The sequence below is a fragment of the Intestinimonas sp. MSJ-38 genome, from assembly GCF_018917925.1.
Lineage (GTDB): Bacteria > Bacillota > Clostridia > Oscillospirales > Butyricicoccaceae > Pseudobutyricicoccus.
Window position 1 is genome coordinate 1 of record NZ_JAHLPO010000003.1, and the last position, 203,660, is coordinate 203,660.

Here is a 203,660-nt window from a genome sequence, read left to right on the forward strand (position 1 = left end):
GCGGGGCGCCCCGCCCTTGAGAAGTGCAAAAAGCCACGCACAGGTCGCGGCTTTTTGCGGATTGATAGGGGTAGGGCGGACGACCCTTTTCGTTATATAGGTTTTTCGACAGTCTGAAGGCCTGGCGTCTGCCGGGCCTTCTGCTTTCTGGGAGGGAAGAACATGGATATTCGATTGGCACCGTGGAGCATGGAGGATGCAGAAGCACTGGCCTTTCTGATGGAGCGGGCCGACCGGCGGTATCTCAGCGACCGGCTACCCAAGCCCTATACTCTGGAAAACGCCCGGTGGTGGCTGGAAATGGTGGCCCAGCAGGAAGGGAAGACCGGTTTGTTCCGCAAGATTCTGGTGGATGGGCACATGGTGGGGAATATTTCCGCCGAGGGCCAGGAGGATATCTACCGGAAAGACGCGGTGCTGGGCTATGTGCTGGACAAAGAGCAGTGGGGCCGGGGAATCATGAGCCGGGCCGTAGAGCTTTTCTGCCCGCTGGTCTTTGACAGGCTGGATGTGCTGCGGCTCAGCGCCCGGGTGCTGGAGGAGAACATCCCCTCCCGCCGGGTGCTGGAAAAGAACGGTTTTCAGCTGGAAGGCGTGGTGAAACTGGGAGCCTGGAAAGAGGAAAGAGCCCACGACCTTTGGCTCTATGGCAAGCTGAAAAATCAGAACGGACTTTAGTCTTTTCCGCCATCGGCTCCCGGCAGAGTGAAGTAGGCCAGCTGTGATACCGCCTGGGGGGTGCACAGGCACAGGCCGTGGCCCAATGGGGCCGGGAGAAGGGAAAGGTGCAGGCCGGGAAAGCAGGGGAAGGCACCCTTTTCATCCACCAGAGAGAAGGTGGGCAGGCCCTGGGACAATCCCCGGCCAGTGTATTTGATATAGCTCTCTTTGGCGCTCCACAGGGGGAAGAACGCATCGGGATGGGTCTTCAGGTATTCCTGCTCCAAGGGGTGAAAAAAACGCCGGGAGAGGGCTTCTTTGCGGCAGGAACGGGAAACCTGGTAATCCAGTCCCAGAGGCGCGTCTCCAAAGGCGCACATCCAGGTGTCACCGCTGTGGGTGATGGAGAAGTGGAGCTGAGGAAAAGCAGGAAAATAGGGCTTTCCCCATTGGCCAAAGGCCAGCGGCTCTGTGACCGGCTCTCTATTGAGATAGACACCGGCCCCCTGGCGGAGCAGAGTATGGGAAGAGCGATTGGAAAGAGAAGAAGTGACCAAAAGCACTTTCATTGTAGATCACCTTTCAAAACAGCCCCCAAGGCATTGCCTTGGGGGCTGTTGTTTTTGAAAAATTCCCCGCTATCCCAGATAGCAGGAGCGGCCCTGGGGAAGAGCGCTGCCTTCCGGCAAAGCCAAAGCGATGCGGCAGGAGGAGCCATCCTCCACCTGCGTGATCAGGTTTTGCACAAAAGCATCGGTTTCGCTCTGGGCATTGACCAGCAGGGCGTCGCAGTATTCCCGCAGCTGCATGGGATTTTGGCCGGTCATGGCGTCGGTAAGGCTCTGGGCGGCAGTGTCGCTCAGAGCCACCGTCACAGTCATTTCACCGGCGGCCTGCTGAAGCTGCTGGAGCAGCTGGGTGGTGAGGGCCTGCTTGTCGGCGCCCTTATCGGTGACAATGAGATCGGTTTTGCCCCGGGGCGGATAACCCAGGTCGCTGAGGATCACTCCGTCAAAGCCCAGGCTCTGGCAGGAGGTGAGCAGCTGACCGATATATTCCCCGGTCTGAGGGCCGGAAGGCGCCAGCCAGGTGATGTTGTCATAATCCATCCATACGGCGCCGCTTTGGGTACGCAGAGCATTGTCCCGCAGGGCGCGGGGCACGATGTTGTCCCGGCAGACCGACAGCCGGGCGGTGAGGGAGAAGCCAGCCTCTTTCAACTCCGTCAGTCCTTCGGCCACACCGTCATAGGGCTGGGCCGAACCGGCCTGCTGGGCGATGGCCGAATCAGTGGGGATTCCCACCCGGCCGCCTTCCTCCTTCACAGTGAACACCAGAGCGCCGCAGCCGGCGTTCCAGGCTTGGTTCATCAGCTGGCTGCGATAGTTTGCGTCCCCAATGCGGGACAGATCCCCTTCCATGGCCGTGACAGTGGGAGCAGATTCAGGGGGCGTTTCCTCTTCATCCTTGTCCTCCGGATCTTTGTTGCCCTCTTCCTCTTTTTCCGAGCCGTCGTCCACCACCAGCGGTACATCTCCCGGCGTGGTGGGCTCTTTCCCCGACAGGAAGGGGAAGTCAAAATAAAAACCGTCGGCCGTATAGACGATGTGCTCCTGGAGATAGAAGTACCCGCCGGCCAGAACACCTGCTGTGATGAGAAGCACCAGCAGCAGGATGAGAAGCCGGCGGCCTTTTTTCCGGCCCCGGCCATAATAAACCGAATGAGTGGAGTTGATGCCCTTACGCGCCAAAGCTCCCGCCTCCTTTGTTTTACGAAAAAGTCATTTCTTATATACTATATGAAATGGCCGCCAGTTTCAACCGAAAAATGGTGAATTTTAGTGGAACAGTGAAAAATCGGTATAGGAAAGAGAAAAAATTCAAAAAAAGAAGGCCCGAAGGCCTTCTTTCTGTCGTTTTGGATTACAGTGCCGACTGACGGGTTTCGCTGGTGATAGAGCTGGCCCGGACAATGAGCTTCCGGGGGCATACCGCCACGCACTCGCCGCAGTTGACGCATTTGTCGTAATCGATAGAGGCCAGATTATCCACCACATGGATGGCGTCGTGCTTGCAGGTCTTCTGGCACAGAGTACAGCCGATGCAGCCGATGTTGCAGTTTTCCCGCAGCACCGGGCCACGGTCGTGGGAGGAGCAGGAGACGAACACATCCTGCTTTTCCGAAACCAGGGAGATCAGATGCCGGGGGCAGGAGGAGACGCAGAGGCCGCAGGCACGGCATTTGTCTGCCTGTACCACCGCAACGCCGTTGACCACATGGATGGCGTCATAGGGACAGGCCTTCTCGCAGGTGCCGTAGCCCAGGCAGCCATAGGCACAGGCCAGGTCGCCGGAGCCAACCTTGGAGGCGGCCAGGCAGTCCTGGATGCCCTCGTATTCAAACTTCCGCTTGGCATTGTGGCCGCCGCGGCAGTTCACATGGGCCACTTTCCGGTCCTGTGCTCCGGCTTCCACACCCATGATGGCGGCGATTTTGGCAGCCGTTTCCGGTCCGCCCACAGCGCAGCCGCTGCAGGGAGCTTCCCCCGCCACCACGGCGCTGGCAAAGCCGGAGCAGCCGGGATAGCCGCAGCCGCCGCAGTTGGCCCCGGGCAGCACTTCGGTGATCTGGGGCAGGCGCTCGTCCTGCTCCACATGGAAAATCTTAGAGCTCACCGCCAGCAGCAGGCCGAAAAACAGGCCCATGGCCCCCAGGGCCACCACCGGGGCGATGATCGACAGTGTATACAAAGTGATTCACCTCATCTTCTTCATCGGGGATTGTGTTTTCGTTAAAAGATCTTCAGCCCCTGGAATCCCATGAAGGCCATGGCCAGCAGGGAAGCGCTGATCAAGGCGATGGGGAAGCCCTCAAAGGAGGGGGGACATTCGGAAAACTCCAGCCGCTCCCGCACAGAGGCGAAGAGCACGATGGCCAGGGTGAAGCCGGCGGCGGCCGAGAAGCCGTAAACCACCGAGCCGATGAAGTTCAGGTTCTTCTGCACATTGAGCAGAGCCACACCCAGAACGGCGCAGTTGGTGGTGATCAGAGGCAGATAGATGCCCAGGGCCTGGTAGAGGGAGGGCATGCTCTTCATCAGGAACATCTCCACAAACTGCACCAGGCTGGCGATGATCAGGATAAAGGCCACCGTCTGCATGTACTCCAGGTCAAAGGTCAGGAGTACATATTTGTTCACCAGATAGGTGACGGCGGAAGCCACCGTCATAACGAACATGACGGCCAGGCCCATGCCCAGGGCGGTCTCGGTTTTCTTGCTCACGCCCAGGAAGGGGCAGCAGCCGAGGAATTTCACCAAAACGAAGTTCTCCAGCAAAATGGCGCCCAGGGCCAGGGAAAAGAGTTCGGTAAAGCTCATAAATTAGGCCCCTTTCTTTTTCAGGATCTTTTGGAACAGGGCGATGACAAAGCCCAGGGTCAAAAATCCGCCGGCGGGCAGGATCATCATGATGGCCGGCTGGAAGTTGTCCCCGAAGAGGGGATGACCCAGCAGGGTGCCGGCGCCCAGGATCTCACGGATGGTGGACAAAATGCACAGAGCAAAGGTGAAGCCCAGACCCATGGCAAGACCGTCTACCAAAGAGGGGATGACCTTGTTCTTGGAAGCAAAGGCCTCGGCCCGGGCCAGAATGATGCAGTTGACCACGATCAGAGGGATGAACAGGCCCAGGGATTTGGACAGATCGGGCAGATAGGCCTGCATCAGCAGATCCACCGCCGTAACAAAGCCGGCGATGATGGTGATATAGGCGGCGATACGCACCTTAGAGGGGATGAGCTTCCGCAGAAGGGAAATGACCACATTGGAGCAGATGAGAACTGCGGTGGCGGCCATGCCCATGCCGAAGCCGTTTTCCAAAGAAGTGGTGGTGGCCAGAGTGGGGCACATGCCGATCAGCTGCACCAGCACCGGGTTGTTGGTAAAAAGCCCTTCATAGAGCTGACGGAGAAAATTTTTCACGATGCACCCTCCTTACTGCGCCAGGGAAGCGGCCAGGTCCAAAGCGGACTGGACACCCGAGGTGACGCCGTTTGAGGTGATGGTGGCGCCCGACAGGGCCACGATTTCCCCTTCGGCGCCGGTGGCCGATTTCACAACGGTGAGATCGCCCTGCTGGCCTTCATATTGCTGGAGAAATTCCGGTTTTTCGGCGTTGGCGCCCAGGCCGGCGGTTTCGCTCATGTCCACGATCTGCACGCCCAGCACGGTGCCTTCACCGCTGACGCCCACGATCATGGTGATCTCGCCGCCGTAACCCGAGGGAGCTACCTGGACACAGATGCCGTCGGGAGAGCCGTCCCGGATGATCTGATAGGCATCCTGGATGGTCTCGTCATCGATGTCGGCCTCCAGGGGCTCAAAGGTGGCGTCGGTGCCGCACACAGCGCCCATGGCGTCCTTTACCTGCTGCTCTTTCAGAGCGGCGATCTTGTCCCGGGTCAAAGCGTCCACGCAGCCCAGGCACAGAGCAACCACAACGGTGATGGCCAAAAGGGCGCCGCCCAGATGAAGCAGGTCTTTTTTCAGGCTGTCGTTCATTTGCTTTTCCCTCCTTCCGGGGTCTTAACGGCCTTGGGAGGAGCCACAAAGCCGTATTTGCGGGGTCTTGTCACCTTTTCGATGAGGAACACGGTGGCGTTCATCACCAGGATGGAATAGCTGACGCCTTCCGGCATATTGCCGAAAAAGCGGATGAACACCGTCAGCAGGCCGCAGCCGATGCCAAAGACCACCTGACCCTTTTTGGTTACAGGGCTGGTGGAATAGTCGGTGGCCATGAAGATGGCGCCCAGCATCAGGCCGCCGCTGCACAGCTCGGCCAGCATGAATTCCACTCTTCCGTTGCCGTGGGGGAAGAGGAAGCACAGAAGGGCCACGGTGCCCAGATAAGCCACAGGGGTGTGGAAGGTGATGACCTTCCGGGAGATGAGATACAGGCCGCCAGCCAGAAGGGCCAGAGCGGAGATCTCGCCCATGGAGCCGCCCACCATGCCCAGAGCCAGGTCGGTGAGGGAGGCGTTGGGCATCAGTCCCTCTTTCAGGCTGGCCAGAGGAGTGGCCGAGGACACCACATCAGGGGTGGCAAACAGAGGGAGCTTGGTGCGGATGGCGGGCCAGGTGGTCATGATCACCGGGAAACTCATGAGAAAAGCACGGGCGCTGAGGGCGGGGTTCATGAAGTTTTTGCCGATGCCGCCGTACAGCTGCTTGACCACGATGATGGCAAAAGCGTCGCCGATGAGAACCATCCACATGGGGGAGGACACCGGCAGACAGTAGGCCAGCAGAATGCCGGTGACCAGGGCGGAACAATCCCCCACGGTCACAGGCTTTTTCATCAGTCTTTGATAAAGCCACTCAAAAAACAGGCAGCCTGCGGCGGAGACCGCCGTCAGGGTCAGGGCACGGGGGCCAAAGACATAGATGGCAATGGCCAGGGCAGGCATCAGGGCGATGATCACATCCACCATGATCTGCCGGGTGTTATCCTCGTGCCGGATATGGGGAGAGGAAGAAACCGTCAATTTGCTCAAATCAGCCATGGGAACCTCACTTTCTGCGCGCGTTCAAGATCCGCTGCTTGGCCGAGCGGATGCCCTGGACCAGCGGCAGCTTGCCGGGGCAGACATAGGTGCATGCGCCGCACTCGATGCAGTCGAGGGCGTCATATTTTTCACAGGCCTCCAGATTGCCCTTTTCTCCATAGAGATAGATGTAAGTGGGCATCAGGCGCATGGGGCAGGCCTCCACGCATCTTCCGCAGCGGATGCAGGAAGGGGTCTTGGAACCCTTGGCCTCGTCGCCGCAGAAAGCCAGGATGGCATTGGTGCCTTTGAAGATGGGGGCGGTGAGATCGAACTGAGCCACGCCCATCATGGGGCCGCCCATGAGGATCTTGTTGGGTTCCTCTTTGAAGCCGCCGGCCGCTTCGATCACTTCACCGATGGGGGTGCCCACCCGCACTTCCAGGTTCTTGGGCGCGGTGATGGCCGAGCCGGAGACCGTGACGATGCGGCGGATGTCGTTCATACCGGTGCGGAATTTCCGGGCGATGGTGGCGCAGGTGTCCACATTGAACACAACGCACCCGGCATCGGCGGGCAGTTTGCCCGAAGGCACTTCCCGGCCGGTGAGGGCGAAGATCAGCTGTTTTTCTGCGCCCTGGGGGTACTTGGTCTTGAGACGGCACAGCTCGATGGAGCCGTCGGCAGGCAGCAGCTTTTCCACATGGGAAAAGACATCGGCCTTGTTTTCCTCCACAGCCAGCTTGGCCTTCTGCAGGCCCAGAGCCTTGAGCAGGATCTTGATGCCCAGGATCACATCGTTGGTCTGTTCCAGCATGACCCGATGGTCGGATGTGATGTAGGGTTCGCATTCAGCGCCGTTGAGGATCAGGGTATCGGCCTTGCCCAGGCCGGAGCGGATCTTCACATCGGCCGGGAAGGTGGCGCCGCCGTGGCCCACAATGCCGGCCTCACGAATGGCGTTGATGATCTCCTCCTGGGTCATGGCGTCCATATCCAGGGGATGGAGCAAGGGGTCCGGGGTGTCCTGGAAGTCATTTTCAATGACCACCGACAGCACTTTGGACCCATTGGGATGGGGACGGGGCGCCACATCCACCACAGTACCGGAAACGGTGGCGTGGATGTTGGCGCTCACATTGCCGCCCGCTTCAGCCACCGGCTGGCCCAAAAAGACTTGATCGCCTTTTTTGACCACCGGTTTGGCCGGGGCGCCGATGTGCATCGAGACGGGAAGCACCACCTGTTTGGGCGGGGCCATGGGCTCGATGGCCTTTTTGTTGGTTGCAGCCTTTTGATCGTCGGGGTGAATACCCCCGCGGAATGTGTAGGCCATAGTCTCACCTCACAAAGATAATATGCAGAGAAGGGAAGTCCTCAGTTTCCCCTTTTACACAATGCAGTTCATTATAATACAAAAAATCGAAATCCGCAACAAAAATACGAAAATATCCCGAAAAAAAGATGAAAAATCATGGAATTGATAATTAAATAACAAAATTCAATGTTTTTCCTTTTATCGGAGGGCGAAACAAGAGAAAAATGGAAAACAAAAAATGCACGGGGAAATTGTACAGAGTGATCCTTGTTTTTCACTAGATATTCATATAAAATGATGAAAAGGAGGGAATGCCATGAAAAAGCGGATTCTTTTGGGACTTCTTGTTGCGCTTTCCTGGGGTGCTTGCACCTATCTGGGATATCTAAAGGAAAGCAGCTATCAGGTCTATGCAGTGCCTCTGACTTTGCTGCAGATTTTCATGGGCGTGTGCCTGGGACTTTTGCTGTGGGGCCGGATGGAGGATCTGTCTCCCCAGAATCTCCGGTTTGATGCCTTTTCGGCCCTGCGGTTGGTGGTGACCGTTGCCCTGCTGGTGGCAGTGCATCTGGTGTATGAGTATCTGGGCCGCTATGGCGCGCCGGTGGAATACTGGGTCATGATGGGGCTGGTAGCGGGCGCCAGTCTGCCGGGCATCCTTTTGCGGGGCGCTTATGGAAAGGAAAATTATAGCAAAAAATAATTTGTTTCCCCTGGTTTTCCAGGGGAAATTTTTTTGCTTGTTTTACTTTTTCCCACTCTGTGGTATACTGGAGACAACCACTATATTTACGCAAAGGAGAGAACTGCCATGATATTTCAGGAAATGCCTTATGAGCGGGTGGATCTGGCCGCTTTGTGCAAGGTCTACGAAGATCTGAAAGCCCGGATGGAAGGGGCCAAAACGGCAGAGGAAGCCGCTGCTTTGCTGGACGAGCACACTCGTACCTATGAGCCAGCCAGCACCATGATGAGCCTCAGCTCCATTCGCCATACCATCGACACCGAAGATCCTTTCTACACAGCAGAAGAGGAATTTTATGCCCAGGAAGGCCCGGCCTTTGGGGAAAAGGTCACCGATTTCTACCGGGCCGTGCTGGCCTCTCCCTTCCTGAAAGAACTCCGGAAGGAATTTCCCCCGGTGTTTTTCCAAAACATCCAGATGGACGCCAAGACCATTTCCCCGGCTGTGCTGGGAGAACTGGAAGAGGAAAACAAGCTGGTGATGGATTACCAGAAGCTCCAGGGCAGCGCCCAGATCGAGTTTCAGGGAAAGGTGTGCAACCTGTCCCAGCTGGCTGTTTATAAGGAAGACCCCCAGCGGGAGGTGCGGAAAGGGGCCTACACCGCCGAAGGGAATTTCTACCGGGAACACAAGGCGGAATACGACCGGATCTATGACGAGCTGGTGAAAAAGCGCACGGCCATTGCAAAAAAGCTGGGCTTTCAGAATTTTGTGGAGCTGGGCTACCTGCGCATGGGCCGTAACTGCTATGACAAAAAGGATGTGGCCGTGTTCCGGGAAGAAGTGGTGCGGGAGATCGTGCCCATCGTCTGTGAGATGAAAAAAGAGCAGCAGAAGCGGCTGGGTCTGCCGGATTTCAAGTTCTATGATGATCCGGTGGTGTGCCGGGGAGGAAATCCGGCGCCCCAGGGTACCTTTGAGGACACCTATCGCACCGGTATCGAGATGTACCGGAAGATGTCCCCGCTCACAAAGGACTTCATCAACAAGATGGACAGCATGCACCTGTTTGATCTGATCGCCAAAAAGGGCAAGATGACCGGCGGCTATTGCAGCTATCTGGCTTCTTATAAGGCTCCCTTCATCTTCGCCAACTTCAACGGCACTTCCCACGATGTGGAAGTCTTTACCCACGAGGGAGGCCATGCCCTGGCTGCATTCATGGCCTCGGACAAAACCCGGCTGATGGAGTGCGCCATGCCTACATTGGAGGGCTGTGAAGTTCATTCCATGTCCATGGAGTTTTTGTGCTGGCCCTATCTGGAAGGGTTCTATGGGGACAAGGCTGACAAGGCCCGGGCCATTCACCTGGGCGGCACTCTGTCCTTCCTGCCCTACGGCTGTCAGGTGGATGAGTTCCAGCACATCGTTTATGAAAACCCGGATATGACCCCGGAAGAGCGCAACGCCCAGTGGGCCGCTCTGGATAAAAAGTACCGCCCCTGGCTGGATTTTGAATCGGTGCCCTTCTATGCCGACGGCGCAGCCTGGCAGCGGCAGATCCACATCTACACCGATCCTTTCTATTATATCGACTACTGTCTGGCCCAGTCGGTGGCCCTGCAGATCTTCCGTCTCATGGAGGAAAAGGGCTGGCAGGCCGCCTTTGATCAGTATCTGGCCTACACCCGTCAGGGAGGCAATGACACCTTCCTGGGCCTTTTGCAGAAGGCCGGACTGGAAAATCCCATGGAAAAGGGCTCGCTCAAAAATGTAGCCTGGGAAGCCAGAGAGTATCTCACTGCCCATCAAAAAGATCTGGATTAAAAAAAGCGCATAGTTTCCTTCCTTCCGCCCATACTGGGAAAAAAGGGAGGAAGGACGATGAGAAAGCGTGTATGGTTGGCCGGGATTCTGGCGGGCAGCATATTGCTGTCCGCCTGCGGCCGCAATGAAAAGGACAAGGCCCAGGAAAAGAAGGACGATCCGGCCCAAAATTCCCAGGAACAGACCCAGCAGCAAACCCCGGAGGAAACCCCTGCCCCCGATCCGGCCCAGCCGCCGGAGACGGCGGAAAACAAAGCCGCACCCCAGGAGCTGGTCGCTGTGAGCACTGCCTTGCACGATTGGGACGAAGGGCGCATGGAAAACCTGCGCCTGGCCTGTCAGGCCGTTCACGGGGCGGTGATCCCGGCGGGCGGTTCCTTTTCCTTCAATGAAGCCCTGGGAGAGCGCACCGAGGAAAAGGGTTACCGCCCGGCCATTGCCTTTGAGAACGGGGAGAAGGTAATGGAGGTGGGAGGCGGCGTGTGCCAGGTGAGCACCACCCTGTTCCTGGCTGCCCAGCAGGGAGGTATGGAAATCCTGGAGCGACATCCCCATCAGCTGCCGGTGCCCTATGCAGGAGAAGGTCAGGATGCGGCGGTGGAATATGGAAGCCTGGATTTTCGCTTTCAGAATCCCACCGCATCCCCTGTGGAGATCGGCTGCTGGCTGACGGGGGACAGCGTCACTGTCTCCCTGACAGTCCAGTGACCGGGCTTGGAGTTTTGGTGCATTGGCCTGGTTCTGTTGCCGGGCGCGGCAGCGGTCCGGTGGCCAGATAGCCGTGCTTTCTTTGCCTGGATGAACACAACGGGCCTTGGTTCTGTTGCCAGGCGCGGCAGCGGTCCGGTGGCCGGACAGCCGTGCTTTCTTTGCCTGGACGAACACAACGGGCCTTGGTTCTGTTGCCGGGCGCGGCAGCGGTCCGGTGGCCGGACAGCCGTGCTTTCTTTGCCTGGATGAACACAACGGGCCTTGGTTCTGTTGCCGGGCGCGGCAGCGGTCCGGCGGCCGGACAAACGGGCCTTGGTTCTGTTGCCGGGCGCGGCAGCGCAGTTTGGGTGCAGCGTCACGCTGCTCCGGTGGCCGGACAGCCGTGCTTTCTTTGCCTGGATGAACACAACGGGCCTTGGTTCTATTGCCGGGCTCGCCACCGCCACCTGCCGGAAAAAGTGGATGAGCCACTTTTTCCGGCTCTTTTTTTGTGTTACAATAAAGGGTAGAGCAAAAGGAGGAATGTCCATGCTGTGGCGGTGTCCGGTGTGCGGCGCAGAATTGCAGGAAGAGGAAAAAGGCGGGGTTTGTCCTCAGGGCCATCGGTTTGACAAGGCCCGCAGCGGCTATCTGAACCTGCTGCCCCCTTCGGGGAAAAAGACCCGGGAGCCGGGGGATAACAAAGAGATGATCCGGGCCCGGTGGTCCTTTCTGCAAAAAGGCTATTACTCCCCTCTGGCCGATCTGGCAGGGGAGATCACCCTGGGGGAGGGAAAACCGCCCCTTCGGATACTGGATGCCGGCTGTGGTGAGGGCTACTATTCCCAGCGTTTGTGGGAAAAAGCCCAGAAAAGCGGCTGGGAACTGGAAATCTACGGCATGGACATCTCCAAATTCGCTGTGGACCGGGCGGCCAAGGGCCTGAAACAGGGCCGCTATGCTGTGGGAAGTCTGTACCATCTGCCTTTGGGAGATGGAGCGGTGGATGTGATCTGGAACTTTTTCGCTCCCCATTGCCCGGAGGAGTTTGCCCGGGTGCTGAGAAAGAATGGGCGGCTGCTGGTGGCGGTGCCGGGAAAGCGGCATCTGTGGGAGCTGAAAGAGCGGCTGTACGATGAACCCTATGAAAACCCAGGAACTGCGCCCCATCTGTCGGGGTTTCTTCTGGAAGAGACCCGGCCGGTTACATACCCCATGGCCCTCAGCGGGGAGGATGTGTGGAGCCTTTTTCAGATGACGCCCTATTTCTATAAAACCGACCCCCAGCGGCGGGAGTCCCTTTCCCAGGCCCACGGGATGGAGATCACCGCCGATTTTCTGCTGCTTTGTTACCGGAAGGAGGAAGGATAAATGGAATACGAAGGCCAGATCTGCCGCAGTCCCATGGAGCGTTCTTCCTTCATGCTGCCGGTGATGGTGGGGTGCAGCTATAACCGGTGCAAGTTCTGTATGCTGTTCAAGCACCTGACCTATCGCCGCCTGCCCATGGAGCAGATTTTTGCCGATATCCGCCGGGTGGCCGACCTGGGAGGCGATCCTAAGTGGGTTTTTCTGGGAGACGGCAACGCCTTTTCGCTTCCTGCGGAGGACCTGCTCACCATTTTGCAGGAGATCCGCTGGGCATTCCCCAGCTGCCAGGGGGTGAATATGGACGCCACCGTCACCAGTATTGCTCAAAAAACCGATGAGCAGCTGCGCTTGCTGACTCAGGCTGGGGTGTCTCATCTGTATCTGGGCATTGAAAGCGGCCTGGACGATGTGCTCCGGCTGATGGACAAGGATCACACCAAAGCCCAGGCCATGGAGCAGATCCGCCGCATCCAGCAGGCGGGGATGGTTTTTGACGCCCATATTATGACCGGCGTTGCCGGAAAAGGCCGGGGGCGGGAAAACGCTTTGGCCCTGGGAGAATTTTTCCGCCGCACCCGTCCCAGCCGGATGGTGAATTTCTCCATGTTCATCCACCGGAGAGCCCCTCTGTACCAACTGATTCAGCAAGGGAAGTTTGTTCCGGCGGACGAAGGGGAAGCCCTGGAAGAGGAGCGGGTGCTGCTTCACCAGCTGTGGAATATGGAAGTGGAGTACGACGGCTTCCATGACATTCTGCCCCTGCGGGTACGGGGCAAATTGCCGGAGGATCGGGAAAAGATGATAAGAAAACTGGAAAAGGCCCTGGGAGAGCATGGGGATGCTCCTTGGCCCGTGGCGTTGGTGGATTGATGGCAGCGAAACAATACAATGCAGTGGATTTGTTTTCCGGCGTGGGTGGCCTGAGTTACGGCTTTGAACAGCTGAAGGAATTCGCCATCCTGGCGGCCAATGAGGTGGAGCCGGACATTGCCCGGGCCTACTCTCTCAACTATCCCCAGGTGAAGATGCTCTGCCGGGATATCGGTCAGGTGACCGGAGAAATGCTGGGAGAGGCTTTGGACGGCAAGCAGGTGGATCTGGTGTTGGGCGGCCCGCCCTGCCAGTCCTATTCCACCCTGGGCAAGCGGCAGATGGATGGCCGGGCCCGGTTGTTTCTGGAATATAAGCGGGTGCTGTCCCTGCTCCGTCCCCGGGCTTTTTTGTTTGAAAATGTGTCCGGGTTGCTGAGCATGGATGGAGGACGGCTCTTTCCCCAGATCCAGCGGGAGTTCGGGGAGCTGGGCTATACCCTGAAATACCAGGTGATGGATGCGGCAGAATACGGTGTACCTCAGCGGCGGGAACGGGTGATTCTGGTGGGGATGCAGGGGAAGAACACCTTCTCCTATCCACAGCCCACCCATGGAGAAGGAAAATTGCCCTTTGTGACCCTGGAGCAGGCCATCGGCGATCTGCCCCCCATCAAAAGCGGGCAGCAGAAGAATCGGTACCAGGGGCCTATTGACAACGACTTTCTCCGTTTTGTCCGGCAGGAGGGGGAGGAAACCGTCACCGAGCACGCTTCCCCCAAGAACGGGGCCCATCTCATCCGCATCATGGAGGCTCTGAAGGATGGCCAGGGGAAAAACGATCTGCCGGAAGAACTGCGGCCCAAAAGCGGCTATGGCAACACCTATGCCAAGCTGTGGTGGAAGCGGCCCTCCACCACCATCACACGGAATTTTGCCTGCCCTTCTTCTTCCCGGTGCATCCATCCCCGGGATTCCCGGGCCTTGTCCATCCGGGAAGGGGCACGGCTCCAGAGTTTCCCCGACGATTACCGCTTTTATGGTGGCGACGGCATGAAGCGGCTGGAGATCGGCAATGCCGTGCCGCCCCTTCTCTCGCTGGCTCTGGCCCGGCAGATGCTCCAGGCCCTGGAAAACTGAAACCTTCCGAAATTCTTAAGAAAAGGCTCAGGAGTTTTTTCAAAAGGGAAAGCCTCTCTTTGGTAGTATGGAAATGTACCAAAGAGGGGCTTTTTGCTCCCTCCGAAAAAGGAGTGGCTGTTTGTGAATACAGGAATTTGGGATGGGGAGAACTGGGAACTGGAGCAGAAGGCCCACTGGAAAAAGCAAGAGGCAATCGCCCGGGAAGAGCGCCGGGCCGTTCGGCGGAAAAAGCGGCGGCGGAAGATGTGGGGAGATCTGTTTCTGACCTTTTTGTTTGTGCTGGGATGCCTGGGGATCGGTTATTGGGCCATCGGGCAGCAAGGAGAAGGTGGGAACGGTCAGTCTATTTTTGTGCAGGCCCTTGCGGGACAGGATCTTTCCGGGGAAGAAACGGATGCGCTCCTTCTGGTCAACCGGTGGAATCCTTTGCCGGAGGGATATGTTCCCGATCTGGTGGAGGTTCCTGGCGGGGAAAAGGTGGCAAAGGAGGCCTATGCCCCTTTGATGGAGATGCTGCAGCAGGCGGAGGCGGAAGGCCTGGGGCCTCAGGTGGTTTCCGGCTGGCGCACCCAGGAAAAGCAGCAGAGTCTGTATGATAATAAGATCGGAGAATATCTTTCCCAGGGATATTCCCAAAAGGATGCTGTGGCCGCTGCGGAAGAGTGGGTAGCCAAACCCGGCACCAGCGAGCACCAGTTGGGACTGGCGGTGGATATCAATGGGAATAGCTACGACATCTACACCTGGCTTCAGGAAAACAGTTGGCGCTATGGCTTTATCTTTCGTTATCCTGGGGACAAGCAGTCCCTCACCGGGGTGGCCGAGGAAGTGTGGCACTACCGGTATGTGGGAAAGAAAGCGGCGGAGATGATCCACAGCCAGGAGCTTTGCCTGGAAGAATATGCAGAACAACAGAAATGAAGAAATTACCCCTGGATAAGATCGATTCGTTTTTCTTCCAGCATCTGTTTCAGAAGCTCATAGGGGTTCTCTCCTTGCACAATGCGGAAAGAACCTTGGGAGAACAGGGAGATCTTTTTCGTGACCCCATGTTCTGTCAGGGTGATGCAGTCCAGTGTGTGGCCGGAGTCGTCAAAAAGGGTAATGGTGATTTCGCTTGACTCTTTATCAGGGGCCTTTGTCTGTTTCATGCGAATGGCACCCCAGTTTTTCAGAGCGTAGTCCAGATAGTCCGGGAAATGATCGTCGATGGTGAGGGTGTAGTCCTCCGGCCGTGTGCCGTCGCCGGTGGAAATGCGGATGGAAGCGGCTTCCTTTGTGTGCTCCAGAAAGGGCTGGGGACGGTGCAGCAGGATGGAGCGGACAAGAACGGTACCGACCAGGCAAAGCAGCAGGGCACCAGGTAGAACCAAAAGTAGTTTGCGCCTTTTTTTCATGGGATCATCCCCTTGCTTTTTTCGTACTATATCACAGGGCCAAGCAGAAAACAATCCCCCGGAGCGTTGCTCCGGGGGATTGTTTCTATGTGATGTTTTATTTTTTGTTGACGAACTTTTTGATCCGGTCCATAGCCACTTTCAGGCTTTCCAGAGAGTAGGCATAGGAGATGCGCACATGGCCTTCGCCGCAGGCGCCGAAGGCGTCACCGGGAACCACGGCCACCCGCTGGTCGTTGAGCAGATCGGTGCAGAACTGCTCACTGCTGGAAGCAAAGCGGCGGATGCTGGGGAACATATAGAAGGCGCCTTCCGGCATGAAGCAGTCGAAGCCCAGATCGGTGAGGGCCTTGTGGAGATACAGACGACGCTCGTTGAACTTTTCCCGCATATATTCGATGTCGGGGATGCCTTTGGTGATGGCTTCCAGGCCGGCCCGCTGGGACATACCCGAAGCGCACATCAGCTTGTACTGATGCAGACGGCCCAGAGAGGTCATCAGTTCCACCGGGGCGCAGCAATAACCCAGGCGCCAGCCGGTCATGGCAAAGGCCTTGGAGAAGCCGCTGACCACCACAGTGCGCTCCCGCATACCGGGCAGAGTGGCGATGGACACATGGCGGCGGCCATAGGTCAGCTCGGCATAGATCTCATCGGAGATGACCACGATGTTGGTATCCCGCAGAATGGCGGCGATCTCTTCCATCTCCTCCTTGGTCATGATGGCACCGGTAGGATTGTTGGGGTAGGAGAACACCAGCAGCTTGGTCTTGGGAGTGATGGCGGCCTTCAGAGCCTGGGGAGTCAGCTTGAAGGAATCCTCTTCCTTGGTTTCGATGACCACCGGCACGCCGCGCTGGGCGATGGCCAGAGGCGCATAGCTGACGAAAAGGGGCTCGGGCAGCAGCACTTCGTCGCCGTCGTCGATCAGGGCGCTCATGCACAGGTCGATGGCTTCGCTGCCACCAACGGTGACCAGCACTTCCTTTTCCGGATGATAGGAAAGGTCAAAGCGCTTTTCCAGGTATTCGGAAATGCCCCGGCGCAGTTCGATCAGGCCGTAGTTTGCGGTGTAGGCGGTTTTGCCGTCCAGAATGCTCTTGATACCGGCATTGCGGATGTGTTCCGGAGTGACGAAATCGGGCTCGCCCACGCCCAGGGAGACCACATCTTCCATGGTGGCCGCCACATCAAAGAATTTACGGATGCCAGAGGGCTTCAGAGTGGCAACCCGCTGGGGGACGATCTTGGAATAATCGATCATGATGCTGTTTTCCTCCTTCTTTCGGCCGGGCGGACGCCGCAGCCAAGTACTGTTTCTCTCAAGGGGGCCAAGGCCCCGTTCCATCTTCTTTTGCCATTATACCACCGGCCAAAGGGAAAAGGCAACAGGCAACAGGTTATAAATGTTAAGAAAATGTCAATCTTTCGTTTCTTCTGTATTCCCCTACCGGTGGAGCAGGGGAGACAGCCGCTTATACAGCAGCAGGGTGATGAGGGAGGACAAGGCTCCCTTCAGCAAGTTGAACGGCAGGGTGGCGAAAATGACCAAAGTCCCCACAGAAGTGATGGAACTGTTCACCGCGCTTCCCATGTCCACCAAAGCGGAGAGGGGAATGCCCATGAAGAAAGAATAGGCGGGCAGCAGCACAAAGTAGTTGATCACTACGCCTGCAATGGTCATGGCCAGGGTGCCACACAAAAGTCCCCACAAAGCCCCTTTCCGGCTTTTTTTCTTCCGATAGAACAAAGAGGCCGGCAGCACCAGGGACAGGCCGATGAGGAAATTAGCCAATTCTCCCACACCGGCGGTGATGGTGCCTTTGAACAAAAGATACAGCAGGTTTTTCAGCAGTTCAATGCACAGAGCGGCCAAGGGCCCCAGGGCAAAGCCGCCCAGCAGCACCGGCACTTCGCTGAGATCGATCTGATAAAAACTGGGGGCAAAGGGCAGGGGGATCTCCAGGGTCATCAAAAAGGCGGACAGGGCGGCCAAAAGGGCGGTTTTCGCCATAAAACGAGGGGTAAAATGCAAAAATAGATCTCCTTTCGGGGATGGTTTGAATGGTTACAAAAGTTCCAGCAGCCGGTCGGTCACCTGGGATGTGGTGGCGTTGCCGCTCATATCCGGGGTGAGGCATTTGCCCTCTTCCAGCAGCTTCTCGATAGCGTTGAGCACTTTTTCTCCCCACTGGGGTTTTCCGAAAAAGTCCAGCATCTGGCTGACGCTCCAGATGGCGGCCAGGGGATTGGCAATGCCTTTCCCGGCAATGTCCGGGGCGCTGCCGTGGATGGGCTCGAACATGGAGGGGTATTTTTTCTCCGGGTTCAGGTTGGCTCCGGCGGCCAGACCCATGCCGCCGGAGATGGCCGCTCCCAGATCGGTGAGAATGTCGCCGAAGAGGTTGGAGGTCACCACCACCTGGAACCGGCCGGGATCTTTCACAAAGAACATACTGGCGGCATCCACCAAAAAGCTCTGGGTCTTCACATCGGGGTATTCCTTGGCCACTTCCTGGAACATTTCATCCCAGAAGACCATGGAATAATTGAGGGCGTTGCTTTTGGTGATGTTGGTCAGGGTCTTGCCTTTCTGCCGGGCCAGCTCAAAGGCATAGCGGATCACCCGCTGGCAGCCATGGCGGGAAAAAACACCGGTTTGCAGCACCACTTCCCGGTCTGTGCCGGGGAAGAGGTGGTCGCCGGCCCCGGCGTATTCCCCTTCGCTGTTTTCCCGCACCACAATCATGTCGATGTCCTCCCGCTTCACATCTTTCAGCGGGCAGGGAGCGCCTTTCAGAAGCTTCACCGGGCGCAGGTTCACATATTGGTCAAAGCCCTTGCGGATCTTGAGCAGCAGATCCCACAGGGACACATGATCGGGCACGCCGGGAGCGCCCACCGCTCCCAGATAGATGGCGTCAAAGTGTTTCAGCTGCTCCATGCCGTCTTCTGGCATCATCCGGCCGGTTTTCAGATAGTATTCGCAGCCCCAGGGGAAAGATGTGACCTGAAAAGAAAAGGTTCCGTCTGCTTTTTCAATGTGCCGCAGCACCCGCAGGCCTTCTTCCACCACTTCCGGGCCGATGCCGTCGCCGCCGATGGCGGCAATGCGATAGGTTTCCATCGTGCAAGTCTCCTTTGTGATCAAGTAAGAAAAAACGAAAAAAGGGCGCGGCAAAACCGCGCCCTTTGGGCTTAGAATTCCAGTTTGCTCTGGATATAGGCGTTCAGTTCCTGGATGGGCAGGCGCACCTGGTCCATGGTGTCCCGATCCCGCACAGTGACGCAGCCGTCCTGTTCGGTCTCAAAGTCCACGGTGACGCAGAAGGGTGTGCCGATCTCATCCTGGCGGCGGTAGCGCTTGCCGATGGAGCCGGACTCGTCGTAATCGCACATAAAGCTGCCGGCCAGCTGCTGATAGAGGGCTGTGGCCTGCTCAGACAGCTTCTTGGACAGGGGCAGGATGGCGCATTTATAGGGGGCCAGAGCCGGGTGGAGGTGGAGCACCACGCGGGTATCATTCTTGCTTTCGTCCACCACTTCCTGATCGTAGGCGTCGGTGAGGGCGGCCAGGACGATCCGGTCCACGCCCACCGAAGGCTCCACGCAGTAGGGGATGAACTTCTCATTGGCTTCCTGGTCAAAGTATTCCATGCTCTCTCCGGAAGCGGCTTCATGGGCCTTCAGGTCGAAATCGGTGCGGGAAGCCACGCCCCACAGCTCGCCCCAGCCGAAGGGGAAGAGGTATTCGATGTCGGTGGTGGCGTTGGAATAGTGGGAGAGCTTTTCCTTTTCGTGGTCACGATAGCGCAGGTTCTCCTCTTTCAGGCCCAGGCTCTCAAGGAACTTTTTGCATTCGTTCTTCCAGTAGTCAAACCACTCCAGCTCGGTGCCGGGCTTGCAGAAGAACTCCAGCTCCATCTGCTCAAATTCCCGGGTGCGGAAGACGAAGTTGCCGGGAGTGATCTCGTTGCGGAAGGCCTTGCCCACCTGGCCGATGCCGAAGGGCAGCTTTTTCCGGGTGGTGCGCTGCACATTTTTGAAGTTGACAAAAATACCCTGGGCGGTTTCGGGGCGGAGATAGAGCTCGGACTTAGAGTCCTCGGTGATGCCCAGGAAGGTTTTGAACATCAGGTTGAAGGAGCGGATGGGAGTGAAATTGGTGCTGCCGCAGTTGGGGCACTTGATGCCATTGTCCTTGATGTATTGCTCCATGGCGGCAAAATCCATGCTGTCGGGCTCCTGGCCGGAAAACTCCTCGATGAGGGTATCGGCCCGGTGACGGGTGTGGCAGTCCTTGCAGTCCATCAGGGGATCGGAGAAGCCCCCCACATGGCCGGAGGCCACCCACACCTGGGGATTCATCAGAATGGCGCAATCCAGCCCCACATTGTAGGGAGACTGCTGGATGAAATGCTTCCACCAGGCTTTTTTCACATTGTTTTTCAGTTCCACGCCCAGAGGGCCGTAGTCCCAGGAGTTGGAAAGTCCGCCGTAGATCTCGCTGCCGGGATAGACAAAGCCCCGGCCTTTGCACAGCGTGACGATTTGATCCATGGTCTTTTCGGTATTTTTCATTGGCAGGTTCTCCTTTTTGAAAAAGACGCATACACTGGATGCGTCTGGATTTTCTCACAACAGGTATTATACCGGAAAAAAAAGAAAAAGAAAAGGGGAAAGCCGGGAATTGACACGGGATAAAGGGTACGGTATAATAAAGAACGCCGCCGGGGTGTTGCGCAGTTGGTAGCGCGTCTGCTTTGGGAGAATACGACCAGCCGGATAAAAAACTCAATAACCGGGTGTAGCGCAGCTGGTAGCGCGCCTGCTTTGGGAGCAGGATGCCGCAGGTTCGAATCCTGTCACTCGGACCATAAAGAGTTACCGGTATAGATGCGCCTGGCGCAAAGCCAGGCGCATCAACCGTTTCCGGGCTTTTTCGAGCCCGGATTTCTTCTTTTGAACCATAGATTTTTATGGAGGTTTCGGAGCAACTGACCGGATTTGAACTGGAGGATCTCAAGTTCTGGACAGTTTCCAACCTCCAGCGCCCTTTTAGAGAGGGCTTCTCTCTCAAGAAAAGCGGCATCATCGCAGAAAAAGAATCACAAATATTTGGGCGTCGTTTTGTCGGCTTTGACAGGCCGAAAAAAGCGGTGCCCTTTTTCAATTTCTAAAAGGGCGCTGGCTGCAGCGTCTGAAACGGCAGGCCGGAGAAGACCTCTCCGGCCTTATTTTTTTTACAACAGGAGGATCGCTCACATGGACACCAAAAACACAAGCCGTCAGCTTCGCTACCTCGAAGAAGTCCGTACTCCCCTGCACCGTGCAGGCTTTGGAACCCTGCCGGTGGAGGGAGAGCAGTTGCCTGTCCTTTGGAACGGCGCACCCCTCTGCCGCATCACCGGCAAGGGCAGCGTATTCTATCGGCGAGAGGACGCGGACACGCCCCAGGCAGAGGATGCCCTATATCGCGTCGAGGACATCGCCGCGAAAACGCTGGAGTATATGACCGCTATGGAAGCCGCCCCGCAGCTCAAAGCCAGCGGGCTGGATGGCGACTACCGCATCCTCGCTGACTTCGGCGGCACGGTGCTGGCAGGTTCTCCGAGCAAATACGGCGTTCAATTCGTTACATGGGATTGGGACTATGACCGGACGGGTGTAGTACACGGACACTACTTCATGGAGAACTACGATGGCGCCAAGCAGGACTTCGCCACACGCTCCGGGCTTATCCAAAAGGAACAGCTTTTCAGCCCGGAGCAGCTGACCGAGATATTCCGCTGCTGCGCCGATTCCGTGGATGAGGACTTCTTTGAGCTTACGGATACGCAGGAAGAAATGATCTGCGGAATCCAGCAGCAGATCAGGGTGTGCGTGCCGGATCTAAATGAGCGAATCCGACAGCAGGAGGAAGCATTGGAACGAGCATCACAGGAGCAGACAATGTAATAGCAGTATGGCATGGGCCGGAGTTTTAGCAATAAGACTCCGGCCCTTTTTTATTTTCAAAAAAGGAGTGGATTTGCTTGACGCGATACTTTATGAAGTTCACACCCCTGTTCGCCGCAGAGGTGCAGATGATGACGCCACCCCGTCATCAGCCTCGCAGAAGCGGACGCATCCGCAGCAGCTTTCGCTACAGTGCCGACGATGTACGCTGCAAAGACTGCACGAGATATGACAGCGGACACCCCTGTCACCTGAATGAATGCGTCTGTCTGGAGGAGCGCATCGAGGCCGGCGTGGTGGAGCTGAACGCTCTGGCGCGGGAGTGCTTCGGCGGGAGGATGTTCCGCCCGCTGCAAAGATGGCTGCGAGATGAGCTGAACCGGCAGCCCTTTCGCTTCTTCCTCAGTGATGCCCACAGAGAGCGATGGACGCACTGGAAAAACCGCTGCTATGGTATGTCCGAGCGCAATGCGGCTGCGCTGTTTCTGCTTACCGCCGATGAGGGGCTTTGGCAAAGAGTCCTATGGCATTTCGACAGCAGCGGCTTCGACTTCACCGCCATTCGCCTCTCCGGTATTCACCCGGAGCTGTACAGCATTTATCAAGCGGCGAAGACCATTTCCGTTGGCGGTGACAACATCGTCATAGAAGACCTTGCTTTTTCAGAACTGGTCAGCGACAGAGCCTTCCGGCTCATCCTCGGAGCACTCCTGCTGTGCAGATATGGAGAGGTGGTCTTAAATCTGGAAAGAAAGACGGAGGAGGCAACATGATGATGTACGCAGTTTTGAGTAATCCAAACCACCCGAAATACGGTGTGGCAACGATTCCATTCCCCATTCCCCGCAATCAGTATACGCACTGCATGGAGCTGTTGGAGGCGCTGGAGATCGGCGACGCGGTCAAGGCCGACTGTAAGGTGGAGGAAGTTGATAGCTTTTTCTCTGTGCTCAAGCGCGCGGAAATGCTTACGGTCAATGTGGAGGAACTGAATTACCTCGCCAAACGGCTGGAAAGTTTCGACACCGGCGAGGCCGCACAGTTTCAGGCAATGGCACACAAGCTGGAGCTGTTCGAGCTGAAGGATCTCATCAACCTGACCTTCTGCTGCCAGCAGGCTACGGTCATTACCGACTTTTCCGACCTCGCCGCCATCGGCCGTGACCACTACATGAACCTGCACGGCGGCAGCGCCAAAACAGAGGAATTGGATGCGCTGGACGGCAAGGGAACCGCACGGCAGCTCATTGAAAGCGGCAGCGGCACGATCACCCCCTACGGCGTGGTCTACGACAACGGCATGAAGCTGGAGCAGGTCTACGATGGCCGGTTCTTCCCCTGCTATTACTATGAACCGAACGCCATCACCGTTGCGGTGACATCCAAGAGCAAGCCGGAGGACACGGAGCACATCACATGGCTGTACCTCCCCATGGAGCGGGAGGAAATCGACCGCGCCCTCCTTCGCGGGGGCATCACAGATCCCGCCGATGTACGCCTGCGGCTGGAGGACAGCCAGTTTCCCAACGAGGTGGATGTCCTTCTGGATATGGAGTACGAAACTCTCTCTGACCTCAACGAACTGGCAGAGGCAACGGATGGGTTATCAAAAGCGGATATGGAAAAGCTGGGCGCCGTGGTTATGCTGGCAGAGCCAAAGTCTGCGGCACAGATCAAAAACCTTGCGGAAAGCCTCGACCTCTTTGACTTCGCCCCCGGCGTGCATACGCCGCAGGACTACGGCAAGTACATGATCCAGCAGTCCGGTCGCTTTGAGTATGACGAAAACCTCGATGCTTTTTATGACTATGAAAAGTACGGCACGGAGCGCATGAATGAGGAGGACGGAGTGTTCACCGACCGGGGCTACATCGCCTATAAGGGCTATATCAGCATGGAAGAAGTGATGAACGGTGGTCAAAGCAACCACATGGTGATGGGAGGGCTTTCACAATGATCATTCAGGCAGAACTGAAGTGTAAACAGACCGGGTGTGAGGCAGACCCCTGTGCCGTGGATAGGGAAATGCTCCAGCTGGATGAGGCAGAATACAATCTCATCAAGTTCCCCCAGCGCGGTGTCTGTCTGTACAAGTGCGGCAACGAGCGATATCTGCTGGAGGTACACGCCCCTGCATGCAAGGAAAAGCTGTTTGGCACAGCGGGTGGCCGCTGATGGCAATAACCGCGGGTATGATCGCCAAAGCCGCGGCGACAGCCCTTTCCAACGAGAAGCTCCGTAAAGGGATCGGCTGGGGGCTGGTCGCTGTTCTCTCGCCTGTCATCCTCCTGATCGCCGCGCTGTGCTCCATCGGCACAGGCGGTGCGGATCACAACAACCAGGCGGTAGCCGCAGCCTTCTATGGGACGAGCTATTCGACCGAGGTGCCTATGGCATTCCGCTCTCACATTGAGGAGATGCGCACCGCGTTTTCTCTTCTGGATTCGGCGGTCGCCTCCGTCAATGGGCAAATGGAAAGCGGAAACGGCCTTGACCCGATCCGAGTCAAGGCCGTTTTTTATGCCCTCTGCTTTGGCGAGGACGCTCCCGGCAGACGGGCGGCAAACCGCTTCGTAGAATGCTTCTACACTTGGGAAACCCGTACCCGCACGGTAGAAGTGGAGAGCGAGGATAGCACGGTTACCAGTACGACAGAAGAATACACTGTCGCTGTTCCGGTCTCACTGTCTCAAGCGTATGCCAATCTGGAAGCACATCTTGGCAGAGCAATTACGGAGGATGATAAGAGCAACATCAACTACATCTATACCATGATCGCCGGCACCGCAGGCGGCGGCAGCTACAGCGGCGAGTTCCTTCGCTGAGATGGAAGCAGTATCGACTTGGACATCTCCGCCTTTGTTGATCCCGCCAATAAAAATGCAGCCGACCTTGTGACCTACGCCATCCACGCATGGGAGTCCGGCTGGGGCTATGTCTGGGGCACCTATGGCAATGTGCTGACGGAGTCACTCCTTGCCTACAAGGTATCACAATACCCGGACGGTGTTGGCAACCATGAGGACATCATCCGCGCCAACTGGCTGGGCGGCAGAACTGCCGACTGCGTTGGACTTATCAAAGGTTACGGCTGGCTGTCCCCGGAAACGATGACCATCGACTATGGTACCCATGGGATGCCGGATATCGGTGCAAATCAGATGTACTACAACGCCACGGAGTCTGGGGCCATCGATACCATGCCGGATATCCCTGGCCTTGCCGTTTGGCACGATGGGCATATTGGCGTCTACATTGGCGGCGGTCAGGTTGTTGAGGCCATGGGTACCAAGGGCGTTGTCAAAACAGAGTTGGCTGGCCGAGGTTGGACGCACTGGCTGAAGATTCCGTATATCAATTATGACTGAGGAGGATCGATCATGAACTATGAAGAATTAACGGATCGGGAGCTATGGCAGCTTCTGTTCCAAAAGACAGAGAACGAGATGGCTGCATATATGAACAGCCTAAATCAGCTTCCCCGCAGCGAGCTGATCATGGCAGCAGATGAGATCTCCGCCATGGCGACCTGCCGCGCCGAGCTGATGGCGTTGGGCGAAGCCCTCTCCCGAGAGAAGACGCTCTTCCTGCTGCGCCAGGAAAAACCCTTGGAGCTTCTGAGCGAGGCTTGGATGGAGCATCGGACCATGGATGAGGGTGAGCTCTTCCAGAGCCTGCTCATTGAAGTATATGAGGATGAGCATCAGCAGTTACTCAATGAGCCGCAGATGTTGTGATCGGAGGTGCGTTGCATGAACATGGCTCGTTATGAGCAGGAAACCATTATCAGCTTCAACGAGGAAGAAAAGACCGCCGGTATTTACACCCACAACAAGATACTGTGTCAGAAGCTGGCAGCACTGGCACGGGACAGACCGGAGGATTGCAGGCTCGTGAAGGTGTCCCGCAGCGGACGGGCAGTTGACTACACCATTCCAAAATCATGGATAAAGATCGTACCGCCTCGGATAGCAAGTGAAGCGCAAAAAGCAGCTCTTGCAAGGGCTCGGAAAGCGGCAAGTAAGCCGCTATGACCCCTGCGCGCGCAGCGTTTCAACAACACCTGTCTCGTGCCGAGGGTAGTTACACCACCCACAACACAAAAACGCCGAAAATAGCATATAGAAGGAGGATACGCACATGAAAAAAGCAACTGTCACCGTCACCTTTGACGATGAGAAACTGGGCGCACTGGAGTTCTCGCTCCGCAAGGAACACTCCTCTGTGCAGGAGCACTTGGAGGATGCGCTGAACGCTCTGTATGAAAAAACCGTACCGGAGCCGCTGCGGGAGTACTTGGACAGCAAGGCCGCTCCCGCGGCGGTGAAACCCAAGCGTCCTGTCAAGCCCGCCGCACCCAAGCCGCAGAGCAGTGAGCCGAAGCCTGCGGCTGTGAAGGAGGGCAACTGAGATGGCGGATCATGTAGACATCACATTGTGGATCGACCGCCGTTGGAAGGATGCCATCGAGAAGCGGCTCAAAGGCGAAACCTTGCAGGAGCATCTGGAAGATGTGCTGGATGAGCTGTGCAACCAGCTCCCGGAGTAGGAACACAAACGCATCCGTGCCGAGATCTACGCAGAGGATGCCGCAGAGCGTGAAGCGAGGGAGGCCGCCCGCACCTACGCCGCCTACCATGTGACGGAGCGCGGGCAGGAGTGGTACTTCAAGACCTCGCTCGGCGAGGAGCTGCTGGCGGTCGGGAAAAAGCTGCGCGGTTATCTTACAAAGGGCAATGGTGTTGCACCGGGCAAATTTATCGGAATGTTTTTCGGCGGGTAACCCATCACAGCAAAAGAGTTTGACGCCCTGACAGCTGTACGCATGGAGAACACCGGCAAGGTGCGCGGCGTGTTCGATGTGAACTTCGACAAGCGGGAGTTCTCCGCTGTCCACATCATGGACGGCTGGCGAACCTGGGCGATGCGGGATGTGTCAGTGGCGGTGTACCATGCCACACGGTCGCGCTTTGCTTCGGCGGATGAACAGCTCTCCAAACTATTGGAGCTGCTGGATGGCATGGAGATCACCTCGGCGGGACATCTCTCCTCGCGGAATTTTTCCTTCAGTGATGAGATCATGATGGATGAGGACGGTAAGCTCAACTTCTATGTGGACGCAGATTTTGATGTGGACGCTGTCTTCGGAACCTTCGTCTGCACGGATAAAAACGATGACTGGCTCAACATCTACGCCAACTATGACATCGCGGAGGATAGGCCCTGCGACACGCTGGAGCTGACGCTCTGCAAGGGAGACGGCTCCGAGGAGAACTGGAGCTATCCGCTCAACGCAGCCGAGCAGGATGTCCTGCTGCGGAAGATGGAGGAGTACTGCCAGCAGCAGACCGGCATGAGCCTGCGCGAGTATACCCAACAGCTTCACGAGGAACAGGCACAGAGTGCGGAGATGCAGATGTAACCGCCGTGTCCGCCCCTGTGAGCCGCTGTGTGCGGCTTTGGGGGCGAGGGTGGCATCCCTGCACCCCGGACAGGCATCGGCGCTGTTTGCCCCCGCTTTCGCCCCGTCTATGGGGAACTGTGCTGGGAACCCACCTGTTCGATAAAAGCACAAGATAAACGCCCGCAGTCGGAAGCGACTGCGGGCTGTCCACAAAGCCCCGCAGTGCGGGGCTTTTTCACAGGTCACAAACCAATGTCGGTTTGAGGCTCTGTCAAGATGAACCAATGTCGGTCCGCAGGAGGAGTGCAGCGTTTGCAGGGCTTTCCGGCGTTTTTGACCGATGGCAGCGGAAGGAAGGAGGAAAAATGGAGGACAATAAGAAATGCACCACGATCTGGCTGCGGCCCAGCGTCATTCGCCGCATGGACGCATGGATGGAGGAGGCGAACTGCAGAAGCCGCAGCGAATTCATTGAAAAGGCGGTCCGTTTTTACATGGGCTATCTGGGAACGGAGGACACCTCCGAGTATCTCTCGGACGCGCTGGTGGCGACGCTGCGCGGGATCATCGCGGACAGCACCAACCGCACCAACGGCATTCTATTCAAGTGCGCGGTAGAGCAGGGCATCATGGCGCACACCATCGCCGCCCACTTCCGGGATACGCTGGAGGATCGCCGCGCCCTGCGCGGGTATGTGGTGGACGAGGTAAAGCGCATCAATGGTCAGATCAGGTTCGAGGATGCCCAGGATGTCCAACGGCAGCTGCCGGATGACACATGGCGAGATTGATATTTATCTCTCCCTACATGAAGGGCGGCAGAGATGCCGCTCGGCTGGCCCATCGCACCCGCTACTTCGCCACCCGTGAAGGTGTGCAGCTCCTTAAGGATGACAATGCCCATCTTCCTGTTACGAAGAAACAGCAGCAGTACATCCAGCGTCTGCTCCGCAGCTTCCCAGAGGCGAGGGAGCTGCCGGAGCATGAGGACTATGCAAACACACCCAACCGGCAGACTGCCTTTGCGCTCATCGCGCAGATCCACGAGGACTTCATTGAACCCATGGATGGCCGGGAAAACTATCTTGACTATGTCGCAAACCGTCCCGGTGTAAAAGCGTTGGGCGAACACGGCCTGTGGGATGCCCATGGCAAGGTCCCGTCGCTGGAGAATGCCGCGGCAGAGGTGGCGCAGCACACAGGGAATGTGTGGACACCTATCATCTCCCTCTCCCGTGAGAATGCGGAGCGTCTGGGGTACACAGATATTAAAAACTGGCAGGAGCTCATCAACGCCTCCATCACGGACATCGCCAAGGGCTATAAGATCCATCCGGACCGCCTTCGCTGGTACGCAGCTATGCACGAAAAGGAGAAGCACATCCATGTTCACATGGTACTCTTCTCAACCGATCCGAAGGAGGGCTACCTCTCCCGGCAGGGTATCCGCAGCATCAAGTCCGCGCTGGTCAGCACGATCTACCGAAACGACCGCCTGCACATCTATGAGCAGAAGGACGAACAGCGCGGCCTGCTCCGGCAGGAAGCGGAAGCACGGATGACAGCGCTCATCGGGCAGATGGCTGCCGGTACTCTGCAAAGCGATAAGCTGGAGCTGCTGGTGACGGATCTCGCCCAGCGGCTTCGGGAGGTCAGCGGCAAAAAGGTCTACGGTTATCTGCCACCCCGTGTCAAACGCATCGTGGATGAGATCGTGGATGAACTGGCAAAGGACGAACGGGTGTCATCCGCCTATGCTCTATGGCAGGATCTCCAAGAGCAGCTTTGCATTGACTATAATCAGACACCGCCGCAGCGAGTACCGCTGTCGCAGCAAAAGGAGTTCAAGACGGTGCGCAACATGGTCATCCGGGAAACGCTCCGGCTTTCGGAGCTGCACTTCACCTTTGAGGATGATGCCATATCGGATGAGCCAGAGCCGGAAGAACCGACCGTGCCTCCGGATCCAAGTGCGGAGCGGATGATCCATCAGCAAGCACAGTCTTACCGCAGGGCAAAAAAGGTGCTGCACGACTTGGAGTCGGCCCCCGGTGAGAAAGCCGCGGCACGGGTCACCCTCCGCCGTCTGTGGGAGGAGGGCTATACCATTGCCGCCCATCAGCTTGGCAAATCGTATCGAGATGGAGTTGGAAGTTCAGTTGACCAAGAGTTGGCGGCAGAGTGGTTTCAAAAATCGGCAGAAGCCGGTAATCCTTGCTCCGCATACGCGCTGGGCAAACTGCTGCTGGAGCAGGAGCAATTCCCACAGGCCCTTCACTGGCTGCGGCAGGCAGCGGAGCAGAACGATCCATACGCGCAATACCGGCTCGGCAAGCTGCTGCTCACCGGCGCAGAGGGTGTGCCAAAGGATGTAGATGCGGCCATTCGGCTTCTGAAGGACTCTGCCACGCAAGGGAATTCGTTTGCCCAATACACGCTGGGAAAGCTCTATTTGCTGGGACAGGAGGTGCAAGCAGACCGCAAAGAAGCTCTGCGCTATTTCGCACAGGCAGCGGCACAGGGCAACACCTACGCGCAGTATTTCATTGACCATCAGGACGACTTCTCCGGTGCGGCGGGAACCGCTATCCTTCGGATGCTCCATCAGATGAGTCGCATATTCCGCGAGAACGCCGCCCAGCCTGCCATCTATGCAGGGATGCAGATCGACAAGAAGCGTCGCCGCAAATTGCAGGAGAAGCGCATGGCAATGGGACACAAGGCGGATGACCATGAGGATCGCAGACTGACGCAACAGACACAATAAGGGAGGGACCATGTCAAAGTACATTCCGTTTACAACCGAGCAGAAAGAACGAGCCGCGTCGGTGGACTTGGAGGAGTTCCTCCGCCGCCGAGGAGAAAAGCTCATCACATCCGGCAGGGACAAACGCCTTGCCAGCGACCACAGCATCACCATCCGCGGCTGCGAGTGGTATGACCATGCCACGGAACAGGGCGGCAGAGCCATCAGCTTCGTCAAGCAGTTCTATGGACTCAGCTACCCGGACGCCATGTCTCTGCTCCTCGGCGATGATCTCGGCGGAAGCTACCCTGCGGCAAAGGAGAAGGTGCCGGCGCCTGCAAAGCCCTTCACGCTCCCAGCGCAGAGCGAGTCCATGCGCCGTGTGTATGCCTACCTGCTGCAAAAGCGTTGCATCAACCGTGAGATACTCAATGCCTTTGTGCGCAGGAAGCTCATCTACGAGAGCTGTGGAAAATCCAGGGACGGGACAAAGGAATATCACAACGCCGTGTTCGTCGGATTCGATGAACACGGCGTTCCCCGTCACGGGCATAAGCGCGGGCTGTATACCATGGGGCAAAGCTATCGCGGCAACATTGAGGGCAGCGACCCGAAGCACAGCTTTCACTATCTCGGCGGCGATGACACGCTCTATGTCTTCGAGGCCCCTATTGACCTGCTCTCTTACATCTCTCTTTTCCCGGAGGGGTGGCAGGAGCATAACTATGTGGCCTGCTGCGGGACATCCTCCATCCCCGTGCTGGAAATGCTGCGGCAGCTCCCCCAGCTCCGGCAGGTGTATCTCTGCCTGGACAATGACGCTGCCGGTCATGCTGCCAGTGAGTGCATGGGGAAGCTGCTGGAGGAGCGTGGCATCTCCGCGGACCGGCTCGTACCGCAGCGAAAGGACTGGAACGACGATCTCAAGGCAGAACAGGAAAACAAAATGGAAAGGAGCGAGCTATGCCAAACCTTCTGCTGACAATGTGGGACACGATCAAAAGCTCCAACATCGGAATATTGGTCGCGGCAGGGCTGGGGATGTTCGCTGTCATCGGTGGACTCTCCATGCTGTCCTACCACTATACACTCAGCGGCATCAAGTCCCGCACCGTGGGTGACGGGCAGCACGGCACAGCGCGCTGGGCGACCGACAAGGAGATCCGCAAGACCTATGCCCATGTGCTGTTCAAGGTCAGAGACTGGCGCAAGGGAGTAAGCCTTCCCACAGAACAGGGTCTGGTGCTGGGCTGCAAGGGCAAGAAGGGTGAACTGACTGCGCTGGTGGATAGCGATGATATCCATTGCCTGATGATCGCCGCCTCCGGCGCGGGCAAGACGGCATTCTTCCTCTATCCCAACCTCGAATATGCCTGCGCGTCCGGCATGAGCTTTCTGGCGCTGGATACCAAGGGTGACCTCACCCGCAACTACGGCTCTATTGCCAAAAAATAGTACGGCTACAAGCATATCTCCGTCATCGATCTGCGTAATCCCACCCGCTCGGACGGAAACAACCTGCTGACGCTCATCAACCGCTATATGGATATCGCCAGAAAACAACAGGACAACCTCGCCGCCCGCGCCAAAGCCGAAAAGTACGCCAAAATCCTCGCCAAGTCCATCGTCAGCCCGGAGGGAAACTCCGACCACGGGCAGAACGCCTTCTTCTACGATGCGGCGGAGGGCTTGCTGTCTTCCACGATCTTGCTGCTTGCGGAGTTTCTGCCGCCGGATGAGGAGCACCCGGAGGAGCGGCGGCACATCGTGTCGGTATTCAAGCTGGTACAGGATCTGCTGGAGCCGGCGCGTGGTGCGCGGGGACGCTCCCGCTTTCAGCTGCTCATGGATAAGCTGCCGTCCGAGCACAAAGCGCGCTGGCTGGCAGGCGCCGCACTCAACAGCTCCGAGCAGGCGATGGCATCAGTCATGTCCACGGTGCTGTCCCGGCTCAACTCGTTCCTCGATAGTGAGCTGGAGCAGATCCTGTGCTTCGACAGTGCCATTGACGCCGAAATGTTTGCGGCGGAGAAATCCGCCATCTTCCTCATCCTGCCGGAGGAGGATCAGACGAAGAACTTTATGGCGGGCTTAATGATCCAGAACCTCTCCCGTGAGCTGTTCGCGGTAGCGGATGAGAACGGCGGCAAACTGAAAAACCGCGTTATTCTCTTTTGTGATGAGCTGGGCACCATGCCGCCCTTTGATATCCTGCCGCTTTTCAGTGCTGGACGCTCTCACCGCCTGACGCTGGTACCCATCATCCAGTCGCTGGCGCAGCTGGAAAAGAACTATGGCAAAGAAGGTGCATCCATTCTGATGGATAACTGCCAGGATGTGATCTGCGGCGGCTTTGCCCCCAACAGTGAAGCAGCGGATGCCTTCTCCAAAGCCCTCGGCAGCCGCACGGTGCTCTCCGGCTCTGTGAGCCGCGGGAAAAACGATCCCAGCCAGAGCCTGCAGATGATGGAGCGACCCCTGCTGACGGCGGATGAGCTCAAGCCCATCCCCAAGGGCAGCTTCATCGTGCAGAAGACCGGATGCCACCCCATGCGTACCCGTCTGCGCCTGTTCCTCGAATGGGGCATCACCTTCGAGGAGGAATACCGTGTGGAGGAACAAGTGGCCCGAAAGGTCTATTATGCCGATCAGGATGCGCTGACCCGCGCCATCGTGCGAAAGTATCCGCCCAAGCTGCCGGAGCAGAAGACTACTCGCTCCGTTAAGGGCGAGGGACAGCTCCATGATGCGCCCGTGCAGGAGATGGTGGTGGCGGAGGACATCGACTATGACCGTATGCCGCACAAGCGCACCCCGTATAATCTTCCCCGACAGGAGGTGGATCGATGAGCTACTTTGACAGCATTTACGCCGACACGCTCCTGCCGCCCAGGGCTGTATCCGTTTATATGTACCTCAAGGACCGGTCCAATAGCACGGGAAGCTGCTGGCCCGGTATCAAGACGATTGCGAGAGATATGAACCTCTCCCGCAGCACCGTCAAGCGGGCACTGGCAGATCTGGAGCAGCACGGTTATCTTGCCAAGCTGCCCCGATACCGCCCCAACGGGAGTAACACTTCCAATCTCTATACGCTGAAATAATCCCAAAGAGCTTGGTATCAAAATATGATACCAAGCTCTTTATTTGGGCAAAGTGCAAAACTATCGTTCCACCAAGGGGTAACTATACCTGTTTGCTGAACCGAGGAGGGGTTCAATATGAACCCACCGGAACACCCCACTCTATCGGAGATTAAGACAGAGAAAGAACAAGCATGAAGCAGAAACTCATGTTTTTGTGCTTGCGGGGGCGGGCAAATTCAGCACCATAATTGATTGAAACGAACACCCATCGGTCGGCTACCGGGTGGGTGTTCCTTGTATAACACAGGCGCTGTGACGAATTTGTGACACTTTCCCCGCACTTTCGCGGGAGAATTTCAATGCAGCTTCTGGTATGCTACAGACAAGGTTGATACACAACCACAAATACTTCAAAAAAGGAGCGTAACATACCATGAAAAAGAAAACGATTTGGAGCCTTGCACTGGCACTGGCGTTGGTAGTATCGGCCATCGGCGCATCAACCGCAGCTTTGGCGGCTGCGCCTGACACGGCAGAGCCTGCAACTGCCATCGCAACCGAGAACGAGGACGCCATCTGGGAGCAGATCGAGGCGGTGGAAGAGAAGAGCGACGCCATCTTCCAGAGAAACGCGGCGCTGTGGGAAAAGCTGGACGAAATCTGCAACGCCCTGCCCGACGACTACGACTTCACAAACTTTGACGAAGCAGCGTTTATCCGCAGCAGCAACGCCCTGACGGAAGCGGAGAAGGAAACACTTCTGGCGGACATCAAGGAGCTGAACGGCCTTGACGCTGAGATGGAGGCACTGTACGCTCAGCTGCCCGACTGCGACAATATGCCGCTTTACGAGAAGGCGCTGGAAAAGGCCGGCCCCAAGGTGCTGGATGAGATCGACGCCCTGGAACAGGAGTATGACCGCGTCTGCGAAAAGCACGCCGACCTGTGGGACAAGGTAGATGAAGCGTACTTCAATCTGCCGGACGACTACGACTTCGACAACTACGATGAGGCCGCTTTCATCCGCAGTTTGACCTTCCTGACCGACGCGGAAAAGGACGCGCTGATCGCCGACTACAACCGTCTTACGGAGATCGACGGCCGGCTGTGCGAGCTGTATGATTCCATCTGGGGCAACACCGGCTGCGAAAGCGGCATCTGCCCCCTTTGACGGAAAGACGATATTCTGATAGTATAAAATCAACATCATGCCGATGCTGCGCCCACGCGCAGCATTTGGCGCTGCTTGCAAGGAGGACGCATGGGACATTCCATCTATTTGGCGGACGATGAAAAGAGCATCCGGGAGCTGCTCCATAGCTTCCTCGCAAGCGACGGATATACCGTGCGCTCCTTTGAAAGCGGCGACGCGCTGCTGGAGGCGTTTCGTCAGGAGCCTGCGGAGCTTGTAATACTGGACATTATGATGCCCGGCACGGACGGACTTACCGTGTGCCGGGAGCTTCGCTCTGTTTCCGATATTCCCATCATCCTGCTTACGGCCAAGGACAGCGAGCTGGACTACGTCATGGGCATCAGCCAAGGCAGCGACGATTATCTCACCAAGCCCTTCCGTCCAACGATATTGCTGATGAAGGTCAAAGCACTGCTGCGCCGTGTGGAGATGGACCGAGGAAAAACGGCGGCGGCAGAGGATGAGCTGCGCTACGGGGATATCCGCTATTCCGCTACGGAAAACGCCGTCCTTTGCGGAAGCACGATCGTGGCGCTGACCCAGACCGAGCTGCGGCTGCTCAGCTATATGCTGAAGCAGCCGGAAAAGGCCTATTCCCGCGAGGAGCTGCTCAGCGCGGTGTGGGGCTTCGACTCGGAGGTGGAGACCCGAGTGACCGACGAAACCCTGCGCCGTATCCGGAAAAAGCTGACGCAAGCGGGCAGCACCGTCAGCGTGAGCACCATCTGGGGCTTTGGCTATAAGCTGAAGGGAGCGGAGTGTACATGAAAAACATCAAGCTGCGGATCGTGTATTTGATCCTCGGTGCGGCTCTGCTGCTCTTTGCACTGTTCATGTTGGCAGTGAACCTCATTATACCGTCCCACTTTGTAAACGAGGCAAAAAAAGCGCTCATCAGCGAGGCGGAGTATCAAAACCGCACCATCCCCTATACCGACGATGAATCCTTTTTTGACGATGAATGGAACGATGCGGAGGAGCACTTCCTTACGCCAAGCATCGTATTTTTAGAGCTGGATAATGCCAATCAATCAAGCGGTTGGAATAGGGACGCATATCGTCTGGAGAAAAAACTGCTGGAATACTACACGGGGCGGGATCTATTGCTCAACCAATGCTATACCTTCAAAACGGACAAACATCACCTGATATTTATGTCCGTGCAGGAGGAGCAGGACGATTGGGAAAAGCCATACGCCTATATCATGTACATAGATATCGAGCCCATCACCCGATATATCGTGACGCTGAACTGGGCCTTCTTTGCGGTACTGCTGGCGATCTCCTCCGTCATGTGCCTGCTGGGCTTCCGCTTCGGTCGGGATATTGAAAAGGAGGCGGAGCGGCAGCAGACCTTCTTCCAGAATGCCTCACACGAGCTGAAAACGCCGCTGATGGCGATACAGGGCTATGCGGAGGGCATACAGGCAGGCGTAATGGATGCGGGCGGCGCGGCGGACGTGATCCTGGAAGAAAGCGACCGCATGACGGAGCTGGTGGAGGAGCTCCTGGACATCTCGAAAATCGATATGGGGCGGCAACAGCTTGCCCTTTCCGAGATGGATGTTCGTGAGCTGCTTTATGATGGCATACGCGCCGTGGAGCCGGCAGCCGCCGGTGGCATCGCAATCGTGCCGGATTTCCCCGAGGAACCCGTTATGGTCAGCTGCGATGATACCCGGCTGCGCAGAGCGGTCATCAATATCCTGTCCAACGGCGTGCGCTATGCCCGCAGCGAGCTGCGCCTGACCTGCCGCGCGGACAAGCGTCATGTGACGATACGGATACAGGATGACGGGGACGGCATTGCCGAAGCGGACCTGCCGCACATCTTCGACCGCTTTTACATGGGAAAAAGCGGAAAATCCGGCATCGGCCTTGCGCTGACGAAGGAGATCGTTCACCTGCATAGAGGGACGATCCGCGCCTATAACGGAGAAACCGGCGCCGTTTTCGAGATCTCCATTCCGGTGAGCAGATAAGAAGATCACTGCGCCGCCTTTGAGCGTCCCTCTTGCAAAAAGGACGGGCCTGGAAAGAATCTTTGCTGGTGCCGGGCGGAGAGTTTCCCGTGATTTCCTCTTGTGCCCACATTGTCAGAATGGAGTACATCTATGGACTGCAAAGCAAAAAAATATCTGCATATTTATGACTGGAACTACTGGTGGGGCTATTACCGCTGCTGTAAGGACTGGGAACCTTTCCATGCGGCGGAGTTTTCTCTTTCCGAGGACGAGGCAGGAAAGGCGCCCTTTTTCCACTTTGATTTCCATAACCTCCCTGCCCTTCACCAGACCATTCTGGACGGTGAGTTTGTGGAGCCGGATAACCCGGATCTTCCGCACTTTCTGGAGCAGGCAAGGCGGCTCAGAAGCGGTGAACAGGACTGGTTCGTCGGGGCGCTGTACTATCCGCTTTTTTCACCGGAGATGCATTTCTGCAACGCCTCCGTCCGGAGCGGCGTCCCGCTGACACAGCTGCTTTCCCCGTCTGTACCGCCCTATTACGGGGTGATCTTTCTCCGGGAGGAGCGCCCCCTCACTCCGGAGGTGCTGACGCACTGGGCGGAGACACTGTCCCAACCCCTGTTCGGCCAGCCGTTTTCCTGTACGCTTGCACAAGTCCCCAGCCGGCAGGAGGCCATGGAGCAGTTTGAGAATGAGATGCGGCTGACGCGATGAAATGTACGGTATCGTTTACCGCTGATTTCCCGTTGAAAAGCAACTGAGAGAGGCGTCTCTTGTGGAATTAAGACTCACGGAGCAGGAGGCTCTGACGCTGTATCGAATCATTCTGCGGTGGGATGAATTAGGCAGCTTGACCACAGAGGATGACGAGGAATGTCAGCTGCTATGGGACCTATCCTGTACGATGGAAAAAGAACTGGAGCCGGTGAAGGATGCCGTGAGACGCAGACTGCTTTGACCGCGTAAGCGCCCATCGGTTCGAAGCCTTTGATGTGACGCTGTTTTCTTTGACGCTGACGGATCTTGAACTGTCGGAAAGACGCCGGTATCGCGGCATGATATTGACAAAGAGGGAAATGATGCTATAATATCTGCGAATGATTCGCAGATTGGAGGGCAGCTGATGTCAATCTACAACACAAAACAGCGAAGAGCCCTGCTTGCTTTTTTGGGGGAGCATCCAGACGAGCTGCTGACTGCACGCCAGGTGGCGGACGCGCTGGCAGAGAAACAAATCAGCCTTAGCGCCGTGTATCGAAACCTTGCACAGTTGGAGGCGGAAGAAAAGGTGCGCCGCAGCGCAAAAAGCGGGTCGCACGAAGCGCTTTATCAGTATCTTGACGCCAAGGGTTGCAAGGGCGCGCTGCACATGAGCTGTGTGAAGTGCGGCAAAACCTTTCACATGGCCGACAGCAACGCCGCCCTGTTTGCAAAGCACTTGGCGCAGAGCGAGCAATTCACGCTGGATGCAGCCGACACGATCCTCTATGGGATCTGTTCGGCTTGCAGAGAAACATAACGATCGGGAGGGAGGACAGACCATGACAAAGAAGCCTTGCTTTATGACGCGCCTGCTGGCGGTCGTGCTGGCCGTTGTCATGCTGTCCTCCGCTATCTATATTGCGGTCGAAGCCGATCATGACTGCTCCGGCGACGACTGCGCCATCTGCCGCCAAATCAGTGTCTGCGAGAATCTGCTGAAATCTCTGGGGCTTGCCGGTGCTGCCGCAGCGATCTCCGCTGCGTTTACATATACCGTGTGCAGGGCGATCCTGCCCTGCGCAGAGACGATCGGCACACTGACGCTTGTTGCTCTCAAGGTAAAGCTTTCGAATTAAAAACAGGATTTTTACAAGGGCGAAGTCTATCCATTTTCGGATAGGCTCTTGCGGTTTTGCCGCTGCCTTTGTATTTTTGCGCCTATTTTTCAATAATTCGGAGGTTTTATCTATACTATGAAGAAAATTATCACCCTGGTTCTTGCGCTGGCCATGGCGGTCAGTCTGTTCACCGGCTGCGGCAAAAAGAACAACGCAGAGACGGGCGAGAGCGATTCCACCAAACTGAGCGTTGTCACCACCATTTTCCCAGAATACGACTGGGTCAGAGAAATTCTCGGCGACAAGGCTGAGAGCACCAACCTAACCATGTTGCTGGACAACGGTGTTGACCTGCACAGCTATCAGCCCACGGCGGATGACATCGTCAAGATTTCCGACTGCGACCTGTTCATCTATGTGGGCGGCGAGTCCGACGGCTGGGTGGACGATGCTCTGAAAAATGCCGCCAACAAGAACATGAAGGTCATCAACCTGCTGGATGTCCTTGGCGACAGCGTCAAGACCGAAGAAGTGGCCGAGGGTATGCAGGAAACAGAGCACGCCCATGACCACAGCAAGGAGGTTTCCACCTTTGAAGATCATGAGGTTCAGGACAGAAACCTGTCCGACTGGGCGGGCAGCTGGCAGTCTGCCTACCCCTTTGCGCTGGACGGAACGCTGGACGATGCCTTTGCAGCGATGGCAGAGGAAGGCGAGATGACAGCCGACGAGTATAAGACTTACTATCAGAACGGCTACAAAACGGACATTACCAATATTGACATTGAAGGCGACCACATTGCGTTCACCTATGAGGACGGCAAAAAGGTCGGCTCTGACTACAAGTATATCGGCTATTACATTCAGAACTGGTCTACCGGCACCAAGGCGGCCATGTATCGCTTTGAAGCGGTAGACAGAACCTCCGGCGCACCGATCTACATCGAATTCAACGACCACATGATCGAATCGGCTGCGGCCGAGCATTTCCACATCAGAATGAGTAACGAGAGCTTTGACGCCATCGTTGATCCGGAAAACTCCTGGCCGACCTTCTTCCCCGCTGATATGAGCGGTGAGGAGATCTGCGAGCACATGGAGGGGCATGACCATGACCATGGGGAGGAAAAGGACGAGCATGTCTGGCTGTCTTTGAAGAACGCCGAAACACTGGTAGGCGCGATCTCCAACGCTTTGCAGGAGCTTGACCCTGACAACAAGGATACCTACGCCGCCAACGCTGCGGCCTACATCGAAAAGCTCTCCACGCTGGATGGCGCGTACCAGTCTGCCGTGGACGGCGCGGCGCACAAAACCGTGCTGTTCGGTGATCGTTTCCCGTTCCGCTATCTGGTGGACGATTACGGCCTGCGCTACTACGCCGCCTTTGCGGGCTGCTCCGCCGAGAGCGAAGCCAGCTTTGAAACCGTTTCGTTCCTTGCAAAGAAGGTGGACGAGCTGGGACTTCCCTGCGTGCTGACCATCGAGGGCAAGAACCACAAGCTCGCGGAAACCATTGTGCAGAGCACCGCCGGGAAGAACCAGAAGGTACTGACCATGGACTCCATGCAGTCCATGACCTCCAAGGATGCTGCAAACGGTGCTACCTACCTCTCTGTCATGGAGCGGAATCTCTCTGTGCTGAAAGAGGCACTAGGTTAAGGAGGTAGGATGATGGCTCAGTTCACTTGTCAAAATCTCTGCGTCGGCTACGATGGAAAGTCCGTTCTGCAAGACTTGAGTTTCCAAGTCTTTGCGGGCGACTACCTCTGCATCGTGGGAGAAAACGGCTCCGGCAAGAGTACCCTTATGAAAACGATCCTCGGCTTGCAGACGCCCATCAGCGGCAGCATTTTGACGGGCGACGGGCTGAGGAAAAACGAGATCGGCTATCTGCCGCAGCAAACGCAGGTCCAAAAGGACTTCCCGGCATCCGTGAGAGAGATCGTTCTCTCCGGATGCCAGGGGCGCTGCGGCAGCCGCCCCTTTTACAACAAAGAAGAGAAGAAACTGACGGCGGACGCTATGGAGAAAATGCAGATCACACCCCTTGCCAAGCGCTGCTACCGGGCGCTCTCCGGCGGTCAGCAGCAGCGGGTGCTGCTCGCCCGCGCCCTGTGCGCTACCCGGAAAATGCTGCTTCTTGATGAGCCTGTTTCGGGACTTGACCCCAAGGTGACGGCGGAAATGTATGCGCTTATTCAAAAGCTCAATTACGAGGATGGCATCACCGTTGTGATGATCTCCCATGACCTGAACGCGGCGCTGCAATATGCCAGCCACATCCTGCACATCGGGGACACGGCGTTTTTCGGTACCAAGGCGGCCTACCTGAACGAGTTCCCCCATGCATGGCAGAAAGGCGGTGAGGCGCAATGACGGCGATCCTTGAAAAAATCGCGTTCTACTGGACCTATCCCTTTGTGCGCTACGCGCTCATTGTCGGCGTGCTGATCGCACTGTGTTCGTCGCTTCTGGGCGTCACGCTGGTGCTGAAGCGCTTTTCCTTCATCGGCGACGGGCTTTCCCACGTGGCCTTCGGTGCGATGGCTGTCGCCGCTGTGCTGGGGCTGACGGACGATATGCCCCTGACGCTGGGCGTCACGGTGGTCTGTGCCGTTCTGCTCCTGCGCACGGGGCAGAACACGAAGATCAAGGGCGATGCCGCCATCGCCATGATCTCAGTGGGAGCGCTGGCCATCGGATATCTTCTGATGAACATCTTTTCCACCTCGTCCAACCTCTCCGGCGATGTGTGCAGCACGCTGTTCGGCTCCACCTCCATTCTGATGCTGTCAAAAAGCGAGGTCTGGCTGTGCGCGGGACTGTCCGTGGTGGTCGTGGCGGTGTTTCTGCTCTATTACAACAAAATTTTTGCCGTGACCTTTGATGAAAATTTCGCCAAGGCGGTGGGCACAAAGGCGGATCTATGTAATCTGCTGATCGCCGTCATCGTTGCCGTGGTGATAGTGCTGGCGATGAATCTGGTCGGCTCGCTGCTGATCTCCGCGCTGGTGATCTTCCCGGCGCTGTCCGCCATGCGCCTCTTTCAGAATTTCCGGTCCGTGACGGTCTGCTCCGCCGTACTGTCGGTGAGCTGCGCGGCGCTGGGAATTCTTGTCTCCATTCTCGCGGGGACGCCGGTGGGCTCCACCATCGTGGCGGCGGATATTCTGGCATTTTTGGTTTGTTCGGCCCTTGGCCGCGCAAGGGGAGGCGGAGCGGGATGAAACAGCTTTTTTGCCTGCTGCTGGCTGTCTGCATGATGGTTTCCCTCTGTTCCTGCGGGAAAGACAGCGGGAAGGACGCGGGAAATGATATGCTTTCTTCCGATGAAGAAGCGTCTGCACCGGCTGAGAGCATTCCAACGCCGAAAGAACAGGAAACGCCGGGGGAATCTAAGCCGTCGCAGCCCGCTGCCGGCAAAGTGGATGTGGATCTGACTGTGCTCAGCAGCACCATGGTCTACTCCGAGGTCTACAATATGCTCTACAATGACCCGGCGCATTATCTCGGCAAGACCGTCAAGGCGAGAGGGACGTTTTCCATCTATCAGCTCGTGACAGACGGCGTTTTACAGCCTGACCCGGTGTCCTACGCCTGCATCATTTCAGACGCGGCCGCCTGCTGCGGCGAGGGGATGGAATTTGTGCTGGAAGGCGATTATACCTACCCGGACGATTACCCGGAGCTGGGGGCGGAGATCACCGTCATCGGTGAATTTCAGTCCTATGAAGAAAACGGGATGACATGGTATCATCTGGTGAACGCAAGGCTGGCGTGATGCTGTGATAGCGCTGCATACATAGTAAGCGTGACGATTTCAGGGAGAATAGAAAGACTTGACATAAACTTTATTCCTGTTATGATAATATAGTCTTATCATGCTCTGGACGGGGCGCTTTCGCGAGGTGCCAGACAGGCTGCAAGAAGCGGTTCGCGCAGCCCCTGACCAAGCGTACTCTCACCGGCGGGACGGTGGAGGAACTCAAACAATTTCTTGAGGAGAAGACCGGAGAGATGTTCCGGCGTGTGAAATGAACGGATTTTCTATAACGCCCTTTCGCGGGCTGCATTTGCTTCTGCTTTTGCTGACGGCAGCGGCGGCGCTGCTCATATTCTTGTTGCTGCGCAAAAAAACGGAAGCACGGCGCTCCCGGTTTCTGATCGGCGTTTGCTTTTTTAATCTCGTGTTGTTTGCCGGCTACAAGCTCTCGCTGTCCATGGACGCAGCGTATGTCCGTGCCTACTATCCCAATGGTTTCAATATTTTCAATGAGCTGCCGCTGCACCTGTGCAACATCAATCTGTTTCTGATCCCGCTGGGAGTGTGGAAGAGGAACCACTCAATCATGGGGTTTTCCTTCTTTGTAGCGCCCCTCGGCGCACTGATGGCGCTGCTCTTCCCGGAGCCGCTGTTCTCCGGCTTTTCGCTGTTCCTGCCGCGAATTTTTGGCTACTATGTGACACACGCTCTCCTTGTTGTCTGCGGCCTGAGTCTGGCGACACTGGGCTTTTACCGCCCCGACCCCAAGGATATCCCCCGGATCCTCAAGACCTTTGGCCTGCTTGCCGTAGGCGCTCATCTTATCAATCTCCTGTTACGCCTCACGCTCTGCCCGGAGGCGAACTACTTCTTCACCTACGGCGCGGAGATCGGTGTGCTCAAGCTGTTTTGGCGTATCATCCCGGCGCCGCTGCTCTACGAGCTGCCGGCACCGCTGATCCTTGCAGGCTATATGTACGCGGTCTGTGCGTTGTCCCGCCTGACGCAAAGGGCGGAAGAAGTGCCTTTTTCATAAATTGGATAAGTTCCGCAGCAAAAAACAGGAGGATAAGACATTGCTGCATAGAAATGTAAGAGGAATCGGAATCGCTCTGTGCTTATTGACTCTCTTGCTATCCCTGTCCGGGTGTGGTTCATTGAAGGATGACTCGCTTCTGACCGTCAATGCAGTGATCACGGAAGTCGATGCAGCAAAGCAAACCATAACGGTAAAGGACGATGCCGATGAAAGCGCTTTAGGTAAAGAATGTCTGATCGACTGTTCGTCCGTTCCTATGGTCTATTGTGACTTTGCCACGCAGAAGGTTACAAGGATTTCTTTTGAGGAATTGCAGGTCAATGATAAGGTTATTATGTGTATCAGAAGCTCGGAAATGGAGAACTTTCAAAGCGGCGGCAACGAGGAGAATACGCTCAAGGTCGAACAATTGCAGCTGTATACGCAAAGAGCTGCCGAATGAGCCTCGGCTGTCCAACGCTGCATCGAGGCTTCGAGGTCGAGCCGGAGAGCATGAAGTGGGTCATCCAGCACACCAACGCTAACATGGTCGAAACGGGCTTCTTCGAGACCTGCAGCACCTCTTATGCCAATAGCATGGCACCGTGGATAATCTTGTGAGGATACGCATATGAGCAATCAAAATAAACAGCTGTACATCGTAATCAGCCAGACCGGTACACTTCTGTCCCGGATTCTTAAACAAATCACCGGCGCAGAATATAACCATGCCTCCATCAGCCTGTCCAGAGATTTAGAGAGGATGTACTCTTTTGGACGCAGGCATCCCTATAATCCGTTTTGGGGCGGCTTCGTGATAGAGTCGCCTCGTACCGGTACCTTCAAGCGTTTTTCCGAAACTAAGGTGTTGGTTCTGAGCGTGAGCGTCACAGAAGAACAACACGCAGAGCTCAAAGAAATGCTCGATGTGATGTGGAAGCGGAGGAGGAAGTACAGTTACAACTATATTGGCTTATGTCTGGCATACTTCCATGTTGTCTGGAAGCAGGAGGGCTGCTATTATTGCTCAGAGTTTGTCGGAGAACTTCTCGCAAAAAGTCGGGTTGACGGCACGGAACAGTTACGTTCCTCTATCATACAGCCGATGCAGTTCCTTAGAGTGCCGCACACACTGATCTACTGCGGAAAACTACGCGAATATGTGAGCAACACCTGTTCCGAGGGCATATGTGAAGACGCAACGAACCGCACAGTGCATAGGCGACTGCCATAACAGCAGATAAGGGAGCGCGTGGTCGAGTATCTGCAAAGGTGTGGTTTTGATCCGCCGACGTGGCTTCTGCTTTTTGCCGTCATAATGGATATTCGTCCTGGCTATGTTGACCACAGGGGTTGTGTTCCTCATACACAAGCCCTGTGGTCATTGAATATCTTTGGAGGCTTGGGGACGATCATTTCAACCGTGTGTACCCGCTTCCCTGGCCGGCGACCATGGAGATGGACCAGATTCCTGTGGAAATACCTGGACAGATAAGATGGGCTGCCGTGGCTTTGGCGCTGCTTACTGTGCCCCGGGTCCTTTTTCCATGCTGATTCTATTACGAAGATAAAAAAACAGCGGCACAGAGAGTTTGCTCTGTGCCGCTGTATGCTTTATACATTGTATAAAAACCTTACATGCTATCTGCTCTTTTGTCCTGTCTGAGTGAACGGCAGACGACATACCCTGCTGGAGCGATCATGATCAGAATAAAAATGCTGATCAGTTCATTCACTTCGGATGGCGCAAAGCCCTGCAGCATAGTAATGAGGTTGTTTGCGAAATGCACGAGGATGGGAAACAGCAGGTTCCTTTTCTTCTCGTAAAGGATTCCTGCGGCAATGCCCATAAGGATGGCATAGGCAGCCTGCACGATATTCAGGTGATAAACGCCGAAGAGTACAGATGATATTAGAATCGAGGCCCAAGCTGGGGCGAATTTCCGCATGGAGCGAAGCACAATGCCGCGGAATAGAATTTCTTCTACAACAGGTGCAGCAATCACCGCAATCATAAATGTTCCAAATGCATTTCCGCCGGCAATATTTTCAGCACTGGCGTTCATTGCCTCAACGCTTTTTTGAAGCGAGGGAAGCTGTTCTGCCAGCATGATCCAAAGACCGGAGATCCCGCAAATGCCAAATCCCACGACCAGACTGCCGAGCACATCTTTGAAATTTGTCACTGTGCGCGGTTCACTTATCTCTCTCCTCCAAAGCAGCTTATAGAGCGTGAAGAATACGAGGATAAGAACAGCGTAGATCAAAATCTCGCCCCAATATGAGTAGTTCATAAATTGCTGCGGGGAGATATGAAAAATATCCAAAACGAGCCTTTCCACAAGAAAATATAATAGATTGGACAGCAAAAAATGCAGTGCGATTGCAAGAATGGGAATAGCGAAATATCTTTTTTTCATCATACGGTCAATTTTTCTCCTGTCTGTATTTTTGAGGGGACTGTAGCAGTATAACAGATTTAACTTAAAGTCTTCGTTAAGGGGCGAAGCTGTGATTTTTCGGAAGCGGCATCGCAAAAGGACACCGTTCATCTTCCCTGTCGAACCTTTTGACCTTTCTCTAAAAGATGTTTTCCTCATAGTTGGTGACATGCTGAATTTAGCATTAGGCTCCTTGAGTTCTGCAAAGCTTTTGAAGTTCAAACAGAAAATACCCACAGCCAAAGCGGCTGTGGGTATGATCAAATCAGATTGTACGAGCTGACGCTATCTTGTCAATCTCTGCAGGTTCGTAGTTGCGCTCTCCTTCTGTAAAAGCCCAATATTCTGCCCGGTGTATCCACACTTTCCAATACGCCCAAAGGGGGCTTGAAGGGGAGATTCTTAACGCGCAGAAGGAGGAAGACCGTCCGTCTCTGGCGCCTTGAGAAGAAAGTGGCTTTTGTAAAAGTCGAGCAAGCCCTCATCCCGCATTTTTCCAAGCTCCAGCGACAGTCCGCTGCGCTCCACACCGAGGTAATCCGCAAGCTGCTGGCGGGAGAACGGAATGTCGAATTCATAGCTGCCCCGGCGCTGCGCCTCGGCGGAAAAATAGGACATGAGCTTTGCCCGGGTGGTGCGCTGGCCCATGTGGGTGAGCTTTTCGTTGAGCCGCAGGTTTTTCTCCGCCAGCTCGCCCAGCAGATTGCGGATGATCCGGCTATGGTGGGAGCAGGCGGAGGGGCACACGCTCAAAACGCGCCTTATGTGTAGAAACATCACCGTCATCGTGCTCTCCGCCTCCACGCTCATGTTCAGCACCGCTCCCGGCGCGCAGGCGAACACCTCCGCGAAGGTCTGCCCCGGCCCGATTTTGGAGAGGATGCTGCGGTTTCCCCAGATGTCCTCCTGCACGACGAGGACGCTGCCCGCCAGCACAAGGCCCACTTCCTCCACCGTGTCTCCGGCGCGGAGCAGGCGGGAGCCTTTGGGAAAGGTGTCGATTCTCGCCCCAAGGCAGGAGAGCATAGCGGCAAGCTCCTCATCGGAAATGCCGGAGAAAAGCGCCGCCGTATGAAGTACCGGAAAAAATTCTTTCATAAAAAGTCCTCTTTCGTTGAAAATTCAACCGACTTGTTGCTTTTAGTATAGTACAATGAGCACACAAAAGCAACAGGAGGACCGAACATGAAACGACGGATCATCGAGATCGACGATAATAAATGCAACGGCTGCGGCGCCTGCGCCGCCGCCTGTCACGAGGGCGCCATCGCCATGGTGGACGGCAAGGCGCGGCTCATGCGGGACGATTACTGCGACGGCTTGGGTGACTGCCTGCCCGCCTGCCCCACCGGGGCCATCACCTTTGTAGAGCGGGAGGCGGCGGCCTATGACGAGCAGGCCGTCATGGAAAATAAGCAGCGGAAAATGCGGGAACAGGGCATGACCCTGCCCTGCGGCTGCCCTGGCAGCCAGTCCCGGAATATTCAGCGCGAGGCCGCGCCCGCCGCGGAAGCACCCCGCGCTGAACAGGCAAGCCGCCTGTCCCAGTGGCCGGTGCAGATCAAGCTGGTGCCGGTGAATGCCCCGTATTTTGACGGCACACGGCTCCTCATTGCCGCCGACTGTACCGCCTACGCCTACGCCGCTTTTCACGAGCGGTTCATTAAGGGGCACATCACGCTGGTGGGCTGCCCCAAGCTGGACAGCGTGGACTATTCCGAAAAGCTGACGGAGATCATCCGGGAGAACGACATCAAGAGCGTCACCGTCGTGCGGATGGAGGTGCCCTGCTGCGGCGGGCTGGAACTGGCGGCGAAAAAGGCGCTCCAGCAGAGTGGGAAATTCATTCCGTGGCAGGTAGTCACCGTGACAGTGGACGGCCGGTTGGTGGAAGAATAACAAAATCATTAGAAAGGAAGAATCACGATGAAGTATGTATGCAGCGTTTGCGGCTGGGAATACGACGAAAGCGCAGGTTGCCCGGAGGGCGGCATTACGCCGGGAACGCCCTGGAGCGAGGTGCCGGAGGATTTTGAATGTCCTTTGTGCCACATGGGAAAGGACAGCTTTGAGGAAGCGTGAGCTTTCTGCAAGAGAGGCAAAGACGATGAGTTATGAAAACTGGAAAGACAAAATCAGCACATTCGAAGTGATGGACGTGCGGGGCAAAAAGCTGGACTTCTTCCCCGCATTGAAGGCAAAGGCTGCCGCGCTGAAAAACGGCGAAGGACTGCATATCATCCAGACCTTCGAGCCCGTTCCCCTATACCCGGTGTTGGCACTTATGGGCTTTGAGCGTCACACGGAGAAGGTGAGCGGCAGTGAATACCATGTCTGGTTTTATCGAGTGAGGAAAGGAGAATAACTGCATGAGTTACGAAAACTGGAAGGACAAAGCGCAGGGGTTTCAGACCATGGATGTGCGCCATATACAGGGCAGCTTTTTTGAAGGGCTGAGGAAACGAGCCGAAGCGTTGAAGGTGGGCGAAGGGTTACACATCATTCAGACCTTTGAGCCGCATCCACTGTACGCTGTCATGGAGGGCTTGGGCTACGAGCACCACACCGAGCAGCGGGGTGAGGCGGAGTTCCATGTCTGGTTCTGCCGTGTGGAGAAGAAGGAAGGCGACAGCTCCGCTCCCTTCAAGCCGCTGGCTCTTTTGAACTATCCCATGATCGATGAAAAGCTGGGGCAGATCGCCGTGGATTTCTGGGAGACCACATGGCAAAGCGAGAAGCGCGTACTGCCCTACGAAACGCGGCTGCTGCTGTCCCTGACCAACGCAGTGGGTGCAGGCCGGATGCGGCAGGCGGCGCGAGAGCTGGTAAAAGCATATATCCACGGTGTGGAGAGTGCCGCGCTGGACGATGTGTTCGAGCTGCTGGCATGGAATCAGGGCATCGGTTTTTTCAGCAGCGAGATCGGCCCCTCGGCGCTGTTTCAGGCGTACAAGCTCATTAAAAATGGTGAGAAGCAGGGCAAGTCCCGGGAGGATATCTGCAGTGTGCTGCGCGAGAAATTTGGGGAGAAGAACCCGGAGATGCAGGTCCTGAACTAAAAAGCAGAAGGAGACGAACGACGATGGATAACAGGATGTTTTGTTTTCAGTGCGAGCAGACGGCAGGCTGCGCTGGTTGTACTGGAAAAGCCGGCGTCTGCGGCAAAACCACTGAGGTGGCGGAGCTTCAGGATCAACTGACTGGCGCTCTGGTTGGACTGTCCCGTGCGGTAGATAATGCCCCGGATACGAATGAGGGGACTTGGCGGCTGATGATCGAGGGCTTGTTCACCACCGTCACCAATGTGAACTTTAACGAAAAGACTATCCGGGATTTGATTGACCGGATACATGCGGAAAAGGCACGGCTGGTGCCCAACTGCTATAGCTGCGCCTCTCGCTGTGGGCGGAACGACGACTATGACATGCACCTGCTTTGGAGCGCACAGGAGGATGTGCGCAGCCTCAAATCCCTGATCCTTTTCGGTGTGCGTGGCATGGCGGCATATGCCCATCACGCCATGGTACTGGGCTATGCCGATGAGGAGGTAAACCGCTTCTTCGGAAAAGCACTTTTTGCCGTAGGCGAGGACTGGGGCATGGACGAGCTGCTGCCCATCGTGATGGAGGTCGGCGAAAAGAACCTCCAGTGCATGGCGCTGCTGGACAAGGCCAACACCGAGAGCTATGGCACACCCACGCCCGTGACCGTTCCGCTGACGGTGGAGAAGGGGCCGTTCATCGTCATCACCGGCCATGATCTCCACGACCTGAAGCTGCTGCTGGAGCAGACGGCGGGCAAGGGCGTGAATATCTACACGCACGGCGAAACGCTGCCAGCCCACGGCTATCCGGAGCTTAAAAAATACCCACACCTCAAGGGCAACTTCGGCACGGCGTGGCAGAACCAGCAGAAGGAGTTTGCCGACATCCCCGCGCCGGTGCTGTTCACCACAAACTGCCTGATGCCTCCACGGGCGAGCTACGCCGACTGTGTGTTCACCACGGCGGTGGTATCCTATCCCGAAATCACCCACATCGGCGAAGATAAGGATTTCACCCCTGTCATCGAAAAGGCACTGGCGCTGGGCGGCTACAACGAGGACAAGCCATTCACCGGCATCAATGGCGGCAGCACGGTCATGACCGGCTTCGGTCATGGTGCGGTGCTGAGCGTGGCGGAGCAGGTGATCGACGCGGTAAAAAGCGGCGCCGTCCGGCACTTCTTTCTGGTGGGCGGCTGTGACGGAGCCCGTCCCGGACGGAACTACTATACTGAGTTTGTCAAGAAGACGCCTGCCGACACTGTGGTGCTGACGCTGGCCTGCGGAAAATACCGCTTCAACGACCTTGACCTCGGTACCATTGGCGGCCTGCCTCGGCTCATGGACGTGGGCCAGTGCAACGACGCTTACGGAGTTGTCAAAATCGCGCTGGCCTTGGCGGATGCCTTTGGCTGCGGGGTCAACGACCTGCCTCTGTCTCTGGTGCTTTCGTGGTATGAGCAGAAGGCAGTGTGCATTCTGCTGACGCTGCTGCATCTGGGGATCAAGAATATTCGCCTTGGCCCCACGCTGCCGGCGTTCGTTTCGCCCAATGTGCTGAACTACCTTGTGGAGAACTTCAATATTGCTCCAATCACCACCCCGGAGGAGGATCTGGAGGTGCTGCTGAAGCGCTGACAAACCGTAATGCGGCTGCGGAGATATTCCTCTCCGCAGCCGCTCTTTATTGAAAGCACTCATGAGCGTTTGTTTTTTGGTTCTTTGCTTCGATACTCCTACACGCCGCCGGCTCCAAAGCCTGCTTCTCATGTCAGAGCACCCGGAGAAGTGAAGAAAACTGCTTACTTCAACAACCCAGCATCTGTATCTTAACATAAGATTTATGGCTCGGTGCTATAATAACCTCAGCAAACCGGGCAATCGCCAAAGAAAGGATAGATTAGGACTATGAGATCACGACGGGATGGCATTTTTATTTTATGTATTGTGCTTATTGCCGCCATACTTGCAGGCTGCGGCGCGGCCGAGCAGCGACCGACATTGGATAGGATCGAGTACACGAACCTGAACGACAGCGGATCAAGGGAACTTTTGCAGGAGCTGCTCTCCGACACAGGCGTGTCGGACGGGCGTATTCAGAGCTTTTTCCGCCGTGTGGACCGCTTTAATGACAGCGTGAAGCAGGAATGGCTTACGGATGGCTTTGAGGAAGCGGAGCTGCTATATACAAAATATGACCCTTACGCAATGCAGGACGAATGGACGGCGAAGAACGGGACGTTTCCGGGCTATAACTGCCGGATAACCGCCATGAACCTGTTTGGGGACTTCCTCTCCGTGAGCGCAGACTCCCAAATCAATACCGGTGAAGATGTGCTGTTTGTGGACGAGGAGACGCTGAAAACAGATCCCGATGCGCTGGGCGGAAGCAGCCTTGCAGATTTCCGCGCACTGTATTCCTCCATGAAGGCGGAGGATACCACGGAGATCAAGCGTCATGTACAAACCGTACAAGAGGAATGGGCATCCCGCGGCGTTATCTTTCGTGAGAATGAAAGAATCCGCCTCATCACGGTATTCTTCCACGATAAGCCGACCGAGGAGGAATCTCTGCTGTTTGTCGGGCATGTTGGCGTTCTTTTGACGGCGGAGGACGGGACGTTGTATTTCGTAGAAAAGGTCGCCTTCCAGGAGCCGTACCGGATGCTGCGCTTTGCGGACCGAACGGCACTGAGCGATTACCTTATGGGGAAATATGACACCTCATGGGGGCAGGATACGGCAAGCCCCTTTATCATGGAGAACGACAAGCTTATGGACGGCTGGCGTCCAAACCCGGATAGCGGAAGCTCCGCGCTCGGCTAAGGATTGCGTGTTGCTGCCAATATAAGAAATCCCCGACTCCGGTCGGGGATTTCTTATATTATCCTCCGCTGAAGCTGTGGAGAAAACCAGATAAAGCACATCAACGCTGCAAAGTGACTTCAAATCATAGAATATTACTTTGCGTTGCTTGCCGCAACGGCGATGTTTCTGCTAAACTATGCATGAAATCTTTAGAGGAGGTGTTTCCGTGCTTCATGAGAATCTTCGGCTGAAGCGAAAGGAACGGGGCCTTTCGCAGGAGGAATTGGCATCACGCCTTCATGTTGTCAGACAGACCATTTCAAAATGGGAAAAAGGAATGTCTGTTCCTGATTCTGAACAGTTGATAAAAATTGCCGTCATTCTCGAAACGACCGTAAGCGAGCTTCTTGGAACCAAAGTGGAAAACGAAGAGGAACCAGACCGGTTGGCAAAAGAACTGTCCCGCATCAACACGCAGCTTGCCATCAGAAACCATCGGATGCGGCGTGTGCTGAAAATCATCGCTGTTGCTCTGCTCGTATTTGTAGCTTTGATTTTTGCAATTATGGCGTTGAACTATGCGCCAATGCCGCAATCGAAATACACAAAGAGGGATGCTGCCCTTTTGCTTCCAAACAGGACAGATGTAATTTCAGTGAGCATTTCTTGTGATGATGAAAGAGAAACGATCATTGATAAAAGAGAAATAGACGATCTGTTCGCCAACTTATCAATAGTGCGCATTAAGTCGGGCGAAAGCTATAATGACGCTCCAATGACAGACAAGTTTATAAAGATTATCTTTGAGGTTTCCGATGGGCTGAGCGGATGTACTGTCTACACCTTTGAGGATGAGAACGGATTCTTTATAGAACAACCCTATAATGGAATCTTTTCAATAGAAGAAAAGCAATACGCCGAAATCTTTGAAACCCTTTTTTAGCGGTGCAGCCACCAAGCTATGAAAAAGGAGTGCCTATTGGGGCACTCCTTTGCTCTGTTGGAACAGTGGGAAGCTGTCATCTTTAGTTTGCTTCTTTATCATATACAAGCATTGGCGTTCGGCTTTTCAAATTTCATGTAGGCTACGGCAAAGGCACAGACCTGCCGTGTGCAGCCGGGGCGTTGTCCTTGGGATAGAGATGTGGTTATTTCTCTCTAAAGAGCGAAACAGAGTTTAATAAAATCGATATTCCTACACATACCCACAGAGCCTTGCTCATGGTTGGCATGATATCCATCAAGCCTCCCCAATCTTCATTTAGCACACGCATCGCTCCGTCTGAATAAAACGAACATACGGTCAATGCAGTGAAAGATAAGGCTGCGAATCTAAACCATTTTTCATTCTTATTTTTAAAAGAGTAAATCAAATTGAATCCTGTAAAAATGATCGCAGAAATTCCTAAAAACAGCCACATATGTTGTCTCCTTAAATTCTCTTACCCTGCACTCCTATGAGGCATAATTCGCAATCGTGTTGCCTGCGGACAGGAACTGCCGATGAGAGGATCGTTCGCAGCTCCTTTACCGGTTCTCCGCCAGATATTCCTCCACATAGTGGACGGCTACCGCGCCGTCCGATACGGCGGTGACCACCTGCCGCAGCGCCTTGGTGCGCACGTCGCCCACGGCGAACACGCCGGGGATGCTGGTGCGGGTGGATTCGTCCGCGGTGATATAGCCGGACTTGTCCAGCGCCAGCTCCCCTTGGAACAGCTCCGTGGCCGGGGCGCGTCCCACGCTGATGAACACGCCGTCGCAGGCAAGGTCGCGTTCTGCGCCGGTGTTGACATCTTTTAGCCGCAGCCCCGTCAGGCGGCTTTCGTGCAGCAGCGCAGAGACGGTGCTGTTCCAGCAGAACTCCACGTTGGGCGCGTTCACCAGCGGCTCATGATAGACCTTTGTTGCCCGCAGGCTGTCGCGGCGGTGGATGAGATAGACCTTTTTTGCGATACGGGACAGGGTCAGGGCATCCGCCGCGGCGGAGTTGCCGCCGCCCACCACCGCCACGGTCTTGCCCCGATAGGGCGCGCCGTCGCAGGCGGCGCAGTAGTGAAGGCCCTTGCTAACAAGTGCTTCCTCGCCGGGAATGCCCAAGGGACGGGGTGTCGCACCGGTGGCGATGACCACCGTGCGGCTCTGAAAGACGCCCTCGCTGGTGTCCAGCGTCTTAATTCTACCGGAAAGGCTAACCTTGTACACCTCCGCCAGCTCCGTCACCGCACCGAAGCGCTCGGCGCTCTGCTGCATTTTTTCGCCCAGCGTAAAGCCGTCGATGCCGCCCTCGAAGCCGGGATAGTTGTCGATCTGCTCTGTCAGGGCCATTTGCCCGCCTGCGGAGAGCTTTTCCAGCACCAGCGTGGAAAGCCCGGCACGGGCGGCGTACAGGGCGGCGGTGTATCCGGCGGGGCCGCCGCCGATGACGATCATGTCATAGATCTGCTCCATAGCCACGCCCTCACTGCGCCAGCGTTTCCCGGATAAATGTCTCAATGGCCGCCTTGGAGCCAGGTGCGACAATGGAGCCAAGCACCTCGCCGTTCTTAAAGAGCATCAGCGTGGGGATGGTGTCGATGCCGAAGCGCTGGATGAGCTGCGGCTCCTCGTCGTAGTTGATCTTGCCAGCGATGAGCGTGTCGGCGTACTGCTCCCCCACCTTGTCAAAGGCCGGGGCAATACGGCGGCAGTAGGGGCACCACTGGGCCCAGAAATCCACCAGCACGGGCTTGTCCGCGTGCAGGACATCATTTTCAAAGCTGTTGGTCGTAATGGTAAGCATCGTAAAATCTTCCTATTTCTGTGTAAAAAGCTGTGTTTCAATATCCGTGATGGTAATGCGCGAGAGATACGCGGCGCACTGCTCGTTCATGTTCCGGTACAGCGTGTCCATCACGCCCGCCATGCCGGAGCAGATGGCGCAGTTCCGGTCAATGTCGCCGCTGTGCCATGCGCAGTCCACAAAGCGGGTATTCACTGCCTCCGCCACCTGCCGTAGGGTAAGGCTCGCCGGGTCTGCCGTCAGGCGATAGCCGCCGTCCAAGCCCTCCCGGGTCTCCACCATGCCTGCCTTTTTCAGCCCCGCCATGACGCGGCGAGCACGGGTGGGGTTGGTGCAGATGTTCTCCGCCAGCGCTTCGCTGCTGAGGGAGCGTCCGCTGTGGCTCAGGCAGACCAGCGCATGGACGGCCAGATTAAAAGAACTGTCCACTCTTACCCCTCCTTCACAAGCTCGTAGGGCCAGTCGATGACGCCGCCAAAGTCGTAGACGCTCTGATACCCCAGCGCCAGCAGCTTTTGGGCGGCATCCTTGCTGCGGCGGCCGCTGCGGCAGTAGATCAGCAGCGTGGCTTCCTTATCGGGCAGCGCCTCGGGCGTTTCGCTGCCGATGCTTTCATTGGGGACAAGGACGGCGTTTTCAATATGCCCGCCGTCGTATTCTTCCCGGGTGCGGATGTCCACCACCACGACCTCCTGCGAGACCATCATCTCATAGGCTTCCTCGGCGCTGATCTTCTGATACGCCGCCTTGTCGGGCATATCCTCCGCCGTGTCCGCTTTTGTCTTGGACAGCGTGCAGCCGCTCAGCAGCGCAAGCGAGGTGGCAAGTGCCGCAAAAAGTAATATCTGACGCATAATCAACCTCTAATGCAACTGTGTTCGTTACTGATACAGTTTATACTGTGATTATAATAGATACAGTTAAAACTGTCAAGGTGCTTCGGGGCAGCTTTTGGGGCGCAAGCCTTTTGTGGTTGTTGACAGAGAAAAAAATATAGGTATAATAAAGGCAAAAGAATAAGACTTATTCTTGTATTGAGGAGGTTGGCAGTATGCCGAAATACGCAGAGGAGATATTGGCCGCCGTCACGGAGCTTCAGCGGCACCCCACGGCGGAGCAGGTGTTCATGGAGATGAAAAAGGAGCATCCCAGTATCGCTCTGGGTACGGTATATAAGCACCTGAATGGTTTGGCGGAGGAGGGGCTTTTGCTCCGCATCGCGGAGTCTGGTTCGCCGGACCGGTACGACCGAACGGAACGGCATGATCATCTGATATGCAGCCGGTGCGGAAAAATCGAGGATGTTTGCCTGCCGGATATGCAAAGCCGGATCGAGCACGCGCTGGGGCGCGATATCCTCTCGTATGATCTTAAAATCAGGTATATCTGTCCCGATTGCAGGGAACAGGAAGAAAACAACGCTGAAGGAGGCACCCGATGAACGCTAACATATCGAAGCTGCTCAACGAGCAGATCAACAAGGAATTCTACTCCGCCTATCTGTATCTGGATTTTGCCAATTACTACGCCGCCGTCGGACTGGACGGCTTTGAGAACTGGTACCGGGTACAGGCGCAGGAGGAGCGGGATCACGCCATGTTGTTCTATCAGTATTTGCAGAATAACGGCGAGGGCGTCACCTTTGAGGCCATCGCAAAGCCGGAGTGGGAACGAGGCGACCACATGACACCGCTGAAGAAAGCGCTGGAGCATGAGAAGCTGGTCACCGCCAGCATCGACGCCATCTACGCCGCCGCGTACGAGGTCAGGGACTTCCGCGCCATGCAGATGCTGGACTGGTTCATTAAGGAACAGGGCGAGGAGGAAAAGAACGCCGCCGACCTTATCACCAAGATGGAGCTGTTCGGCGGTGACAGCAAGGGGCTGTATATGCTCAACAGCGAGCTGAAGGCACGGGTCTACATCGCGCCCTCGCTGGTGCTGTAAGCCCCGCGCGTCTGCGGGCCTTTGCATCAGGCAAAAGGCAGACTGCATACAGGTGGTCTGCCTTTTCTTCCACTAGACGGTTAGAGGAGACTAACTGTGTATAAAACAGAAAGGACTTCAGAACTTGAACAAGGAAAAGGAGATCGAAACCGTTACCCTCATGGTGCGCCGGTATTGTTGGGGCGTGCATGGGACAAGGGGCGAGGCGCTTTGCCCGGCGTGCAATGCACTGCTGGAATACGCCAGAGAGCGGAGGGACAGATGCCTGCACGGGAAAATTTAGCGGCACTTTGAATCCTTTCCGAGAGGCGCAAGGCGGCAAATAAACAAAGAAGAGATAAGGGCAACGGCTATGAAAGAACATAAGAATTTTTGGGACAGAAATGCCGGTCGTTACGACCGCTTTATGCGAAAAGATCGGGCGGCGTATGAGAAGATCTATGCGCTGCTCCGGCCAGTCGTGAAAGCCAAAACGGTGCTGGAGCTGGCGACCGGCACGGGGCTGATCGCAAAAAGCATCGTGAACGCGGCGGCTCACATCGAGGCGACGGACGCCTCTGCGGAGATGATTGTCGAAGCCAAGCGGGATAACCGCTCGGCGAAGCTGCATTTTTCCGTGCAGGATATGTTTCGCCTGCCCTACGCGGAGGAGTCCTTCGATGTGGTGATCGTGTCCAACGCACTGCATATCGTGCCGCAGCCGGAGAAAGCCCTTGCCGAGATTCGCCGGGTACTGAAGGACGATGGTGTGTTCGTCGCGCCCACCTTTACCCACGCAGGAAACTCGTTTACCGGCAAGGTCAGGGCATTTTTCATGAAGCTGGCAGGATTTCCTCTCCACAGCAGGTGGACAAGTGAGGAATACCTGCGCTTCCTGCGGCAGAATGGCTGGACGGTGCGGAAAAGCGCTGTGCTGAAAGCCTCGTTCCCATTGACCTATGCCGAATGTGTGAAATCGGAGGGATAAGATGTCATTCTTTGAAAATACCCGCAAGCCCGTGGGCTTTGGCGGAAAAATTATGGTCGCCATGATGAATCTGGGTCACAGTCCCGTGGCACGGTGGGGGCTTCGGTTTCTGAATGTCGTGCCGGACGCCAGGGTGTTGGACTGCGGCTGCGGCGGCGGGGCGAACATCCGACGGCTGCTGAAAAAATGCCCACAGGGTGTCGTCAAGGGCATCGACTATTCGCCCGTCAGCGTGGAGAAATCCAAAAGGGTCAATGAGACTGCCATCGTGGAGGGACGCTGCGCCGTTCTGCAAGGCAGCGTGGCGGATATGATCTTCGCAGATGACTGGTTTGATGCGGTCACGGCCTTTGAGACCGTCTATTTCTGGCCCGATCTGCCGCAGTGCTTCCGGGAGGTTTACCGGGTGCTGAAGCCCGGCGGGACATTACTCATCTGCAACGAAAGCAACGGCGATACGGACAAGGACAAGAAGTGGACGGAGATCATCGGAGGCATGACCATCTATAAGGACGCCGAGCTGAAGGCGTATCTGGAGCAGGCGGGCTTTCACGAGGTGCAGATACACAAAAAGAAAGGCTGGCTCTGCATCACAGCGCAGAAATGAGGGAGAAGCAGACAGATGAAGGACAAGAAGCTCCTATTCGACCGCAGCTGCCACGTGCTGTATTCCAGGCCCTGCAAGAAGGAGATACGGGCGAAGATCGCCCTGCACTACCCGGAAGCGAAGCGGGAGACGGTTTGGGAGCAGGTACAGCGACAGTATGCGGACTTTCTCTCCGACTGGCGCACGGATCTCGGAGGAAAAAAGAACTTTCACAACGGTGTAGGCGGCACCTATGACTGTATCGCCATTATGAGCTACTATGCAGTCTGCAAAGCCGTCACATCCTTCTGCGAGATCGAGGAGATGGAGGAAAACCTGATCCTGCCTATCTTCCGCAGGCTGCGGTTCGTGGACTGCAACAAGCCGTTCTGGAGGAAGCTGATGTACCGGGCGTTCGTGCGGTCGAAATGCGGCTGCGACAAATGGCACGATTACGAGATGATAATTGCGCCTTATGATAAAGATAAGCCCATCTATTATGAATTCACATCATGTCCGGCATCGGATTTGAGGCAAACTGCGTACAGGCAGTCTGCCTTTTATTTCATCCACTGGTTAGAGCAGGCTAACCAGTGTGCAGAACTGGAACTGGAAAGGCGGAATGGACCAATTTGCATAAAAGTGTCTAATCATGTGTCGGAGGAGGTGGCCTGGTATGCAAGAAGCACAATATGATTTTCTTCATGGGCAAACGGATCGCAGCGACTTTTTCTCCCCCGCAATGCAGCAGCTTTGCGGTATTATGAAAGACAATCAGGTTGCTTTGCCAAGCGACATTGGAGAAGGATATTTCCGCTATATTTCACCGTGCCCCAATATCGAGATGTATATCTGCGATGTAATGTTTTACAGGGACACAGTATTGCGGGAGCAAGTGTATAAGGATTCTTTTTCCGTCATTTTCTCTCTTTCCGACGCATTGGAGTGGAAGGCTTCGGGCAGAAACAAAAAATGTTGTTGGAAAAGGGAGATTGCTGCGTATACGGCAGCGGTCTGTTTGATGCGGAAAATATCTATGAGGCAGGACAGAGATATATAGGTGTCGGGCTGAACCTGCATCCCTGTCGGTTTCGCTCTGTGATGGATGGTTTGCAGAAGAAAAAGGCTTGCACCGCCTTTAGCGGGGGTAAAACTCCACCAAAACATAGAATCACTGCTACCATAGAAGCCACAATACGCCAGATATTGCAGTGTAACTACAATGATTGTGCAAAGTCATTGTATCAAGAAGGAAAGATACTGGAACTTGTTGCAGCCTTTGCGAACGAGATGATGGATCAGAATTCTGTTGCTGTGAAGGGGTCGTTGAGCTGGGCGGATAGCGAGACGTTACTTCGGGTCAGGCGACAGATAGATGAGGGATTTCTGGAACCCGTGACCATCGCGGAGCTCTCCAAACAGCACTTTATGTGTGAATCCAAACTTCGTGAGATATTTCGAAAGCACTATGGAATCACCATATATCAATATATGTTAAATCGCCGCATGGAGCACGCCTGCGAACTGTTGTCTGTGCCCGATGCTCAGGTGAAAGACATAGCAGGGTTGGTGGGGTACAGCAACATCAGCCATTTCAGCGACGCCTTCCGAAAAAAGTTTGGATGCACTCCGAGTGAATATAAGCGGAGCTTACCATTCTGAAACATAAGAGCAAAGACACAGGTGTATTCTCTTGTGGTTACTTGGATGGAAATTACAAAGATTGCATCTTCCCTTGAAAAACCAGAATAGTAGGCAGCACATTTCGAGGAAGATCTTGCCCAGTGGAAACTATATCATTTGAAATGTGAGTTGCTCAGCAGCGGCATACACATTGATGTTAGTGCTGGGCGGAATTAACCATTCGCGCGGGGCTGTAAACGAGCCTACGCATAAGTAAAACTTTGACCGCTGAAAAAGCAGAGCGGCGGGACAGATAAAGGCTGTCCCGCCGCTCGTGTTTTAAGGGCATATTGGCTTGATGAACCGGAAGTTACAGCGCCGCCTTTTTCCATTTTCTGATCTTAGTTCTAAAAGTTCCGAAAGGAGCAACAGTATTAACGTGAATGAACCTGTAAACTTCCCATACAGCTGCTTTTGTAGCATCATCAGCCCATTTTCTCATATGCGGCTTAAATAATTCATCCGCACTGAGCGAATCAATCATTGCGCAGATAGACTTGACATTTTCGTTCAGTTCGGCTTTCAACTCTTGAAGAGACAAATGAGCGTAGGTATCCGTGAACCACTGATACAGCTCGCCAAGTTGGTTCCATTTGAATTCGTCCGACGGCGTCTTTACTTGAAGCCCCTTCCTTTCATCTTCCTCCCATTTAAGAACCAATGTTGTCCAACCCACCTGATAGGCAAGGTTTTCTGCTGGGGTCCGGTCAACCTCATCAACCCTTTTATCTTTTAAGGCTTCTGGTATGCAATCAAACTCCGAAATATATTTATCAAATGTTTTATTGATTTCAGCTTTGAGTTCTTCTTTACTTTTGTATACTCGCAAAAAAACACCTCCATAAATTCCAGCTTGTCCATTGAGTGACCATTTTGATTATAGCATAGCTTTATGAATTATTCTATTATTGCACTGAGCATCATGGCGCTTTAGGGGAAAGACATGGCGTTTTCGGGGGGATTTTTCTTTTCGCCAACTGTATAATGGTAGGCGGTTAGAAAAGGTTGACCCCACACGGTTAAAAGACTCAGCTGTTCTGTTATTTCGCTATGCGCGCCCGTTGGTTAGCTTACTCTAACTAAAGATTTATTACTCAGGAGGTCGTCAGAATGAAAAAATCCGCAATGCTCATGTTGTGCCTTGTGCTTGTGTTTGCTCTTGCAGCCTGTGCTGGAACGGATACCACGCCGCAGGGATCGGTCTCGGATACCGTCACGGTAACGGATATGAAGGGCGAGGTTGCCATCCCGGCAAATCCACAGCGCATCGTTGATGTAGCTGGCTTGACAGAGGAACTTCTTATTCTGGATATGAAGGTTATCGCCTCGGCTAATACCAGCATGTTCGATGGGGTGTCTGTTCCCAAACATCTGACAACGCTTTTTGCCGAAAAAGGTATTGAGGTTGTCGGCAATTACTCCGGGTCTTCTTCTACCGGAGACCTGAACCTCGAAAAGATTGCGGAGTTAAAGCCCGATCTGATCATTATGAATATTCGCCATGAGAAGGTTTATGAACAACTCGCAGCTATTGCTCCCACGGTCATGATCGACGATGACATAAGCTATGTTAACTGGCGTGGAAGATTTCAGCAACTGGGGCAGTGGTTTGATAAAGAAGCAGCCGTAGAAAAATGGCTTGCCGACTACGACGCCAAAGCTGCGGAGCTTGCGGCGAGAATCAGGGATATGATTGGGGACGAAACCTTTGCTGTATTGGAGGCCAATTCCGTTCATTTTGGTTCCTATTACATCTATCGCAGCGGCGGGCCGGGTGAGCTTGTCTACGATGAGCTGAAACTCACACCATCAGCCGGTGTACCGGAGAATGTCTGGGGTGAAGTGGTCGATGCGGAATACTTTTCCCTGATCGATGCAGATCACATCTTCTTCTTTAGCGACGACGGCAAAGCTGGAGACACGGGGAACCTTGCCGTGTGGAAGAATATGAAAGCTGTCAAAGCCGGCAACGTTTACTTTGGTATCAATGAGGATCAGTATAATATGGCTTTTACGGCGATGGGAAAGGAACTCTATTTGGAAAAACTCGCGAACGCGATTCTGAATCATGGGGATGTTGAGTAAGGAAACAGGCGCGGTTGCAGGAATATCGCAGAGACAAGGGAGATACAAACGCTCCGCGCCGGCTTTTCTGATTATTCTTGCCGCATTGGTGCTGCTGCTTGGATTCTCAATGGTTCTCTCCGTCTGCACCGGCATTGCTGGCGGTAGCTTCAAGGTCTTTGCGGAAACGGTTATGTCCCCCGCTAAGGCTTCTGGTGTTGGAATGATTATGTTGGAAATGCGTACGCCCAGGGCGCTGGCTGCCGGGCTGACAGGAATGGCCTTCGCTCTCTCCGGCGCTGTGATGCAGGGAATTACCAGAAACCCCCTGTCGGACGCCGGCCTTCTGGGAATCAATGCGGGAGCCGGTTTCTTTGGTGCACTGTCCGCAATTCTGTTTCCCGCCGCACCAGACATCGTGAAAACATGCGCCGCCTTTGCCGGAGCCGCTCTTGCGGTATTCATGGTCTATGGTTTCGGCGCCGGTAAACATAGATCCGAATCTTTCCGGTTCGTTCTGGCAGGCGCTGCTGTATCAGCCCTGCTTACCGCGTTGAGTCAGGCGGTTTCTCTGGCGTTTGGAATCGTGAAATCCCTTTCTTTCTGGAGCGCAGGCAGTTTGTCCGGTGTGACGTGGCAAAGCTTGAAAATGCTATCCCCGGTGATTCTCTCAGCCGGTGCGCTTGGTTTGCTTTTATCGAGTCGGCTATCAGCTCTGGCACTGGGAGAAGATAGCGCCGCCAGCTTGGGCGTAAATGTCCGCATGGTCAGGCTTTTCGGTATGCTTGTGGTGTTGCTGCTTGCGGGAGCCAGTGTATCGCTCGTGGGAGGCATCGCATTTATCGGTCTTATCGTACCGTATATATCCCGACTTCTTGTGGGAGGTGATTACCGCAGGCTGGTTCCCGTGTCTGCGCTCATGGGCGGCGTTGTGCTGGTGCTGTCGGATATTGCAGCGCGCAGGATAAACGCCCCTTTTGATACGCCTGTCGGCGCACTGGTATCCATCCTCGGCGTGCCCGTCTTTTTTGCGCTTACTTTCAGGAAGGAGGGCATGGTCTTATGAAAAAGAAAACCAGGCAGTTCCTTATCCTCAACGCTCTTCTTATCCTGATTGTGGCTGCGGCTATCTTATCCGTTAACAGTGGTTACGCAAGAATTCCCTTCTCGACTGTGGTTCACAGCATATTCCAACCGCATATGAAGGGAACCTCCGTAGTCGTAGCGCAGTTTCGCGTTCCGAGAATCGTCCTCGCCGTTCTATGTGGGATGGGTCTGGCACTTGCCGGATGCGTTATGCAGACTGTCACGGGGAATCCGCTGGCCGATCCGGGGATATTGGGCATAAACGCAGGTGCGGGATTTGCCGTTATGTTGTTCCTGACATTTTTCCCTGCGCTGCATATACATACCATGGCATACCAGCCGATATTTGCCATAGCGGGCGGGCTTTGCACAACGGGACTGCTGTATCTTTTTGCAAAGAGGAACGGAAAACTCCTCCCAATATATTTTCTGTTGGGCGGCATCGGTCTTGCGTCCCTATTTTCTTCTTTTATGCTGATCATGGCCGCGAACATGGACAACAGCAGCTATCAGCTCGTGGCAAGATGGCTGGCAGGAAATATTTGGGGAACGAGCTGGCATCAGGTTCTTGCCCTGTTGCCCTATATGCTCATACTGGTTCCTTTTCTTCTTACAAAGACGAACATACTGGATATTCTGCTCTTAGGAGAGAATACTGCCATTTCTCTGGGGATAGCCGTAGAGAGGGAGTTGAGACTGCTCCTGATTGCATCGGTGGCTCTTACCTCTGCCTGCGTTGCCGTCAGCGGAGGGATTGGTTTTGTGGGACTGGTAGCGCCGCATATGGCACGAAGGCTGATCGGAGGCAGACACCACGCCCTTATGCCTGCCTCCATGCTGCTGGGGGCGCTGCTGTTGCTTTTGGCAGACACGCTGGGACGGTCTGCCTTTCAGCCGAGGGAGATCCCGGTTGGTATCGTGATCTCCGTGCTTTCGGCTCCGTATTTTCTGTTCCTGCTCCGCAGGTATTTTTAAGGGAGGATGTCTATGCTTTCACATATGCAGGCAAAGGGTTTGTCTGCCGGATATAACGGGGAGGCCGTCTTCAGGGGGCTTGACTTAAAAATCCCTGAAGGCAGCATAACCACCTTGATAGGCTCCAACGGCTCTGGAAAATCCACCATACTGAAGACACTGTGCCGGATCATTTCCCCGGATTCCGGCGCAGTATACCTTGATGGCGAAGCGATCCACAGAATGCCGACAAAGCGTGTTGCCCAGAGACTTGCGCTGCTGCCGCAGGGAGCGCAAGCCCCTGCCGGCATCACAGTCGGCGACCTTGTGGAATACGGGCGTTTTCCTTACAGGTCGGCGCTAAGCGGTCTCGGCGAAAAGGATCGGGAGATCATTCAGTGGGCTCTTGCCAGTACAGGCATGAGTTCCCTTGAACATAGAGAAATGGAGAGGCTTTCGGGAGGTCAACAACAGCGGGCATGGATCGCCATGGCGTTGGCGCAGAAAACAGGATTGCTGTTTCTGGATGAACCCACGACCTATTTGGACATCTCGCACCAACTGGATATATTGTACCTTCTGCGCCACCTCAACCGGGAAAATGGTGTTACCATCGTAATGGTTCTTCATGATTTAAATCATGCCATCATGTTTTCCGACTATTTGGTGGCGATCAAAGACGGGACACTGCACAGCGCAGGTACGCCGCAAGAGGTTATTACCCAGCAGGCGTTGCGGGAAATCTTTGATGTAGAAGCGGAGGTCATTACACATCCGGTATTAAACGTTCCGGTATGCCTTCCCTTCAGGATAACGGAGCAGAACAAAAAAACAGGAGGTTCGAACACATGAAAAAAGGGGTGCAATCAGTGCTGTTCTCCGTGCTGGTGGGTGCGCTGCTGCTGTGCGCCGGATGCGGCAAATCGGGAGACATCTACACGGCGGGCGTTTATACGGCTTCCGCTGAAGGTTATTCCGGTCCGGTTACCGTAGAGGTAGAGTTTGACGGGAGCAGCATATTGTCTGTACATGTCCTATCTCACAGCGAAACAGTAAAGATCTCAGACCGCGCAATAGATGAGATCCCTTCCCAAATCGTGGAGGCGCAGGCCTGGGATGTGGATGCCGTTTCATCTGCAACATTTACCAGCGATGCCATTCGTGAAGCGGTCAGAGATTGCCTCGCGCAGGCGGCACTCCGATGAACCATTTGCGTTGCAAAGGGTATTTTGCGGTGATAGAATGGGTGAGATGAAGGGCAAGTCAAAAAATCAGCCATAGCTGCTGTTTTAAGTGCTTCTCCAGCGAAGTGCCGCAGGCATTTCGCTGGAGATTCCATATATGGCTGTATGAACTCCCTTCCATGCGCAAAAGAATATCGCGAATCCTCCAGGCAAGGGTATATGTGTTTAGTATAAAATATGTCACTCACATTGACAAACCAAATCTACGCGGTTATAATATACCAGTGGTATGTACTGTTGGTATATCAGGAGGCGTAGGAGATGGAACGAACGGAAACCCAAAGGAAGATCCTTGAGATTGGGAAAAGAGAGTTCTTGGAGAAAGGCTTCAAGGACGCATCTCTGAATAAAATCGTCGCAGAGGCAGGCTTCACGAAGGGCGCATTCTACGGCTACTACCCGGATAAGACCGCTCTGTTTGAAGATCTTGTGGGCGAGGCAGCAAGCGAGCTGCTCACCCGCTTCAAGGCGGCACAGGACGATTATTTTGACCTCGTCCCGGAGGGAAAAGCAAAAGACAGTCTGGAACTCTCCACCCAGCATCTGCATGAGTTTGTCGCGTTCATGTACGACCATTTCGACGAATTCAAGCTGATTCTCTGCCGGGCGGAGGGAACGGGCTACGCGGATTTCATCGAGGTGCTGGTAGAGCTGGAGGTCGATCGATCCGAAGAATACTACGCCCTCCTCAGAAAAAACGGTATGCTCTCCGGGAGCATGACCCGTCAGCTTCATCACATGATCACAAGAGCCTACTTTACGGCGGTGTGTGAAACCATCGTCCACGACATGCCGAGAGAGGAAGCCATGAAATACGTCGATGAACTGGCTATCTTTTTCCACTCCGGCTGGAGCGGACTTTTAAGGCTCGAATGAGCCTTAAAAAATAACTGTCGGTTAGTTGCCTCTAACCGGTGCGGCGCATCCTCCAACAAACCTATATGTTTTAAGAAAGGAACACGGAATATGAGCAAACAGAGAAAAGAAAAGCAGCCGCCGGTGCTGGGCAGGCTGCTGGCATACGCCGGAGGGCATAAGTGGCTGTCCGTCTTGGGCTGCGGGCTGTCCGGCGTTTCGGCGGCAGTCGGCATTTTCCCGTTCGTCTTTGTCTGGTACGCGGCCAGAGGCATTTTAACGCCGGGAGGCGGCGTTCCGGCAGGGCTTGCCCGCTACGGCTGGTACGCGCTGGCGGCGGCGCTTCTGAGCGCGGCTGTGTATTTCGCCGGGCTCATGTGTACCCACCTTGCGGCCTTCCGGGTGGCGACGAATATGCGAAAGGCAGCGGTCGCCCATCTCATTGACCTGCCGCTGGGGTACTTTAACGCCAACCTCACGGGGCGGCTTCGCAAGCAGATCGACGACAACGCAGCGCTGACAGAAACGCTCCTTGCCCACACCATCCCCGACGCGGTGGGCGGGATCGTAACGCCGATACTGGCGGTTGGGCTGCTCTTCGTCTTTGACTGGCGCATGGGGCTTGCCTGCCTGATCCCCATGATTATCGGGCTTGTCTGCCTAATGACCATGATGACGGGCACCAGCATGAAGTTCTTTGAGGAATACCAGCGGGCAGGAGAGCGCATTTCCGCTGAGGCCACGGAGTATGTCCGGGGCATCCCGGTGGTGAAGGTGTTCCAGCAGACGGTTTACTCCTTCAAGAGCTTTCATGCCGCCATCCTCAGCTACCGCGACCTTGCCAGCGGCTACGCCATGATGTGCCGTATGCCCTACACCCTGTTTACAGTAGTGCTGAACGCCATGTTCCTGCTTCTCATGCCCTTGGGAATGGTTCTCATCGGCGGCGCGGCAGACGGCTGGGCAGTGCTGGCCGATCTGGTGTTTTACATCTTCTTCGCGCCCCAGCTTGCCTTTATGATGGAGCGGCTGATGTACGCGGTCAACGCACAGATGGAGGCCGCCGAGGCAGTGAACAAGCTGGGGGCGATACTCCGGGAGTCGCCCCTTCCCGAGCCTGCGGCGGACAGCGGAAGCAAGCCCGCGGACAGCGGCATTTCCTTTGAGAATGTCACCTTTTCCTATGACGGCTCAGACAGACCCGCGCTGACGAATATGAGCTTCCATCTGCCGCAGGGGGAGGCGTGGGCACTGGTGGGCCCTTCCGGCGGCGGCAAGACCACCATCGCCCGGCTGCTCCCGCGCTTTTTCGATGTGCAGGCAGGGGCGGTGCTCCTGGGCGGACGGGATGTGCGAAGCATCCCCACCGCGGAGCTGATGGAGCAGATATCCTTCGTCTTTCAGGAGGTGCGCCTGTTTAAGAAGAGCATCCGAGACAACATCCGCGCCGCCCGGCCGGACGCCACCGAGGCGGAGATATTACACGCGGCGCAGCTTGCTCAGTGCAGCGATATTCTGGAAAAGACGCCGGGCGGGCTGGACGCAGTGATCGGTGCCAAGGGCGTGTACCTCTCCGGCGGCGAGATGCAGCGCATCGCGCTGGCGCGGGCGATCTTAAAGGACGCGCCCATCGTGGTGTTGGATGAGGCCAGCTCCTTTGCAGACCCCGAGAACGAGGCGAAGATACAAAAGGCCTTCGAGGCGCTGATGAAGGGCAAGACCGTGCTGATGATCGCCCACCGCCTGTCCACGGTGCGGAACATGGATCGCATCCTCGTCGTCCGGGACGGCGAGATCGCCGAGGAAGGAAAGCACGACGAGCTTCTTGAAAAGGGCGGCGTCTATGCCGCCATGTGGGAGGAGTACCAAAAGGCCGCGCAGTGGAAGGTAGGAGGTGCAGCATGATCGAACGCATCCGCAAAAAATATGCCATGACGGAGAAGGGCGCAAAAGACTATGTGGCCGCCGTGTTCTGGTCCGTTCTGGTCAACATCAGCAAAATGCTGCCGGTGGGCGTGCTGGCCACGGCACTCTCCGGCATCGTAGAGGCGCTGACAAACAGCACTGACCCAAGGGCGGGGCTTACGCGCTTTTTGGTCGCGGGCGTCCTTGCCCTCGCCGCGCTCTTTGTGACCTTTCTGATCCAGTACAAAGCCCTATACGAAGCCACCTACCGGGAGAGTGCCAACCGACGCATCCGGCTGGCGGAGGTGCTGCGCCAGCTCCCGCTGTCCTTCTTCGGAAACCGTGACCTGACTGACCTGACCACCACCATTATGGGGGATACGGAGACGCTGGAAAAGGCATTCTCCCACTTTTACCCCGCCATGCACGGCGCGCTCATCTCCACGGCGCTGATTTCCGCAGGCATGCTGCTTTATGACTGGCGGATGGCGCTGGCTCTTTTGTGGGTGGTGCCTGCGTCGCTGCTGATGGTCTATCTCTCCCGGCGCATGGAAAAGCGGCATATAAAAAAGGGTCTCGTCACCCGCCGCGCGGCCACCGACGCCATGCAGGAGGTGCTGGAGTGTGCGCCGGAGATCAAGGCGTGCAACCAAAAGGCGCGGTATATCGCCGACCTGAACCGCAGGCTGGACGAGGCGGAGCGGGACACCATCCGGGGTGAGCTGTTCACAGGCTCCGTGGTCACGGCGGCACAATCCTTCCTAAAGCTGGGCATCGCCACCACCGTCCTCACGGGGGTAACGCTGATGAGCCGCGGCGACTTGTCGCTGATCCCGTTTCTGATGTTCCTTATCGCCGCCACCCGGGTATATGACCCCATCGGCTCCATGTTTGCCAACATGGCCGCGGTGTTCGCCTGCGAGGTGCGCATCGAGCGTATGCAGGAGATCGAGAGCGAAAAGCGCATGACCGGACTGACCGAATATGATCCCGATGGCTACGACATCCACTTTGAGCATGTGACCTTTGCCTACCGGGAAAAAGAGGATGTGCTAAGAGATGTTTCCTTTACGGCGAAGCAGGGACAGGTGACGGCGCTGGTGGGCCCATCCGGCGGCGGCAAATCCACGGCAGCCAAGCTGGCAGCCCGCTTCTGGGACCCGGCGGAGGGCACGGTGCGGCTGGGCGGCGTGGACATATCCACGGTGGACGGCGAGGCACTGCTGAAAAACTACGCCATCGTATTTCAGGATGTGGTGCTGTTTGCCGACACCGTGATGGAAAATATCCGCCTCGGCAAGCGGGACGCCACCGACGAGGAGGTGCTGGCGGCGGCAAAGGCGGCGCAGTGCGACGCCTTCGTATCCAGGCTGCCGGAGGGCTACCATACCCTGATCGGGGAAAACGGCTCCCGGCTCTCCGGCGGTGAGCGGCAGCGCATCTCCATTGCCCGCGCCATCTTGAAGGACGCGCCGGTGATTTTGCTGGACGAGGCCACGGCCTCGCTGGACGTGGAAAACGAAACGGCGGTGCAGGCGGCATTGTCCGGGCTTATCCGGGATAAGACGGTGCTCATCATCGCGCACCGCATGCGTACCGTCATGAACGCCGATCAGATCGTCCTGCTCTCCGGCGGCCGCGTGGTTGAGATGGGTTCTCCCGCAGAGCTGCTGAAAAAGAACGGCCTGTTCCGCCACATGGCGCAGCTTCAGAGCGAGAGCATGGAGTGGACGGCGTAGAAAGTTGCGGGATAAACAGGATTCCAAGTGCAATGCTGGAAAACGAAGTGTCGAAAACAAGGAGGAGTTTATGAAAGAAACAAATAAATGGTCTGTCAGGGATGTGATCACCACGGTGCTGCTTTCGGCGGTGCTGATCGTGATCCAGCTCGTTGTCAATATGGTCTGCATGGCCAACGACTTTGTCAGCATGGTGCTGTCCGTGGGGATCACCATGTTCCTCTGCGCGCCGGTCTATATGCTCATGGTCAGCCGGATCGGCAAGCGTTTTGTGACGCTGATCTATATGACGATCCTCGGTGTGATTTTCCTGCTGATGGGCAACTGGTTCTTGCTTCCTTATTACGTTCTCGTGGGAATCCTCTGCGAGGCGATTCTCTGGAAGGAAGGCTCCTGCCAAAAGCCGAAACGGCTGACCGCCGCCTGGACGGTGGCGAGCCTGCTGTACAACGGGGTCAATCTGCTGCCCATCTGGTTCTTCTGGGACACCTACTACGATTTTGCGCTGGCAAGCGGTATGGAGCAGAGCTACATCGATTCCTATGTGCGTTACTACACCTCTCCCGGCTGGCTGGCCTTTATTCTGCTGTTTACGACGCTGATGGGCTTTTTAGGCTGCATGGTGGGCAGTCGGCTGATCCGCAGGCATTTTCAGAAGGCCGGCGTTCTGTGAGAGCGGACGCATCCTTTGCGGTGCCGGTCAAGCTGTGGGCGTTGCTGTGTGTCTTTGCCGGAGTAACCATCGGCGGGAATGTGCTGCTCACCTGCATCCTGACCGGCGGGGCGCTTCTTTATCTCGTCTTACAGCGGAACTTCCGCCTTGCCGCGTCCTATGGCTGCTTTTATCTGCTGCTGGCGCTTCTGCTGTACGGCATCCGCTTCCACGGGCTGCACATGCCGGTCTTTTCGGAATTTTATGTTCTGATGTTCTGGAATCTGTCGCCGATCTTTCTGGTGTCATGGGATCTGATCACCACGCCGCCGGGAATGCTCTCTGCGTTTTTATCCCGCCTCCGTATGCCCACCCCGTTTATTCTCGGGCTTCTTGTGGTCTTTCGCTTCTTTCCCACCATGCGGACGGAGCTAAAGGGTGTGGGCAGATCCATGAAAAACCGAGGGCTGATCGCGGCGGGGCAGCTGCTCGCACATCCCGTGCAGAGCATGGAGTATGTGCTGGTTCCGTTTCTTCTTCGGGTGTTGCAGCTTGCCGATCAGCTTTCCGTTTCTGCCGTTGCAAGGGGCGCGGAGCGTCCGGGCGTGCGCGGCAGCTATTATGAGAAAAGGATCGGGGCGCGGGATCACATCGCGGCAGCCGCATGTGCGATAGTCACGGCTTCCTATTTGGTTTTGGAAAGGAGCATGGCATGATCGAGCTTACACACGCTTCCTTTCAATACGAAAACTCAGACAGAGGTGTGCAGGACATTTCCCTTTCGGTAAAAAGCGGCGAATGCGTCGTGCTGACGGGGCTCTCCGGCTGCGGCAAGACCACCGTGACAAGGCTTGTCAACGGGCTTGCGCCGTCCTATTATCCCGGAGCCTTCAGCGGAAGCGTGAGGATTGACGGCAAGGACATATCAAGGCTTTCCACATGGGAGATCGGGCGTTTGGTGGGAAGCGTCTTTCAGGACCCCAAAAGCCAGTTCTTTTCCTCCGAGCTCGCCGGAGAGGTCGCCTTTCCCTGCGAGAATTACGGCCTGTCCGCCCTGGAGATACGGGAGAGGACGGACGCCGCCATAGAGGCGTTGAAGCTGTCCCGTTTGAAAGACAGGGCAGTTGACATCCTCTCAAGCGGAGAAAAGCAGCGGGCGGCCATTGCGTCCGTATATGCCATGAAGCCAAAGGCCTTTGTGTGCGACGAGCCGACGGCCAACCTCGATGCCGCCGGGACGAGGCAGCTTGAGCAGACCCTCCGGCAGCTCAAGGAGCAGGGCTTTACCCTGCTCATCGCGGAGCATCGGATCGACTGGCTGATGGGGATCGCAGACCGGTTTTTGTATCTGCGGGACGGCAGAATAGCGGCCGAGTATACACCGGAGGATTTGCTCCTTCTGCCGGAAGCGGACATCTTAGGTATGGGTCTGCGCTCTCCGCGCGAGGGAAAGAGCCTTCCCGCTCCCTCTGTATTGGACGAAAGCCCTGCCGTCTTGAAGACAGCAGGGCTCTCGAAAAGAATAAGCAAAGAAGTCATTTTTGAGAATATTTCGCTGTCCGTTCCAGAGGGCGGCGTGACCGCCATAACGGGGCAAAACGGCGCAGGGAAAACCACCCTTGCGCAGATCCTCTGCGGGCTGGCAAGGCAGGCAAGGGGGCATATCCTGATAGATGGAAAAAAAGCAAGAGCGGCAGTCCGGCGCAGGGAGATCTATTACTGCGGCAACGACATGTCAACACAGTTTTTTACGGCGAGCGTGGCGGAGGAGTTGCTGCTGAATACCGAATTGATAGAAGAAAGCAAAGACCGTGCAAGGATCCTGCTCAAAGAGCTTGGACTTTACGAGTACAGGGACGCGCACCCGTCCGCCCTGTCCGGCGGGCAGAAGCAGCGGCTTGCCATTGCCTGCGCCATCTTTTCCGGCCGCAGGATATTGATACTCGATGAGCCCACCAGCGGCCTTGACGGGAAGAATATGCGCCTGATCGCGGAAAGGCTGAGAAGCGAAGCGCGGAACGGCAGAACCATTCTCGTGATCACCCACGACAGGGAGCTGATCGGGAGCTGCTGCGATAATGTTGTGGAGGTTGAAAAACGATCATCATGAAACCGCCAAGGACTGCTATGGGATATCCGCGCCGGGGGAATCGTTTTCTGCCCCTGCCGGCAGCTCCACTGCGATGGTCGTGCCCTTGTCCGAGCTTTTTTCCACCCAAACGGAGCCGCCGTGGAGATCGGCGATCTCCCACACCAGAGAAAGCCCCAGTCCCGCGCCGCCGTACTCCCGGCTGCGGGACTTGTCCATGCGGAAGAATGGCTGGAAGATGCTCTGCTGATACTTCTCCGGGATGCCGCAGCCGGTGTCGGAGACACGGATCCGGAGCTTTTCCGGCTCCTGTGTGACGCAGACCCGCACCGAGCCGCCTGGGCGATTGTATTTGGCGGCGTGCGGCACAAAGGACAACGGAAAAAAAGCGGATATGAGCAGCAATGACTCTGCCATGACCGGCGAGCCGAAAAATGCCGAGGAGGCGCTTGCCCTGCACAAAAAGCTGCTGGAGCGGGAAAACGCGCTCCTGTCGGAAAATTCCGAACTCTGGGAGAAGGTGTTCATGGCGGCCGATAAGGGCAAGACCATGCAGGAGGACGGCAAAAACTACGGCGACTTCCTGCTGGATACCATCGAGGGTGCCAAAGACCAGTTCACCGACAAGGAGTATGAGTGGCTGAAGGAGTCGGCCACGGAGATCAGCAATATTGAAAACAAGCTGACCGAGCTGGAAAACAAGTATCCCGAGATCATGCAGAAATCCATGGACGGCGATATGAATATGCCTGCGGGCAGCGACACGAGCACGCCGCCTGATGACGGCAGCATGCAGAAATTCCCCGCCTTTGAGGGCAAGGACCTGGATGGCAACACGGTGAAGAGCGACGAGCTGTTCTCCGCCAACGCCGTCACCGTGATGAATTTCTGGTTCACCACCTGCAAGCCCTGCGTGGGCGAGCTTTCCGAGCTGGACGCACTGAACAAGGAGCTTGCGAAAAAGGGCGGCGCACTCATCGGTGTCAACACCTTCACATTGGATGGCGATAAAGCGGCAATTTCCGAAGCAAAAGATGTACTGGCCAAGAAGGGCGCGACCTACCAGAATGTGTATTTTGACTCAGATGGTGAGGCGGGAAAGTTCACTACCAACATCTTTGCTTATCCCACCACCTATGTGGTTGACCGCAACGGCAATATCGTGGGTGAACCCATCGTAGGCGCCATCACGGAAAAGAAGCAGGCGGAGACGCTGCAAAAGCTCGTCGACCAGGCTCTTGCCGCCGATATGGGCTGACGCGAGATTTAAAAAGTGCCTGCTGTGCGCCGCTGCATTGCCCATGGCGCTCGAAGGGTTGGAGTGAGTCCTGATTCCCCTGAAGGAGGAAACGCGATGTATCGAAGCGTATTGGCACTGCTTTTCGCCTCGGTGATGCTGCTGGGCGGCTGCGCCGCCCAGCAGCAGACTGTGCCGAAGGAAAAGAGCGGACAGGAAACAAACATGGACGGACTGGCTTTTGACCGGTCCGACGAGGAGATCACCTATATGGATACCACGGAAAATGTCATCTATCTGGCGGGCGGCTGCTTTTGGGGAATGGAACAGCTGATGCAGTCCATCCCCGGCGTCATCGACGCCGAGAGCGGCTACGCCAACGGCACCTGCGAGGCGGATGCCGATTACAAGACCGTCTGCAAGGGAGAGACCGGCTTTCGGGAGACCGTGCGGGTGGAATACGACCCCGAGCAGGTGAGTCTTGACGCGCTGCTACTGGCCTACTTCTATGTCATCGACCCCACGGTACAAAACCGGCAGGGCAACGACCGGGGCAGTCAGTACCAGACCGGCGTCTACTACACCAACGAAAGCGCGAGAGAAGCGGTGCAGCGCATCGCGGAGATCGAGCGAGGCCGCAGCGAGAAATTCTTCGTGGAGATCGGCCCGCTCAAAAACTACTATCCCGCCGAGGAATATCACCAGAACTACCTCGAAAAGAATCCGAACGGCTACTGCCACATCCCGCGCGCGGAGATGGAGCTCTTCTCCCGGCTGCGCATCGACCCGGGCGACTATCAGAAGCCCGCGGCGGAGTCCATCCGGGACAAGCTGACGGCAGAGCAGTACCGCGTCACACAGGAGAGCGGCACGGAGCGCGCCTTCACAGGCGAGTTCTGGGACAAGTTTGAAAAGGGCATCTATGTGGATGTCGTCACCGGCGAGCCGCTCTTTTCCTCCACGGATAAGTACGAGAGCGGCTGCGGCTGGCCCGCCTTTACAAAGCCTATCGAGGGCCCCGCCGTGGTGGAAAAAGAGGATCTGAGCCACGGAATGCGCCGCACGGAGGTCAGAAGCCGCGCCGGAGACTCCCATCTCGGTCATGTGTTCACCGGCGACCCGGAGTCGCCCAACGGCGTGCGTTACTGCATCAACAGTGCGGCCCTGCGCTTCGTCCCCTATGAAAAAATGGAGGCCGAGGGCTACGGATACCTGCTGTACCTGTTTGAAAAATAGGACGCAAGCGGTCGGCAGTCCTCATGCAAGGAACTATCAGCACATCACGGCATATCGGACTGCCCAGTGGCAATCCGATATGCTGTGAATGGAATTTTTCGGAACTCTCAATGGGCTGATTCCGAAACGAAGAAGCACATGTATCTTTTTCAAATAAGCAACTACGCTGCCCCCGCCGTGGACAGAGAAACCGCAGAACTGCTGCACCGGCATGTTTGCCGCGCTGGATTCGCTTATGACGGCACAGCTCCCGCAGATGGAGCTGTACTGCGAGATTGGCCGAGTGGTCAGCGGCAGGAGCGAAAAAGGCGCGGCTGTCGCGGCGTCGGAATATCTGCAAGCCATCTATCCCGCAGCTGATGGCTTCTCTCCCCGCAATGTGCGCCGGATGCGGGACTTCTACAGGGTGTACGGCGATACACCGGAATTGCTGGCAGCGGCAATGCGTCTAAACTGGACTCAAAATGTGGTCATCATGGAGGCAGGATTGACCATGGACGAGAGATGCTGGTACATTCGGAAAGCCGCCGAAAGCGGCTTATCCAAAACGGAGCTGCTGCGGATGATTGAGAGAGCCGAACATTCGGAAATTGCTCTTGGCGAAAGCGTGGATACCTGCTATACTGTAGAAAATGATGAGTTTTCGGAGAAAAACCAGTATGAAGAATATCTTGTTTATCTGCCACGGCAATATCTGCCGCAGCCCCATGGCCGAGTTCGTGATGAAGGACTTGGTGCAGAAGGCAGGGCTGTCGTCACAATTCCATATCGAGTCGGCGGCAACCAGCCGCGAGGAGATCGGCAATCCGGTCTATCCCCCTGCGCGGCGCAAGCTGGCGGAGCATGGGATCACCTGCAGCAATCACACGGCACGGCAACTCACCAATCAGGACTACGACGAATACGACCTGCTGATCGGCATGGACAGTGCCAACCTGCGGGATATGTACCGCATCTGCGGCGGCGACTTTGCAGGCAAGCTGCACCTCCTGATGGACCATACTACCCGCCCCGGCAATGTGGCAGACCCGTGGTACACCGAGGACTTCGAGGCAACCTGGCGGGATGTGTTGGAGGGGTGCCAGGGCTTGCTGAAAGAATTGTTGCAGGAGCGAGGTGAACAGAATGACGCAGAATGATAAGATCCAGCTATTCGAGGACAAACGCATTCGTACTGCGTGGGATGAGGAAAAAGAGGAATGGTATTTTTCCATCGTTGATGTGGTGGCTGTTCTAACCGACTAGCCAGACCAACGCGGCGCAAGTAACTATTGGGCGAAACTGAAGCAGCGTTTGAAAGAAGAAGGCGCAGATCAGTTGCTGATAAATTGTCAGCAACTGAAAATGAAGTCGCCCAAGGATGGAAAACGCTACAATACCGATGTGGCTGACACGGAGCAACTCCTCCGTATCGTCCAATCCATTCCCTCGCCAAAAGCAGAACCGTTCCGCACCTGGTTAGCACAGGTTGGCCGGGAGCGCATTGAGGAAACCATATCCTCACCGATGAGATCTCCCGCGCGTGGTCGGGGATGTCCACCCGTCAGTACAAAAATCTGAAGGGATTGAAAAGGAAAACCTCCGTGATAACATGACCACGCTGGAGCTGGTGCTGAATATGCTGGCAGAAGCCACCACCACACAGTTTTCAAAGGATCGAAAGCCCTCGACCTTCCAAGAGAATCTGGAAGTTGCTAAAGCTGGCGGACAGGTTGCTGGGCGAACAAGGAAAGACATTGAGTCACAGTCCAATACGCCGGTCATCTCCCCAAAGAACGCCGCGCAGCTCAATCAGGTCGTGACTGACCTTCTGGAAGGGGCAGCCGCGGATATGAGCGGGATGCCAGAGGAAAAATGAGTATTTTCGAATAGCGGTTTTTCATGCGGCCAATTGGCGGCTTCTGAAAGTACCCATCAAAAAAGTTTGAGAAAAGTTGAACAAGAGCTAAGAATTCCGACTTACACATGACATTTTTGAGCCGGGGGTTCAAAAATCTACAGTGGCACGGCATGACCAAAAGCCCTCTGAAATCGTTGATTTCAGAGGGCTTTTTCTATTCTTTGTTTATAGCTTACATTTTCGCTGACGCGAAAAATAGCGGCTGAAAGAGCGGCTGTTAGAATACGAATTGTAAGCCAATAGATTACAATAAGAGGCGGTGGAATGATGAAAAAGAATGTTCGCTGTGCGGTGATCGGTCAGCATCCCCTGCGGTTTCCGTGGGGCTTTGACGAGGAGGACGATGGCTGCCGCCGCATGAAGCTGGAGATGGCGCAGCGGACCATGGAACTGCGCCAGCGCGGTGTCACAGAGTTTCGGGTGGCCTGCGACCCCGGCGTGGTGCTGACCGTCTATGCCCCCGGCCTTGCGGATGGGAGCGCCGAGGATAAGGCTGTGTCCTATGCGCTTGCACTGGGCAGACCGGTCATGCTGATTCATCCCGAAACTCTGAAAACAAAATGGCTGAATGTGCCCACTGAAAAGGCCCCCGGATAGACTGTCCCGCAACCAAAATCACCGGTCTCATACTTTGGAACGATTTACATTTCCGTCAGGGGGTGTATAATAAACTTAAATAGTTATAAATCGTGTCAAAAGAAGTATTGACAAGGGGGCACGCCCCCTTGTCCCGTAGGGTTCCCCTACGGGACAATTCCACTCTGGTGCAAGGGAGGGACACGCTTGCAGGACAACATCATCGTAAAACCGTCCGTTGAGAAGCAGTTTGACCGTTTTCTGCGGCAGGGGCGCGTGCTCTTTTTCAGCGCACCCTGCGGCTTTGGAAAAACGGCGGTGGCGGAGGCGCTGCTGTCCAGCCGGGAGGTATTGCGCCTGCCGGCGGACAGTGCCGGCTTCAAGCTGCCCTCTGCGGAGGCTGACTGGCAGATCTTACTGCTGGACGATTTGCAGGATATGCAGGAGGAGCAGGACTGGAATGCCCTGTGCGAACTGATCCGTGCCTGCCCCGAGCGCCGCTTCGTCCTGCTCTCCCGCGGCACGCCGCCGGGGAGCCTCATGGCCTTTCAATACACGGGGCTGATGACGGTGCTGGAGGCCGACGACCTGCTCTTTGATGCGGACGATGTGCGGCGGCTGCTCCGGCTTTACGGCGTGGAGGCGGCAGACAGTGAGATCGACGGAATTTTGAAAGAATCCGTGGGCTATCCGCTGGGCGTAGCCATCACCGCCCGGTGTATGTCTCCGGGCAAGCCGTGGACGCCGGAGTTGGTGGCGCGGGTGTTCCGGGAGGTGTTTCTCTACTTTGAAACCGCCGTCTACCGGCGCTTTGACCTGCCGGTGCGGCGCTTCCTGTTGGAGCTGGCCCCCTTTGAAAGTTTTGACTTGGAAATGGCCCGGATGGTCAGCGGCGATCCCCGTGCCGGCGAACAGCTGGACTGGCTTCTTCGATACACCACGATGCTGCGCTACGACGACTGCCAGCGCTTCCACTTCTGGCCGGGTTTCCGAGCTTTTCTCCTCTGGGAGATGGAACGGGAGTATACCGAGGAAAAGCGCAAAGCGCTCTTCAGCCGGGGCGGGCTGTACTACGAGCTGAAGGAGGACTACGCCCACGCTCTGGAATGCTACACCAGCGGCGGCGACCATTCCAAGGTCTCCGAGCTGCTGGTGCGCAATGCAGAACTCCACCCCGGCATGGGTCACTATGCCGAGATGGAAAAATACTACCGCAGCCTGCCGGAGGCGGAAATTCTCGCCTCTCCCTCTCTGATGCAGGGCATGAGCATGCTCTGCGCGCTGGCGATGGACTACGAAGGCTCGGAGCGCTGGCATGGCGAACTGCAAGCATTTGCCGAGCGCTGCGGCAGGCAGGACGCCGCCGGAAAGCAAGCCCGCAGCCGCCTTGCGTGGCTGGACATCTCCCTGCCCCAGCGGGGCGTGAACGGTCTGACGGAGACCATTCCCGCCGTGTTCCGGCTGCTGACGAACAAAGAGGTGGCACTGCCGTCCTTTTCCGTCACGAGCGCCCTGCCCAGCATCATGAACGGCGGCAAGGACTTTTCCCCGTGGAGCAAAAAGGACGACCTGCTCTACAAGACCCTCCGTCTCCCTGTGGAGACGGTACTGGGGAGGGACGGCGTGGGACTTGCGGACTGCGCCATCGCCGAGAGCAAGTTTGAAAAGGGGGAGGATGTGGCCGGGCGGATGCTGGCCCTTCTCCCACAGCTGAACGAGGTCCGCAACCGGGGCACGCCGGACATGGAGTTCGCCATCAGCGGATTGCTGGCCCGCAGCCAGCTGGCAAACGGACAGCCCGCCGACGCGCGGCGCACCATCGAGGTGCTCCGTGAATGCTTTGCCGAGCGCGGGTTGACACGCTTTCTGCCCAATATGGACGCCATGCTCTGCCGTATTGACATGCACACCGGCAACCTTGACGCGGCGGACGCGTGGTATCGGGAAAAAGCCCCGCGGGAGCCGACGCACCTGAATGTCATGCGGCGCTACCAGTATCTCACCCAGGCCATGGTGGAGCTGGAGGACGGCAGAACGGACGCGGCGCAGCTGACGCTTGCCCCGCTGGAGCCGTACGTCCAAAACTGCGCCCGCATCATCGACGGCATTCACCTGAATGTCCTGACTGCCATTGCCCTGCACCGCAAGCGGGACGAGGGGTGGCGCGAGAGATTGACGGCGGCGCTGGACGCGGCGGCGGAGTACCGCTTCATCCGCACCGTCAGCGTATACGGCACGGCGGTGCTGCCGCTGCTGGAGGCACTGGGCTGGGACGGCAACAAAGCATGGCGCAAGCGGCTGATGGCGGCGGTGCGGACGCAGGCGGCGTTCTACCCGCATTTCCTCGAACCCCGCCTTGCCCCCGGTGAGGAGTTGACGCCCACGGAGCTGCAAATTCTCCATCTGCTCTGCGCCGACAAGTCCAACGCCGAGATCGCCCAGATCATGGATGTGAAGCTGCCGACCGTGAAGACCCATGTCAGCCACATTCTCGAAAAGCTGGATGTGAAGCGCCGGGCGGAAGCCAAGACCGCCGCAAAAAAGCTGCATCTGGTACCGGAAGAGTTATAAAAACAACATCCGGCGGACGCCGGATTCGACATAAATGCAAACTGATCTCAAGGAGGATGGACATGAAAAAACGACTATTGAGTGCATTCATGGCGCTGGCCCTGTGCCTGACGCTTCTGCCCGCCCCCGCATGGGCGGGGGAGACGGGCGCGCCGAAGGGCGGCGAAACGACCGCAGAAGCGGTAGCCAAGGTGACCATGACGGCTTCCGGCGGCGCCACATGGAGCAAGGAGTATACAGACCTGCTTAAGGCGTTTAATGACGCTTGTTTGGGCCGTTGGACAGAAAACGATACCATCGTAGATGCCGATACGGTCAGTGTGGAGCTGCTGAAGCACGGCGAAACATACACGCTGGAAACAACTGAGGCCTTCCCCATTAGTTTCGAGTATGGCCATAGCTGTATCATCGACCTGAACGGCTGTACGCTGAAAAGAACTGTCAGAGAAATGCAGCAGGGCATTCTGGAGGTTAGGGGCAGCGCAAATGTGACTCTCAAAAACGGCACGCTGGAATTAGATGACTCCGGGTCTGTCAACCCTGCTCAAGCGATTGATATGCCGATGAATGGAGAAAACCCTACGCTGACGCTGGAGAATATGACCATCACGGTTGCGGACATACCAGAAAACAGCTCCAGGGGCGATCAGGGCTATGCAATTAACGCGAAAGGCGGCACGCTGGATCTGCAGGGCAATACCCTGCTGTACGGCGGCTTAACCATGACCAACGATGCACGGCTGAAAAACAAGCTGACAGCCGGCACATTTACCAACAGTGGAAGCGATACTTACAGCGTCAGCGTAGAGGGCTCTAGCCAATACACCACGGTGTTCGATCTGTTGGAGCCGGGCTATGCTTTTGCGAAATATGACGAGAACGCAGAAAACAAGGCGGGCGCAATCGTCAACGGCAATGTGAAACAGCTGACCGAGGATGTTGTCGTTGTGGCGCACACGCACAACATTGTGGAGGGTCAGTCTGCCTGCGCCTGCGGCAGACAGTTCGAGGCCAGCGTGACGGCGGAGGACGGCACGACCGCTTATTACGGGACCATTGACGAAGCCTTTGCCAATGTAAAGGCGAACGAGACCGTCAAGCTGATGATAGACTCTGACGATAGGAGCCGTTCCAATACGATCTACGTCGTCGGCGGGCCGTATACCTTCGACCTGAACGGGCATAGAGTGGGCCATCGGAAGGGTGACGACTTCAATCAGGCCTTCCTTCAGGTCGGCGACCCAGACGGCAACCCCGGCACGCTGACGGTTCTGGACAGCAGCGTTGCGAAGACCGGCTACTTCTATGAGCTGAAGCTTTATAATGGCAGCCTGACCGTTGGGGGCGGCTCATTCTATCGGTACTGGGAGAGCGCTACCACTGCCACCGGCACGATGACCTTTAAGGGCGGCACGGTGGATGAGTTTTATGCCACCAGCGCGAACGTCGAAACCAAGCTTTACGGTGGCACGTTCGGCAATGTCTACAACAATATTGGCGGCAAGCCCGGCGACCTTCTGGCGGACAACAGGGCGTTTTTTAACAGAGGTAATAATAGTGTCGTAAACGGCTACGACTATGAAGCCGTAAATGATGTTGTGGTCAAGGAACACACGCACAACATTGTGGGCGGCCCCTGCGAATGCGGCTTCACCTGCGCGCACGATTGGTCGGATAAGAACGGCGTGTGCAAAAAGGCGAACTGCGGCTATCACTGCCCCCACAATGCGGGCGCGGCGGAGGCCGACGGCGTCTGGGCCTGCAATACCTGCGGGCAGACGGTGACGGCGATGGTCACTGCTCCGGACGGTGCGATCACATATTACGCCGACGGGCATCTTGACAATGGTAATGTGAAGAGCGGCCTGTATTTCGCGATCAAAGCGGCGGAGACCGACAGCACAGTCGCAGCGCTGGGCGGCGAATACTCGGGCGGCTATGTGAAAGGCGGCAAAACGCTGACGCTGGATATGAGCAACGGAAAGACCATCGACGGAATACTTTATGTCGGAGATGCCGAAGAAAAAAATTCGGTAAATAAACTGATCGTCCACGGCAGCACGGAGATTTCGAATGTGATCGTAGCTCCGGGCGATAATACGCTTGACCTGACCGGCTGGACGGGCAGGATAGGGACCCTGACCGTGCAAAACGGCGGCAAGGCCACGCTGAACGGCGGTACGTTTGCAACGCTGAATGTCAACGGCGCCGCGGCAGGTTCTCTGCTGGCCTCCGGCTATGCGTTCCAGAATGCAGATGGGTCGTATGTGGAGTATTCCTCGACGGCCAACATGGAAAATGTCAAGGTCGTGAAGTGCCCCCACAGCGGCGTGACGCTGAGGGAGGATCACACCGGCGCGGAGTGCAAGTACTGCGGCGCGAGCTTCGCGGCGACGCTGAACGATACTCCGTATGGCATGATCGATGCTGCCGTCACCGACTGGCTGAAAGACGGCGGCACATTGAAGCTGTATGCCGATTATACCGCCGCCACTGAAAAAGCTACATGGACTATTGGCAGCGGATCGCATACGGTCGACCTGAACGGACATAGGATGTCGGTTCAAGGTGACGGCAACGCATTCAAGCCCGCTAACAATATGCATTTGACGGTTACCGACGGCACGGAGCGCGGTCAGATTGATAATATCCTCCTTGATGGGAGTCAGCACGGGAGCTTTACGCTGGAGAGCGGTTATGTCGGCAATCTGAAGATGACCGACGGCGCTGTCGTTGCGCTGAAGGGCGGCAGCGTTGACAATCTGGATGTGAAAAATTGCTCCGAAAACACAAATCTTTCCATCCAGGGCGGCAGCCTTGGCAAACTGAATATAAAGGATTGGGCTGAGGGCATGCATGTTTCCGCCACGGGCGGCAGCCTTGGCGCGTATACACTGCCAAGCGGCAAGATTCTCGCGGATGTGCTGGATCACCGATATTACGCCGAAGGCACAAGCCTTGATAAATGGGTTGATGCGGCGCAACCTGTGGAAAAATTCGTTATCAAGAAAGCCCCTCACGAATTTGGATCGCCTTCTCAAGCGGCAGCGGTTCCCATTAACGGCAGAATCCCCTTCATGGTTGACTCGCCCAGTGAAAATGCGGGCTTGTACGAGGTGAAGTGGTATCGCAGAACGAACGACGGCGCAGAACATATGGTGGAGAATAAAGTGGCTGACGTGAATGTCGGCGATACGCTGGATGTATTCTGCGTGATCACTGGGTTGGATAGCCCCAATAACGGCACTGTTCTCTGGCAGGTGGCAGTCAAGGACTATACGATAAATGTCGTGCCTGCCGACCTCAGTCAGGGAGCCGTGGTATTTAAGCAGGTGGGCGAGAGCGTGACTGGGCTTAATCTGATGGGCAATATCAGGGATGGCAAGGGTACGTTCGTGTTTACGCCGTATGGCGGCAACACTGATTCGCCTTCGGAGTTGAGCTATCTCTTTAAGGTGACCTACAACGGACAGCCGCTGGAATTGAATAAAGATTACACCATTAAAGGCGGAAACACGGCGAAATGGGCCGGAACATATACGCTGACCATCGAAGGCAAGGGAAACTATACGGGCACGGCGACGCACCAATGGGAGATCAAGCCATATAAGCTTACGAGAGGAAACTACAGACCTCCCACTATTACAAAGGTATATGACGGTACGACCGGTTTTGATTTCTCTAAAGCCGGCAACTGGGGCATCTTTACGGAGAATGTGGCTCATAGACCGAACGATGAAAAAACTGGAAAAAATCCTGTTCTTGGTAGCGACGGAAGCGCAATTTCGATATATTTAAAGCCGGAGGATTTCAAGGCAAGCGCTGTCACATTGGACTCTCCCGATGCGGGTGATCGAACGGCAAGCTTTACGATTGAGCTGAAGACGCGGGACGGGCAGAGAGAGCCGAACTTCGTCTTTGAGGATGGTGGATCGCCTACGATACAGGTGACAGGAGCGGCGGCTTCTATCACGAAGGCGCCTGCCCCTACCGGCTTGGCGAACGGCGCACTGACGGTGTATAATGGCACGGCAAAGACATACGAGATCGACATCGCATCGCTGCTGCCCTCGCCGGGCGCAGGCTGCAGATACGGCGAAATCTATGACAGCCAGACCATAAGCTCCAAGACATACAAGACGGAGATCACAGCGATCAAGCTGGATAGCAGCTATTATGACGAAACCGCCGACAAGGCGAAGATCGAGAAGGGAAAGCTGATCCTGCCCATTCGGAACGTCAATACGACAACAACGGGCAAGATCGGCACGATCAAGCTGAATGTTATTTCGCAGAATTATCATCAGATCCAGGATTGGACGATCGACGTCAGCGCGGCGAATCAGCCCGTCAGCTCCGGCGGTTCCTCCTCCGGCAGCACCGCCAAGACCGACACCGTCACGAACCCGGATGGCTCCGTCACCAAGACCGAGACCAAGTCTGACGGCACGGTGGTGGAGACTACCACCGGCAAGGATGGCAGCGTCTCCAAGACCACCACCAACCCCAACGGCAGCTCCGTCACCGAAAATAAGGACGCCGCCGGTTCCACCGGCACGGTCAAGACCGACAAGCACGGCCAGACCACGGCGGAGACTACCCTCAGCAGCAAAGCCATCGAGACCGCCAAGCGCAACGGCGAGCCGGTCACGGCCCCCGTGGAAGTCGAGGCTTCCCGCAACAGCAATACCGCCCCCACTGTCAAGGTGGAACTGCCCAAGGGCACAGGCGAAACGAAGGTGGAAATTCCCGTCACCAATGTGAAGCCCGGCACTGTGGCGGTTCTGGTGAAAGCGGACGGCACGGAGGAGATCGTCAAGAACTCCCTGCCCACGGCGGACGGCATCCAGCTCACCGTGGACGGCGGCGCGACGGTCAAAATCGTTGATAATTCTAAGGATTTCGCCGATACCCGGAACCATTGGGCCAAGGACGCCATCGACTTCGTCAGTGCCCGTGGGCTGGTGAACGGCATGAACGCCGTCTCCTACGCGCCCGACGCCTCCACCACCCGAGCCCAGCTGTGGACGATCCTCGCCCGCCAGAATGACGCGGACCTGACCGGCGGCGCGACCTGGTTCGAGAACGCCCAGAACTGGGCCAAGGATAAGGGTATTTCCGACGGCACGAACCCCAACGGCACCATCAACCGCGCCCAGATGGTCACCATGCTGTGGCGGGCGGCCGGTTCCCCCGCCCCGAAGGCGACGCCCCGCCGCTTTAGCGACATCATGGACGACAGCTATTACGCGGACGCCGTGGCTTGGGCCGTGGAGAACGGCATCACCGCAGGTGTGGGCGGCGACCGTTTCGACCCCAACTCCACCTGCACCCGCGGCCAGATCGCAACATTCCTGCATCGGCTGTATCTCAGCAGATAAGAAACCGGACGGTAGAGAGCCGTCAGCAAAGTGTATATAAAATGGAAACCGCAGGGCGGCTCCTTCCCGGAGCTGCCCTGCGGTTTTTCTGTCGGCTTGTTTCTTTCATAAAAGTTGCAGAAATCGACATTTTCGGGCAATAATCGTCGGATATGTGTAGAGCGTTGTAGAACGATTCTATGACACAAATCGCTATAAATCGTGTATGATTGACCCGGGGAGGATATCTGTCAACAGTTTACCATCTCTTTCTCAAAAGTAGCATAAACAAAGAAATAAGCGCGATGACAAAGAAACAGCAGGCTGACTTGGATGATAGCCAGCCTGCTGAGCGAAGATGCTTATTCGATGTTTTGTCTTTCAGCAGCAATGCGTGTTCTTTTACCAGAGAATGCAATGCCGATTTTTATAATTGCCGTAACATTCATTGCCTGCAAATCAACGCTGTACGCACGGTCGTTAATCTGTTGCAAGGCAACATTGGCAAGGTCTTCAAGCTGTGTTTCAGAGCGGTCTTTCCCGGCCTTTAATTCAATCAAAATGCCAGGCAGCCGCTTATTCAAAGGAAGCAGCTGAATATCAAACCGTCCATCACCAGCTTCGCGATTGGAGGTAATGCGATAGCTGTTGTCCATCACAGCGCACATACCCAATATCAGACCATGGTAAAATGTTTCGCCGGCAGCATCGTGGAAACTTATTGTTTGGAGCAGAAACTTCTCCAAGGTTTTTTGCAGTGAGTCGCTATCTGCCTTGTAGATAGCTTCCTGAATAGCAACAGCAACGGAACGAGGAATAATATTCTCAAGCTGAGAGAGGATCTCTTTGCTGTAGACGAAAGAAATCTCTTTGTTGGGCAGGGCTACTTCGCACATATAATCCTCGCCGTAAGACTGGTCGCAGCTCACAGCCTTCAAATAACCTGCCACCAGCAAAAAGCTGTAAACAGAGGACGGATCATTCTGGATCTGCGGATAAATGACACCGGTGTCGATGTGCGTAACGAAGGATTCGCCCTTCATCAACAGTTCCAGACGCTCCATAATATCCGGCGTTGCAGAAGCCAGCACCTCACGGATGATGTCATTGCTTCCGGTGGACTGCCAGAATGCTTTGGGACGGCAGTTATTATTGAAGTATCCAATGACAGACCAGGGATTAAAAATCTCGGTATTGCCGAAAAGGTAACCATCATACCACTCGCAAAGCTCCTGATATTTATCAGAAGCATGATAGTAGTCTGCCATCTCATGTACTTCGCTTGAAGTGAAGCCGAAATATTCACTGTAGCGCTCGTCTAAAATCGAGTTGATCTTCAGGTTGTTCAGGCCGCTGAAGATACTTTCCTTGGCAACACGCAGGATGCCGGTCAGGAAACCATAGCTCAGATGCGGATTGTCCTTCAGACCACCGGAGAACAGGTTTCGCATGAACCCGATGATCGTGTCGTAGAAGCCGCTCACATGGCCCTGCTGAATGGGAGTATCATATTCGTCAATGATGACGATAGGTGCGACATTGTGGTGCTTATGGAGGAGCAGCGTCAATGTTCGCAGGGACATTTGATATTCCACTTCGTCAGCGGCTTCTGTTGCAAGAAGGGAATATTCCTCTTTTTCGTAATCACTAAGTGCGGAACTGGATGCCAACTCGTCGTGACGGCGGAATTCCTGTGCGATCAGCTTTTGGAGCGTCTGATAGGTTTCTTCCCAAGAGGTGTATTTAACATCCTTAAAGGACAGGAAGATCACAGGATACTTTCTATGGTGGGCAAGATAGGATCCTCCGCAGGACCAGATTTTCTTATCTCTGAAGTAAACGGAAGTGTCCTCGGTCGTCTTTTCGAAGAAAGTGCGGAGCATATCCATGTTCAGCGTTTTGCCAAAGCGTCTGGGGCGGGTAAATAGGGATACTTTGGGGCGCTCGTCCAGAAACTCTTTGATCATTAAGGTCTTGTCCACATAGTAGTAGTTTTTGCAGGCGTCCCGGTAATCAGATACGCCAATGGGCAAAGGCTTGCGCGCAGATGATACTGCGGGCTTTACCACACTTCGGTGACCACGCTTATCCATCGGCTTTTGCGTGCTGTCCGGGATAAACCACTGCCTGCCCTCCTTATACGCGCCGGAAATGCGTCCGGCTTTGCAAAGCGCATTGACCCGCCGTTCGGTAATCCCCCAAGCGGCAGCCGCTTCTTTGATCGTCATATTGGAACACCTCCATTGCAGTTCGTCAAGAATATTATAACCGCTGCTCCGAATAAAATCAACTATATTATTCCGAACAATAGAGGCGTTATTCGGAACAGTTGTTTTCCTGAAGATATGCCGTTCTTTTCAGTAGCTATTTCCTGCTTTCTGTGATATTGTTCGTTTGCCAAAAGGAGGCGATAACATGCAGAAAGAAAATACCATGACAGTCGGGCAGTGGTGCGGCCGGTGGTTCATCACCAACCGCCATAAATGGAACGGCAACACCGAGGGCGGGTACCGCAATCTGATTTACAGCCACATCATCCCCGGCATCGGAAGTGTGGCACTCTCCGACCTGACGGAGCAGACGGTCACGGGTTTCTACGACACCCTGCGAAGCCAGGGACTCGGAATGTAAAGGCCACAAACGGTACCATCTCTCTGGAGAAGCATGCGCGCTCCCGTCAGGAGCCGGACTGGGATGATGGCGAATGGCAAGACTGATCCTCAAGAGTCCCTATATCAAAAGCACCGGCGGGGCCTCCGGATACCTTCGCTACATCGCGACCCGGGAGCGGGTGGAGCTTATCCCGGATGACCGTCCGCCCACACGAAAGCAGGAGCAGCTCATCGCCAAACTGGTCAAAGACTTCCCAGACAGCAAAACGCTCTACGAGTACGAGGTGTGTCTGGCAAAGCCCACCAAGGTCAACGCCTCTGCGTTCATCACGCTGGCGCTGGAATCCCGCCGGGCGATGCTGGAACTGGTGCGTGCCATGCAGGACGGCGTATGTGACCACCCAAACGCCGAACAGCTCATGCTGGAGCTGGCGGCGCAGCTCGGAACAGTCAAGGGCAAGAAATCCTACGGCTATCTTCCCAAGCGGTTAAAGAATCTGGTGGATAAGATCGTGGACGAGATGGAACGGCTTCCTGTCGTGAGCAAGTGCTATGACCAGTGGCTGCTCCTGCAAAGCAAGGTGGATGCCTACTATCACGACAAGCCCCAGGAAAGTGTTCCTCTCTCAAAGCAGAAAGAGTTCACGCAGATCAAAAATGCGGTCATTCAGGAGGCGGAGCGCCTGCGCTTGGGTGAGATCAGCTTCGAGGAGAAGGGCCTCAATCAGCAGGACGAGCCGGAGGAATACCGCAACGCCTCCTACGACTACTGGACACTGCGGAACATCATCCGGGACGAGAGCCTGACCATGGAGGAGCGCGGCGAAGCCGTCTCTGAAATGGAAAGGCTGGCGGAAAGCGGCGATATGTATGCGCAGTACCTGATGGGAAAGCTCTGGCGGGACGGACCTTTGCTGATCCCGGACTCGGTGGAAGCCCGGTACTGGTTCGAACGGGCGGCGGAGCAGGGACATCTGGTGGCCCAGTACTCTCTTGCCAAACTGTACCTCTCGGATGATTTGGAAGTGCGGGATACCCGCACGGGGATGAACTGGCGCTACACCGCTGCGGTCAACGGCAGCCACTACGCCATGTACCGGCTGGCCAAGGAGTGTCTCAAAGGCGAGCACATCCAAAAGGATACCGCAAGAGCGGTGGAGTGGTTCATCCGGTCAGCCGAGCGGGGAAATCCCTACGCCCAGTATATGCTGGGTAAGCTGTACCTTGCTGGTAAGGAGGATCCCCGCGACGAGGAGAAAGCCGCATATTGGCTGACCCAATCCACCGAGCAAGGCAATCAGTATGCACAGTACCTTCTGAACCACTTGGAGGAAAACCGCCCTCCCTCTGCAATGCTGGCGGTGACCCGGCTGCTCCACCACATGAGCCGGGTGTTCCAGGACAACTCCGTCCCCGAGTCCCGCCCCGGCGGAATCCAGATCGACCGCAAGCGGCTGAAAAAGCTTCAAGAAAAGCGCATGGCCTTGGGGCATAAACCGGATGACCATGAGGAGCAGTGGCTTGATCTGACCATGTAAGAGGCGCAGAAACTGCGCCGCAAAACAAAGAAAAAATCCTTCCGCCCGGAAGGAAGAAAGGAACTGAATGAGAAAATCCAAATACAATTCTTTTGACGAACTCCCGCTGATGCTGACCGTGGAGGATGTGTCTCATGTGCTGGGCATCGGCTTGGCTCACGCCTACGAGGTAGCCCACCGCAGGGATTTCCCCACCATTACTCTGGGCAGCCGCATCATCGTTCCCCGTGACAAATTCATGGAATGGATCGACGAACAGGCCGCGAAAAAATCTGAAATATTTTAGTAGCTATTCCAAAAACTCTGTGGTATGTGTTTGTGTTAAAAAGGAGGGATCATAAATGGCAAAGAAACGAGCCAACGGCGAGGGCAGCATCCGTAAAAAGCCCAGCGGCCGCTGGGAGGGCAGATATACCCAGGGCATCGACCCGGTCACCGGCAAGGCCATCCAGAAAAGTGTGTCCGCCAAGGCCCAGGCAGAGTGCAAGGAAAAGCTGGCGAAAGCCATTCGGGAAAACCGGGGCGTGCCCATCAATCACACCGGCGATTACACCGTAGCGGAGTGGTGCCGCCTGTGGTTTGAGACTTACAGCAAGCCCAACATCCGCTACAACACCGCCAAGGGCTATGAAGGGATCATCGAACACCACATCATCCCGGCCATCGGTGCGATCAAGCTTAAGCAGCTCTCGTCCATCCACATCCAGAGAATGTATAACGACCTGAAAGAAAACGGCAGGATGCCCCGTGGGGCGAAACAGAACGACAAGCCCCTGTCCAACACCTTCGTGCGGCGTGTCCATGCGGTGCTGCGGGCGGCGCTGAAGCAGGCGGTGAAAGAGCGGCTCATCCCGTACAACCCCTGCGAGAACTGCCGTATCCCGCCCAAGGACAAGAAAGAGATGACCATCCTGCCGCCGGAGAAAATCGGCAGGTACCTCCAGGAAGCGGAGAAGTACGGCGTTCTGCCCATGTTCTATCTGGAGTTGTCCAGCGGCCTGCGCCGGGGAGAACTGCTGGCGCTCCAGTGGGAGGACTTGAATGTAAAAGAGCGAATCCTGACGGTGAACAAACAGGTCACCCGCATGGAGGGCGAACTGGATGTGACAGAGCCGAAAACGAAGAACTCTGTCCGCAAGGTGGCGCTGTCGCAGCAGGCGGTAGACCTGCTGGTGCAGGAGCATGAACAGCACCCGGACAATCCAATCCTGTTCCCGTCGCCCCGGACGGGCGGCTACTGGAGTCCGGATGCCGTGTCAAGGATCAACCGGAAACTGCTGAAAAACGCAGGCATCGAGGAGCATGTGCGCTTCCATGACCTCAGACACACATTCGCAACGATGGCAATCTCCAGCGGCGTGGATGTGAAAACCCTGTCCAGTATGTTGGGCCACTTCAGTGCAGGGTTCACACTGGACACCTATACGCACATCACCAACGATATGCAGCGGGGCGCGGCGGAGAAAATCGGCGGCTTCATGGAGTCGGTCACGGCAGCCAACACCCCGGAACCTCCCGACCCGCCGGAACAGAACCGGTGCAAGGTGATACCGTTCGAGAAAGTGGGATAAAAGCAACAAGGCCCAAGGGGCAAGATTGCGTCCCTTGGGCCAATCCTTTTCAATTGAAAGGAAAACTCCCTCATTTTTTGCGCGAAGGCAAATAGTACACTTTTCCGTCCTTCGAAATCAATTGCACATCTTCAACATAGAGGTCTGAGTTATCGTGGTGCAGTTCACTGTGTCCGCCAACCTGCGAATCGATCATACCAGCAGTTCGTTCAGATATGGAGCGGAAATTCCACTCATCATTTATCAGTCCGGGGATGAAATGAATAGCTTTATCCCAACCACCCCTCTTCCGGCGTATTTCTGCAGTATCGACACTAAGACGCTTCGTGGTTCCTTGATGCCAATGCGTTAGGCGAGTTTGTGTTTCCTCGACTTGCTGAGTATAGGTCGGTAGCAATGCGGTACACTGCTCTCTGGACACTGCACCGAGATGCAGGGTGAATCTCAGGTCGGAAATCTTATAGAGCATTTCCAGTAAGGTGTTCTGATAAATGTACCAGTTCTGAGCTTCTTGCAATTCCTTTTCATAGGCTTCAAAATCGAGGTCAGTTTTCTTTGCGAAGCCTGCCAAGGTGAGATTGGCTTGTCCTAAAAGTTTAGTGCATTCTTCTTCCAGACTATCCAACTGTGCGATTTTAGAAAGCCTCAATTCATCGTTTTCAAGAATCTCCACCTGAAACTCAGCGATTGTCTTAACATGGCTGACCAGGGAGAAAACCCGGCTCCGATACTCATTGTCTTGGAAATCCGAAATTTTTGAGATGCCGTCACTGATCTGTCCTAACTCTGCGTTGATTTGTGTCATGTAATATTGACCAACAACCATGGATGCGACACCCATTGCGGCTGCAGCTGTGCTGGCAACAACAGCGCTACCTTTCTGCGCTTCAACTGCAACTAAATTTGCGTGCCCTTGGATACCATCTGCGCCACGATAGAAACCTCGAACAGCACCTTCCATTTCTCTGGAGTTCGTTAGTTTTGCTCCGGCAGGAATAATAGCACGATACAAAACCTCTCTTTGGGCTTCCACAGCTTGGACAGCGTTATTCACGGCGTTGCCGGCTTGTACCAAATTGGGAATGAGGTTATTAACTCGAGCCAAGACTTTGCTGTCTGTGATCTCAACCAAACTGCCTTCTTCACTGATAGCTTCGGCAGGTAGCATTTCTACTTGAATGACCCAATCATGTGCAGACTCACCTTGCGGCGCGGACAGGGATAGCTCTTCGTCTTCTTTGGGAGACACAGAGACTGTTGGTGTCACTGTGGCTTTCGATTTGGGTTTGAAAAATATACGCGCACCAATAGCAACGATTGCTATGAGGCAAATGCCAATTACTATGTACTCCATATATGGTTGTACCTCCTTTTCTACTCTATAAAAGAGGTTGTAAATTTCGCGAGATTACATCGGCAAGGATTATGCCTACGCATGAAATTCCTATCATAATTTATTATAGTGAAGATTACGCTCAATTTCAATCGCGCATTGCCTGATATGCGATTTTTGCGGGCCGCTCGCTGTTAGGGATGCGTTAGGGATTTTGCGGTATTCGGTGTTCCTCCGTACCGAGGCCGCAACCGCCATTTTACTCCTCTGACCACAGTTAAAATGTGGTCAAGTACATTTCAAAAATCGAACTTATAACGCAGAAAAACCGCCTAAAAAGGCGGTTTTTCGGGGAAAGGTGGTGCGAGTGACAGGATTCGAACCTGCGGCATCCTGCTCCCAAACCTATGTCTAAACCTTCAGGCAGAACTGTGTCGCACTCTTTGGCACTTTCCGGCACTCCTGCGGTTCCTCTTTGGAACTCTATTGGACTGTTTATTTCAGCCACCGCTTTCGGCTTTTGGGATTTGTGTGGGATTGAATTCTGTATATTAAAAGTGCTTCCGACCGGGTTTACATCCAACAGCGGGTGCTTTTTGCCGCAGAGAGCAGCTCAGAAATTGCGCCGCATAAACAAAGAAATAAGCGCGATGACAAAAAGACAGCAGGCTGACTTGGATGATAGCCAGCCAGCTGAGCGAAGATGGTTATTCGATGTTTTGCCTTTCGGCAGCAATACGTGTTCTTTTGCCTGAGAATGCAATGCCGATTTTTATAATTGACGTAACATTCATTGCCTGCAGATCAACGCTGTACGCACGGTCGTTGATCTGTTGCAAGGCAACATTGGCAAGGTCTTCAAGCTGTGTTTCAGAGCGGCCTTTTCCGGCCTTTAATTCAATCAAAATGCCAGGCAGCCGCTTATTCAAAGGAAGCAGCTGAATATCAAACCGTCCATCACCAGCTTCGCGATTGGAGGTAATGCGATAGCTGTTGTCCATTACAGCGCACATACCCAATATCAGACCATGGTAAAATGTTTCGTCGGCAGCATCGTGGAAACTTATTGTTTGGAGCAGAAACTTCTCCAAGGCTTTTTGCAGTGAGTCGCTATCTACCTTGTAGATAGCTTCCTGAATAGCAACAGCAACGGAACGAGGAATAATATTCTCAAGCTGAGAGAGGATCTCCTTGCTGTAGACGAAAGAAATCTCTTTGTTGGGTAGAGCCACTTCGCACATATAATCCTCGCCGTAAGACTGGTCGCAGCTCACAGCCTTCAAATAACCTGCCACCAGCAGGAAGCTGTAAACAGAGGACGGATCATTCTGGATTTGCGGATAAATGACACCGGTGTCGATGTGCGTAACGAAGGATTCGCCCTTCATCAACAGCTCCAGACGCTCCATAATATCCGGCGTTGCAGAAGCCAGCACCTCGCGGATGATGTCATTGCTCCCGGTAGACTGCCAGAACGCTTTGGGACGGCAGTTATTGTTGAAGTATCCAATGACAGACCAGGGATTAAAAATCTCGGTATTACCGAAGCGGTACCCATCATACCAATCGCAGAGCTCCTGATACTTATCAGATGCGCTGTAGTATTCCACCATCTCACGCACTTCGTCCGAGGTGAAACCAAAATACTCACTATAACGTTCATCCAAGATGGAGTTGATTTTCAGGTTGTTCAGGCCGCTGAAGATACTCTCCTTTGCAACACGCAGGATGCCGGTCAGGAAGCCATAGCTCAGATGCGGATTGTCCTTCAGACCGCCGGAAAACAGATTGCGCATAAATCCAATGACAGTATCATAGAAACCGTTCACATGTCCCTGCTGGATGGGAGTATCATATTCGTCAATGATGACGATAGGTGCAACATCATGGTGCTTATGAAGCAGCAGCGTCAGTGTCCGCAGGGACATTTGATAATCCACTTCATCAGCAGCTTCTGTTGCGAGAATGGAGTATTCCTCTTTTTCGTAATCACTGAGCGCAGAACTGGAGGCCAATTCATCGTGACGGCGGAATTCCTGCGCAATCAGCTTTTGGAGCGTCTGATAGGTTTCTTCCCAAGAGGTGTATTTAACATCCTTGAAGGACAGAAAAATCACAGGATACTTTCTATGGTGGGCAAGATAGGATCCTCCGCAGGACCAGATTTTCTTATCTCTGAAGTAAACGGAAGTGTCCTCGGTTGTCTTTTCGAAGAAAGTGCGGAGCATATCCATGTTCAACGTTTTGCCAAAGCGTCTGGGGCGGGTAAATAGGGATACTTTGGGGCGCTCGTCCAGAAACTCCTTGATCATTAAGGTCTTGTCCACATAGTAGTAGTTTTTGCAGGCGTCCCGGTAATCAGATACGCCAATGGGCAACGGCTTGCGCGCAGATGATGCTGCGGGCTTTACCTTACTCCGATGACCACGCTTATCCATCGGCTTTTGAGCGCTGTCCGGGATAAACCACTGCCTGCCCTCCTTATACGCGCCGGAAATGCGTCCGGCTTTACAAAGCGCATTGACCCGCCGTTCGGTAATCCCCCAAGCGGCAGACGCTTCTTTGATCGTCATATTGGAACACCCCCATTGCAGTTCGTCAAGAATATTATAACCGCTGCTCCGAACAAAATCAACTATATTATTCCGAATAATGCCGGCGTTATTCGGAACGGTAGTTTTCATGCAAATATTCCGTTCTTTCCGGTAGCTATTTCCTGCTTTCTGTGATATTGTTCGTTTGCCAAAAGGAGGCGACGATATGCAGAAAGAAAATACCCTGACAGTCGGGCAATGGTGCGGCCAGTGGTTCACCGCCAACCGCCACAAGTGGAACGGCAACACCGAAGGCGGGTACCGCAATCTGATTTACAGCCACATCCTCCCCAGCATCGGAAGTGTGGCGCTCTCTGACCTGACAGAGCAGACCATCACCGATTTCTATGACACGCTACGGAGTCAGAGACTCAGCGCCAGAAGTGTCTGGTGCGTCCATCTGCTCCTGCGCCGGTGTATGGACGAAGCGGCACAGGACCAGCTTATTCCCTACAACCCGGTGCGGCTCTGCCAGGAGCCCAATGCAGAGGAATACAAAACAGCCCCTTTGCGCCTGGGCCAGCTCCAGCGTTACCTGAACGAAGCGGAGCAGCTCGGCGTGCTCCCTCTTATCTACACAGGACTATCAAGCGGCCTGCGGCAATGTGAACTGATCACCTTGTCGTGGGCCGATTTTCATGTCCGCTACAGGTACATCCTCAAAGGCCAGCGTCTGCTGAGCCTCAACGCCAAAGCAGAACACCTCCTGAAGCAGATGCCGGAAACTGACTCACCCTATGTGTTCCTCAACCCCAAAACCGGAGCGCCGTATAAGCTATACGAGTTCTACTATCTACACAAGAAAATCCTGAAACAAGCCAGGCTCCCGTGGGTAGCATTCCGGGATCTGCAGTGCCAATGCATGGAGGTGGGAATATGACACTTCGGGAATACATCCCCTTCTGGCAGGAAACCTATGATAAGCATCAGAGCAGGCCGACCACCTATGCGGCACACAACTATGTATTCAAAAACCATATCCTCCCCGGTTTGGGTGATATACCGCTCTCTGAATTGACATCGGAGATGGTCGGAGAATTTCTGGAGGAACGGCGGCGCTTCGGCAATCATCGACCCGGCAGCTCTGGCTTGGGGGAAGAAACCATGCGGCACATCCACCGCCTGCTTCAGCAATGCCTGGACCAAGCCATGCGGGATGGCCTGATTGGCGATAATCCCGCCAGAGCGTTCCACTACTCCAAGCCAAAGAAGGTCAATGCCGATGTGCTGACGCCGCTGGAGATGGAGGATTATTTGGATGCGGCAGAACGGCTGGGGCATCTCCCCATGTTCATGCTGGCCTTAACGGTCGGCCTGCGGCAGGGTGAGCTCATCGCCCTGAAATGGAATGACCTCAATGTAAAAAGCAGGACGCTGACCATATCAGAGCAGCGCTCTGTAGAACGGCGGGAGTTGATCGAATATGGCTCGGAAACGAGAACAATAACCTTGGCATCGGAGGTGGTCGACCTCCTGATCATGGAACACACCAAGCATCCAAACAGTCCGCTGATGTTCATGCATCCGGCCACGCAGAAGCCGTACTCGCCGCAGATGGTGCGCCGGATGCATAATGAGATCATCAAGGAAGCGGGGCTTGACCACATCCGATTCACAGATCTCCGGCACACCTGCGCCGTTCTATCTCTGCGGAACGGCATGGAAACCAAGGAACTGGCGCGGATGCTGGGACATTACCGACCGTCGATAACCCGGCAGAACTATGAGCCTTATCTGCCGCACAAGGTGCAAAAGGATGAAGATATACCAAACGAAGCCACTCAGGGCGAGCTTCAGCAGGCGGCAAATATTCTGGATAATCTTCTGAAGTTCTGATAGCTATTCCGTAAAAGGTGAGTTGCCCACAGAACTCAATCATTTTACATCCAAAGAGGAGGAACCAAAATGAAAAAGAGAATCATCGTTACCGCGGCGATTACCGCCTGTCTCGCCCTGTGTGCCGCCGTGTGGCCGCAGGCCGAAACGGTCGAGAAAACACCCGCGCCGAGCGAAACGACCGCCGTGACCACTCCACGGCCGACACTTCCGGAAACAGAGGAACTGGTGTTGCCAGCAATCACAGAAAAGCAAGAATCGGGAATGCCGGAAGCTGAATCAGCCCCGGAAGTGGCCGCCAAGGAGTTGCCCACCCCTGCACCGGAAATAGAAGATGAAGCCGAAACAGAACAGAAATCTGCACCTCCTACGCAGACAGAACCCGCTCCGGTACATCCTACGCAGTCTGAATCGGCACCGGAACCAATAGCTAACGATAACGAACTGGCGGATATGGTCTATGTCCCCGGCTTTGGCTGGATACAAAGCGAAGGCCCCAATCATGTCGAGTATGCCGAGGATATGTACGAGAACGGCAACAAAATCGGCATCATGGGCTGACCTCAAAAATTGCGCCGCATAAACAAAGAAATAGCCGTGGGAGTGTTAACAGCATTCCCACCTCGTTTGTCAAAAAGCGCATTTATTATAGCATCTGAACGGAGAACTTTCAACAGCAGTCGCAGAATATTCGTGCGTTTACGGAGAATTATCTTGTTTTTTCGACAGGAACGTGGTATCATGGAGGCACACTTATAAGATTTCGGCGAAACCAAAGCTCGTTGCACAGAAACAGGTTTATTATTATGGGGTGCCCATTATGGAAGTAAGTTATAAAAAACTATGGAAACTGCTTATCGACAAAGATATGAAAAAGAAAGATTTGCAGTCTGCCGCAGGTATTAGTTGGTCGTCCGTGACAAAGTTGTCCAAGGGCGAAACGGTCAGCATGGAAGTCCTTATGAAAATCTGCAAGGTTCTCAACTGCGACATCGGAGACATCATGGAGCTGCTACCGGAGGAAGCTCCAGAATCCTAAAAGAGAGGTTTGTATGGCGAAAAATCAACGTGATTTTTTCAAGAAGAAAAACGAGTGGTCTGAAATTAAGGATACGCTTCTTAGATGCTACTTGCCCCAGTATTTCCAAAAGCTCCTTGTTTCAGGGAAGCCGATTTTCTATATTGATTGCTTTGCTGGCAAAGGCAAGTTTGACGATGGAAATGATGGCTCCCCACTGATAGCAATGCAAATCATAAACGAGCGGTTAGGCATGAGCAGAATATCCCGAAAGAACAATGCAATCGTGCCTTGCTTTATTGAGCTGAATCACGCTGCAGACTTGGAACAGAACCTGATGCTGCATCCTTATCAGTATGGGACACCACAGGTAGTTGACGGGAAATTCGAGGATAATATCCGTGGCTTATTAAAGGATAAACGCGGATACAATGTCTTCCTTTACATTGACCCATATGGAATACAAGCACTTGATTCGCAGCTCTTTGATGAGATTGGCACATACGGATTTCGTTCCTTTGAGATGCTCATCAATTTCAATTCCTTCGGTTTCTTCCGAGATGCCTGCCGTGTGATGAAAGTAGATATTTCTCAGGATGATGCCTTGATGGGCCTTGATGACTTGGTTGAATATGAGCCAACAACGGTAACAGCATCTCCTCAGTCAGAGAATTTGTTGACGCGAATCGCCGGTGGAAACTACTGGATGGATATCGTCAGGGATTTTCAAATGGGTCGCATCGACGGGTATCAGGCAGAACGCAGGTTATCAGCAGAATACAAACAGCACCTGAAGCAGAAGTACAAATATGTGTTGGACATGCCCATCAGACTGAAACCTGGTCAGAGGCCCAAGTACCGGATGATACATGTTTGCGACCATGAAGACGGCTGTTTTCTTATGGCTGAAAACATGCAGCGTCGAAAAGATGAGCTGTTTGTCAACATCCAGCAAAACGGTCAATTGTCCCTCTTTAATATGATGAGCACCGTAACATCCACAGTGGAAAATGATATTTTGACGCAAGAAGAGATAGAGCAGATGGTTCTGGCCCATATCCATCAAATGACAAGTGAGACGCATATCACGGTTTTTCTTGCTGATTTTTGTAATGAATACGGAGTTATCTGCCCATTCAGGATGATATACGAGATTCTCACAAAACTCGAAAATGCTGGAACGATTGATATCGTAAGAGACCCAGCGTTAACAGCCGCAGGAAAGAAAAGAATGTTCTGGGAAGAGAAAGCTGGCCAGACCGTAATTGTTAGGAGGCACACATAATGAAGCACGTAAAAGGATTCATAACGCGGAAAACCATGCTCTATGAGACGGGGGTGGAGTATGGCGATTACACCATGAATCATGTGCTTGGCTGTGCGCACGGATGCAAGTATCCTTGTTATGCGTTCCAACAGAAAAAACGGTTCGGTAACGTAAAAAGTTATGAGGAATGGTTACAACCATATCTCGTTTCAAACACGTTGGAGCTCTTGGACAAAGAAATTCCAAAGCTGAAAGACAAAATCAAATCGGTACAGCTCTGTTTCACGACCGACCCTTTCATGTATGGATATGACGAGATAAGGAACATGAGCATTGCCGCGATTAGGAAACTAAATGAGGCAGGCATTATCTGTACTACATTGACGAAAGGTATCCTTCCGATAGAGCTGAAAGAATGCTCATTGAGAAACGAACATGGTATCACACTAATAACGCTTGATGAGGATTATCGTCGTAAAATGGAGCCCGGAGCAGCCTCGTGTGAAGAGCGCCTCGCTGCATTACGGGCATTACATGAGGCCGGGTGCAGGACATGGGTAAGTATTGAGCCTTATCCAACACCAAATCTCATAGAGCAGAACCTTCATGACCTGCTTGAGTCCGTCGGTTTTGTTGACCGGATTATATTTGGGCGCACGAACTATAGCAAAGAAGTGAGCGCATACACTGCACACAAACATTTTTATAATAAATGTGCTGCCGAGGTGGTTCAATTCTGCCAGGAGCGAAACATCAGCTATCACATCAAAGAGAAGACAATCACGGAAGAGCAATCTCCAGAGAAAAACACAGGAGGCAAAAACGCATGGCTGCTTTAGACGATTTGATTAGCCAGATTCCGGACGAGTCTCTGCGTGAGCGGATTCGTGCAGAGGTAAAGAGGGCAAATCGCCAGAAAAAATTCGGTCTGGTATTTGAAGAGCATCTGCCGGAGGCCACACCGCTTTACGATATCCCGGTAAAGCGCGGTTCCGTCGTGGCCACGAAGGACGGGCAGGTCACAGACATCTACTATGTAGAGAAAATCGAGGATGGACAGGCTGCCTGTTTCCACAAGGCGACGAAGGAGCGCGTCGTGCTTCCTGTGGATGCGCTGGTTTGCGTGGCCCAATTCGGTGAACCCATCTATCCCTATCTGCAGCCGCTGGATACCGTCTGCAATGCGCCGGACAGCGACCTGTGGCACACGCTGATCGAGGCGGACAACTACCATGCGCTCCAGCTGCTGGAATACCTCTATGCCGGAAAGGTGGATTGTATCTACATCGACCCGCCCTATAACACAGGGGCGAGAGACTGGAAATACAATAACGACTATGTGGATGGCAACGATACCTATCGACATAGCAAGTGGCTTTCGATGATGGAGAAGCGACTGAGAATTGCCAAGCGACTACTGAATCCCGCCGAATCTGTTTTGATAGTAACCATCGACGAAAAAGAGTACCTGCATTTAGGCTGCTTGTTAGAAGAACTCTTCCCGGAAGCACGCATTCAAATGGTTAGTAGCGTTATTAATAGAAAAGGTGTTGCAAAAGCGAGAGAGTTTTCAAGATGCGATGAGTATTTGTTTTTCGTAATGATGGGCGAAGCTGGCCCAGCCTTAACGGATGATAACATGCTCGATAGTGACGGTAATAGTACGCCATCAGGGACTACCTGGCTCCCTATGAGGCGAGCAGGTACAAATTCACTCCGTAAAGATAGGCCGAGATTGTGTTATCCAATTTATGCTGATGTCAAAACCGAGCGAATCGTTAAAGTGGGTGAGTTTCTTCCACCTGAAGAAAAAATAGAAAATAACTACCGAATTACAGATGGCTTAGTAGAAATATGGCCAGTCAAAACCAATGGGGACGAAGGACGATGGCAACTACAAGGCGACACAGTTATGTCGCGTGTTAGCATGGGTACCGTTAAGGCAGTTCCCAAAAGCAATGGCACTTGGACAATTCAATATCTAAATGAAGGTGCACTAAAAGAAATCGATGAAGGAACGCTTGTAGTTACAGGTCGAGATGCAAATGGTGTGCTGATTGTCGAGCGCAGTTCGGCAAAATCTGTTGCTGCAAAGTCTATCTGGAATAAAGTTACTCATGATGCAACAGCAAATGGGACAAATCTTATAGCTAAAATCATAGGCAATTCACGGTTTTCTTTTCCTAAGTCACTATATGCTGAGCATGACGCAATTCGATTTTTTGTTGCTTCAAACCCCGATGCTCTTATTATAGATTTCTTTGCTGGCTCAGGCACGACGCTTCACGCGGTCAATCTTTTAAACGCAGAAGACGGTGGACATCGGCGCTGTATCTTGGTCACAAATAATGAGGTTTCCGCAGATGAAGCAAAGGCTCTTACGGAAAGAGGTTTTCAGCCCGGAGACGAGGAATGGAACAAACTCGGTATCGCCCGCTATGTGACATGGCCGCGCACCGTCTGCTCCATCGAGGGCCATGATGTGAATGGAAAGCCACTCAAGGGAGACTACATTACCAGCGGAGAGGAACCGATGCACATGGCCGATGGCTTCAAGGCCAATGCTGCTTTCTTCAAGCTGGGCTTCCTCGATAAGAACGCCGTGGCGCTGGGACGCCAGTTTAAAGAGCTCCTTCCGGTGCTCTGGCTGAAAGCTGGTGCTCACGGGCCTTGTCCCGCGCTTGAGGAGACAGCGGAAGCGCCCGACATGCTGGTGCTGCCGGTGAACCGTTTCGCCGTGCTGACTGACGAATCGCAGTATGAGGAGTTTGCTGCGCGGGTGAACGGCGAGGACTCCATTACGACGGTATATATCGTGACCGATTCTGAACCGGGCTATCGGGAGATGGTTTCCGGCTTGCATGCTGAAGACACCTATCAGCTTTACAGAGACTATCTGGATAACTTCCGAATTAACCACGGAGGACGCTAAGATGAAAGTAGAATTATTTCCGTTCCAGAAGATGGCGCTATTCCAGCTGCGGAGAAAGACTGCTGAGGCCCTCGGCTCCTACCAGCGCACCCATACACCGCAGGTACTTTCTTTCACCGCTCCTACCGGCGCGGGTAAGACCATCATCTTGGCGTCTCTGATTGAATCTATCTATTTCGGTGATGAGGAGTATCCCGACCAGCCGGATGCCATCTTTGTCTGGCTCTCGGATTCTCCGGAGCTCAACGAGCAGTCGCGCAGCAAAATCGACCTAAAGGCGGACAAGATTCGGCTCGGCCAGTGTGCGACTATCACCGATGAATCCTTTGACCAGGAAATGTTGGATGATGGGCATATCTATTTCCTGAATACCCAGAAGCTGGGTAAGAGCAGTAATCTGACAAAGAAGGGCGACGGACGCACCTTCACCATCTGGGAAACGCTGCAGAACACGATGGACGAGAAGTACGACCGCTTGTACTTCATCATTGACGAGGCCCACCGTGGCATGCAGGGCCGAGCCGCTGCACAGGCCACCACCATCATGCAGAAGTTCCTCAAGGGCAGCCGGGAAGACCGTCTGGCTCCCGTTCCCGTCGTGCTTGGCGTGACCGCTACGCCGGAGCGTTTCAACAATCTGGTGTCCGGGACAGAGTCGACCATCCAGAAGGTCATCGTGTCCGCCGACGATGTTCGGGCATCCGGTCTGCTGAAGGACAGAATCATCATCGCCTATCCGGAGGATGCCTCCGGAAGCAAGGATATGGCCGTGTTGCAGGCTGCCGCTGATGACTGGAAGCAGAAATGGGAGCACTGGTCTCAGTATTGTCAGGAGCAGCACTACGCCTATGTGAATCCGGTTTTCGTGATTCAGGTGCAGAACCAGACCGGCAGCGGCATTTCCGATACTGACTTGGATGACTGCCTCCGGAAGATTGAGGAACGGACAGGATTTCACTTCCAGGATGGAGAAGTCGTACATACCTTTGGCCAGACGACCAGCACCATCCAAATCAATGGCGTCGCAGTCAGATATCTGGAGCCATCCCGCATCGCGGAAGAGAAGAATGTCAAGGTGGTTTTCTTCAAGGAGAATCTCTCCACTGGCTGGGACTGCCCTCGCGCTGAAACCATGATGTCTTTCCGTCGTGCTACAGACGCGACCTATATCGCGCAGCTCCTCGGCAGAATGGTCAGAACACCCATGCAGATGCATATTCAGGTGGACGATGTTTTGAACGATGTGCACCTCTATTTGCCGTACTTTGATGCCCAGACCGTTGAGGATGTGGTCAAGGCGCTTCAGAGCACCGAGGGCGGTGAGATTCCCACCGATGTTATCGGCGACTCCTTCGAGAACAGCACCATCGAAACGTGGACTGTCCGTCCGACCAGACCGGCTCCCGCCCAGCGTCCCGCGAGGCCGAAGCAGCAGGTTCCCGGCCAGATGTCTTTGGGAGACAGCCCTTCCCCTGAGACCGGCAATGAACCTTCCGCGCAGGAGGCGACGCAGCAGACGCCCTCGCAAAGTGGTAGCACCTCATTCGGCGCACCAGCGGCACCTGCTTCCGGTACCACGGATACCATACGCCCGGTGAGTGGCGTGAGCAGCGAAACGCCTGCAAATGGAGCTGCTGCAGGGGCAGAGCCTTCCGGTGCAACGGAACCGCAGCCTGCTCCGGAAGACGTTCCCGAAGAGCCGGAGCTTGACCGAGAGGCCATCGTAAAGGCCATCAATGATGCTGGTCTTCTGACCTACGACGTGCGCAGGGTCAGAATCAACGACTATCTGAAATCTCTGTTCAGCCTCACCCGGCTCCTGACGCAGTCCGGCCTTCAGCCCTCTGCCTCCTATGATGTTGTGAATGAAATCGTAGAAATGATTCGCAGCTTCATCAAGAAGACAAAGGACGAGGGCAGATATGACGAGCTGGCCACGCAGGTGCTGCAGTTCAAGCTGAAAACGCAGACGTTTGATGTATTCGGCGAGTCTGTGGATGACCATGCGGAGATGGATTTGTTCTCCACCACGGATACCGACCTCGACCGTCAGTTCCGTCTTGCAGAGCTCAAGCTGGGCAACGAGGGTATCGGCATCCGCTATGGCACCCGATACGCAGATGACGATAATCCTGCCGGATATAAAATCGACGTCATCATCTTTGCCGCCGACGCAGACTGCATGGATATGCTCCACAACTATGCCCGCAGCCGGTTCCACGACATCAACGACGCGAATCGCCGCCGTATCACCGGCCTGACCGAGCGGTACCGGAAAAAGTATGACAGCATTGTTTCCGATGGCGATATCATCAGTAAGCATAACTTCCGGCTGCCGGAGACCATCAGCATTGAGCGCAGCAATGTCGGCGAGGCTTATACCGACCATCTGTTTGTGGACAATGCGACCGGCAAAGCCGTCATCAACCTGAACAATTGGGAAAAGGCTGTCCTTCAGGCCGAACGTGGCCGGTCGGATTATATCTGCTGGCTCCGCAATCCGCCGAGGAAGTCATGGTCACTGTGCATCCCCTATGAGCAGAACGCGGAGAAGAAATCGATGTATCCCGATTTTTTGATTATCCGGAAGGACGAGATGGGCTTTGTCATTGATATTTTGGAGCCTCACGATGGCACCAGAACGGACAATCTGGGCAAGGCTAAGGGCTTTGCTGAGTATGCCCGTCAGAATCCCGGTGTCGGCAGGCTTCAGCTTATCCGACTGCTGAACGGGCGCATCAAGAGACTGGATATGTCCCGCAGCGCCGTCCGTGACCGCGTTTCTCACGCGATGTCCAATGACGAGCTTGACCATATTTTTGATGAGGATGGATTTTTTGGTTAAAGGCTGGTGAAGCAGAATGTACGACGAGAACATCATATCCCGGATGAACGATTATCTTCACAAGGCCGCGCAAGCACTGGCGTCGTGGCTTTCTGTGATGCTGCCCAAATCCGGCGAAGACTGGTGGGAGGAGTGCGTACTCTCCAATCTGAGTTATCCCCAGAGAGAGCTCATTGAGAAAAAGGGTCTTTCCAAGCTGGAGGAATTAGACCTTGCAGCGCTTCTTCGTGTTGCCAACAAGTCTTGGTACACGATGCGCGGCTACGCCTATCTTCCGACCAGTGAGCGGGAGTGCATTCGCGATATGATTGGCGTCCGGAACAACTGGGCGCATGTCAGCGCGGAGCTTCCCGGCAAGGATACCATCGTATCGGATATTGAATGCCTCATCCGGTTTTTCGCCCAAATGAACCGGAGCGGATTGATTCCTGATTTGGAACAGCTCAAAGCAAGGGTGGAGCGTCCCGAAGCATTCAAGGATGAAACACCTCCGCAGCCAGTGTTCCGCCCGACCGTTACTGCGCCCAAGCAGGCAGATGTCATCGTGGAACCGGAGGTTGTACAGGAGGACGATATCACAGAAAGAAGCCTCGTTTACATCGTCGGCAGCCCGGATACCAAGGGTATGGTGTTTTCTGTTACGCAGCTTGGCGATACAAAGAAGTACGAGGTATTCGTCGAAGGTGCGCTGAAGACCTATTATGAGGGTCAGATTGCACTGGTGAGCAGCACGCCTGAATATGAGTGGGTGGATTCTGAGACCCTGCGAAGCTATCTCTCTGCCTACCAGATTAACAATCCGTCTGCCGGAAATCTGTATTCCCTTAATGCTGCCCGTATCGATTTCGTGCCCTATCAGTTCCGACCGGCATTGAAGCTGATAAAAGCAGACGAACCAAGGATTCTGATTGCAGACAGCGTCGGTGTCGGTAAAACCATCGAGGCCGGTCTGATTATCAAGGAGCTGCAGGCCCGCTCCGATTTGGAAAACATCATGATTATCTGCCCGAAGCCGCTTGTCGCAGACCGCAAGTGGGAAAATGAGATGAAGCGCTTTGACGAGGAATTCACGCCCTTGGATGGCGATACTCTTCGGCAGATTATCTCTGATACCGACCGTGACGGCGAATGGCCTACCCGCTATGGAAAGGTCATCGTCCCGTATTCCATTCTGGATGCGAGGACATACCAAGGGAACCAATCCAAGCGCCATAAGAGCTTCGGCCTCCAACAATTAGACCCGGCACCGCATTTTGATTTGGTCATCATTGATGAGGCCCACCATCTGCGCAATGGCAGCATGGAGAAGGACAAGGCATTTGCATATAAGTGCGTCCACTACTTCTGTCAGCACGCAGACGCTGTCGTAATGCTGACCGCGACTCCGCTGCAGACAAGTGACGACGACCTGTACACGCTGCTTAATCTGCTGCGCCCGGATGTCGTAATCGACAAGAAGAGCTTCACGATGATGTCGCGTCCGAATCCGTATATCTCTCAGTGCGCCCACATTGTTCGAGCTGCGAAGGAAAACTGGAAAGCAGAAGCACTGGAAACGCTGGATAGTGTTCTCACGACCCAATGGGGCGAAAATGTAATCGCAAACAATCCGGTATTTGAGCAAATCCGGAAGGTTCTCAGGCAGGACACCATCACCCGTGAGGAGCGGGTAAAACTCATTACCGATATTGAGTCTCTCCACAGTTTCAATATGATGCTCAACCGAACGCGCAGAAAGGATATCCAAGATTTCTGCATTCGGAGAACACATACGCTGGAGAGCGATTTTACTGACCAACAGCGGGAGCTCCATGATGCTCTCTTGACTTTTGAAGTCGCTGCGCTGTCCAAATTGCACGGTGGCCGTGGCGTCAAATTTATGATGTCAACGATTCGCCGTCAGGCCGCAAGCTGCATCTTTGGACTTGCTCCGCACATCCGGGGTATCATTGACCGTAGATTTGAGCAGATGACGGACGACCCGGAGTTTGATTTCGATGATGGCGAGTTCAGCGAGATGGACTTGGAGACATTCCGCTTTATCGCAAAGAACCTTCTGGAAATGGCGGATAACCTGCCGGAGGACGACCCGAAATTCGATGGGGTGCTTCAGATTATCCGTGAAAAACAGAAATCTGAAAACAACAAAATCATCCTGTTCAGCACATTCCGCTACACGCTGTATTATATCAAAAGAAAGCTGCGAGAGGCGGGATTTCGTGTCGAACAAATCGATGGTAGCGTAAAAAATGATGACCGGCTGGATTTCCGGGCGCGGTTTGAACTCCCGAAGGACGACCCGGAAGCCATTGACATCATGCTTTTCACAGAAGTCGGTTCTGAAGGCTTGGACTATCAGTTCTGTGACATGATGATAAACTATGACCTGCCTTGGAATCCCATGCGCATCGAGCAGCGCATTGGTCGTATCGACCGCCGAGGCCAAGGGAACGAAGTTGTAAACATCTATAACATTATCACCAGTGATACTGTGGATGCTGACATTTATGACCGCTGCCTCTCTCGCATCGGTGTCTTTGAAGGGAGCATCGGTGAATGCGAGGAGATTCTCGGCGAAATCGGCAGGCAAATTGAGCTGATAGCACTGGATACCAGCCTTACGGATGCAGAGCGAAAAGCAAAGCTGGAGCAGATGGCCGATAATGAGGTGCGCAAGGCCCAGGAGCTGAACAAGCTGGAAAGCGAGGAGAAGGAGCTATTCGGGTTCGATTTGTCGAACTATACGATGTCAAAGGAAATTCAGGAGGCAGAAAGTCCCTTCCTGTCGGCCAGAAGCATTCAGCACCTTGTCGAGATGTATCTCAATCACCGATTAGGTGGTAACAATTATATCCTTGGTGATGGTGCTCTGAAAACGCTGCGCCTCAGTGCAGTGGCGCGTTCTGAAATCCTGTCTGACCTCAGAAATCTGACTGGCCTGCGGAACAGCCTGCGTAGGAAATGGGAGGTTTATCTTAAGGGCAACAATCCGAACCACCCGATTACTTTTGATTCAGAAGCTGCCGAGAAAAACCGAACCGCCTTTTTCGTTACTCCGATGCACCCGCTGGTCAAACAAGCCGCATCCTATTTTGCCACCAACAAGCTCGTTTATATTCACTTGGAATACTACTCTGACGAGATTCCAGCCGGTGATTACCCGATGTCTATTTATGCGTGGGATTATGTTGGGATTCGTTCAAATTTCAAATTGGTAGCAATCTGTGAAGAACCGAGAATTGCAGCAGAGCTCCCGGAATACATCCTGACAGCTGCCGCAGTTGACTATTCTTCAAAGCTAAAGCCGGAGGTATGGGATGCTTTGGAGGAACACCATGTCCAGATGTGGCAAGCTGAGAAAGCCCAGCATACAGAGTCTACAAGGCAAGTCGCTCGCTATAAATTAGAGAGCATAAAGAACAATTACCGAAACCGGAAATTGGTCTTGGAAAGAAAAATTGCTGAGGCCGGGGATGAACGAATTGCAACTATGCATCGCTCTGAATTGGAAAACGCTACACAGCGTTATCAGCAGAAGGTTTCAGAGATTGAAGCGAAGATTGCGAAGGCAGATATACATACTACGTTGATTGCAAACGGGGTTATCACGGTAAAGTAAAGAGGTGAGCGCTTTGAATATAGCTGATAAGATTCTCCAGAATCAAGATAGGGACGGCATGCTCAGGCGGTCGCTCGAACGGATAATTCAGCTCTATACCGATAAATCACACTTTGTCTACGAGCTGCTCCAGAACGCGGAAGACGCAGGAGCTACTGGAATTCGGTTTGTCCAATACTCTGACAGGCTTGAAGTGATGCATGATGGAAAATCCTTCACTACGGAGAACCTGCAGGGCCTGTGCGACATAGGGCAGTCGGACAAGGTTAATGATTTAAACCAGATTGGCGAATTCGGTGTCGGCTTCAAATCAGTCTTTGGCATATGTGAAACGGTCAGGCTGTATAGCTCGCCGCGCAAAAAGGAGCTGGCAGAGAATTGCCATCCCTTCGCTGTTGAGATAAAGGACTTCACGAAGCCCGTAGATATCCCTGCCGTTGATGTTCCGGCTGGCTATACGACCCTCTTCGTGTTCCCATATAGCGTTGGATTCCAGTTTTCGGGATTTAAAAATCTGGCTGCGCTGAATGAAGCTATTACAAAGCGACTCAAAAATCTCGGAGTGACCACGCTCCTTTTTATGCGGCACCTCGAACTCATTGAGTACGAAATCAAGATTCCGGGCAAAGAAGCATCAGGGGAATATTTACTGGATGCTGAGCCGATAAATGACCACTGCACCCGCGTGTCGGCAATTGAATCCGAGGATGATAAGACGGACGAGTCTCTGTCATTCATCAAATTTTCGATGCCGATTGATTCGAGGGTTTCTACCCGTACAATTGACGTTGCGTTCACTGTCGCAACAGACAAAGAAGGAAAAACCACTTTCCAAAAAGCAAAGAATCCGTATATCTCCGTTTACTTCCCGACAGAGACCGAAAGCAAACTTGACTTCATTGTCCAAGGCCCGTTCCGCACTACTCCAAACCGGAGCAGTGTTCCTGCCGATGAAGAGGAAAACGAGGCTCTGGCTGAACAAACGGCAAAGCTCCTCAGACAGAGTGTCCTTGAGCTGCGCGATATGGGGCTCCTCGACTTGAGCCTGATTCGGATTCTGCCTCTTGATGAGGACGACTTTGATGTCTATCCGCTTTTCTATCCTTTATACGAAGAAATGCGGGATTTGTTTTCGTCGGAGCGCGTCTTGCCCGTTAAGGATGGGAAGGGCTACACTAAGGCTGCCAATGCAGTTATTGCAAGAAGCAGAGAAATTGCGGAGCTATTGCCCAGCGAGTTAATCTCGGAACTTATCAACGGCAAAAGACATTATGAATGGCTTCCGGTTTCGTTGACGGAGACAGGCCCGTACAAAGATGTACTCTCTTATTTCTCCAGCATTTTGGGAATAGAGGTTATTCGGCCGGAAGACCTTAGAAGCTACTTCAACGATAATCACAGTTTTTTGGAAAACCGAGATAATGACTGGCTCGTTAGGCTTTACAAGCTGTATGAGACTGTCCCGAATATTTTCTCCGAATCGAATTACAGAAATATTCTCGACGCTGTGATTGTCCGCACAGCATCCAACCGCATAGTTGCTCCATACCGAAAATCGCAGTCTTCTTATTTGCCCAATGTATTTCTTCCGTCGAAGAAGGCGATGCAGGCCGAGGTGGAATTTGTCCATCCATATCTATTTGAGAAGTGCCGAACCTTCTTTGAAAATGTACTGCACCTGAAGACGCCCAACGAGTACGAGCACTTTGTAAAATCTCTTGAAAAGCGGTATGCTGGTACAGATTTTAGCGGTTCATTTGAGGAGCACGTACAAGACATACACGCCCTTGTCAAGTATCTCAGGAATTCTGACTACGAGGCTGACCTGAGACAGATTGTTCGGAAAGCGTTCTACATAAAGTGCAGGTCAGGAGGAAAGGCATACTGGGCACGGCCACATTCAAAGATTATTCGGTTCCCTCAGTCCGAAACCGGTCTAATGCTGGAGCAATACTACAAAGGCATTGCGCCGGATATCTACTTTGTCGATTTTGACGCATACCAGTCAGCCGGAATCACCTTTGATGACCTACGGGCGCTTGGCGTTACAGACAAAATCATCACCGGGGACGAAAAAACCTGGGGTGAATACTATACCGGCAATCCTGGCCGACAGCCTGAGTGGAGAACGACCGGAGACTTTCGCTGGAAACTCGGCATTGATAAGTTGGAAGAGGCCCTTCTCTACATCTCCCAGCATGCGAAAGCTAAAGACGCCTTAATAAAATCACAGGTGATTTTTAAGACACTGCAGGAGAACATGTCCCGCCTTGTTGGTACGGTTTATATCGGCGGAGGAACGCCAAATAAATATGACGAGCCTGCAGATGTAATCCATACTCTGAATAGGGATGGGTTTAATTGGCGTTTTTCTGACTGGAACGGAAAATGGCTCTATACTGAGTCTGGGGAGCTGGTCTCGCACAAGGCTATATCAAAACACGATTTGAACAAGGCACTATACGGAAAAGTCAGCCTCGATTCAAATTTGTACGACATTCTGGGCTTTAAGAAAGGGAAAATTGACCAGCATGAGGCCATTGTGAAGGATTACGATGCTCTGCCGGATGAGAAGAAACAGTCCTACTTTGAAATTGAGCTGGAGCGCCGCTTCCACATTACACCTGAGCAGCTCAGTCGTGAATTTGGTGGTCTGTCTCTACAGGAAGGTTCTTCTGGTCAATCTGAGGAGGACGAATTTGAGTTCCCGACCGGTTCCGTTAAGAACTGGGAGGCGCTGAAGAAGCATGCCGCTCAAATACTGTCCTATGCCAGCCCAACCGTATATGCGACTGTCGTCAGGCGTATCCGCATCAGTCGACCGCAAGACGATGTCCGCGCATACCTGATGAATATGTATCGCGTAAACTCGTCTTATCGGTATGCCTGCCAGCTGTGCCACAAGCCGTTCTCCAATGTGGAAATGTGCCAGCTGGAACAGAAGCCGGATGTAGAGCTCGACCCGTTGAATGTCTGCCTTTGTCCGAATTGCGCCGCAAAGTTTAGAACGCTGCGAAATGATAAGTATCTGGCAGACCGGCTCATAGATTCTATCCTTGATGTGTCGGAAAATGAGATTGAGGAGAACGACCACGTTTCAGTTGCTATCAACGACTATGATTTCTGGTTCATACCTACTCATATCGCGGAAATTATAGAGCTTCTTAAGCTGAAGAAAAAAGCTGCAGAGGAGCGCAAAGCCCAACCGCAGACTGCCAGTAAGCCCAATGCGAAGGCAGTGGCAAAAGCGCCGGAGTCGAATAGAGCTGCACCTGTGCAGCCTGTTAAGGAAGAAACTCCACCTTCTACTCCGGAGCCGGAAGAGGAAGGACTGCAGAGCGATACAAGCGCATATGGCGAGCTCATTGGTAGACGGGTGTTCCACAAATCGAAAAAAGCATACGCTCGTGTTGTTGGATGCGACGGAGAGTATATGGTCTTGAATTTCGAGAGTGGGGATAAGGCCGGTCAGGATGTCAAGTATAACCTGACCATGTGCTTGAATAATGGTTGGATTGAAGTCGTCGACTAATACTTTTTAATTTTGCCCGAACCATTTAATTTTGGCATACATTTTAATTATTCCTTGAGCCAGCTGCGCTGGAGCCCAGATGTCAGCATCGGGCACACCATGGCTGTGCTCTGACGGGGCAAATTGAACACCGACAAATACAGCGAAAACCGCAAGAAACGCCTTGTTTCCTGCGGTTTTCGCTATTTTTATACATTTTTCCGGCGACCGGGCTTGTATCAAAGATTATGTCTTTATAGATCCGGCTTGCGGTATCAAACGGTATCTCATCCTCGATACATTTCACGCTGCCGTTAGAGAACTTCTCATAATGTAAATTATCGCCCAATGAAAGAGGGAGTGAAGCACCGCAAGTGCTTCACTCCCTCTTTCATAGTCATTCTTTTTTCTGCGCCCCATTCAGGCTGGCCCAATGCTGGCGCAGCAGCCTTTCTGCTTCTCTGCGAAGGGAATCTTGGAACATGACCGCCATAACCAATGCGCTAAGCACTGCAGCCACAGGCTCCAGCCAGGGATATGCGGTCCAAAGCTGTTCTCCCCAGCAAGCAAGCGGAACACCAACAAGCAGCATAAACAGCAAAATAATGATGACAACGCCGGGTCTGCCGTAGCCTTCACGTCTGTTGATTTTGGCCCGTATCTGTCGAAGCGCACGGGTTCGGATATCCCGGATGTTTCTGGACGAACACTGTTTGTCCTGTGCGACGGATTCAGTGGACTCGCCATTGATGATCGTGCGGAACAAAATCTCCCTCTGCAGTTCGGTCAGTGCATGCAGGGCGTCATAGATTTGGGTGTCCAAATACATGAAGGGATCTTCATCAGAACCCTCCGGCAGATACTTGCTTCGGTCAAACCACCGTCTGTCGTTGTAAATTGCGTTGCGTACTTCCTCCGGCAGGAACGCTTCCGGATTGTAAGATCGGGGCTGCTTTATATCCAAATCCTCCAGAGTATCCGGTGCTACACGCTTGTGAAAGTTCGCCTCGCTGTAGTAGAGCATATGCTCCAGCTCCTTCCACTCCTCCGGATGCTCTTTCACCCATTGGTCTGCAGCGGCGGCAGCTTCCGGGTCCATTTCGTGTATCCAGCGCCAGTCAGACTGAAGTTCTTTGTACGACTGAGTATCCTTGAAGGACATGGGCTCACCGCCCTTTCTGCGTTCACAAAAAGTTTACAATTCCAGACCTTCCGATTTTGCGAATTTTCTCTAAGTAATAATAGAAGGACAATTTCACCCGGGTGAGGTTGCCCCTGGTTCGGTACGGCACGGTCTCCGCGCCGACGAATCCACATGGTCTTCGACAGAGCATCTATGAGAGCATGAGTGCTCTCCGCCATACGGCAATCCGTTCGGAAGGTCATTCCATCTCTGGCCGTGCTCCCGGGAGCACGGTCTCTTTTTATTCTAACACGGAGGAGGCGAAAAAGATAGTTTACAGATGAGGGCAAAGGAGGAATGTGGATCACACAACACACCCGCAAAATAAAAACCGCCGCGACTGCGGCAACAGTCCGGCGGCTCGGCGCACACACAGGCACGCACAAATCTACTGATAAAAGTATATCAGGTAAACAGCAGAAAAGCAATGAAAATTTTTCTGTTCCCTGTGTGAGCGTCATCGGACTCTACGACAATACAGGAGGTATGAATTGAGTTTCAACAAATGGCCCAAGCGCAGTGCAGAGAAAAACTATTTTATGGTACCAAACGAGATATTCAGCATCGGTCTGGATTTTCGTGAGATCTCCCTCTATTCCTATCTGCTCCGGTGCGAGAATCGGAAGACCTACCAGTGCTACCCCAGTTACAAAACCATCGGTCATGCGATCGGCATGAGTGAAAATACGGTGGCAAAGTATGTGCGGCAGCTGGAGGAGAAAGGTCTCATCTACACGGAGCCGACGATGGTACGAAGCAAAGATGGCAGACCCCTGAACGGAAATCTGCTCTACACCGTTCGCCCTATCCAAGGTGTACTCGAAGCATTCTATGAGCGGCAGCTCCGGCAGGCAGAGGAGGCTGCCGCCCGCTATCGTGTGGCAGAACTCCTCAAAAAGTCCAACGCCCAGGGTCGCCAGAACGCCTTGTGTGCGCCTTTCCGGGAAGAAGCGAGTCCCAGTCCCGACCAGGGGATTGAAGCCGGATGTGAGCCGTTTTCGGCAGACTTTTGCGGGACGAAAGAAAAAGCAGGATAAAGGCATGGCGTCGCAGGCGTCGCCGCAGCCGCCACTTCTGCCCGCAGTGCGGGCAGTTTCGGACGCTTGAAGCTGGCGTCTTTGAGAGACGAAAAAAGCGCCGATGGCGTCAGCTTCCCCGAAAAGCCCCGTGTTGCAGGGCTTTTCAAGGATGTCTTACAGCAAAAAGGAGGAATTGAATGAGTAAAGAAACCAGAGATCGTATTGCATTCCGGATGCAGCCAGAAACCAGAAGAAGGATCGAGCAGTGGTACGCCGCCGACAACTGCCAGAGCAAAAATGAGTTCATCGAGAAAGCCGTGAACTTCTATGTGGACTATCTGGGAATACAGGACAACACAACGCTGCTGCCCATGGCAATCATGTCTGCCATCGACGGCAGGCTGAGCAGATTGGAGGACTATATCGCCTGCAGAGATTTTACCAGATGCGTGGAGCAGGACATGACCAACGGTATTATCGCAGAAGCGTTCGAGATGGATCGGGAAGATTTGAAACGCAGACGGGCGCAGAGCGTCCGCAATGTGAAAGCCACCAACGGTCTCATCTCGTTGGAAAAGTACGCACGCTTCCGTCAGGAGCAGGACTGGAATGATGACGAATGGCAAGACTGATCCTCAAGAGTCCCTATATCAAAAGCACCGGCGGGGCCTCCGGATACCTGCGCTACATCGCGACCCGGGAGCGGGTGGAGCTTATCCCAGATGACCGTCCGCCCACACGAAAGCAGGAGCAGCTCATCGCAAAACTGGTCAAAGACTTCCCGGACAGCAAGGTGCTCTATGAGTACGAGGACTACCTGACAAAGCCCACAAAGGTCAATGCATCTGCGTTCATCACGCTGGCGCTGGAAGCCAACTGGGATTCCATTCACGAGTCGGAGCAGTACATGAAGTACATTGCCACCCGGCCACGCGCCGAGCGCATCGGCGCTCACGGTCTGTTCGGTGATGAGGATGCAGTCTCTCTGGAGAAAGCCGTGGAAGAACTGGAGAACTACACCGGAAATGTGTGGACGCATATCATCTCTCTCAAGCGGGAGGATGCTGCTCGGCTCGGCTTCGACAACGCCGCGGCGTGGCGAAATCTCATCCGGGCGCACCGCAACGACATCGCGGCGGCAATGAAGATCCTGCCCGGCGACTTCCGATGGTACGCTGCTTTCCACGACGAGGGCGAGCACCCGCACATCCACATGATGGCCTGGTCCGTCAAGGCGGGGCAGGCCTACCTCTCCAAGGAAGGCATCCGTCAGATCAAGTCCAAGCTCACCAACGATATTTTCCGCAACGAAATGCTCCACCTCTATGAACAGAAGTCTGATTCCAGAGATGAACTGGTGCGGAAAACTCGGCGGGCAATGCTGGAACTGGTGCGTGCCATGCAGGACGGCGTATGTGACCACCCGGACGCCGAACAGCTCATGCTGGAGCTGGCGGCGCAGCTCGGAGCGGTCAAGGGCAAGAAATCCTACGGTTACCTCCCCAAACGGTTGAAGCAGCTGGTGGATGAGATCGTGGACGAGATGGAGCGGCTCCCTGTCGTAAGCAAGTGCTATGACCAGTGGCTGATGCTCCAAGGCAAGGTGGACAGCTACTATCACGACAAGACCCAGGCACGCATCCCGCTCTCACAGCAAAAGGAGTTCCGGCAGATCAAAAACGCGGTCATTCAGGAGGCGGAGCGCCTGCGCTTGGGTGAGATCAGCTTCGAGGAGAAGAATCTCGGTCAGTACGATGAGCCGGAAGAATTCCGAAACGAGTCTTACGACTACTGGGTGCTCCGGGATGTGATCCGGGACGAGAGCCTGACCATGGAGGAACGGAGCGACGCCGTCTCTGAAATGGACAAACTGGCAGAGAACGGTGATATGTATGCCCAGTACCTGATGGGAAAGCTCTGGCGGGACGGACCTTTGCTGATACCGGACTCGGTGGAAGCACGGTACTGGTTCGAGCAGGCGGGGGATCAGGGACATCTGGTGGCACAATATTCCCTTGCTAAGTTATACCTCTCGGATGATTTGGAAGTGCGGGATACCCGGAAGGGGATGAACTGGCTCTACACCGCCGCGGTCAACGGCAGCCACTACGCCATGTATCGGCTGGCCAAGGAGTGTCTCAAAGGCGAGCACATCCAAAAGGATACCGCAAGAGCGGTGGAGTGGTTTGCCAAGTCGGCGGAGGGAGGAAATCCCTACGCCCAGTATATGCTGGGCAAGCTGTACCTTACCGGAACGGAAGCTCCCTATGACGAGGAACGAGCAATCCACTGGCTGACCCGATCCGCCGAGCAGGGTAACCAGTATGCCCAGTATCTCCTGAACCATCTGGAGGAAAACCGCCCTCCCTCTGCAATGCTGGCGGTGACCCGGCTGCTCCATCACATGAGCCGGATCTTCCGGGACAACTCCGTCCCTAAGTCCCGCCCCGGCGGAATCCAGATCGACCGCAAGCGGCTGAAAAAGCTGCAGGAGAAGCGCATGGCCTTGGGCCATAAACCGGACGACCATGAGGAGCAGTGGCCTGACATGACGATGTAAGCGGCTCAAAAACTGGGCCGCAAAACAAAGAATAAAACCCTTCCACGCGGAAGGTAGAAAGGAACTGAATGAGAAAATCCAAATACAATTCGTTTGATGAACTCCCACTGATGCTGACCGTGGAGGATGTGTCCCATGTGCTGGGCATCGGTCTGGCCCACGCCTACGAGGTGGCCCACCGCAGGGATTTCCCCACCATCACACTGGGAAGCCGCATCATCGTTCCCCGTGACAAATTCATGGAATGGATCGACGAACAGGCTGCGAAAAAATCTGAAATATTTTAGTAGCTATTCCAAAAACTCTGTGGTATGTGTTTGTGTTAAAAAGGAGGGATCATAAATGGCAAAGAAACGAGCCAACGGTGAGGGCAGCATCCGCAAAAAGCCCAGCGGCCGCTGGGAGGGCAGATATACCCAGGGCATCGACCCGGTCACCGGCAAGGCCATCCAGAAAAGTGTGTCCGCTAAGACCCAGGCAGAGTGCAAGGAAAAGCTGGCGAAGGCCATTCGGGAAAACCGGGGCGTGCCTATCCATCACACCGGAGACTACACTGTAGCGGAGTGGTGCCGCCTGTGGTTTGAGACTTACAGCAAGCCCAACATCCGCTACAATACCGCCAAGGGCTATGAAGGGATCATCGAACACCACATCATCCCGGCCATCGGTGTGATCAAGCTCAGGCAGCTCTCGTCCATCCATATCCAGAGGATGTACAACGAGACCAAGGAAAACGGCAGGATGCAGCGCGGGTCGAAGCAGAACGGCAAAGCGCTATCCAACACCTTCGTGCGGCGTGTCCATGCGGTGCTGCAGGCGGCGCTGAAGCAGGCGGTGAAAGAGCGGCTCATCCCGTACAACCCCTGCGAGAACTGCCGTATCCCGCCCAAGGACAAGAAAGAGATGACCATCCTCCCGCCGGAGAGGATCGGCAGATACCTCCAGGAAGCGGAGAAGTACGGCGTCCTGCCTATGTTCTATCTGGAGTTGTCCAGCGGCCTGCGCCGGGGAGAACTGCTGGCGCTCCAGTGGGAGGACTTGAATGTAAAAGAGCGCATCCTGACGGTGAATAAGCAGGTCACCCGCATGGAGGGCGAGCTGGATGTGACAGAACCAAAAACGAAAAACTCTGTCCGCAAGGTGGCGTTGTCGCAGCAGGCCGTGAACCTGCTGGTGCAGGAGCATGAACAGCACCCGGACAACCCTATCCTGTTCCCGTCGCCCCGGACGGGCGGCTACTGGAGTCCGGACGCGGTGTCAAGGATCAACCGGAAGCTGCTAAAAAACGCAGGCATCGAGGAGCACGTGCGCTTCCACGACCTCAGACACACATTCGCCACCATGGCGATTTCCAGCGGCGTGGATGTGAAGACCCTGTCCAGCATGCTGGGTCACTACAGCGCGGGCTTCACTCTGGACACCTATACGCACATCACCAACGATATGCAGCGAGGCGCGGCAGAGAAGATCGGCGGCTTTATGGAATCGGCCACGGCAGCCAACGCCCCGGAGCCTCCCGACCCGCCGGAGGAGAACCGGTGCAAGGTGATACCGTTCGAAAGGGTGGGGTAAGTAATGTAAAACAGCCACAGATAGAAGCGACTCTATCTGTGGCTGTTCACACTATTGCATATCAAGATTAATAGAATCTGTTTCTCTGTTCTTGATGTATCTGGTCTTCTTTGTAGGCGGCCATGATTCGCTGATATTCCTTCGGGTTATCATTTTCGCAGTCCAGTGTAACAATTCGGTCAACGTACGGCTTTAATGGTTCAGGGCTGTACCAAGGCTCTTTTATTGTGAGATAAATGATTTTTTTCGTCTTCTGCCGTTCTGCCATTTCATGTAGCATTTGAATCTCTTCTGGATTTTTCGTAACACTTTGCATCGGCCATACAATCATGAAGTCAAACGCATAATTGTCGTATTTATTGCTACTGCTCCTGGTGGATAGATTGTCGAAATAGATAGTAAGGTTCGACAATTGCATGGACTGTCCATACTTTTTAGGAACTTTTACTTTGGAAAGACCTGCCCAACGGAAGAAATCCTCCATCCCATCCTTTGTGGTATGAATAAGAAAGATTAGACCTTTAGACCTCCCTCGAACATTCAGTGCTTTTAGAAGTGTCCGGTGTTTTTCTTCGTCGGCTATGCCGCAGATCAATAGCGTTTTCTCTGTCTCATTATTTAGGAAGCTTGCAATTTGCTTATAGGCGTTTTCTACATCAGACATGAAAATCCTCCTGATAAAACACTATCACAATGTGATTGGTTGGTAATTTTTTTAGCTGTACCTGACAATACAAAAACTACTATAAACCATTATAGGCGCTAAAAAGGAAAAACTCAAGTTTCCGTCGTGTCTGTGGCGAAATACCCGAGTTACACCCGTTAGGGATGGGTTAGGGATTTTGCGGTTTTCGGCGTTCCTCCGTACCGAGGTTGCAACCGCCATTTTACCGCTCTGACCACAATTGGGATGTGGTCAAGCACGCTTCAAAAATTGAACTAATAACGCAGAAAAACCGCCTAAAAAGGCGGTTTTTCTGGGAAAGGTGGTCCGAGTGACAGGATTCGAACCTGCGGCATCCTGCTCCCAAAGCAGGCGCGCTACCAACTGCGCTACACCCGGTTATTAAGTTATTTTATCCGGCTGGTCGTATTCTCCCAAACTTATCGGGAATACTTTTTCCGCTCGTTTATAGCGGTTTTCGGCGCTTTTTAATTTGTTTCACTTACTCTTTGACGCTCTTATCTCCGCTGTTTCCGGGTGTTCCAGCGCCGTCTGTGGTAATCTATGTGGTCAAAAACGCTTCCCGCCCGGTTTCCGGTGAACTTTCACCGGTGCCGGATGGGAAGCGTTTTGCGTTTCAGACCGTTTGCATTGTAACTCTGAGGAGAGAGTTATGCAAGAGATTTCTAAAAGGCATGCAGCTCAAAGGTTGAGCCGCTATAGACAAAGAATGGGCGGGAAGATAGGCAGAGGTACTTTTCTTGTTCCCTGGGTATAAATCCCTTAATATAGGCATAATAGTAAGGGATTTACGGCACAGCCTATTGACTATTCCCTTATTCTGTATTATCATTTAAGGGAAAACGAATGGAGGTGAGGGGATGAGAACCTTCAATTACTCCGCAATCAAGGAGCAGAAGTGGGACTCGGATGTTCTTGGCCTGATTGCGGCCATATACAAGGAAGTCGGTAAGCAGGAACTGTATTTGAAGCAGCGTCCGGAGGAACTCGAAAAACTCGTGGAGATTGCCAAGATACAGAGCACCGAGGCATCGAATGCCATCGAGGGCATCGTCACCACGAGTACCCGAATCCGGCAGCTCGTCGAGGAGAAAACCACGCCGAGGAACCGAGATGAGCAGGAGATCGCTGGATACCGCGATGTGCTGAGTATCATTCATGAGAGCTTTGACGCGATACCAATTACGCAGAACTATATCCTGCAGCTTCACAAAATCCTGTACAGCCACACGAATAACCCGCTTGCGGGCCGCACAAAAAGCGTGCAGAATTATATCACTGCCACCTATCCGGACGGTCACATGGAAACACTGTTTACACCGCTTGCCCCTTATGAAACGCCGGAAGCGCTGGACAGAATCTGCGAGGAATACAACCGTGTGATTGGAAATATGGAGCTGGAGCCGTTGATTGCAATCCCGGTTTTCATCCATGATTTTCTGTGCATCCACCCCCTCAATGACGGCAACGGACGAATGAGCCGATTGATCACAACGCTGCTTCTGTACCGAAACGGCTTTTATGTCGGTAAGTATATCTCCTTGGAAGCCAAAATCGCCAAAAACAAGGACCTGTACTATGATGCGCTTGCGCAGGCGCAAACCGGCTGGCACGAAGGCACGGAGGATGTAGTGCCGTTCATCAAGTACCTGCTCGGAACGATCCTTGCGGCCTATAAGGACTTTGAGGATCGCGTGGCGCTTGTGGAAACCAAGCTGCCTGCATTGGAAATGGTGCGCAGAGCAAGCAAGAATAGAATCGGGCGATTCAATAAGCAGGATATCCGGGAACTCTGCCCGACGCTCAGCGACAGTTCCATAGAGGGGGCCTTGCGTAAGCTGATTGCAGCCGGCGAGTTAAAAAAAGAAGGGCGCGGGAAGAATACCTGCTATTTCAGGCTGAATTAGATTCCCTTCAATACGCGCAACTTTTTAGAGGGCCGCGCCTGTTCATACGAGCAGGTGCGGCCCTTTTGATTGCCCAAAAGGTCGTGCACAATAACGCAATAAACCTACTAAAAAGTCAAGCCCAAATTAAAAGAAAAGTTATAGGCAGGAAAAGAGCATAGCAAAGCAGAGGCGGCAAAACGGAACGCTTGGCCGCCTCAAATAAAGTATTGGGGATCTCAGCTCATTCTATTGTCGGCAAGCTGCGGTAGAGCTCTGTGACCTTGCCATAGGCTGTCATGTGGGGCCTGGTGCTTTTGGAATGGCGCTGGCCAGCAGATTGGTTCCTTAAAATCGAGGGGGGATTTGGTGAAACAAAAGATTGCAAAGGGAATCCGGGTGGTTACAGTGCCGCCTGTTCTGGTTTCCGCAATGCTGCTGATCTTGTATCAGGTCTATGGGGACGAGTTTGCGTCAGGAACCATGCTTTTGTGCGGGATTTTTTTCCTGGCGTTGCTGCCGGTGCTGGCCTATCCCCTTGCGTCCTGGGGATATCAGCGGAGAAAACACCCCAACCGGTTTTTAACATTGAGGGAAAAGCAACGGAATCTGGCCTTTCTTCTTACGCCGGTGGGGTATTTTCTGGGGTGGATTGCGGGATGGCTGGGACATTGCTCTGCCATGATGATGGGAGTTCTGACGGTTATCTGATGGGCGTGATCCTGCTGACTGTGCTGAACAAAGGCTTTCATATCAAAGCCAGCGGCCATGCCTGCAGCTGTGTGATGGCCTATCTGCTCTTGGGGGAGTGGCTTGGGCGTATTTTTCATCTGTGTTCCTCTTTATCTTGGTGAATTCTGGGCCAGTGTTTCTCTCAAGCGCCACACCGTAAAAGAATTTATAGGGGGAACCGGTGTGGCCGTGTTTGCGTTTTTGGCCCAGAAGTTTCTGTATTTGATGTAGCGTCGCTTTGCATAGGGAAAGAAAATTTGTCCATGGGAACGGGGTTTCGGCCCGATACCTTCAAATAAAAGAGAGCCCTTCGAATCGGGCGGCGGTTGACGCTGCCCCCCACTTCGAAGGTTTTTTTGTATGTTCCAGATGTTGAGAGAAAGCGGTGCGTTGATTTCTGCCTGGCCATTGACAATGCCCAGGACAGCAGATATAATTCCACCTAACGATAGGTAGAATTATTTTGGAGGAAGATCGATGAAAAGAGACAGCACAAAAGATAAGATTCTGGAAGCGATGTATACGCTGATTGCCGAAAAGGGATATGACAAATCTTCCATTGGCCAAATTGCAGATAGGATCGGCATCAAAAAAGCCTCGATTTATTATTATTTTGCCTCCAAAGAGGAAATTTTCTTGGAACTTGTGCAAGGCTTGTATCAGGACGATTTTGCGGGAAAAATCCAGGAGATTCAAACAAAGGAGACTTTCCAGGACTACCAGAAGGCCATTGTCGCTTTGGGAGAGGATTTCATAGCGTCGTATTTTGAAAACCAGACGCTTCGAAAAGTGTATGCGGAAATTGACATCCAGACCACCCGGATACCGGCCCTTCAGACATTCGCCCAGGAGGCCAACCGCACACTGAAAAACTTCCTGTTTCAATCTCTTTCTTATGGTGTAAAGATCGGCGCCTTTTTACCCGATTTTGATGTGGAAAAGAATGCGCAGATGCTTTATACCATTTTGATCGGCATCGATGCCGCCATTTTATATGATTTGCCTGTTGAGCCGGAAGTGGTTTGGAACACTTCCGTAGGGTATTTGTTTGCGCAAAAGGAGCTGCAATGATGATAGAAACTCATTTTGTGACATTGCCTGTGAAGAAGGTTTTTTTCAAGTTGACCATTCCCAGCGTGATGAGCATGTTCTTTTCATCCATATACATGATGGCCGATGGGATTTTCGTGGGGCATTTCGTCGGTTCGGATGCGTTGGCTGCGGTCAATATGGTCATGCCGGTGATCATGATATTGTTTGCGGTGTCCAACATGATTGCCGTTGGGTCTTCGGTGAAAGTGTCCACGGCCTTGGGAGAAAAGAATCCTGGGAAAGCCCGCAGTATGTTTTCTTTCAGCACGGCGCTGGTGATAGGAGTGGGAGTTTTCTTTGCCGCTGCGGGGCTTCTTTTCTCAAAGCCGCTGATCCACCAAGTGATCGGGGAAGACCAGCTGGCCGAAATGGCGATTCAGTATTCCCGGGTGCTGATGCTTGGATTGCCCTTCATCATGCCCCTGTTTGCCATGGACAATTTTTTGAGAGTGTGCGGCAAAGCCCGGTACAGTATGTGGATCAATATCATCGTGTCGGTGCTCAACATCTTTTTGGATTGGCTGATGGTTGCCAAATGGGAGTGGGGGATTTCCGCCTCTGCATTGGCCACAGTCATCAGCATGATGATCGGGTCCGTATTTTCATTTTTTCCCTTTTTCAGCAAGAAGATCACGCTGTATTTCACAAAGCCCAAAATCAAAAAGGCCGAGTTGCTCGGTATGCTGTACAATGGGAGTTCGGAGTTTTTGAGCAGCATTGCAAGCTCGGTTATTGCCACTTTGATCAATGCCGTTTTGCTGTATTTGGGGGGATCGGTGGCGGTGGCCAGCTACGGGATCGTGATGTATATTGACACTTTGCTGGTAGGTGTGTTATATGGTGTTGTGGACTCCATACAACCGGCGGTCAGCTATAATCTGGGCGCGGGAAAAGTAAAGCGGACATTCTCCTTTTTCAAAATATCCTGTGTGGTTACGGCGGCGATTTCCGTACTCTGCATGGCTGTGATCCTGATATTTCCCGATAAATTGGCTGCTGTTTTCTCCGAGAAAGGCAATGTTCAGGTGATGCAGATGACAGTGGCCGCCTTGCTGCTGTTTGCGCCATCCTATTTGTTTACATGGTTTAACATGGTCACAAGCGCCTTTTTGACAGCCATGGACAAACCAAAGGAATCCATGATCATCATGCTTTTCCGAACCGTTTTGCTGCCGGTGTCCTGTCTGGTGATCCTGACTTCTGTTATGGGAGTGTACGGCGTGTTTTCCACGATTACATTATCCAGTCTTCTGACCTGCATTCTGGCCGGTCTGATCTGGAGGAAAACGGTATGGAGTTACGCCCATTAAAACGCAGCGAAAGGCCCGTGAAGCACAGGCCGCTAAATATTGGAGGTGCTCAGATGAAACGAATTTTGCCTATATTGATTTCTCTTTTGTTTTTGCTCGCTGGCTGCAGCAGGGCAGAAACGGATCGCTCTTATGAGCAGATCACCCAGGAAAAGCAAAAGAGATGATGGATACCCAGGATGTGATCGTGCTGGATGTGCGGGAACAGGATGAATATGACAGCGGGCACATTCCCGGCGCTGTTCTGCTGCCGGTGGGAACCATTGATGAGGACACCGCCGGTGAAGTGATTCCGGAGAAGGATTCGACGGTTCTGGTCTATTGTCGCAGCGGCAATCGCAGCAAAGCCGCCTCGGACACCTTGGTGAAATTGGGATACACCAAGGTTTATGAGTTCGGCGGCATCAACACCTGGCCCTATGACATAGAGCAGTAAGCCGGGATATTTTCCATTCCCCTCAGAAATCCATGGATTTCTGAGGGGAATTGTTTTTCTTGGGGCTGCTTCCTTGGCCACGATTCTTCCACAAACATGACAGACTGTTGTCCGCCTCCTGTGCTATAATACAGAAAAACAGGAAAGGCGGTGCATTCCATGAAGATGGAGCGGCTCATCGGCATTTTATCCATCCTGCTCCAGCGGGAAAAGGTCACGGCGCCGGAACTGGCCCGGCAGTTCGAGGTGTCCCGGCGGACCATCCAGCGGGACATCGAGTCTTTGGGCCGTGCAGGTATCCCCATCTCCACTGTCCAGGGCCCGGGCGGCGGCATCTCTATCATGGAGGGATACCGGGTGGACCGCACGGTGCTCACCGCCCCGGAGATGCAGGCCATCCTGGCCGGCCTCAGGAGCCTGGACAGCGTCAGCGGCACCCGGCGCTATGCCCAGCTGATGGAAAAACTGTCCGTCGGAACAGGCGGATTGGTGCCAGGCGGCGCCCATATGCTCATCGACCTTTCTTCCTGGTACAAAACCAGCCTGCTGCCCAAAATTGAGTGCATCCAGGAGGCCATGGAGCAGCATTGTACCATACAGTTTACCTATTTTTCCCCCAAGGGGGAATCGGTGCGCACCGTTGAGCCCTATTATCTGGTGTTTCACTGGTCCACCTGGTATGTATGGGGCTGGTGCCGGATGCGGGAGGATTTCCGCCTTTTTAAGCTGAATCGCATGACAGAACTCACTCGGGGCCAGCCTTTTTCTCCTCGCAGCGCACCGCTGCCGGACTTTACACTGGAGAGAGTTTTTCCGGCAAACTATCAGGTTACGGTCCTCTTTGATCCGGCCTGCCGCTGGAGGCTGATGGAGGAATACGGGGCAGATCATTTTACGGAGGAGCCGGATGGCCGGCTGCGTTTCACCGGAAGTTTTCCCGATGGAGATAGTGTGCTCAGCTGGGTTCTGACCTTTGGAGACAAGGCAGAACTGGTGGAGCCGGAAGAATTGCGGGTGCAGCTGGGGAAACTGGCGGAAACGCTGGCCCACCGTTATCAAAGGGGGAGATCGCATGGCATCCCATAGGGATTTTGTAGATTATGTGGCCGAACAACTGGGGGAGGCCGGAGCCATCCGCAGCCGAAAGATGTTCGGGGAATACGGCCTTTATTGCGATGATGTGTTTTTCGCCGTCATTTGCGACGACCTGCTTTTTGTGAAGGTCACACCGGAGGGGGAGGCAGCCTTCCCGGATCTGCCCAAGGCCCCGCCCTATGAAGGAGCCAAGGAATCCTTTCTGGTGGAGGATGTGGAAGACCGGGAGTGCCTGGCTGCGTTAACTCGCATCACCAGCCAGGCGCTGCGGGACAAACAGCAAAAGAAAGGAAGAAAATGACGATGGCTTTTGACTACAAGAAAGAATACAAGGAATTCTATCTGCCGCCCAAAACCCCGGGGATCGTCACGGTACCGGCCATGAACTTTCTGGCGGTGCGGGGGCAGGGGGATCCCAACGAGGAAGGCGGTGCTTACAAGCAGGCCCTGGAAATGCTCTATGGGGTGGCCTTCACCATCAAAATGAGCAAGAAAGGAAAGCATCAGCTGAAGGGCTATTTCGATTATGTAGTGCCGCCCTTGGAGGGGCTTTGGTGGCAGGAAGGTGTTTGCGGGGTGGATTACGCCCATAAAAAGGACTTTCAGTGGATCTCCCTGATCCGCTTGCCGGAGTTTGTGACAAAGGAAGTCTTTCACTGGGCCATCCAGGAAGCTGCGGAAAAGAAGCAGCGGGATTTTTCCAAAGTGGAGTTTTTCTCTTGGGAGGAGGGATTGTGCGTTCAGTGTATGCACATCGGCCCTTATGATGACGAGCCCGCCACTGTGGCCGCCATGGAAGAATACACGAAGAATCAGGACTATGAAGAGGATTTCGGAGAGAACCGATTCCACCATGAAATCTATTTGAGCGATGTGCGCCGGTGCAAACCGGAAAAGCTGAAAACCGTCATCCGGCACCCGGTGAGGAGAATGCTATGAAAGGATTTTCCCGTGAGGAGACCCGCTTTTCTTTGTGCGGCCTGAATTGTCTTTTGTGCAGCATGCACCTGGGCGGCTATTGTCCCGGCTGCGGCGGTGGGGCAGGCAATCAGAGCTGCGCCCTGGCCAGATGCTCCTTGGAGCATGGCGGCATCCGGTTTTGCTGGGAATGCCCGGAGTACCCTTGTTTTCGCTATGAGGAGTTTGACGATGGAGATTCTTTTGTTCCCCACCGGAACCGACAGCAGGACATCGCACAGGCCTGGGAGCTGGGATTGGAAACTTACCTGGCTCAGCTGGAGGAAAAGCGGGAGATTCTGGACGAGCTGTTGACCCATTACAACGATGGCCGGCGCAAAACTTTTTTCAATAGGGCGGTTTACTTGCTGCCTTTGGAGGATTTGCCGAGGGGTGCGGGCTGCCTTGGATCGTCAATCGGCGCAAGGGGAGCAGGAAGCCAAGGCGCGGGCTCTGGCTGCGGTGCAACTGCTGCAGGAAGCGGCAGATCGCCGGGGCCTCAGTCTGAAGAGCAAGAAAAAACCGAAAAAGGGGTGATTCCATGGCGGCTTCCCAGGTGAGTGTTTTGTTTCCCTGTCCAGTGGAGCAAGTATGGCGGACCGTGACCGATCTTTCCTGCACCACCTGGCGCAGTGATCTGAAAGGGGTGGAGGTGCTGGACGAGATTCACTTTGTGGAGCATACCAAAAGCGGCTATGCCACAAAGTTTACCGTTACGGTTTGCGAGCCGTTTCACTCCTGGGCCTTTGTTATGGAGAATGACAATATGTCCGGTTCCTGGGAGGGTATCTTTCAGGAGGTGGAGGGCGGCACACAGTTGACCTGCACCGAAACGGTCATGGCCAGGCACTGGTGGATGCGTCCTTTTGTGCCCGGTTATTTGAAGCGGCAGCAGAAGCGATACCTGAAGGATTTGCGGAAAAAGCTGCTGAAATAAGCCATGTTAACAGGCGTTGCTTGCGGCCACGGGTCCTTCTTCGTATAATATGAGCGAAAGGAGTGAGCCCGTATGTTAAGGGAAAATATCAAGACTATCCGAAAATCCAAGGGGCTTTCCCAACAGGAACTTGCCGTTAAACTGAATGTGGTGAGGCAGACCATCTCCAAATGGGAACAAGGGGGTTCACTTAGATAAAGATACCACATCAATCCCACGCTGACTTTTGCTCAAGCGATACAGCCGGAGGGCTGGATAACAAGAAAAGGCGGTATGCGCCCCGTGGAGGGGTAGCGTACCGCCTTTTCTTGTGGGGGTTTCCAAAGGGGGCAACGCCCCCATTTGGCACACGACTTTGCGAAGCAAAGTGTAGTGTGTTATACGCTCTGTCGGCGTTGCCGTGAAAATGCCGTTGCCGCCGGGGAGGGCAAGGGCATTTGAAGCGGCAGGAAAACAGGGCTGTGCTTGTGTGGCGTGGAGCCGCAAGCGCAGCTCTGTTTTCATCAGCAGACAGGGCGTATATGAAAGCCCCCGTCCCTCGTCCTACGCTCCGACTTGTGGACAAAGTGTCCCGAAGTTGTGGCCACACTCCCGGAAAAGTAGCAGGACAGCGGGCAACCGTCAAGGCTGAAATGAACGGGTTTACACCCGGCCTTGACCGCCGCCCGCCGTCCCACTGAATGGGTGGACAAGGCGGCCAATCCCTCAAAGTGCTTGTCCGCGCTCTTTCTGATTTTGAGGTATTCAGTTTTTCAAAATTGAATAATCAAAATAAATTTTTTCGATTGAAAAAATTTTATTTGTTATCATCTTCAATGCCATATTTTTTCTTTTGCCGAATCACATAATTACTGATTTTTTCATCATATAGTGGATACTGGTAATCCAACTGGCATGCCACTTCTGACGAAACCTCCCGGAACAATGCCATACATTGTTCAAAGGATTCCCACATATGGGGATAGGAATCCATATTATAAGTGGACATAAGTCGTTCCCACAATTCCTCTGGGACATATTGCTTCATAAATTTATAGTTTTTTCCCAAACTGAAATGAAATCCCTGTTTGATACCAATCAGCCAGGAAATCATGCGAAGCAATTCTTTTCGTACTATATCATTCATATGGTCAATAGCAAAAAGAATTTCTTTGCGGCATAAGCCCTTTACTACATATGTTGTAGTATTCCAAAATTCATTACAGCAATCGTCAAACATTCTTTGAGTAGGCTTCTGCAAGTGGTAGTCTATATCCGTTGGTATTGGCGGCTTTACGATACGGTTGTCTTTATCCAACAGTAACTTTACCAGTTTATCCCATGTAAAATACTCGTCTATCAGTTCCAGCGGCAGCAAAGTTAAATCTATCTTAACATCATCAGTAAACAGCATTAAATATGAAAATCCCTTTTCTACAGCTGGAAATAATTCCATATCTTCCGGCTTTTGCAGAATCAACCTTTCACCAAATATATCTAGCCATTTATCATCACTTGTGAAGCTGTCCATATCCGTAACAAAAAAAGTAATATCAAAATCCTGAAAATCATCAGGCGGAATATTTGTATTTGTTCTAGATCCTTCCAAAGTAACCATGCGAATGCGTTTGTCTGTTTTTGCAAAATTCAAAACAATATCATAAACTTCCTTTTCTGATCTCATTTTTATCTCCTCCAATTATTGAAATAGGTGTGAAGCCATTTTAGGGCTTTCCCGCCTTGATTACCCTTTAGCAAAGACGGGCGGGACTGTCAACGGCGGCGCATGAAATGCGCCGTTCATCTTGACCGTTGACTGGCTCGGCTGGCTTTGCTATCTCTCGATAAATTGTACCGAAATATTGAATTATTCTGGTACATACAAATAGCAACCTTTCACATGGTCATTTACAATTCCGATTGCCTGCATATACGCATATATAATCGTGCTGCCTACAAACTTAAAGCCTCGTTTTTTTAAGTCTTTACTGATTCTATCTGAAAGTGGCGTTGTTGCAGGAATGTCCGCTTCCGATTTGAAATGATTATGAATCGGTCTATTCTTAACATAAGACCAAATAAACTTATCAAAACTTCCGTATTCTTCTTGGATTTTGATAAATTGCTGTGCGTTTGTGATTGTCGACTTAATTTTTAATCTATTGCGAACAATATTGGCATTTTGCATTAACTCATCAATTTTAGTTTCGTCATAGAGAGCAATTTTTTGATAATCAAACTCGTTGAAGGCTTCCTTAAATGCAGCTCTTTTATTTAATATCGTCAGCCATGATAATCCGGCTTGCATACCTTCAAGAACCAACATTTCAAATAGTTTTCTATCATCATGAACGGGCTTTCCCCATTCCTCATCATGGTATTCTTTATAGAGTTCTGTGGTTGCCCACGAACATCTTTCTCTATCGTCTTTCTTCATGGTATCCTCCGTTTGTAAAATTTGTTTTTGTCGCCCACTTATTTTCTCCCCCGCTGGGGCTTTGGATTTTTCAGCAAGTCAGACTTTTGTGCAATTCTTTTTAGCCATTTCTTTTCTTCCTCGGACAGCTTCTTATAATTCAGTTTGAGCCGCTTGCAGATAAACATCATAGCCGCCTGCTCCGGGTCGCTGTCCTCTTTAGCGGTTTCCTCGGCGGTCTGCAAAAAATCTTCCAGTGGATTGTCCTCCGGGACACTGAAAAAATCGTCCTTGTGGGCTTCCCGCAGGTCGAAGGCTATCTTGTTTATGTCCTGCTGTATCACATAGCGGCAAAAGCTGTCGTCGTCAATGTGGGCGGCGATAAGCTGTCGCAGCTGCGGGTCAGTCAAGCCGGGATTGTGTTGTTTCATAATCGTTGCACTCACAGCGTCCACAATGGCGTTTGCGCTCTGCACCTGCTTTCCCGCTATGCCGTTCACATAGATTTCAAGGTCGGCCATGAGCCGGGGAAAATCCGGGTGTGTCGCCAGCTCACACAAAAGAGAATTGTCCACCAGCCCGCTTTTCAATAGTTCTATCATGCCATCACTCAAATGCAGGTCTGCAAGATCGGCGTTTGGGTGATTTTTGGTTTCGGACAGCCCCAGCAGATAATCGGCGGTCACGCCGTAAAACTTTGCCAGCTTGATAATGGCATAGTGGCTGATGTCCTTGAAGTCCTCCGCTTCATAGCTGCCCAGCGCAGACTTGGAGAGATGGGTCTGCTCCGCAAGTTGTTCCAGCGTTAAGCCACGCTCTACACGCAAATCTTTTAGGCGTTCTTGAATTGTTAGAGCCATGCTATCCTCCCCTTGTCTGTATGATAAATTAATGATTTTTATTTTATAAGGGTAATAAGCCCATCAACTAATTGAAAGCCGTTTTTTAGGTAGAAGTTTTCAGATGGAAATCCGCTTTCGGTATTTAGTATAATCGCATTCATTTTTTCATTCTGTATTTCGTATTCAATTAATTTCAGAAAGTAACTTCCAATTCCTTTCCCTTGCAAGTCTGATTTTACGCAAAATTGGTCGATATAGTATTCCATACCGTTAATCCACGGTTTTTTCATTCCTATGCTCAGAGCAATAATACTGCTTTCTTCTTTCAAAACATAGCCCACAAAATAATTGTTTGTCATGTAATTTTGGAAAAAACTCACTACCTGTTTTCTGGAACTATATGTATCATGCCATGGAGCTTTTGTGAACACATCAATAAATAAGTCCACACATTCATCAATGTGTTTGTTCGACATTTTGATTATATCCATTGGTTAAACTCGCTTTCTTTTTCTCGTTTATATTATACCACAATTCCGAGAGCGAGGAAATAGCCTGTTTTTTAAGTCGATTTCCCACCTTTCGGATATACGGGACGGACGGTCATTTAGGTGTAGACTTATGGTAGTTCATCGATGAACGGCACCTTGAAAACAGAATGACCGTCCGAAAAAGGATACCCCGGCTGGGGAAGCACTGCAAGGAGCCGGACTTCGGGACAAAATATCCCGAAGTTGCGGGGAGCGTGCCAACGCCGGAACACGCCGCAGGAATGGGGCAGGAAACCTTTTCGGAGGAACGGCAACGGAAAGCAAAATGGAGGGAACGCATGAGAGATAACCCCTATAAAGACTTGCCGCCGCTGGAACGCAGGCCGGACGGTTCCCTTTACCGCATGACACCGGCGCAGAGGAAACAGGCGGCCAGCCTGATACGCCGGGAGTGCTGTTGCTGTGAGGACGGCAACTGCATTGTCCTTGACGATGGGGACACCTGCACCTGCCCGCAGACGATTTCTTTCTCGGTCTGCTGTAAGTGGTTCCGCTGGTCGGTCTTGCCGCTGGACGGAACGCTGGAAGCGGAGATTTTCCGGGATAGGGACTTGAAACGCTGTGCGGTCTGCGGCGGCGTGTTCGTCCCCAAATCCAACCGGGCAAAATACTGCCCCGGCTGTGCCGCCAGAGTTCACAGGCGACAGAAAACAGAAAGTGAACGGAAAAGGAGGTCTGCTGTGGACAGTTAGGAGCGAAAAAAGCCTTGATTTATCAGGCTCCGCAAGCCCCAAACCGGGGCAGGTGGTATAAAGTATCGCCCGCCCCGGAAAACGGGCTTCTAACCGTCCACAAAACGCACTATGACAAATACCATCTATATCCATCAGCCGGAAAAGGCGTTCAGCTTCACCCGGCTCCCGAATTTCCTCTTTGAAGCCCCCACATTCAGGCCCCTGTCCAACGAGGCAAAGGTTCTGTACGCCTTTATCCTGCGCCGGACAGAGTTGTCCCGCAAGAATGGGTGGGCGGATGACTGCGGACGGATTTTCCTGTATTACCCTATCTGCGAAGTGGTTGACCTGCTCCATTGTGGGCGGCAGAAAGCGGTGAACACCCTGCGGGAACTGCAATACGCCGGACTGGTGGAAATCCAGAAGCAGGGCTGTGGAAAACCCAACCGCATTTTCCCAAAATCCTATGAAGCGGTTCCAAACACCGACTTCAAGAAATCCGGTTCTGGTACGCCGGGGGACTGAAAACCGTACCCATGAAGTACGGAAACCGCCCTCCTGAAGTATGAAAACCGGACGGTATATAGAAATACAAAGATTAAAATGACTGATTTATATCCATTCCATTCTTATCGTATCAGAGATAATTCCGGCGGGATTTTCCCTGTAGAAAACCCCGGATAGGAAAGGAATGGGGAAAGGAGCAGAATGGCACAACACGCAATTTTGCGGTTTGAGAAGCACAAGGGCAACCCGGCAAGGCCGCTGGAAGCCCATCACGAAAGACAGAAAGAACAGTATACCAGCAATCCCGACATTAACACAAGCCGGAGCAAATACAACTTCCATATCGTCAAGCCGGAGGGGCGCTATTACCACTTCATTCAGAGCCGTATTGAGCAGGCTGGATGCCGTACCCGCAAGGACAGCACCCGGTTTGTCGATACCCTGATAACTGCCAGCCCGGAGTTTTTCAAGGGGAAATCCCCAAAGGAAATACAGGCATTTTTCCAGCGGGCGGCGGATTTCCTCATTGACCGGATAGGCCGGGAGAATATCGTATCGGCGGTGGTACACATGGACGAGAAAACGCCCCACCTGCATTTGACCTTTGTTCCGCTGACAAAGGACAACCGCCTGTGCGCAAAGGAGATTATCGGCAACCGGGCAAACCTGACGAAGTGGCAGGACGATTTTCACGCCTATATGGTGGAGAAATATCCTGACTTGGAGCGTGGGGAAAGTGCCAGCAAGACAGGCCGGAAGCATATCCCCACCCGGATTTTCAAACAGGCGGTTTCCCTCTCCAAACAGGCCAGAGCCATTGAAGCCGCCCTTGACGGCATTAACCCACTGAACGCCGGAAAGAAAAAAGAGGAAGCCCTCTCCATGCTGAAAAAGTGGTTCCCGCAGATGGAGAACTTCTCCGGGCAGTTGAAAAAGTACAAGGTCACAATCAATGACCTGTTGGCGGAGAATGAGAAGTTGGAAGCAAGGGCAAAGGCCAGTGAAAAAGGCAAGATGAAAGATACGATGGAACGGGCAAAGCTGAAAAGCGAACTGGACAATTTACAGCGGCTGGTTGACCGTATCCCGCCGGATATACTGGCGGAACTGAAACGGCAGCAGCGGCACACGGTAAAGGAAAGGTGATAGTATAAGCAGAAATTTTCGCCGCTCCTGTGCGGCATTGTACCTTGAAAACTGAATATGGAGGACACTGGATGGCAAAAAGCGAAAGCGATATTTTTACACCCCGGACAGGGCAGGTCATACAAGCAGAGAACGGCACGCAGTATTTTGTATGTGGGAACAACCGTATAAAAATCTCCGAACACTTCGCCGCAGGCGGGAAGCCCCTCGGTGATCTGATTGTAGATGTGGTGCGGCATACCGCAGAAAAAGCCGCTTCAACCTGATAGCCCATCATTGATAACACGCCCACGCTTATGATATAATTGCCATAGAGCAAAAGTATTGTAAGCGTGGGTTGTTTCTTTAGAAGGAGGATTTTTAACGGTGAAACAACCTTACAATACTACGATTTACAACACGGCGCTTTATATGAGATTGAGCCGGGACGATGAACTGCAAGGAGAAAGCGGGAGTATTCAGACACAACGCATGATGCTCCGGCAATATGCCGCCGAGCATGGCCTGAATGTCATAGATGAATATATCGACGATGGATGGTCTGGAACGAACTTTGACAGGCCGGATTTTCAGAGAATGATTGATGACATTGAGGACGGGAAAATCAACTGCGTTGTTACGAAGGATTTATCCCGCTTAGGCAGAAACTACATTCTGACCGGCCAGTACACGGAAATCTACTTTCCCAGCAAAGGCGTCCGCTATATCGCTGTCAATGACAATGTGGACACCATCAACGGAGAGAATGAGCTTGCCCCATTCCTCAACATTTTGAATGAAATGCACGCCCGCCAGACCAGCAAAAAGGTAAAGGCGGCCATGCGGACACGGTTCGCAAATGGCGCACACTATGGAGCCTATGCTCCGCTTGGCTATGTCAAAGACCCGGATAAGAAAGGCCATCTTCTGATTGACCCGGAAACAAGGTGGATTATCGAAAAGATTTTTGACCTTGCCGTTCATGGCCGGGGAGCCGCCAGCATTACACGGATTTTGGTCGAAGAAAAAGTACCTACTCCCGGCTGGCTGAATTTCCAGAGATACGGCACTTTCGCAAATATCTATGCCGGAGCGCCGGAGGAAAAAGCCTATGCGTGGACGATAGCGCAGGTGAAAAGTATTCTGAAAGAGGAAACCTATATCGGACACAGCGTCCACAATAAGCAGACCAATATTTCATTCAAAAACAAGAAGAAAGTACGCAAGCCAAAAGAGGAATGGTATCGTGTGGAGAACACCCACGAAGCGATTATTTCCGAAGATGTGTTCCGTCAAGTACAGGAGCAGATTTGCAACAGGCGCAGACGGCAGAAGAACGGCACAACACAGATATTTTCCGGGCTGGTAAAATGTGCGGACTGCGGCTGGTCGCTGGCCTATGGTATGAACAGCCAGAACAAAAATCACTATGCCCACTACCATTGTAGCAAGTACGGGCAAGGATTGCACCAGTGTTCCATGCACTATATCCGCTATGATGTGCTTTACGCCTATGTCCTTTCCCGTCTGCAATACTGGTCTGTGCTGGTACAGCAGGATGGGGACAAACTTCTGAAACGGCTACTTAACGCCAGCGACAAGGAACGCAATACTGCAAGGAAGCGGCAGACAGCCGAACTGAAAAAGGCGGAAAAGCGCAAAGCAGAAGTAGACACCCTGTTTGCAAAAATGTATGAGGACTGGTCTGCCGGACGCATTACAGAATACAATTTCAATATGCTGTCCGAAAAGTATCAGGGCGAACAGCGAGAATTGGACGCAAAAATTGAACGGCTTCACGAAGCGATGGAGGTCGCCGCCCAGACAGCGGTTGACGCTGAAAAGTGGATAGGTCTGATGAAACAGTATGTCAATCCCACAGAATTGACGGCTGAACTTCTGAATACGCTGATTGAAAAAATCCTTGTCCATGAAGCGGTCAAAAGTGAGGACGGAAGCCGGGAACAGGAAGTGGAAATCTTCTACCGCTTTATCGGCAAAATCGAATGACACATCTTGAGATACCCAACAATATCTTTAACTAAGGGAAACGGGGTTGTCGGTTCCGGATGCGGATATGTTGATCTCCCTGTCGGAAGCGCTGGAAACACCAGTGAGCATATTGCTGGGAGAAACCGTGATGGAACCAGAGGCCGATGCCATCAAAGCCATTTCCGAAAAGCTGGAGATTATCAATTTGCAGCTTGCACAGAGACAGGCCATGAGAAGAAAAATCCTTCATTGGCTGTTGATTTCATTCTGTGTGGTTATCGTGGCGGTTTCTGTGGTTCTCCTCAAAGCCAGCAGCCCTTATTTGGGCTGGGATTATGGGGACCCGGAAATTGCTGTTGCAGGAGCGGCTTTTCACGGCTTTGAGTGGCTGTTTGTCAGGGCGGCCCCGGTTGTGCTGATTGCGGCGCTCGTTGGAGTTTTTCTGACAAGGAAAAAAGTGTGAAATGTCCTGGGAGAAAAGGTGGTTTGGCTGACCACATGATTCGAATGTCACCAGACAAATTAAGGGCCTTTTGATAGTATAAGGCCCCTGGCTTTTGCCGGGGGCCTATGCTTATTTTGCCCAATAAGCTATGGCATCCCGCAGGAAGCGGGCACAGCCGGGAAGGTGTTTGTCGTAGTAGGCGGTAAAGCGGGCATCCATCACATACAGCTCTGCAATCCCCCGGTGTTTGACGGGATCATACCGGTTGCCTGTGATGGTGAGCCACCGGCGGTGGAGAGTACAGATTTCCTTCCCCTCCTGGCTTTCCGGCTGGAGGCCGGCCTGGACAGCGGCCTCCAGCCGGTCCTGGATCTCCTGACCCAGGTTCGTCCACTCCCTGTATTGTTCCAGGGTCAGATTCATCACGGCGGCGTTGACTTCATCCACTTCTTTGTCGCCGTACTTGCTGCGGATCTCCTGGCCGTAAACTTCTTCGTTATGGGCGATGGTCTGTTTTTTGAAGGCTTCAAACTTTTTCTCGTCCTGCATAAATTCCTTCCTTTCTTCTGCCCGGATGGTGTCTTTCACCGATTGGATCAGCTGTTCCAGATGTTCCCGTTTGGCTTCCAGTGCAGCCAGATGGCGTTCCAGAGCGGCCAGACGGTCAAAGGAGGGATCGTCCAGACATTCTTTGATCCGGGCCAGCTCCACCCCGAGAGCCCGGTAATAGAGAATATCCTGCAGCCGGTCCACTTCGGCCTGGCCATAATAGCGGTAGCCGCTTTCGGCGACCCGGCTGGGCTTCAGCAGCCCGATCTGGTCGTACCAGCGCAGAGTGCGGGTGGTCACCCCGGACAGGCGCGACAGTTCCTGAGTGGAGTACTCCATGAACATCCCTCCTTGTGAATAAGATAGCAGTTGACGGAGCGTCAGAGTCAAGAGAAAATTTTATATCCGGCGGATTGTTTGCTGCAAATGGTGTCTGATCAAATGATTGGGCACCATTTATTTTACCATTTTCCTCTCACAGCACGCAAAAATTGCAAGCCCTGTTGTGGAATGCAATTTTTCTGCAAAGTCCTTGACTGCACGCGGCGTGCAGTTTTACGGTGAGGAGGAAATGAAGATGGAAAAAACATTGCGCCAGGTATGCACTGAACTGAAAGTTTCCCGACGGGCTGTCCAAGGCTATGAAAAGGCAGGATTGGTAGCGGCTTCTGGAAAAAATAAATATGGATATTTGCTTTATGGAGAACCGGAACGAGAGCGGATTCGCTTGGTCCGGTTTTATCAGCAACTGGGATTCCGGCTAAAGGAGATCAAGGAGCTTCTGGACGCTGACGGCCCTGTCAGAAAAGCAACTCTCCAGGCCAAAGCAGCAGAGCTGGAAAAGGAGGATATTCATCTGAGGGAACTGATCCGGCAGGCAAAAGAATACATCGCTGCGCTGTAACAGTCTTTGGGCTTTCAGAAAATTGCGTTCCATTCAATACAAAGGAGGACATATTATGAAAAGGAAATTGTTGTCTTTACTGCTGATGTTGGTCATGCTGGCCAGTCTGGCTGCCTGCGGAGGACCGGATCAGGCGGGGCAGGGAGGGGCGGAAGGCTCACCCAAAGAGGAGAAGCTGCAAAAAAGCAGTGAAACCCTGGAGCCTTTTCGCAAGGAGGCCATATTGGCAGAGACCGTGATGATGGATGAAGGGGGCGTGAAGGTCACAGCCACCGGTCTGGCGTATACAGAGAGTTCTGCCGATCTGGCAATCACCATTGAAAACAACAGCGGCAAAGACCTGTCATTCACCAGCGGTTCTTTGGGATATAGCTGCAACTCCGTCAATGGATATATGGTCAGTGACGGCTATTTGAACTGCGATGTTTTAAATGGAACCGTTGCCAACGATGTCATCAGCTTCAGCTATGATACCCTGATGCTTTATGGCATCAATGAAATTGCAGATATAGAAATCGGTTTTGATATAAAAGATGCCGATTACAACAGCATTTATTTCAACTCTCCGCCAATACACACCTCTGCGTTTCAGGGGCATGACTATGAAACAGATCATTATCAGCAGACCATCACAAGCCAGGCATCCATGAACACTTATAACTACGAAATGATTTACTTTTCTCAAGAACCCCTCTATGCACAGCAAGGAGTGGAGCTGCTTTCCAGCGGTGTAGTGGTCAATCAGGATGGGGAGAGGGCTCTGCTGTTGGAAATGGAGAATACCGGGGATAAAACGGTCTACCTTGCCACATCCGATATCGGGATCAACGGTCTGACGGCGACCACTTCCCTTTGGTCCAGTAGTGCTGTCGCACCGGGCAAACGCTGCATTGTGGATGTGCAGCTGGATAAGGTGCTGGAATCTTCCTGGTGGAGTGTGTACGGCATCGATGAAATAGGGGAGATCTCTCTTTCCATCGGGTTGATGGATGAACAATGGATGAATGTTGCAGAGAAAATGCCTGTGGAGATCGCTATCCCTGGCGTGAAGGCTTCTTTTGATGACAAAGGCACAGAAGTCTACAACAAAAACGGTTTGCGTATGGTCGCCAAAACGGTACTGCAGGATGATTCTGATTACAGTTCTGACTGCCATGTGCTACTTTTGCTGGAAAACAACAGCGGAAAAATTATAGATATCCAGGATGTTCCAGGCTCTCTTTCGGTCAATGGAGTGATGAGTGACTATTCCTTCTCCTTCTATGAACTGGAAGATGGGGAAAGCGCAGTGCTTTCTATCACCCTGCCGGAAGTTGCTCTGGAAATGAACCAGATCACATCACCCCAGGAGATCAAGGAAATAAACATCGGGTTTGAGATCCGGAATGGCCGGGAAATAATCGATGAACCCACAGTGACAATGGCTTTTGAGGAAGAAAAATAAAAAACTTGATGGGAAAGCATCGGATACCTTGTGGAGTTTTAAGACAAAAAACCGCCTTTTCAGGCGGTTTTTTGTTTGATCCGCGGCGGGAGAGAGGGAAGAAGATGAAGAATCAATGGGAGATCTGTTGAGGAAATCTGGTCATTCTGTTATGATGGATGCAAAACACCGGGCAGCGATGGGAATAGCCTGCATCGGGACAGGGAGGTGCAGGATGCGGATTCTTTTGTTGGGCAACAGCTTGACAACGGCCAATGGGATGCCCCGGATGCTGGCTGAAATCACCGGGGCAGAAGTGGTCTGCCACACCCGGGGTGGGGCCCGGCTGGCAGAGCATCTGAAGGGCAACACCAGACTGGGCGCCAAAACCCAGGCGGCTCTCAGAGAGGAAAACTGGGATTGTGTGGTGCTCCAGGAGATGAGCCACGGCCCCTTTACGGCAACCGAGCGCTTCTTTTCCAGCGTAGAGCGCCTTTGCAGCCAGATACGGCAGCATGGGGCTGTGCCGGTGCTGTATGCCACCTGGGCCTATGAAAAAGGCGGCAGCAAGCTGGAGAGCAAAGGCTGGGATTATGAAGAAATGGCCCTGGCAATGTCCGCAGCGTACAGCAAGGCGGCTCAGGACAATGGAGCCCTTCTGGCCGATGTAGGACAGCGGTTTTATCAGTTGAGCCAAAGAGAACAACTCTATGCCGCCGACGGCGTACACCCTAATGAGCAAGGTTCCCGTCTTGCGGCGGAGACCATCGGCCAGGTGATATTGGAACACAAGGAGAATGTGAAATGATTCGGGAAATCTGCAAAGACGAAGCATTTTTGGCCCAAAAGGCAGAGCTGGCTGCCGTGGAGGATCTGCCCGTTGCCGCCGATTTGCTGGATACGCTGAAACACCATCGGGAAGGCTGCGTGGGAATGGCGGCCAATATGATCGGCGTCAACAAAAGGATCATTGCCTTTGATGATGAGGGTACATACATGGTGATGTTCAACCCGGAGATCGTGAAGAAATCCGGGCCTTATGACACCCGGGAAGGGTGTCTGTCCCTGGTGGGCCTGCGCCCGGCCCGCCGGTTTCAGTCCATCAAGGTGCGCTGGCAGAACGAAAAGTTCCAGGAGCGTCTCCGCACCTTTACCGGCTGGACGGCCCAGATCATTCAGCATGAGATCGACCATTGTGAAGGGATCATCATATGAATCAAAACCCCGTGACCCTTTGCTTTGCAGGGAGGTGACCGGATGGAGCTGGGACTGACCTTTCCTTTGCAGCGGTTTTTGAAAATGAAACCGCCTCTTTACGGCACCGAACCGGACAGGCGGTTTTGCTGGGATGTGCACAACATTCGCCTTCGGGGCCGGGAATGTATGCTGGCCGTTCATTGCCACAGCCGGTATGCCTTTGTGCTCTGGGATGTGAGCCCTTTTCAGTGGGGAGATGTCACCGGGTTGTTTCGGGAGGGATTGGCGGACAGCCTGCACGGGGCTGGATTTGCACCGGAGGCGGTGGATAGGTATCTTCAGAAAGCTGGGGATATTGATTTGACCCGCACCCATGGCCGGCGGGAGGTGGCCTTCCTCAACCGGGCCTGGGAGGATGTGCTGGCGCTGGATCTGTGTTTGGACACCTCCCGGCAGGCCCAGCCTTTGCTGGATCAGGCCGTCAACACCCACCCCAGCCGATGTGCAGGGGCAGAGGGATTGGGCCTGCCTCTGGAGCGGATGGAAGAGATACTATATGATAAAAGAGGAAACGAATGATATGAAAACGCAATCGCTGGAAATCGGCGGAGCCACTGCGATTTTATATGGAGAAACAAGGGAAAAAGCTTATTTGTTTCTCCATGGGCAGATGGGGTGCAAGGAAGAGGGGGAGGCCTTTGCCCGCTTGGCCTGCCCAAAGGGATATCAGGTGCTGGCTATCGATTTGCCTGACCATGGACAGCGCCGGAACCGGGGAGAAGAGCTGACGCCCTGGGCGGCCCAGCCGGACATCCGGAGGGCAGTGGCCTGGGCTGAAGAGCGATGGGAACAGGTTTCCCTTCGGGCCAACAGCATCGGGGCCTATTTTGCCATGCTGGCATTTGAGAACCCTCACCATGCACTGTTGGTATCTCCTATTTTGAATATGGAGGAACTGATCCGGACGATGATGGTCTGGGCCAGGGTGACGGAAGAGCAATTGCGGGAACAGGGGGAAATTGTCACATCCTTTGGCCAGACTCTGTCCTGGAATTATTTGTGCTGGGTGCGGGAGCATCCGGTACATGACTGGACCTGCCCTGTGGACATTCTGTATGGAAGCGGGGATACGATGACTTCCCGCCATCAGGTGGAAGAATATGTGCAAAACCACAATGCCCATCTCACAGTGATGGAGGGGGGAGAACACTGGTTTCACACCCCGGAGCAGCTGGAGGTGCTGCGGGAGTGGGAGAAAAGGAGTATTTAAAGATGGAACAGCACAACGGGCAGCAGAAACCAAAAGTGGCCTTTCTTTGTGTCCACAACTCCTGCCGCAGCCAGATGGCCGAGGCCCTGAGGAAAAAGCTGGCGTCCGATGTGTTCGAAAGCTATTCCGCCGGCACAGAGCCTGCCTCCCGGATCAATGCCCAGGCGGTGCGCCTGATGCAGCAGGTGTATGGCATTCAGATGGAGGAGAGCCAGTACAATAAGCCCCTGTCCCAGCTGCCGCCGGTGGATGTTGTGGTCACCATGGGCTGCAATGTGCAGCGCCCCACGCTGCCCTGCTCTCATCGGGAAGATTGGGGGCTGGAGGACCCCAGCGGGAAGGAGGACAGCGCCTTTTTTCAGGTGATGGATCGGATTGAGGAAAAGGTGCTGGATCTGAAACGCCGCATCCAGCGGGGAAAGCTGGGCCAATAAAAAGAGAACGCCCTGGGATTTCTGGCCCAGGGCGTCATAAGCATCGGGAAGAAACAATGTCATTTTTTCTGGCGGCGCGGCAGTATGAGAAAAGAAGATGCCTTTTTCTCTCGAAAGGATATTTTTTCTCTTTTTAGTATTTTTATATAGCACAAAGCAGGGGATCTGGTGTAGAATAGAGGAAAAAGCAACAAAGGAGGGGCTGTGATGGACAGCCAAAGGGAGCTGGAGCAGATTCTGCATAAGATCCACCGGCGGGGATATCCCGCCTGCAAAGAGACCCGAGGGGAATACCGGTTTCCCTTTTATACCTTGTCTATTGACCATGTGCAGGGGGACCCCTTTGCCTCTCCCTCCCGGCTCAGCCTGCGTCTGACCGGGCCGCAGGCCGCCTTTCCTCGGGAGCTTTATGAAACGCCTTGCCGACGCATCGCTTTGCAGGATGAGCTGATCCGCCGTTTTGCCGCCGGGGCCAAGAAGGAGAGCTTTCGGGTGAAGGGCTCGGGGCACAGCGGCCTGATTGCCACAAGTCAGTGCACCCAGCAAGTGCTGGAGCGCACCGCCTGCCGCATCGATCCCCGCACCGGTGAGGTGCTTTTCCGGCTGGAGATGGGCTTTCCCGCCTTTGGCCGCACCGTGGATGGGGATGGCCTGCGCCGGATGCTTTTTGATCAGCTTCCCGCCCTGGTGAAAACCAGTCTGCTATATAATAAGGAGAAGGACGGAGCCTATTTCACATCCCTGGCCCAGCTGGCCGATGACCGGCAGTATATTCGGGATCATCTGTCAGAGCAGGGGCTGTGTGCTTTTGTTGCAAATGGCAGCATTTTGCCCAGGGCTTCGGGGGTGTCGGACCGGCCCATGGAAGGGGCGGTGCCGTTCCTCTCGCCGCCGGAGATGGAGGTGTGTTTTGCTCTGCCTTACCGGGGCGAGATCCGGGGCATGGGCATCAAAAAAGGGGTGACCCTCATTGTGGGCGGGGGATATCACGGCAAATCCACTTTGCTGCGGGCCCTGGAGGATGGGGTCTATGACCACATCGCCGGAGATGGGCGGGAGTTTGTCATCACCGACCCTTCCGCTGTGAAAATTCGGGCCGAGGACGGACGCAGCGTGTGGCATACCGACATTTCCCTATTTATCCGGGATCTGCCCACAGGGCGGGATACCCGCTGTTTTACCACCCGGGACGCCAGCGGCAGCACTTCCCAGGCGGCCAATGTGGTGGAGGCTATGGAAGCCGGAGCTAGGGTGCTGCTGATGGACGAGGACACCAGCGCCACTAATTTCCTCTATCGGGATGAGCTGATGCAGCGGGTGGTCAGCCCCGGCCAGGAGCCCATCATTCCCTTCCTCCAGCGGGTGAGGGAGCTGTATGAAAAATGGGGCGTTTCCACCATTCTGGCGGCGGGAAGCTCGGGGAGCTTTTTCCATGTGGCCCACCAGGTGGTGCAGATGGACCGGTATGTGCCCCGGGACCTCACGGCCCGGGCCAAGGAGGAAGCGGCCCGGTTTCCCTTGGGACTTGTTCCGGCGCCAGAGGGAAAAGCGCCGGAAAGCCGCCGGGTTCCCCGGCCTTTTGCACCTTTCCGGGGAGAGCGGGTAAAGGTGCGCGCTATGGGCCGGGAGGCCGTGAGCGTGGGCAAAGAGGAGATCGACCTGCGCCAGGTGGAGCAAGTGGCAGACAGTGAGCAATGCGCCGCGTTGGGCTATGCCCTGCTCTATGCTCACCGGCAGCTGCTGGATGGCCGGTGCAGTTTGCAGGAGGCCGCCCGGCAGGTGGAAAAGATCATGGAAGAGCGGGGGCTGGAAGGATTGTGCCAGGGAAGCGTGCCTTTTCTGGCCCGGCCCCGGCTGGCCGAAGTGCTGGCCTGTCTCAATCGTCTGCGGGGCATGGATTGATAACAGAAGGAGCAAAAAAGATGGAAATTTCAGATATTCTGCAAATGGATCAAGGCTATGTGGGGCAGAACAGGAACATTCCGCCCCGGCTGAAAAAGCGGGCCCAGAGCCTGTGCTGGCGGTATAACCAGTCTCCGCCGGAGGCCGAGGGAGAGCGGCGGATTATTCTGGAGCAGCTGCTGGGCACCTGCCATCCCCTGACCTTTATCGAGCCCTGGTTCCGCTGCGACTATGGCTTCAATATCCATACTCACGGCCTGGCTGTGATCAATTACAACTGCGTCATACTGGACACTTCTCCGGTGCACATTGGGGCCAACGCCTTTATTGCCCCCGGGGTGTGCCTGGCCTGCGCGGGCCATGCTCTGGACCCGGAGCAGCGCCGGGAGGGAATTTCCACCTCCAAGCCCATCACCCTGGAGGACGATGTGTGGATCGGGGCCAATGCGGTGATCTGCGGCGGTGTCACCATCGGCCGGGGATCGGTGATCGGCGCGGGAAGCGTGGTCTGCCGGGATATCCCGCCGGGAGTGGTAGCGGTGGGGTCGCCTTGCCGGGTGCTGCGCCCGGTGACGCCGGAGGACCGGATTGCAGTGGAAAATCTGGCTTTTTAAGGTTCTGTGAGGATTGTCTGCTCCCTTTTTTCATATACTGAAAAGGGAGTGATGTGCAGTGCAGGAAAAATGGAGAAAATGGGCGCCTTATGTTGGGTTTGTGCTGTTGGCGCTAGCTGTGGGTGGCCTTTCCGGATGGCTCACCCGGGATGGGGTGGAGCTTTATAGCCAGACGGCGCAAAAACCGCCCCTGTCCCCGCCGGGCTGGGTGTTCCCGGTGGTGTGGAGTGTGCTCTATGTGCTCATGGGCCTGGGAGCCGCCCGGGTCTATCTGGCACCGCCCTCGGAGGCCAGACGCCGTGGGCTGGGGGTATTCCTTTTGCAGCTGGGTTTCAACTTTTTCTGGAGCATCCTCTTTTTCGGCCTGGGCCGCTATGGGCTGGCCCTGTTGTGGCTGCTTGTGATGCTGGGGCTGATTGCGGCCATGATCCGCCTGTTTTCCCAGGTGGATATTAAGGCGGCCCGGCTTCAGATCCCCTATCTTTTGTGGGTGCTCTTTGCCGCCTATCTCAATGCTGGAGTCTTTTTCCTCAATTCCTGACGGGCCTTGCCCTTTGGGAAACGGTGTATTATACTGAGGAAAAAGGCCGATACGATGAAAAAACGGCCCTTTGAGGGTCGTTTTTCTGCGCAGGGAGCAAGGGAAGGAGTTTTGGGAGTATGATCCTTTATTTTACAGGCACCGGCAACAGCCGGAAATGTGCCGGTTGGCTGGGGGCCAAGTTGGAAGAGGAATGGGTGGACATCGTCCCCACCATGAAAAAAGGAGAGTATGGGGCCTTTCAGTCGGAAACCCCGTGGGTCTTCGTCTGTCCCACCTATGGATGGCAGGCGCCCCGGGTGTTTGTAGATTTTCTCCGCCGCAGCCGGTTTGAGGGAAGCCGGCAGGCTTATTTCGTCCTGACCTGCGGCGGGGAGATCGGCAATGCAGGGGAGAGCCTGCGGACGCTTTGCCAGGAGAAAGGCTGGGAATACAAGGGCGCGGTCGGGGTGGTGATGCCCGACAATTACCTGGTACTCTTTTCGCCTCCTTCCCAGGAAGAGGGAGACAAGATGCTGGAGCGTGCCAAATCCCAGACGGACAAGCTGGCGGCGATGATCCGAAAAGGAGAAGGGCTGCCGGAAAAACGCTCCACCTTTTTTGACCGGCTGAAAAGCGGGGCTATCAATCAGGGGATGTACCGGTTTTTCATCAAGGACAAGGCTTTTCGCACCCATGGCTGCGTCAGCTGCGGCCTGTGTCAGCGCCTGTGCCCCATGGGAAACATCCGCATGGTGGAGGGAAAACCCCATTGGCAGGGAAACTGTATCCACTGCATGGCCTGCATCGCTCATTGCCCGGCGGAAGCCATCGAATATGGCCGGCGCACCCGGGGGAAGAATCGCTGGCATTGCTGAGATCGAGCGTGTCGAAAAAGTGGCCTGTGGCCACTTTTTCGAGTTTTTGCAAGGGCCTGCGTGCACGCCTTTGGCGTACACTGGCCCCTTGAGAGGTGCAAAAACCGACGCACAGGTCGCCGTTTTTGCAAATTGATAAGGGGTAGGGCAAATGTCCCCCTAGCCAGATCCGTTTTTCCACATGATTAAAGCCGCCTTGCAAGGCGGCTTTTTTCTATTTATCCAGGGCAGGCTGCTCGTCCAGATCGGTGAGTTCCAGTTCCCGCACAATGATCTGGGTCGTTTTCAAGGCGCACAGACCAGTGAGCCAGACGCATTACTGGGCGTGTTCCTCTGGGCTCAGGGTGAACTGGTGGGTGAGAACCCGGCAGCAAAGGGTATTTTTGCCGTTGGCCTCTTTGAACCAGTCGTGCAGCTCCCGGGTCAGCTGGAGGCATTTCACCGACTGCGGATCCTCCGGCCCACGGGGTTCCGTGCGGCAGAAAAACAGACCCAGAGCCATTGTGCCGCCGTTGAAAGCGCCGCACATACACCCGGCTTGTCCGGCGCCCACCGCCATGCCGGAGGCCATGGCGATGACCTGCTGGGGCACATCCAGCTCAAAATTGTCCCGGATGGCACAGATCAGGGCTTCGCAGCAATAGAAGCCCTTGCGGAAGTTTTTTTCGGCGTCCTGCTGTACTTTTTGGGCTGATTTCTTTTTTGATATGCATCAAGAACCATATGCATCAAGAACCATCTTTTCAGAAAATAAGGGATTCAAGCCCATCGTCCACGGGGAAGGGTGCGGCGCCTTTCCAGGTCATAGAGCCGCAGGAAGGGTGCGGGATCTGCGCCGGAACGCACATGACGGAGGAAGATCTCTCCGCAGGCCTGGCTGTCGGAGTCGGCTTCATGGTGGCGCAGAGGAATGTCAAAATAATCGGCCAGGGTATTCAGCCGGTGGTTGGGAAGCTGCGGCAGAAGCTTGCGGCTCATGCGGCAGGTGCACAGATAAGGAACCAGCGGCCCCCAGGAGATGCCGTAATCTGCAAGGCATTTGGACAGAACCCCCAGGTCAAAGGGGGCGTTGTGGGCCAGTAAAGTGCGGCCGGAAAGCAGCGGCTCCATCTCCTCCCACAGCTGGGGAAAGGTGGGGGAGCTTTTCACCATGGCCGGGGTGATGCCGGTGAGGGAAATATTGAAAGGGTCAAAATGGGTTTCCGGATTGACCAGAAAGGAGAAATTTCCGGTGATTCCGGTTTCATCCAGCAGGGTGACGCCCACGGCACTCATGCGCCGGTTCTGGCTGTTGGGGGTCTCCACATCGAAGGCGACATATTTCATACCTGCTCCTCCAGGGCTTCCACAAGGAAGGTCACCGGCCGGAAGCCGTCGTTGCAGGAGAGCATGGCCGAGCGGGGATTTTTCATCCAGCCGTCGTAAAAGTTCTCCGCCCCATGGCTCAGGGCCAGCACAAAGGGGGACAGGCTGTCCCAGGCGCTTTGGCAGAAACCTTCCGGCTTTTTCCAGCCGTTTGCAATGTACACCTGTCCCACTTCCATATCACAGGCGTGTTCCAGTGGGTTTTCATACTGGGCCATCAGATCGGGGTAACAGGTTTGTTTCATCACGGTGATCCGGCATTTGTGCATGGGGATCCCTCCTTATCGCAGCGGGATGATTGTACCACAAAACCAGGCCGGGAGCAAATGTTGACGGGGCTTTTTCCCGGTGTTACAATGGCAGAAAAAAGGAAGTGGAAGGGTGGAAAAGCCGGAAGGATATTTCACCGATCTATTCCAGCTGTTCTCTGGAAAAGAGCGGGAGCTGGAGCTTTATCACCAGGCGTTTGCCAAAATGGAACAGGCTTTTCCCCAGGCCCGGGTGAAGGTGGGGAAAAGCCAGGTGAGCTTTTATGGGAAGCATCTCTTTGCCGCCTTTTCCCCGCCGGTGCGTCGGAAAAAGGATTGGCCGGAGCACTTTCTCCTGGTGACTTTTGGCCTAGGAAAGCCTTTGGCCTCTCCCCGTGCGGCCGTGGTGGTGGAGCTCTATCCCGGTCGCTTTATCCACCATGTGCTGGTGGAGCGGGAGGAAGAACTGGACGAGGAGCTGTTTTCCTTTTTGGCTATGGCCTGGGAGTTTGGGGAAAACAAGGGGCGAGGAAGCAAGGCTCCTCATGGGAGAAAATGACCCCCACCGCCTGGAGATAGGAATAGAGAATGGTGGTGCCCACAAAGGACATTCCCCGCTTTTTCAGATCCCGGGACAGGGCATCGGATAAGGGGGAGGAGGTCAGGCCACATTCCCGGATGGGAGCGCCCCCTGCAAAATCCCATAGGTAACGGTCAAAGCTGCCGAATTCCTTCTGAATGTCCAGAAATGTCTGGGCATTGAGGACAGCGGCCTGGATCTTCCGCCGGTTGCGGATGATGCCTTTGTCCTGGCACAGCTGCTCTATTTTCTCGGGGCCGTACTGGGCTACCTTCTGGGGATCAAAGCCGTCAAAAACCAAACGGAAATGCTCCCGTTTATTCAGTACACATTCCCAGGAAAGGCCCGCCTGAAAGCCTTCCAGGATCAGCATTTCAAAGAGCTTTTGGTCATCGTGCACCGGCACGCCCCACTCTTCGTCGTGGTAGCGGATATACAGGGGATTCTGGGGATTTGCCCAGGGGCAGCGTGTTTTTCCATCGGACCAGATCATTGTTTTCACCAGCTTTTCATAAGCGTTTTCTTCAGAATATCATTTTTCCCTGTGTTTCACAAGGAGGACAGTATGATTAAAGTGACAGACCTGACCCGGGACTACGGAGAGAATCGGGGCGTGTTCGGCCTGAGTTTCCAGGTAAAGTCGGGGGGAGCCATTCGGCCTTCTGGGCCCCAACGGGGCCGGGAAGACCACCCTGATCCGCCATCTGATGGGATTTCTCCGGCCCCAGAAGGGCCAGTGCACCATTTACGGCCTGGACTGCTGGAAGGACCGGAAGCAGGTGCAGCGCATGGTGGGGTATATCCCCGGGGAGATGTCCCTGATGGAGGGGATGCGGGGAGAGGACTATCTGGATTTTCTCGATCGGTACCGGGGCTTTACAGGGGAAGGATACCGCCGGCTGCTGCTGGACCGGTTCCCGGTGGATCTGAACACCCCCATCCATAAGATGAGCAAGGGCACAAAGCAGAAATTGGGCATCATTGCCGCCTTTTCCCACAAGCCGGAGGTGCTCATTCTGGACGAACCCACTTCTGGCCTGGACCCGCTGATGCAAAAGGAATTTGTGGATTTCATCGGGGAAGAGGGCGCCAAGGGCCGGGTGATTCTGCTGTCCAGCCATATTTTTGAGGAAGTGCAGCGCACTTGCCGCCGGGTGGGTATTCTGCGGCAAGGAAAACTGCTGACCCAGGACACCGTCCGGGAGATGGAAGAAAAACACAGCCGCCGCTATGTGCTCCAGGTGGAAGAAGGGGACGCCCGGGCCTTTGTCCGGGACTTCGGAGGAACGGCTTTGGAAAATGGCCGGGTGGAAGTGAAAAAGGCAGCCGACCTGGAAGAGATCTTCCTGAGCTGCTACCGGAAGGGGGAAAACCAATGAACAAGGCGCTGTTCTGGCGGAAAATGCGGGGGTCTTTGGGACTGCTGGTGATTTTTGGCGGCGTGCTCACTTTGTATATCGTCATGATCGCCGGGCTGTATGACAAGGAGACCCAGCAGGCCCTCCAGCAATTTTACGATATGATGCCCCAGTTGATGGCGGCGGTGGGGATGAACGGAGAAGGGGACACCCTGCTTTCTTTTCTCTCCACTTATTTGTACGGCATGCTGCTTCTGGCCTTTCCCATGATTTATGCCATCCTGCGGGCCAGAGGGCTTGTGGCCCGGTATGTGGAAAAGGGCAGTATGTACGCCCTGTGCGCCGCCCCGGTGAGCCGTCTTTCTCTGGCGGGCACCCAGTTGGCAGTGCTCGTTTCTACTCAGTTCGGGCTGCTGCTTTACTGTACTGTTCTGGAAATTGTATCCTGCCAGGTGCTCTTTCCTGGGGATCTGGACATCAAAGGGCTTCTATGCCTCAATGGGGGGCTTTTGTGCCTGCATCTGTGCCTGGGGGCCTTCTGCTTTCTGGTTTCCTGCCTGGGGGAAGGGAGCCGGTGCACCGCGCTGATGGCCGGGGTTCCCACCTTGATGTTGGTGATGCAGATGCTGGCCAATCTGGGAGGAAAACTGGAAAAATTCCAGTATGTAACCCTGTTTTCCCTGTTTCAGCCGGAAAAGCTGATGGCAGGGGAAGGGCTGTTTGCCGCCGGAATACTCCTTTTGCTGGCTGTTTTGTTTTCCGCCCTGGCCCTGTGGGGCTTCTGCCGCCGGGATCTGTATATATGAAAAAAAGAGACCCTCAGGGTCTCTTTAGCGCATCAAAAAAGTGGCTTAGGCCACTTTTTTGCGGATTCATAAGAGATGGGGCAGCAATTCTTTTTGTAGTATCGATTTTTCGACAGTCTGGAGAGAACCACAGAGTTTTTTTATGCTTTTTGGAGAAAGTCCACAATGGGCTGCAAAGTTTCCCGGCGGGTAAAATCCAGGGTTTTGCCGTAGGTGTTCAGGATTTGCCGGTCCACTTCGGTCAGGTCCTTCTTTTTCAGAATGGCCTGGTGAAATGCCCACATTATCAGCCGGTGAAGGGGAGAAAGGCGGCTGTAATCCAAGCCGCCCCGCAGGAAAAATAAGGGCGTGTCCCGCCGGTTTTCCGGCAGGGCCTTTTCCACATTGTCCCGGATGTTTTGGCGGATGACCTCCAGGGCCGGATCGGCTGCGCCGCAGGTGAACAGGACCCATTTTTGGGCCTTTGCGTGCCGGGTGAGAAAGGACAGGCCGCCCATGCATCCGGCATAAAGGCTGCCTCCCAGCACAATGGTGTCATAGGAGGCCAGGGATGCGGGGGAGAGCCCTTTGACATTCCACACAGGACAGCCCCCAGGCTTTCCCCCGGCCACTGAGCATAGCGCTGGGTGTGGCCATAGCGGGAGGCATAGAGCACCACTGGTTTCATCGCAGCGTTACCGCCGTGCCGGAGACGCTGACCATCAGCATGCCGTTGTCGCTGCCCAGCACTTCATAGTCCACATCCACGCCAACCACAGCGTCGGCTCCCAGAGCGCTGGCCCGCCGCTGCATCTCCGCCAGAGCTTCGCTCCGGGCATTCTGCAGCTCATCCTCATAGCCGGAGCTGCGGCCGCCGAAAATGTTCCGCAGCCCTGCGCCGATGTCCCGGAACATGTTCACGCCGGAGATCACTTCTCCAAACACGATCCCTTTATATTCTCCGATGGTGCGTCCCTCTACCGTAGGAGTTGTGGTGACGATCATAAAAAAGCCTCCTTTGTTTTTGAAAATGTGGGGAAATTGTACCACAGTTCCGGCAAGAGAGAAAGAGGATGGGGCGAACATTGTGCAAACTAGCCAAAAATTCTCTTTCAGAATCCCTCAGCCTGCCCCTTGTGGCGGGGGAGTTTGTATTTTATACTGAATTTACAGTGAAAAAAGAGGAGGGTGTTTTTTCTATGGCAGACAAAATCATGGAACAGGCGCTGGAGATCCTGCGCCACCAGCGGTATTATGACAGCATCCAGGGCCTGATGGGCTGGGATCTGTGGGAAGGCCTTTCCAAAAAGGGCCAGCCTTACCGGGGCGAAGTCAGCGGCTATTTCACCCGCCAGGCTCTGGCCGAACTGAAAAGTCCCGAGACCCGGAAAGTGGTAGACGCCCTGAAGGAGCGGAAGCCGGAAGATTTTGAGGACATCTATCTGAAAGGGGCCGCCCATGAGCTGTGCCAGCGGTATGACCGGGCGGTGCAGGTGCCCGAAGATCTCCAGGTGGAAGTGCGCAACTACACCGGTCAGGCCCAGATGGCCTGGCGGGATGCTTTGGATAAAAACAGCTTTGAATTTTATAAACCCACCATCAAGGGCCTGTTTGAGCTGAAAAAGCGGGTGGCAGAAGCCATCGACCCCAACCGTCCGGCCTTTGATGTGCTGTGCGGCACCGTGGATGAGGGCATCGACACCCAGCGGGTGCAGCAGCTGTTTGCCGGGCTGAAAAAGGGCATCGTGGAGATCATGGAACAGATCGCGCCCCAGCATGAGAAGATCGATACCAGCGTGCTGGAGACCCCCTACACCCATCAGCAGCGCCGGGATGCGGCCTTTGAGATCAATCTGCTCACCGGCTTTGATCCCGACTGTGCCCATGACAGCCAGGTGCTCCACGGCATGTGCACCGGCGTCGGCCCCCGGGATAGCCGTATTGCCATCAGCTATAAAGGGGTATGGGGCGGCATCTTCACCATGCTCCACGAAGGCGGCCATGCCCGCTATGGCTACAGCTCCAATGACCGGGCGGTGGAATGCGGCCTGTGGGGCGGCCTGAGCGGTGCTATGCATGAGGGCCAGGCCCGTTTCTATGAGAACATCATCGGCAAATCCCCCGAGTTCTGGCGTCTGGCCTACCCGGTGGCGGTGAAGCACTTCCCCTATCTGAAGGATGTGCCCATGGAGAAATTCTACATGGCCCAGATGAAGGTGCAGCCTTCCCTTCACCGTATCACCGCCGACGAGCTGACATACAGCCTCCATCCCATCATCCGTTTTGAGATGGAGAAGGATTGCTTTGACGGCAAGACCAGCACCGATGATTTTGAGGAGATCTGGCGGGAGAAATACAAGGAGACCTTTGGTCTTGTGCCCAAGGACGCCCGGGAAGGAGTGCTGCAGGATATCCACTGGGCCTCCGGCCACATCGGCTATTTCCAGAGCTATACCTTGGGCAACCTGTATGGTGGACAGATGCTCCATGCCATGAAGAAGGTGCTGCCCAACTTTGATGAACTGGTGGAGAAGGGCGAGTTTGCACCCATCAACCAGTGGCTCTATGACAATGTGCACCAGTTCGGCCGGGCCATGACTCCCACCGAGGTGCTGCTCCACGCCACCGGCGAAGAGCTGACCGAGACTTATTTCCTGGATTATCTCCGGGATAAATACCTGAACAAGCTCCGCAACATCTAGCGGCGGTCCGGTGTCTGGACGGCCATATCTTTGGCTTGGAAAGGAAAACGACAGAAACAGGCCCCCGGCGCAGTCTGCGCCGGGGGCTGCTTCTTTTTATCGATCGCTGGAAGAGGCGAAGGAGGCTGCCACGGCCTGGGCGATGGCCTGGGCCGTCTGGTCGATGTTTTGGGGGTCGGTGATGGTGCCGAACTCCTGGGGGTTGGTCAGGCATCCATTTTCTAATAAAATGGCGGGGCAATGGGTCTGGCGGCACACATAGAGCAAACTGTCGCTTTGGGCCGGGTTTGCCGCCCGGCCAGCGCTTTCCACGCTTTGGCAGATGCCCTGGGCCAGGGACTGGGGAAGCTCCCCTTGGCAGCAGGCCGAAAAACCTCCTGTGGCCGACAGATCCTCATCCGGCGCACCGCTGCCATAGTGGAAGGACAAAAACAGGTCGGGCATCTCCTGGAAAGACTGCTCAAATCGCTGTCGAGGACTGAGGGTTTCGTCTTTTTCCCGGGTATAGGATACCGTGGCCCCCATTTCCTCTAGCTTTTCCCCCACCGCTTGACACAGATCCAGGTTCACATCCTTTTCTGCACAGCTTGGGTCGCAGCCCACAGCACCCTCCTGGTTTCCGCCATGGCCGGCGTCCAGCAGAATATGTACTCCCGAAAGCCCCTCCTCAGGAGTGGGCTTTTTCCGTACATGGAGCGTGGCACCCTGGTCTGTTTTTTCAAAATAGAATCCCCAGGGGCTGATATCCTTCAAGGTGAAGGAATAGACCAGGCACCCGTCCTCCACCTGGCATAGGGATCGGGCAACCTGTTCCCCGGAAAGGGAGGCTCCCCGGCTCACCCCGGGGAAGCGCACCTTCAGCATCCCATCCTCCCATGTGCAGTCGGCCGCCAGAGGGCCATCGCTTTGGAAGGACACCAGGGTCTCTTCTTTTTCCGAAGACACCGAGGCGGTGGTGATCTCCCGGTTTTCTTCTTCGGTAGAAAGGGAGATGTCGTTGAGTGAAAGATACCCCAGACCGGGCACCTGGGCATAGCCCTGGGAGATGGCAGACACCGGCCCTGTCATTCCTTCTCGCAGGATGCCGGTGGAGCCTTGGGAGGAATCGGGGGATTGGTAGATATCGCACAGATCGGTCTGTACCTGGAAGGACAGGGATAGTTGCTTTCCCGTCTGGTAAAAGCCTCCTGAGGCCAGTGCGGCGGTGACGAAATTGCCCCGACGGATCACATAAAGGGGGGAGCCGTACCGGGTCACCTGATCCTCCTTTCCCTGAGGCAAAGAAATGCTGGCCTGGTAATCCTCTCCTTGCCAGGAAAGGGGCTGGCTTTTTCCCAGAAACAATGCGGTAACGGCGGCGCCTGGTCGGGCCGTCAGACGCAGGAGGGCTTGCTGTCCTGGCGAGACATAGGTATCTCCCAGGGGCGCCGCTTTCTCCCAGCAGGAAGCGGCCAGGCCGCGCAGCAGACGGCAGGTGAGGGTATGGGGGCCATTTTCCAGGGTGAAGGTGTTGAAACCCGGCTCCAGGGACAGCAGCACCCCAAAGCTGCCGTCTTTTCCTCGGGAAAGCACCGGCTGGCCGTTGATGGTCAGGGGCTGGCTGGGATCGGAGATGCCGCAGAAATAATAAGAAGAACAGTCCGTGCGGGTCAGATCCTTGGGCTGGGACAGTTTTAGCGGGATTTCTCCTTCCGGCTCTTTCTCGGATGGTTCCTCATCGCTCACCGGGGCGGGTTCGGTCAGAACCTCTCCCAAAGCGGCGGTCATGGGGGAAAGGGAGCCCATGCGGAACAGAATCAGTCCCTGGCTGCTGCCGTTTTGCAATAGATCGATCTGGCCCAGGATCTCCTCGTAGCCCTGCCAGGGAGCGGCGGAGTTTCCGCCCATGGCTTTGTAGGCCGCCAGGGCGGGCACCAGCTGGCACTGGGTGCCCGACACCGTGTTTTCCCACCACTGGAGCAGAGCAGTGAAGTCCGAACCCTCCTGGCCACGGTACCAATAGAGCTGGGGGGAGATATAGTCCAGCAGCCCCTCCTGTACCCAAAGGCGGGTGTCGGCATAGTGGGCGAAATAGCTTTGGGTGCCGGCGGTGCCGCTGCCTCCTTCCAGCTGGGAGGCGTTGGCCCAGATGCCAAAAGGGGAAACTCCAAACTGAGCCTGGGGGTTTGTTTTCTCAATGGTATCGTGGAGCAGGGAGATCAGCTGGGTCACATTGCTGCGGCGGAAGTCGTCCAGTGAGGCCCCTTGTCCATATTGAGCGTAGGAGGCGTTGTCTCCAAAATCCGTGCCGGGGTAAAAATAATCGTCCAGATGGATACCATCCACCGGGTAGTTTTCCAGGATCTCCTGTACGCCATCGGCCACCAGCTGGCGCACCTGGGGCAGGGCCGGGTCAAAATACAGTTCTCCGTTGTAAAAAATCACCAGAGAGGGGTCTTTCCGGGCCGGATGGGTTTCCGCAAGGGTTTGGAGGCAGGCTTCCTTGGTTTCTCCCTGCACCCCTTGGGTCACCCGGTAAGGGTTGATCCAGGCGTGGACCTCCATGCCATATTCATGGGCTTGCTCTGTGAGATAGGCCAGGGGATCGAAGCCATCCAATGGGGCTTGGCCCTGTTTTCCTGTGAGATAGCGGCTGTAAGGGAAGATGGAGGACGGATACAGGGCATCGGCACAGGGCCGCACCTGAAAGAAGATGCTGTTCAGTCCAGCTTTCCGGGCGTTTTGCAAAATGGAGTCCAGTTCCCCCTTCATCTCCTCCGAAGACAGGCCGGGGGAGGAGGGGAAGTCCAGATTGGAAACGGTGGAGACGAACACCCCACGCAGCGAAAGCTCTGAGCCATGGCAGGGCAAACCGCAAAAAAGCAGCAGGCAAAGAGCGCAAAAGCAAAAACGGCGCAGAAGCATCAAACATTCCTCCTTTTTGTTCTTCCGGTGGCACCAAAAAAATTTCCCGGTGTGCTCCTATCCATCCTATGGGCCTTTGTGCTAAAATAGTACAAGCCGAAAGAGATATATGGGAGGTTTTTGCATGGGAGAACATTTGCGCCTGGCGGCGCTTCACGATATTTCCGGTTTTGGGCGGGGGTCCATGACTACGGCCATTGCCGTTTCTTCGGCGGCTGGGGTACAGTGCTGTCCGGTGGTGGGGTCGGTGCTTTCGGCCCACACCGCCTATCCCCAGGTGACGGTGCGGGATCTCACCGAGGATCTGCCGGGGTACATTGACAGCTGGCAGCGGATCGGCTGCGATTTTGACGCATTGTACAGCGGCTATATGAGCCATGTGAGCCAGGGAGAGCAGATGCTGCGGCTGCTGGAAAAAAGCGCCCGGCCCGGCTGTCTGTTTTTGGTGGACCCGGTGATGGGGGACAACGGCAAGGCCTATGCCGGTTCCTTCGGGGCAGAGTTTGCCCGGCAGATGCGGGACTATTGTGCCCATGCCCACATCGTCACCCCCAACCTGACCGAGGCCGCCATGCTGCTGGGCAAGGAACCGGATGCCTGGAAGCGGGAGGAGCATCCGGTGGAGCGGTATCTGGAAGGGCTTTTGGAAATGGGCTGTCAGGCGGCGGTGATCACCGGGGTGGAAACCGGGGAAGGCCGCATCGGCGCCCGGTACCTCACCCGGGATGGCCAGCAGGGTTTGGCCGATTGTCCCCGGGTGGACGCCTATTTCCCCGGCACCGGGGATCTGTTTGCTTCGGTGCTGCTGGTGACCTTGCTGCGCCGGGGAAGGGACCGGCTGGAAGAGGGAGTGCAGATGGCGGTGGACTTTGTCTACCGGTGTGTGGAGCATACCCACAAGGCGGGCACACCCCCTCTCAACGGCGTGCTGCTGGAGGAGATGCTCCCCATTTTGTGGGAAAAGCTCCGGTAGGGAAAAAACTCCCGGCGGAGGGGATTTCTCCGCCGGGAAAAGTTTTTTCAAAAAAAATAAAAAAATTTCAAAAAACCCCTTTACAAATGGGACAAAGGGCGTTATACTATGGGAGCGTCGTAACGGTGAAAGAAACCGCGGTGAAGGCGCCGAGTGATAAAGGGGTATAGCTCAGCTGGTAGAGCAGTGGTCTCCAAAACCACGTGCCGAGGGTTCAAGTCCTTCTGCCCCTGCCATACGGCCGTGTAGTTCAGTTGGTTAGAACGCTAGCCTGTCACGCTAGAGGTCGACGGTTCGAGCCCGTTCACGGTCGCCAGATATGCTGTTGTAGCTCAGTTGGCAGAGCACGTCATTGGTAATGACGAGGTCGGCAGTTCGAATCTGCTCAACAGCTCCACAAAGGCCCAGATCGAAAGATCTGGGCCTTTTGCTGTATCCCGAACGGCCGACCTCTGCAAAACCGTAGGTTTTGCGCTTTGAAATGAGAAACGGGTACGCCTTCCAGGAAGGCGCACCCGGCAGTTCGAATCTGCTGGGCAGCTCCACAAAGGCCCAGATTGAAAGATCTGGGCCTTTTGCTGTATCCCGAACGGCCGATCTCTGCAAAACCGTAGGTTTTGCGCTTTAAAATGAGAAACGGGTACGCCTTCCAGGAAGGCGCATCCGGCAGTTCGAATCTGCTGGGCAGCTCCACAAAGGCCCAGATCGAAAGATCTGGGCCTTTTGCTGTATCCCGAACGGCCGACCTCTGCAAAACCGTAGGTTTTGCGCTTTAAAATGAGAAACGGGTACGCCTTTCAGGAAGGCGCACCCGGCAGTTCGAATCTGCTGGGCAGCTCCACAAAGGCCCAGATCGAAAGATCTGGGCCTTTTGTTGTTTTCTGAAACAATTCATCTGCCCAAAGCCGCTCATTTCAAACAAAAAGAGCGGCTTTGTTTGCCGGGGTGCGACAATAACGCACGCTTATTTGCAAGAAATGCGCTTGCTGGGGCTTCCGGCCTATGCTATGATATCCATAGGCCCCTAAAGATTGTGCTCATGGTGCGCATTTATTCTACGAGCAAATATTCTGCTTGTACTTTGAAAAGCAGGAGGTTTTTTTATGTCCAAAATACGCCAGTATTCCTTTCCGATATCCTGTTTTCTGATTGTTTTGGCTGTGGCGGGCTTTTGTGCTGCGCTCTTTCTGGCTCTGCGTTCTCCTGTGCCGCCTCGGCCTGAATTGCATCAGCAGCTGGTGGAAATCGAGCCGGATGGCCCCGGAGAAGACGGGGCCGATGTTATCTATCAGAAAGTATTGTCCGATGAGCGCTGGAGCCAGCCGGTCTGCGCCATTGTGACCAAGCGGAATGCCTACTCTGTGTATCTGGACGGAGAGCTTTTGCACGAATATACCCCCGGCTCTTTTGACCATGGCGGGGTGGTGCATTGGATCTCTCTGCCTGACACCGATCTGGAAGGGCGTATTCTCACTGTATCATCCCCTTCACAGGAACTGACGATCCAGGTGGGCAATTACAGCGATCTGATCCTGCATTACCGCAACACAAACGCGGCGACCCTGTTCTTTTCGGGGCTGTTTCTGGTGCTGGGCATCCTGATCGGTCTGCTGTCTCTGGGGGCCAGGGTTGCCATTGGAGCCCAGCGCCTTCGGACCTTGCGGTACCTCAGCGGGCTGGTGCTCCATGTGAGCCTGTGGATCTCCATGGATTCGGCTGTGCTCCAGATGATCCATGTCAGCGGTGCAATCATGTATGTATTGACCATGTATGCTTTTATGGCCATGCCTCTTTTTATGATCCAGTTCTACCGCAGCATGATGAAAGAAGACAGCCGACTGCTGCGCCTGCTTTACCAGCTCCAGCTGTTGGATCTTTGTATCTGCGGTCTGCTGCAGGTTCTGGGCGTGGCCCAGTTCCATGAAATGCTGCCTCTGATCCATGTGTTGATGGTGTTGACGCTCCTGTCTCTGCTGCGCATCATGGTGGCCTGGCTCCATTCGGAACTCCGTTGGGAGGCCGGGATGATGCTGGGCGGTTTTGCCGCCGTTGGCTGCTGCAGCGCCGCAGGATTCCTGGATTATTATTTGTGGGGGAGACATTCCTATCTCATCTATTTCAGCGTGGGTATCCTGCTGCTGGTGGTGTCCCTGTTGGCCGTCTCCATTGGCTATGTGTACCAGGAGATGGTGAAATCCTCCCAGATGCGCTATTATCGGAAAATGGCCAACACCGATCTGATGACCCAGCTTGGCAGCCGTACAGCCTTTGAGGAACGGGTCCGGCAGTCTCCTGTCCTCACCGGCTCCTGTGCCTGTGTTGTTCTGGACATCAACAATCTGAAACAGATCAACGATACCATGGGCCATTCGGCCGGTGACGAGCTGATCTGCACGGCCGCCCAGTGTATTTTGTCGGTTTTTGATTCCCTGGGCCACTGTTACCGCATGGGCGGCGATGAATTTGTGGTGCTGCTGCAAGATATCGCCCAGCCTGAGGTGGACAAAGCCCTGGGAGAATTGGAGCGGAGCATCGACCGCAGGAATCTGACACGATCCTTCCCTCTGTCGGTGGCCGTGGGATATGCCATGGGTGAGGATGCCCCCATTGAGCAGATGTTCCGCCAGGCCGATGCCAATATGTATCAGAATAAGACCCGGATGAAATGCGAAACTGTGACAATGGACAGAGCGTAAGAGACGGGGCCATCTGCGTAAATTCCGGGTGTTGTGTTTAAGAAAGGTTCCTTCTGTGAAGAATAAAGGATAACGGGAAGCGGTTGTCTGCCGTCTTCCATATCATTGGGAACAGGGAGGAACAAGATGGAATCCATTTGGTCTCAAAGCTGCACCATTCCCCAGCGTCAGCCCCTGACGGGGGATCTGGAAGTGGAAGCCGCCGTGATCGGCGGAGGTATGGCGGGGATCCTCACCGCCTTTTTGCTGCAGGACATTGCCCTGGACTGATCCCGGCCGCCCAGCATCAATGATCCCGGGCGGCGTCGGCTTTGGTGGGATGGACGGTGCCCCGGGGATGATGGGGCGGCGCATAAATGGAGGATAGCTTCAGAGGACAGGGACCCGCATTGCGGATGTTGTGCCAAAGACCGGCCGGTATGAAAATGCCGCAGCCTGGGGTCAGATACCGGCGTATGTTCAGATTTTCCGGCCGGTCTCCCAGGCAGACCAGAGCCCGACCCTGCTCCACACGGATGAATTGGTCGGTGTCCGGGTGAGTCTCCAGCCCCACTTCGCTTTGCGGGAGAATGTGCATCAGGGTCATCTGCAAAGAGTCTCCCGTCCAGAAGGCGGTACGGAAATTCCGGTTTTGTACGGCTGCTGCTGCGATGTTGGCGGCAAAGGCCCCTGGCCCGTGATCTGCATTGCATGGGCCACCGCGGCCTGGGTAAAAGTGGTGAGGATTCATAGAATCGGCTCCTTTTTTGTGATGGATATCCTATTCTATGTGTCTTTCACCGGAAAGTGCATGGCCCGATAAAGCAAATAGCCCCCAGACTGTCGAAAAACCTATATAACGAAAAGGGTCGTCCGCCCTACCCCTATCAATCCGCAAAAAGCCGCGACCTGTGCGTGGCTTTTTGCACTTCTCAAGGGGCAAGTGTGCGCCAAAGGCGTGCATACGGCCCCTTGCAAAAACTCGAAAAAGTGGCCTAAGCCACTTTTTCGACAGTCTGAGCCCCCAGACGGTTTGTACCGCCTGGGGGCTGTGCGTATTGGGGAGAAGAAAGGATCAGCCGATGTTTTTGACGATCCGGCTGACGGCCTCCTTGATGTTTTCGGGAGAGGTGGCCAGGTTCAGACGGATGAAGGAGCCGAAACGCTCGCCGCCGAACCATTCGCCGTAATCCACGGCCAGACGGCATTTGTTCTGGATCAGCTCCTGGGTTTCATTGGGCTTGACATAGGCCCCCAGGTCCACCCACTGGAGATAGGTGCCTTCCAGGGGAGAGACCACCGCTTCCGGCAGCTTTTCGGCCAGGGTTTCTTCTACATACTGGGCGTTTTTGTGGATGATGTCAATGACTCCTTCCAGCCAGGGGCGTCCGCCGCCGAAGGCCGCGGCCACCGCCACATAACCAAAGGCATTGCCGCCGCGGATGCGCAGAGCGGCAAGGAAGTCATCGTATTCCTGACGGAGCTTTTCATCCGGGAGGATGACGAAGGAGTTTTTGCATCCGGCCAGGTTGAAGGTCTTGGAGCCGGCGGTGAGCACCACCAGCATATCGGTGTAGCCGGGGATGTTGAGAATTTCGGTGTGTTCATAGCCAGGCATAATCAGGTCGTGATGGATCTCGTCGGCCACCACGAACACCTGGTGCTTGCGGCAGATGGCCAGCAGCTGCTCCAGCTCTTCCTTTTTCCACACCCGGCCCACCGGATTGTGGGGAGAGGAGAGAATGAAGAGCTTGACCTTGTTGTCTACGATCTTCTTTTCAAAGTCGGCGTAGTCGATGTGGTAAACCTTGTCTTTCCGCACAAGATCGCAGGAGATCAGCTGGCGGCCGTTGTCCCGGATGGCGTCCAGGAAGGGATAGTAAACCGGCGTGAGCACGATGATGCCGTCGCCGGGCTTGGTCTTCATGTTCACATACCAGTTGATGGGGGAGACCACACCGGGGGAAAACCGGAGCCACTGTTTTTCAATGTGGCAGTGATGGTATTTTTCTTCCCAATCGATGAAGTTCTGATAATAGGCGTCGGGCACTTTGTAGTAGCCGTAAATGCCGAAATCGGCATACTCCCGGGCGGCTTTCCGCACGCATTCGGCCGCCATGAAATCCATGTCGGCCACCCACAGGGCCATCAGGTCATTGTCGCCAAAACGGGCGTCCATGCTGTCCCATTTGCTGCAGTCGGTGCCGACCCGATCCACATATTTGATCTCTTCCATTCCCATCGCTCCTTTATTTCATAAGATAGTATCTTTATCATATCACTCCCCACTTTTCTGCGCAAGGTGGCGTTGTGAGATTTGCCGGGTTGACGGAGGAAAGGGGCGGGGATATACTGGGAGAAATGAGGGAGGGATGGGTATATGGAGATGCTGCTGGGGCTGCTGGTGATGGCCGTGCTCACGGGGCTGGATATCTGCAAGGCCCTGTGGGGGTTTGGGTGGGGGCTGTTCTGCGCTCTGTATGCCCTGGCCGTTTTGGCGTTTGTGGGGCTGAATGTTATTCCTTGCTGGGAAAAGCCCCTGTTTTCCCGGCTGCATATCATGCTGGGCGGCGCCAGACTGGCCCGTCTTTCGGCTTTTTGTCTGACGCTGGGGCTGCTGGCCGGAGGCTGGTGCCTGTTCTCTCTTTTTCCCCGGCGGGGGCTGGAGGTCGGCTGGCTGCCGGTGACCATTCATGTGCTGGTGCTGCTTTTGTGGTGCGGTCTTGCGGCTTTGGGCGGTTTTGTGCGGATGTATCTGACCTCGGTGCAGATGGGCATCAAATGGCGGGTGCTCTTTCTGCTGTTTTGGTGGGTGCCCTTTGTGAATCTGGCTCTGGCCGGGAAGATATGCCGCCTGGTGCGCCGGGAATATGATTTTGAAACGGCCAAGCAGGAACTGAATGTGGTGCGCCGCCAAAATGAGGTATGCAAAACCAAATACCCCATTTTGCTGGTGCACGGGGTCTTTTTCCGGGACCGGAAGTATTTCAATTATTGGGGACGCATCCCTGGGGAGCTGAAGCGGAACGGGGCGGAGATCTTTTATGGAAATCAGCAGTCAGCAGCGGCCACGCCTCAGTCGGCCCAGCAGCTGAAAGAGCGGATTTTGGAGGTCTGCCAGGAGACGGGCAGCGAAAAGGTGAATATCATCGCCCATTCCAAAGGCGGGCTGGAGAGCCGGTGGGCGGTGAGCCAGCTGGGTATGGCCCCGTATGTGGCCTCCCTGACCACCATCAACACCCCCCACGAAGGCTGCACCTTTGTGGACTGGCTGCTGGAAAAGATGCCCAAGTCTCTTTGCCGTTTCCTGGCCCGGCGGTATGATGGGGCTTTGCGTCGGCTGGGGGACGAAAATCCGGATTTCATGGCGGCCGTCACCGATCTGACCCACAAACGGTGCATGGAGCTGGGGGAGCAGACCCCTCCGCCGCCGGAAGTGTTCTGCCAAAGCGTGGGCTCCCAGATGAAGAACTGTTTCAGCGCACCCTTCCCGCTGAATCTGTGCTGGCTGCTGGTGCGCTTTTTTGAAAAAAACAACGACGGGCTGGTGGCGCTGGAGGCCATGGAGTGGGGGGAGCGGTTTCAGCAGGCCCGATCCCCTTCCCTCCGGGGCCTGTCCCATGGGGATATGATCGATTTGAACCGGCAGAATATTCCCGGTTTTGATGTGCGGGAATTTTATGTGGAGCTGGTGAAAGATCTGAAAGCCCGGGGGTTTTAAGGGGCGGTCAGGTGTCTGCATATTTCCGATTGAAACAAAGAATCCCCGGCGCAGGACTGCGCCGGGGATTGCTTTTTCACTCAGGTCTGGAAACGGTGTACAAATCCAGGTTCTGGATTAGTACTGCTGGGGGTTCTGGCTGGTGGGAACCTGGGTGTTCATCACAGAGGAGGGGTTGCTGGCCAGGGTGTTTTCGGCGTGCATGATCATCTTCTTGACCATCTGGCCGCCCACGCTGCCGGCCTGGCGGGAAGTCAGATCACCGTTGTAGCCCTGCTTCAGGTTGACGCCCACTTCCTTGGCGGCTTCCATCTTGAAGTCATACAGAGCGTCCTTGGCGGCGGAATTCATGTTGGAATTGCTAGACATAATCAAACTCTCCTTTTTTATTTCAAAATGTTTTTTTCGCTTGGGGTTACAGCCATAGTTTGCGAGGAAGAGCAAAAAATATGAAAAGAAAAAAATGCCATCTGGCCGCTGAGGGACAGGAAATTTTCTCCGGGCGTACTTGCAGGATATGGGCACAAGGTGATATAATTTTTTGAAAAGAAATGAAAAGAAATGGCGAGCCCATGAGCGCCGGGGTGAAAAGAGAGGGTATACCATGAACTTTTTGCTGGAATTTTTTGAAGAGCTGGATGAATTGGTCTATATCTCCGATCCGGAGACTTATGAGATCATCTATATGAACCGGCTTTTGCGGGAATCCTTAGGCTATACCCACGAAAAAGAATATCTGGGCAAGAAATGCCATCAGGTTCTTCAGGGCATCGAATCCCCCTGCTTTTTTTGCACCAATGCCGCCCTGGAGCCTGGCCAGATGATCTCCTGGACCTATAAAAACCCGGTTCTGAACAAACGCTATCTGATCAAAGACAGTATGTTCGAACACGAAGGAAGAAAATACCGCATCGAAATCGCCATTGATATTGATGGGGAAGTGGTGCGCAAAACGCCTTATTATTATGCCCGCATCGAAAGCATTCTCAGCAAGTGCTTCCAGCAGGTTTTTACCACCACAGATCCGGAACGGTCCTTGGAAAAGGTGCTGGCCTATATCGGTAAGGCCTTCTCCTGTGACCGGGTTTATGTGTTTGAGCGCAATGGCTCTGCGGTCAGCAACACCTATGAATGGTGTGCCGAGGGCGTCAGCCATCAGAAGGATATCCTGCAGAATATACCTGTGCAAAGCGTGCAGTGGATGTTTGATCTGATGGAAGAAGGCCAGATCGTCACCATTTCCGATCTGGAGAGCATCCGTGTTCCCCATCCGGCGGCCTATGCCATTTTGAAGCCCCAGGATATTCATAGCCTGGGGCAGGGCCCTATCTGGGATGAAGGGAAAGTGGTGGGGTTTCTGGGAGTGGACAATCCCAATGAGGAAACCGTCTCCCTCATTCCCCCATTGTTCAAAGTGCTGGGTTATTTTGTCACAACACTTCTTCGGCGCCGGGACCTGCTGCGTAAACTCAATGCCCTCAGCTTCCAGGATAGCCTTACCGGCGCTTATAACCGCAACGCCATGTTTGAGCACAGCGCCAGCCTGGGGAAAAAGGGCCATGTGGGTGTGGTCTATTGTGACATCACCGGCTTGAAGCAGACCAACGACACCATGGGCCACAACGCCGGGGATGAGCTGATCCGCTATTGCTATCAGTTGATTGCCGGTGTGATGGAAACCCCTTGGGTGTATCGCAGCGGCGGCGATGAATTTGTGGCTGTGGTGGAGGATGTATCCGAAGAGGAATTCCAGAGCCAGGTGGACCGGCTGCGCCAGGCGGCCAAAGAAGGACACCGGCCTGTGGCCATAGGCCATGCCTATTGTGCCGAGGGGATCTGCGATCTGGAAGAGCTGATCCTGCGGGCCGATGAGAACATGTATGAAAACAAACGGGAATATTATAAAGAAAACGGCCGTCACGCCGTCACCTCCCGCCACGGTTTTCAGAGAGAAGAGAGCGATCAGGGCCTTTCCACCATCTGCCCGGCCCTGGGCACGGCGGACAGCCTGTTTTATCAGTTCCTGCGCACCACTTATCACGATATGGAGTTTTTGTTCCGCTCCATCTCCCAGCAGAATACCGCCAGCTATTTTTATTTTGGCGATATGCAGAAGGATCTGTTTTATATTTCCGACAATATGCGGGATGAATTCGGGTTTGAAAGCAATGTGGTGCCCGGATTGCTCCAGGCCTGGGGCGATCGGATCCTCCAGGAAAAGGCCCGGGAGATTTATTTTAAAGAGTTGAAGTCCATTTTGCAGGAAAAGCGGGAAGTCCACGATCTGCGCTACCAGGTGAAGGGCCGGGATGGACGGCATATCTGGGTCCGCTGCTATGGTATCCTGAAATGGAACGAGGACAAGACACGGCCTTTGTTTTTCTCCGGCCGGATCACCCACCAGGATACCGCTTTTGTGGTGGACCCGGTGACCAATTTTCCCCGGGAATCGGCCTTTTTCAGCCGATTGGACCGGGCCAAGGCCGAAGGGGAGAAGCTGCGCACCATCGGCTTTGCCTTTAACCATGTTGCCGAGATCAACAGCACCCGGGGCCGCAGTTTCAGCGATCATCTGATCAGCACCATCGCCGGGGAGCTGAACCATCGCCTGTCCGACCGGGTGGCATTTTACCGTCTGGAAGGGATGCGCTGCGCCGCCGTCATCGATCCCCAGTGCCAGGAAAGTCCCTGGCAGCTGGCCGGAGAGATTCGCCAGGTGATCACCGAAGGCTATCGGCTGATGGGCATTTCGGTGCGCACGCCCAGTTCCTTTGCACTGATGGATTATCCTCAGGGCTCCTTGATGCCTGCTGATTTTCTGGAACAGCTGGTCTCCCTCAGCCGGGTGGCCAAACAAGATACTTCCCACATGCTGGTGGAATATTCCGATGTCAGCATCCAGAAAATGCGCCATATGTCCAACATGGCCCTGGCCCTCAGCCGGGATGTGCTGCAGGGAATGGTGAATTTCCGGATCGTGGTGCAGCCGGTAGTATCGGCCTACACCGGGGAGGCCATCGGCGGCGAAGTGCTGCTGCGATGGAATTTTGAGGGGAAAGATGTGTCTCCTGCCATTTTCGTGCCCATGCTGGAAAAGGAAAAGATAATCCATCTGGTGGGACGCTGGGTCTTTGAACAGGCGGTATGCACCTGTATGCGCCTGGTGGCCTATCGGCCGGATTTCTATCTCACCTTTAATGTGAGCCTTCATCAGATGGAGGACGATACTTTCCTGGACTTCATGCGGGACACCTTGGAAAAATACCAGGTGAGCGGGGAACATCTGGTGGCCGAAATGACCGAAAGCTCCATGGATGAGCAGCCGGAAAAGCTGTATCATTTTGTGGAGGCCTGTGAGAAAATGGGCATCCGCATGGCGCTGGACGATTTTGGAAGCGGCTATTCCTCGCTGCGGATGCTGCTCCAGTATCCCTCGGCCATCATCAAGCTGGATCGGTCCCTGCTGGGGGAAATGATCGAGTCGGAGAAAAAAAGCGACTTCATCTCCAGTATTGTGTACGCCTGCCACCGTTTTGGCAAAAAGGTGTGCATGGAAGGAGTGGAGACCGAAGAACAGAACGGCCTGATCCAGGAGGCCGGATGCGATATGATTCAGGGCTATTATTATCATCGGCCCATGGAAGTGGACTCCCTTTACGGCCTTTTGGCCCAGGAGCAAAAAAATCAGGAGAAATCGGCGCCTGAGCCAGTGGAAATGTAGGCCGGAGGAAAGGAGATCAATCCATGTTTGATGCAGATCTGGGGCTAAAAAAAGGCTCCTTGCTCAAGGAGGTCACCGGGAAACGATGCACTGTATTTTCCCATCACAATCTATTTTTGTTTTTGGGGAAGCTCAGTTCCCACGACGATCACCAGGACCAATTGGTGTTGGAACGGTATGATGGGGACGAGATGGAAGGGTTTCTGGTGGCTTCCACACCTCTCAAGCTCCATGTCCCTCTGAACAATGATACCCTGGGAGTGGTGGAGGGGCAGGTGAGCCAGTGGAGCCGGGAATTCCTGGTGCTGGATGTGTTCACAGCCGTGAAGAAAAACGAAAGCCGGGCCTATTTCCGTCAGAATGTGGGTCGGGCCGGGTCGGTGGAACGGGTCAATGGTCAGAAAGCCGGCCATCGGTGTACCGTGGTGGACATCAGCGCCACCGGTGTGGCCATCACCTGCCGCCAGGATTATGAGGTGGGGGATCTGCTGGAGTTTTCCCACCAGCGTTTCCGCCCCGGCGGACCGGAGCATCAGCTGAAGTGCCGGGTGGCCCGGAAGGGCCCCACCCAGGAGGATCTGCGCTTTTACGGATGCCAGTGGGTGGAGTTGTCCCCCAAGGCCGAGGAGAAATTGTTTCAGGAAGTGTTTGCCATACAGGCGGCAGAGCTTCAGAAAACGCGGGGACGCTAGATCGAGGAGAACTCAGGGAACGGGAAGGGGAGGCCCTTATGTCGGACAAGGAAAAAGAGAAAGAATTGCTGCTGATGCAGCTGCAGGGCGAAGGAGATGTGTTTGAAACCATCTATGGCTTTTTCCAAAGCTATCTGACCATGGGGGATGAGGAGGAAGCGCTTTCCTATCTTTCCCCGCGGTTCCACGGCATCGGCATCAGGGAATCGGAGGTGGCCATCGGCCGGGAAGAGTTTCGCCAGATGTTCCGCCAGGAGCGGCAGATCTTGCCGGAACCGGTTTATTTCCGTTTGGAAGGCTGGGAGCAGAATACTGTCGCCCCAGGATTCCATGTGTGCTTTGCCCATATGGAAGTGTGGACCATATCTCCCCAGGGAGAGGAAGCCACTTACCGGGTGCGCATGAGTGCGACCCTCCACCGGGAAGGAGAGGGGGACGCCAGCCGGTATGTGATCGACGGGGTGCATCTGTCGGAGGCCAGCCGCAGACAGGAGGAGGGAGAGATCTTTTACTTCCGTTTGGCGGAAGAAGGGGCGCAGCTCAGCCGCCAGGTGGGGCAGGAGCTGCAGCGGATCGTCTCCCAGGTGATGCCCGGCGGCATCGTGGGCTCCTATGCCGAAGAGGGGTTCCCTTTTTATGTGGCCAACCAGAAGATGCTGCGGATGATGGGATATGACAGCTTCCCTCAGCTGATGGAAGAAACCGGCGGGCTGATGCTGTCGGTGGTTCATCCGGAGGACCGGGAGTTTGTGGTCAATGCGGTGAACAACAGCTTCCGCACCGGGGAACAATACGAGATCCAGTACCGCTTGTGCCGGAAAGATGGCAGCTGCATCTGGGTCCATGACATTGGCCGGAAGACGGTGGACGGAGAAGGCCGGGGGGCCATCATCAGCGTCGTCATTGATATCTCCCAGCAGGTGAACACCAAAAACCACCTGGAAAAAGAACTGGCTTTGGATTTTCTCACCGGGGTACGGAACCGGAAAGGGGGAGAAGAACAGATCAGCCGGATGCTGCAGGAAAAGCCGGATTATCTGTTTGTGATGATCGATCTGGACAATTTCAAGCAGGTCAATGACAGCTATGGCCACGATCAAGGGGATCGGGCCCTGCAATATGCAGCTGGGGAGATGGAGGCGCTTTTCCCTGAGCCCGCTGTGGTCTGCCGTCTGGGTGGGGATGAATTCATCATTTTTGTGGGTGCATCCTCCCAGGTGGAAGAGACACGGGAAAAGCTGCAAAAGCTGCTCTGCTGCTATGTGCGCAAAATGGAAGAGTGTTGGCCTTTGGCCCATTCTACTATTTCGGCCGGTGGGGTTTACGGGGACCAGCCCATGACTTTTGCCCAGCTTTACAAAAGGGCCGACCAGGTGCTCTACCAGGTGAAGCAGAAAGGTAAGGGCCGTATTCAGCTGTCGCCCGCTGAAATATTCCGGGACTTCTGTGCAGTTTGATGGCGAAAACTGGGCAATGTGCACAAAGCTTTCAGGAAGTTATACGGAAATATGTTATAACATCGGTTCCCGCTGTTGCGGCGAGCCGGGAAAAAGTGTTAAAATACTTCCAGGATCTTTCCCGATCCGGCCCAGGAGGTTTTCCCCGGGGCCGGATTTTTCATGGAGCGGGGGAGCGCCCCCATAGAGAGGAGTTTTAGCGTGAAAAAGCAGCAAAAGGACATTTTGGTCATTGGTTTTGCCCTCTTCGCCATGTTTTTCGGAGCGGGGAACATGATCTTTCCTCCCAAACTGGGCCTCCAGACCGGCTCCCAATGGGCCGTGGGCTTTTTGAGCTTTACCTTTGCCGATGCCGGATTGGCCCTTCTCACCATCCTGGCCATGATCCGGGGCACCGGTTCTTTGGAGGGCATCACCCGCCGTGTGGGCTCCTGGGCCTCCACCTTGCTGGGGGTCAGTGTCTTCCTGTGCCTGGGGCCTTTGATGGCCATTCCCCGCACCGCCGCCAGCACCTTTGAGCTGGGCGTGGCCCCGCTGCTGAACACCGAGGCCCGGGTGCCCTTTGCCCTGGTGTTTTTCGCTCTGGTGTTCCTGCTCACCGTCCGGCCTTCCAAGGTCATCGATATCATCGGCAAATTCCTCACCCCTGCTTTGTACATAGCCCTTCTGGTGATGATCATCCGGGGCATTACAAACCCGGTGGGATCGGTGGTGGACACCGGCGCTTCGGCCGTCTTTGCCGAGGGCTTGAAAGCCGGATACCAGACCATGGATATGTTTGGAGCCATCATCTTTACGGTGCTCATCACGGCCACTCTGAAAGAGCGGCATTATGAAGGAAAAAATGCCCTGCGGGTCACGATGTTTTCCGGCATTGTGGCCGCTGTGGGCCTGACCATCGTCTATGGCGGCCTGGCCTATCTGGGAGCCACCGGTTCGGGGGTCTATGAGCAAAGCATCGGCCAGACCGCGCTGCTCATCCGCATCATGGAAACCACCATGGGCCACGGCGGCCTGATTCTGCTGGCCATTGTGGTGGCTCTGGCCTGCCTTACCACCGCCATCGGCCTCACTTCGGCGGCGGCCAGCTATTTCTCCGGTTTGACCCGGGGAAAGGTGAGTTACAGCGCTTTTGTCACCATCATCTGTGTGTTCAGTGCCGCGGTGTCCAATTTCGGCATCGACACCATTGTCAGCTTCTCCAGCCCCATCCTGACGGTGGTTTATCCCGCTGTGCTCACCCTGGTGGTCCTCAGCTTTTTCGACAAGAAGATTCACAACGACTGGGTTTTCCAGTTTGCCACCGCCGGGGCCTTTGTCATCAGCCTTCTGGAGGTGCTGTCCGGGTACATCCCCTCGCTGGATTTTGTCATGAAGCTGCCGTTGTCCTCTCTGGGCTTCGGCTGGGTGCTGCCTGCGGCCATTTGCGGATTGTTGGGCGCTTTGCTGGGCAAAAACCGAGGGGTGAAACGCCAGGAAGCGGCCGGGGAATAGGAGCTCAAAGAAAATGGATTGTTATGTGAAAGTGGAAGAGGAAGGCCGCCGGAGACTCCGGAAGTCTGAGGGGAAGGGTGAGCCTTCCCCTTTTCTGCTGCTTATGGATCGGGAAGAGTGGAAACAAAAACGAGGGGACTACCTGAAAGGGGAGGAACCCCTGGGCGGCCGGGGCCCCAGCCGCTGCTGCAAAGTCGAGTGGGCAGGCGACTGCCTGACCGGGGTGCTGCGGGTGCCGGAGATAGAGAAGGCCGGCGCTTTCCGTCTGGGGATGGGGTTCTGTCTCCTGCCGGACAGGCTGGTGCTCATTGGAGAAGAAGGGGATGTGAAAGGCTGGGTGGAAGGCCGTCTGCCTGCGCTGCGCCAGCTGCAAAGCCCGGAACATCTGCTGCGGGAATTGCTGGAAGGGCTGATGGGAGAGGATCTGCTGCGCCTGTCCCAGCTGGAGGAAAAGCTGGAGGAGCTGGAAGGCTCCATGGAAAAGGCCGATCCCAATACCTTTCTTCGGGCCCTGGCCCGGTACCGGCGCAAGCTGTCCCGGCTGGGAGCCTATTATACCCAGCTCACTGCCGCGGGAGAGCAATTCCAGGAGGGCAGTGAGGAGGAACTGTGGGAAAAATTCATCGCCCACGCCCAGAGGCTTCAGGATCATGTGGGGCTGCTGCGGGAAGATCTGCTGCAGCTGCGGGAATTGTTCCAGGCCCTTCAGGATGCCCGGCAAAATCGGGTGATGGGGCTGCTCACCGTGGTCACCACTTTGTTTCTCCCTCTCACGCTGCTCACCGGCTGGTATGGGATGAATTTTGCCCGAATGCCCGAGCTTCAATGGCGTTATGGTTATCTGGCCCTGATCGTGGTGGCCGGAGCCCTTGTGGCGCTGGAAGTGGCTTTTTTCATAAAGAAAAAGTTTTTTTGACTTTACTCCCCCTTTTCCGGTATAATCGAAGTATTGATGGGAAAAGGGGGACCTTTTTTGATGAAATGGATGCGCCGGGGCACAGCCCTGGTTTTGGCTTTTTTGCTTTCGGTGGCGGTGCTGGCCGCCGGAGGCGGAGAGAGTCTTGTGACACTGTCGGTGTTGCGGAAAGAGTATCTGGACACCGTTTCGGAAAAGGCCCGGCAGAAGGCTGCCAGCCTGGAGCAAAAGGCCAATGCCTATCTGGAAGAAAAGACCCAGGAGACCGAAGATGCCTTGCTCTCCCAGGCGGCAGGGCCGCTGCTGGATGCGGTTTTGGCCCAGGTGGGAGAAAAAGGCCGGATCGTGGAACTGAATAAGGGCGATACTGTGACAGGGCCTTTGGGGGCCGGGTTCGTCATGCGGGAAGGCACGGCGGAAGTCACCGGCACCGAAGTGGTGAATGTCACCGCGGGAGGCACCCGGCCTGGAGGCTGGGTGATCGCCCGGAACATCTATTATATGATCCCGCAGAATGACCAGAGCGGCATCCGTATCACATCGGATACCGCCCGGGTGCAGCTGCTGGATGGGGCCGCAACCTCCCAGGATACGGTGGATGGCTACCAGGTCCAGCACCTGGCTTACGCCCAGGCCCTCAGCGTGATGGGGCTGTTCAAGGGCACCGATGTGGGCTTTGAGCTGGAGCGGGAGCCCACCCGGCTGGAATGTCTGATTATGCTCATCCGGCTGCTGGGTGAGGAGCAGGCCGCCCTCTCTTATGAGGGGAGTCATCCCTTTACCGATATCACCGGATGGCAGGCTGCCAACCGGTATGTGGCCTATGCGGTGCATATGGGCTATACCAACGGGGTATCGGCCACAGAGTTTGCACCCAACCAGCCCTGCAATGCGGCCACTATGTATACCTATGTGCTCCGGGCGCTGGGTTACAGCGACAAACTGGGAGATTTTGTGTGGAACAGCACCGATCGGGTGATGATGGTGCAGACCGGGATTCTGACCCAAAGCGAGATGGAGACCATCCAGCGGGGGATTTTCCGCCGGGATCAGGCCGCCTTTGTGCTGTGGCGCAGCCTGTCCGCCGCTTTGAAAAACTCCGATGTGACTTTGGTGAGCAAACTCATTGCCACCGGCGCCGTCACCCAGGCCCAGTATGACCAGGCCCGGCAGAATGTGCCCTCGTAGAGGGAAAGGAGACGAGATATATTGAATGAAAAAAGAGATACCCTTCAGAGGGCATCTCTTTTTTATTAAGGCAGAATACAGACGAGGGGGAGAGCCTCAGGAACTTGTGGCGGGACAGTCACATTGCGCTGCCATGCGAAGCAATCGCACTACGGCTTGTTGTGTGCAATTCGGTCGCAGGTTGTCACGCTGCGGTAGAGCGGGTGATATTGCGCACCCAGGTGCGGGAGCGGAAACGGAGCAGGCCCCAGATCATCTTGACGGCATCCTCCACCAGACAGGGCAGGAGCACCAGGATGATGGGCAGATGGAACACCAGAGCCAGCAGGGCAGTGGCCGGGAGACACCAGATCCACAGCGGGCCGATGTCGATATACATGGCCGCCCGGGTATCGCCGCCGCCCCGAAGCACGCCCACTACACAGGTGGTGTTGAACTGCATGGGAATGGCCCGCAGAGCATAGAAGGCGATGATGGCCGCGGCGATATCCTTGGTGCTTTCCGGGATATTGAAGAAGGGAGTCACCACCTGGGAGGCGATCAGCAGCAGAGCACAGGCGGCAAAACCGCTGCACAGTGCTACTGCCAGAAGGGTCTTGCCCATGGAATAGACCCCTTCGGTTTTCCCGGCTCCCAGCTCCCGGCCGATGAGCACGGCCGCAGCTCCGGCCACGCCGAAGGCAAAGACATTGGCGATGTTTTCCACATTCCGGGAGATGGTGACGGCGGCCAGCACATCGGTGCCCATCCGGCCATAAATGGCGGGGAGCAGGGAGGTGCCCAGGCCCCACAGGGTCTCATTGACCACCACCGGAGTGGCATAGTGGACAAAATCCCGGGTGAGTGTTTTGCCTGGCCGCATAGCGCAGGAAAGATCCAGACGGAAATGACGGCAGCGGGCACAATAGATCAAAGTGAAAAGCAGTTCCACGCACCGGGCCGTGACAGTGGCGATGGCAGCGCCCTCCATGCCCAGTTTGGGTGCGCCGAATTTGCCGAAAATAAGCACATAGTTCAAAAAGGTATTGATGACCATGGCGGAAGAATAGATGTAAAGTCCCAGCTTGGCATTGCCCATGCTCCGCTGGGCCCCCACATAGACCTGGGTGAAGATGTTGATGGGGTAGGCCCAGGCCACAATGCGCATATACCGGATGCCCAATTCCGCCGCCGCCGGGTCATTGGTGAAGATCCCCACCAGCACCTGGGGGAAGAAGAAGGCAAACAGGGAAAAGGCAGTGACCAGAGTGAAGGCGGCAAAGAAGGAGATGCCCATCACACGGCTCACCGTTTTGTGGTCACCCTTGCCATAATATTGGCTGATGAGCACGCTGGCCCCGCTTTGAAAGCCAAAGACCATGAGCATGATGACAAAAAAGGAGGAATTGACCACCGAGGCTCCGGCGATCTCATTTTGCCCCACCGCTCCCAGCATCATGGTGTCGGCCAGGGCCAGGGAATAGTTGATCAGGTTCTGCAAGGCAATGGGCAGAGCCAGATGCAATAGCTCCCGGTAAAACTGCCGGGGTTGACGGAAAACATGCAGCATACATCACTCTCTCTTTCTCTTCTCTTCCGGATTCTCACACCTCCTCATTCTACCATAGTTCTCTCCCCTTGACTAGGCGCTGAAAGCATCGGGGGAGAGGCCGTTGGCCAGGGGGAAAACAGGGGCCGACTGGGGCAGATATAAATTAAGAAAGTTGTAAGAACTTTTTGATATCGGCCTCCAACTTTTTGATATCGGCTTCCATCTAAAGGATACAGCCCCGGAAAAAGGGCTGAAATAAGGTACAAGAAATTGAAACAGCTGGAGGTATAAAGGGATGAGCGAACATGAATTGCCTGTACAGGAACCGATTTCTTCCCCGGAAGGGACGGAAATCAAGAAAACTCAAGAGGAACAGGCCATAAACGAAAAGGCCCCGGAGAAACAGGCCGTGGCGAAAGAGCCGGAAAAGAACAAACAGAAAGGCCTGCTTTCCAAAAAGAAACCCTCAAAGCCTCAGGAGGAAAAAGGCCCCCGGCGGAATAAATTTGCCGGAAAAGAGAAAAAGCGCCTGCCCCGCTGGATTTCCCGGGTGGTGATCCTGGCGGTGGTGGCGGCCGGCGTGGGTGGACTTGCTGTTCTCTTTCCCCGGCTTTTGCACAAGGAAGAGAATGAGGAAATTGCCACCGGTATGGTTTCCCGGGGCTCCCTGGTGCAGAGTGTTTCAGGCTATGGCACCGTACGCCCCTTGAAAGAGGCCAAATACGGCGACAAGGCCCGGGGCAAAGTCACCGAGGTCTTTGTCCAGCCGGGGGACAAGGTTCAGCCGGGGGATGTGCTCTTTACCGTCGATCCCTCGGAACTGATGGATGAACTGAAAAACGCTCAGGAGGAAGTGGCCACCGCTCAGGGACGGGTGAAGGAAGCCCAACAGGCCCTCTCTTCCCTCACCACCGCCGCTCCCTTCCAGGGCAAGCTGGTGGGCGCCCCCTCTTTGCGGGCCGGGCAGCAGGTTTCCCAGGGCATGAGCCTGGGCAAGCTCATCGATGACCGTACCCTGACCCTGGCCGCCTATTACAGCTATGCTTATGAAAACCAGATCACTTCGGGTATGCGGGCGGTGGTTTCTCTCCCCGACAGCATGACCCAGGTGGAAGGCACGGTCCAATCGGTGGACCACATCCGCAAGGTGCAGGATGGAGCGGTGCTCTTCCGGGCCAATATCACCATCCAGAACCCGGGCACTCTGGCCGCCGGAGCCGTGGCCGCCGCCAGCATCCCCACGGCCCAGGGGGAGATCATGCCCGCCGAAACCGGCACATTGCAAAATGCCCGGGAAGAAGAGATCACCCTTCAGGGGGAGGGCAAGGTGACCGCCTCGTCCCTGATGGACTACGGCGAATATGCCGCCGGGCAGACCCTGGTGCGGCTGGAAAATCCTTCGCTGCACACCGCCATTGAAAACGCCCAGAAAGCCTATGACCTGGCGGCCCAGAAGGCCGCCCAGCTGGAAGCCGACCTGGGCAGCCGGGAAGTGCGCACCGAGATCGGCGGCATGGTGTCCTCGGTGTCGGTGCAGGTGGGGGACAAACTCACCGCCGCGGGCACACCCCTGGTGGCCGTGTCCGATACCTCCTCCTTCCTGGTGGAAGCCAACATCGACGAGCTGGATATCTCCAAGGTCTCCCTGGGGATGCCGGTGGAGGTGACCACCGGCGAGGGCACCCAGAGCGAAAACACCCTCAGCGGCACGCTGATCGAGGTGGCCATGGAAGCCAAGGTGGGAGAAGGCAGCACAGCCGCCACCTTCCCAGCCAAGATCGCTTTGGAGAACGACGGCAAACTGCTGCCCAATATGAGCGTCAGCTATAAGATCAACACCACCTTGGTGGAAGATGCTTTGCTCATCCCCTCCCAGGGCGTGATCTATCAGAATGGCGGCGTGTGCGCCTTTGTGCGGGAGGAGCCGGGGAAGGAGTATCCCAACCGGGCCCAGGATGTGCCCAAGGACACCGTGCCCAAAGGATTTGTGCCGGTGACCATTGAGATCGGCATTGCCGACGACAAAAACACCCAGGTGCTGGATGGCCTTTCCGAAGGGGAAGAGATCTATATGACCTCTCAGCCTCAGGAGGAAGAAGGGGAGATGGAGGGCATGGCCTTTGGCGTCGCTGCACCCTTCGCCTGGGGGAGGTGACAGGATGCTCATTCGGTTGGAAAATATCCGCAAAGTCTATAACGAAGGCAAGGAAAGTGAAGTGCGGGCCTTATGGGATGTGAATCTATCCATTGACCACGGGGAGTTCACCGCCATCCTGGGCCAGTCCGGTTCGGGAAAATCCACCTTGATGAACATTTTAGGCTGTCTGGACACCCCCACCTATGGGGAATATTGGCTGGATGGGGAGAATGTATCCCTCATCCCGCCCCGGCGGCTTTCGGCCATCCGGAACAAAAACATCGGCTTTATCTTCCAGGGCTTTAACCTGATTCCCGCCCTCACCGCCCTGGAGAATGTGGAATTGCCCCTGATCTACCGGGGGATGAAGGCGGGGGAGCGGCGGCAGCTGGCCCTCAGCGCCCTGGAGGAAGTGGGGCTGGGAAAGCGGGTGCATCACCGGCCGGTGGAGCTGTCCGGCGGCCAGCAGCAGCGGGTGGCCATCGCACGGGCCATGGCGGCCAAGCCTCCCATCATCATGGCCGACGAGCCCACGGGCAACCTGGACACCAAGGCCGGAGCCGAAGTGATGGGCAAGCTGTGCGCCCTCAATGACGAGGGGGCCACCATTCTGCTCATCACCCACGATATGCACCTGGCCGATCTGGCCAAACGGGTAGTGCGCATCATGGACGGCCAGTTGGTGGAGGATTCCATCACCCCTCAGGATAAGCGGGAGCCCCTATTGCGGGAGGTGGGACGAGCATGAAATTTTTCCAGGCCTTTTCCATGGCCCTCAAATCCATACTGCAAAACAAAATGCGTTCCTTTCTCACCATGCTGGGCATCATCATCGGTGTGGGATCGGTAACCACTCTGGTGTCGGTGATGCAGGGCACCCAGCGCCAGGTCATGGAGGAATACAAAAAGATGGGGGTCAACACCATCAGCGTCGGCTTTTATGAGGGGCGGGACATTTCCAGCGATCTGCGGGAGTTTTGCCAATCGGTACCCAAACTGATCGCCGGAGTGACCCCCAACACCAGCCAGAACCTGAAATGCCGGTATAAGAACAAAAACTGGAGCACCACCATCTATTTCGGCAACGAGGATTTCGGCCTGTGCCAGAACTACCAGCTGGAGAAGGGGCGGGAGCTGTCTTACAGCGACCTGTATAACCGATTGCCGGTGTGTGTCATCGGCTCGGCGGTGCGCCAGCAGCTCTTCGGCCTGGAAGATCCCATCGGCAAACAGGTGCGGGTGGGAAGCGTCAGCTGCACGGTGGTAGGCCTTTACAAAGAACGGGCGGAGAGCAAACAGTGGAGCCCGGACGATGCGGTGCTGCTGCCCCAGACGATGCAGCGGACCATCACCGGCTCGAGAAACATCGAGAGCTATACCGTCAAAGCCAACAGCTCAGAGGCCACCAAGGCCGCCATCCCCTTGCTGGAAGGGTTTCTGAAAAAGCAGGCCAAGGCCGACGGCAACTACAATGTCTATTCCAACAACCAATGGATGGAGGAGGGCAACCAGATGACCGATATGCTCACCTTGGTGGTGGGCGGCATTGCAGGCATTTCCCTGCTGGTAGGCGGCATCGGCATCATGAACATCATGCTGGTGTCAGTGTCGGAACGCACCCGGGAAATCGGCATCCGCATGGCCATCGGCGCGCCCCGCCGGGCCATTGTGGCTCAATTCCTCATCGAAGCGGCCACCATCAGCGCCTGCGGCGGTGTTCTGGGGCTGCTGGTGGGCAGCCTGGGCTCGGCTCTGTTGTCCGCCGCCATCTTCGAACGCATCGACCTGCCCACTCTTCCGGTGGCCCTGGGAGCTTTCCTGTTTTCGGTGCTGCTGGGGATGTTCTTCGGCTTTTATCCGGCAGGCAAGGCCTCCAAAATGCAGCCGGTGGATGCGCTGCGCAGCCAATAACCAAAATTTCGGGGCGGCTCCAAATCCGCGCGGGAGCCGGTTTGTCCCCTTTGTTTGTCGCCGGGGCGCACGGCGGGAGAAATTCCTTATGAAGAAACGATACACCCGATTTCTGGCAGGGCTTCTGACCCTTTGCCTCCTCTGGCCGGGGGCGCTGCCTCCCCGGTCCCGGGCTTTTTCCGATATCCCCCAGGTTTCCCAGAGCCTGGCCGCCGAAAGCCTGCGGTCTTTGGGGATTCTGGCGGACAGCCCCACTTTTCAGCCGGGGAGCAGCCTGACCCGGGCCCAGTTCTGCAAAATGGCGGTGCTGGCGGCGGGATTTGAAGGGGAAGCGGCCTACCAGGGCTATACCATTTACCCCGATGTGCCCGCCGGCAGCTGGTATGCTCCTTATGTGTACGGGGCGGTGAAAAAATACAAGATCATTCAGGGCTATCCCGATGGCCGGTTTGGTCCCGAGGAACCCATTACCTATGGTCAGGCGGTGACCATTCTGCTGCGGCTTCTGGGGTATTCCGGAGAGGATCTAGGGGCCTTCTGGCCCCGGGATGCTCTGGCCAAAGGGGAACAGGTGGGGCTGTGTCGCACTCTTTCCGGACTGAGCCCCAATGGCCCCATTCCCCGGGGCCAGGCGGCCATCCTGCTCTATAACCTTTTGACCCTGCCCACCAAAGAAGGGGGCAGCTTCCTGAGTCAGGGCTTTGCGCCGGGAGAAGGACAGATGCTCTATGCCAAGGACAAGGAAGGGAAGGAGAGCCTGTTTTCCCTGTCCGGGGAGGCCCAGCGCCTGTCTGCACCCTTGCCCGAAAATTTACTGGGAACCATGGGCACACCGGTAGGGGATAAAAGCAAGTCTGGAAAGGTAAAGGGCTTTTTGCCTGCCGCTTTGTCCTTCCGGGAGGAAACGGTGAAAAAGGCGGGACTGAACAAGCTGGAGATCACATCCGGTTCCCTGCCTGTGGGCAAGGGAGTGAAGATCTTCTCCCTGGGCCAGATGGCCGAATACCAGCAGGGCTTTCTGGATCTGCGGGAAGGGGCCCGGGTACGGCTTTATTTTGACAGCCGGGGAGATTTGCAGCTGATCTATGAAATGACCCAGGAAACGGAGACCGACACCTTTGTCTATGGGGCCTCCGACCGGGCTTTGCCCCAGAATGCAAAGCTGCTGCTGGGCGGCCATGCCATGCCCTTTGACAAGCTGGAAAAATACGATGTACTCACCTATTCCCCGGAAGAGGGAGGATATCTGGTGAGCCGGGACCGGCGGCTGGTGCTGCTGGAAGAGGCCGGGCCTATTTATTCCGCACCGGAGCGCATCCGGGCGGGGGGCAAGGAATACACTGTGCCCCAGAGCGCCGCCGGGTTCTTTGAAAAGGTGCAGGTGGGGCAGCTGGTGCTGCTTTGCTTTGACACCCGGGGCCAGGTGGCTGGGGCCTTCCCCCAGGGAGCGGCGGCTCCCAACACTGTGGCCTTGCTTCAGAGCCTGAGCAAGGATGGCAAAGTCACCCTTCGTCTGCCCAGTGGGGAAAAATGGGAAGGGGACGCCACCTTTGACGGCTACCCCCAGATCATCGCCAACCAGGAGATCGTCTCATCTCTCTTCAAAGAAGAGGGGCGGCTGGTGCAGGTGACCCAGAACAGCCGGGGCCAGCTGGTGCTGCGGCACCTGGACTACCAAAATGCCCTGGCCGGGGAACTGCGCAAGAGCCAGAGAACCCTGGGCCAGCGGGAAATTGCCAAAAATGTGGCCCTCTATGAGCAGCCTGCTCCTGGGATGCCTTTGCGGCCCATCACCTGGGAGAGTTTGCCCGAGACCCTGGCCAAAAACCGGGTGATCCATGCCCGGGAGGATGCCGCGGGATGCATTGACTTGCTGGTGCTGGACAATGTGACCGGAGACGGCTTCCTCTATGGCCTGGTGAGCCAGTACAAGAGCGAGAAGGTCATCATTCCCGGTGACGGCCCGAAGTACGACGATCAGGGAAAGCCCATTCCCGGTACCGGATCTTCTGACCTGACCCGTACGGTGTACACCCTCCGTCTGCGCACCAAGGACGGAACGAAGGAGATCACTTCTTTCTATCCCTGCGGGGATATGGGAACGACTGCGGCGCCTGGCGCTGTGGCCGTGGCCCTGACGCCGGCGGCAGAGGATGGAGAAGCACGGCTGACGGTGGCTTTCTCCACACCGGGCAAGCGGCTGCAGAAGGCGGCCACGGTGAGCGAGGACAAGTTTGACAGCCGCCTGGGTGTGCGCATCGGGGATGTGTATGTGCCTATCAGCGAAAGTGTGCAGATCTATGCACCCAAGCTGGACCGGTTCCTCACCCTCCCGGAAGCCCGTATGAACTTCAAACAGTTCGATCTGTATTGTGATACAGATCCCCTCCAGGGAGGCCGTGTGCGCATCATCATTGCAGCGTGATGCTGCACCCAAACTGCGCTGCCGCGCTAGGCAATAGAACCAAACCGAACACAAAAGGCCTTCCTTTGGGAAGGCCTTTTTTCATGCACCCTGCCAGGATCGCACCCTGGCCCCTTCCGGGGCTCGCCGCCAGCCCCGGAATACCCAGGCACAGCAGCCCATACAGCCTGGGAGAGTATGGCCGCCCTACCCCTATCAATCCGCAAAAAGCCGCGACCTGTGCGTGGCTTTTTGCACTTCTCAAGGGCGGGGCGCCCCGCTGGTCCGGTGGCCGGACGGCCATACTTTCTTTGCTTTTCTGCGTACAACCGGCCCGGCGCGGGAGCGCAGTATGGGAGCGGAGGCACTCCGCCAGCCCCTTGCAAAAACTCGAAAAAGTGGCCTAAGCCACTTTTTCGACACGCTCACCCCAGCGCAAATGCGCTGGGGTGTTCTTGTTTTGACAGCCGGTGGAGAGGCCAGGGAAGGGAAAATAGGATGGACTGCTCACGATACCCACATATTGAGATTTTCTATAATTTGCAGGAAAAACTATCAAATAAAACAAAATGAATAAAAGCGAAAAATTCCGATTTTTGTTGTGGGAAAGTGAATGGAAGTGGAGAAAAGAGAAGAAGCCGCCCGGCGGTGCGAGGAATACCGGAGCATGGGCTATGCTTGCTCTGAGTCGGTGTTTCGGGCTTTGGCTCAGGTATTTGACATTCCGGTGAGCCGGGAGCTTTTTATAACCATATGGACAGGTGCACCCATTCAGGCCATACCCCACTCGGCCCGGTGATGGTGACGCTGGTGCGCTCTGCCATTTCACTGGTGAAGAAGGGAAGTGAGCAGGGAAACGATGAGCAGCAAAGCTGTCAGTCGTTTGCGCATCGGCTTTTCCTCCTTTTTTCGTTGGCGTTGGGAAGAGCGGGGATGCAGAGTAATTTCCGGATATTTCCGTCTATTTACTATATCATACCATAAATGAATATTTTGGTAAAGTACAGTATTTTCCTGTCACAGATGCCCAAGTGGGGAGGAGAGGGGATCTGACGGCGGACTCCCACAAGAGGGGGCGTGATATGATGCAAAAAAATTAAAAATGAGCCTTGGGGCAGGGTTGACAAGTGTGTATAATTATGCTATTTTTAGCATAAAGAAACAAAACCCTACAGGGAGGATACGATAAAATGAAACCGGAAATTCTTTTTCTCAAGCAGGAAGATGTGATCAAGGCCGGGCTGCTGGATATGAAGATGGTGCTGGCCGAAACCGAAAAAACCTTCAAAATGATCGGTCAGAATCAGATCATCAATCCCACCAAGGTCTTTATGGGTATGCCCAGCAATGAAAACTGGGATTCTTATTGTATGTCCATGCCCGCCTACATCGGCGGCGATGTGGACACCGCCGGATTCAAGTGGGCCGCCGAATCCAAGGCCAACGCCCAGTTGGAAGGGGTGCCCTATGGCATTGATATTGTCATTCTGTCCGATCCCAAGACGGTGTTCCCCAAGGCCATTCTGGACGGCACCATCACTACCGCCATGCGTACTTCGGCTACCGCCGGTGTCATGGCCAAATACAATGCGCTGAAGGGCACCAAGGTGGCCTGCCTGGTGGGCGCCGGCGTCATTGGCCGCACCATGATCATGGCTATGATGGAGGCTGTACCCACATTGGAAGAGATCCACATGGTGGATCTGGTGAAGGAGAAAGCCGAAGGCCTGGCCAAGGAGTTTGATGGCAAGATCAAGGTTATTCCCTACACCGATGTGAAGGAAGCGGTGAAGGATGCCCAGCTGCTGGTCACCGAAACCACCTCCCGCAAGCCTTTCATCAAAAAGGAATGGCTGAAGCCCAATATGACTGTCATCCAGATGGAAGGCCAGAGCTGCGAAGAGGGTATTCTGCTCACCGCCGACCGGGTGGTGCTGGACAACTGGAGCCAGATGTCCCATCTGGTGGGCATCCTGGTGCACGAGCTGTACGAGGCCGGGAAGCTGAAAAAAGAGGATATCGTGGAGCTGCCGGAAATGGTCAATGGCGTTCAGGTGCGCCAGAATGAGGATCAGTTTGTCTATTGCGGCAGCGCCGGTGTAGGCAGCGTGGACATTGCCATCGCCGCCAAGCTCTATGAGAACGCCAAGAAAATGGGCATCGGCCAGAAGCTGAATCTGTGGGATAACCCCCTGTGGGTCTGATTTGCATTTTCCATACAAAGAAAGAGAACCCCGAAAACCGAAAGGTTCATGTTTATAGGTACACAATGTGACCTATGGGGCAGACCGGACGGTACAGGGCACGAAAAAATAGGTCGAGGGAATTCCCCTCGACCTATTTTGGTCCTGTCAAGATTTATGCGCAAAATTATTTGCAGGCTCGGCTGAGTGAAGTCAGCCGGCAATAGAGGCGTCGTCCATGACCGCCTTCAGGTGCTTCATGCGCCACCAAAACAGCAACATTTTCGTACTCTCCGCCCCAGTTGCGGCGCAGGTAGATGCCGTCAACATAGACATACGGATAACGCCCGCCCTGCAAGGGACGGTTTCGCCAGTCCTCGATGTGGACATAGGCTTTCTTGTTCAGCTCGCTGATGGTGGCGGGCGAGACCTTGCTGCCCCTTGATAATTTCCTCATTCAGCTGTACAATTTTTTTCGGACATAGTTTGCTGTCTCCTTTCAGAATGGTGTGTCGTGACTTCATTCTAATCAAAGAAATAGCTGATTGTGCGTTAAAAATGATAACGCAATGGTTCGTTGCGGCGGTTCCTGCTTGCGTTGGTAGAAACAGAACGCCTTATTTGCTATGATTTTCTAAAAACAATAGTAGGAGGAAACTTCATTATGACCCTCGGAGAGAAAATACAAAAATTAAGAAAGCAGCGCGGACTTTCCCAAGAGGCGCTTGCCGAAAAGGTAATGGTTACACGGCAGACCATTTCAAAATGGGAATTGGGACAATCAACCCCCGATATGGATTTTATAGCTCAACTTAGCGACATTTTCAATGTGTCCTCTGATTACCTCATTAAAGATGAAATGGTTGAACCAGCTGAGCTGCCATATAAGAAGCGTAGTTACCACTTATCCGAAAGAGGCAAGCGTATTATTTTGGTAGTTGTTTCTGCGGCAGCTTTAATCGCTGGATATGTGTGCTTGATCTGCGACTATTTTACTTCCGACAGATTATCGTGGTCATTGATTGCTGTTGCTTCAATTATAGCTACATGGCTTATGTTGCTTCCAAGTCTGATTTCCAGAACAAAAATCGTTTTGAAAACCTTAGTTGTAGTCAGTGCTATCCCTTTTCCACTACTGGCAATATTGTCTTTGCTTTTGAAAAAGTCCGTTATATTCACACTGGGCATTTGCATAACGCTGATTGTGATTGCTGCAATCTGGACAATGTATATAATTTTCCGCAAGTGCAGAAAAAACTTGTGGCGGGCATTTGGCTTTGCCCTGCTGGCTTTAATACCAGCGCCGATTGCAATTATTCATATTTCAGCTTGTTTTTTTCCGCAAGTCCAGTTTGATTTTACATCTGACATATTCAACAGCGGGTTCACCCTTGCACTTTCTCTTGTGTGCTTTGGGGTAGATTATTTGCTCTATCATAGGAAAGGGGACATAACAGGCAAAAAATGAAAACAGTTCTTCTCCACGGATTGGGACAAACAGCACAAGACTGGAAAGATGTAGTCTGTCAACTTTCAACTTCTAATGTTGAGTGTCCAGAACTTTTTTCTTCAATGGAAAATGAAATATCCTACTCCCGGATTTTGGCTAATCTTGAACGGCAGTATTCTGATGCAACAGAGCCGCTTTATATTTGTGGCCTATCGTTAGGGGCGTTGCTTGCCCTCGACTTTACTATTCGTCATGGGGATAAAGTGGCTTCGCTGGTCTTAATCGGCGCACAATACAAAGTACCAACATTACTGATAGATTTTCAAAATCTCTTGTTCCGCTGTATGCCCGCTAAGAGTTTTTACAACATGGGATTATCAAAAAGTGACACAATTAAACTGTCCCATTCGATGCGGTCATTGGATTTTACTTCACAATTAAGCAAGATTACCTGTCCTGTTACTGTTTTGTGTGGAGAAAAAGATAGGGCCAATCTAAAAGCATCGAAAAAGTTAAATGAGTTACTTTCCCAAGCAACTTTGCAAATTGTCAGCGGCGCAGGCCATAAAATTAACAAAGATGCACCAGAAGCTATTGCTGCCATACTTAATATGTAATTAGCATTTTAGACAATCAAATGATTTGCCGCCCAGCAGGAAATCTTTCAAAGGTTTCCTGCTTTTCTTATGCCATTTTTCAGAAAGGAGCGACCAAATGAGCGAAGTGTTTTCTATCCTGCTTCATAACCGACAGCGTTATGAGCAAGGCAAAGAGGGCCTTTGGTTTTCTTTGCCGACCACGACCGAAAAGCTGCAAGAAGCCCTGCGGGGAATCGGGATCAGTGCCCACGATCCGCAGGACTTTTTCTTGTACGACTACCGAAGCCCGCAGGAGCGTCCCATTAAGCTGCCCCGCGATCTGGTGCTGTCCGCTGACATGGACGAACTGAACTTCCTTGCCGCGAGGCTGGAAAAGCTGGACGCCGCCGAGCTTGCGGAGCTGCAGTCCTAGGAGAAGTCCCGTGTCGGGACGGCCATACTTTCTTTGCCTTTCTTCACACAACCTGCTAGGTGCGGCAGCACAATATGACAGCCCAGGCACTGGGCCGAAATAACACGCCGTCAAGAGCAAAAGAAGAAATCCCCCGGAGAATTTCTCCGGGGGATTTTTGCATGAATCAGAATTGGAAACTTGGTTGGCTGCCGATCTGCGAAAAACAGATGCAGTAAGGCCGCTGGGGAAGCAATCGGTTTCCCGGCGCACAAAGCCGGGGAGAGTATGGGGGCGGCAGCCTGCCGCTAGTGGATATATTCAAACTCGAAGCCGCACACATTGACGGTGTCGTGCTCTTTGACGCCCTTTTCCTCCAGCTTTTCAAACAGCCCGGCTTTCCGCAAGGCCCGCTCGAAATACATCCGGGATTCGTAATCCGACAGGTTCACCGAAGCAAAGATCCGCTCGATGTGCCGCCCGGTGACATAGAAGGTGTCGTTCTCCCGGCGGATGATGATATCCTCTTCCGGATCGGCTTCCTTTTCCGGGATCACTTCGGCCTCGTAGACCTCGATGGGAGGCAGCTTCTCCAGCTCCTGCCACAGGGCATAGACCAGCTCCCGCACGCCCATCTGGGCCGCCGCCGAAATCTCAAAATAAGCACAGCCCAGCTCTTCGGCCTTTTCCCGCAGACGGCGGGCGTTTTCCCCATCGGGGGCAATGTCGGTCTTGTTGGCGGCGATGATCTGGGGCCGGGAAGCCAGGGCCGGGCTGTATTCCTTCAACTCCCGGTTGATGGTCTCCAGGTCCTCCACCGGGTCACGGCCCTCCGAGCCGGACACATCCACCAGATGGAGCAGCAGACGGCACCGCTCAATGTGGCGCAGGAAGTCATGACCCAGGCCGGCGCCTTCCGCCGCGCCCTCGATGATACCCGGGATGTCGGCGGCCACAAAGGACTCGCCCTCGCCCACATACACTACGCCCAGGTTGGGGGTGAGGGTGGTGAAGTGGTAATCGGCGATTTTGGGCCGGGCCTTGGAGATCACCGACAGCAGGGTGCTCTTGCCCACATTGGGGAAGCCGATCAGACCCACATCGGCGATGAGCTTCAGCTCCAGAGTGACCATCCGCTCTTCACCGGGCAGGCCGGGCTTGGCAAAGCGGGGAGCCTGACGGGTGGGGGTGGCAAAATGGCAGTTGCCCCAGCCACCCCGGCCGCCTTTGGCCGCCACAAAAGGCTCGTCCCCGGACATATCCTGAAGCAGCGCTCCGGTTTCCGCGTCCCGGATCAGAGTGCCACGGGGCACTTTGATGAGGATGTTTTCGCCATCCTTGCCGCTGCTGCGCTTGCCGGTGCCGTTGGCGCCGTTCTGGGCCACATATTTCCGCTTCATGCGGAAGTCCAGCAGGGTGGAGAGGTTGTCATCCGCTTGAAAGACAACGCTGCCGCCCTTGCCGCCATCGCCTCCATCCGGCCCGCCGGCGGCGATGTATTTTTCCCGGTGAAAGGAGACAGCGCCATCGCCCCCTTTTCCCGCCTTGATAAAGATCCGTGCAACATCAACAAACATAATTGTAATCCTCTTCTCTGTGCTTCGCTTCATGCCTATGGTGGGGTGCGGCGGCTCGCCGCTCAGGCCCTTATTATTATAACCAGAGGAAGCTATAAGAAAGACCCGGGCCATGCGGCCCGGGTCTTGGGGTTCTTACTGTTCCACCTTGATGACCGAGACCTTCTTGCGGTCGCGGCCGAAACGCTCAAAGCTGACGCGGCCGTCAGCCGTGGCAAACAGGGTATCGTCAGAGCCGATGCCCACATTCAGGCCAGGATGGATCTTGGTGCCCCGCTGGCGAACCAGGATGTTGCCAGCCAGCACATACTGACCGTCGGCGCGCTTGACGCCCAGGCGTTTGCTTTCGGAATCGCGGCCGTTCTTTGTGGAGCCGACACCTTTCTTATGAGCCATGAGTTACACCTCCGATTGGTTTAGGATAAAAAAAGGGAAGAACTTAAGCCTGGATGGCTTCGATGGTCACCTTGGTGTAGGGCTGACGATGGCCCTGGCGGCGACGATAGTTCTTCTTGGCCTTGAACTTGAAGACCATGATCTTCTTGCCCTTGCCGGTCTTGACGACCTTGCCGGAGACCTTGGCTCCCTCAACATAAGGAGCGCCAACGGTCATAGCCCCGTCCTTTTCCACTGCCAGAACATTGTCAAAGGACACGGTTTCGCCATCGGCGGCTTCCAGTTTCTCGATGTAGATGGTGTCGCCTTCTGCGACCTTGTACTGTTTCCCGCCGGCTACGATGATAGCGTACATGCGGTTTGCACCTCTCTTCTTTGTTAGAGTCTCGCTCTCGGGGCGGGGACAAGCCCACTTCTAGCCCGGTCGATGCGGCGAAGCTAGTATACCATCCCTTTTTCCCAAAGTCAAGACATTTTTCTTTCCTTTTCGGTCACCGGGCCTTTTTCATAGTATTCTCCCGGGGAAAAGGCGGCGGGGTCTTTTAAAAACAGGCTCCACAGCCGGGCGCAGTCTCCTTCCTTCTGAAAGGCGGGGATGCTTTTCCCTTGGGCGGGTTTGGTGATGACCGGCAGGGCAGCCTGCTTCCGGGAAAGGGCCAGGGCCTGTCGTCCCTTTTCGCCCACGGCCAATACCTTTATATAAGAAGGGGAACTCTGGCACTCCTGCTTGGTCAGCCCCAGAAAACCGCACAGAGCCATGCGCCGCAGCCGGGAGAGGGGATAGCGGCGGGTCTTGGTTTCTTCCAGCGCCCCGGTCAGATCTTGGTTTTTCTGCAAAGCCCGGGCAAACCGGTGTTCCAGGCCCTCGGCTGCCCCGGGAAGGGCGGAAAGCTCCGGAAGGGACAGGCTCCAGAGCCTGCCCAGTATGGCTTTTTCACCCAGGGCGGGCAGGGCCAGCCGGCCGGCCTTTTGCTCCCGGCGGAAAATTTCCTGGCACTCCGGGGGCAAGTAGGAAAGGGCCTCTTGGGTTTCGTCTGCGGCGATCTTCTGCCGCAGGAAGGAGGCCGAGGGAAAGCCATCTTCCGGCTGCATGGCGTCGTGGCCCGCCCCTTTCCGGGGGATGGCCACCGGCTGGATGGGGGAAGAAAGCTGCAAAAGGGCCTTGCCGTATTCGGTTCCTAGGATCACATTGGGCAGGCGCAGAAGGGCGGCTTCTTCCTTGATTTTTTCATAGAGGGCCCGTTCCCGGGCGGCGGCATAGGAGATGCCGCTTTTCAAATGGAGCAGGGTATTGGCCGCCGTTTCGTGATCCAGAAGCAGCCGGGAAAGCTCCATGATCTTTTCTTCTCCCGCCCCTTCGGTGCCGAAGGACAGGTGGGTGACGCAGCCCAAGGCGGCAAGGATGCCCACCGCCCCCCGGGCAAAACCCTCTGCCGAGGAGAGGGCGTAGGGGGCAGGGAGGGAGAGTACCAGGTCAGCCCCTTGACTGAGAGCCATTTCGGCCCGGGCGTGAGGGGGCAGAAGAGCTGGTTCTCCCCGCTGGACAAAATAGGAAGACAGGCACACCACAAGCAGGGTATCTTCCCCCAGCTTTTCCCGGGTGCGCATGAGGTGATACCGGTGGCCCCGGTGAAAAGGATTGTATTCCGCCACGATGCCGCAGATGTTCATAGGGATTTTCTCCATTTTGATGGTTGTACTTTTAAAAAATATGGTGTAAAATAGATTCGGTCTCATTTTATAACAAAAATAAGAGATTTACAATCATAAGGAGTGCAGAAGATGAAAGTACTGGTTATCAATGCGGGCAGCTCCTCGCTGAAGTATCAGCTGATGGATATGTCCAACGAACATGTTCTGGCCAAGGGCCTGTGCGAGCGCATCGGCGTGGACGGCCGGATCAGCCACAAGACCGCCGATGGCGTGAAGGTGGAGTATGATGTGTCCTTCCCCACCCATAAGGAAGCCTTTATGGAGCTGGTGAAGGTGATGAGCTCCGGCGAGGGCAAGGTCATCGACAGCATGAGCGAGATCTCCGCCATCGGCCACCGCGTGCTCCACGGCAGCGAGAAGTACAAGGTCTCCACTGTTGTCACCGATACCGTCATCGACGATATCATGGCCTTCAAGGATCTGGGCCCCCTCCACAATCCCCCTCAGGCCATCGCTATGAAGGCCTGCCAGGAAGTCTTCGGCAAGGACACCCCCATGGTGGCCGTGTTCGATACCTCCTTCCATCAGACCATGCCTCCCAAGGCTTATATGTTCGGCGTGCCCTATGAGTACTATGAGAAGTACTCCATCCGCCGCTATGGCTTCCACGGCACCAGCCATCGCTATATCGCTCATCGCCTGGGCGAGCTGAAGGGCTCCCTGGAAGGCAAGAAGGTCATCAACTGCCATCTGGGCAACGGCTCCTCTCTGGCCGCGATCCAGGACGGCAAGGTTGTGGATACCTCCATGGGCTTCACTCCTCTGGACGGCTTCCTGATGGGCACCCGCTGCGGCGGCATTGACCCCTCTGTGGTCACCTTCATCATGAAGAAGGAAGGCCTGAACCCCGATCAGATGAGCGACCTGATGAACAAGAAGTCCGGCTTCCTGGGCATCTCCGGCGTCTCCAGCGACTGCCGTGACCTGAACGAGGCTGCTAAGAACGGCAACGAGCGCGCTCAGCTGGCTCTGGATATGTTCGTCTATCAGATCAAGAAGTTCATCGGCGGCTATGCTGCTGCTATGGGCGGCGTGGATGCCATCGTCTTCACCGGCGGCATCGGCGAGAACGACGCTGAGATGCGTGAGAAGATCTGCTCCGGTATGGAGTACCTGGGCCTGAAGGTGGACCACGAGGCCTGCCAGAACGCTTCCCGCAAGGAGGCTGCTTTCCAGGCGGCCGATTCCAAGGTGGAAGCCTGGGTCCTGCCCACCAACGAAGAGCTGATGATCGCTCGCGATACTGTGGAGCTGACCTCCAAGTAAGCCCAGTGCCTGGGCAGTCGGCGGCGTGACGCCGCAGTCATATTGCCCGCAAGGGGGCGGTGTGTGAGAAAGCACCTGAGTGCTTGCGGGCACCCCTGAGCCTTGGTTGCAAAAGGTGCAATGTCCCCGCTTACCTTGATGCAAGGGCAATGGAAATCAAACAACAGAAAAATGCCGCCTTCATAGGCGGCATTTTTTGTGGCAGAGCGCCTCCGCTGTCAACCTGCGCTCCCGCGCTTGGCAGACGATAGAGCACAATGCCAAGACAGCAAACCGGCTCCTCCCCGGGATGGCAATCCGTCCCGGGAGCACTCCGGCCGATACTGCTGTCAACCTGCGCTTCCGCGCTTGGCAGACGATAGAGCACAATGCCAAGACAGCAAATCGGCTCCTCCCCGGGATGGCAATCCGTCCCGGGAGCACTCCGGCCGATACTGCACTCAGCCTGGGAGAACTTGACTGTGGCGGCACGCCACCTTACATATGGCTGGGGGAGCGGTGCCAATCCCGGAAAAGCAGGCTGATGCACCACAAGGCGGAAAGCCCCACCAGGGTGTAGACAATGCGGGAGCCCACGCTGCCGGCCCCGAAGAGGGCGGCCACCAGGTCGAACCCGAAAATGCCGATGCTGCCCCAGTTGATCCCGCCGATGATGGCGATAGCCAGGGCGATCTTATCAAACATGGAATTTTCCTCCAATCGTGTTGTTGCCTGCCATGGCTATTGCCACGGCTCTATGGGAAGTATGCCCCAAACTGGATTTGATATGCTGAAAAGGTTGCGTTATAATGTTTTTATCCGATACCCATACCCATTCCCGTTTTTCCTTTGACGGCAGCGATACCGCCGCCGCCATGGAAAAAAGCGCCAAGGACCATGGCCTTTCGGCTCTGGCCCTGACGGAACATTGTGATTTTTATCATTTTGGCCGCTGTCCCCACTACGCCCGGAAAGAAGAGGACTGCCAGCAGGAGATGTTCCGGTTGAAGCAGGGAGAAAAGGATCTGCTGTTTTTGTACGGTGTGGAGCTGGGCCAGCCCCACCATAATCTGGAGGAAGCCCGGGCCTTGCTCCGGCGCCATCCCTATGACATGGTCATCGGCTCGGTGCACACCCTGGCCGATGGACGGGATATTTATTATACTCCCTATCCGGACAAGGATGCCTGCCGTGAGGTGCTGGACATCTATTTTGAAGATTTGGAAAATTTGCTGAAATTCGGGGATTTTGACACCCTGGGCCACCTGGATTATCCCCTGCGGGTGATGGAAGGCCCCTGGGAAGAGCCCACTCTGGCAGAATACAAAGAGCGGGTGGCCCCTATTTTGCAGAAGCTGGCCCAGATGGGCAAAGCCCTGGAGATCAACGCCAAAGGCTGCCGGGAATGGTTTCATCGCCCCGGGCCGGAGGAGTGGATCCTCCGCCAGTTCCGGGAGTACGGTGGCACCATGATCACCATGGGCTCCGATGCCCATTCGGTGGAGAATGTGGGAAATGGAATCCCCCAGGCCTGCGCCCTGGCTCAGAAGGCGGGCTTTGAGAAGGTGACGGTGTTCCAGAACCGGAACCCCCGGCAGTTTGATATTGTGTAAAAGAGCAAAGGAGAAATCTATGGCAGTCCGCGACGAGGTCTATGTGGCCGCCTGTTCTGATTATGAGGAAAAGCGGGTGGAAGAATGCATCCGCCGGATGATTCAGGATCAGGGCGGAGCGGAAGTTTTTCTGAAAAAGGGGAAGAATGTGGTCATCAAGCCCAATCTGCTCATGGCCCGGGCCCCGGAAGCCGCCACTACCACCCATCCGGCGGTGGTCAAGGCGGTGTGCCGTGTGTTTCAGGAGCAGGGGGCCAGGGTGACCATCGCCGATTCCCCCGGCGGAGTCTATAACAAAACCGCTTTGAGCAAGGTCTATCGCTTCACCGGCATGGAGCGGGTGTCCCAGGAGACCGGCGCCTTCCTTAACTGGGATTTTTCCAGCCGGAAGCGCCGGTTTCAAGGGGTGAAACAGCGGAATTTTGATATCATCGCCCCCATTGCCCAGGCCGATGTGGTCATCAGCATCGCCAAGATGAAAACCCATATGATGACCTATTTTTCCGGCGGCGTGAAGAATTTATACGGCGTTATCCCCGGGCTGACCAAAGCGGCCTATCACTCCCAGCACCCCGGGCGGCAGGATTTTGCCCGGCTGCTGGTGGATCTGTGCCGGTATGTGCAGCCGGCCTATACCATCCTGGACGGGGTGGAGGGCATGGACGGCAAAGGCCCCTCGGGAGGACGGGTGCGCCATGGAGGCGTGCTCTTTGGTTCCCAGAACCCCTTTGCCCTGGATCTGGCAGCCATGGAATATTGCGGTCTTGTGCCCGAGCGATCTCCGGTGCACCAGGAGGGAGGAAAGCTGGGGCTGGTGCCCTTTGAGAGCAGGCACCTCACTTTGCGGGGGGACAGACTGGAGCCGTTGCAGCCGCCCTTTGTGCCGGCCATCCAGCAAAGCGGCAGCCGGTTTTCCTGGGCGCCTCATTTCCTCCGGCCATGGCTGGAGCGGGTCATGAATCCCTTTCCCCACATCACGCCCCGGTGCGTGGGCTGCGGCGACTGCGCCCGGGCCTGCCCACGCCAGGCGTTGCATGTGGCAAACGGCAAGGCCCATCTGGACAAGCGGAAATGCATCAAATGCTATTGCTGCCATGAAATGTGCCCCATCAAAGCCATTGATGTATAACAGGCAGGCGGCGTGACGCCACAGTCATATTACCCATGCTGAGCGAAGAGGAGACAGGTTCCCAGGCGTCCGCGAACACAGCAGCTGTTGTCTGCATCAGGCTCGGCGTGGGCAGTATGGGAGCGGAGGCACTCCGCTGGACGCAGAAGGAAAGAATGCACCGACGGTACACCCAGGGGTAGTGGGTGCAGAAAAGTAAAATACACCCTAAATGTACCGGTATAACGGGTGCCCGCATTCGCCAAGGGAAATTTTCCAGCGAGCTTGGGGCGGGCAGCATGGGAGCCCAGGCACTGGGCGGAGGAAGAGATATGAAAGTACAGAGACAAAAGGCCTTGGCCAAGATCAATCTGACACTGGACATTGTGGGAAAGCGTGAGGATGGCTACCATGAGCTGGAAACCATCATGCACACCGTATCCCTTCACGACAAAGTGACCCTGCTGCCGGGAGAAGGCGGGGTGGGCCTTTGGTGTAACCTTCCCTATGTGCCCCGGGACAGCCGGAACATCGCCTATAAAGCCGCTCTGGCCTTTTTCCAGGAAACCGGCAAAAAAGGGGCGGTGCACATCAAATTGCAAAAGCACATTCCGGTGGGAGCCGGTATGGCCGGGGGCAGCACCGATGCCGCCGCCGTGCTGCGTCTCTTAAACCGGGGCTATGGCTACCCCCTCACCAAGAAAAAGCTCCAGGAGCTGGCCCTCACTCTGGGGGCCGACGTGCCCTTCTGCCTGGAGACCGGTTGCCGCCTGGCCAGGGGCATCGGGGAAAAACTCACCCCCGCCCCTCATCTGCCTCCCTGCGGCATCCTGGTCATCAAGCCCCGGTATTCCATCTCCACCAAAAGCCTGTTCCAGAAAATGGGCGCCGGGCCTTTGCAGCAGCGCCCCGACACCCAGGCCATGCTTCGGGCGCTGGAGGAAGGGGATCTGGAAAAAATCGGCGCAAACCTTCGCAATGTGATGGAGCCGGTGGCCTGCGCCCTCCATCCCCAGGAGCAGGAGCTGCGGGAAAAACTCCTTGCGGAAAAGGCCCTGGGGGCCCGGATGACCGGTTCCGGCTCGGCCCTTTATGGGTTGTTTGAAAATACCCAGCAGGCGGAAAAGGCCGCAGAGGCCTTCCAGAAGCTGCCGGTGGAAACCTTCGTCTGTACGCCGGTTTTTTGAGAAAATTTGGTTTAAAAAGAAAAACACCAGTCCATACTTCTCACAGAAGGAAAGGCTGGTGTTTTTACTTATGATAAAGAAACAGAACTTTAGAAAATGGGAATGGGCTCTTCTCCTGAGCCTGCTGTTCACTCTGGCCCTGGGGGCCTGCTGGCCGGAGGAGCAGGAGAGCATCCAAAGCAAGGTGACACGGCTTCATGTGCTGGCCAACAGCGACAGTGAGGAAGACCAGGCCCTGAAACTGAAAGTGCGGGACGGCGTGCTGGAAGAGGCGAAAAACTGGGAGGGAAAACCCATGGATGCAGCTTTTTTCAGCGCCATTCAAAAGGCCGCCCAGAAGGTGGTGGAGCAGGAGGGCTATCACTACCCGGTGCAGGTGGAGCGGCGGGATACTTATTTTGACACCCGGGAATATGACACCTTCTCTCTGCCTGCCGGGGTCTATGATGCCCTGCGGGTGACCATTGGGGAAGGGAAGGGCCACAACTGGTGGTGCGTGCTGCTGCCGCCCCTTTGTGCTCCGGCCTGTGAGGAGGAGTTTCTGGACACCGCTCAGGAGAATTTTTCTCCCGGGGAGATCCGGTATATCACCGGGGATGGAGTGCAGTACAAGATCCGTTTCAAGGTGGCTGAGCTTCTGGCCGAGCTGCGCCACGCTTTGGGATAATAGGTTATTTTGTTTAACCCCCGCCGGGGAAACCCGGCTTTGAGCGTGTCGAAAAAGTGGCTTAGGCCACTTTTTCGAGTTTTTGCAAGGGGCTGGCGGAGTGCCTCCGCTCCCATACTGCGCTCCCGCGCTGGGCAGGTCCGATGCAGAAAGGCAAAGAAAGTATGGCCGTCCGGCCACCGGACCAGCGGGGCGCCCCGCTCTTGAGAAGTGCACAAAGCCACGCACAGGTCGCGGCTTTGTGCGGATTTATAGGGGTAGGGCGGACGACCCTTTTCGTTATATAGGTTTTTCGACAGCCTGCCCCGCCGGGGAAACCCGGCGGGGGCTGTTGCCGTTTCTCCCGGGAAGATGGTATAATATTACCTATCTCTTTGAGGGAGGTCTATGATATGGTGACCATTTACACCGGCCGGGCCGGGGGCGGCAAAACCGAGGCCCTGCTTTCTGCCATGGGGGAGGGGGCCAGGGCTGGACGGCGTCAGTTGCTGATCGTGCCCGAAATGCTTTCCCACGAAAGTGAACGGCGGCTGCTCCGGTCCCAGGGCAACCCCATCGCCCGCTTTGCCGAAGTGCTCACCTTCAAGCGGTTGGCCCAGCGGGTGCTGGGGGAGGGGGGACACCCGCCTGCGCTGCTGGACGGGGGTGGTCGGGTGCTGGCCATGCACCGGGCCCTTTCTCTTTGCGGGGACAGCCTGACCCATTTCTCGCTCTCGGCCCGGCCGGAGCTGGCCGGGGGTATGTTGGAACTGGTGAGTGAGCTGAAAAGCTGCCAGGTGGCTCCGGAGGACCTAGCCAAGGCTGCCGAAAGCCTGGGAGAAAGCCGGCGTAAAGTCCGTGACCTCTCGCTTTGCTATGCCGCCTATCAGAATGTGACAAAAGACCTGCCTCTGGATGACAAAGACCTGCTGACAGCCTGCCGGGAGGCCCTGGGCCCATCGGACTTTGGCCGGGGTTGGGATCTTTATTTTGACGGCTTTTCGGGCATGACCGCCCAGGAGCGGAGCATTGTGGAAGCCCTGCTGGAAAAATGCCATTCCGCCGCTTTTGCCCTGCTTTGGGAAAAAGAGGACCGTCTTTTTCTGGAGCAGGAGAAATTTTTGCAGCGTCTGGCCGGGATCTGCCAAAAAATCAACCGCCCTCTCAAAGTGTGTCCTTTGCAGCGGAAGGAAGGGGACCTGCCGCCGGCCCTCTCCGTGCTGGAGCGAGATCTCTTTGATTATGCCGCCACTCCCGCGGAAAATGCCTGGCAAGGGGTAAACATTTACACTCTTTCGGACCCCCAGGAGGAATGCGAATTTGCTGCCGCTCTTTGCCGGAAGGCCATGGGAGAGGGGATGCGCTGCCGGAACATGGTGGTGGCCTGTTCCGACATGGAGACCTACGCTCCGCTGCTGGAAAGCACCTTTCAGAAATGGCAGGTGCCGTTGTTCCTGGGAGAGAAAAGCGATATCCTGCAAAAGCCGGTGCTGGCCGCCCAGCAGGGAGCTTTGCTGGCCGCCTGTCAGGGCATGGGCTATGAGGATGTGTTCGCCTATCTGAAAAGCGGCCTGTCTCCCCTCACTATGGAGGAATGCGACAAGCTGGAAAACTATGTGCTGATGCACAACATCCGGGGCAAACAGTATTTTGCTCCCTTCCGGAAAAATCCTGGGGGCTACGGGGCGAAGGAGGACCCGGGGGCTTTGCTGGAACTGGAACACATCCGGCAAAAGATCGCCCCGGCCTTTGAGAATCTGGTAAAGGCTCTGAAAGCGAGCCGTCAGGGGCCGGACTATGCCCAGGCCCTGGAGCGGTTTTTGAAAGAGACCGGCATGGAACAGGCTCTTTCGGAAAAGGCCCGCAGCCTGGAAGAGCAGGGCCGGGCCAGGGAGAGCGCCGAATACAGCCAGCTCTACGACATTTTGCAGGGGGCCCTCTGCCAGTTTTCCGCCGCCATGGGCGGGCAGCAGATGGACGCCGGGGAGTTTTGCCGTCTGTGGCGGCTGATGCTCTCCCAATACCAGGTGGCCGCCATTCCGGTGTCCCTGGACCATGTTCAGGCCGCTTCCTTTGACCGGCAGAGTTTTGCCGGGGTGGAGTTCCTCATCATCCTGGGGGCCAGAGAAGGGGCTTTGCCCCCGGCGGTGGGCGGGGGCAGCCTGCTCACCGAAGAGGAACGGGATCAGCTATTTCGGGCCGGGGTGACCTTGACCCAGACCGCCGAAGAGCAGGCCTATGAGGCCCAGAGCCAGATCTACCACGCCTTTGCCGCACCCAGCAAACGGCTGGCGGTGCTCTGTCCTCAGACCCTCTCCGGCGGCACGGCCTGCCGCCCCTCCTATCTGGTGGAGCGGATGCTTCACCTGCTTCCCGGTCTGGAAATGAGCCGTCCGGCGGGGGATTTCCGTTTGCTGGCTCCCCGTCCCGCCTGGGAGCTGGCCTGCGCCGCTTGTCAGGGAGAAGGGGACATCTGGGCCAGAGCCGCCCTTTCTTTGGAAGAAGAGAAGGGAGAAGAGGAGCAGAACCACTTTGAAGCCCTGCGCCGCTATGCCGTTTCTCCCCGTGGGCCTATCCGCTCCCGGGAGCTGGTGGCCGCCGCCTACGGCAAGCGCATCCGCATCACCGCATCCCGGGCGGAAAAGGTGGCTGCCTGCCGATTCTCCTATTTCATGGAGTATGGCCTTCATGCCAGGGAGCGGAAACGGGCCACTTTCGGCGCACCGGAAACCGGCACCTTCCTCCACGATGTGGTGGAGCGGGCGGTGCGGCTGCTGGAAGAGGGGGATGAGCAGGAGCCGCGGAAAGCCGCCCTGCGGGCCATCGCCCAGGTGAAGGAAAAGACCCTGCCCCATTTGGAGGAGGAAAGTCCCCGGTTCCGGGCCATTTTCCGCCGCATCCAGCGGATGGTAGTGTCCATTGTGGAGGATGTGTGGCAGGAGCTGAGCCTGTCCAAATTCCGGCCCATTGCCTTTGAGATGGCCTTCGGCCCGGGGGAAGAATACCCGCCCATTCTGCTGGAAGGGGATGGGGTGAGCCTGACCCTCAGCGGCAAGATCGACCGGCTGGACGGCTTTATCCAGGACGGCACTCTGTATGTGAAGGTGGCCGATTACAAAACCGGCAAAAAGACATTCCATCTGTCCGACCTGCTCTATGGCATCAATATGCAGATGTTCGTCTATCTGCTGATGGTGGGCTTTGGCAGGGAAGCGGTGCTGGAAAAGGCCCGGGAGCGTCTGGGAGACGGGACCCAGCAGATCCAGACCGCCGGAGTGCTCTATATCCCCGCCAAGACCCCTTATGTGCAGGTGGGTTACGGCGAGGACGGGGAAGGAAAGCTGACAAAAGAGCTGCGGCGCATCGGCATCGTGCTGGACGAAGAGCCGATTTTGCAAGCCATGGAAGACCGGCAGGAGGGGGATTTCCGTTTTCTGCCCGTCAGCGTGAAAAAAGGGGGCGGGCTGAAGAGCACTTCTTCGGTCACCAGCCGGGAGGGGCTGGAAAAGCTCACCCGAGGGGTGGACCGGCAGCTGCGCCGTCTGTGCGCCCTGCTCACCCGAGGGGATATCGAGGCCCGGCCTTTGGTCACCGGCCCGGGGGCTTCGGTGTGCAATTTCTGCCCCTACAAAGACGCCTGCCACTATGATGAGACCATGGCCAAGGACGCACCCCGGCTGGCCCGGGTGCTTTCCCAGGAAGAGGTCTACGCCCGTCTCACAGAGGAAGAAGAGGAGGAAACACACCATGGCCGTTGAGTTTACCAAAGAACAGCGCCAGGCCATTGAGAGCCGGGGCGGCAGCCTGATCGTGGCCGCCGCCGCAGGCAGCGGCAAAACGGCGGTGCTGGTGGAGCGGGTGATCCGGCGTCTGCTGGAGCCGGAAGGGCTGGAATTATCCCAGATGCTCATCGTCACCTTTACCAATGCGGCCGCCATGGAAATGCGCCAGCGCATCGGCAAGCGTCTGCTGGATGAGCTGGCTTTGCACCCGGCCTCTCGCCGTCTTCGCCGTCAGCTGGCTTTGCTGGGCTCGGCCCCCATTCAGACGGTCCATTCCTTTTGCCTGGGGTTGATGCGGCAGAATTTTGCCCTGCTGGGTCTGCCCCCGGCCTTCCGGCTGCTGGAAGAGAGCGAAAGCCGTCTGCTGAAGGAGCAGGCCCTGGAGGATACCCTGGAAGAGTGGTATGAAAGCCAGGGAGAGGACCCGGATTTCCTGGCCGCTTTGGAGAATTTCGCCGAAGAGCGGGGGGACAAGAACCTGGGGCGGGCGGTGCTTCATCTGTATGACTCCTTGATGAGCCATCCGGATCCGGAAGGGTTTTTGGATTTTGCCCTGTCCTCCATGGAAAGCCTGGCCCGGGGCGAGCTTGCGCAGGCCCCCTTCTGCCAGGAGAGCCTGGCGGAATGCGATGGGGCCATGGCCTTCTGGCAAAACAAGCTGGGGGAGGCTTTGGAGGAGATCGCCTTTTCTCCCGCCATTGAGAAGGGCTATGGTCCGGCCTTTTCTGCCTGTCTGGAAGGGGCCAAAGCCATCAGAGAAGGGGCCAAGGAGGGTTGGGACGCCTGCTATCATGCTCTGTCGGCCTGGGCAAAGCCCAGAGTGGGAGCGGTGCGGGGCGAAGACAAGGATTTTCTCGACCGGCTGAAAGCCCTGCGGGACGGCTTTTCTCACGAAGTGGAACGGCTGCTGGAAGAGACCTGCTCCCGGCCCCTTTCGGCGGTGCAGCAGGAAGGGGAGCGGTCTTTGCCCATTCTCCGGGGGCTGATCCAGTTGGAAAAGGCTTTCCGGGAGCAGTACCGCCGGCTGAAAGAGCAGCGGGCCGCCCTGGATTTCAGCGACCTGGAACATGGTGCGCTGGCTCTCCTTTATGACAAGGAAGGGAATGTGACCCCTCTGGCCCGGCAGGTGGCCCAGGGCATCGGGGAGATCCTGGTGGACGAATACCAGGACAGCAACGGAGTGCAGGAAAAGATCTTTGCCGCCCTGCGGGGAGAGAACGGGAGCCTGTTTATGGTGGGAGATGTGAAGCAGAGCATCTACCGTTTCCGTCTGGCCGAGCCGGAGATCTTCGTCCACAAATATTACAGCTATCAGGACTACGAAAAAGACCCCCAGGGGGCGGAAAAACGGCTGATGCTCAACCAGAATTTCCGCTCCCGCCGGGAGGTCCTGTCCCTGTGCAATTTTATCTTCTCCCGCACCATGAGCCGTTCTTTTGGCGGCGTGGACTACGACAGCCGGGAGGCCCTGTATCCCGGGGCGGAATACCAGGGGAATTGCCCCGCCGAAGTGTGGGTGCTGGACATGAAGCGGGAAAAGGAGCCGGGGGAGGAAAGCGGCAAGGCCCTTTATGAGGCCGCTTTCACCGCAAAGCGGGTGAAGGCCCTTTTGAAAGAGTGCCGGGCGGAAGAAAAGGGAGAGAGCCGCCCGGCCAGGCCCGGGGATGTGGCTATTCTGCTCAGCTCCTTCACCTCCAAAGCGCCCCTGTATCAGAAGGCCCTGGAGGAAGAGGGCATCCCCTGCGCTGCCGGGGGCGGGGATTTGTTTTCCACCGTGGAGATGGCGGTGATGCGCTCTTTCCTGGCCATCATCGACAACCCCCGCCAGGACATTCCTCTCATTTCGGTGCTTCGCTCGCCGTTGTTCCTTTTTACGCCCGACGAGTTGCTCACCATCCGGCAAAGCCGCCGGGAGGGGGACTTCTACGACGCTCTGGAAGAGAGCGATCTGCCAAGGGCCAAAGAGTTTATGGTCCTTCTTCACCGGCTGCGCCAGTATGCCCCCGACCTGGGGGCCGGACAGCTGTTGTCCCTGATTTATCAGGAGACCGGGGCACTGGGCGTGTTCCAGGCCCTGGACGGAGGCAATACCCGGCGGCGGAACCTGCACCGGCTCTATCAGTTGGGGCTGGAATACGAAAAGACCGGGCGGCGGGGGTTGCTGGGCTTTCTCCGCCAGCTGGAAGAGCGGGCCAAGGAAGGGGAGCGGGTACCGCCGGAAGGGGGCGACGGGGTGGCCCTGATGAGCATCCACCGCTCCAAGGGGCTGGAGTTCCCCATTGTGCTGCTTCCCGATCTGAGCAAGCGGTATAACACCGATGAGATGCGCCAGAGCCTGGCTATCGACAAAAAGCTGGGGGTGGCCTTTTCCCTGCGGGACGAAAAGCTGCGCACCGAAACGGCCACCCAGATGGAAAACGCCATCTTTGCCAAGGCCCTGCGTCAAAGCCGGGAGGAAGAGGAACGGAAGCTGTATGTGGCCATGACCCGGGCCAGGGAGAAGCTGGTGCTCATTCTGTCCCTGCCCGATGCCGTCTCGGCCATCCGCCAGTGGGCGGGGGCTCTGGAGGGGGACAAATTGCCCTGGCGGGAGTGCGCCGGGCAAGGCAGTGCTGCTCTGCTGGTGGGAGCGCCCCTTTTGTGCCACGAAGGGGCAGAGGAGCTGCGGGCCTATGGCGGCCTGGGAGCCATGGACTTTCCTCTTTCCGGGGAGAAAGAAGAACTGATTTGCCATGTGCTGCCCTATGACCCGGCGGTGCTGGAGGCGGACACCCAGCAGGCCGAGGCTGAGGAACATGAGCGAGAGCCTTTGCCTGATCTGGCCCCGTATCGGGCCATGCAGGCCTTTCAATATCCCTATGAAAAGGAGAGCCGTCTGCCCTCCAAGCTGACCCCCACCGCTCTGGTGATCATGGAGGACACCCCACGGCTGGAGTGGCGGCGGCAGGAAGCCCGCATCCGGTTATATCAGGGTCAGACCCGGGAGCAGGCCATGAGCCGGGGCACGCTGATTCACCGGTGTATGCAGCTGGTGCAGCTGGAAAACTGCCTGACGCCGGAAGGAACGGCCCAGGAGCTACGGCGACTGCAAGAGGGCCAGCTGAAAGGGGAGAACCTGGACCGGGTGCCGATGGAGGCCATTTCCGATTTTGCCCGTTCCCAATGGGGGAAGCTGGCCCGGGAGAACCATTGCCTGCGGGAGTATCAGTTTTCCGCCCTTTTCTCACCCAAGGAACTGGGACTGGGGGAGGAAGAAGAGGAAGAAATTCTGATGAACGGGGTGATGGATCTGGTGATCCAGACCCCGGAGGGGGCCATTATTCTGGATTTCAAAAGCGACCGGGTAAACCCGGGGGAGGAAGAGGCCCACGCCGCCCGCTATGTGCCCCAGCTGGATATTTACGCCCGGGCCTATGAGAAGGTATGGCAGCAGCCGGTGCTGAAAAAGATCATTTATTTTTTAAGTAGTGGCGGAGTGTCTCCCCAGGTATAACTTTCCCAGGCTCTATGGGTTGTGGTCCAGCGGCATGCTGCCTCATCAGGGATTCTCTGAGGCACTTGGCCCCTCATATAACCCCGCCTGGGGCGCGAAAAAGGTCGGGGAAAAACTTAGTTTTTCCCCGAGAGGTCCGGATGGCCGGACAGCCATATTGTGCTCCCGCACCAGGAAATCAAACCCACTCGGGCAAAGAAAGTTTTGCCTGTCCGGGCACCGGACCGAAATAACACGCCGCCAAGAGAAAAAGAACCGGGCCTGATGGAACGATGTTCCGATCAGGCCCGGTTCTTTTTCGGTCCCCCGCCGCAGCGGGGGATCTGGCTCTTTTAGTCCTGGATGTTGAACTTCTTCTTGAAGCGATCAACCCGTCCACCTGTATCTACCAGCTTCTGCTTGCCGGTAAAGAAGGGGTGGCAATTACTGCAAATTTCCACATGGATGTTCTCCTTGGTGGAGCTTGTCTCGATCTCGGCGCCGCAAGCGCACTTGATCGTGGTCCGATGGTACTGGGGATGAATGCCCTCTTTCACTACTTCTCACCTCGCATCAGCTTCATTGCATTATTACAAGCACAAATTATATTACCACAGAGGTGCCTGGAATGCAAGCGTTTTTTGTAATTTTGCAGAAAAATTTTTTCGCAGACAATTATACCACGATCCGGGGCTTTTTTCCAGCATTTTTTTGCCGCCTCTTGATTTTTCAGCGGCTTTCCCCTATAATTTTAAATGTTTGTAACAAATCCCCAGTGAGGATTTGCTATAATTTGATTTGCGCATCGCCTTTTGGCGAAATTGATGAAGTGAGGATGTTTTCAATGGGTAAAGGTGCAAGATCACGAAAAGAGCGGGCTCAGGAGCAGGAGCAGAAGGTAGCCCAGCAGCAGGAGCAGAAGGGTAAACGCCGCCTGCGCAAGGCCCTTTGCGGTCTGGCCGCCATTTTGGTACTGGTGCTTCTGGTGTTCGGCCTGCTGTATGCCACCGGCACTTTGCAGCGTCATATGACCGCCATGACCGTGGGTGACAGCAAGATCTCCGGTGAGGAATACAGTTATTATTACAATATGCTGCGCAGCAATTTCCTCTCCTCCAATGAGAGCTATCTGTCCTCCATGGGCTTGACTTCTTCCACTCTGGACGATGCCAACTACACCGAGGATATGACTTTTGGGGAATATTTCCGCCAGCAGACCGACTCCACCATCCGGGTGTCCTATGAGCTGTATAACGAAGCCACGGAAAATGGCTATGAAATGAGCCAGGAAGGCCAGGAGAACTACGACGCCAATATCCAGGCTGTGAAGGACGCCGCCAAGAAGTCCGATACCAGCGAGACCAAGTACCTCCAGACGGTGACCGGTGTGTCCATCACCATGGAGGAATACGAAAAGATCCTGTGGAAGGATGCTCTGGGCAAGGATTATTACGAAAATACCCAGGCCAAGGAGTATACTGCCGAGGATCTGGAAGCTTATTATGAGGAAAACGCCGATCGGTTTGATCTGGCCGATTATCGGGTGTTCCAGGTGTTCTTTGACGCCGAGGACGAGGCTTCCAAGACGGCGGCCAAGGAGAAGGCCGATGCCTTTGCCGCAGCCGTCACCGATGAGCAGTCCTTTATCGACATGGCCAAGGAGCAGGCCGCCGAGGATCAGGTGGAGCAGTACTCCAAGCCTGACGGCACCCTGACCGAAGGCGCCGCCCTTTCCGCTTCCGGCACCGTCATCGACTGGGTGAAGGATTCTTCCCGCAAGGAAGGCGATGTGGAAGTGCTGGAGATCAGCAGCAATTACAGCGTTGTGTACTTCATCGATCGTTATCGTGACGAAAGCGAGAGCGTGGATGTGCGTCACATCCTGCTGCCGGTGGCAAAGGACAGCGACGAGGAAGCCAAAGCCGAAGTGAAGACCGAGGCCGAAGCCCTGCTGGAAGAGTGGAAGGCCGGAGAAGCCACCGAGGACTCCTTCGCTGAGCTGGCCCGGGAGCATTCTTCCGACAGCAATGCCTCTGAGGGTGGTCTGTACACCGGCATCAACGAAAGCACCAATTTCGTGGACACCTTCAAGAACTGGTGCCTGGATGAGAGCCGTCAGGTGGGCGACACCGGCATTGTGGAAACCGAGTATGGCTATCACATCATGTACTTTGTAGGCAGCCGTCCCACTTGGGAGTCCAGCGCTGAAGAGGCCCTGACCAATGATGATTACAACGCCTATCTGGATGAGATGGACGAAAAGTATCCCATGGAGCAGAATGACAAGGTCATCGATATGGTGATCTGAGTTCAGATAAAAACCCCCGGAGAATGAATTTGAAGTGACCCCAAAAAGTTAGACAATATTCTGAAGTAAAAATTGTTCAAGCAGCCGAAAGGGCTTGCTGTCTGTGAATTGCAGGCGGCAAGCCCTTTAGCTTTGCCTTAATCCTGCGGTTGTTGTAGTAGTCCAGATACTCAATGAGCTCCTGTTTGAAGTGCTCCATGGACTGAAATTCCTGCAGATACAATAGCTCACTTTTGAGCAGCCCAAAGAAGTTTTCTATCACAGCATTGTCCAGACAGTTCCCTTTCCGGCTCATGCTTTGCCGGATGCCTTTCTCTTGGAGCATGCGCTGGTACTGTTTATGTTGGTACTGCCAGCCCTGGTCGGAATGGAGAATGAGGTTTGTTCCGTCCGGAATTTTTGCAAATGCCTCGTTCAGCATGGTTGTCACCATGCTCAGTACCGGACGGTCTGAAATTGTGTAGCTGACCAGATCGCTGCTGTGCAGATCGAGAATCGGGGACAGATACAGTTTCTTGCCAAACAAACTGAACTCCGTCACATCGGTGACCCACTTCTGGTTTGGCTTTTCGGCGCGGAAGTCCCGGTTTAACAGATTTGGTGCGATTTTTCCCACTTCTCCCTTGTAGGAGCGATATTTTTTCATCCTGACACGGCAAACTAAGCCCAACTCCTTCATCAGCCGCTGGACAGTCTTGTGGTTCAGAAAGCATTTACGCTTTCGAATCTCTGC

195 protein-coding genes, 5 tRNA genes and 8 pseudogenes are annotated in these 203,660 nt (G+C 54.9%); 156 read left to right on the plus strand and 52 right to left on the minus strand.

Annotated features, from left to right (window positions below):
• The first annotated feature begins 162 nt into the window (after positions 1 to 162).
• Entirely contained in the window at positions 163 to 678 is a 516-nt protein-coding gene (locus KQI26_RS02530) for a GNAT family N-acetyltransferase (protein WP_216503080.1), read from the plus strand.
• On the opposite strand, the gene KQI26_RS02535 is transcribed toward KQI26_RS02530, so the two are convergent.
• From KQI26_RS02535 to rsxC, 8 genes are all read right to left on the minus strand, one after another.
• The gene (locus tag KQI26_RS02535) at positions 675 to 1,229 is read right to left on the minus strand and encodes a 4'-phosphopantetheinyl transferase superfamily protein (protein WP_216503081.1); all 555 of its coding nucleotides are present in this window, start codon (positions 1,227 to 1,229) and stop codon (positions 675 to 677) included. The two genes, KQI26_RS02530 and KQI26_RS02535, sit on opposite strands and share 4 nt — an antisense overlap.
• 69 nt (positions 1,230 to 1,298) lie before the next feature.
• Complete coding sequence (locus KQI26_RS02540) at positions 1,299 to 2,411, minus strand: putative glycoside hydrolase (RefSeq protein WP_216503082.1); 1,113 nt, start codon at positions 2,409 to 2,411, stop codon at positions 1,299 to 1,301.
• Positions 2,412 to 2,583: 172 nt separating this feature from the next.
• Positions 2,584 to 3,411: an RnfABCDGE type electron transport complex subunit B gene (locus KQI26_RS02545; RefSeq protein WP_253292635.1), complete on the minus strand. Its 828-nt coding sequence runs from the start codon at positions 3,409 to 3,411 to the stop codon at positions 2,584 to 2,586.
• A 41-nt stretch (positions 3,412 to 3,452) separates the two neighbouring features.
• Positions 3,453 to 4,040, minus strand: a complete 588-nt coding sequence (gene rsxA, locus KQI26_RS02550; RefSeq protein ID WP_216503083.1) for an electron transport complex subunit RsxA — start codon at positions 4,038 to 4,040, stop codon at positions 3,453 to 3,455.
• A gap of 3 nt (positions 4,041 to 4,043) precedes the next feature.
• Entirely contained in the window at positions 4,044 to 4,643 is a 600-nt protein-coding gene (gene rsxE / locus KQI26_RS02555) for an electron transport complex subunit RsxE (RefSeq protein WP_118747769.1), read from the minus strand.
• Between the two features lie 12 nt (positions 4,644 to 4,655).
• Positions 4,656 to 5,222, minus strand: coding sequence for an RnfABCDGE type electron transport complex subunit G (locus tag KQI26_RS02560; RefSeq protein WP_118426411.1), 567 nt, complete (start codon positions 5,220 to 5,222; stop codon positions 4,656 to 4,658).
• On the minus strand, positions 5,219 to 6,226 hold the full coding sequence (locus tag KQI26_RS02565; RefSeq protein WP_216503084.1) for an RnfABCDGE type electron transport complex subunit D: 1,008 nt from the start codon (positions 6,224 to 6,226) through the stop codon (positions 5,219 to 5,221). Before KQI26_RS02565 ends, KQI26_RS02560 begins: the two co-directional genes overlap by 4 nt.
• 7 nt (positions 6,227 to 6,233) lie before the next feature.
• Positions 6,234 to 7,544, minus strand: coding sequence for an electron transport complex subunit RsxC (gene rsxC / locus KQI26_RS02570; protein WP_216503085.1), 1,311 nt, complete (start codon positions 7,542 to 7,544; stop codon positions 6,234 to 6,236).
• 298 nt (positions 7,545 to 7,842) lie between these two features.
• On the opposite strand from rsxC, the gene KQI26_RS02575 reads away from it, so the two are divergent.
• The 7 genes and pseudogenes from KQI26_RS02575 to KQI26_RS02605 form a co-directional block, all read left to right on the plus strand.
• Complete coding sequence (locus KQI26_RS02575; protein ID WP_216503086.1) at positions 7,843 to 8,229, plus strand: hypothetical protein; 387 nt, start codon at positions 7,843 to 7,845, stop codon at positions 8,227 to 8,229.
• Between the two features lie 108 nt (positions 8,230 to 8,337).
• A complete protein-coding gene (locus KQI26_RS02580; RefSeq protein ID WP_216503087.1) occupies positions 8,338 to 10,038 on the plus strand; it encodes a M3 family oligoendopeptidase in 1,701 nt (566 codons plus the stop codon).
• Positions 10,039 to 10,095: 57 nt separating this feature from the next.
• Positions 10,096 to 10,746 carry a VanW family protein gene (locus tag KQI26_RS02585; RefSeq protein WP_216503088.1) on the plus strand — a complete coding sequence of 217 codons (651 nt, stop codon included), beginning with the start codon at positions 10,096 to 10,098 and terminating at the stop codon, positions 10,744 to 10,746.
• A gap of 531 nt (positions 10,747 to 11,277) precedes the next feature.
• Positions 11,278 to 12,099, plus strand: a complete 822-nt coding sequence (locus KQI26_RS02590) for a putative RNA methyltransferase (RefSeq protein ID WP_216503089.1) — start codon at positions 11,278 to 11,280, stop codon at positions 12,097 to 12,099.
• Entirely contained in the window at positions 12,100 to 12,969 is an 870-nt protein-coding gene (locus KQI26_RS02595) for a radical SAM protein (RefSeq protein WP_216503090.1), read from the plus strand. It begins immediately after the preceding gene.
• Positions 12,969 to 14,048 carry a DNA cytosine methyltransferase gene (locus tag KQI26_RS02600; protein ID WP_216503091.1) on the plus strand — a complete coding sequence of 360 codons (1,080 nt, stop codon included), beginning with the start codon at positions 12,969 to 12,971 and terminating at the stop codon, positions 14,046 to 14,048. The genes KQI26_RS02595 and KQI26_RS02600 overlap by 1 nt, the downstream gene beginning before the upstream one ends.
• A gap of 372 nt (positions 14,049 to 14,420) precedes the next feature.
• Positions 14,421 to 14,972: pseudogene (locus KQI26_RS02605) on the plus strand (M15 family metallopeptidase); the annotation flags it as partial.
• A 5-nt stretch (positions 14,973 to 14,977) separates the two neighbouring features.
• Here the strand turns inward: KQI26_RS02605 and KQI26_RS02610 are convergent.
• The 5 genes from KQI26_RS02610 to KQI26_RS02630 form a co-directional block, all read right to left on the minus strand.
• On the minus strand, positions 14,978 to 15,448 hold the full coding sequence (locus KQI26_RS02610) for a hypothetical protein (protein ID WP_216503092.1): 471 nt from the start codon (positions 15,446 to 15,448) through the stop codon (positions 14,978 to 14,980).
• A gap of 97 nt (positions 15,449 to 15,545) precedes the next feature.
• Positions 15,546 to 16,709, minus strand: coding sequence for a pyridoxal phosphate-dependent aminotransferase (locus KQI26_RS02615; RefSeq protein ID WP_371744070.1), 1,164 nt, complete (start codon positions 16,707 to 16,709; stop codon positions 15,546 to 15,548).
• 186 nt (positions 16,710 to 16,895) lie between these two features.
• Positions 16,896 to 17,483, minus strand: a complete 588-nt coding sequence (locus KQI26_RS02620; protein WP_253292636.1) for an ECF transporter S component — start codon at positions 17,481 to 17,483, stop codon at positions 16,896 to 16,898.
• A 33-nt stretch (positions 17,484 to 17,516) separates the two neighbouring features.
• Positions 17,517 to 18,575 carry a tartrate dehydrogenase gene (locus KQI26_RS02625; protein ID WP_216503094.1) on the minus strand — a complete coding sequence of 353 codons (1,059 nt, stop codon included), beginning with the start codon at positions 18,573 to 18,575 and terminating at the stop codon, positions 17,517 to 17,519.
• Positions 18,576 to 18,646: 71 nt separating this feature from the next.
• Complete coding sequence (locus tag KQI26_RS02630) at positions 18,647 to 20,029, minus strand: glycine--tRNA ligase (protein WP_118426425.1); 1,383 nt, start codon at positions 20,027 to 20,029, stop codon at positions 18,647 to 18,649.
• A gap of 220 nt (positions 20,030 to 20,249) precedes the next feature.
• On the opposite strand from KQI26_RS02630, the gene KQI26_RS02635 reads away from it, so the two are divergent.
• The 32 genes and pseudogenes from KQI26_RS02635 (at position 20,250) to KQI26_RS02785 (ending at position 43,642) form a co-directional block, all read left to right on the plus strand.
• A tRNA-Pro gene (locus tag KQI26_RS02635) sits at positions 20,250 to 20,325 on the plus strand.
• Positions 20,326 to 20,427: 102 nt separating this feature from the next.
• Positions 20,428 to 20,628, plus strand: a complete 201-nt coding sequence (locus KQI26_RS02640; RefSeq protein ID WP_216503095.1) for a hypothetical protein — start codon at positions 20,428 to 20,430, stop codon at positions 20,626 to 20,628.
• Positions 20,629 to 20,713: 85 nt separating this feature from the next.
• On the plus strand, positions 20,714 to 21,406 hold the full coding sequence (locus tag KQI26_RS02645; RefSeq protein WP_216503096.1) for a hypothetical protein: 693 nt from the start codon (positions 20,714 to 20,716) through the stop codon (positions 21,404 to 21,406).
• Positions 21,407 to 21,483: 77 nt separating this feature from the next.
• A complete protein-coding gene (locus tag KQI26_RS02650; RefSeq protein ID WP_216503097.1) occupies positions 21,484 to 22,179 on the plus strand; it encodes a hypothetical protein in 696 nt (231 codons plus the stop codon).
• Positions 22,179 to 23,363, plus strand: coding sequence for an antirestriction protein ArdA (locus KQI26_RS02655; protein ID WP_216503098.1), 1,185 nt, complete (start codon positions 22,179 to 22,181; stop codon positions 23,361 to 23,363). Before KQI26_RS02650 ends, KQI26_RS02655 begins: the two co-directional genes overlap by 1 nt.
• Positions 23,360 to 23,581 carry a hypothetical protein gene (locus KQI26_RS02660; RefSeq protein ID WP_216503241.1) on the plus strand — a complete coding sequence of 74 codons (222 nt, stop codon included), beginning with the start codon at positions 23,360 to 23,362 and terminating at the stop codon, positions 23,579 to 23,581. Before KQI26_RS02655 ends, KQI26_RS02660 begins: the two co-directional genes overlap by 4 nt.
• Positions 23,581 to 24,231 carry a hypothetical protein gene (locus KQI26_RS15645; RefSeq protein ID WP_371744062.1) on the plus strand — a complete coding sequence of 217 codons (651 nt, stop codon included), beginning with the start codon at positions 23,581 to 23,583 and terminating at the stop codon, positions 24,229 to 24,231. The genes KQI26_RS02660 and KQI26_RS15645 overlap by 1 nt, the downstream gene beginning before the upstream one ends.
• Positions 24,232 to 24,249: 18 nt before the next feature.
• Positions 24,250 to 24,774 (plus strand): hypothetical protein, encoded by a 525-nt coding sequence (locus tag KQI26_RS15650; protein ID WP_371744063.1) that lies wholly within the window; start codon positions 24,250 to 24,252, stop codon positions 24,772 to 24,774.
• Between the two features lie 12 nt (positions 24,775 to 24,786).
• A complete protein-coding gene (locus KQI26_RS02670; protein ID WP_216503099.1) occupies positions 24,787 to 25,143 on the plus strand; it encodes a hypothetical protein in 357 nt (118 codons plus the stop codon).
• A gap of 15 nt (positions 25,144 to 25,158) precedes the next feature.
• A complete protein-coding gene (locus KQI26_RS02675; protein ID WP_216503100.1) occupies positions 25,159 to 25,440 on the plus strand; it encodes a hypothetical protein in 282 nt (93 codons plus the stop codon).
• A 106-nt stretch (positions 25,441 to 25,546) separates the two neighbouring features.
• Positions 25,547 to 25,816, plus strand: a complete 270-nt coding sequence (locus KQI26_RS02680) for a DUF6103 family protein (protein ID WP_154025245.1) — start codon at positions 25,547 to 25,549, stop codon at positions 25,814 to 25,816.
• A gap of 1 nt (position 25,817) precedes the next feature.
• Positions 25,818 to 25,955, plus strand: a complete 138-nt coding sequence (locus tag KQI26_RS02685; protein WP_216503101.1) for a hypothetical protein — start codon at positions 25,818 to 25,820, stop codon at positions 25,953 to 25,955.
• A 276-nt stretch (positions 25,956 to 26,231) separates the two neighbouring features.
• Positions 26,232 to 26,828 (plus strand): hypothetical protein, encoded by a 597-nt coding sequence (locus KQI26_RS02690; protein ID WP_216503102.1) that lies wholly within the window; start codon positions 26,232 to 26,234, stop codon positions 26,826 to 26,828.
• 266 nt (positions 26,829 to 27,094) lie between these two features.
• The gene (locus KQI26_RS02695) at positions 27,095 to 27,601 is read left to right on the plus strand and encodes a hypothetical protein (protein ID WP_253292637.1); all 507 of its coding nucleotides are present in this window, start codon (positions 27,095 to 27,097) and stop codon (positions 27,599 to 27,601) included.
• Positions 27,589 to 29,577 carry a MobP3 family relaxase gene (mobP3, locus tag KQI26_RS02700; protein ID WP_216503103.1) on the plus strand — a complete coding sequence of 663 codons (1,989 nt, stop codon included), beginning with the start codon at positions 27,589 to 27,591 and terminating at the stop codon, positions 29,575 to 29,577. The genes KQI26_RS02695 and mobP3 (KQI26_RS02700) overlap by 13 nt, the downstream gene beginning before the upstream one ends.
• A 10-nt stretch (positions 29,578 to 29,587) precedes the next feature.
• Positions 29,588 to 30,538 carry a DUF3991 and toprim domain-containing protein gene (locus tag KQI26_RS02705; RefSeq protein WP_216503104.1) on the plus strand — a complete coding sequence of 317 codons (951 nt, stop codon included), beginning with the start codon at positions 29,588 to 29,590 and terminating at the stop codon, positions 30,536 to 30,538.
• Positions 30,539 to 30,540: 2 nt separating this feature from the next.
• Positions 30,541 to 32,406, plus strand: a pseudogene (locus KQI26_RS02710) (type IV secretory system conjugative DNA transfer family protein).
• Positions 32,403 to 32,660: a helix-turn-helix domain-containing protein gene (locus KQI26_RS02715; protein WP_216503105.1), complete on the plus strand. Its 258-nt coding sequence runs from the start codon at positions 32,403 to 32,405 to the stop codon at positions 32,658 to 32,660. Before KQI26_RS02710 ends, KQI26_RS02715 begins: the two are co-directional and overlap by 4 nt.
• 415 nt (positions 32,661 to 33,075) lie before the next feature.
• Positions 33,076 to 33,813, plus strand: coding sequence for a hypothetical protein (locus tag KQI26_RS02720; RefSeq protein ID WP_216503106.1), 738 nt, complete (start codon positions 33,076 to 33,078; stop codon positions 33,811 to 33,813).
• Between the two features lie 90 nt (positions 33,814 to 33,903).
• A complete protein-coding gene (locus tag KQI26_RS02725) occupies positions 33,904 to 34,605 on the plus strand; it encodes a response regulator transcription factor (protein ID WP_216503107.1) in 702 nt (233 codons plus the stop codon).
• Entirely contained in the window at positions 34,602 to 35,819 is a 1,218-nt protein-coding gene (locus KQI26_RS02730; RefSeq protein ID WP_216503108.1) for a cell wall metabolism sensor histidine kinase WalK, read from the plus strand. Before KQI26_RS02725 ends, KQI26_RS02730 begins: the two co-directional genes overlap by 4 nt.
• A gap of 132 nt (positions 35,820 to 35,951) precedes the next feature.
• Positions 35,952 to 36,518, plus strand: a complete 567-nt coding sequence (locus KQI26_RS02735; protein WP_216503109.1) for a hypothetical protein — start codon at positions 35,952 to 35,954, stop codon at positions 36,516 to 36,518.
• A gap of 61 nt (positions 36,519 to 36,579) precedes the next feature.
• Positions 36,580 to 36,762: a hypothetical protein gene (locus KQI26_RS02740; protein ID WP_154024946.1), complete on the plus strand. Its 183-nt coding sequence runs from the start codon at positions 36,580 to 36,582 to the stop codon at positions 36,760 to 36,762.
• 165 nt (positions 36,763 to 36,927) lie between these two features.
• A complete protein-coding gene (locus KQI26_RS02745) occupies positions 36,928 to 37,323 on the plus strand; it encodes a Fur family transcriptional regulator (RefSeq protein ID WP_216503110.1) in 396 nt (131 codons plus the stop codon).
• 22 nt (positions 37,324 to 37,345) lie between these two features.
• Positions 37,346 to 37,642 (plus strand): hypothetical protein, encoded by a 297-nt coding sequence (locus KQI26_RS02750; protein WP_216503111.1) that lies wholly within the window; start codon positions 37,346 to 37,348, stop codon positions 37,640 to 37,642.
• A gap of 117 nt (positions 37,643 to 37,759) precedes the next feature.
• On the plus strand, positions 37,760 to 39,286 hold the full coding sequence (locus tag KQI26_RS02755; protein WP_216503112.1) for a metal ABC transporter solute-binding protein, Zn/Mn family: 1,527 nt from the start codon (positions 37,760 to 37,762) through the stop codon (positions 39,284 to 39,286).
• A gap of 12 nt (positions 39,287 to 39,298) precedes the next feature.
• On the plus strand, positions 39,299 to 40,003 hold the full coding sequence (locus tag KQI26_RS02760) for a metal ABC transporter ATP-binding protein (protein ID WP_216503113.1): 705 nt from the start codon (positions 39,299 to 39,301) through the stop codon (positions 40,001 to 40,003).
• Positions 40,000 to 40,854, plus strand: a complete 855-nt coding sequence (locus KQI26_RS02765) for a metal ABC transporter permease (RefSeq protein ID WP_216503114.1) — start codon at positions 40,000 to 40,002, stop codon at positions 40,852 to 40,854. The genes KQI26_RS02760 and KQI26_RS02765 overlap by 4 nt, the downstream gene beginning before the upstream one ends.
• Positions 40,851 to 41,408 (plus strand): hypothetical protein, encoded by a 558-nt coding sequence (locus KQI26_RS02770; RefSeq protein WP_216503115.1) that lies wholly within the window; start codon positions 40,851 to 40,853, stop codon positions 41,406 to 41,408. Before KQI26_RS02765 ends, KQI26_RS02770 begins: the two co-directional genes overlap by 4 nt.
• Positions 41,409 to 41,661: 253 nt before the next feature.
• The gene (locus tag KQI26_RS02775) at positions 41,662 to 42,426 is read left to right on the plus strand and encodes a YwaF family protein (RefSeq protein WP_216503116.1); all 765 of its coding nucleotides are present in this window, start codon (positions 41,662 to 41,664) and stop codon (positions 42,424 to 42,426) included.
• Positions 42,427 to 42,466: 40 nt separating this feature from the next.
• Entirely contained in the window at positions 42,467 to 42,871 is a 405-nt protein-coding gene (locus KQI26_RS02780; RefSeq protein WP_253292638.1) for a hypothetical protein, read from the plus strand.
• 168 nt (positions 42,872 to 43,039) lie between these two features.
• Positions 43,040 to 43,642, plus strand: coding sequence for a hypothetical protein (locus KQI26_RS02785; protein WP_216503117.1), 603 nt, complete (start codon positions 43,040 to 43,042; stop codon positions 43,640 to 43,642).
• A 400-nt stretch (positions 43,643 to 44,042) separates the two neighbouring features.
• Here the strand turns inward: KQI26_RS02785 and KQI26_RS02790 are convergent, their stop codons facing one another.
• Positions 44,043 to 44,831: a CPBP family intramembrane glutamic endopeptidase gene (locus KQI26_RS02790; RefSeq protein ID WP_216503118.1), complete on the minus strand. Its 789-nt coding sequence runs from the start codon at positions 44,829 to 44,831 to the stop codon at positions 44,043 to 44,045.
• Positions 44,832 to 45,251: 420 nt separating this feature from the next.
• A complete protein-coding gene (locus tag KQI26_RS02795; protein ID WP_216503119.1) occupies positions 45,252 to 45,947 on the minus strand; it encodes a Crp/Fnr family transcriptional regulator in 696 nt (231 codons plus the stop codon).
• Positions 45,948 to 46,034: 87 nt separating this feature from the next.
• Between KQI26_RS02795 and KQI26_RS02800 the strand changes: the two genes are divergently transcribed.
• From KQI26_RS02800 to KQI26_RS02830, 7 genes are all read left to right on the plus strand, one after another.
• On the plus strand, positions 46,035 to 46,748 hold the full coding sequence (locus KQI26_RS02800) for an ATP-binding protein (RefSeq protein WP_216503120.1): 714 nt from the start codon (positions 46,035 to 46,037) through the stop codon (positions 46,746 to 46,748).
• Positions 46,749 to 46,775: 27 nt separating this feature from the next.
• Positions 46,776 to 46,931 carry a rubredoxin gene (locus tag KQI26_RS02805; protein WP_216503121.1) on the plus strand — a complete coding sequence of 52 codons (156 nt, stop codon included), beginning with the start codon at positions 46,776 to 46,778 and terminating at the stop codon, positions 46,929 to 46,931.
• Positions 46,932 to 46,956: 25 nt separating this feature from the next.
• Positions 46,957 to 47,214 carry a DUF2249 domain-containing protein gene (locus KQI26_RS02810; protein WP_216503122.1) on the plus strand — a complete coding sequence of 86 codons (258 nt, stop codon included), beginning with the start codon at positions 46,957 to 46,959 and terminating at the stop codon, positions 47,212 to 47,214.
• Positions 47,215 to 47,218: 4 nt separating this feature from the next.
• Positions 47,219 to 47,908 carry a DUF2249 domain-containing protein gene (locus KQI26_RS02815; RefSeq protein WP_216503123.1) on the plus strand — a complete coding sequence of 230 codons (690 nt, stop codon included), beginning with the start codon at positions 47,219 to 47,221 and terminating at the stop codon, positions 47,906 to 47,908.
• A 23-nt stretch (positions 47,909 to 47,931) separates the two neighbouring features.
• Positions 47,932 to 49,530 carry a hydroxylamine reductase gene (gene hcp / locus KQI26_RS02820; RefSeq protein ID WP_216503124.1) on the plus strand — a complete coding sequence of 533 codons (1,599 nt, stop codon included), beginning with the start codon at positions 47,932 to 47,934 and terminating at the stop codon, positions 49,528 to 49,530.
• A gap of 270 nt (positions 49,531 to 49,800) precedes the next feature.
• Complete coding sequence (locus tag KQI26_RS02825; RefSeq protein ID WP_253292639.1) at positions 49,801 to 50,718, plus strand: DUF4300 family protein; 918 nt, start codon at positions 49,801 to 49,803, stop codon at positions 50,716 to 50,718.
• A 208-nt stretch (positions 50,719 to 50,926) separates the two neighbouring features.
• A complete protein-coding gene (locus KQI26_RS02830) occupies positions 50,927 to 51,643 on the plus strand; it encodes a DUF5301 domain-containing protein (protein WP_216503125.1) in 717 nt (238 codons plus the stop codon).
• Between the two features lie 205 nt (positions 51,644 to 51,848).
• Here the strand turns inward: KQI26_RS02830 and KQI26_RS02835 are convergent, their stop codons facing one another.
• The 5 genes from KQI26_RS02835 to KQI26_RS02855 form a co-directional block, all read right to left on the minus strand.
• Positions 51,849 to 52,121 (minus strand): hypothetical protein, encoded by a 273-nt coding sequence (locus KQI26_RS02835; RefSeq protein WP_216503126.1) that lies wholly within the window; start codon positions 52,119 to 52,121, stop codon positions 51,849 to 51,851.
• Between the two features lie 106 nt (positions 52,122 to 52,227).
• Positions 52,228 to 53,151, minus strand: a complete 924-nt coding sequence (trxB, locus tag KQI26_RS02840; RefSeq protein ID WP_216503127.1) for a thioredoxin-disulfide reductase — start codon at positions 53,149 to 53,151, stop codon at positions 52,228 to 52,230.
• A 10-nt stretch (positions 53,152 to 53,161) separates the two neighbouring features.
• On the minus strand, positions 53,162 to 53,482 hold the full coding sequence (gene trxA / locus KQI26_RS02845; protein WP_216503128.1) for a thioredoxin: 321 nt from the start codon (positions 53,480 to 53,482) through the stop codon (positions 53,162 to 53,164).
• Between the two features lie 12 nt (positions 53,483 to 53,494).
• Positions 53,495 to 53,911, minus strand: a complete 417-nt coding sequence (locus tag KQI26_RS02850; protein ID WP_216503129.1) for an Rrf2 family transcriptional regulator — start codon at positions 53,909 to 53,911, stop codon at positions 53,495 to 53,497.
• A gap of 2 nt (positions 53,912 to 53,913) precedes the next feature.
• The gene (locus KQI26_RS02855) at positions 53,914 to 54,336 is read right to left on the minus strand and encodes a rhodanese-like domain-containing protein (protein WP_216503130.1); all 423 of its coding nucleotides are present in this window, start codon (positions 54,334 to 54,336) and stop codon (positions 53,914 to 53,916) included.
• Between the two features lie 197 nt (positions 54,337 to 54,533).
• Between KQI26_RS02855 and KQI26_RS02860 the strand changes: the two genes are divergently transcribed.
• The 8 genes from KQI26_RS02860 (at position 54,534) to KQI26_RS02895 (ending at position 58,644) form a co-directional block, all read left to right on the plus strand.
• A complete protein-coding gene (locus KQI26_RS02860; protein ID WP_216503131.1) occupies positions 54,534 to 54,923 on the plus strand; it encodes a Fur family transcriptional regulator in 390 nt (129 codons plus the stop codon).
• The gene (locus KQI26_RS02865) at positions 54,920 to 55,429 is read left to right on the plus strand and encodes a ferritin (RefSeq protein WP_216503132.1); all 510 of its coding nucleotides are present in this window, start codon (positions 54,920 to 54,922) and stop codon (positions 55,427 to 55,429) included. The genes KQI26_RS02860 and KQI26_RS02865 overlap by 4 nt, the downstream gene beginning before the upstream one ends.
• A 124-nt stretch (positions 55,430 to 55,553) precedes the next feature.
• A complete protein-coding gene (locus tag KQI26_RS02870; protein WP_216503133.1) occupies positions 55,554 to 55,712 on the plus strand; it encodes a nitrous oxide-stimulated promoter family protein in 159 nt (52 codons plus the stop codon).
• Positions 55,713 to 55,781: 69 nt separating this feature from the next.
• Complete coding sequence (locus KQI26_RS02875) at positions 55,782 to 56,396, plus strand: class I SAM-dependent methyltransferase (RefSeq protein ID WP_216503134.1); 615 nt, start codon at positions 55,782 to 55,784, stop codon at positions 56,394 to 56,396.
• Between the two features lies 1 nt (position 56,397).
• Positions 56,398 to 57,003: a class I SAM-dependent methyltransferase gene (locus KQI26_RS02880; RefSeq protein ID WP_216503135.1), complete on the plus strand. Its 606-nt coding sequence runs from the start codon at positions 56,398 to 56,400 to the stop codon at positions 57,001 to 57,003.
• A 15-nt stretch (positions 57,004 to 57,018) separates the two neighbouring features.
• Positions 57,019 to 57,678, plus strand: a complete 660-nt coding sequence (locus KQI26_RS02885) for a hypothetical protein (protein ID WP_253292641.1) — start codon at positions 57,019 to 57,021, stop codon at positions 57,676 to 57,678.
• The gene (locus tag KQI26_RS02890; protein WP_216503136.1) at positions 57,659 to 58,042 is read left to right on the plus strand and encodes a hypothetical protein; all 384 of its coding nucleotides are present in this window, start codon (positions 57,659 to 57,661) and stop codon (positions 58,040 to 58,042) included. Before KQI26_RS02885 ends, KQI26_RS02890 begins: the two co-directional genes overlap by 20 nt.
• The gene (locus KQI26_RS02895; protein ID WP_216503137.1) at positions 57,955 to 58,644 is read left to right on the plus strand and encodes an AraC family transcriptional regulator; all 690 of its coding nucleotides are present in this window, start codon (positions 57,955 to 57,957) and stop codon (positions 58,642 to 58,644) included. The genes KQI26_RS02890 and KQI26_RS02895 overlap by 88 nt, the downstream gene beginning before the upstream one ends.
• A 331-nt stretch (positions 58,645 to 58,975) precedes the next feature.
• Here the strand turns inward: KQI26_RS02895 and KQI26_RS02900 are convergent, their stop codons facing one another.
• Complete coding sequence (locus tag KQI26_RS02900; protein ID WP_216503138.1) at positions 58,976 to 59,494, minus strand: ClbS/DfsB family four-helix bundle protein; 519 nt, start codon at positions 59,492 to 59,494, stop codon at positions 58,976 to 58,978.
• Between the two features lie 281 nt (positions 59,495 to 59,775).
• Here KQI26_RS02900 and KQI26_RS02905 point away from each other — a divergent pair, with 281 nt between their 5' ends.
• The 11 genes from KQI26_RS02905 (at position 59,776) to KQI26_RS02955 (ending at position 71,274) form a co-directional block, all read left to right on the plus strand.
• Positions 59,776 to 60,750 carry an ABC transporter substrate-binding protein gene (locus tag KQI26_RS02905; RefSeq protein WP_216503139.1) on the plus strand — a complete coding sequence of 325 codons (975 nt, stop codon included), beginning with the start codon at positions 59,776 to 59,778 and terminating at the stop codon, positions 60,748 to 60,750.
• Entirely contained in the window at positions 60,734 to 61,795 is a 1,062-nt protein-coding gene (locus KQI26_RS02910; protein WP_253292642.1) for an iron ABC transporter permease, read from the plus strand. The genes KQI26_RS02905 and KQI26_RS02910 overlap by 17 nt, the downstream gene beginning before the upstream one ends.
• Entirely contained in the window at positions 61,792 to 62,790 is a 999-nt protein-coding gene (locus tag KQI26_RS02915; protein WP_216503140.1) for an iron ABC transporter permease, read from the plus strand. The genes KQI26_RS02910 and KQI26_RS02915 overlap by 4 nt, the downstream gene beginning before the upstream one ends.
• 12 nt (positions 62,791 to 62,802) lie before the next feature.
• A complete protein-coding gene (locus tag KQI26_RS02920; RefSeq protein ID WP_154024915.1) occupies positions 62,803 to 63,621 on the plus strand; it encodes an ABC transporter ATP-binding protein in 819 nt (272 codons plus the stop codon).
• Complete coding sequence (locus KQI26_RS02925) at positions 63,618 to 63,974, plus strand: FMN-binding protein (protein WP_216503141.1); 357 nt, start codon at positions 63,618 to 63,620, stop codon at positions 63,972 to 63,974. The genes KQI26_RS02920 and KQI26_RS02925 overlap by 4 nt, the downstream gene beginning before the upstream one ends.
• Positions 63,975 to 64,274: 300 nt before the next feature.
• On the plus strand, positions 64,275 to 64,889 hold the full coding sequence (locus KQI26_RS02930) for a TetR/AcrR family transcriptional regulator (RefSeq protein WP_216503142.1): 615 nt from the start codon (positions 64,275 to 64,277) through the stop codon (positions 64,887 to 64,889).
• A gap of 90 nt (positions 64,890 to 64,979) precedes the next feature.
• Positions 64,980 to 66,773: an ABC transporter ATP-binding protein gene (locus KQI26_RS02935; RefSeq protein WP_216503143.1), complete on the plus strand. Its 1,794-nt coding sequence runs from the start codon at positions 64,980 to 64,982 to the stop codon at positions 66,771 to 66,773.
• On the plus strand, positions 66,770 to 68,512 hold the full coding sequence (locus tag KQI26_RS02940) for an ABC transporter ATP-binding protein (protein WP_216503144.1): 1,743 nt from the start codon (positions 66,770 to 66,772) through the stop codon (positions 68,510 to 68,512). Before KQI26_RS02935 ends, KQI26_RS02940 begins: the two co-directional genes overlap by 4 nt.
• A gap of 70 nt (positions 68,513 to 68,582) precedes the next feature.
• Positions 68,583 to 69,185 carry an MptD family putative ECF transporter S component gene (locus tag KQI26_RS02945; RefSeq protein WP_216503145.1) on the plus strand — a complete coding sequence of 201 codons (603 nt, stop codon included), beginning with the start codon at positions 68,583 to 68,585 and terminating at the stop codon, positions 69,183 to 69,185.
• A complete protein-coding gene (locus KQI26_RS02950; protein WP_216503146.1) occupies positions 69,182 to 69,880 on the plus strand; it encodes an energy-coupling factor transporter transmembrane component T in 699 nt (232 codons plus the stop codon). The genes KQI26_RS02945 and KQI26_RS02950 overlap by 4 nt, the downstream gene beginning before the upstream one ends.
• Complete coding sequence (locus KQI26_RS02955) at positions 69,877 to 71,274, plus strand: ABC transporter ATP-binding protein (protein WP_216503147.1); 1,398 nt, start codon at positions 69,877 to 69,879, stop codon at positions 71,272 to 71,274. Before KQI26_RS02950 ends, KQI26_RS02955 begins: the two co-directional genes overlap by 4 nt.
• A 15-nt stretch (positions 71,275 to 71,289) precedes the next feature.
• Here KQI26_RS02955 and KQI26_RS02960 read toward each other — a convergent pair.
• Positions 71,290 to 71,613: pseudogene (locus KQI26_RS02960) on the minus strand (sensor histidine kinase); the annotation flags it as partial.
• Between the two features lie 34 nt (positions 71,614 to 71,647).
• Here KQI26_RS02960 and KQI26_RS02965 point away from each other — a divergent pair.
• The 8 genes and pseudogenes from KQI26_RS02965 (at position 71,648) to KQI26_RS03000 (ending at position 84,154) form a co-directional block, all read left to right on the plus strand.
• Positions 71,648 to 72,511 (plus strand): TlpA disulfide reductase family protein, encoded by an 864-nt coding sequence (locus tag KQI26_RS02965; RefSeq protein ID WP_253292643.1) that lies wholly within the window; start codon positions 71,648 to 71,650, stop codon positions 72,509 to 72,511.
• Positions 72,512 to 72,607: 96 nt separating this feature from the next.
• Positions 72,608 to 73,726: a peptide-methionine (R)-S-oxide reductase MsrB gene (gene msrB / locus KQI26_RS02970; RefSeq protein ID WP_216503149.1), complete on the plus strand. Its 1,119-nt coding sequence runs from the start codon at positions 72,608 to 72,610 to the stop codon at positions 73,724 to 73,726.
• 256 nt (positions 73,727 to 73,982) lie between these two features.
• Positions 73,983 to 74,294 (plus strand): annotated as a pseudogene (locus KQI26_RS15655) (DUF1016 N-terminal domain-containing protein); the annotation flags it as partial.
• Positions 74,295 to 74,385: 91 nt separating this feature from the next.
• Positions 74,386 to 74,865 carry a low molecular weight protein-tyrosine-phosphatase gene (locus tag KQI26_RS02980; protein WP_216503150.1) on the plus strand — a complete coding sequence of 160 codons (480 nt, stop codon included), beginning with the start codon at positions 74,386 to 74,388 and terminating at the stop codon, positions 74,863 to 74,865.
• Positions 74,852 to 75,584, plus strand: a pseudogene (locus tag KQI26_RS02985) (Bro-N domain-containing protein). The gene KQI26_RS02980 and the pseudogene KQI26_RS02985 overlap by 14 nt, the downstream one beginning before the upstream one ends.
• Before the next feature lie 306 nt (positions 75,585 to 75,890).
• Positions 75,891 to 76,223, plus strand: coding sequence for a hypothetical protein (locus tag KQI26_RS02990; protein ID WP_216503151.1), 333 nt, complete (start codon positions 75,891 to 75,893; stop codon positions 76,221 to 76,223).
• Positions 76,224 to 76,409: 186 nt separating this feature from the next.
• Positions 76,410 to 78,773, plus strand: a complete 2,364-nt coding sequence (locus KQI26_RS02995; protein WP_216503152.1) for a LuxR C-terminal-related transcriptional regulator — start codon at positions 76,410 to 76,412, stop codon at positions 78,771 to 78,773.
• Positions 78,774 to 78,835: 62 nt separating this feature from the next.
• A complete protein-coding gene (locus tag KQI26_RS03000; RefSeq protein ID WP_216503153.1) occupies positions 78,836 to 84,154 on the plus strand; it encodes an S-layer homology domain-containing protein in 5,319 nt (1,772 codons plus the stop codon).
• 341 nt (positions 84,155 to 84,495) lie between these two features.
• Here the strand turns inward: KQI26_RS03000 and KQI26_RS03005 are convergent, their stop codons facing one another.
• Positions 84,496 to 86,361: an AAA family ATPase gene (locus KQI26_RS03005; RefSeq protein ID WP_216503154.1), complete on the minus strand. Its 1,866-nt coding sequence runs from the start codon at positions 86,359 to 86,361 to the stop codon at positions 84,496 to 84,498.
• Positions 86,362 to 86,548: 187 nt separating this feature from the next.
• Between KQI26_RS03005 and KQI26_RS03010 the strand changes: the two genes are divergently transcribed.
• The 4 genes from KQI26_RS03010 (at position 86,549) to KQI26_RS03025 (ending at position 89,854) form a co-directional block, all read left to right on the plus strand.
• Positions 86,549 to 86,764, plus strand: coding sequence for a hypothetical protein (locus KQI26_RS03010; RefSeq protein ID WP_216503155.1), 216 nt, complete (start codon positions 86,549 to 86,551; stop codon positions 86,762 to 86,764).
• Between the two features lie 73 nt (positions 86,765 to 86,837).
• Positions 86,838 to 88,283, plus strand: coding sequence for a relaxase MobL (gene mobL / locus KQI26_RS03015; RefSeq protein WP_216503156.1), 1,446 nt, complete (start codon positions 86,838 to 86,840; stop codon positions 88,281 to 88,283).
• 67 nt (positions 88,284 to 88,350) lie between these two features.
• Complete coding sequence (locus tag KQI26_RS03020) at positions 88,351 to 88,569, plus strand: helix-turn-helix domain-containing protein (protein ID WP_119981460.1); 219 nt, start codon at positions 88,351 to 88,353, stop codon at positions 88,567 to 88,569.
• Positions 88,570 to 88,624: 55 nt separating this feature from the next.
• Positions 88,625 to 89,854, plus strand: a complete 1,230-nt coding sequence (locus KQI26_RS03025) for a site-specific integrase (RefSeq protein WP_216503157.1) — start codon at positions 88,625 to 88,627, stop codon at positions 89,852 to 89,854.
• A 70-nt stretch (positions 89,855 to 89,924) separates the two neighbouring features.
• Here KQI26_RS03025 and KQI26_RS03030 read toward each other — a convergent pair whose 3' ends face one another.
• Positions 89,925 to 91,208, minus strand: coding sequence for a hypothetical protein (locus KQI26_RS03030; protein WP_253292644.1), 1,284 nt, complete (start codon positions 91,206 to 91,208; stop codon positions 89,925 to 89,927).
• Between the two features lie 686 nt (positions 91,209 to 91,894).
• A complete protein-coding gene (locus KQI26_RS03035; protein ID WP_216503158.1) occupies positions 91,895 to 93,760 on the minus strand; it encodes an AAA family ATPase in 1,866 nt (621 codons plus the stop codon).
• Positions 93,761 to 93,947: 187 nt separating this feature from the next.
• Here KQI26_RS03035 and KQI26_RS03040 point away from each other — a divergent pair, with 187 nt between their 5' ends.
• From KQI26_RS03040 to KQI26_RS03085, 10 genes are all read left to right on the plus strand, one after another.
• Positions 93,948 to 94,661, plus strand: coding sequence for an integrase (locus tag KQI26_RS03040; protein ID WP_216503159.1), 714 nt, complete (start codon positions 93,948 to 93,950; stop codon positions 94,659 to 94,661).
• On the plus strand, positions 94,658 to 95,617 hold the full coding sequence (locus tag KQI26_RS03045; protein WP_216503160.1) for a tyrosine-type recombinase/integrase: 960 nt from the start codon (positions 94,658 to 94,660) through the stop codon (positions 95,615 to 95,617). The genes KQI26_RS03040 and KQI26_RS03045 overlap by 4 nt, the downstream gene beginning before the upstream one ends.
• Positions 95,618 to 95,686: 69 nt before the next feature.
• Positions 95,687 to 96,178, plus strand: a complete 492-nt coding sequence (locus tag KQI26_RS03050; protein WP_216503242.1) for a DUF6550 family protein — start codon at positions 95,687 to 95,689, stop codon at positions 96,176 to 96,178.
• A 259-nt stretch (positions 96,179 to 96,437) separates the two neighbouring features.
• Positions 96,438 to 96,656 (plus strand): helix-turn-helix transcriptional regulator, encoded by a 219-nt coding sequence (locus tag KQI26_RS03055; protein WP_177717723.1) that lies wholly within the window; start codon positions 96,438 to 96,440, stop codon positions 96,654 to 96,656.
• A gap of 13 nt (positions 96,657 to 96,669) precedes the next feature.
• The gene (gene tcmP, locus KQI26_RS03060; protein ID WP_216503161.1) at positions 96,670 to 97,920 is read left to right on the plus strand and encodes a three-Cys-motif partner protein TcmP; all 1,251 of its coding nucleotides are present in this window, start codon (positions 96,670 to 96,672) and stop codon (positions 97,918 to 97,920) included.
• The gene (locus KQI26_RS03065) at positions 97,920 to 98,741 is read left to right on the plus strand and encodes a radical SAM protein (RefSeq protein ID WP_216503162.1); all 822 of its coding nucleotides are present in this window, start codon (positions 97,920 to 97,922) and stop codon (positions 98,739 to 98,741) included. Before tcmP ends, KQI26_RS03065 begins: the two co-directional genes overlap by 1 nt.
• Positions 98,729 to 100,834: a site-specific DNA-methyltransferase gene (locus KQI26_RS03070; RefSeq protein ID WP_216503163.1), complete on the plus strand. Its 2,106-nt coding sequence runs from the start codon at positions 98,729 to 98,731 to the stop codon at positions 100,832 to 100,834. Before KQI26_RS03065 ends, KQI26_RS03070 begins: the two co-directional genes overlap by 13 nt.
• A gap of 1 nt (position 100,835) precedes the next feature.
• A complete protein-coding gene (locus KQI26_RS03075; RefSeq protein ID WP_216503164.1) occupies positions 100,836 to 103,679 on the plus strand; it encodes a DEAD/DEAH box helicase in 2,844 nt (947 codons plus the stop codon).
• Between the two features lie 16 nt (positions 103,680 to 103,695).
• On the plus strand, positions 103,696 to 107,298 hold the full coding sequence (locus KQI26_RS03080) for a helicase-related protein (RefSeq protein ID WP_216503165.1): 3,603 nt from the start codon (positions 103,696 to 103,698) through the stop codon (positions 107,296 to 107,298).
• A 13-nt stretch (positions 107,299 to 107,311) separates the two neighbouring features.
• Complete coding sequence (locus KQI26_RS03085; protein WP_216503166.1) at positions 107,312 to 110,830, plus strand: sacsin N-terminal ATP-binding-like domain-containing protein; 3,519 nt, start codon at positions 107,312 to 107,314, stop codon at positions 110,828 to 110,830.
• A 376-nt stretch (positions 110,831 to 111,206) separates the two neighbouring features.
• On the opposite strand, the gene KQI26_RS03090 is transcribed toward KQI26_RS03085, so the two are convergent.
• Complete coding sequence (locus KQI26_RS03090) at positions 111,207 to 111,971, minus strand: hypothetical protein (protein ID WP_216503167.1); 765 nt, start codon at positions 111,969 to 111,971, stop codon at positions 111,207 to 111,209.
• A gap of 318 nt (positions 111,972 to 112,289) precedes the next feature.
• Between KQI26_RS03090 and KQI26_RS03095 the strand changes: the two genes are divergently transcribed.
• From KQI26_RS03095 to KQI26_RS03120, 6 genes are all read left to right on the plus strand, one after another.
• A complete protein-coding gene (locus KQI26_RS03095; RefSeq protein WP_133304501.1) occupies positions 112,290 to 112,487 on the plus strand; it encodes a hypothetical protein in 198 nt (65 codons plus the stop codon).
• Entirely contained in the window at positions 112,484 to 113,029 is a 546-nt protein-coding gene (locus tag KQI26_RS03100; protein ID WP_216503168.1) for a helix-turn-helix domain-containing protein, read from the plus strand. The genes KQI26_RS03095 and KQI26_RS03100 overlap by 4 nt, the downstream gene beginning before the upstream one ends.
• 179 nt (positions 113,030 to 113,208) lie before the next feature.
• Positions 113,209 to 113,643, plus strand: coding sequence for a hypothetical protein (locus tag KQI26_RS03105; RefSeq protein ID WP_216503169.1), 435 nt, complete (start codon positions 113,209 to 113,211; stop codon positions 113,641 to 113,643).
• The gene (mobP3, locus tag KQI26_RS03110) at positions 113,631 to 115,571 is read left to right on the plus strand and encodes a MobP3 family relaxase (RefSeq protein WP_216503170.1); all 1,941 of its coding nucleotides are present in this window, start codon (positions 113,631 to 113,633) and stop codon (positions 115,569 to 115,571) included. The genes KQI26_RS03105 and mobP3 (KQI26_RS03110) overlap by 13 nt, the downstream gene beginning before the upstream one ends.
• A 68-nt stretch (positions 115,572 to 115,639) precedes the next feature.
• The gene (locus KQI26_RS03115; RefSeq protein ID WP_119981460.1) at positions 115,640 to 115,858 is read left to right on the plus strand and encodes a helix-turn-helix domain-containing protein; all 219 of its coding nucleotides are present in this window, start codon (positions 115,640 to 115,642) and stop codon (positions 115,856 to 115,858) included.
• A 55-nt stretch (positions 115,859 to 115,913) separates the two neighbouring features.
• Complete coding sequence (locus tag KQI26_RS03120; protein ID WP_216503171.1) at positions 115,914 to 117,143, plus strand: site-specific integrase; 1,230 nt, start codon at positions 115,914 to 115,916, stop codon at positions 117,141 to 117,143.
• A gap of 67 nt (positions 117,144 to 117,210) precedes the next feature.
• Here the strand turns inward: KQI26_RS03120 and KQI26_RS03125 are convergent, their stop codons facing one another.
• Both KQI26_RS03125 and KQI26_RS03130 read right to left on the minus strand, forming a co-directional pair.
• Positions 117,211 to 117,807, minus strand: coding sequence for a hypothetical protein (locus KQI26_RS03125; RefSeq protein WP_216503172.1), 597 nt, complete (start codon positions 117,805 to 117,807; stop codon positions 117,211 to 117,213).
• Between the two features lie 323 nt (positions 117,808 to 118,130).
• A tRNA-Pro gene (locus KQI26_RS03130) sits at positions 118,131 to 118,206 on the minus strand.
• Positions 118,207 to 118,688: 482 nt separating this feature from the next.
• Between KQI26_RS03130 and KQI26_RS03135 the strand changes: the two genes are divergently transcribed.
• The 11 genes and pseudogenes from KQI26_RS03135 to KQI26_RS03185 form a co-directional block, all read left to right on the plus strand.
• Complete coding sequence (locus KQI26_RS03135) at positions 118,689 to 119,735, plus strand: Fic family protein (RefSeq protein WP_216503173.1); 1,047 nt, start codon at positions 118,689 to 118,691, stop codon at positions 119,733 to 119,735.
• 348 nt (positions 119,736 to 120,083) lie between these two features.
• Positions 120,084 to 120,425, plus strand: a complete 342-nt coding sequence (locus tag KQI26_RS03140) for a hypothetical protein (protein WP_216503174.1) — start codon at positions 120,084 to 120,086, stop codon at positions 120,423 to 120,425.
• Positions 120,426 to 120,923: 498 nt separating this feature from the next.
• A complete protein-coding gene (locus KQI26_RS03145) occupies positions 120,924 to 121,517 on the plus strand; it encodes a TetR/AcrR family transcriptional regulator (RefSeq protein WP_216503175.1) in 594 nt (197 codons plus the stop codon).
• Positions 121,517 to 122,848 carry an MATE family efflux transporter gene (locus tag KQI26_RS03150; RefSeq protein WP_216503176.1) on the plus strand — a complete coding sequence of 444 codons (1,332 nt, stop codon included), beginning with the start codon at positions 121,517 to 121,519 and terminating at the stop codon, positions 122,846 to 122,848. The genes KQI26_RS03145 and KQI26_RS03150 overlap by 1 nt, the downstream gene beginning before the upstream one ends.
• A gap of 163 nt (positions 122,849 to 123,011) precedes the next feature.
• On the plus strand, positions 123,012 to 123,284 hold the full coding sequence (locus tag KQI26_RS03155) for a rhodanese-like domain-containing protein (protein ID WP_371744067.1): 273 nt from the start codon (positions 123,012 to 123,014) through the stop codon (positions 123,282 to 123,284).
• 159 nt (positions 123,285 to 123,443) lie between these two features.
• Positions 123,444 to 124,370 carry a YafY family protein gene (locus KQI26_RS03160; RefSeq protein WP_216503177.1) on the plus strand — a complete coding sequence of 309 codons (927 nt, stop codon included), beginning with the start codon at positions 123,444 to 123,446 and terminating at the stop codon, positions 124,368 to 124,370.
• A complete protein-coding gene (locus KQI26_RS03165; RefSeq protein WP_216503178.1) occupies positions 124,357 to 124,680 on the plus strand; it encodes a TfoX/Sxy family protein in 324 nt (107 codons plus the stop codon). Before KQI26_RS03160 ends, KQI26_RS03165 begins: the two co-directional genes overlap by 14 nt.
• A 2-nt stretch (positions 124,681 to 124,682) precedes the next feature.
• Positions 124,683 to 125,318, plus strand: coding sequence for a GyrI-like domain-containing protein (locus KQI26_RS03170; RefSeq protein WP_216503179.1), 636 nt, complete (start codon positions 124,683 to 124,685; stop codon positions 125,316 to 125,318).
• Complete coding sequence (locus KQI26_RS03175; protein WP_253292645.1) at positions 125,315 to 125,896, plus strand: DUF3795 domain-containing protein; 582 nt, start codon at positions 125,315 to 125,317, stop codon at positions 125,894 to 125,896. The genes KQI26_RS03170 and KQI26_RS03175 overlap by 4 nt, the downstream gene beginning before the upstream one ends.
• Entirely contained in the window at positions 125,878 to 126,273 is a 396-nt protein-coding gene (locus tag KQI26_RS03180) for an SRPBCC family protein (protein WP_216503180.1), read from the plus strand. The genes KQI26_RS03175 and KQI26_RS03180 overlap by 19 nt, the downstream gene beginning before the upstream one ends.
• 72 nt (positions 126,274 to 126,345) lie before the next feature.
• Positions 126,346 to 126,465, plus strand: a pseudogene (locus KQI26_RS03185) (helix-turn-helix transcriptional regulator); the annotation flags it as partial.
• A 604-nt stretch (positions 126,466 to 127,069) separates the two neighbouring features.
• Here the strand turns inward: KQI26_RS03185 and KQI26_RS03190 are convergent.
• The 4 genes from KQI26_RS03190 to KQI26_RS03205 form a co-directional block, all read right to left on the minus strand.
• Positions 127,070 to 127,936 carry an aminoglycoside 6-adenylyltransferase AadE gene (locus tag KQI26_RS03190; RefSeq protein ID WP_001255868.1) on the minus strand — a complete coding sequence of 289 codons (867 nt, stop codon included), beginning with the start codon at positions 127,934 to 127,936 and terminating at the stop codon, positions 127,070 to 127,072.
• A 183-nt stretch (positions 127,937 to 128,119) separates the two neighbouring features.
• Positions 128,120 to 128,689 (minus strand): DNA-3-methyladenine glycosylase I, encoded by a 570-nt coding sequence (locus KQI26_RS03195; RefSeq protein WP_216503181.1) that lies wholly within the window; start codon positions 128,687 to 128,689, stop codon positions 128,120 to 128,122.
• Between the two features lie 38 nt (positions 128,690 to 128,727).
• Entirely contained in the window at positions 128,728 to 129,528 is an 801-nt protein-coding gene (locus KQI26_RS03200) for a helix-turn-helix domain-containing protein (RefSeq protein WP_216503182.1), read from the minus strand.
• Between the two features lie 38 nt (positions 129,529 to 129,566).
• On the minus strand, positions 129,567 to 129,986 hold the full coding sequence (locus tag KQI26_RS03205; protein WP_371744068.1) for a GNAT family N-acetyltransferase: 420 nt from the start codon (positions 129,984 to 129,986) through the stop codon (positions 129,567 to 129,569).
• Between the two features lie 353 nt (positions 129,987 to 130,339).
• On the opposite strand from KQI26_RS03205, the gene KQI26_RS03210 reads away from it, so the two are divergent.
• The 6 genes and pseudogenes from KQI26_RS03210 to KQI26_RS03235 form a co-directional block, all read left to right on the plus strand.
• Positions 130,340 to 130,753 (plus strand): cysteine-rich VLP domain-containing protein, encoded by a 414-nt coding sequence (locus KQI26_RS03210; RefSeq protein ID WP_044940356.1) that lies wholly within the window; start codon positions 130,340 to 130,342, stop codon positions 130,751 to 130,753.
• A gap of 111 nt (positions 130,754 to 130,864) precedes the next feature.
• Positions 130,865 to 131,260, plus strand: coding sequence for a replication initiator protein A (locus KQI26_RS03215; protein ID WP_117502387.1), 396 nt, complete (start codon positions 130,865 to 130,867; stop codon positions 131,258 to 131,260).
• A 183-nt stretch (positions 131,261 to 131,443) separates the two neighbouring features.
• Positions 131,444 to 132,388, plus strand: coding sequence for a MobV family relaxase (mobV, locus tag KQI26_RS03220; RefSeq protein WP_216503183.1), 945 nt, complete (start codon positions 131,444 to 131,446; stop codon positions 132,386 to 132,388).
• A 71-nt stretch (positions 132,389 to 132,459) separates the two neighbouring features.
• Positions 132,460 to 132,654, plus strand: a complete 195-nt coding sequence (locus tag KQI26_RS03225) for a hypothetical protein (protein WP_002334813.1) — start codon at positions 132,460 to 132,462, stop codon at positions 132,652 to 132,654.
• 145 nt (positions 132,655 to 132,799) lie between these two features.
• Positions 132,800 to 134,377, plus strand: coding sequence for a recombinase family protein (locus tag KQI26_RS03230; protein WP_207726614.1), 1,578 nt, complete (start codon positions 132,800 to 132,802; stop codon positions 134,375 to 134,377).
• 37 nt (positions 134,378 to 134,414) lie between these two features.
• Positions 134,415 to 134,822: pseudogene (locus KQI26_RS03235) on the plus strand (transcriptional regulator); the annotation flags it as partial.
• Between the two features lie 111 nt (positions 134,823 to 134,933).
• On the opposite strand, the gene KQI26_RS03240 reads toward KQI26_RS03235, so the two are convergent.
• On the minus strand, positions 134,934 to 135,692 hold the full coding sequence (locus KQI26_RS03240; RefSeq protein ID WP_216503184.1) for a MerR family transcriptional regulator: 759 nt from the start codon (positions 135,690 to 135,692) through the stop codon (positions 134,934 to 134,936).
• 238 nt (positions 135,693 to 135,930) lie between these two features.
• Here KQI26_RS03240 and KQI26_RS03245 point away from each other — a divergent pair, with 238 nt between their 5' ends.
• From KQI26_RS03245 to KQI26_RS03295, 11 genes are all read left to right on the plus strand, one after another.
• On the plus strand, positions 135,931 to 136,257 hold the full coding sequence (locus tag KQI26_RS03245; protein ID WP_216503185.1) for a MerR family transcriptional regulator: 327 nt from the start codon (positions 135,931 to 135,933) through the stop codon (positions 136,255 to 136,257).
• Between the two features lie 55 nt (positions 136,258 to 136,312).
• A complete protein-coding gene (locus KQI26_RS03250; protein ID WP_216503186.1) occupies positions 136,313 to 137,701 on the plus strand; it encodes a catabolite control protein A in 1,389 nt (462 codons plus the stop codon).
• A gap of 214 nt (positions 137,702 to 137,915) precedes the next feature.
• Positions 137,916 to 138,488 (plus strand): SGNH/GDSL hydrolase family protein, encoded by a 573-nt coding sequence (locus tag KQI26_RS03255; protein ID WP_216503187.1) that lies wholly within the window; start codon positions 137,916 to 137,918, stop codon positions 138,486 to 138,488.
• A complete protein-coding gene (locus KQI26_RS03260; RefSeq protein ID WP_216503188.1) occupies positions 138,485 to 138,895 on the plus strand; it encodes a peptide deformylase in 411 nt (136 codons plus the stop codon). The genes KQI26_RS03255 and KQI26_RS03260 overlap by 4 nt, the downstream gene beginning before the upstream one ends.
• Before the next feature lie 42 nt (positions 138,896 to 138,937).
• Positions 138,938 to 139,456, plus strand: a complete 519-nt coding sequence (locus tag KQI26_RS03265; RefSeq protein WP_216503189.1) for a hypothetical protein — start codon at positions 138,938 to 138,940, stop codon at positions 139,454 to 139,456.
• A gap of 1 nt (position 139,457) precedes the next feature.
• Entirely contained in the window at positions 139,458 to 140,147 is a 690-nt protein-coding gene (locus KQI26_RS03270; RefSeq protein ID WP_216503190.1) for a carboxylesterase, read from the plus strand.
• A 2-nt stretch (positions 140,148 to 140,149) separates the two neighbouring features.
• Entirely contained in the window at positions 140,150 to 140,581 is a 432-nt protein-coding gene (locus tag KQI26_RS03275; protein ID WP_216503191.1) for an arsenate reductase ArsC, read from the plus strand.
• A gap of 207 nt (positions 140,582 to 140,788) precedes the next feature.
• Complete coding sequence (locus KQI26_RS03280; RefSeq protein ID WP_216503192.1) at positions 140,789 to 142,483, plus strand: ABC-ATPase domain-containing protein; 1,695 nt, start codon at positions 140,789 to 140,791, stop codon at positions 142,481 to 142,483.
• A 20-nt stretch (positions 142,484 to 142,503) separates the two neighbouring features.
• Positions 142,504 to 143,097 carry a sugar O-acetyltransferase gene (locus KQI26_RS03285; protein WP_216503193.1) on the plus strand — a complete coding sequence of 198 codons (594 nt, stop codon included), beginning with the start codon at positions 142,504 to 142,506 and terminating at the stop codon, positions 143,095 to 143,097.
• A gap of 58 nt (positions 143,098 to 143,155) precedes the next feature.
• Entirely contained in the window at positions 143,156 to 143,638 is a 483-nt protein-coding gene (locus KQI26_RS03290) for a TspO/MBR family protein (RefSeq protein WP_216503194.1), read from the plus strand.
• Between the two features lie 119 nt (positions 143,639 to 143,757).
• The gene (locus KQI26_RS03295; protein ID WP_216503195.1) at positions 143,758 to 144,495 is read left to right on the plus strand and encodes an EFR1 family ferrodoxin; all 738 of its coding nucleotides are present in this window, start codon (positions 143,758 to 143,760) and stop codon (positions 144,493 to 144,495) included.
• Positions 144,496 to 144,811: 316 nt separating this feature from the next.
• Here the strand turns inward: KQI26_RS03295 and KQI26_RS15660 are convergent, their stop codons facing one another.
• The 3 genes from KQI26_RS15660 to KQI26_RS03310 all read right to left on the minus strand — a co-directional run bounded on the left by KQI26_RS15660 (position 144,812) and on the right by KQI26_RS03310 (position 146,129).
• Positions 144,812 to 145,087: a C-GCAxxG-C-C family protein gene (locus KQI26_RS15660; protein ID WP_371744069.1), complete on the minus strand. Its 276-nt coding sequence runs from the start codon at positions 145,085 to 145,087 to the stop codon at positions 144,812 to 144,814.
• A 167-nt stretch (positions 145,088 to 145,254) separates the two neighbouring features.
• Positions 145,255 to 145,821, minus strand: a complete 567-nt coding sequence (locus KQI26_RS03305) for a 3'-5' exonuclease (RefSeq protein WP_216503196.1) — start codon at positions 145,819 to 145,821, stop codon at positions 145,255 to 145,257.
• Positions 145,818 to 146,129, minus strand: a complete 312-nt coding sequence (locus tag KQI26_RS03310) for a TIGR04076 family protein (RefSeq protein WP_216503197.1) — start codon at positions 146,127 to 146,129, stop codon at positions 145,818 to 145,820. The genes KQI26_RS03305 and KQI26_RS03310 overlap by 4 nt, the downstream gene beginning before the upstream one ends.
• Before the next feature lie 112 nt (positions 146,130 to 146,241).
• Between KQI26_RS03310 and KQI26_RS03315 the strand changes: the two genes are divergently transcribed.
• Positions 146,242 to 146,667, plus strand: a complete 426-nt coding sequence (locus KQI26_RS03315) for a DUF5655 domain-containing protein (RefSeq protein ID WP_216503198.1) — start codon at positions 146,242 to 146,244, stop codon at positions 146,665 to 146,667.
• On the opposite strand, the gene KQI26_RS03320 is transcribed toward KQI26_RS03315, so the two are convergent.
• The gene (locus KQI26_RS03320) at positions 146,603 to 147,181 is read right to left on the minus strand and encodes a DNA-3-methyladenine glycosylase I (RefSeq protein ID WP_216503240.1); all 579 of its coding nucleotides are present in this window, start codon (positions 147,179 to 147,181) and stop codon (positions 146,603 to 146,605) included. The genes KQI26_RS03315 and KQI26_RS03320 overlap by 65 nt on opposite strands.
• A 202-nt stretch (positions 147,182 to 147,383) precedes the next feature.
• On the opposite strand from KQI26_RS03320, the gene KQI26_RS03325 reads away from it, so the two are divergent.
• Positions 147,384 to 148,067 carry an ABC transporter ATP-binding protein gene (locus KQI26_RS03325; RefSeq protein ID WP_371744071.1) on the plus strand — a complete coding sequence of 228 codons (684 nt, stop codon included), beginning with the start codon at positions 147,384 to 147,386 and terminating at the stop codon, positions 148,065 to 148,067.
• Complete coding sequence (locus tag KQI26_RS03330) at positions 148,064 to 148,852, plus strand: ABC transporter permease (RefSeq protein ID WP_216503199.1); 789 nt, start codon at positions 148,064 to 148,066, stop codon at positions 148,850 to 148,852. Before KQI26_RS03325 ends, KQI26_RS03330 begins: the two co-directional genes overlap by 4 nt.
• A gap of 140 nt (positions 148,853 to 148,992) precedes the next feature.
• Here KQI26_RS03330 and KQI26_RS03335 read toward each other — a convergent pair whose 3' ends face one another.
• The gene (locus KQI26_RS03335; protein ID WP_216503200.1) at positions 148,993 to 149,433 is read right to left on the minus strand and encodes a flavodoxin domain-containing protein; all 441 of its coding nucleotides are present in this window, start codon (positions 149,431 to 149,433) and stop codon (positions 148,993 to 148,995) included.
• Positions 149,434 to 149,515: 82 nt separating this feature from the next.
• On the minus strand, positions 149,516 to 149,836 hold the full coding sequence (locus tag KQI26_RS03340; RefSeq protein ID WP_118748223.1) for a putative heavy metal-binding protein: 321 nt from the start codon (positions 149,834 to 149,836) through the stop codon (positions 149,516 to 149,518).
• Positions 149,837 to 150,030: 194 nt separating this feature from the next.
• On the opposite strand from KQI26_RS03340, the gene KQI26_RS03345 reads away from it, so the two are divergent.
• Entirely contained in the window at positions 150,031 to 151,533 is a 1,503-nt protein-coding gene (locus tag KQI26_RS03345; protein ID WP_216503201.1) for a carboxypeptidase M32, read from the plus strand.
• A 96-nt stretch (positions 151,534 to 151,629) separates the two neighbouring features.
• Here the strand turns inward: KQI26_RS03345 and KQI26_RS03350 are convergent, their stop codons facing one another.
• Positions 151,630 to 154,437: an N-acetylmuramoyl-L-alanine amidase gene (locus KQI26_RS03350; protein WP_216503202.1), complete on the minus strand. Its 2,808-nt coding sequence runs from the start codon at positions 154,435 to 154,437 to the stop codon at positions 151,630 to 151,632.
• A gap of 124 nt (positions 154,438 to 154,561) precedes the next feature.
• Here KQI26_RS03350 and KQI26_RS03355 point away from each other — a divergent pair, with 124 nt between their 5' ends.
• The 6 genes from KQI26_RS03355 (at position 154,562) to KQI26_RS03380 (ending at position 158,376) form a co-directional block, all read left to right on the plus strand.
• Entirely contained in the window at positions 154,562 to 155,410 is an 849-nt protein-coding gene (locus KQI26_RS03355) for a pyridoxamine kinase (protein WP_177614345.1), read from the plus strand.
• Positions 155,411 to 155,570: 160 nt separating this feature from the next.
• Positions 155,571 to 155,646: transfer RNA gene (locus KQI26_RS03360), tRNA-Trp, on the plus strand.
• 3 nt (positions 155,647 to 155,649) lie between these two features.
• Positions 155,650 to 155,726 (plus strand) — tRNA-Asp (locus tag KQI26_RS03365).
• A gap of 5 nt (positions 155,727 to 155,731) precedes the next feature.
• Positions 155,732 to 155,807: transfer RNA gene (locus KQI26_RS03370), tRNA-Thr, on the plus strand.
• A gap of 706 nt (positions 155,808 to 156,513) precedes the next feature.
• Positions 156,514 to 158,106, plus strand: a complete 1,593-nt coding sequence (locus KQI26_RS03375; RefSeq protein ID WP_216503203.1) for a GGDEF domain-containing protein — start codon at positions 156,514 to 156,516, stop codon at positions 158,104 to 158,106.
• Positions 158,107 to 158,232: 126 nt separating this feature from the next.
• Positions 158,233 to 158,376, plus strand: coding sequence for a hypothetical protein (locus KQI26_RS03380; protein ID WP_216503204.1), 144 nt, complete (start codon positions 158,233 to 158,235; stop codon positions 158,374 to 158,376).
• 16 nt (positions 158,377 to 158,392) lie between these two features.
• Here the strand turns inward: KQI26_RS03380 and KQI26_RS03385 are convergent, their stop codons facing one another.
• Positions 158,393 to 158,836 carry a cupin domain-containing protein gene (locus tag KQI26_RS03385; protein WP_216503205.1) on the minus strand — a complete coding sequence of 148 codons (444 nt, stop codon included), beginning with the start codon at positions 158,834 to 158,836 and terminating at the stop codon, positions 158,393 to 158,395.
• Between the two features lie 324 nt (positions 158,837 to 159,160).
• Positions 159,161 to 160,321: a MalY/PatB family protein gene (locus tag KQI26_RS03390; RefSeq protein ID WP_216503206.1), complete on the minus strand. Its 1,161-nt coding sequence runs from the start codon at positions 160,319 to 160,321 to the stop codon at positions 159,161 to 159,163.
• 144 nt (positions 160,322 to 160,465) lie between these two features.
• Here KQI26_RS03390 and KQI26_RS03395 point away from each other — a divergent pair, with 144 nt between their 5' ends.
• Complete coding sequence (locus tag KQI26_RS03395; RefSeq protein WP_216503207.1) at positions 160,466 to 161,806, plus strand: triacylglycerol lipase; 1,341 nt, start codon at positions 160,466 to 160,468, stop codon at positions 161,804 to 161,806.
• Between the two features lie 117 nt (positions 161,807 to 161,923).
• On the opposite strand, the gene KQI26_RS03400 is transcribed toward KQI26_RS03395, so the two are convergent.
• A complete protein-coding gene (locus tag KQI26_RS03400; RefSeq protein WP_118747718.1) occupies positions 161,924 to 162,175 on the minus strand; it encodes an alpha/beta-type small acid-soluble spore protein in 252 nt (83 codons plus the stop codon).
• Positions 162,176 to 162,410: 235 nt separating this feature from the next.
• Between KQI26_RS03400 and KQI26_RS03405 the strand changes: the two genes are divergently transcribed.
• The 6 genes from KQI26_RS03405 to KQI26_RS03430 all read left to right on the plus strand — a co-directional run bounded on the left by KQI26_RS03405 (position 162,411) and on the right by KQI26_RS03430 (position 171,274).
• A complete protein-coding gene (locus KQI26_RS03405; protein ID WP_216503208.1) occupies positions 162,411 to 165,527 on the plus strand; it encodes an EAL domain-containing protein in 3,117 nt (1,038 codons plus the stop codon).
• 23 nt (positions 165,528 to 165,550) lie between these two features.
• Positions 165,551 to 166,219, plus strand: a complete 669-nt coding sequence (locus KQI26_RS03410) for a PilZ domain-containing protein (protein ID WP_216503209.1) — start codon at positions 165,551 to 165,553, stop codon at positions 166,217 to 166,219.
• A 38-nt stretch (positions 166,220 to 166,257) separates the two neighbouring features.
• On the plus strand, positions 166,258 to 167,676 hold the full coding sequence (locus KQI26_RS03415) for a diguanylate cyclase (RefSeq protein ID WP_216503210.1): 1,419 nt from the start codon (positions 166,258 to 166,260) through the stop codon (positions 167,674 to 167,676).
• Positions 167,677 to 167,877: 201 nt separating this feature from the next.
• Positions 167,878 to 169,170 (plus strand): branched-chain amino acid transport system II carrier protein, encoded by a 1,293-nt coding sequence (brnQ, locus tag KQI26_RS03420; protein ID WP_216503211.1) that lies wholly within the window; start codon positions 167,878 to 167,880, stop codon positions 169,168 to 169,170.
• 13 nt (positions 169,171 to 169,183) lie between these two features.
• Positions 169,184 to 170,086, plus strand: coding sequence for a CorA family divalent cation transporter (locus KQI26_RS03425; protein ID WP_216503212.1), 903 nt, complete (start codon positions 169,184 to 169,186; stop codon positions 170,084 to 170,086).
• A gap of 60 nt (positions 170,087 to 170,146) precedes the next feature.
• Entirely contained in the window at positions 170,147 to 171,274 is a 1,128-nt protein-coding gene (locus KQI26_RS03430; protein WP_253292654.1) for an S-layer homology domain-containing protein, read from the plus strand.
• Positions 171,275 to 171,458: 184 nt separating this feature from the next.
• On the opposite strand, the gene KQI26_RS03435 is transcribed toward KQI26_RS03430, so the two are convergent.
• On the minus strand, positions 171,459 to 172,823 hold the full coding sequence (locus KQI26_RS03435) for an MATE family efflux transporter (RefSeq protein ID WP_216503214.1): 1,365 nt from the start codon (positions 172,821 to 172,823) through the stop codon (positions 171,459 to 171,461).
• 277 nt (positions 172,824 to 173,100) lie between these two features.
• Between KQI26_RS03435 and KQI26_RS03440 the strand changes: the two genes are divergently transcribed.
• The 6 genes from KQI26_RS03440 to KQI26_RS03465 all read left to right on the plus strand — a co-directional run bounded on the left by KQI26_RS03440 (position 173,101) and on the right by KQI26_RS03465 (position 181,461).
• A complete protein-coding gene (locus tag KQI26_RS03440) occupies positions 173,101 to 174,960 on the plus strand; it encodes an HlyD family efflux transporter periplasmic adaptor subunit (RefSeq protein WP_216503215.1) in 1,860 nt (619 codons plus the stop codon).
• A 4-nt stretch (positions 174,961 to 174,964) separates the two neighbouring features.
• Entirely contained in the window at positions 174,965 to 175,690 is a 726-nt protein-coding gene (locus KQI26_RS03445) for an ABC transporter ATP-binding protein (RefSeq protein WP_216503216.1), read from the plus strand.
• Positions 175,687 to 176,853, plus strand: coding sequence for an ABC transporter permease (locus tag KQI26_RS03450; RefSeq protein WP_216503217.1), 1,167 nt, complete (start codon positions 175,687 to 175,689; stop codon positions 176,851 to 176,853). Before KQI26_RS03445 ends, KQI26_RS03450 begins: the two co-directional genes overlap by 4 nt.
• An 88-nt stretch (positions 176,854 to 176,941) precedes the next feature.
• Positions 176,942 to 179,278 (plus strand): S-layer homology domain-containing protein, encoded by a 2,337-nt coding sequence (locus KQI26_RS03455; protein WP_216503218.1) that lies wholly within the window; start codon positions 176,942 to 176,944, stop codon positions 179,276 to 179,278.
• 592 nt (positions 179,279 to 179,870) lie between these two features.
• Positions 179,871 to 180,056 (plus strand): hypothetical protein, encoded by a 186-nt coding sequence (locus KQI26_RS03460; RefSeq protein ID WP_216503219.1) that lies wholly within the window; start codon positions 179,871 to 179,873, stop codon positions 180,054 to 180,056.
• 391 nt (positions 180,057 to 180,447) lie between these two features.
• On the plus strand, positions 180,448 to 181,461 hold the full coding sequence (locus KQI26_RS03465; protein ID WP_216503220.1) for an ornithine cyclodeaminase family protein: 1,014 nt from the start codon (positions 180,448 to 180,450) through the stop codon (positions 181,459 to 181,461).
• Between the two features lie 217 nt (positions 181,462 to 181,678).
• On the opposite strand, the pseudogene KQI26_RS03470 reads toward KQI26_RS03465, so the two are convergent.
• Positions 181,679 to 181,879 (minus strand): annotated as a pseudogene (locus KQI26_RS03470) (transposase); the annotation flags it as partial.
• A 225-nt stretch (positions 181,880 to 182,104) separates the two neighbouring features.
• On the opposite strand from KQI26_RS03470, the gene KQI26_RS03475 reads away from it, so the two are divergent.
• The 3 genes from KQI26_RS03475 to KQI26_RS03485 all read left to right on the plus strand — a co-directional run bounded on the left by KQI26_RS03475 (position 182,105) and on the right by KQI26_RS03485 (position 183,901).
• The gene (locus KQI26_RS03475) at positions 182,105 to 182,908 is read left to right on the plus strand and encodes a helix-turn-helix domain-containing protein (RefSeq protein WP_216503221.1); all 804 of its coding nucleotides are present in this window, start codon (positions 182,105 to 182,107) and stop codon (positions 182,906 to 182,908) included.
• Positions 182,905 to 183,507 carry an alpha/beta fold hydrolase gene (locus tag KQI26_RS03480; protein WP_216503222.1) on the plus strand — a complete coding sequence of 201 codons (603 nt, stop codon included), beginning with the start codon at positions 182,905 to 182,907 and terminating at the stop codon, positions 183,505 to 183,507. The genes KQI26_RS03475 and KQI26_RS03480 overlap by 4 nt, the downstream gene beginning before the upstream one ends.
• A 97-nt stretch (positions 183,508 to 183,604) precedes the next feature.
• On the plus strand, positions 183,605 to 183,901 hold the full coding sequence (locus KQI26_RS03485) for an antirestriction protein ArdA (RefSeq protein ID WP_253292646.1): 297 nt from the start codon (positions 183,605 to 183,607) through the stop codon (positions 183,899 to 183,901).
• A 287-nt stretch (positions 183,902 to 184,188) separates the two neighbouring features.
• On the opposite strand, the gene obgE is transcribed toward KQI26_RS03485, so the two are convergent.
• The 4 genes from obgE to KQI26_RS03505 all read right to left on the minus strand — a co-directional run bounded on the left by obgE (position 184,189) and on the right by KQI26_RS03505 (position 187,524).
• Positions 184,189 to 185,457, minus strand: coding sequence for a GTPase ObgE (gene obgE / locus KQI26_RS03490; RefSeq protein ID WP_216503223.1), 1,269 nt, complete (start codon positions 185,455 to 185,457; stop codon positions 184,189 to 184,191).
• Between the two features lie 135 nt (positions 185,458 to 185,592).
• Positions 185,593 to 185,853: a 50S ribosomal protein L27 gene (gene rpmA / locus KQI26_RS03495; protein ID WP_118748318.1), complete on the minus strand. Its 261-nt coding sequence runs from the start codon at positions 185,851 to 185,853 to the stop codon at positions 185,593 to 185,595.
• Positions 185,854 to 185,896: 43 nt separating this feature from the next.
• Positions 185,897 to 186,208, minus strand: coding sequence for a 50S ribosomal protein L21 (gene rplU, locus KQI26_RS03500; RefSeq protein ID WP_118426654.1), 312 nt, complete (start codon positions 186,206 to 186,208; stop codon positions 185,897 to 185,899).
• 110 nt (positions 186,209 to 186,318) lie between these two features.
• A complete protein-coding gene (locus KQI26_RS03505; protein WP_216503224.1) occupies positions 186,319 to 187,524 on the minus strand; it encodes a nucleotidyltransferase family protein in 1,206 nt (401 codons plus the stop codon).
• A gap of 111 nt (positions 187,525 to 187,635) precedes the next feature.
• On the opposite strand from KQI26_RS03505, the gene KQI26_RS03510 reads away from it, so the two are divergent.
• Positions 187,636 to 188,832, plus strand: coding sequence for an acetate/propionate family kinase (locus KQI26_RS03510; protein WP_118748320.1), 1,197 nt, complete (start codon positions 187,636 to 187,638; stop codon positions 188,830 to 188,832).
• A 477-nt stretch (positions 188,833 to 189,309) separates the two neighbouring features.
• Here the strand turns inward: KQI26_RS03510 and KQI26_RS03515 are convergent, their stop codons facing one another.
• Complete coding sequence (locus KQI26_RS03515) at positions 189,310 to 189,516, minus strand: DUF378 domain-containing protein (RefSeq protein ID WP_216503225.1); 207 nt, start codon at positions 189,514 to 189,516, stop codon at positions 189,310 to 189,312.
• Between the two features lie 104 nt (positions 189,517 to 189,620).
• Between KQI26_RS03515 and KQI26_RS03520 the strand changes: the two genes are divergently transcribed.
• From KQI26_RS03520 to addA, 6 genes are all read left to right on the plus strand, one after another.
• Positions 189,621 to 190,424, plus strand: coding sequence for a histidinol-phosphatase HisJ family protein (locus KQI26_RS03520; RefSeq protein WP_216503226.1), 804 nt, complete (start codon positions 189,621 to 189,623; stop codon positions 190,422 to 190,424).
• Positions 190,425 to 190,443: 19 nt separating this feature from the next.
• Positions 190,444 to 191,553, plus strand: coding sequence for a DUF362 domain-containing protein (locus KQI26_RS03525; RefSeq protein WP_216503227.1), 1,110 nt, complete (start codon positions 190,444 to 190,446; stop codon positions 191,551 to 191,553).
• Between the two features lie 311 nt (positions 191,554 to 191,864).
• On the plus strand, positions 191,865 to 192,719 hold the full coding sequence (locus KQI26_RS03530) for a 4-(cytidine 5'-diphospho)-2-C-methyl-D-erythritol kinase (protein ID WP_216503228.1): 855 nt from the start codon (positions 191,865 to 191,867) through the stop codon (positions 192,717 to 192,719).
• A 70-nt stretch (positions 192,720 to 192,789) separates the two neighbouring features.
• Positions 192,790 to 193,386 carry a stage II sporulation protein R gene (locus tag KQI26_RS03535; RefSeq protein ID WP_177614385.1) on the plus strand — a complete coding sequence of 199 codons (597 nt, stop codon included), beginning with the start codon at positions 192,790 to 192,792 and terminating at the stop codon, positions 193,384 to 193,386.
• 392 nt (positions 193,387 to 193,778) lie between these two features.
• Positions 193,779 to 197,123: a PD-(D/E)XK nuclease family protein gene (locus KQI26_RS03540; RefSeq protein WP_216503229.1), complete on the plus strand. Its 3,345-nt coding sequence runs from the start codon at positions 193,779 to 193,781 to the stop codon at positions 197,121 to 197,123.
• On the plus strand, positions 197,113 to 200,640 hold the full coding sequence (addA, locus tag KQI26_RS03545) for a helicase-exonuclease AddAB subunit AddA (protein ID WP_216503230.1): 3,528 nt from the start codon (positions 197,113 to 197,115) through the stop codon (positions 200,638 to 200,640). Before KQI26_RS03540 ends, addA begins: the two co-directional genes overlap by 11 nt.
• A gap of 332 nt (positions 200,641 to 200,972) precedes the next feature.
• Here addA and rpmE read toward each other — a convergent pair whose 3' ends face one another.
• Entirely contained in the window at positions 200,973 to 201,176 is a 204-nt protein-coding gene (gene rpmE, locus KQI26_RS03550; RefSeq protein ID WP_118748326.1) for a 50S ribosomal protein L31, read from the minus strand.
• A 287-nt stretch (positions 201,177 to 201,463) separates the two neighbouring features.
• Here rpmE and KQI26_RS03555 point away from each other — a divergent pair, with 287 nt between their 5' ends.
• Positions 201,464 to 202,927 carry a peptidylprolyl isomerase gene (locus tag KQI26_RS03555; RefSeq protein ID WP_216503231.1) on the plus strand — a complete coding sequence of 488 codons (1,464 nt, stop codon included), beginning with the start codon at positions 201,464 to 201,466 and terminating at the stop codon, positions 202,925 to 202,927.
• Positions 202,928 to 203,003: 76 nt separating this feature from the next.
• Here KQI26_RS03555 and KQI26_RS03560 read toward each other — a convergent pair.
• Positions 203,004 to 203,660, minus strand: a 657-nt coding sequence (locus KQI26_RS03560) for an IS3 family transposase (RefSeq protein ID WP_216503232.1), incomplete at its 5' end; no start/stop codon positions are given.

Coding starts and splice junctions, on each gene's coding strand:
- KQI26_RS02530 (WP_216503080.1), top strand. CDS start 163: ATGGATATTCGATTGGCACCGTGGAGCATGGAGGATGCAGAAGCACTG.
- KQI26_RS02535 (WP_216503081.1), bottom strand. CDS start 1,229: ATGAAAGTGCTTTTGGTCACTTCTTCTCTTTCCAATCGCTCTTCCCAT.
- rsxA (WP_216503083.1), bottom strand. CDS start 4,040: ATGAGCTTTACCGAACTCTTTTCCCTGGCCCTGGGCGCCATTTTGCTG.
- KQI26_RS02560 (WP_118426411.1), bottom strand. CDS start 5,222: ATGAACGACAGCCTGAAAAAAGACCTGCTTCATCTGGGCGGCGCCCTT.
- KQI26_RS02565 (WP_216503084.1), bottom strand. CDS start 6,226: ATGGCTGATTTGAGCAAATTGACGGTTTCTTCCTCTCCCCATATCCGG.
- rsxC (WP_216503085.1), bottom strand. CDS start 7,544: ATGGCCTACACATTCCGCGGGGGTATTCACCCCGACGATCAAAAGGCT.
- KQI26_RS02575 (WP_216503086.1), top strand. CDS start 7,843: ATGAAAAAGCGGATTCTTTTGGGACTTCTTGTTGCGCTTTCCTGGGGT.
- KQI26_RS02580 (WP_216503087.1), top strand. CDS start 8,338: ATGATATTTCAGGAAATGCCTTATGAGCGGGTGGATCTGGCCGCTTTG.
- KQI26_RS02585 (WP_216503088.1), top strand. CDS start 10,096: ATGAGAAAGCGTGTATGGTTGGCCGGGATTCTGGCGGGCAGCATATTG.
- KQI26_RS02590 (WP_216503089.1), top strand. CDS start 11,278: ATGCTGTGGCGGTGTCCGGTGTGCGGCGCAGAATTGCAGGAAGAGGAA.
- KQI26_RS02595 (WP_216503090.1), top strand. CDS start 12,100: ATGGAATACGAAGGCCAGATCTGCCGCAGTCCCATGGAGCGTTCTTCC.
- KQI26_RS02600 (WP_216503091.1), top strand. CDS start 12,969: ATGGCAGCGAAACAATACAATGCAGTGGATTTGTTTTCCGGCGTGGGT.
- KQI26_RS02610 (WP_216503092.1), bottom strand. CDS start 15,448: ATGAAAAAAAGGCGCAAACTACTTTTGGTTCTACCTGGTGCCCTGCTG.
- KQI26_RS02625 (WP_216503094.1), bottom strand. CDS start 18,575: ATGGAAACCTATCGCATTGCCGCCATCGGCGGCGACGGCATCGGCCCG.
- KQI26_RS02630 (WP_118426425.1), bottom strand. CDS start 20,029: ATGAAAAATACCGAAAAGACCATGGATCAAATCGTCACGCTGTGCAAA.
- KQI26_RS02640 (WP_216503095.1), top strand. CDS start 20,428: ATGGAGGTTTCGGAGCAACTGACCGGATTTGAACTGGAGGATCTCAAG.
- KQI26_RS02645 (WP_216503096.1), top strand. CDS start 20,714: ATGGACACCAAAAACACAAGCCGTCAGCTTCGCTACCTCGAAGAAGTC.
- KQI26_RS02655 (WP_216503098.1), top strand. CDS start 22,179: ATGATGTACGCAGTTTTGAGTAATCCAAACCACCCGAAATACGGTGTG.
- KQI26_RS02660 (WP_216503241.1), top strand. CDS start 23,360: ATGATCATTCAGGCAGAACTGAAGTGTAAACAGACCGGGTGTGAGGCA.
- KQI26_RS15645 (WP_371744062.1), top strand. CDS start 23,581: ATGGCAATAACCGCGGGTATGATCGCCAAAGCCGCGGCGACAGCCCTT.
- KQI26_RS02670 (WP_216503099.1), top strand. CDS start 24,787: ATGAACTATGAAGAATTAACGGATCGGGAGCTATGGCAGCTTCTGTTC.
- KQI26_RS02675 (WP_216503100.1), top strand. CDS start 25,159: ATGAACATGGCTCGTTATGAGCAGGAAACCATTATCAGCTTCAACGAG.
- KQI26_RS02680 (WP_154025245.1), top strand. CDS start 25,547: ATGAAAAAAGCAACTGTCACCGTCACCTTTGACGATGAGAAACTGGGC.
- KQI26_RS02685 (WP_216503101.1), top strand. CDS start 25,818: ATGGCGGATCATGTAGACATCACATTGTGGATCGACCGCCGTTGGAAG.
- KQI26_RS02690 (WP_216503102.1), top strand. CDS start 26,232: ATGGAGAACACCGGCAAGGTGCGCGGCGTGTTCGATGTGAACTTCGAC.
- KQI26_RS02695 (WP_253292637.1), top strand. CDS start 27,095: ATGTCGGTCCGCAGGAGGAGTGCAGCGTTTGCAGGGCTTTCCGGCGTT.
- mobP3 (WP_216503103.1), top strand. CDS start 27,589: ATGGCGAGATTGATATTTATCTCTCCCTACATGAAGGGCGGCAGAGAT.
- KQI26_RS02705 (WP_216503104.1), top strand. CDS start 29,588: ATGTCAAAGTACATTCCGTTTACAACCGAGCAGAAAGAACGAGCCGCG.
- KQI26_RS02715 (WP_216503105.1), top strand. CDS start 32,403: ATGAGCTACTTTGACAGCATTTACGCCGACACGCTCCTGCCGCCCAGG.
- KQI26_RS02720 (WP_216503106.1), top strand. CDS start 33,076: ATGAAAAAGAAAACGATTTGGAGCCTTGCACTGGCACTGGCGTTGGTA.
- KQI26_RS02725 (WP_216503107.1), top strand. CDS start 33,904: ATGGGACATTCCATCTATTTGGCGGACGATGAAAAGAGCATCCGGGAG.
- KQI26_RS02730 (WP_216503108.1), top strand. CDS start 34,602: ATGAAAAACATCAAGCTGCGGATCGTGTATTTGATCCTCGGTGCGGCT.
- KQI26_RS02735 (WP_216503109.1), top strand. CDS start 35,952: ATGGACTGCAAAGCAAAAAAATATCTGCATATTTATGACTGGAACTAC.
- KQI26_RS02745 (WP_216503110.1), top strand. CDS start 36,928: ATGTCAATCTACAACACAAAACAGCGAAGAGCCCTGCTTGCTTTTTTG.
- KQI26_RS02750 (WP_216503111.1), top strand. CDS start 37,346: ATGACAAAGAAGCCTTGCTTTATGACGCGCCTGCTGGCGGTCGTGCTG.
- KQI26_RS02755 (WP_216503112.1), top strand. CDS start 37,760: ATGAAGAAAATTATCACCCTGGTTCTTGCGCTGGCCATGGCGGTCAGT.
- KQI26_RS02760 (WP_216503113.1), top strand. CDS start 39,299: ATGGCTCAGTTCACTTGTCAAAATCTCTGCGTCGGCTACGATGGAAAG.
- KQI26_RS02765 (WP_216503114.1), top strand. CDS start 40,000: ATGACGGCGATCCTTGAAAAAATCGCGTTCTACTGGACCTATCCCTTT.
- KQI26_RS02770 (WP_216503115.1), top strand. CDS start 40,851: ATGAAACAGCTTTTTTGCCTGCTGCTGGCTGTCTGCATGATGGTTTCC.
- KQI26_RS02775 (WP_216503116.1), top strand. CDS start 41,662: ATGAACGGATTTTCTATAACGCCCTTTCGCGGGCTGCATTTGCTTCTG.
- KQI26_RS02785 (WP_216503117.1), top strand. CDS start 43,040: ATGAGCAATCAAAATAAACAGCTGTACATCGTAATCAGCCAGACCGGT.
- KQI26_RS02790 (WP_216503118.1), bottom strand. CDS start 44,831: ATGATGAAAAAAAGATATTTCGCTATTCCCATTCTTGCAATCGCACTG.
- KQI26_RS02795 (WP_216503119.1), bottom strand. CDS start 45,947: ATGAAAGAATTTTTTCCGGTACTTCATACGGCGGCGCTTTTCTCCGGC.
- KQI26_RS02800 (WP_216503120.1), top strand. CDS start 46,035: ATGAAACGACGGATCATCGAGATCGACGATAATAAATGCAACGGCTGC.
- KQI26_RS02805 (WP_216503121.1), top strand. CDS start 46,776: ATGAAGTATGTATGCAGCGTTTGCGGCTGGGAATACGACGAAAGCGCA.
- KQI26_RS02810 (WP_216503122.1), top strand. CDS start 46,957: ATGAGTTATGAAAACTGGAAAGACAAAATCAGCACATTCGAAGTGATG.
- KQI26_RS02815 (WP_216503123.1), top strand. CDS start 47,219: ATGAGTTACGAAAACTGGAAGGACAAAGCGCAGGGGTTTCAGACCATG.
- hcp (WP_216503124.1), top strand. CDS start 47,932: ATGGATAACAGGATGTTTTGTTTTCAGTGCGAGCAGACGGCAGGCTGC.
- KQI26_RS02825 (WP_253292639.1), top strand. CDS start 49,801: ATGAGATCACGACGGGATGGCATTTTTATTTTATGTATTGTGCTTATT.
- KQI26_RS02835 (WP_216503126.1), bottom strand. CDS start 52,121: ATGTGGCTGTTTTTAGGAATTTCTGCGATCATTTTTACAGGATTCAAT.
- trxB (WP_216503127.1), bottom strand. CDS start 53,151: ATGGAGCAGATCTATGACATGATCGTCATCGGCGGCGGCCCCGCCGGA.
- trxA (WP_216503128.1), bottom strand. CDS start 53,482: ATGCTTACCATTACGACCAACAGCTTTGAAAATGATGTCCTGCACGCG.
- KQI26_RS02855 (WP_216503130.1), bottom strand. CDS start 54,336: ATGCGTCAGATATTACTTTTTGCGGCACTTGCCACCTCGCTTGCGCTG.
- KQI26_RS02860 (WP_216503131.1), top strand. CDS start 54,534: ATGCCGAAATACGCAGAGGAGATATTGGCCGCCGTCACGGAGCTTCAG.
- KQI26_RS02865 (WP_216503132.1), top strand. CDS start 54,920: ATGAACGCTAACATATCGAAGCTGCTCAACGAGCAGATCAACAAGGAA.
- KQI26_RS02875 (WP_216503134.1), top strand. CDS start 55,782: ATGAAAGAACATAAGAATTTTTGGGACAGAAATGCCGGTCGTTACGAC.
- KQI26_RS02880 (WP_216503135.1), top strand. CDS start 56,398: ATGTCATTCTTTGAAAATACCCGCAAGCCCGTGGGCTTTGGCGGAAAA.
- KQI26_RS02885 (WP_253292641.1), top strand. CDS start 57,019: ATGAAGGACAAGAAGCTCCTATTCGACCGCAGCTGCCACGTGCTGTAT.
- KQI26_RS02890 (WP_216503136.1), top strand. CDS start 57,659: ATGCAAGAAGCACAATATGATTTTCTTCATGGGCAAACGGATCGCAGC.
- KQI26_RS02895 (WP_216503137.1), top strand. CDS start 57,955: ATGTTGTTGGAAAAGGGAGATTGCTGCGTATACGGCAGCGGTCTGTTT.
- KQI26_RS02905 (WP_216503139.1), top strand. CDS start 59,776: ATGAAAAAATCCGCAATGCTCATGTTGTGCCTTGTGCTTGTGTTTGCT.
- KQI26_RS02910 (WP_253292642.1), top strand. CDS start 60,734: ATGGGGATGTTGAGTAAGGAAACAGGCGCGGTTGCAGGAATATCGCAG.
- KQI26_RS02915 (WP_216503140.1), top strand. CDS start 61,792: ATGAAAAAGAAAACCAGGCAGTTCCTTATCCTCAACGCTCTTCTTATC.
- KQI26_RS02920 (WP_154024915.1), top strand. CDS start 62,803: ATGCTTTCACATATGCAGGCAAAGGGTTTGTCTGCCGGATATAACGGG.
- KQI26_RS02925 (WP_216503141.1), top strand. CDS start 63,618: ATGAAAAAAGGGGTGCAATCAGTGCTGTTCTCCGTGCTGGTGGGTGCG.
- KQI26_RS02930 (WP_216503142.1), top strand. CDS start 64,275: ATGGAACGAACGGAAACCCAAAGGAAGATCCTTGAGATTGGGAAAAGA.
- KQI26_RS02935 (WP_216503143.1), top strand. CDS start 64,980: ATGAGCAAACAGAGAAAAGAAAAGCAGCCGCCGGTGCTGGGCAGGCTG.
- KQI26_RS02940 (WP_216503144.1), top strand. CDS start 66,770: ATGATCGAACGCATCCGCAAAAAATATGCCATGACGGAGAAGGGCGCA.
- KQI26_RS02945 (WP_216503145.1), top strand. CDS start 68,583: ATGAAAGAAACAAATAAATGGTCTGTCAGGGATGTGATCACCACGGTG.
- KQI26_RS02955 (WP_216503147.1), top strand. CDS start 69,877: ATGATCGAGCTTACACACGCTTCCTTTCAATACGAAAACTCAGACAGA.
- KQI26_RS02965 (WP_253292643.1), top strand. CDS start 71,648: ATGAGCAGCAATGACTCTGCCATGACCGGCGAGCCGAAAAATGCCGAG.
- msrB (WP_216503149.1), top strand. CDS start 72,608: ATGTATCGAAGCGTATTGGCACTGCTTTTCGCCTCGGTGATGCTGCTG.
- KQI26_RS02980 (WP_216503150.1), top strand. CDS start 74,386: ATGAAGAATATCTTGTTTATCTGCCACGGCAATATCTGCCGCAGCCCC.
- KQI26_RS02990 (WP_216503151.1), top strand. CDS start 75,891: ATGATGAAAAAGAATGTTCGCTGTGCGGTGATCGGTCAGCATCCCCTG.
- KQI26_RS03000 (WP_216503153.1), top strand. CDS start 78,836: ATGAAAAAACGACTATTGAGTGCATTCATGGCGCTGGCCCTGTGCCTG.
- KQI26_RS03005 (WP_216503154.1), bottom strand. CDS start 86,361: ATGACGATCAAAGAAGCGGCTGCCGCTTGGGGGATTACCGAACGGCGG.
- KQI26_RS03010 (WP_216503155.1), top strand. CDS start 86,549: ATGCAGAAAGAAAATACCATGACAGTCGGGCAGTGGTGCGGCCGGTGG.
- mobL (WP_216503156.1), top strand. CDS start 86,838: ATGGCAAGACTGATCCTCAAGAGTCCCTATATCAAAAGCACCGGCGGG.
- KQI26_RS03020 (WP_119981460.1), top strand. CDS start 88,351: ATGAGAAAATCCAAATACAATTCTTTTGACGAACTCCCGCTGATGCTG.
- KQI26_RS03025 (WP_216503157.1), top strand. CDS start 88,625: ATGGCAAAGAAACGAGCCAACGGCGAGGGCAGCATCCGTAAAAAGCCC.
- KQI26_RS03030 (WP_253292644.1), bottom strand. CDS start 91,208: ATGGAGTACATAGTAATTGGCATTTGCCTCATAGCAATCGTTGCTATT.
- KQI26_RS03035 (WP_216503158.1), bottom strand. CDS start 93,760: ATGACGATCAAAGAAGCGTCTGCCGCTTGGGGGATTACCGAACGGCGG.
- KQI26_RS03040 (WP_216503159.1), top strand. CDS start 93,948: ATGCAGAAAGAAAATACCCTGACAGTCGGGCAATGGTGCGGCCAGTGG.
- KQI26_RS03045 (WP_216503160.1), top strand. CDS start 94,658: ATGACACTTCGGGAATACATCCCCTTCTGGCAGGAAACCTATGATAAG.
- KQI26_RS03050 (WP_216503242.1), top strand. CDS start 95,687: ATGAAAAAGAGAATCATCGTTACCGCGGCGATTACCGCCTGTCTCGCC.
- KQI26_RS03055 (WP_177717723.1), top strand. CDS start 96,438: ATGGAAGTAAGTTATAAAAAACTATGGAAACTGCTTATCGACAAAGAT.
- tcmP (WP_216503161.1), top strand. CDS start 96,670: ATGGCGAAAAATCAACGTGATTTTTTCAAGAAGAAAAACGAGTGGTCT.
- KQI26_RS03065 (WP_216503162.1), top strand. CDS start 97,920: ATGAAGCACGTAAAAGGATTCATAACGCGGAAAACCATGCTCTATGAG.
- KQI26_RS03070 (WP_216503163.1), top strand. CDS start 98,729: ATGGCTGCTTTAGACGATTTGATTAGCCAGATTCCGGACGAGTCTCTG.
- KQI26_RS03075 (WP_216503164.1), top strand. CDS start 100,836: ATGAAAGTAGAATTATTTCCGTTCCAGAAGATGGCGCTATTCCAGCTG.
- KQI26_RS03080 (WP_216503165.1), top strand. CDS start 103,696: ATGTACGACGAGAACATCATATCCCGGATGAACGATTATCTTCACAAG.
- KQI26_RS03090 (WP_216503167.1), bottom strand. CDS start 111,971: ATGTCCTTCAAGGATACTCAGTCGTACAAAGAACTTCAGTCTGACTGG.
- KQI26_RS03095 (WP_133304501.1), top strand. CDS start 112,290: ATGTGGATCACACAACACACCCGCAAAATAAAAACCGCCGCGACTGCG.
- KQI26_RS03105 (WP_216503169.1), top strand. CDS start 113,209: ATGAGTAAAGAAACCAGAGATCGTATTGCATTCCGGATGCAGCCAGAA.
- mobP3 (WP_216503170.1), top strand. CDS start 113,631: ATGGCAAGACTGATCCTCAAGAGTCCCTATATCAAAAGCACCGGCGGG.
- KQI26_RS03115 (WP_119981460.1), top strand. CDS start 115,640: ATGAGAAAATCCAAATACAATTCGTTTGATGAACTCCCACTGATGCTG.
- KQI26_RS03120 (WP_216503171.1), top strand. CDS start 115,914: ATGGCAAAGAAACGAGCCAACGGTGAGGGCAGCATCCGCAAAAAGCCC.
- KQI26_RS03125 (WP_216503172.1), bottom strand. CDS start 117,807: ATGTCTGATGTAGAAAACGCCTATAAGCAAATTGCAAGCTTCCTAAAT.
- KQI26_RS03135 (WP_216503173.1), top strand. CDS start 118,689: ATGAGAACCTTCAATTACTCCGCAATCAAGGAGCAGAAGTGGGACTCG.
- KQI26_RS03145 (WP_216503175.1), top strand. CDS start 120,924: ATGAAAAGAGACAGCACAAAAGATAAGATTCTGGAAGCGATGTATACG.
- KQI26_RS03150 (WP_216503176.1), top strand. CDS start 121,517: ATGATAGAAACTCATTTTGTGACATTGCCTGTGAAGAAGGTTTTTTTC.
- KQI26_RS03155 (WP_371744067.1), top strand. CDS start 123,012: ATGATGGATACCCAGGATGTGATCGTGCTGGATGTGCGGGAACAGGAT.
- KQI26_RS03160 (WP_216503177.1), top strand. CDS start 123,444: ATGAAGATGGAGCGGCTCATCGGCATTTTATCCATCCTGCTCCAGCGG.
- KQI26_RS03165 (WP_216503178.1), top strand. CDS start 124,357: ATGGCATCCCATAGGGATTTTGTAGATTATGTGGCCGAACAACTGGGG.
- KQI26_RS03170 (WP_216503179.1), top strand. CDS start 124,683: ATGGCTTTTGACTACAAGAAAGAATACAAGGAATTCTATCTGCCGCCC.
- KQI26_RS03175 (WP_253292645.1), top strand. CDS start 125,315: ATGAAAGGATTTTCCCGTGAGGAGACCCGCTTTTCTTTGTGCGGCCTG.
- KQI26_RS03180 (WP_216503180.1), top strand. CDS start 125,878: ATGGCGGCTTCCCAGGTGAGTGTTTTGTTTCCCTGTCCAGTGGAGCAA.
- KQI26_RS03190 (WP_001255868.1), bottom strand. CDS start 127,936: ATGAGATCAGAAAAGGAAGTTTATGATATTGTTTTGAATTTTGCAAAA.
- KQI26_RS03195 (WP_216503181.1), bottom strand. CDS start 128,689: ATGAAGAAAGACGATAGAGAAAGATGTTCGTGGGCAACCACAGAACTC.
- KQI26_RS03200 (WP_216503182.1), bottom strand. CDS start 129,528: ATGGCTCTAACAATTCAAGAACGCCTAAAAGATTTGCGTGTAGAGCGT.
- KQI26_RS03205 (WP_371744068.1), bottom strand. CDS start 129,986: ATGTCGAACAAACACATTGATGAATGTGTGGACTTATTTATTGATGTG.
- KQI26_RS03210 (WP_044940356.1), top strand. CDS start 130,340: ATGAGAGATAACCCCTATAAAGACTTGCCGCCGCTGGAACGCAGGCCG.
- KQI26_RS03215 (WP_117502387.1), top strand. CDS start 130,865: ATGACAAATACCATCTATATCCATCAGCCGGAAAAGGCGTTCAGCTTC.
- mobV (WP_216503183.1), top strand. CDS start 131,444: ATGGCACAACACGCAATTTTGCGGTTTGAGAAGCACAAGGGCAACCCG.
- KQI26_RS03225 (WP_002334813.1), top strand. CDS start 132,460: ATGGCAAAAAGCGAAAGCGATATTTTTACACCCCGGACAGGGCAGGTC.
- KQI26_RS03230 (WP_207726614.1), top strand. CDS start 132,800: ATGAGATTGAGCCGGGACGATGAACTGCAAGGAGAAAGCGGGAGTATT.
- KQI26_RS03240 (WP_216503184.1), bottom strand. CDS start 135,692: ATGGAGTACTCCACTCAGGAACTGTCGCGCCTGTCCGGGGTGACCACC.
- KQI26_RS03245 (WP_216503185.1), top strand. CDS start 135,931: ATGGAAAAAACATTGCGCCAGGTATGCACTGAACTGAAAGTTTCCCGA.
- KQI26_RS03250 (WP_216503186.1), top strand. CDS start 136,313: ATGAAAAGGAAATTGTTGTCTTTACTGCTGATGTTGGTCATGCTGGCC.
- KQI26_RS03255 (WP_216503187.1), top strand. CDS start 137,916: ATGCGGATTCTTTTGTTGGGCAACAGCTTGACAACGGCCAATGGGATG.
- KQI26_RS03260 (WP_216503188.1), top strand. CDS start 138,485: ATGATTCGGGAAATCTGCAAAGACGAAGCATTTTTGGCCCAAAAGGCA.
- KQI26_RS03265 (WP_216503189.1), top strand. CDS start 138,938: ATGGAGCTGGGACTGACCTTTCCTTTGCAGCGGTTTTTGAAAATGAAA.
- KQI26_RS03270 (WP_216503190.1), top strand. CDS start 139,458: ATGAAAACGCAATCGCTGGAAATCGGCGGAGCCACTGCGATTTTATAT.
- KQI26_RS03275 (WP_216503191.1), top strand. CDS start 140,150: ATGGAACAGCACAACGGGCAGCAGAAACCAAAAGTGGCCTTTCTTTGT.
- KQI26_RS03280 (WP_216503192.1), top strand. CDS start 140,789: ATGGACAGCCAAAGGGAGCTGGAGCAGATTCTGCATAAGATCCACCGG.
- KQI26_RS03285 (WP_216503193.1), top strand. CDS start 142,504: ATGGAAATTTCAGATATTCTGCAAATGGATCAAGGCTATGTGGGGCAG.
- KQI26_RS03295 (WP_216503195.1), top strand. CDS start 143,758: ATGATCCTTTATTTTACAGGCACCGGCAACAGCCGGAAATGTGCCGGT.
- KQI26_RS03305 (WP_216503196.1), bottom strand. CDS start 145,821: ATGAAATATGTCGCCTTCGATGTGGAGACCCCCAACAGCCAGAACCGG.
- KQI26_RS03310 (WP_216503197.1), bottom strand. CDS start 146,129: ATGCACAAATGCCGGATCACCGTGATGAAACAAACCTGTTACCCCGAT.
- KQI26_RS03320 (WP_216503240.1), bottom strand. CDS start 147,181: ATGATCTGGTCCGATGGAAAAACACGCTGCCCCTGGGCAAATCCCCAG.
- KQI26_RS03330 (WP_216503199.1), top strand. CDS start 148,064: ATGAACAAGGCGCTGTTCTGGCGGAAAATGCGGGGGTCTTTGGGACTG.
- KQI26_RS03340 (WP_118748223.1), bottom strand. CDS start 149,836: ATGATCGTCACCACAACTCCTACGGTAGAGGGACGCACCATCGGAGAA.
- KQI26_RS03345 (WP_216503201.1), top strand. CDS start 150,031: ATGGCAGACAAAATCATGGAACAGGCGCTGGAGATCCTGCGCCACCAG.
- KQI26_RS03350 (WP_216503202.1), bottom strand. CDS start 154,437: ATGCTTCTGCGCCGTTTTTGCTTTTGCGCTCTTTGCCTGCTGCTTTTT.
- KQI26_RS03355 (WP_177614345.1), top strand. CDS start 154,562: ATGGGAGAACATTTGCGCCTGGCGGCGCTTCACGATATTTCCGGTTTT.
- KQI26_RS03375 (WP_216503203.1), top strand. CDS start 156,514: ATGTCCAAAATACGCCAGTATTCCTTTCCGATATCCTGTTTTCTGATT.
- KQI26_RS03380 (WP_216503204.1), top strand. CDS start 158,233: ATGGAATCCATTTGGTCTCAAAGCTGCACCATTCCCCAGCGTCAGCCC.
- KQI26_RS03385 (WP_216503205.1), bottom strand. CDS start 158,836: ATGAATCCTCACCACTTTTACCCAGGCCGCGGTGGCCCATGCAATGCA.
- KQI26_RS03390 (WP_216503206.1), bottom strand. CDS start 160,321: ATGGAAGAGATCAAATATGTGGATCGGGTCGGCACCGACTGCAGCAAA.
- KQI26_RS03395 (WP_216503207.1), top strand. CDS start 160,466: ATGGAGATGCTGCTGGGGCTGCTGGTGATGGCCGTGCTCACGGGGCTG.
- KQI26_RS03400 (WP_118747718.1), bottom strand. CDS start 162,175: ATGTCTAGCAATTCCAACATGAATTCCGCCGCCAAGGACGCTCTGTAT.
- KQI26_RS03405 (WP_216503208.1), top strand. CDS start 162,411: ATGAACTTTTTGCTGGAATTTTTTGAAGAGCTGGATGAATTGGTCTAT.
- KQI26_RS03410 (WP_216503209.1), top strand. CDS start 165,551: ATGTTTGATGCAGATCTGGGGCTAAAAAAAGGCTCCTTGCTCAAGGAG.
- KQI26_RS03415 (WP_216503210.1), top strand. CDS start 166,258: ATGTCGGACAAGGAAAAAGAGAAAGAATTGCTGCTGATGCAGCTGCAG.
- KQI26_RS03425 (WP_216503212.1), top strand. CDS start 169,184: ATGGATTGTTATGTGAAAGTGGAAGAGGAAGGCCGCCGGAGACTCCGG.
- KQI26_RS03430 (WP_253292654.1), top strand. CDS start 170,147: ATGAAATGGATGCGCCGGGGCACAGCCCTGGTTTTGGCTTTTTTGCTT.
- KQI26_RS03435 (WP_216503214.1), bottom strand. CDS start 172,823: ATGCTGCATGTTTTCCGTCAACCCCGGCAGTTTTACCGGGAGCTATTG.
- KQI26_RS03440 (WP_216503215.1), top strand. CDS start 173,101: ATGAGCGAACATGAATTGCCTGTACAGGAACCGATTTCTTCCCCGGAA.
- KQI26_RS03445 (WP_216503216.1), top strand. CDS start 174,965: ATGCTCATTCGGTTGGAAAATATCCGCAAAGTCTATAACGAAGGCAAG.
- KQI26_RS03450 (WP_216503217.1), top strand. CDS start 175,687: ATGAAATTTTTCCAGGCCTTTTCCATGGCCCTCAAATCCATACTGCAA.
- KQI26_RS03455 (WP_216503218.1), top strand. CDS start 176,942: ATGAAGAAACGATACACCCGATTTCTGGCAGGGCTTCTGACCCTTTGC.
- KQI26_RS03460 (WP_216503219.1), top strand. CDS start 179,871: ATGGAAGTGGAGAAAAGAGAAGAAGCCGCCCGGCGGTGCGAGGAATAC.
- KQI26_RS03465 (WP_216503220.1), top strand. CDS start 180,448: ATGAAACCGGAAATTCTTTTTCTCAAGCAGGAAGATGTGATCAAGGCC.
- KQI26_RS03475 (WP_216503221.1), top strand. CDS start 182,105: ATGACCCTCGGAGAGAAAATACAAAAATTAAGAAAGCAGCGCGGACTT.
- KQI26_RS03480 (WP_216503222.1), top strand. CDS start 182,905: ATGAAAACAGTTCTTCTCCACGGATTGGGACAAACAGCACAAGACTGG.
- KQI26_RS03485 (WP_253292646.1), top strand. CDS start 183,605: ATGAGCGAAGTGTTTTCTATCCTGCTTCATAACCGACAGCGTTATGAG.
- obgE (WP_216503223.1), bottom strand. CDS start 185,457: ATGTTTGTTGATGTTGCACGGATCTTTATCAAGGCGGGAAAAGGGGGC.
- rpmA (WP_118748318.1), bottom strand. CDS start 185,853: ATGGCTCATAAGAAAGGTGTCGGCTCCACAAAGAACGGCCGCGATTCC.
- rplU (WP_118426654.1), bottom strand. CDS start 186,208: ATGTACGCTATCATCGTAGCCGGCGGGAAACAGTACAAGGTCGCAGAA.
- KQI26_RS03505 (WP_216503224.1), bottom strand. CDS start 187,524: ATGAACATCTGCGGCATCGTGGCGGAATACAATCCTTTTCACCGGGGC.
- KQI26_RS03510 (WP_118748320.1), top strand. CDS start 187,636: ATGAAAGTACTGGTTATCAATGCGGGCAGCTCCTCGCTGAAGTATCAG.
- KQI26_RS03515 (WP_216503225.1), bottom strand. CDS start 189,516: ATGTTTGATAAGATCGCCCTGGCTATCGCCATCATCGGCGGGATCAAC.
- KQI26_RS03520 (WP_216503226.1), top strand. CDS start 189,621: ATGTTTTTATCCGATACCCATACCCATTCCCGTTTTTCCTTTGACGGC.
- KQI26_RS03525 (WP_216503227.1), top strand. CDS start 190,444: ATGGCAGTCCGCGACGAGGTCTATGTGGCCGCCTGTTCTGATTATGAG.
- KQI26_RS03530 (WP_216503228.1), top strand. CDS start 191,865: ATGAAAGTACAGAGACAAAAGGCCTTGGCCAAGATCAATCTGACACTG.
- KQI26_RS03535 (WP_177614385.1), top strand. CDS start 192,790: ATGATAAAGAAACAGAACTTTAGAAAATGGGAATGGGCTCTTCTCCTG.
- KQI26_RS03540 (WP_216503229.1), top strand. CDS start 193,779: ATGGTGACCATTTACACCGGCCGGGCCGGGGGCGGCAAAACCGAGGCC.
- addA (WP_216503230.1), top strand. CDS start 197,113: ATGGCCGTTGAGTTTACCAAAGAACAGCGCCAGGCCATTGAGAGCCGG.
- KQI26_RS03555 (WP_216503231.1), top strand. CDS start 201,464: ATGGGTAAAGGTGCAAGATCACGAAAAGAGCGGGCTCAGGAGCAGGAG.